This window comes from Ollibium composti (assembly GCF_004801285.1).
In the GTDB taxonomy this organism is placed as follows: domain Bacteria; phylum Pseudomonadota; class Alphaproteobacteria; order Rhizobiales; family Rhizobiaceae; genus Mesorhizobium; species Mesorhizobium composti.
Map to the genome: position 1 here is coordinate 56,417 of NZ_SSNY01000008.1, position 205,468 is coordinate 261,884.

The window sequence follows — 205,468 nt, forward strand, 5'->3', positions numbered from 1 at the left end:
CGGGATCATCAAAAGGAGGCGACGCAGGATATAGGCGCCCATCAGGCCTCGCCCCTCATGTCCGGCCTCCAATGACCGTGCCTCTTGGGCCGATCCGCTTTTCAGGCCTTGCCAATCTTCGCCGCCCTCTCCTTGTCAAACCACCACAGGATCTCCGCCGGGAAGCCGTAGTCGGGCTTCGGCTCGACGAAGCCGAACATGTCCCAATAGGCGACGCGGTGATTCGCCAGGTAGTATGTTGGAATCCAGTCGAGGCGCGTGCGCAAGACCCGGTCGAGCGCCTTCAGCGCCGTGGTCAATTCCGCGCGGCTTTGCGCCCGCCCGGCTGCGGCGACAAGCGCGTCGACGGCAGGACTTTGGGTGCCGGGATAATTGCGCATGCCGGGCATCGTGGCCGAGCGAGAATGATAGAGGACTTCCAGCGAATCCTCCGTCGGGGTGGCGCCGATCGACCAGTGCAGCAGGATGAAATCGAAATCGTAGTCGTTCTGCCGCTGTTCGTATTGCGCCTGGTCTACCTGCCGGATGGTGGCGTCGATGCCGATCGTGCGCATCTTTTCCATCCACGGCGTGAACAGCCGCACCAGCCCGTCGTCCTCCGCCAATATCTCGACCTTCAGCCGCTCGCCCTTATCGTCGACGAAGAACTCGCCCGAGCGTTTCCAGCCGGCCTCGGTGAGCAGCTTCACCGCTTGGCCGAGTATCTTGCGGTCACGCCCGGAGCCGTCCGACACCGGCTGCAAAGGCGGCTCGCCGAAAACCTCGGCCGGCAGTTCGGCGCGGAACGGCTCCAGCAGTGCCAGTTCCTGTGGCGAAGGCAGGCCTTCCGCCTTGTAGTCGGATTTCTCGAAATTGGACTGCGCGCGGTCGTAGGAGCCGTAGAACAGCGTGCGCTGCGTCCACTCGAAATCGAAGCACAGGCCGATGGCGCGGCGCACCCGCACGTCCTTGAACTGCGGCCGGCGCTGGTTGAGCGCGACCGCCTGCATGTCGGGCCACTTTTCGCCGGGAAACTCGCGCTTGACGACCCTGCCTTGCGTAAGCGCCGGAAAATCGTAGCCGGTCGCCCAGACGCGCGCCGTGAACTCCTCGCGGAAATGCGTGTCGCCCTTCTTGAAGGCCTCGAAGGCTGCCTGGCGGTTCTGGTAGAAGTCTATGCGGATGCGGTCGAAATTATAGAGGCCACGATTCACTGGGAGATCGCGTCCCCAATAGTCGGCGAAGCGATCGTATTCGACGAACTGCCCGGCCGAGACGCGGCCCATCTTGTATGGCCCCGAACCCAGCGGTGGCGCCATCGTCGCCGCCTCGAAGTCGTTGGCGGTGTAGTAGGCCTTCGAGACGATCGGCATCTGGGCGACGGCAAGGATGTTCTGGCTCGATTGCTCGCCGCTGAAGGTCAGGCGCACCGTCGCGGCATCGACGGCCGCGGCGTCGGTCATCCAGCGCAGCGCCTGCGACAGGTTGGGATGGCCCTTTTCCTTGTAGAGTTTCAACGCGAAGACGATGTCGGCGGCCGTCAGCGGCGACCCGTCGTGCCAGCGCGCCTCGGGCCGCAGGGCAAAAGTGTAGGTGTTGCGGTCGGCCGAAAGCGTCACGGATTCGGCCAGCAGCCCGTAGACCGCGTCCGGCTCGTCCAGCGCGCTCACCATCAACGAATCGAAGCAATATTCGGTACGCGGCGGCGAATCGCCCTTCAACACCAGCGAGTTCAGTGTGTTGAAGGTGAGGAAGCTCTGGTTGAAGGTGGAATTCGGCGGGGCGAAATTGATGGTTCCGCCCTTCGGCGCATCCGCATTGACGTAGCCGAAATGGCTGAAATCGGCCGGATATTTCAGCTCGCCGAAGGCCGAAAGCCCGTGCAGTTTCGTTTCCGTCGGCGTATTGGCGAAAGCGCGGGCGGGCAGAAGCGCGGCCGCGGCGGCCGCCCCGCCCAGCGCCATCAGGCTCCGCCTGGAAAGACGCACCTCGCCGCCCATCAATCGACGCTCTTGTACTTGGCCGCCAGCGCCTTCTCCTTCTCAGGATCGATCCACCACGATTCGATGTCCGGCCCGATATAGGTCGGCTGCTTGTCGGGGATGCCGAACTTGTTCCAGTAGGCCAGCCAGACGTCCGGCCGGGTGAACTGCGGCACGACATAGAAATTCCACAACAGAACGCGGTCCAGCGCATGGGTGGCCGCTGTCAGCTCGTCACGGCTCCTGGCGAAGATCACCTTGTCGACGAGCGCATCGACGACCGGGTCCTTGATCCCTTCGTAATTGCGCGACCCGGGCGAATCGGCCGCCTTCGAGGACCAGAAGTCGCGCTGCTCATTGCCGGGCGAATCCGACTGCGGCAGCACTACCGTGGTCATGTCGAAATCGAAGTCGTTGAGGCGATTGACGTATTGCGACTGGTCGACGAAGCGCAGCGTGGCGTCGATGCCGATCTTCCTGAGCATGGTGACGTAGGGCATCATCGTCGCTTCCGCGCCCTGCCGGAAGTCGAGGATCTCGAAGCGGAACGGCGCACCGGTCTTGGCATTCACCATCTTGCTGCCCTTGATCACCCAGCCGGCCGAGGCCAGCAGGTCGACGGATTGCTTGAGGATCTTGCGTTCGGCCTGAGGCTTGTCGAAGGCGGGCAGGCTCCATTCCTGCGTGAACAGTTCCGGCGGCAGCTTGTCCTTGTACTGGTTCAGAAGCTCCAGTTCCTCGCCCTGCGGCAGGCCGCTGGAGGCAAGGTCGCTGCCCATGAAATAGCTGGTGATACGGGTGTTCAGGCCGAAGGACTGCGTGCGGTTGATGGTGTCGAAGTCGTAGAGATAGGACAGCGCCTGGCGCACGCGCCGGTCCTGGAACAGGGGCCGGCGCGTGTTCATGGCGAAGCCCTGCATGTTGGCGCGCGATTGCGCCTTGAATTCCTTCTTGATGACGTCACCGGCCTTGATCGCCGGGAAATCGTATTTGGTCATCCAGCCGCGGCCGCTGTTTTCGGGATTGATGTCCTGCCAGCCGCCCTTGATGAAGGCCAGCCATTCGGCACTCTCGTCGAGGAAATAGGTGTAGCGGCGGGTATCGAAATTCTCGCGGCCGACTTTGACCGGCAGCTTGGCCCCCCAGTAGTCCGGCACGCGCTCCCAGATGATCTCGGAGCCCGGCTTGAAGCTCTTGATCTTGTAAGCGGCGGAGCCGAGCGGTATTTCCAGCGTCGGCTTGGTGATATCGCGCTTCTTGCCGCTGGCGTCGGTGCCTTCCCACCAGTGCTTCGGCAGCACGACGAGGTCGCCGAGGATGTTCGGCAGTTCGCGGTTGCCCTTCTGGTTGAAGCGGAACTCGACCTCGCGGTCCGAAACCGCCACCGCCTCGGTGACGTTCTCGAAATAGCGGTTGTACATCGGGCTGTTGGCCTTCAGCACGTTGAAGGACCAGACCACGTCGTCCACCGTGATCGGCTGGCCGTCGTGCCAGCGGGCGGCGGGATTCAACCGGTAGGTGACGGAGGAATAATCGGCGGGGAACTTGTAGGCCTCCGCCACCAGCGGGTGGTAGACGCTGCCCTCGTCGATCGCCTGCTCCATCAGCGTATCGTAGAGCAGTCCGCCGCCGAACTGGGAAAAACCGGCGGCGGGGGAGCCCTGGACGACATAGGGGTTGAAGCTGTCGAAAGTGCCGACCACGGTGGAATTCAGCGTGCCGCCCTTCGGCGCATCGGGGTTCACGTAGTCGTAACGCTGGAAGTTGTCACCGTACTTGGATTCGCGGATCAGCCAGCCCGAGGTGCGCCATTCGTCGGCGGAAGCGGCGGCCGCAACGCCGAGCAGGAAAACGACGGCGAGGCCCGCCAGCGCGGGAAACGTCTTCGGTATCGCCTTCATCCTGCTCCTCGTCCCGTGGCCGATTGCAACAATCTAGTCCATCCGGCGCATGTGGAAACCGCATCAGGGCGTTTTGCGGCGCCTTATGCGCGTTTTCTAACAGAAAAGCCGGGACGAACCCGGCTTTTTCAAGAATTCAGCTCTGACAAATACGTTATTGCGCGGGCGCCGGCGCCGGTTCGGCGGGCTTCTCACCCTCTGCCGGAGCCGCAGGCTTTTCCTCGGCCGGCTTCGTCTCGGCAGGCGCCGCACCTTCAGCCGGCTTGGAAGCATCGGCAGCCGGTGCCGCAGCGGCCTCCGGCAGCGGCTTCGGGCTATCCGACAGCGTGCGCAGATAGGCGAGCAGATCGGCGCGGTCCTCGTCCTTCTTGAGGCCGGCGAAACCCATCGCCGTGCCCTTTACGAAAGCCTTCGGCGACAAAAGGAAATGATAGAGATTGTCGTAGGTCCACTTCTCCGAACCGCCCTTGGAGAATTCCTTCATGCCGGCCGAATAGGAGAACCCTTCATGCTCGGCAACCGGGCGGTCGACGATGTCCCACAGGTCGGGGCCGACCTTGTTCGGGCCGCCCTTCTCGCCGGAATGGCAGGCTTCGCACTTCTTGAAGATGGCGGCGCCCTTGTCGGCGCTAGCCGCCGGCAGCAGTTCGGCGACAGGCTTCGGGCCAGCGGCCTCGCCACCAGCAGCGCCGCCGGCAGGCTCTTCAGTGGCCTCGATGACAAAGCCCGGCTTCTCGGGAGAAGGCGAGGCGAACAGGGCGTCGGACACCAGACCGACCGAGAAAACCACGAAAACGGTTCCCAGCAGGCCGCCGATCACCTTGTTGATCTCGAAAGAGTCCATGCACCCCATCTCCCTTGTCCGGCGGGACCGAATCCGTCCATCCGTCCGTCGGTATCGCGGCCGCGCGCAAGGCGGCCAAATCGGGCGGAAACTAGGTCTTTTGCTTGGGCGTTGCAACACCTATAAGAGCGCAGCCAGTGAGACTTTTTGACACTTTCCACGCTCTTCTTCGACGCCCTAGCCAACCATGTCCACACTTCTTCTCATCCCGGCCCGCATGGCCTCGACGCGCCTGCCGGGCAAGCCGCTCGCCGATATAGCCGGCGCCCCGATGATCGTGCATGTGGCGCGCCGCGCCGCAGAAAGCGATCTCGGGCGCGTCGTGGTGGCCACCGACACGAAGGCGGTCGCCGAGGCTGTGCGCGCGCACGGCTTCGAGGCCGTGATGACGCGCGCCGACCACCAGTCGGGCTCCGACCGCATCTTCGAGGCGCTGACAACGCTCGATCCGGCCGGCCAAGTGGAGACGATCGTCAATGTGCAGGGTGACCTGCCGACCGTCGAGCCTGCCGTCATCAAGGCGGCGCTGAAGCCGTTCGAGGAAGCGGTCGTAGACATCGCCACGCTCGGCGTCGAGATCATCGACGAAGACGAGAAAACCAACCCGAACGTGGTCAAGATCGTCGGTTCGCCGCTTTCGCCCACCCGGCTGAAGGCGCTCTACTTCACCCGCGCCACCGCGCCGTGGGGTGACGGGCCGCTCTATCATCACATCGGCCTCTACGCCTATCGCCGCGCAGCGCTGGAGCGATTCGTCGCTCTCAAGCAGTCGCCGCTGGAGACGCGCGAGCGGCTGGAACAGTTGCGCGCGCTGGAGGCCGGCATGCGCATAGACGCCGAGATCGTGCGCTCGGTGCCGTTGGGCGTAGACACCCCGCAGGACCTCGAGCGGGCCCGCCAGATTCTTTCAAACTGAGACGAGACGATGCCGGAAAAGACCAACAGGATTTCCTTTCAGGGCGAGCCGGGAGCCAACTCCGACAGCGCCTGCCGCGACATGTATCCCGGCATGGAACCCCTGCCCTGCCCCACCTTCGAGGAAGCCTTCAACGCGGTCGAGACGGGCAAGGCGGATCTGGCAATGATACCGATCGAGAACACCATCGCCGGCCGCGTCGCCGACATCCATCATCTCCTGCCCGAATCGAAGCTGCACATCGTCGGCGAATATTTCATGCCGATCCACTTTCAGCTCATGGTGCTGCCGGGCGTGAAGCGCGACGAGATCAAGACCGTGCACAGCCACATCCACGCGCTCGGCCAATGCCGCAAATACATTCGCAGGAACGGCTGGAAGCCGGTCATCGCCGGCGATACGGCAGGTGCGGCGAAGCTGGTTTCGGAGGAAAAGCAGCGTTCCATGGCGGCGCTGTCGCCGGCGCTCGCCGCCAAGCTCTACGGGCTGGACGTCATCGAGGAGAACGTCGAGGACATCGAAAGCAACACCACCCGCTTCGTCGTGCTGACCAAGTCCAAACAGTGGGTCGAGCGGCCGACGCCGGACGCCCGGATGATGACGACCTTCCTCTTCCGCGTGCGCAACGTGCCGGCGGCGCTCTACAAGGCGATGGGCGGCTTCGCCACCAACGGCGTCAACATGACCAAGCTGGAGAGCTACCAGCTCGGCGCCTTCACCGCGACCCAGTTCTATGCCGACATCGAAGGCCACCCGGACGATCCGGGGGTGAAGAACGCGCTGGAGGAACTGCGCTTCTTCACGCGAGAGGTGCGCATCGTCGGCGTCTACCCGCGCGCGGATTCGCGCGAGCAGTGGAAGCTGGCGGACTGACCCCCTCAGGACTGGCGCCGCTCACTCCGCGACGGTGATGCCGAGCAGTGCCTGCAGGGCGAACAGGACGGCCAGCGAGCCGACGAACATGCCGACGAACACGGCCGTGGCGATCGCCGCGCCCTTGCCGACGGCGGCGTTGGTCATGCGCCAGGTGAAGACCATGGTCAGCAGGAACAGGGCGAGCGACAGCAGGACGGCGAACTGGTCGGTCGCCGGCGCGACCAGCCTGACCAGCGCAGCCGGCAGCATGATCCAGGCGACGATGGCCGAGGCCCAGTTGCTGGCCACGACATAGTGCACGAAGCGGTCGCCGATGCCGACGCGCCGGCCGAGGAAGGCCAGCCCGCACAGCGGCAGCACCCAGGTTCCGAGGTCCACCACCGCCAGCCGCAGCACCATGGAAAGGCGCGAGGCCACCGCGTCCGGATCGCCGATCTCGCCGGCGACCCCGACCCAGCCGACAGCCATGGCCGGAAGGGCGACGACGATGGCGAAGAAGGAATTCCAGAAGCCGTCGGCGGAAAGATCGAGCAGGCGCAGGCCGTCGGCCTTGCCCAGCATCAGCCGCCACGCCCCCGAAAGGGAGGCCGATATGTCCTGCCCCGACAGCATGGCGCCGCTACCCGAACCAGTCCTCGAGGAAACGCTGGTATATCTGCGTCAGCGTCTCGAGATCGGCAAGGGCGACGCGCTCGTCAACCATGTGCATGGTCTTGCCGACAAGGCCGAACTCGACGACCGGGCAATAGTCCTTGATGAAACGCGCATCGGAAGTGCCGCCGGACGTGGACAGTTCCGGCGTCGCGCCGACCACCGCGTGCACCGATCCCGACAGCGCATCGACCAGCCTGTCGTCGCGGGTGAGGAAGACATGGCTCGGCCCGTCCTTCCAGACAAGATCATAGTCCACCGGCTCCTTGCGACCCTTGCGGTAAGTCTTGCGCCGCGAGGCAGCGTCGAGGCGGTTGTGGATTTCCGCCTGCAGGCTCTCCGCCGTCCAGGTGTCGTTGAAGCGGATGTTGAAAGTGGCGGTCGCTTTCGCCGGGATGACGTTGGTGGCCGGGTTGCCGACGTCGACGGAGGTCACCTCCAGATTGGTCGGCTGAAAATCCTTGGTCCCCTCGTCGAAAGCCGGGACGAGCAGGGCATCGACCAGCGCCATCAGGCCGCGCACCGGATTGTCGGCCAGATGCGGATAGGCGGCGTGGCCCTGCCTGCCGTTGACGGTGACAACCCCGGACAGTGAACCGCGGCGGCCGATCTTGATCATGTCGCCGAGTTTGTCCGGATTGGTCGGCTCGCCGACGAGCGCCGCGTCCCACGTCTCGCCGCGCCCGGCGGCCCATTCGAGCAGCTTGACGGTGCCGTTGATCGCCGGTCCTTCCTCGTCGCCAGTGATCAGCAGCGAGACGGACCCTTTCAGCGCGCCATTCTTCTCGACATGGCGGGCGACAGCGGCGACGAAGCAGGCGATGCCGCCCTTCATGTCGACGGCGCCGCGGCCGTACATTTCGCCCTTGGCGACCTCTGCGGCAAAGGGCGGATGTGTCCAGGCCGCCTCGTCGCCAACCGGCACGACGTCGGTATGGCCGGCGAACATCAGGTGCGGGCCGTTGCCGGAGCGTCGGGCATAGAGGTTTTCGATGTCCGGCGTGCCTCCTTCGGAAAAGACCGGCCGCTCGACGGCGAAGCCCAGAGGCACCAGCATGGCCTGAAGCGCCGCCAGCGCGCCGCCTTCGGCGGGCGTCACCGACGGACAGCGGATGAGGGCGGCGAGGTTCTCGGCGGGATCAACGGGCAGCGTCATGGGCGAAGGGTTAGAACAAAGCGCGCGACCTGTCACGATGGGCTGTTGGGCCAGCATGACCCTGCCGACAGTCCGGCCGCGATTGTGTATCGTCGCCGGCCATGGAGGCACGGAAGATCGACATGGACGCCCATATCGTCGTCGCCGGCGCGGGCGGAATAGGCTGCTATGTCGGCGGCTGTCTTGCCCTTGCCGGACGAAAGGTAACGTTCCTGGCCCGGCCGCGAATCGGGCAGGCATTGCGCGAGAACGGGCTGCGCATCTCCGACCTCGACGGCCACGACCGCCTGCTGGCGCCCGATGCCGTCGATGCGAGCGCGGACCCGGCTGTGCTGGCCGGGGCCGATGTCGTGCTGGTCACCGTCAAGAGCGGGGCGACGGAAGAGATGGGCAAGCTGGTCGCTGCGCATGCGCGGCCCGACGCCATCGTCGTCAGCCTGCAGAACGGCGTCGACAATGCAGACCGCATCAGGAGCCTGACCGCTCCCCGTCCGGTCCTTGCCGGAATGGTGCCGTTCAACGTGGTGCAATCCAGCGAGGGCGAACGCCCGCTCCGCATGCACCGGGCCAGCGAGGGAACGGTGCTGGTCGGCGCCGGCGTGCCGGGACTGGCTGAACTGCTGTCAGTCGAAGGCTGCGTGAGCGCGGCTCACGCCGATATCGAGGACGTTTTGTGGGGCAAGCTGCTCTTCAATCTCAACAACGCTCTCGTGGCGCTGTCGGACCTGCCGCTCGCGGCCGAACTGGCCGACCGGCGCTGGCGGCTCGTGCTGGCCCGCCAGATGGACGAGGCGCTGACGGCCATGAAAGCGTCCGGCATCCGGCCGGTGGCAGCGGCAGGCGGTGCGCCCCCTGCCCTTTTGCCGTCCATCCTGCGCCTGCCCGACTGGCTGTTCGCGCTGCTCGTCCGGCGCATGCTGGCGATCGACGGGAAAGCCCGGTCTTCGATGTGGGACGATCTCCAACGCGGCCGGCCAACCGAGGTCGATGCCTTGCAAGGAGCCGTGCTCAGGCTGGCAAAACGGGCCGGCACGGCGGCACCGACCATCGAACGCACCATCGCGCTTGTCCGCGCCGCCGAGCGGGCCGGGTCCGGCGCGCCGCGACTTGCTCCGGACGCTTTCGACTGATGCTCAGGCCGGCGCGTTGGTGCGGGAACCGTAGCGATTCGGCCTCGGATCGCCCGGAAACAGGCACAGCACGAGGAACGCGACGATGGAAACCACCGGCACGAACAGGACGAACGCCATCATGCCGGGCTTGCCGAGATCGTGCAGGCGCTTGATGGCCAGCGCCACGTTCGACCATAGCGAGCCGAGGAAGGCCACCATGAACAGCAGCGCCCATGTCTCGCTTTCGGCCGTGCCCTCCGGCACCAGCGTGAAGCGATAGAGCGGGAAAGCCTGCGCGATGGCGACCAGCAGGCCGCCAAGAAAATAGGCCGCGCGACTGACGCGGCCCGAGGTCCTGAAGAAAAGCCAGGAGAGTTGGATTCGATCAGACAAGGCTGGCCATTTTCCGCTGGAGAAACGCTGCCGTCACAGAGGCGGCTGCGCGTATCCCCGCTGCTGTTGCGAAAGACCGTCCCGAATCTGGCCGAGGCGGTCGAACATCCCGAAGATCACGATATAGAGTTCGCACATCACCCGCCACAAGAGCAGGCCCAGCACCGATCCGACGAGCGACAAGAGGCCGGCGCCGAGCGACCCGGAGAGCAGGCCCATGAAGAAGCTGGCGACGCCGAACACAAGCAGGACGGCGATGCCCAGCCAGTAGACGATCTTGATGACGCTCGGCGTTATGAGTTTCTCGAAACTGAAAAAATCGCTTAGCTGCATTGTTCCCTCTCACAATTCGAAGCGGCGGCAGCTTGCTTGCGCCGACTTCGAGGGTCAATCCCGCAGAAGTTCGTTGATCGAAGTCTTGGAGCGGGTTTTCGCGTCGACCCGCTTGACGATGACGGCGCAGTAGAGGCTCGGCCCCGGCTCGCCATTCGGCAAGGGCTTGCCGGGCAGCGAACCCGCCACGACCACGGAATTGGCCGGCACCTCGCCGTAGAAGACCTCGCCGGTGGCGCGGTCGACGATCTTTGTCGACTGGCCAATGAAGACGCCCATGCCGAGCACCGAGCCCTCGCGCACGATGCAGCCTTCCACCACCTCCGAACGCGCGCCGATGAAGCAGTTGTCCTCGATGATGGTGGGACCTGCCTGCATCGGCTCCAGCACGCCGCCGATGCCGACGCCGCCCGAGAGGTGCACGTTCTTGCCGATCTGGGCGCACGAACCGACCGAGGCCCAGGTGTCCACCATCGTTCCCGAATCGACATAGGCGCCGACATTGACGAAGGACGGCATCAGCACCACGCCCGGCGCCACATAGGCCGCGCGGCGCACCACCGCCGAGGGGACGGCCCGAAAGCCGGCCTTCTCGAAGTCCATCGCTCCCCAGCCCTCGAACTTCGAGGCCACCTTGTCCCACCAAACGGCGTTGCCGGGGCCGCCGGCGATGACCTCCATCGGATTCAGCCGGAAGGACAGAAGCACGGCCTTCTTCAGCCACTGGTTGACGTGCCACTTGCCGTCGGCCTGCCGTTCGGCAACGCGCGCGACGCCTTTGTCGAGCAGGTCGAGCGCCGTTTCAATGGCATCGCGCACCTCGCCGCGCGTGGCGGTCGAGACGCCTTCGCGCTCCTCGAAAGCCTTGTCGATGGTCGTTTCGAGGCTGGCCAGGTCTGGCTTCGACATGATCTCTCCGTTACCAAGCTGTTAAGGGGCGGCTCTTAACCTGTCTGAAAGGCGGGCGGACCCTATTTGAAGGCAGTATGGGGGTCAATCGCGACGGCGTCACGGGACGGCGTCGGCAGAGCAGATTTGGGGATAAGCGACATGGATCCGATGGAACCGACGGGCTGGACGCCTCTGCCGCACTCCGGCGAGGATCTGGAGCGAGTCAAGAGCGTGCCGGACACGCCGCAGACGCGCGCCGCCACCTACCGTCTGGCCTGGAACGACGAAGACTTCATGACGCGGCGCGAGCTGCGTCCGGTGCGCCTCCAGCTCGAACTGCTGAAGCCCGAGATGATTCTCGCCGAGCGCGGCATCCGCTCGACCGTCATCCTGTTCGGCGGCGCGCGCCTGCCCGAACCGGGCGGTGCCGCCTGGGCGGCCAAGAACGAGACGCAGAAGAAGAACCTCGAGGCCAACAGCAAATATTACGACGAGGCGCGCAAGTTCGCGCGGCTGTGCTCGCAGCATTCCGCCACGTCCTACTATCGCGAGTTCGTCGTGGTGACCGGCGGCGGACCGGGCGTGATGGAGGCCGGCAACCGCGGCGCCGACGACGTCGGCGCGCCTTCCATAGGCCTCAACATCGTGCTGCCGCATGAGCAGGCGCCGAACGCCTATGTGACGCCGGAACTGTGCTTCAACTTCCACTACTTCGCCATCCGCAAGATGCACTTCGTCATGCGCGCCAAGGCCGTCGCCGTCTTCCCCGGCGGCTTCGGCACGATGGACGAGTTCTTCGAGACGCTGACGCTGATCCAGACCGGACGTATGGAACGCGTGCCGGTCATTTTGTTCGGCCGTTCCTTCTGGGAAAAGGCGCTCGACCTCGACTTCCTCGCCGAGCAAGGCACCATCACCCCCGGCGACCAGGACATTATCGACTACGCCGAGACGGCTGACGAAGCGTGGGAGATCATCAAGCGCTTCTACAAACTGTAGAACCGTCCTGCTCTTCCGCTTCGAGCGGTCGCGGCCGGTGCACGAGGCTGACCAGCACGAAGGAAATGATCATCAGCAGGAACCAGGAGCCGAGCTTGGCTATCGAAACCGGCGTCCAGCCGTCCGCCTGGTCCGGATAGAGCCAGGCGCGCGACCATGTACCGACGTTCTCGGCAAACCAGATGAACAGCGCTACCAGGAGGAAGCCGACCAGCAGCGGCATCCGATGCCGGAAGCGGAAGACGCGGTAATGAACGACCGTGCGCCAGTAGAGCAGCACCGTTGCCGCGAACAGGCCATAGCGCAGGTCGACGATGAAATGGTGAGCGAAGAAGTTTCCATAGATCGCCGCGCACAGTACGACCGTCGTCCATAGCGGTGGGTAGTTCGAATAACGCATGTCGAAGATGCGGCCGATACGGGCGAGATAGGAGCCAACGGCGGCATACATGAAGCCGGAAAACAGCGGCACGCCGCCGACGCGGAAGAAACTCTCCTCCGGATAGATCCACGATCCCGCCGACGTCTTGAACACCTCCATGACGGTTCCGACGATGTGGAAGACCAGGATGACCTTGGCTTCCGCCGTGGTCTCGAGGCGGAAGAGCAGCATGGCAAGCTGGATTGCCAGTGCCGCCAGGAAGAGAAAGTCGTAGCGGGCCAGCGCCGCGTGATCCGGCCACAGGAAGCGCGTGACGAGGATGAGGCCGAGCATCGCGCCGCCAAACAGGCAGGCCCAGCCCTGTTTCAGGCCGAAGACGAGGAATTCGATGGCAGCTGCCGAGATGCCATTCGCCGGCAGCCGGTCGAGCACCCGATGGGCAGCCGCATCGATGGCCGCCTCGACCGAAGTAAAACGCCTCAAACGGGCGCGCCCACGATGGCAGTGAGGAAGCCGGACAGATCGTCGGTGACGAAATCGACGACGTCGTCGTTGTCCGGATCGCGTTCCCATATTTCGGAAAAGGTCGGCTCGAAATTGCGCGGCACGATCAGGACCGTCGTCATGCCCAGCGCCTTGGGCACGGCGAGATTGCGGGCGAGATCCTCGAACATCACCGTGTTGTAACCGGTGACCGCATGGAGGGCCGCGAACTTCTCGTAAGTCTGGCGCGCCGGCTTCGGCGTCAGGCCGGCGGCGACGATGTCGAAGATGGCGTCGAAATGATCGAGGATTCCGAGCTGCCTTGCGGCGCGCTCGGCGTGGCCGCGGTCGCCGTTGGTAAAGATGAACTTGCGCCCCGGCAGCTGGCGGATGGCGGCGCCGAGGGTAGGATCGGGCACCAGCCAGGAATAGTCGATGTCGTGCACCTTTTGCAGGAAATCGTCGGGATCGATGCCGTGGCGCGCCATCAGCCCGCTCAGCGTCGTGCCGTACTCAAGATAGAGCTCCTTCTGCAGCCTGCGCGCGTCCTCGCGCGACAGTGAGAGCAGTTCCGAGACATAGGCCGTCATCTTCACGTCGATCTGCGAAAACAGGTTCGAGTGATGCGGATAGAGGGTGTTGTCGAGATCGAACACCCAGTCGGTGACGTGGGAGAAGCGGGCGGGATCGGGAAACTCGGTCATGGACTGCTTATGGCACGAAACTGCCTTCTGGACAGCGGGCATTATCCACAACCTTTGCGAGCGGACTTAGGCAAAATTGGCGCGGTCGTTCAAATTTTATCCATCGCCGAAAGCCGGTCTTCAGACCCCCAATGCGAAGCGGGCGGCAAGGAGGACCTGCGGATGATTCGGATTGCCCTGCGCGCCACTGCCGTAACCATCGCCGCCATCGCCATCTCGGTGTCGATCTGCGGATTCGTCCTGTCGTCCCTCGGCGGCCGGCTCGACGGCGTGGCCCTGTGGCTGTGCATCGCCTGCCCTCTCATCACGGCCTGGCCGGTGAGTGCGCTCATGTTCAGCCAGAGCGCGCGCCTCAAGGCGGCCCATCGCGACCTCGCCCGCGCGCACGCCCAGCTCGCGGCGGCGCATCGACGGCTGGCCGAAAAGGCCCGGCGCGACGACATGACAGGCATGCTCAACCGGGAAAGCTTCTTTGCCATGCTTGAACGATCGCGCCGCAAAGCGGACCGTGGCGCGCTGCTGATCATCGACGCCGATCATTTCAAGTCGATCAACGACAATTTCGGCCACCTCACCGGTGACGAGGCGTTGCTGCTGATTGCCGCGGCGATCAAGCGCGGCGTGCGCGCCGGCGACGTACTCGGCCGCATCGGCGGCGAGGAATTCTGCGCTTTCCTGCCCGGCACGGACGAACGGGAAGCCAGCCAGATCGCGGAGCGCATCCGCCGCGAAGTCGAAGCCATCCGCTTCCAACCGGACGGCGAGCAGGCCATCCCGCTCACCGTCAGCATCGGCGGCGCGCTTTGTCCCCAGGGAGCGAAGATACCGGACCTGATGCGCAGCGCCGACCGCCGACTCTACGAGGCAAAGCACAGCGGCCGGAATCTGGTGATCGTCGAGGCCGTGCCGAAGGCGGCTTGAACCCTCCCGCCGGCTATCGAGGCAACGTTGCGTCTTGCCCCTCCAGGGCTTATAGTCAGATTGTCGAAACATTTGAAAAATTGATATTTCCGCCATGGAAGTAAGACTATCCGGCGAAGTGCGCGACGGTCTGCTGGACGCCATCGAACATGCCATCATGCGCTGGCAAGACGAGACGCAGGCCTATGACGATGCCGTTGGCGAGATGAGCGGCCTCAGCCTGGGCGAACGGCGTTGCGTCAGCATGCTCTACAACGGGCCGCAGACGGCCGGCACGCTGGCAACGGTGTCGGGCCTTACACCAGCAGCCGTCACCGCGCTGACAGACCGGCTCGAGGCGCGCGGCCTGGTGAGACGCAAGCGCGATCCCGACGACCGGCGCAAGGTGATCGTCGAGGCGACGGAAGACACGCAACGGCTGTGCGAGCGCTACTATGGCGATCTCGCCCGCGAGGGCCGGCGGCGCCTGCAGGCCTTCAGCGACGTCGAACTCGGCACGGTCCTGGAATTCCTGACCTCGGCTGCCGATCTCCAGCGCGAACAGCTTGCGCGGCTGCATCCCAAGGGACGTGCCCTCAGGGCATAGCGGCGGCCGGCCGAAACTTCACACGATAGCGGGGTCGAGCGCCGGCTTTTCCTTCCAGCGTCCGACGATGGCCGTAAGGTCGGCCTTGCCGAAGGCATCCTTCAGGGCATCGAAGGACGGCAGCACGAAATAGGCGCGCTGGAATTTGTCGATCTCGTAGCCGGTGCGCATCACCGTCTCCAGGTCGAAGGGCACATGATGGGCATCCGCGCCTTCGACGGCGAACTGAAGCTCGGTAAAGGAAGACATCAGCCCAGCGCCGAAAGCCTTCAGCGGCTGGCCCGGTTCCTGCATCAGCCCGTATTCGGCCGTGTACCAGTAGAGCCGGGTAATCATCTCGTCGCCTCCCAGCGCGATCGCATCGCCGGCCTTGTCGCCATACATCTGCATGAAATCGGCAAAGACCGGCTGGGTCAGGATCGGCACGTGGCCGAAGAAATCGTGGAACATGTCCGGCTCGACGATGTAGTCGAGCTCTTCCTTCGTCCGCAGCCAGTTGGTGACGGGAAAACGACGGTTGGCGAGATGATCGAAGAAGGGTGCGGCCGGGATCAGGCCGGGCACGGCGACGATCTCCCAACCCGTCAGTTTCCGCAACTTGCCGCTCACCTCGCCGAAATCGGGAATGCGGTCGAGCAGGCCGAGCGCATCGATGCCGTCCAGGTAGGACTTATGCGCCAGCCAGCGCGTCAGCCTGGTCTGGCGATCGCACAGCGTGCGCCACACGTCCTGCTCTTCGGCGCTGTAGTCGTATCCTTGCGCCACCGTGAAATCGGAACGGCAGACGGCGTAGTTGCCGCGCAACCCCTGCGCGGCGCATTCACGGGCATAGTCGGCGACGCTGATCGACATGGCTTCCTCCTCGCGGGTCGTTCTGATCGGTGCAAGGAGGATAGCGCGGCGAGGCGAGGCAAACCTGCCTCAGTTCTGGCGCGAAGGAGGTTATCGAGTTAGAATCCACTAGAAACAGCTTTTCTGGAGGTTGAATTGCCTCAATTCGATGCTTTCGAGATCAAGATGCTCGATACCCTTCAGCGTGACGGCCGCAAGCCGATATCGGAACTGGCACAGGAAATCGGCCTCTCCACGACACCGTGCGCGCGGCGTTTCGAGGCCTTGCAGCGAAGCGGCGTCATCAAGGGTTTTTCAGTCCAACTCAGCCGCCGCGCGCTGGGGCTTGCGGTGGAGGTGTTCGTCCAGGTCCGGCTCACCAGCCACAGCGACGAGTCGCCGGAAATCTTCATCAACGCGGTGCAGCGCATGGACGAGGTCTCGGCCTGCTGGACGATGACCGGCGACCACGATTTCCTGCTGCACGTCATGGTGCCTTCGGTGGACGAATTGAATACCTTCGTCATGCACCGGTTGATGCGCTTGAAGGGTGTGCGCGACGTGCACACGCAACTGGTTCTACAAAACATCAAGGGCCCCGGCCATGTGCCGCTGGGCCATTTGCGGGGCTGATTATTCGGCGGCGGCTTTCGCCTTCGGGCGGGTTTGGTCGCCGCGCCCAGCCAGAAGGCCTTCAACCGAGATATCCTCGTCGAGTTCCTCCCAATGCAGGCCGCGCGTGCTGATTTCGACATCCGCGCGCTGTTCGGGACTGGCATGGAGCAGTCGCGGGAACCACGCGAGCGGCACACCAAGGCGGCGGCCGTCCGACAGGTCGACCCACATGCTGTCCTCGTCGAAGCCGACGGCTTTCGCCTTAACCAAAATGCTCATCCCAAGCTACCGCGATCTCGTCGCGGTGTTGTTCTATGATGCCGGTCAGTTCACGCAGGACCCGTGCGCTATACCCGTCATTATAGGCTACCACAACGTCCGGCCACAGCCAAAACTTCGCGTCAATGCCATCCTTCAGCACATGGACGTGCTGTGGCTCACGCGGATCGCCTTCGTTGGAATAGAAATGAAAGCGATAACCGTTACGCCGGAAAACGACAGGCACGCTGATCGTGCCTCACGGCACGATCAGCGTGCCGGCGCCATGCTCGGTGAAAAGTTCCAGCAGCACGGCGTGCGGCGTCTTGCCGTTCAGGATGACGACGCCCTCGACGCCACGGTCGATGGCCTCGATGCAGGTTTCGACCTTGGGGATCATGCCGCCAGAGATCGTGCCGTCGGCGATCAGCGCGCGCGCCTGAGCCACCGTCAGCTCGTCGATCAGCTTCTTGTCCTTGTCGAGCACGCCCGGCACGTCCGTCAAAAACAGCAAGCGCTTCGCGCCGAGCGCGCCGGCGATGGCCCCGGCGAAGGTGTCGGCGTTGATGTTGTAGGTGTGGCCGTCGCGGCCGGGCGCCACCGGCGCCAGCACGGGGATCATCTCCGAGCGGGCGAGCAGGTCGAGCAAGGTGCGGTCCACCTCCACCGGTTCGCCGACAAAGCCGAGGTCGAGCACGCGCTCGATGTTGCTGTCGGGGTCCCGGACGCGCTTCTGGGCCTTCTCGGCGAACACCATGTTGCCGTCCTTGCCGCACAGGCCGATTGCCCATTCGCCCTCGGCATTGATGAGGGCGACGATCTCCTTGTTGATGGAGCCGGCCAGAACCATCTCGACGATCTCGACGGTCTTGGCGTCGGTGACGCGCAGACCGCCCTCGAACTTCGATTCGATGCCCATCTTGTCCAGCATGGCGCCGATCTGCGGCCCGCCGCCGTGGACGACGATCGGGTTGACGCCGGACTGCTTGAGCAGCGCGATGTCGCGGGCGAAGGCCTTGCCGAGGTCGGCGTTGCCCATGGCGTGGCCGCCGTATTTGACCACCACGGTCTTGTTCTCGTAGCGCTGCATGTAAGGCAGGGCGGCCGAAAGCAGCGCGGCCTGCGCCTCGGCGGTGGCGGCAATGTCCGTCATGGCAAACGTCCCGATTGGCTGGGGGAGGATGGCGCGGTCATACCGGCAAATCCCGGCGAGGGCAACCGATCCCGGCGCCATCGGGTCTTGTCTTTGCATTGCCTGCGGCGTCATCTGCCAGCGACGGAGCTTCAAACATGACCACAGGCGATTTCGACGCGAGAACCCACTGGCAGGAGGTCTATGCGACGAAGCCGGTCACCGGCGTAAGCTGGTATCAGGAAGAGCCGGCGCCCTCGCTGGACCTGTTGAAAGAAGCCGGCGCGACGTCCGACAGCGCGGTCATCGACATCGGCGGCGGCGCTTCGGTTCTGGTCGACCGGCTGCTGGCGCTCGGCTACGGCGACCTCACAGTCCTCGACATATCGGAGGTGGCGCTGGCCTCGGCAAGGAAACGCACGGGCCCCGAGGCCGACCGCATCGACTGGATCGTGACCGACGTCAGGAAATGGCAGCCTGCCCGCACCTACGACATCTGGCACGACCGCGCCGCCTTTCATTTCCTGGCCGATGCCGAAGACCGGAAAGCCTATGTGGAACGTCTACATTCGGCGCTGCGCAAAGGCGGGCACGCCATCATCGGCACCTTCGCGCCGGACGGACCGGAGCGATGCAGCGGCCTGCGGGTCTGCCGCCACGATGCCGAAAGCCTCGCTATGACACTGGGGGTAGGTTTCCGCCTCGTCGACAGCCGCCGCCATGAACACGCGACGCCTTGGGGCGCGATACAGCGCTTTCATTCGGCACTTTCCGCAAGGAGACGTAACAAACGCCCGTCCTGCCGCGAATGTGAAGAACAGCCGGTCGCCCTCACCCGCAATTGATTTCCCCGCGAACCGGGAAACTGGCAAGAAACGACAGGAAGGATCGAACCGATGAACCGCCGCAACTTTCTTCTGAACGGTGCCGCCGGCATCGCCTTCGTGGCCGGTGGCGTTTCGCTGCTGCGCATGGGGCGTCCCGAGCCCGCCCGCGCCGCCACGGCCGAAACGTTCGAAGTGACCAAGACCGACGCCGAATGGAAGGCGCAATTGACGCCGGCGCAGTATGACGTGCTCAGGCACGAAGGCACCGAATATCCCGGCTCCAGCCCGCTGCTCGAAGAGCATCGCAAGGGCGTGTTCGCCTGTGCCGGCTGCGACCTGCCGGTCTATTCCTCCGACAAGAAATTCGAATCCGGCACCGGCTGGCCGAGCTTCTGGCAGGAGATCCCCAAGGCTGTAGGCGAGCGCAAGGACACGACGCTCGGCATGGTGCGCACGGAAGTGCATTGCCGGCGCTGTGGCGGCCACCTCGGCCACGTCTTCAACGACGGTCCGCCGCCGACCGGGCTTCGCCACTGCATCAACGGCGTGGCGCTCACCTTCAAGCCGGCGACCGCCTGATCCTATTCGTGCCCGTATTGCAGCGCCTGCGTGTCGATCTCCGGCTCGCGGCCAGCGACGAGGTCCGCCAGCACCTTTCCCGAACCGCAGGACGTGGTCCAGCCGAGATGGCCGTGGCCGGTGTTCAGGTAGAGGTTACGATAGCGCGCACGGCCGATGACGGGAACCGAACTCGGCATCATCGGCCTCAAACCGGCCCAAAGCTCGGCCTTCTTCTCGTCGAAGGAGCCGGGGAACAGGTCATGCGCGGCCCGAAAGATCGAGGCGAAATCGCGCGGCTTCCAGTTGCGGTCGAAGCCGGTGAACTCGGCGGTGGACGAAACCCTCAGCCGGTCGCCCAGGCGCGAATAGCCGATCAGGCTGTCCTCATCGGCACCACCCATGGTCGGCCCCTTAGACGGGTCTTCGAGCGGAACGGTCATGGCATACCCCTTCACCGGATAGACCGGCAGGTCGAGACCATGGCGACGGCCGAGCAGGCCGCTCTCCGGCCCCATGCAAAGCACAACGGCGTCCGCCTCCAGCGGCCCGGACGAGGTGCGCACGGCACGTACCCGGTCTCCCTCGGTGTCCAATGCCTCGACCGTGGTGCCGAAGCGGAAGACGACGCCGAGTTTGTCCGCCGCGTAGGCCGCGAGGCGCTCGGTGAACTGGCGCGAATCGCCCGTCTGGTCGACCGGCGAATAGATGCCGCCGGCGATCTTGTCCTTCACCGCCGCCAGCCCCGGCTCGATCTCTGCGATGCGGTCGCGGCCGACGATCTCGATGGGCAGGCCATGTTCGCCGAGGAAGCGATAGTTGGCCGAGCCCGTGTCGAAGCTCCGTTGGGAGCGGAAGAAATAGAAGATGCCGCGCTTGCGCTCGTCGTAGCCGATGCCGGCCTCGGCCGACAGTTCGTTGATGCAGTCGCGCGCATAGAGCGCCAATCTGAGCTTGGCGAGACTGTTGGCACGCAGGCGCGGTGTCGTGCATTGGCGCAGGAAGCGCAGGCTCCAGAGGTAGAAATAGGGATCAGCTCGCAGCCTGACGCGGATACCTAGATTGTGGTTGAAGATGCCGCGGAAGAACGTCTTCAGCGCTTCCGGCGAAGCCCAGGCCGTCGCGTCGCCTGGCGAGACGAGGCCGGCATTGCAATAGGAGGTGCCGCGCGCCACCTGATCGTGCCGCTCGACGACCGTCACCTCGTGACCGTCCCTGGCGAGATACGCGGCCGCCGCCGTGCCGACGACACCGGCGCCCAGAACCAGAATTCTCATGCAATCCTCACGCAAGATCATGCGCGGCCCACCGGCACGCCGACAATCCCATAGCGTGTCTTAATCGCCGTTTCGAGCCTCGGCGGCTGGTCCAGCCGCTGGATTTTAGCCGCATTTGTGCGACGCCAGACGATTCCGTCCGGCTGCAAAGTGCTTCAGAAAATCAGGCTCGGGCGGAGTTCCTGGTCGTCAGCGCGCGCTCCCAGTTCAGCGCGTCCTTGACGATCAGGTCGAGATCGTCGCGTTGCGGCTTCCAGCCGAATTCGCGGCGGGCAAGATCGGAATTGGCGACCACGGCGGTCGCGTCGCCCGGCCGCCGCTCGCCCATGCGGACGTCGAAATCGCGGCCGAAGACGCGGCGCACGGCCTCGATCACCTCCAGCACCGAATAGCCGTGGCTGTAACCGCAATTGGCGATCAGGCTCTCCCCGCCGGCGCGCAGGCGCTGCAGGGCAAGCCTGTGAGCAGCGGCGAGATCGCTGACATGGATATAGTCGCGGATGCAGGTGCCGTCCGGCGTCGCATAGTCGGTGCCGTACACCTGCATGAACGGCCGCTTGCCGAGCGCCGTCTCCGAAGCGACCTTGATGAGATGGGTGGCGCCCGGCGTCGACTGGCCGGTGCGGCCTTTCGGATCGGCGCCGGCGACGTTGAAATAGCGCAGCGCCGTGTAGCGCAGATCGTGCGCGGCGGCGGCGTCGCGCAGCATCCACTCGCTCATCAGTTTGGACAGGCCGTATGGCGATTCCGGCGCCAGCCGCGCGTCCTCGCGCACCGGCTCCATCCCGGCGCCGCCATAGACGGCAGCAGTGGAGGAGAAGATGAAGTTCTTCACGCCCTGCCGCACCGCCGTCTCGATCAGGGTGCGGGTCTTGCAGGTGTTGTTCTCGTAATAGGCGAGCGGATCGGCCATCGATTCCGGCACGATGATCGAGCCGGCGAAGTGGATCACGGCATCGACGCCGTTCTCGCGCATCACCGTGGAGACAAGGTCCCTGTCGGCGACGTCGCCAACGACCAGCCTGGCTTCCGGCGCCACCGCCCAGTCGAAACCGGTGGACAGGCGGTCGATGACGACGACCTCCTCGCCGGCATCCAGCAACTCCCAGACCATGTGGCTGCCGATATAGCCGGCGCCGCCCGTCACAAGAACCGCCATCTGGACCTCTTTGCTCGCGTGAAAACTGTATCAAGCCGTTCGCCGCTGTCCTCCTAGCGCAAAAGCCTTAAGAAGCGGTGGTAACATTGCGCTGCATCCGGAAGCATCGTCGTGAAACCCAGTTGCCGGAAAGCCTGCAATAAGCGCCCCGCCGGCGTCGTTATCACCTGTGGCAGGCGTGGCATTTTGACCGAAAGCGCGGAATGGACGACGGCCGGCCCCATGCTTATGATCCCGCGCAAACTTGGGAAGACGACATGAACTATCAGCGGTTCTTCGAGGATGCTATCGACCAGCTCCACGCGGAGCGGCGCTACCGGGTCTTCGCCGACCTGGAGCGCATCGTCGGCCAGTTTCCCCGCGCACTGTGGCGGGCCAACGGCCGGACGCAGGAAATCACCGTTTGGTGCTCCAACGATTATCTCGGTATGGGCCAGCATCCCGATGTCGTGGCGGCCATGCAGCAGGCGGCCGGCGGCATGGGCACCGGCGCCGGCGGCACCCGCAACATTTCCGGTACCAGCAATCCGCTGGTGCAACTGGAAACCGAACTGGCCGACCTGCACGGCAAGGAGGCGGGGCTGGTCTTTACCTCCGGCTTCATCTCCAACGAGGCGGCGATCTCCACCATCGCCCGGCTCCTGCCCAACTGTCTCATCATCTCGGACGAACTGAATCACGCCTCGATGATCGAAGGCGTGCGCCGTTCCGGGGCCGAGAAGAAAATTTTCCGCCACAACGACGTGACGCATCTGGAAAGCATCCTGCAGACTGCGGGCCGCGAGCGCGCCAAGCTGATCGTCTTCGAGAGCGTCTATTCGATGGACGGCGACATCGCGCCGATCGCGCAGATCGCCGACCTTGCCGACAAATACAACGCCATGACCTACATCGACGAGGTGCATGCGGTCGGCATGTACGGCCCGCACGGCGGCGGCATCACCGAGCGCGAGGGGCTGGCGCACCGCATCGACGTCATCGAAGGCACGCTTGCCAAAGCGTTCGGCACGCTGGGCGGCTACATCACCGGCACGCAGAGCGTCATCGACGCCGTGCGCTCCTATGCGCCGGGCTTCATCTTCACCACGGCGCTGCCGCCGGCTGTCGCCGCAGCCGCCACCGCCGCCATCCGCCATCTCAAGGCCTCGCAGGTCGAACGCGAAGCGCAGCAGCGCCAGGCCCGGCGCACCAAGGACGTGCTTGCCGGCGCCGGCCTGCCGGTGATGGACACGCCGACACATATCGTGCCGGTGCTCGTCGGCGACCCGGAATTGTGCAAGATGGCCAGCGACCGCCTGCTCGGCGTGCATGGCATCTATATCCAGCCGATCAACTATCCGACGGTGCCGCGCGGCACGGAGCGGCTGCGCATCACGCCAAGCCCCTTCCACACCGACGCGCTGATCGCCGAGCTTCAGGCCGCTCTGGTCGAGACCTGGGACGCACTGGGCATTCCCTACGCCGCCGCCGGCCGCCCTGCCGTCGCCGAGAGCGAGCGCATCATTCCGCTTTTGGTGCCGACGTCCGGCGGCTGACACGCCGGCTTTGCCCACAATCAGGCGGCGCTTCACCAACGCGACAACAAAAACCCCGGCCGTAGCGGACCGGGGTTTTCTGTTCGGATCGCGAGGTGCCGCCGATCAGGCGCGCTTGGCCAGCAAATCGCGAATCTCGGTGAGCAATGCAACGTCGGCCGGCGGCGGTGCGGCTGCAGGCGCCGGCTTTTCGCGCTCGAGACGGCGGCGCATGTTGTTCACCGCCTTGACCATGATGAAGATGATCCAGGCGAGGATGAGGAAGTTGAGAACCACGGTGATGAAGCTGCCATAGGCGAAGACGGCACCCTGCTTCCTGGCTTCCGCCAGCGTGGTGGCAGTGACGGTCGAGCTTAATCCGAAGAAATAGTCGTTGAAGTCGAGCCCGCCGAAGATGGCGCCGACAATCGGCATGATGATGTCGTTGACCAGCGAATCGACGATCTTCCCGAAAGCTGCGCCGATGATCACGCCGACGGCGAGATCCATCACATTGCCTTTGGAAATGAATTCCTGAAACTCTTTGAGCATGCGGTCCTCCGTATCCCCTTGCTTTCGTCTGCTGCCGCCCCATTCGTACGCATCCGGCAGCAACGCCGCCGCACAATAGCAAAAAGCGGACGCCGCACCATCGGCAAAAGGTCATGCCGATTTTGATTATCCTACGCTAATATTTACGCCCCAGCGCCGGCGCGCGACCACGCCCAAGGTCGCGATAGACTCGCCCGCCCCGCTGTGATTGCCTGCAGGACAAGGGAGGTTCTTGCGGCGTGCAAGGCTGGTTCATCGTCTTCATCGCACTGCTCTACGTCACGCTGTTGTTCGGCGTGGCGAGCCTCGGCGACCGCCGCTCGGCCGTGCATGGGCCGGGCAAGGCGCGCCCCTTCATCTATGCGCTCAGCCTCGCCATCTACTGCACGTCGTGGACCTTCTTCGGCTCGGTCGGCCTCGCCTCCGAGCGCGGGCTCGAATATCTCGGTATCTATATCGGCCCGGCAGCGGTCTTCCTGTTCGGCTTCCCGCTGCTGAGGCGCATCGTCAGGCTCGCCAAGGCCGAAAAGATCACTTCGGTCGCCGATTTCCTCGCCGCACGCTACGGCAAGAGCTCGGCCGTGGCGGCCATCGCGACGCTGATCGCCACCATCGGTGCGGTTCCCTATATCGCCCTCCAGCTCAAGGCGATCTCCGGCTCGGTGAGCCTTATGGTCGAGCACTATACCGGCTCGCCGCCGTCCTTCGACCCGTTCGTCAGCGACATATCGCTGATCGTCGCCATGCTGCTCGCCCTGTTCGCGGTGTTGTTCGGGACGCGTCACGCCGACGCCACCGAACACCAGGACGGGCTGGTTCTGGCGGTCGCGGTGGAATCGGTGGTGAAGCTGGCGGCATTCGTCGCCATCGGCCTGATGGTGACGTTCGCCGTCTTCGGCGGGCCGGGCGACATGATCGGAACGCTGGCGGCGGACCCGCAGGCGCGCCGCGCGATAGGCACCGGCACGTCGCTCGCCACGTGGCTGGTGCTCGGCGGGCTGTCCGGCTTTGCCATGCTGATGCTGCCGCGCCAGTTCTATGTCGCCATCGTGGAGAACCGTTCGGAGGCGGAATTGCGCACCGCCACCTGGGTCTTCCCGCTCTATCTCGTCGCCATCAACCTCTTCGTGCTGCCGATCGCGCTGACCGGGCTGGCGCAAGTCGGCGCCGGCACCAGCAGCGATCTCTACGTCCTGTCGCTGCCGCTGCTTTCCGGCCATGACGCGCTTGCCATCGTCGCCTTCGTCGGCGGCTTGTCCGCCGCCACCGCCATGGTCATCGTCGAAAGCGTGGCGCTGGCGATCATGATCTCCAACGACCTCGTCATCCCGCTGTTCGTGCGCCGCGTCATCAAGACGGCGGCTTCGGAGAGCGGCGACTGGTCGACGCTGATCCTCAACGTCAGGCGCGCCTCGATCTTCGCGATGCTGTTCATCGCCTTCCTCTACTACCGCGCCAGCACCGACAGCGTCCGGCTCTCCTCCATCGGCCTGATGTCGTTCGCCGCCATCGCCCAGTTCGCGCCGGCATTGATCGGCGGGCTGATCTGGCGCGGCGCCAATGCGCGTGGAGCGGCCCTCGGCATGACGGCCGGCTTCCTGGTGTGGGGCTATACGCTTCTGTTCCCCTCGCTCGCCGCGCCCGACAACACCGTCGTCGCGAACGGCCTGTTCGGCTGGGCCGCCCTGAAGCCCCAGGCATTGTTCGGGACGCTCGCCGAACCGCTGAACCACGGCGTGCTGTGGAGCCTGTCGATCAACATCCTTTTCTACGTGCTGGGTTCGCTGTCGCGCGCCGCGGCGCCGCTGGAGCGCATACAGGCCGCCATCTTCGTGCCGCGCGAAGCGAGCCCGATGCCTTCGCTCAGGCGCTTCCGCACCGCCACCACCGTCAACGATCTCAAGGATACCATCTCGCGCTATCTCGGCGTCGAGCGCACCGAGCGCTCTTTCCAGAGCTTCGCCAGCGACGGCGGCATCGCGCTGCACGGCAACGAGCCGGCGAGCATGGACGTGATGCGCTTTTCCGAACAGTTGCTGGCGAGCGCGGTCGGTTCGTCGACGGCGCGGCTGGTGCTGTCGCTGCTCATCAGGCGCAACGACCGCGAGACCAAGGACACGCTGCGGCTGCTCGACGACGCGACGGAAGCGCTCCAGCACAATCGCGACCTTCTGCAGATCGCGCTCGACCAGATGGAACAAGGCATCACCGTCTTCGACAAGGATTTCCGGCTGACCTGCTGGAACCGGCAGTACCGCGCGCTGTTCGACCTGCCCGACGAGATGGGACAGGTCGGCGTCTCGCTCGACCATGTTTTGCGCCATCTGGCGGCGCGCGGCGACATCGCCCCCGACCAGCATGTCGGCATCCTCAACCGCTTTACCGCCTTTGACGGCCCCTGGCAGATGACGCTCACAACCAGCGGCCGCACCCTGGAGCTGCGCTCGAATCCGATGCCGGACGGCGGTATCGTCGCCACCTATGCCGATATCTCGCCGCGCGTGGCGGCAGAGGAGGCATTGAAACGCGTCAACGAATCGCTTGAGCAGCGGGTGGCGCGCCGCACCGCCGAACTGACCAACGTGAACGAGGAACTGGCGCAGGCGCAGATGCTGGCTGAGGAAGCCAATCTCGGCAAGACGCGCTTCCTCGCCGCCGCCGGCCACGACATCCTGCAGCCGCTCAACGCTGCCCGGCTCTATTGCGCCTCGCTGATCGAGAAAGCCGGCAAGGGACCGGCCGGGCAGGCCGCGGCCAACATCGAATCCTCGCTGGAATCGGTGGAGACGATCCTGGGCGCGGTCCTCGACATTTCCCGGCTCGACGCGGGCGCGCTGAAGCCGGAGGAGACGACGTTCCGGCTGGACGGGCTGTTGAAGCAGATCGGCACGGATTTCCGCCCGATGGCGGCGGGCAAGAAGCTCGAACTCGTCATCGTGCCGTCTTCGCTCAGCGTCGCCACCGACCGCAACCTCCTCAGGCGGCTGATCCAGAACCTCGTCTCCAACGCGATCAAGTATACGCGAAGCGGCCGTATCCTTGTCGGGGTGCGGCGGCGCGGATCCCTTGCCGAAGTGCAGGTGATCGACACCGGCATCGGCATAGCCGGCGACAAGCTCGGCACGGTCTTTCGCGAGTTCACCCGCCTGGACGAGGGGGCGCGCGAAGCGAGCGGCCTGGGGTTGGGCCTGTCCATCGTCGACCGCATCGCGCGCGTGCTGAGGCTGGAAATCCGCATCTTCTCGCTGCCGGGCAAGGGCACCCGCTTTTCCGTGCTGATGCCGGTGACGGCGCAGGTCACGGACGACGAAGCGAAGGCAGCATCCCGGTCGCGCCCCGCCAGTTCACTCGCCGGGCTCAAGGTCACCTGCATCGACAACGATGCGCGCATCCTGGAAGGCATGCGGCTGTTGCTGGAGGGCTGGGGATGCAACGTGACGACGCTTTCAGGCTCGCGCGGGATCGGCGCCGGCCTGAAGCGCCCGGATATCGTGCTGGCCGACTACCATCTCGACGGCGAGACCGGGCTGCACGCCATCGCGGCGATCCGCGCGCTGCACGGCGAGCAGGTTCCGGCCGTGCTGATCACCGCGGACCGGACGGGCGAGGTGCGTGCCGCCGCGGCGGAACTGGACGTGCCGGTGGTCAACAAGCCGCTCAAGCCGGCGGTGCTGCGTACGATGATGGCGCGCGTTCGCCCTCTCGCATCGGCGGCGGAATAGGCTTTGGATCAGTCTGCCGCCTGCAGCGGGTCGCCGCCGATCCTGGACAGCCGGATCACCGCCTGAGTGCGGCTGTCGACGTCGAGCTTCTGCAATATGGCCGAGACATGCGCCTTGATCGTCGCTTCGGAAACGCCGAGTTCATAGGCGATCTGCTTGTTGAGCAGGCCCTCGGCCAGCATGCCGAGAACGCGGGTCTGCTGCGGGGTGAGTGTCTGCAAGCGCTTGATGAGGTCGGAAACCTCGGGATCGCGCTCGACGCCGAGGTCGATGCCGACGGGAGCAGCGATATCCCCGGACAGCACCGCCTCGATGGCAGAGCGGATCTCTTCCATACTGGCGGACTTGGAGATGAAGCCGGAGGCGCCGAGGTCGAGCGCGCGCCGGATCGTCGCCGGGTCGTCGTGCGCCGAGACCACCACAATCGGCACCGTCGCATGGATGCCGCGCAGCGAGATGAGGCCGGACAGGCCGCTCGCTCCCGGCATGTCAAGGTCGAGCAGGACGAGGTCTATGTCGCCATTGGAAAGAAGCAGCGCCTTGGCGCTTTCGAAGTCGCCGGCCTCATGGATGGCGGCAACGGCGCCCGTGCCTGCGATCGCCTCGCGCAAGGCACCTCGGAACAGGGGATGGTCGTCGGCGATGACGAAGCGGTGGCCGCCAGGCATGGTCCCTCCCAATCCCCATTCTTGTTATGTCCTGGGATCAGCGATCGGATTATGAGGCCACGGTCGGCGTTTTCAAGCGGCAAAGACTGGAATTGCCGCTTTCAACAAGCTCCCTTTCACGTTTTCTGCGGAGCAGGCTCTTCCTTTTCCATATCCTTGACGATCCCCATGAAGGACCGCAGGAAGCGTTCCATGTAGCTCATCGTCTTGTTGAAATCCTCCTCGCTGGGCAGGCTCGATTCCAGCTTCTGCGACAGAGAATTCTCCAGTTTCGATACACGCTCGTCGAGACCCTTCACCTTGTCCTGGAGCCGGTCGATCTCGTCCTGGAAGGCACTGCGCTCGTCGGCGGCGACGCGGCAGACGAGTTGGCCTTCCTTCTCCTCGCAGATCGACATGGCGCCGGTCTGGGTGTCCATGCGCACGTAGCCGTTGGCGGATTTCTCCAGTCTGTAGCGCTCGGCATCGTTGGCGTGGGCGGGAACCGCGACAAGCGGCATCAGGGCAAGGCAGGCAGCAAGGCTGGCAAAACGCATCTCTTCCTCCTTCGTCCGATACCCGTTTCAGCGAGTTTCATGACAGGGCTTTGCGCCCGAAATGGGGACAACGCCGCCCTGCCCTTTTCCGCGCCGGACATTCGCATTATAGGGCGGCAATGTCCGCGATCATCTACAAGATAGTCCCTCAGGCGCTGTGGCGCGAGGCCGAAGCGAAAGGCCGGTTCGACGGCGCGCCCGTGGACCTTGCTGACGGCTTCATCCATTTCTCCACCGCCGACCAAGTGCGAGAGACGGCGGCACGACATTTCGCCGGGCAATCCGGGCTGCTGCTGGCCGCGATCGACGGACACAGGCTCGGCCCGGCGCTGCGCTACGAACCGTCGCGCGGCGGCGCGCTGTTCCCGCATCTCTACGGCCGCCTCGCCCTCGACACGGTGTCGTGGGTGAAGTCGCTGCCGCTCGGCGCCGACGGATCACACATCTTCCCGTCGCTGGAGGACGAATGAGCGCCTTCGACGCGATCGGCCGGCGCCTGCTGTTCTGCCTCGATCCGGAGCGCGCGCACGGCCTGTCGATCACCGCGCTGCGCTCAGGCTTGCCGGTCGCCGTTCGACCGGTGCCCGACAGCCGACTCGCGGTCTCGGCCTGCGGGCTGACCTTTCCCAATCCGCTCGGCATGGCAGCCGGTTACGACAAGAACGCCGAGGTGCCGGACGCGCTGCTTTCGCTGGGCTTCGGTTTCGCCGAGGTCGGCACGATCACCCCGCTTCCGCAACCGGGCAATCCGAAGCCGCGCATCTTCCGGCTGACCGAGGACGGTGCCGTCATCAACCGACTGGGCTTCAACAACGAGGGCCATGCGGCAGCCGAACGGCGGCTGATCGCGCGCAAGCGGCGCGGCGGCATCGTCGGCGTCAACATCGGCGCCAACAAGGACAGCGCCGACCGCGTCGCCGACTACGAGGCCGGCGTCGCCCGCTTCGCAGCACTGGCCTCCTACCTCACCGTCAACATCTCTTCGCCGAACACGCCGGGCCTGCGCACCATGCAGGGGCGCGAACAGCTTGCCGAGCTTCTTTCCCGCGTCGTGGCCGCGCGCGGCAAGGCCGCCGCACAGCCGCCCGTCTTCCTCAAGATCGCGCCCGATCTCACCGAAGCCGACCTCGAAGACATCGCCGCCGAAGTGACCGAAAAGGCCATCGAAGGGGTCATCGTCTCCAACACCACCATCGCGCGGCCGCCGCTGAAATCGGCTAAAGCGGCGGAAACAGGCGGCCTCTCCGGCCGGCCGCTGTTCGAGCGCTCCACCGCCATGGTGGCCCGCATGCGCAGGCTGCTCGGGCCGGATCGCATCCTCATCGGTGTCGGCGGCGTCGATTCAGCCGAGACGGCATTGGAGAAAATCCGTGCCGGCGCCGATCTCGTACAGTTCTACACCGGCCTGATCTATGGCGGGCCGGCGCTGCCGGGCCGGATCGTTTCGGGCCTGAGCCGCGCGCTCGACCGCGAGGGCGCGGCCTCGATCCGGGATCTGCGTGATACCCATCTCGACGCATGGGCAGCCAAGCCAATCAGCGCATGACGCTTTCTGCGCCAAAAGCACCGGTGTAGCTCTCCGCCATAGCGCGAGCGGCCGCCTCGGACGACCGCAACTGGTCGAACTCGGCTCGCTGGATGCGGCGGGTAAAGCCGTCCATGTCCGGCAGCCGGTGCAGCAGCGAGGTCATCCACCAGGAGAAGCGCTCGGCCGCCCACACCCGCGCCAGCGCGTGCGCCGAATAGGCGTCGATGCCGGCCGCCGAACGCTCCGCATAGAACTCGACCAGCGCATCGGCCAGCAGGCCGACGTCACCCGCGGCCAGATTGAGGCCCTTGGCGCCGGTGGGCGGAACGATATGGGCGGCGTCGCCGGCGAGGAATAGCCGGCCGAAGCGCATCGGTTCGGCAACGAAGGAGCGCAGCGGGGCGATCGATTTTTCCATCGACGGGCCGGTGGAAATCCTCTCAGCCGTTTCGGCGTCGAGGCGGCGGCGCAACTCGTCCCAGAAGCGGTCGTCGGACCAGTCTTCCACCCGCTCGTCCAGCGAAACCTGCACATAGTAGCGGCTGCGATGGCGCGAGCGCATGGAGCAGAGCGCGAAGCCGCGCTCGTGGTTGGCATAGATCAGTTCGTCGGAAACGGGCGGCTTCTCCACCATCAGGCCGAGCCAGCCGAACGGATAGACGCGCTCGAAGGTTTGCAGCGCCCCGGCCGGCACGCTGGCGCGCGACACGCCATGGAAGCCGTCGCAGCCGGCGATGAAGTCGCAGGCGATCTCGTGGCCGACGCCGTCCTTGACGTAGCGAACTTTTGGCGAAGCGCCGTCGAAACCGTGTAGCGACACGTTTTCGGCCTCGTAGAAGGTTGCCGCACCGGACGCCGCGCGCGCGTCCATCAGGTCGTGCGTCACCTCGGTCTGGCCGTAGACCGTGACGGTGCGGCCGACGAGGGCGCGGAAATCGATGCGATGGCGCTCGCCGTCGAAGCTCAGTTCGACGCCGTCATGCACCAGCCCTTCCTCATGCAGCCTGTGCGAAACGCCGGCTCGCTCCAGCAGTTCGACCGTTTTCTGCTCCAGCACGCCGGCGCGGACGCGGCCGAGGACGTAGTCAGCGCTGCGGCGCTCGAGGATGACGGTTTCGACGCCGTGGTTTTCGAGCAGGCGACCAAGCAGCAGGCCGGCGGGACCGGCACCGACAATGACGACTTGCGTGCGTATTTTATTCCCCTCCCCCTCGGCCTGCCGGCTCAGTCGTATCGGTCCACGGCGCGCGACGGCCGGATGCGCAGCGCCTTCACCAGTCCGCGCGCGGCCGTCAGCCCGGCCGCCGTCGCTATCGCCATCTGCGGCAGCACCAGCCATTCCAGCGTCCACGCCGCCCCCGAACGTTCGTTCTCGTGCACCAGCGCCTGGTTGAGCGTACCGAGCAGGCCGGCATTGAAGCGGGCGAGCGCCACCAGCACCTCCGCCGATACGGGATTGGCTTTATGCGGCATGGAAGACGAGCCGCCTGCCCCGGAAATCTCGGCCTCGCCGACCTCGCTCTGCACCATCAGCGCGACATCCTGCCCGAGCTTGCCGAGCAGGCCCGAGGTCAGCGACAGCCACGCGGCGAAACGGGCGATCCGGTCGCGCTCGGAGTGCCAGCAAGGTGCGTCGGCAAGGCCGAGCGCATTCGCCATTTCCCGCGCAACAGCGTCTCCCTTGCCATCGAATCCGCTGCGCGTGCCGATCGGGCCACCGAGTTGTATCGCGAAGATCGACGGACCAACTCGCCGCAGTTCTTCGGCCTGCCGCGCGAGCGGCGCGCGCCATGTCTCGATCTTGTCGGCGGCGGTGAAGGCAAGGGCTACCTGCATGCGCGTATGCGCCATCAACGGCACGGCACCGTCGCGGGCGGCCAGGTCGCGCAGGCCGGCCACGAGAGCGTCCAGCCGCTTCTCCACGATGCCTGCGACGCGTTTGAGTCGCAGCATCAGCGCTGTATCGACGATATCCTGGCTGGTCGCGCCCTTGTGCACCGCAGCGGCATACGGCTCACCGACCGCCTCGCGCAATTGACGCACGAGGTCCGGCACGACGACGCCGTCGCGCGCAAGGCCCTCGGCCAGCCTCTGCCGATCCGGCGAGAACGTCCGGCATACGTCGCCGATGCGGGCGGCGGCCTCCACCGCGATCAGGCCCGCCTTCGCCTCGGCGTCGGCAAGCGCTGCTTCTACAGCCAGCAACGCCGCCAGCTCGACCTCGTTCGAAAACAGCGCCTCGACCTTCTCGTCGCCGACGAGCGCCGCAAGGAACGGCCGGGACGAGGCACCGGTCACCGGGTCGCTCCGGGAGTTTCTGAAAGCTCGGTCATGGTCAGCTTTCCCACAGCGGATCGTCGCTCAAACGTCGAAAAACACGGTTTCCTTCTCGCCCTGCAAACGGATGTCGAACGTATAGGCCACGCCATCCTTGCCTTCGCTACGCGGCGCGATCAAGGTCGGCACGCGTACCTTGTGCTCGACGCGCGCCAGCACCGGGCACTCTGCGTTGGCCGCTTCCTCGTCGGCGAAATACATGCGCGTATGCAGGCCGATATTGATGCCGCGCGCGACGATCCAGAAGGTGATATGCGGCGCTTGCAGGCGACCGTCCTTATAGGGCACGCGGCCGGGCTTGATCGTCTCGAAGCGGAACTCGCCGGTCACGCCGTCGGTCGGCTGGCGGCCCCAGCCGGAAAAATGGGGGTCGGCCGCACCGCGCCGTTCCACCGGGCTGTTGTGCAGGCCGGCGGCATCGGCCTGCCAGATCTCGATCAGCGCGTCCTTCAGCGGCGTGCCGCTGCCGTCCAGGACCCGACCAGTGACGGTTATGCGCTCGCCCTCGGCCTGCGGCCCGACCATGACGCGGCCGAGATCTTCGGGGTAGACGCCGTCGATACCGCACCAGTTCGGCGTCAGGCCGATATGGACGTAAGGTCCCGCCGTCTGTGAGGGTGTTTCCTTCAGCATGTCGAGCTTCTGCACCATCAGTTGCCCTCCATGCGGTTCTCGAACAGGGTCGAGCGGCGGCCGCGCAGCACAATGTCGAACTTGTAGGCGAGCGCGTCCATCGGCAGCGTGTTGTTGCGGTCGAGGGCCGCGATGAGTTGCTCCGCCGCCGCGCGGTCGGGAATGGTGGAGACGATCGGACACTGCCAGATCATCGGGTCGCCCTCGAAATACATCTGCGTGATGAGGCGCTGGGTGAAGGCGTGGCCGAAGATGGAGAAATGGATATGGGCCGGACGCCAGTCGTTGACGCCGTTCGGCCATGGATAGGCGCCCGGCCGGATGGTGCGGAACCAATAGCGGCCGTCGTCGTCGGTGATCGTTCGGCCGCAGCCGCCGAAATTGGGATCGAGCGGGGCGAGATAGGCTTCGCGTTTGTGGCGGTAGCGGCCGCCGGCATTGGCCTGCCAGAATTCCAGTAACGCGCCGGGCACCGGGCGCCCGTTCTCGTCCAGAATCCGGCCATGGACGATGATGCGCTGACCGATCGGCTCGCCATCCCTGGAAAAATTATGGATCAGGTCGTTGTCGAGCGGGCCGAGCTGGCCATGGCCGAAGCGCGGACCGGTCATTTCCGACACGGTGCCTTCCATCGACAGCAGCGCGTGCTGCGGCGAGCGCAGCACCGAGGTCTTGTATTGCGGCGTGAAGGCCGGCGGATGCCAGGCCCTGTCGCGCTGGTAGAACGATCCCATGTCGCGGATCGCGTTCGTGTCCTTGTCCGCCAAAGAAGCGCCCTCCCCGCCTACCGTTCCGCTCCGTCCGCGATCTCAGCATAGACCGTGCGGGCGATCTTGAAAGCATGGTTGGCGGCCGGCACGCCGGCATAGGCGGCGACGTGCAGCAGCGTCTCGCGCACATCGTCGACCGTCGCGCCGGTGTTGCGGGTGGCGCGGATATGCAGGGCGAGTTCGTCGTCATGGCCGAGCGCGGCCAAAAGGGCGATCGTGACGATGGATCGCTCGCGCAGCGAAAAATGCGGTCGGGTCCACACCGAACCCCAGACGCCTTCGGCGATGAAGGTCTGGAAATCGCGGTCGAGATCGCCAGCCTGCGCGCCAGCGCGATCGACATGTGCATCTCCCAGCACCTTGCGGCGGATGGCCATGCCGGCCTCGTAACGAGTGTCGTCGTCAGCCATGGCCGGCCTCGCGCAGATGGTTGTCGATCAGCTCCGCCAGCACACCCGGTGCCTCCACGCTGGGAATGTGGGCAGCGTCCCCGATCACCGTGAAGCGGGCACCGGGGATGAGGTCGGCGGTGGCTCGCACCAGGTCCGGCGGCGTCGAACCGTCGTGAGCACCCGCCACGCACAGCGTGGGTGCTGCGATGCCGCCGGCATCGACGTGCAGGTCCGCATCGCGGAGCGCGGCGCAGGTAGCATTGTAACCTTCGACCGGCATGCGCGCCAGCATGTTGCGCCAGCCGGCGTAGTCAGCCGTACGCTCGCCGCGGAAGCCCGGCGTGAACCAGTTCACCAGGATCGCGTCGGCGATGGAGGCGATGCCGCCGGCCTGGATGGCCTCGACGCGCGCGGCCCAGCTTTCAGCCGTGCCGATCTTCACCGCGGTGCTGCACAGGACCAGCGCCTTGACCCGTTGCGGCGCCCGCGCGGCGAGGCGCTGGGCAATCATGCCGCCGACCGAGACACCGACGACGGCGGCGTTGGCGATGCCGAAATGATCGAGCAAGGCAAGCAGGTCGTCTGTGTGGTCGTCGATCGTGTACGGGCCGGGCGGCGCGTCGGAGAGGCCGTGCCCGCGCTTGTCGTAGAGGAGGATGCGATAGCGTCCACCCAGGCGGTCCGCGACTTCCTGCCAGATGCGGAAGTCGCTGCCCAGCGAATTGCTGAAGACGATGGCGGGCTTCTCAGGCCCACCGCTATCGGCGACATGAAAGGCAAGCCCGTTTGCCTGCACGAACGCCATGGTCAGCGCAGCCCGACGCGGTGGAACTGAAGGAGCGGAACGATCCGGACGGCATCGCCCTTGGAATTGAACCGCAAACGACCTCTCCGCGCCCTTCTTCGGATCGGCAATGTGCGCATGGCGAACATTGCAAGACAATACGAACAAAAGCTACCGCTACCGCCCTAGCTGTCAAGAGCGCAGCCAGCGGGAGGCGTCACCGCATGCGTTACGACTTGGCCGCCCTGAGCAGCATGCCGAAGAGATCGCGCGGCTCGTCGGGATCGGCGAGCAGGTCGAGTTCCTCGTAGAAGCCTGTGGACGCCAGCTTGTCGCGCACGTAGCGCAAGGCGGAAAAATCCTCGGTGGCGAAGCCGACCGAGTCGAACAGGGTGATCTGCTTGGTCGCCGTGCGGCCTTCGGCCTTGCCAGTCATCACCTGCCAAAGCTCGGTGACGGGGTGGTCCGGCGCGAGCTGCTGGATCTCGCCCTCTATGCGCGTCTGCGGCGGATATTCCACGAAGATGTCGGAGCGCAACAGGATGTCCCTGTGCAACTCGGTCTTGCCGGGACAGTCGCCGCCCACGGCGTTGATGTGGACGCCCGAGCCAACCATGTTGTCGGTAAGGATGGTGGCGTACTGCTTGTCCGCCGTCACCGTGGTGATGATGTCGGCGCCTTCTACCGCCTCCTGTCCGGAAGCGCAGATCACCGTCTCCAGCCCGAGGCCGGCGAGGTTGCGCGCGCATTTTTCCGAAGCCGAGCGGTCGATGTCGTAGAGCCTGACCGTATCGATGCCGACGATCGCCTTGAAGGCCACGGCCTGGAATTCCGACTGCGCGCCGTTGCCGATGATGGCCATGGTGCGCGCGCCCTTCGGCGCCAGATATTTCGCCGCCACCGCAGACGTCGCCGCGGTGCGCAGCGCCGTCAGCATGGTCATTTCGGTGAGCAGCATCGGATAGCCGGAGCCGACATCGGCCAGTACGCCGAAGGCGGTGACGGTCTGGCGCCCCTCGCGCATGTTCTTCGGATGGCCGTTGACGTATTTGAAGCCGTACAGCGTGCCGTCGGAGGTGGGCATCAGCTCGATCACGCCGTCATGGCTGTGCGAGGCGACGCGCGGTGTCTTGTCGAAGGCTTCCCAGCGCAGGAAGTCCTCCTCGACATAGGCGACAAGCTCGGTCAGGAACCGCTCCACCCCGACCGCCAGCACGAGTTTCATCATCGAATCGACGCTGACGAACGGAACGATGGCAAGGCGTGAGGGCTGGGTCATGGTCAGTGTCTCCCGGAATGGCTGCGGGTCGGGCGGTCCATGATGCGACGGCCCATGAGGCTCGCCGTCAGGTCCACCAGCAGCGTGGCGGTGCGGCCGCGCTCATCGAGGAACGGATTGAGTTCGACGAGGTCGAGGCTGGTTACAAGCCCGCTGTCGCTCAACATCTCCATCGCCAGATGCGCCTCGCGCAATGTAGCGCCGCCAGGAACGGTGGTGCCGACCGCCGGCGCGATCGAGGGATCGAGGAAATCGACGTCGAGGCTGACATGCAGCATGCCGTCGGCCTTGGCGACGCGATCGAGAAAGGCCCGGAGCAATGCGCCGATGCCGTGTTCGTCAATGGCGCGCATGTCGTGCACCGTAACGCCTGCCTGCTTGAGCGCCGTGCGCTCGGCCGGATCGACACTGCGCAGGCCGAGCGTACAGACCCGCTCGGGATCGACCGGGACGGCAAGGTCAGGGAAATAGTTGCGGAAGCCGGGCTGGCCGCAGGCATAGGCGAGCGGCACGCCGTGCAGGTTTCCGCTTGTCGTCGTGTCCAGCGTGTGGAAGTCGGGATGCGCGTCCAACCACAGGACGAACAGCGGGCGTTTCAGATCGGCAGCGCGGCGGGCGACGCCGGCAAGCGTGCCGGCGGAAATGGAATGATCGCCGCCGAGGAAGATCGGCATGGCGTCTTCGCTTGCCGCATAGGCGGCTTCGGCGATCGCCGCCGTCCAGGCAGAGATTTCGGGCAAGGCCTTGAGCGCCGGATTCGCGTGCGCCATGGGTCGGATCGCGCCCGGCTGGATGCCGCCGATATCCTCGACCTCATGGCCGAGATCCCGCAACGCCGAGACGATGCCGGCGACACGCAGGCTCGATGGCCCCATGTCACAGCCGGGATAGGAATTGCCCTCCTGAACCGGCGCTCCAACAATCCTGCATCGCATCGTGTCGATCTCCTGCGTCAGACCGAGTCAAACACGATCGTCCGTCGGATCGAACAGCGATAATTGCCAATTTGTCAGATATAGTTTGCAATATGATTGGCATCTTTATCATAATGAAAAGATGGATACGCTTGACCAGAAACTGATTGCGCTGCTGCGCCACGACGCGCGGCGCAGCATCTCCGACCTCGCGGTCGACCTCGGCGTCTCCCGCGCCACGGTCAAGGCGCGCATGGAGCGGCTGGAAAAGTCGGGCGACATCGTCGGCTATACGGTGATCCTGCGCGCCGATGCGGTCGACCAGCGCATACGCGGCATCATGATGATCGAGATCGAGGGCCACGCCGCCGACCGGGTGGTGCGCGCGCTGGGCGGATTCTCGGAAGTCTCGACCATCCACACCACCAACGGCCGGTGGGACCTCGTGGTCGAGCTCGGCACGTCGAGCCTCAGCGATTTCGACGCCGTGCTGCGCCGCATCCGGCTGATCCCCGGCATCACCGGCAGCGAGACCAGCCTGCTCCTGGCGACACCACGCAGCACCAAGGCGTGGATCTGAAAACCATCCGGGCGACCGGCGTCCTCAAGCGATTGCACCTGAAGCGCGGACGCCTCAGGATCACCTTCGTCCTTCCCGCTTCGTGCGATCGTCGCCGTTACTCGGCCCGGACGCCGCTTCAGACAAAACAGTCCGGGTAGGTTTCACGCAACAGTTCGACGTCGGGGATGACGGCGCTGAGATGGACCTTCATACTGGCGCAGGCGGCCGCCACATCATGGGCGGCGATGGCGTCGCGGATCGTCTGGTGCTCGCCGATGACGTGCTCCATCCGGCCGAGCGCAGGCAGGGTCATGCGCCGCGCCCGGTCGATCTGCACCTTCACAGGCCGCAGATAGTTCCAGATGCCGGGATATCCCGCGATGCCGGCAATCACCTCATGAAAGGCCTCGTCGGCCTCGTGGAAGCCGTTCGTGTCCTGCCGTCCGGCAAGGAAGCGCTGCCTTGCCAGAATATCATCCAGTCGCGCCACGTCGTCGGCGCTCGCGATGGTGGCCGCCCGCTCGACGGTGGCACCTTCCAGCGCCTTGCGGATGACCACGGCCTCGGGAATGAGCGAGGTGGGAATAGGCGCCACGAAGGTACCCGACTGAGGGTAGACTTCGACCAGTCCGTCCTCGACGAGTCGGATGAGCGCCTCGCGCACCGGCGTGCGGCTGACACCGAAACGCTCGGTCAGCGCCTTCTCGTTCAACGGGTTGCCCGGCCTGAGTTGCATGGAAACGATAGCCGCGTGCAGTTCGCGGTAGATGGCGTCGGCGGCCGTGGTGCGTACGATCCCAGCCGGACGCGCCTTGGCGCGGGGCGCAGTGCGGGCGGCAACCGCGCCGGCTTCCTGCGCTGCCTGTTCCGCCTTCATCGTTTCCATGACCCGAATCCCATCTTCATCCCGGTTGACATACTAATATATTATTCCCTACCCTTAGCCAACACTCGCAAACGCGCCATGGACAAAATATGCCCGGAAGCGGGCATTTCCGACAAGCCGCTTGCCGCCGGTCCGGACCAGAGGATACCCGTCATGCCGCTCCACCCCGACAGGCTTTTTCCTGCCGAACCCGCAAAGCGGGATATCGCCAGACTGCTCTACGGGCATGTACGCGACCTGCCCATCGTCTCGCCGCACGGCCATACCGATCCTACGTGGTATGCCGAGGACATGCCGTTTCCGGACCCCGCGACGCTGTTCGTCAAGCCCGACCACTACATCTTCCGCATGCTCTATTCGCAAGGCATCGCGCTGGAAGCGCTCGGCGTGCCCCGGCCCGACGGCACACCGGTCGAGACGGACGGGCGCAAGATATGGCGGCTCTTCGCCGACAACTACCACCTGTTTCGCGGCACGCCGTCGCGCCTGTGGTTCGAGCACTCGCTGGAAACGGTGTTCGGCATCGGCGAGCGCCTCGGTGCGGACAATGCCGACAGGCTCTACGACAGGATTTCGGAACAGCTCGCCGATCCGAGCATGCGGCCGCGCGCGCTTTACGAGCGCTTCAATATCGAGGCGATCTCGACCACCGACGCCGCCACCGACGCCCTGGCCGCGCATGAAGCGATCCTCGCCTCGGGCTGGAAGGGCCGGGTGGTGCCCGCCTATCGGCCCGATGCCGTGGTCGATGCATCGCGCACCGGTTTTCACACAGCCGTCGAAGAACTCCTTGGCCTTGCCGAAACACCAGCGACCTTTGCCGGCTATCTGGAGGCGCATCGCCGCCGCCGCACCTATTTCAAGGCGCGCGGTGCGACCTCGACAGACCACGGCCACCCCACGGCTCTGACGGCGAACCTTTCGCAAGCCGACGCCGCAGCATTGTTCGACCGTGTGATGAAGCCGGAAGTCGATGCCCGCGATGCCGAACTGTTCCGGGCGCAGATGCTGACCGAAATGGCGCGCATGAGCATCGAGGACGGGCTGGTGATGCAGATCCATCCCGGCTCCTTCCGCAACCACAACCCGCAACTCTTCGAGACGTTCGGCTTCGACAAGGGAGCCGACATCCCGACCCGCACGGATTACGTGCGCGATCTCAAGCCGCTGCTCGACCTGTTCGGCAACGACCCGCGGCTGACGCTGATCCTGTTCACGCTGGACGAGACGACCTACGGCCGCGAGCTTGCGCCGCTCGCCGGCCATTATCCGGCGCTGCGGCTGGGGCCGGCATGGTGGTTCTTCGACAGTCCCGACGGGATGCGGCGCTTCCGCGAACTGACCACCGAGACGGCGGGCTTCTACAACACCGTCGGCTTCAACGACGACACGCGCGCCTTCTGCTCCATCCCTGCACGTCACGACATGGCGCGCCGCATCGACTGCGCCTATCTGGCTGAACTGGTTTCCGATCATCGGCTGGAGGAAGACGAGGCGTACGAGGTCGCCCACGATCTCGCCTACAATCTGGCAAAAAAGGCATACCGGCTGTGAGCGCGACGGTTCGGCTTTCCAACGATCGCCTGCGCGATCTGCCTTCGACCGTAGCCCAGCCGGGCTACGACCGCAGCCGGATGCAGACCGGCATCGTGCATATCGGTATCGGCGCCTTCCACCGCGCGCACCAGGCCGTCTACACGGACGCCGTGCTTGCCGATGGCGATCTCGACTGGGGTATCGTCGGCGCATCCCTGCGCAGCGCCGACACGCGCGACGCACTGGCGCCGCAGGACGGGCTCTACACGGTGGCGGCGCGTGACGGTGGCGGCGAGCGCCTTAGCGTGATCGGCTCCAGCGCCGGCCTGCTGGTCGCGCCCGAAAACCCGCAGGCGCTGCTGGCGGCCATGACCGATCCGCAGGTCAGGATCGTCTCCCTGACGGTGACTGAAAAGGGCTATTGCCATTCGCCGGCCAGCGGCGAACTGGACGAGGCTCATCCCGACATCCGCCACGATTTCGCTTCACCGAACCTGCCGCGCAGCGCAATCGGCTTCATCGTCGAGGCGATCGCGCGCCGGCGTGCCGCAGGCGTTCGGCCGTTCACACTGCTCTCCTGCGACAACCTGCCGGCCAACGGCCGAACGCTGAAACGTGTCGTCAGCCGCTTCGCCGCGTTGCGCGACGCCGATCTCGGCCGCTTCGTCGCCGGCGAAATCGTCTGCCCCTCGACGATGGTCGACCGCATCGTGCCGGCTACCACCGACGCCGACCGCGCCGCCGTTTCCCGCGCGCTGGGCATGGAAGACGCATGGCCGATCATGACCGAACCGTTTTCCCAATGGGTGATCGAGGACGACTTCCCGGCTGGCCGGCCGGCGTGGGAGATGGTCGGGGCGACGTTCGTGAGCGACGTCGATCCCTACGAGTTGATGAAGCTCAGGCTGCTCAACGGCAGCCATTCGACGCTGGCCTATCTCGGCTATCTGGCCGGTCATGAGACGGTTTCCGACACCATGGCGGCACCCGGCTTTGCGACGCTCGTGCGCTCGATGATGGACGAGGAAGTGACGCCGACCCTGCCGCGGCTGCCCGGTATCGACCTCGAGGCCTACAAGGCCGACCTTCTGGCACGCTTCCGCAATCCGGCCCTGCGCCATCGCACGTGGCAGATCGCCATGGACGGCTCGCAGAAACTGCCACAGCGGCTGCTCGGCACCATCCGCGACCGGATCGCGGCGGGGGCGCCCTTCGCCAAACTGGCGCTCGGCGTGGCGGCATGGATCCGCTATGCCGCCGGCACGGACGAAAAAGGCGCGCGCATCGACGTGCGCGATCCGCTCGCCGAGACCATGAGAGAACGGACCGAGGGCTGCGCCTCGGCGGCGGAGTTGACGGCGGCGTTCCTGGAACTGGAACAGGTCTTCGGCCTCGACCTTCCGGCCAATCCCCACTTCGTAGCGGCTGTCGAGGCGGCACTGGACGACCTTCTGGCGAACGGGGCGGCTGCCAGCGCGGCGCGTATGGCCGCCGCCTGAACCTATAAGGACGCAGAAAGCGATTGCGCTTGCCAACTGATAGACTAATATATTACTAGTGAAGCCGCGCTACGGGAGAGGCGGCACAGGGAGGAGAACAAGATGCACAAGATCACCCGCAGACAGGCATTGGGCGGCATGGCCGGTATCGCGGTGTTGCCTGCGATGGGCGCCTTCGCGCAGTCCAAGGCGCCGGCTTCGCCCGTCGCCCTCAACATCGTCGATGTCGCCGGCAACCTGGCGCTGACGCAGAAGGCGATAGAGAACTACAAACAGGCCAAGCCGGAATTCGTTTCCAACATCTCTTTCACCAAGGCGCCGGCGCCGGAACTGCCCGGCAAGCTGAAGGCGCAGCAGGACGCCGGCCGCGTCGATATCGATCTCGTGCTGACGGGAACCGACGCGCTTTCCGCCGGACTGGAAATGGGGCTGTGGGTGAAGCTCCTGCCCGACGACAGCGGCGCACTGCCCAAGCTGGCGGATGTCTACCAGGAGCCGGCTGCACGCATGCAGACGCTGGCGCAGGATCACGGCGTGGTGGTGACCTATTATCCGTCCGGCCCGCTCATCGAATACATGCCCGACAAGGTGAAGACCCCGCCGACCACGGCCGAGGAACTGCTTGCCTGGGCGAAGGAGAACCCCAACCGGTTCCTCTATGCCCGCCCGGCCAATTCCGGCCCCGGCCGTACCTTCCTGATGGGCCTGCCCTATCTGCTCGGCGACACCGATCCCAAGGATCCGGTGAAAGGCTGGGACAAGACCTGGGCCTACCTGAAAGAACTGCACAAATACATCGAATACTATCCGACCGGAACCGGCGCCTTGATGAAGGAGCTCGGCGAAGGCACGCGCGACATGACGGTGACGACGACCGGCTGGGACATCAACCCGCGCGTCCTCGGCGTCGTGCCGAAGGAGGCAGCAGTCGGCGCGCTGAAGGGCTTCCACTGGGTGGCCGACGCGCATTACATGTGCGTTCCGAAGGGCGTCAGCGACGAGAAGCTCGCCGTGCTCAAGGACCTGATGGCCTTCCTCCTGACGCCGAAGCAGCAGGCCTTCACCTACGACGAGGGCTATTTCTATCCCGGCCCGGCGGTCAAGGACGTCACCCTCGACATGGCGCCGCAGGAAAGCCAGGACGCGATCAAGGAATTCGGCCGCGCCGAATATGCCGACCTGATCGCCAACAACCCGATCGAGCTGCCGCTGGAGCCTTCGGCCATGGTCACCGCGTTCCGCATCTGGGACGAGCAGGTCGCCGCCGCGCCGAAATGACGGCTGCCGCCTGACATTTTCGTTCAAGGTCCGGCCTGGGTACGGCCGGACTTCCCTCTACAGTGGAGCCACGACGGATGCTGCTTGCCTCGTCGCAATTCGACGAACTCCGTCTCGACCGCATGAGCCGTTCGTTCGGAACCGTGAACGCGCTCAAGGACATTTCGCTGACCATCCGCAAGGGCGAGTTCATCGCCCTGCTCGGCCCCTCGGGCTGCGGCAAGTCGACCGCGCTCAACTGCCTGGCCGGCCTTCTGGCGACCACCGGCGGCAGCATTTACCTCGACGACCGCCGCCTCGACCAGTTGAAGCCGGAGGATCGCGGCTTCGGCATGGTGTTCCAGAATTACGCGCTGTTTCCGCATATGACGGTCAAGGCCAATGTCGGTTTCGGGCTGAAGATGCGCGGCATGGCGAAGGCCGAAGCAGCGCGGCGGGTGGACGAAGCGCTGGCGCTGGTTCGGCTGGAAACGCAGGGCAACAAGCTGCCGGGGCAACTGTCCGGCGGCCAGCAGCAACGCGTCGCCATCGCCCGCGCCATCGTCATCGAGCCGCCGCTGGTGCTGATGGACGAACCGTTGTCCAATCTCGACGCCAAGCTCAGGCTCGAAATGCGCGCCGAGATCAGGCGCATCCATAACCAGCTCGGCGCCACCACCGTCTACGTGACGCACGACCAGGACGAGGCGCTGTCGCTCGCCGACCGCATCGTGGTGCTGCGTGACGGCACCATCCGGCAGATGGGCTCGCCCCGCGACCTGTATGAGAATCCCGACCACCTCGACGTCGCCGAGTTCATGGGCTACCGCAATCGCCTCGCCGGTACGCTGGTCGACCGCGACGGCGCACGCGGGACGGTCGATGTCGGCGGCGTCAAATTGTCCGGCACGGTGCGCGGCGACATCGCCACCGGCGGATCGGCCATCGTGGTGGCGCGGTCCGACGACATCACCGTGACCGACAGCAAGGCGAACGCGCTGGCGGCGACGGTGGAGACGATCGAATACCGCGGGCGCGAATATGTCGGCACCGCGCGCAAGGCGGACAGCGCGGAAGTCGTCTTCCACGCCGCGCGGCCGGTTTCGGTCGGGAATCCGGTGTCACTCTCGGTCGACGCCGGCCGCACGCTGATCTTCCCGGCGTAAGGCAAGCGACGATGGCCGACCCACAGCCTTCCCTGCGCCAACGCCTTGCCCTGAGGGGCATCGACGGCGTGACGCTTCTGGCGCTGCCGGCAATCCTGTTCGTGCTCGCCGTCTTCATCTATCCCTTCGCCTACGGCCTGCTGCTCTCCTTCGAGCCGAAGGAAGGCGGCGCGCTTGCCAACTACCAGCGCTTCTTTTCCGATCCGTTCCTTTACAGGACCATCGCCACGACACTGTGGCTGGCGATTCCCGTCACCGTCATCAGCCTGGCGCTGGCGGTACCGATCGCGCTTCGAGTCCGGCTGATGACACGCCAGCGCCTGCTGACCACCATCCTCGTCCTGCCGGTCACGTTGGGCACGGTGCTGGTTGCCGAAGGCCTGCTCAACTATCTCGGGCCGCAGGGCTGGTTCAGCCGCACGCTCATGCTGTTCGGCGTCATCGAACATCCGTTGAAGCTTACCAACAACTACTGGGGTGTGTTCGCGTCCCTTATCATCACCGGCTTTCCGTTCACCTTCCTGTTGACGCTGTCCTATGTGACGGGCATCGACCCGGCGCTGGAACATGCCGCAGCCACGCATGGCGCCGGCGCCTGGCAGCGCTTCCGTCACGTCTTTTTGCCGCTGTTGGCACCAGGGCTCGCCATCTCGGCCTGCCTGTCCTTCGTGCAGGCCTTCGCCGTCTTTCCTTCGGCCATTCTGCTCGGCGCGCCGGCGGGACCGACGCGCGTCATCTCGATCGCCGCCTATCAGGCCGCCTTCGAGCAGTACGACTACTCGATGGCCTCGGCCATCGCCATGATCATGGCCGCCGTTCAGATGGTCATCGTCGTCGCCATACTGGCGTTCCGCAACCTGTTCTACCGCGGCTCGACGGCCGGCGGGAAAGGCTGAGGTGATCCGATGATCCGCGACACGACCATCGGCGCGAAATTGTGGATCACCGCGGTCTGGGCGGTGGTGATCTTCTTCGTCCTCAACCTCGCCGCCATGATCGTCGCCGTCATCCTGTCGTCCTTCGGCACCCGCTGGCTCGGCACATGGCTGCCCGCCGGCTTCACCGATCGCTGGTACTTCGCCGCATGGTCGGAATTCCAACTGCATGACGTGCTGATCGTCACCTTCCAGATCGCCTTCATCGTCGTCGCCCTGTCCGGCCTTCTGGGGGTGACCGCCGCCTATGCGCTGGCACGGCGCGACTTCCCCGGCAAGAAGCTGGTGATGCTGCTGTTCCTCCTGCCGCTGCTGGTGCCGCCGATCACCTTCGGCATTCCGCTGGCTACCGTGCTCTATCAGGCCGGTGTCGGCGGCACCTTCTGGGGTGTGGTGATCGCAAACCTGGTGCCGACCGTCCCCTTCGTCATCCTGGTGATGATCCCCTTCATCGAGCAGATCGATCCCAAGATCGAGGCGGCGGCCCGCGTCTTCGGCGCCAACACCTTCAAGCTCTTCATCCATGTGCTGCTGCCGATGCTGGTGCCCGGCATCCTGGCGGCGCTGCTCCTGGTGCTGGTGCGCACGGTCGGCATGTTCGAGCTGACCTTCCTGACCGCCGGGCCGACCAGCCAGACGCTGGTTGTCGCGCTCTATTATTCGGTCTTCGCCTCCGGCGTGCGCGCCGTGCAGTCGATCGACGCCATGGCCGTCATCTACATGATCACCACGCTCGTCTGGCTGCTGATCGCGCTGCGCTTCGTCAATCCGACGCAGATCGTCGCCCGCGCCAAGCAGGCGCCCGCGCAACAATAGACGTCATGTCGGCCTGATTGAGGTTCGGCCGGAACGATCGCTCAAGGCGAGAAGTAGTGATTGATGGAGACCTCGCCCCGGAATCGAACCGGGGATCGAAGGATCTGCGGTCCTTTGCCTCGCCACTCCACCACGAGATCGGATCGCGACGCGATATAATCCCGTCCGTTAAGTAATTGTTTACGGATGGATCGCCAGCCAACAGCGCCGACCGGTCAGACGCGATGGCGGTAGGCCTCAATGGACGCCGGCTTCATCTCGATGGAGAAGCCCGGTGTCGCCGGCGGCATGTAGGCCGCGTTACGGATGACGCAAGGATCGAGAAAGTGTTCGTGCAAGTGATCGACATATTCGATCACCCTGCCCTGCTTCGTGCCGGAAACGGCGACATAGTCGATCATCGACAGGTGCTGGACATATTCGCACAGGCCGACCCCGCCGGCATGCGGCCAGACCGGCAGATCATACTTGGCCGCCATCAGGAGCACCGCCAGCACCTCGTTCAGGCCGCCCATACGGCAGGAATCGATCTGCACCACATCGATGGCGCCGCCGGCGATGAATTGCTTGAACAGGATGCGGTTCTGGCACATCTCGCCGGTCGCCACCTTCATCGGCGCCACCGCCTTGCGGATTGCCGCATGACCGGCGATGTCGTCTGGGCTGGTCGGCTCCTCGATGAAGAAGGGCTTGGCGAAGGCAAGGTCCTTCAACCAGTCGATGGCCTCATCGACCTCCCAGACCTGGTTGGCGTCGATCATCAGGAAGCGATCCGGGCCGATGACGTCGCGGGCGATCTTCAGCCTGCGGATATCGTCGGCGCGGTCGCGGCCGACCTTCAGCTTGATGTGATCGAAGCCCTGCTCGACCGCCTCACGGCAAAGCCTGGCCAGCTTCTCGTCGGAATAGCCGAGCCAGCCGGCCGAGGTCGTATAGCAGGCATAACCCTCGCGCTCGAGCGCGGCGATGCGCTCGGCTTTTCCGGCTTCGGCTTTCTTCAGGATTTCCAGCGCCTCGCCGGGGGTGATCGCGTCGGTGAGATAGCGGAAATCGACGATACGCACGATCTCCTCGGGGCTCATCTCAGCCACCAGCCGCCACACCGGCTTGCCCGCCTCCTTCGCCCACAGGTCCCAGACGGCGTTGACGACGGCGCCGACGGCCAGATGCATCGCCCCCTTGTCGGGGCCGATCCAGCGCAACTGGCTGTCGCCGGTGACGTGACGCCAGAAGCGGCCCGGGTCCTGCTTGACCCAATCGAGGTCGAGCCCGACGACGAGATGCCGCAACGCCTCGATCGCGGTACAACAGACTTCGTTGCCGCGACCGATGGTGAAGGTCAGCCCATGCCCTTTCAGGTTGGCCATGTCGGTGTCGAGGATGATGTAGGCGGCCGAATAGTCCGGGTCCGGGTTCATCGCATCGGAGCCGTCGAGGCTTTGCGAGGTCGGAAAGCGCAGGTCGAAGACGCGCAGACCGGTGATGCTGGTCATGCCGATGGTCCGCCTAGACGTCCGCCCGGAAGGTCTGCTTCTGCGTGCCCAGCCCCTCGATGCCGAGTTCGACGACATCGCCGGCCTTGAGGTAGCGCGGCGGCTTCATGCCGAGGCCGACGCCGGGCGGCGTACCGGTCGAAATGACGTCGCCGGGCATCAGCGACATGAACTGCGACAGGTAGGAGACGAGGAAGGCGACGCCGTAGACCATGGTTTTGGTCGAGCCGTTCTGCCGCGTCTCGCCATTGACCGTCAGCCACATCTTCAGGTCCTGCGGGTCCTTGATTTCGTCCTTCGTCACCAGCCAGGGACCGATCGGCCCGAAGGTGTCGCAGCTCTTGCCCTTGGTCCACTGGCCCTGCCGCTCGGCCTGGAAAGCACGCTCCGAGACGTCGTTGGTGAGGCAGTAGCCGGCGACATAGTCCAGCGCCTCGGCTTCGGAGACATATTTGGCCTTCCGGCCGATGACGACGGCAAGCTCAACTTCCCAGTCGGTCTTTTCCGACCCGCGCGGGATCAGAACATCGTCGTTGGGGCCGACGATAGCCGAGGTCGCCTTCATGAAGATGATCGGCTCGGGCGGCACGGTGGCGCCCGTCTCGGCGGCATGGTCGGAATAATTGAGCCCGATGCAGATGAACTTGCCGGTGCCCGCCACGCAGGCGCCGAGGCGCGGTGTTCCAGCAACGACGGGCAGGCTTTTCGCATCGAGCTTCGCCAGCGCCGCGAGCGAGGTCGCGTCAAGCGCGCCGCCGCCAATGTCGGCGACATGGGCCGACAGATCGCGGATGACGCCGTCCGCATCGAGAAGACCCGGTTTTTCGGCACCCGGCTCGCCATAGCGAAGAAGTTTCATCTTTTCTCTCCTGATTGAATCGCGGCCGGGAAAGGCCACTTGAGATCGTTTCGCCCATCCTGCCGAAGCAGGGACTTGAATGCCTTCCTAGATCGACCAGCCGCCGTCGATATTGTAGGCCTGTCCCGTCGTATAGGTCGCGCCGGCCAGATAAACCGCCAGATCGGCGATTTCCTCGGCCTTGCCCAGCCGACCCATCGGCTGGCGGGCGATGAAGGCGGCGCGGGCCGTTTCGTAGTCGCCCTGCGCGCGCATGCGGCCTTCCAGCGACGGGCTTTCGACCGTGCCGGGGCAAATGGCGTTGCAGCGGATGCCTTTGGCCACATAGTCGGCGGCGACCGCCTTGGTCAGGCCGATCACGGCAGCCTTGGTCAGGCCGTAGACGAAGCGGTTGGGCACGCCTTTCTGCGAACTCGCGACCGACGACATGTTGATAATCGCGCCGTCTTCCCGTTCCAGCATGCCGGGCAGGACCGCGCGGATGGTGCGGACCATCGCCTTCACGTTGAGGTCGATGGCGAAATCCAGGTCGCCCTGCTTCATGTCCAGTACCGAGCCGCCATGCACGAAGCCGGCGCAGTTGAACAGGACGTCGACCCGCCCGATCTCGGCGAACGCCGCCTTGACCGCGGCGTCGTCCAGCACGTCGAGCCGGCGCGTGACGAGCCTTGGCGTGCCGCTCAGTTCGGCAAGCGCCGCCTCGTTGATGTCGGTGGCAATCACGTTGGCGCCGGCAGCCGCGAACGCCAGCACCGATGCCCGTCCGATACCCTGCGCGGCGGCGGTGACGACCACCGTCTTGCCTTTCAAATCCTGTGACACGTCCTGTCTCCTTGCTGCGTCAAGCCGGCTTGGTTCGCCGCTCGACGATATAGATGTGATCCGCCGCCAGCACGACCTCGCCGTGCTGGTTGACGACCTCGATACGCTCGATCAACCGGCCGGAGCCGGCTCGCTTCGGATCGTCCTCCTTGGCGGCGATGGTGGTGCGGGTATGGATGGTGTCGCCGATAAAGACCGGCTTGATGAAGCGCAACCGGTCGTAGCCGTAGGAAAAGGCGACGGGGTTGATGACACTCGCCGTCAGCCCGACGCCGACGGAAAACACCAGCGTGCCATGGGCGATGCGCTGGCCGAAGGGCGTTGCCTTCATGAACTCGGCGTCCATGTGATGCGGGAAGAAATCACCGGTGTGGCCGGCATGGACGACGAAATCGGTCTCGGTGATGGTGCGCCCGCTGGTCTTGCGCGATGCGCCGATCTCGTAGTCCTCGAAATATGTGGTCTGTTCCATCAGGGTTTCCTCGCCAACGGCGTGGCGGGCGCGGCGCTCGACCGGTACGCCGCCTCGACCAGCGCCATCGTGTTCCAGGCGTCCTCGACGGAACTGACCAATTCTGCGTCCTCGCCGGCGGCAAAGCGCTGGACATTGGCCATGCGGCCGACGAAGGCGTCCGGGAACCATGCGCCAGACAGTGGAACCGGGACCCAGCCGTCGCCGCCCTTCGGGTAGATTTCGAGGATATCCGGCTCGCCGCGCGGATAGTCGAGATTGACGCCGAGTTGCAGCCAGGCCGCGCCTTCGGTGCCCGAGATGCGAAACTCGCAGGCCTGATGGCGGCGGCCGAACTTGTGGTCGTGGTTGATCGACAGCGAACAGCGCACGGTCTCGCCGTAGTCGAGGATGGCGCTGGTGCGCGTCTGCGCCACCGTATGGTTCGGATGCCCAAGCGTCCTGGCGTGAACGCCGGCCGGATCGCCGAGCAGTTGCCGGATCAGGTCGAGATAGTGGATGGAGTGCATGGCGATCTCGACGCGCGGCGCCTTGAGCAGGAATTCCCAGAGCTGCCATGGCGTGTCGAGCGCCAGCCAGGCGTCGAAATCCACCACCTCGCCGAGCCAGCCCTTCGCGATCGCATCCTTCAGCGCCAGCATCATCGGCGCGAAGCGAAGCTGGAAATTGACCGCCGCTGAAAGCTTCTTCCGCCGGCAGATTTCCAGGATTTCTGTCGCCTCTTCGAGGTTGTTGCCCATCGGCTTCTGGATCAGGGCGACCGCGCCATCCGGCAGCGCCTCCAGCACCCCGGCATGACGGGCCGGCGGCGTGGCGAGATCGAAGATCGCGCCCTCGACGCTCGCTGCCTCGGCCACCGAGGTGAAGGCGCGGACGTTCCACTCGGCAGCCAGTTTCCGCGCTTTGGCCTGGTCCGGGTCATAGAGGCCTGCGACCGGGAAGCCGGCTTTTCTATAGGCCGGGAAGTGCGCGTCGCCGACGATGGAGCCGGCACCAAACGTCACGATCGGGCGCGGCTTCGACGGCATCGGCCACGATTGCGAAAAGGAGGCCGGATCGAAACGGTCAGTCATGATGGAACACTTCGTCCATCGACGCCCACCAGTCGCCCTCCTTGCGGGTCTCGAACGGCTGCTGCAGCGGCATGCAGATGGCCCACCATTCCTGCGTCTTGGGATCGGCAGCCATCTTGGCCATATCGGCTGCGAAATCGGTGCCGTGATATTCGAAAGAGGCGAACAGCAGGTTTTCCGGCTGCCTGAGATAGATCGAATAATTCTTGATGTTGCAGGCCGAAATGGTGGCCAGCACCTCCGGCCAGACGGCGGCGTGCAGGCGCACATATTCCTCGATCTTTTCCGGCTTGAGGCCGAGCACCATGCCCATGCGTTGCATCTCAGTTTCTCCGCTCGGTGACGATAGCGTCGAATTCGGCAATACGGCGCGCCTCGATGGCGTCGAAATCCCAGTCGATGCCGAGGCCGGGCTCCTGCGGCGCCAGCGCCTGACCATTCTCGATGCGCATCTTCCTGTCCGTCAGGTCGTCGAGCTGGGGAATGTACTCGACATACTTGCCGTTCGGGATGGCACAGACCAGGCTGACATGCAGCTCCATGAGGAAATGCGGGCAGACCGGCATGTCGAAGGCCTCGGCCATGTGCGCCACTTTCAGCCAGGGCGTGATGCCGCCGATGCGGCCGACGTCAACCTGCACGATGGAGCAGCCGCCCTTCTGCATATATTCGCGGAAGTGGCGGATCGAATAGAGTGACTCGCCGACCGCTACGGGCGTCGCCGTCGAGCGGGAAAGCCGCACATGGCCGTCGATGTCGTCGGCAGGCAGCGGCTCCTCGATCCAGGCGAGGTCGAGGTCGCGCAGCCGCTCGGCGCGGCGGATCGCTTCATCGACGGAGAAGCCCTGGTTGCAATCGGTCATGATCTCATAGCCGTCGCCGACCGCCTTGCGCACGGCGGAAAGCCGGGCGAAATCCTCGGCGCCGTGCGGCCTGCCGATCTTGACCTTGGAACCGGTAAAACCCTTGGCCTTGGCGGCCAGCGCGTCCTCGACGAGCGCTTGCGTGTCGATGTGCAGCCAACCGCCCTCGGTGGTGTAGAGCGGGCAGCGGTCCTTGGCGCCGCCGGCGAGCTTCCACAGCGGCAGGCCCTGTTTCTTCGCCCTGAGATCCCACAGAGCGGTATCGATGGCTGCGAGGGCGATGGCCGTGATGGCGCCGATGGTGGTGGCGTGCGTGGCGAATTCCAGCTCGTGCCAGATTGCCTCGATCCTATCCGCGTCGCGGCCGATCAGGCGCGGCGCCAGATGATCGGCCAGAAGCCGCATCACCGACGAACCGCCGGTGCCGATGGTGTAGCTGTAACCCATGCCGACCGCGCCATCGGCGTCGGTGATCGTGACGATCGGCGTCTCCTGCGAAACAAAGCTCTGGATGGCGTCGGTGCGCTTGACCTTCGGCTTCAAGTCGACCATGCTGAGTTCGACTTTTTCGATCCGGGCCATGGTCAGGTCCTCAGTGACTTGCCGGTTTCGGCGGAGAACAGGTGCGCCTGGGAAAGATCGAAGCTCATGGCGACGCGGTCGCCGGCCTTCAATGGTTTCGGGTTCAACATACGCGACACCCAATCGCGGCCGTCGAATTCGGAAAACACCAGCGTCTCGTTGCCGAGCGGCTCGGTGACCGTCACCGGCAATTCCAGCTCATGCACGTCGGCCGCATCGCCTGACTGGAGACCGTGGCCGACCGGATAGAGGTCGTCGGGGCGCAGGCCGAACACCACCTTGTCGCCGGCGCTGACGGTGGCCTTGAAGCGGCCGGGCAGCGGCAGGCTGCCGCCGCCGGAAAAAACCAGCCTGCCGTCCGCAACCGTTGCCTCGTGCAGGTTCATCGGCGGCGATCCGATGAAGCCGGCGACGAAACGCGTCGCCGGCCGCTTGAATACCTCGTCGGGTGTACCGACCTGCTCGATATAGCCTTCGCGCATGATGACGATGCGGTCAGCCAGCGTCATCGCCTCGACCTGATCGTGGGTGACATAGATGACGGTGGACTTCACCTTGGCGTGCAGCTTCTTGATCTCGGTGCGCATCTGCGTGCGCAGCTTGGCGTCGAGATTGCTGAGCGGTTCGTCGAACAGAAAGACGTCCGGATCGCGCACGATGGCGCGGCCCATGGCAACGCGCTGGCGCTGGCCGCCGGACAATTGCGAGGGGCGGCGCTCCAGCAGCGCATCGAGGCCGAGGATGGCGGAAGCCTCGGCGACGCGCCTGTCCGTCTCCTCCTTGGCGACGCCGGCGATCTTCAGCGAAAAGCCGAGGTTCTCGCGCACCGTCATGTGCGGATAGAGCGCGTAGGACTGGAACACCATGGAAATGTTGCGCGAGCGCGGCGGCAGGTCGTTGACGACGCGCTCGCCGATCTCGATCGTGCCACCCGAAATCTCCTCCAGCCCGGCGATCATGCGCAGCGTCGTCGACTTGCCGCAGCCGGACGGGCCGACCAGCGCGATGAACTCGCGGTCGCCGACATCGAGGTCGATGCCGTGGACGATCTCCATCGTGCCATAGCGCTTGGTCAGTTTCTTCAGGGATACGGTCGCCATGAAATCAACCTTTCACCGCGCCGGAGGTCAGGCCGCCGACGAGGTGCTTCTGGACGATGAAGGTGAGGAGCAGCGCCGGTACGATCATCACCACCGCCAGCGCGCACATGCCGCGCCAGTCGATGGTGAACTCGGCGGTGTAGTCGAGCAAGCCGACCGGCAGCGTCTTGGAGTTGATCGAGCGCGTGAGTTGCGAAGCGAGGGCGAATTCGTTCCACGAGGTGAGGAAGGCGAAGATGCCCGAAGAGGCGATACCCGGCCCGGCGAGCGGGAACTCGACCTGCCAGAAGGCCTGCCAGCGCGTGCAGCCGTCAATCTGGGCCGCTTCGGCGAGATCCTTCGGCACCTGCCTGAAGAAGCCGTCGATCAGCCAGATGGTGAACGGCACGTTGAGCGCGACATAGGCCAGGATCAAGCCGAAATGCGTGTCGATGATGTCGAGCTTGGCATAGACGAAGAACAGCGGCAGCGAGAGCGCGATGCCGGGCACCGTGCGCGTCAGCATCAGGCCGAGGAACATCGCCGACTTACCGCGGAAGCGGTGGCGGGCGAAGGCGTAGCCGCCGGCCATGCCGATGGCGATGGCGATCACCGTCGAGGTGATCGAGATAATCAGCGAGTTGCGGAAATAGTCGAGGACGGGAATGCCGCCCTTGCCGACGCCCGAAAACATCGCGACATAGGCGTCGAACGAGACCTGCTGCGGGATCCACACCGGCGGCTTGGCCATGATCTCGACGGTGGGCCTCAACGAGGAAAGCACGATCCACAGGCCGGGCAGGCAGATCACCAGCATGGCAAGGAACAGGCCGACGCGGTGGGCGACCGTGGCGATGCGGCGCTTCAGGCGGGCGGATGCGTTGGCGTCCATCGTCACCACTCCGCGCCGATCTGCGTGCGCGCCGCGGCAAGCTTCCTGAAGAAATAGACGGTGAAGACGATCGACAAAAGGATCGAGAAATAAGCCATGGCGTTGGCCTGCCCCATGCGCGCGTCGCTATAGGCGGTGCGCGCGATCAGCGTCCACAGGAGCTCGGTGCGGCCGGCAGGCCCGCCGTCTGTCATGATCTTGACGATGTCGTAGGCGCGCGCCACGTCGAGCGAGCGGATCGTCATGGCGATGTAGGCGAACGGCATGACGAACGGCAGGGTGACATAGCGGAACGTCTGCCAGGGCGTGCAGCCGTCGACGCGTGCGGCCTCCACCGGTTCCTTGGGCATGGCAAGCAGGCCGGCGAGAATGAGGATGGCGAAGATGGACGTGGAGGACCAGATTTCGGCGATCGAGATGGCGGCGAAGGCGAGCTTGCCGTCGATCAGCCAAGGGATGGCCCGTTCGGTCAGGCCGAGCGATTGCAGGGCGTTGTTCACCAGGCCGATATTGTCGTTGAACATGAACTTGAACTGGAAGCCGACGAGGATCGGCGAGAACATCATCGGGAACATCATGATGGTGCGCAATACACGCTGGCCGCGCGTCGCCTTCTCGACCAGCAGGGCCAACCCCAGGCCGAGCAGCATCTCAAGGTTGAGCGCCACCGTCAGCAACAGCACCGTGCGGCCGAAGGCGACCCAGAAATTCCAGTCGGAGAGGATGCGCTGGTAGTTGCGCAGGCCGATGAAGGTGAAGAAGGTCTCCGGCCGGGTCAGGCGGAACGGCGTGAAACTGGAATAGAACGACAGGATGAGCGGCACCACGACCACCGCCGCCAGCACGATCACGGCCGGCAGCAGCAGGAGGGTGGGTGCGGATAGCCGCCTGGCTTTCATGCAAAGACAATCCCTGGGGCGCCACGCGAACGGAGCACGGGGCGACGCCCCTGCTCGATGCAGACTATCGGCGCTGGGGCGAAAAAAGGAAGCGGCGCCGGGCAATCGCGACGGCGCCGCGTAAAGGACAAATCAGAGCTTGCCAGCATCCTCGAGGATCTGCGTCGCCTTGGCAGCCGCGTCGTCCAGCGCCTGCTTGGACGTCTTGTCGCCAAGGATAGCAGCCTGGAGCTCAGGATAGACAGCGTTGGAAATCTCGATCCACTCGGCAGTCTGCGGCACCGGGAAGGCGTTCTTGGCGGCTTCCTGGAAGGCCTGCAGCACTTCGGTCTTGTAAGGATCGGACTTCGCCTGCTCGATATCCCATTCCCACACGGCGGTGCGGGTCGGCAGCGGGCCGGCGGCGGCTTCCAGCTTCTGGCTGTCCTCGTTGGTCAGCCACCAGACGAGCGAGGCAGCAGCCTCCTTGTTGGCGCAGTTCTCGGTCACCGAGAAGCCGTGCGCGCCCGACCAGCCGGAACGCTTGCCCGACGAGCCCTTGGGCTGCACCTTGACGCCGACATTGCCGGCTACCTTGGACGACTTCGGGTCGTTGAAGAAGCCGGCCCAGCCCGGCCAGTCGAGGTTGAGCGCGACGGTGCCCGACGCAAAACCCTGGCCGAGATCGTCCCACAGGTAGTTGGTGGTGCCGGCCGGCACGGCCTTGGCCTTGTAGAGGTTTACGAACCAGTCGAGCGCCTGCACGCCGGCCTCGGAATTGAAGGCGGGCTTGCCGTCCTTGTCGAGATACTCGCCACCGTCGGCCACCAGCATCTCGTAGAAGCGGCCGTTGATGGCCTCTTCCTTGCCGGCGAACTGCGTGCCGTAGAAATCCGGCGGGTTGGCGAAGAATTCAGCCTGCTGGGCCATCTCGTCGAACGTGTCGGGCGGCGCCAGTTCCTCGCCGTACTTCTCCTTGTAGGCCTTCTTCTTGGCTTCGTCCTGATAGAGGCTCTTCTGGTAGTAGAGCGCCGAAACGTCGAACTGGGCACGCGGCAGCATCACCAGCTTGCCGTCCAGGGTCGCGGCGGCGATGTTGGCCGGAACGAAGGCGTCGATCTCCTCCTTCGGCAAGAGCGTGTTCAGGTCGACATAGATGCCCGGATATTGCGGAGCGAACGAGGTGTGGTTGGAGCCGACGCACCAGGTGATCGAGTTGGAGGCGATGTCCGACTTGATTTCCTTGTCGAGGTCGAAATGGTTCTTCTTCGACAGGACGTTGACCTTGGCGCCGGTCGCCTTCTCCCATTCACCGATGCGCTCGTAGAGCTTCTCGTATTGCTGGCCGCCGATCAGCTTGGCGTCGATGGTGACGCCGGGAAACTTGCCGGGCAGATCGGCCGCCTGTGCCATGCCCACGCCCGACACCAGCAGCAATGCACCGGCGGCGACGCCGGAAAGCAGTCTGTTCATGAATATCCTCCCTGGGGCATCCGTCGGCTGCCCATGATTTGAAGCCGTTCACTTGCTTCATTCATATGCAAACAAAATATTTACGACCGGTCAAGCCAAATATCTTCCCAACGCCGACCGTTTGCGTATATGAAGATTGAAATTCACCAGAGAGGCCATGGTGCAGGACGACGAGGACGACCGCTACCGCGCACCGGCGCTCGACAAGGGGCTGGACATCCTCGAGCTGCTGGCCAGCGTGGACAGCGGCCTGACTCAGGCCGAGATCGCCAAGCGGCTGGACCGCAGCCCGAACGAGTTCTACCGGATGCTCGACCGGCTGGTGAAACGCGGCTACGTCACGCGTCCCGACGGCGACCGCTACTCGCTGACCCTGAAGTTGTTCGGGCTCGCGCAACTGCACGCGCCGGTGCGCCGGCTCGTCTCTTACGCCACCTCGATCATGCGCGAACTGGCCGAGACCTCGTGGCAGGCCAACCAGCTCGTCGTGTTCGACCGTGGCAACGCCGTCGTCATCGCCCAGCAGGAGGCGCCTCACTACTGGGGCATCTCGATCCGCGTCGGCTCGCATATCAGCCTGTTCGACACTGGCTCCGGCCATGTGTTGCTGGCGTTCCGCTCGCCTGAGGAGCGCGCAATGATGATCGCCGAACACCTGCGCAGCAACGAAGAGATGAAGCAGTCGCCGGACTTCTTCGCCCGGCTCGACCAGGTGCGCCAGCGCGGCTACGAGATGATGGCCTCGCTGCAGACGGCGGGCGTCTATAATCTGTCCGCACCGGTCCTCGGCTCGGACGGGCGCGGCATCGCGGCGCTCACCATTCCCTACATCACGCTGGTCAACGCCCCAACCGCCCCGGACATTACCAAAACGATCGCCCTGCTTCAGGAGGCCACTGCCCGCCTGTCGAAGCTGGCGGGCTCAGACGTCGGGACGACGCCCTAATTCCGCTCAGACCGGCGCTTGGAAAAGCTGCCGCAAAAGAGGCGATTCAGGTCCGCGATCACGGCCGCAGCCGGCTTTTTCGCTGAAAGGCCTTCATTGATGGCGTCGGACGCCGCTTGCTGGAAGGCCATGTAGCCGTCGTGGCGCGGGCGCACCCAGGCGCCTTCGAGCGTGGCGCGCGTGGCGCGATAGAAATCGCCGGTGGCGGCGTTGACCGCACCGTCCTGCCAGGCGTCGGCATGGCCAGGCTGGCCGCCGGCGGCGGCATAGGGACCGCGCTGCACGGCACCGCTGGCAATCCAATAAGCGAAGTCGATGGCCGCGTCCCTCGCCGTGGAAAGGGCCGATACGGCGATGCCCGTGCCGCCGAGCGCGGAGCCGACCGGACCGTCGCCACCTGCCGCCGGAATGTCGCTGAAGGCCAGCCGGTGCGGCCGGAAGCCAGCCATCGCATAGGAAACATAGCCGTAGATCAGCGGCGCGCAGGCAATTTGCGAACCGGCCTCGGCCATCTTTTCCGACACCGCGATCGGGTCCATCGCAAGACAGTGCGGATCGACCAAAGCCGCCATTTCGGCGAGCATGGCAAAGGCCGTTTCGCCGGTTTCGCGGTCGATCAGGTCGCCCGGTCCTTCAACGGCGCAGGGCCGACCGAGATTGGCGGCGAGCGTATAGAACGCCATCAGAGAATGCGGTGGCTTGAGCGGCAGTAGCACTCGTCCCTGCCGGGCAAGGGCCAGCGCGTCCGCCCATGTCGCCGGCGGCGCATCGATGAGGTCCGGCCGCCAGGCCTGCACCTGTGCGGCCGCATCGATGGGAAAGGCCCATTGCCGGCCCTGCCATCGGTAGCTCGGATAGGAGCGTCCGACGCTTCCGGCGGCCAGCGCTTCACGTTCCGCCTCGCGTCCCACCACATCTAGCGGCGCCAGACAATTCTCGGCGGTGATCTGGCCGACATGCGGATGATCGATGACGATGAGGTCGTAGGCGCGCGCCAGTTCTTCCACCGGGAAGGATTCGAAGTCCTGCAGCGAGCGCTTTTCCCATGTGATGGAAACGCCTGTCTTGGCCTCCCAGAGCGCGGAACAGGCGACCATCGGGTCATAGCCGCGCGGATGGCTCCAGGTCATGCCTTTCAAGCGCACGCCGCTCACAGGCCGAACTCCATGCGGATTTTTTCGCTGTGCTCGCCGATGCGCGGCGCCGCCCGCTCGACCTTTGCCCGTACGCCGTCGACCCTGAGCGGCGAGCGCGTGGTGTGGATCGCGACGTCATCGTCGCGCGTCACCGTCTGCAACAGGTCGAGCGCCTTGAAGCCGTCGCTGTCCAGCATCTCGCGCCAGTTCAGAACCCTAGCGCACCAGACGTCGGCTGGCTCGAGGATCGCCAGCCATTCATCGACGGTTTTCTCGGCAATGCGCCGGGCGATGATGGCCTTGATCTCGTCGCGCGCGGTGAACCAGGTCGCGGGTTCGTCGCGATAGGGCGCAAGCGCCTCGATCTGCAAGAGATCGGCGAGCTTCGAAATGGGCATCATTGCGAGCGCCAGGAAGCCGTCGCTCGCTGGATAAACGCCGTAGGGCGCAGCCAGATAGGCATGGGCGCTGCGGAAGGAGGAGCGGCGCGGCAGGCGCTGCCCGTCGTTGAGGTGGGTGGTCAGCACCTCGAACTGGAAATCGATCAGCGCCTCGAACAGGCTCGTCTCGACATGACCGCCCTTGCCAGTGATGCCGCGCCGCACCAGGGCAGCGAGAATGCCCTGCGCGCAGGCGGCGCCCGCCAGCATGTCGGCCACCGCCAGGCCGAACGGCACCGGCCCCTGCTCCTCGTCGCCGTTCAGCCACATGATGCCGGAACGCGCCTGGGCGAGCAGGTCCTGGCCCGGCCGCTTCACCCACGGCCCCTCCTCGCCGTAGCCGCTGATCGAGGCATAGACCAGACGCGGGTTGAGCGCCTTGACGTGCTCGTAGTCGAGGCCGAGGCGCTCGATGACGCCCGGCCGGAAGTTCTGGATCAGCACGTCGGCATGCGCGAGAAGCCCACGCAAGGCCGCCAGATCGTCCTCGTTCTTCAGGTCGACGGCAAAGCTTTCCTTGGCCCGGTTGATGGCGTGGAAGATGGTGGAATCGCCGCCGATCTCGGTATCGCTGAGATAGAGCCGGCGCGACAGGTCGCCGCCGTCCGGCCGCTCGACCTTGATGACGCGGGCGCCGAGGTCGAGAAGCCTGAGCGAACAGTACGGCCCCGACAGGAACTGGCTCATGTCGACGACGACGAGGCCGGCCAGGGGCAGATCGGCGAGCGGCAAGTCAGCGGCGGCCATCGTCACTTCTCCGTCTTGCCGGCGAAATCGGCCGGGTTCCTGTACTTCACCGTCTGCAGATGCTCGCAATAGAGCACCAGTTCGCCCTCGCCCTTGAACACCTCGTAGCTGGCGCGGATCAGGCCCATGTCCTTGTAGCGAGGGGTTTTGTCCAGGTTGGTGCGGATCGAATAGATGGTGTCGCCGATGAAGACCGGCTTGATGAAGCGCAATTTGTCGTAGCCGTAGGAAAAGGCGTTGACGCAGTTGGTGGCGACGAGGCCGAGACCGGCGGAAAAGACGAAGGCGCCGGCAACCAGACGCTTGCCGAAAATGCCCTCGCGCTCGGCGAACATCTGGTCCTGCACGTAAGGGTGGATGTCGAGCACCAGCGCATTGAAAAGATGGCTGTCGCCTTCGGCCATGGTGCGGCGCAAAGAGCGGATCTTCTGGCCGACCGGCCAGTCCTCGTAGAACCAGTTCTCGGCGTTCCACACCGGCAAGTCGGCATGGTCGGCCGGCATGTCGGCGGGATGGGTGGAGGCGACGCCAACGGTCGGCGCGAAGCTGGTCATGAGTTGTCCATCCGCTGCGGGGAAAGCATGCATCGCACCGGCGTGGCGCCGCGCGACCGCATGACGATCCTCCCAATCTTCTCTTGTAAAGATCATATTCACATATGAGTTTGAAAGGCAAGCGAACAAACCGGCGTCGCAAGGCCGCGTGCCATCGCGGCCGAACGCACGGCTCAAGACAGGTCGATCCGACCGGCGAGCGATCGTGCAATCTATTTCGAGAGGGGCGAATAGGCCGACAGGATCAGGCGTTCTGCCTGGCCTAGATAGGTCTCGAGCGCCTGTGCGGCTTCCGCCGGCCGGCCGTCCTCGAGCAGGCCCAGAATGGCCCGGTTGCGGTCAACGAAGGGCGCGTGCAGGTGCTCGGCATTCGGCAGCAGGCCGAAGACGAGCCTCAGTTCCAGAAGAACCTGCCCGAAGAAGGCCGAAAGACGGGGGCTGTCGGCCAGTTCCACGATAGCCGCGTGGTAGGCGATGTCAGCGCTGCCGACGCCGAGCCAGTCGCCGATGCCGCGACAGCGCTCGGCCTCCTGCAAGGCGGCGCGCATGTGGATCGCGCCCGGGTGTCCGGCATAACCCTGGGCAAGCGCCGCGCACTGCACCAGCCGCCGCACACGGTAGACATCGACAATGGTCTGTGTGCTCGGGATCGAGACGAACACGCCCCGATTCACCTCATGGTTCAGGATGCCTTCCTTGGCGAGCACCCGGAACGCCTCCCGCAAGGTGTTGCGCGAGACGTCCAGTTCCTCGCTCAACGCCGCTTCGGACAGATGCGCACCCGGCTTGAGCGTGCCGGCGACGATGCGCTCGCGAAGACGTGCCGCGATGCGGTGGGATTGGGCGACGCCGGTCGCCCGCCGCTCGACAAGGGAGGAGAGCGAGCCGGCCGCATCGGCGTCAGGGCGAGCAGTCACTGTGCGCTCCATCATGGCGCCGATCTCCGAGGAACCGGCAGGGCCGAGACTTACGATCTGACCGGCCCTGCTTCAACCCGGTCCGGGAACACAGAACACCAAATAGGCAGCCGTCGCTTCCCATATTGTATACTACTATAATTAAGATTGTTGAACAATATGGACAAGCCAGTCACTTTCTGCTAAGGGATGCCAGGAAAGATGGAGACCTTGGGAGGGGTCGGTTCGATGGCGCTCATCGGCATTCACGCTTTTTGTCCTGGTTGCAGCCGCTCGCTCCGGATGCCCCAAGGCTGCCTTTGCCGCGATGGAGCCCCGTCATGCCGGTGATCGACATCAACAGCGACCTGGGTGAAAGCTTCGGCGCCTGGACGATGGGCGACGACGCAGCGATGCTGGACATCGTCAGCAGCGCCAACGTGGCGTGCGGCTTCCATGCCGGCGATCCAGCCGGCATCCTGCGCACGCTCAAGGCGGCCGGCCGGCGCGGCGTCGCCATCGGTGCGCATGTCGGCTACCGCGACCTTGCCGGCTTCGGACGCCGCAACATGGACCCGTCGAGCGAGGAACTGGTCGGCGACGTCATCTACCAGATCGGCGCGCTGAAGGGTCTGGCGGCGGCGGCCGGCACGACCGTCACCTATGTCAAGCCGCACGGGGCGCTCTACAACACCATCGCCCACGACCAACGGCAGGCGAGCGACGTCATCACCGCCATCCGCAGCGTCGATCCCGGCCTCGTCCTGATGGCGCTGGCGGGATCGCCGCTGATCGCGCAGGCCCGCGCTGCTGGCCTGACCGTCGTGGCGGAAGCCTTCGCCGACCGGGCCTATACCGCCGACGGCCAGCTCGTCTCGCGGCGCGAGAAGGGTTCGGTGCTGCACGACCCGCAGGAGATCGCGCAAAGGATCGTTCGCATGGTGAAGGACGGCGTGATCCGGTCGATCGACGGCAGCGACGTCGCCATCGACGCCCAATCCGTCTGCGTCCATGGCGACAGCCCCGACGCTGTGGCGATCGCCCGGCACCTGCGGGCCGGGCTGGAAGAAGCCGGCCTGTCCGTGCAGCCGTTTTCCGGCAAGGCCGAGGCGCGGTGACCGCGCTGGCGAAAACATCGCCTCCTGGAGCCGCTGGCTCGCCGATCGCCGGCCGGCACCCGGCACTGCGCTTTCTTCCCGTCCGCGCAGGCCGTATCCTCGTCGAACTCCCCGACCTGGAAACGACGCTCGCCCTGCTTGCTTCGCTCGAGAACGAGCCGATTGCCGGGATTTCGGAGCTCATCCCGGCGGCGCGCACCCTGCTCGTCGCATTCGACCCCGGCGAGCTAACGCCAGCACGTCTGGTCGAGGAGATTTCCGGCCGTGACCTTTCGGCCGCACCGGCAGCGACCGGCCCGCTGGTCGAAATTCCGGTTCGCTACGACGGTGAGGATCTTGCAGAGGTCGCCGCATTGCTGGGCATGAGCGAAGCGGAAGTCGTGCGGCGCCACACAGGCGCCGACTACACGGTTGCCTTCACCGGCTTTGCGCCCGGCTTCGCCTACCTCGCCGGCGGCGATCCGCTGCTCGACGTTCCGCGCCGCAAGACACCGCGAACGCAGGTGCCGGCGGGAGCCGTAGGACTGGCGGGAACATTCAGCGGCGTCTACCCGAAGACCAGTCCCGGCGGCTGGCAGCTGATCGGCTCGACGCCGCTCGCCATGTTCGATCTGGAGCGCGATCCGGCGACGATCCTGCAACCGGGATATCGCGTCGGCTTCGTCGACATGGCGGGTTCGCACCACCCTACGGCAATCGCCGCACACCGACGCAAGGCACCGAGGCAAGCGGCGCGCAAGGATGTCGTGGCCGCGCAGATGCACGTCCTCGACGCTCCATTTCCGGTTCTCCTCCAGGACCTCGGGCGCCCCGGTCAGGCCAGCCAGGGCGTCAGCATTTCCGGCGCGGCCGACAAGGTGAGCCTCAAGGCTGCCAATCGGCTGGTCGGCAACCCACCGGGCACGGCGGCGCTCGAAATCACCTTCGGCCGGTTTCGTTTCAGGATGAAGGGCGCCGGCGTCATGGCGCTGACCGGCGCACCGGCCTCCATCACCATCGAGGCGACGGACGGGACGACCATCGCCGCCACCAACGATGCGGCGATAGCGCTTGAAGACGGCGACACGGTTTCGATCGGCGAGGCGACGCGCGGCTTCCGCTCCTATCTGGCCTTGCGCGGCGGCTTCGCCGTCGAGCCGGTGCTGGGCAGCGGCTCCAGCGATACACTGGCGCAGATCGGGCCGCGCGCGCTCTCGACAGGTGATCGTGTCGACGTTCTGGCAGCGCCGGTGGGTGCGCTCGTCTCGACTGTCCAGACGATCCATCCCGACCTTCCGAAAGCCGGCGAGGTGGTGACGCTCGACGTCACGCTGGGGCCGCGCACGGACTGGTTCACGCCGCAGGCCGTTGCAAGCTTCCTGTCACAGGACTGGGAGGTTACGCCGCAATCGAGCCGTGTCGGCATCCGCCTGAAGGGCTCCGCTCTCGAACGCAGCGACACGCGCGAACTGCCGAGCGAGGCCACCATGCAGGGCGCCATACAGGTGCCGGCGAGTGGCCAGCCGGTACTGTTCCTTGCCGATCATCCGCTGACAGGCGGCTATCCGGTCATCGCCAACGTGGCAGCCCACCATCTCGATCTTGCCGGGCAAGTCCCCATCGGCGCCAAGCTGCGCTTCAACGCGCTCGGCCCCTTTGCCGAGATCGGAGCCGCGCCATGAAGAAGGTGCTGATTGCCAATCGTGGCGAAATCGCCGTGCGCATCATCCGGGCCTGCAAGGATGCGAGTCTCGCTTCGATAGCAGTCTACGCAGACGCCGATGCTGGTGCGCCGTTCGTGCGCATGGCCGACGAAGCCTACGCGCTGAACGGACAGAAGGCTGGCGAGACCTATCTCGACATCGGTAAGCTGATCGCTATCGCAAAGCGCTCCGGCGCGGATGCCGTCCATCCGGGCTACGGCTTCCTGTCGGAGCGAGCCGAGTTCGCGCAAGCGGTCATCGATGCGGGCATGACCTGGATCGGGCCGGATCCGAAGGTCATCGAGACGCTGGGCGACAAGCTTCAGGCACGCGAGATCGCCCGTGCCGTCGGCGCGCCGCTGGTCGCCGGCAGCGACGGGCCGGTCGCCACCGCCGCCGAGGCGCTCGCCTTCGCCCGAAAATTCGGCCTGCCCATCGCCATCAAGGCCGCCCATGGCGGCGGCGGGCGCGGCTTGAAGATCGCGCGCGCGATGGACGAAGTGGAGGAGCTTTTCGATTCCGCCACCCGCGAAGCCACAGCCGCCTTCGGGCGCGGCGAATGCTTCATCGAACAGTTCCTCGACCGGCCGCGCCACGTCGAGGCGCAGGTGCTGGCCGACAGGCTTGGCAACGTCGTCGTCGTTGGCACGCGCGATTGCTCGATGCAGCGCCGCAACCAGAAGCTCATCGAGGAGGCTCCGGCGCCGTTCCTGACCGACGAACAGCGCGAACGCGTCGAGCAGGCAGCGCGCGCCATCTGCAAGGCGGCTGGTTATACCGGCGCCGGCACGGTCGAGTTCCTGCTTTCCGCCGACGGCGTGATCTCCTTTCTCGAAGTCAACACCCGCCTCCAGGTCGAGCATCCGGTGACCGAGGAAACGACCGGCGTCGACCTCGTGCGCGAGCAGTTCCGCATCGCCGAAGGCCTGCCGCTCTCCTTCACCGAGACGCCGAGACCGCGCGGCCATGCGCTGGAGTTCCGCATCAACGTCGAGGACCCCGGCCGCGGCTTCCTGCCGATGGCCGGTGCGATTTCGCTTTTCGCCCCGCCGTCGGGTCCGGGTGTTCGGATCGACTGCAGCGTCGAAACGGGCTCGACGGTGCCGCCGCTGTTCGATTCCCTCATCGCCAAGCTGATCGTCTGGGGATCGACGCGCGACGAGGCCATCGCCCGGGCGCGGCGGGCGCTCGGCGAGTTCCGCATCGAGGGCGTGCCGACCGTCCTGCCCTTCCACCGCGCCGCACTAGGCCATCCGGATTTCTCGAAAAACTTCGCCATCCACACCCGCTGGATCGAGACGGATTTTGCCGGGGTATTGGACGCCGGCAGGCGTCCGGCGCCAGTGGTCGAGGCCGGCATGTTGCGCGGCAGGATCGAGATCGACGGCAGGCTCGTCGAGATCGGCATTCCCGACGCGCTGCTCGGTCTGCTCGGACGACCAGCAGCTACCCCGGTCGAACCCTCTTCGCCCACGCCGGACGAAAATGCCGTACGCGCGCCGGTTCCGGGCGTGCTCGCACTGTGGCGCGTATCGGATGGAGATCGTGTCGAGGCGGGCGACGTGGTTGCCGTGATGGACGCCATGAAGATGGAAACGACCGTGGCGGCGCGGCACAGCGGCAGGATAACGCTTTTGGCGAAGGCGGGATCGTTGCAGACTGCCGGTGCGGTCATCGCGCGGATCGCGCCGGCCGATGCCGGCACGACCGGAACCGATGCCTCGGAGGTTCAGGAATGATCGATCCGATCCTGTCGATCGAGGGCCTCAGCGTCGAGTTCGGCGCCAGCCGCGTGGTCGACAACCTGTCCTATTCGGTCGAGGCCGGCCGCACGCTTGCCATCGTCGGCGAGTCCGGTTCCGGCAAGTCGGTGACAGCCCTTTCGATCATGCGGCTGGCCGACATGGCCGGCGCCCGCTTCGCTGGCGGTAAAATCCTTTTCCAAAGCAGCAATGGACCGGTCGATCTTCTGGCGCTCAGCCAGGACCAGATGCGCTCGATCCGCGGCAAGGAGATCGCCATGATCTTCCAGGAGCCGATGACCTCGCTCAATCCCGTCTTCTCCATCGGCGACCAGATCAGCGAGGCGCTGATCCTGCACGAGCGCCTGACCGGCGCGCAGGCGCTGGAGGCGGCGGCGGAGCTGTTGGCCAAGGTGCGCCTGCCCGACCCGAAGGGTCAGTTGAAGCGCTATCCGCACCAACTGTCAGGCGGCATGCGCCAGCGCGTGATGATCGCCATGGCGCTGGCCTGCAAGCCGAAGCTGCTGATCGCCGACGAGCCGACCACGGCGCTCGACGTGACAATCCAAGCGCAGATCCTCGCCATCCTCCGCGACCTGCAGAAGGAATTCGGCATTGGCGTCATCTTCATCACCCACGACATGGGCGTGGTGGCGGAAATGGCCGACGACGTGGTGGTGATGCGAAACGGCCGCAAGGTCGAAGAAGGCGACGTCAGGACCATCTTCGCCAAGCCCGTGCAGCCCTACACCAAGGCGCTGCTCGCCGCCGTGCCGAAGCTCGGCGCCATGCAGGGCAAGGACCTGCCCCTGCGCACGCCGCTGACCGCCGCAACCGACGACGGCGTGACGACCGCGGCCGAAGAGGAGCGCATCCAGGATACTGCCCGCGAAGACGCGGCGCCGCTTCTGGAAGTGCGCGACCTTGTCGTGCGCTTCGACGTCAAGCGCGGCCTGTTCGGCGGCGTCAGCCATCGCGTCCATGCCGTCGAGAAGGTCGGCTTCACCATCTATCCGGGCGAGACGCTGGCGCTCGTCGGCGAATCCGGATCGGGCAAGTCGACCATCGGGCGCACCATCCAGCAATTGCAGGCTGCTACTTCCGGCACGATCTCGTTCCGCGGCCGCCAGCTGACGGACCTGAACAAGGCCGAGCGTCACGCACTGCGGCAGAAGATCCAGTACATTTTCCAGGACCCGTTCGAATCGCTCGACCCGCGCAAGACCGCCGGCTTCTCCATCGCTGAGCCGATCCTGACGCACAGGCTGATGTCTGCCGCCGATGCGAAGCGCAAGGTGCATGAGTTGCTGGAGCGCGTCGGGTTGACGGCGGCGCATGCCGGGCGCTATCCGCACGAGTTTTCCGGCGGCCAGCGCCAGCGCGTCTGCATCGCCCGCGCCCTCGCCTGCGATCCGGAACTCATCGTCGCCGACGAATCCCTGTCGGCGCTGGACGTCTCGATCCAGGCGCAGATCATCAACCTGATGATGGACCTGCAGGCCGAGCGCGGCCTGGCCTATCTCTTCATCAGCCATGACATGGCGGTGGTGGAAAAGATCAGCCACCGTGTCGCCGTGCTCTATCTCGGCCAGATCGTCGAACTCGGCCGGCGCCGGCAGGTGTTCGAGACGCCCGCGCACAGTTACACCAAAAGGCTCTTGTCGGCGGTTCCGGTCGCCGATCCCACGGTCCGCCGCGATACGCCGGTCCCCACCGGCGAGATCCCGAGCCCGCTTCGCCCGGTCGGCGACGAGCCGGCCATCGTCACCATGAGCGAAATCGAAGCCGGCCATTTCGTCGCCGGTTAGGAACAATCCACAGGAGGAACCAACGCATGGAACTCAAATTCACCCGGTCGCTTCTCGGCGCGCTGGCACTGTCCACCGCCCTGATTGCCGCTTCGCCGTCCCTCGCCGCCGGCAAGCTGACCGTTTCGCTGTCTCAGGACCCCGGCAGTTGGGACCCGGTCGATACCTTCCTCGTGGCCTGGGCGACCGTGGCTACCAACATCTTCGATGGCCTGACCTATCGCGGGCCGGACCTGAAGCTGGTTCCCGGCCTTGCCGAGTCCTGGCAGGTCTCCGAGGATGGCAAGAAGATCACCTTCAAGCTGCGCCAGAACGTCAAGTTCCACGACGGCGAGCCCTTCAATGCCGACGCCGTGAAATTCACCTTCGACCGCCTGCTCGGCGACGAAGGCTCGAAGGGGCCGCAGAAATCCAACTACGCGGCGATCGAGAAGGTCGAGGTGGTCGATCCCTCGACCGTCGATTTCATCCTGAAGAGCCCCGATCCGGTGCTTTTGACCAAGCTCGCGGGCTATGGCGCCATGATCGTGCCGCCGAACTACATCAAGGAAAAGGGCGAGGATTACTTCAACACCCACCCGGTCGGCACCGGCGCCTTCAAGTTCATCTCCTACGAGCCGAAGATCGGTGTGAAGCTCGAGGCCAATCCGGACTATTGGGGCGGTGCGCCGAAAATCTCCGAGCTCGACTACAAGTTCATCACCGAGCCGGCCACCGCCGTCGCCGAGTTGCAGGCCGGCCGCGTCGACATCGTCGTGCCGCCGATCATCCCGATCTCGATGGTGCCGACCATCAAGGGCGATTCCCGCCTCGAACTGATGAGCGTTCCGGGGCCGACGGTCGATGCGCTGCGCTTCAACACCCGCGACGGCATCACTGCTGACGTGCGCGTGCGCAAGGCGATCATCATGGCCGTCGACCGCAAAACCATCGTCGATGCCATCCTGGCCGGCCAGGCTTCGGAGATCGTCAGCTTCCAGAGCTCGCTCTCGCTCGGCTACGATCCGGACCTCAAGGGCCTGCCCTTCGATCCGGAAGGGGCGAAGAAGCTTCTGGCCGAGGCCGGCGTGAAGCCGGGCGCGCCGCTGCAGATCGACATCCGCGGCAATGACGCGACGATGAACGAGGTGGCGCAGGCAGTGAGCAGCTACCTGCAGGCCGTCGGCCTGAACCCCACCATCAAGCCCTATGAATTGAACGTGCTGCTCAACGACATCATCCCGCAGGGCAAGACGGGCGCGCTGTTCCAGCAGAAGTGGGGCGGCTGGACCTTCGACTACGACAACACCGCCTATTCGATGTATCACAGCGGCGAGAAGTGGAACCCCTACGAGAAGGACGCCGAGCTCGACAAGCTGCTGGAATCGCAGCGGCCGATGACCGATGCGGCCGAGCGCGAGAAGGTGCTCAAGCAGATCGCCGCCTATGTGAACGACAAGGCGCTGGAACTGCCGCTCTACAATTCCAACGCCATCTACGGCGTCAACAAGCGGGTGAAGAACTTCACGCCCGCCCCCGACAACCGCATCAAGCTCAACGAAGTGACTGTCGACTAGGCGTGACCACTGCGGACGCCGCGCCCATTGCGCGGCGTCCTGACTAAACCCGGAGCGGCCCCGTGATCGGCTTTCTGACCAAACGCATCCTGCAGGCGATCTTCACTGTTCTCGTGGTGACGCTGGTCGTCGCTTTCGCCATACGCCTCACCGGCGACCCGGCGCTGATCAGCGCGCAGGGCGGTGGCACCGTCACCGAGGCGGACCTGCAGCGCATCCGAGTCGCGCTGGGCGTCGACCGGCCGTTCTACGTGCAGTATTTCGGTTTCCTCAAAGGGCTGCTGACGCTCGATTTTGGTCGCAGCTTCGTCGGCGGCACGCCGGTATCGCAACTGATCGGCACGGCGCTGCCGGCGACGCTGACGCTTGCCTTCGCCTCGCTCTTCGTCTCCATCGTGCTGTCGATTCCGCTCGGCGTAAAGGCCGCCACAACGCGCGGCAAATGGCCTGACCAGGCGATCCGTATCTTTTCCTTGATCGGCCTGTCCTTCCCGAATTTCTGGCTGGCGACGATGCTGGTGCTGTTGTTCGCCATCGCGCTGCAATGGCTGCCGCCGTCCGGCTATGACGGCTTTTCCAGCTACATCATGCCGGCCGTCACCATGGGGCTGATCTTGACGGCGACCAATGTGCGGCTCGTGCGCACCACCATGCTCGACACGCTGCGCTCGCAATATGTCATGGTCGCCCGCGCCAAGGGGCTCAGCGAAACCAAGGTGCTCTACAAGCACGCTCTGCGCAATTGCGCCATCGTGCTGCTGACCTTCCTCGGCGTGCAGTTCGGCGGCCTGCTCGGCGGCATCGTCGTGGTCGAGCGCGTGTTCAACTGGCCGGGCATGGGCACGCTCGCCTTCGACGCGGTCGCCGCGCGCGATTATCCGGTGCTGCAATCCGTCATCACCGTGCTCTCGGCTCTCATCATCGGCGTCAACCTTCTGATCGATCTTGCTTACGGGTTGATCGACCCACGCATCAGGACGCAGTGAAATGGCCAATGCAACGACATCCGGGCGTCTCAACCGCTTCAAGGCGATGGAATTCGTCGTCGGCATCCTTTTGTTCGGCACGATCTGTCTGGCCGTCCTGTTCGCGCCGCTGCTGTTTCCCGACGGCGGCACCAAGATCGACCTCGCCGCCCGCCTGACGGCACCGTTCCAGAGCTTCGCGCATGTGCTGGGCACCGACCCGCTCGGCCGCGACGTGCTGGCGCGCGTGGTGACCGGCGGCAAGGTCTCGCTGGTCGTCGGCTTCGCCTCGGTGGTCGGCTCGATCTTCGTCGGCGTGGCGATGGGGCTGGTCGCCGGCTACTATCGCGGCGCCTGGGACGCGCTCCTGATGCGCTTCGTCGACGTGCAACTCGCCCTGCCCTTCATCCTGCTCGCCATCACCTTCTTCGCCATCCTCGGCGGCAGCCTGATCAACACCATCGTCCTGCTGATCGTGTCACAATGCGTGCAATATGCCCGCCTCGTCCGCGGGTCGGTGCTGTCGCTGCGCGAGCGCGAGTTCATCCTGTCGGCGCGCGCCATCGGGGTGGCCGACCGCAACATCATCCTGCGCCATCTTCTGCCCAACCTGCTAGGTCCGGTGATCGTGCTGGCGACGTTGAACTTCGCCAACAACATCCTGCTCGAAAGCAGCCTGACCTTCCTCGGCCTCGGCGTCGATCCGACCATTCCGAGCTGGGGCGGCATGCTGGCCGATGCACGCACCTATCTGCAGACGGCATGGTGGGTCAGCGTTTTCCCCGGCCTCGCCATCCTGCTCACCGTGCTCGGCCTCAATCTCCTGGGCGACTGGCTGCGTGACAGCCTCGACCCGACCGGAAGGACGTCGCGATGACCATGCTGCTCGACAAGCGCTTCGAGCGCACGCTGGATGCCGTCCTCAAGGCTGAGCGCGGCACCTCCACACTGGAGCTGTGGACATTCGACGACCGCAGGCATCGCCGCGAGGCCGAGGCGCGTTTCGCCAAGGCCAGCATTTCCGCGCGCTGCCGCAGCGCCTACAAGCCCCTGCTCCACTTCTTCCTGGAGGAGGTCGAGCGTACCGAGTTGGCCGCCGCAAGGATCGCCTATCCCGTGCATGAACAGGCCGCGGCGAACCGGTTCCGGCTAGAGGCCTATCCTCTTGCCGGTCTGCTCGAAGGCGTCGACCTCGCTTTCGAGCCACGGCAGGGCGATGGTTTCGTCTACGACGTCGAGTTGCGTTTCAAGGATGGCCGGCGCCAAACCCATTCGGTGCTGGCGCCCAACCGTCTGCATGGCGACGCGCAGGACCGGCCGACGGTATCGCCGACGGGCTGGATCGTCCGTGACGGCAAGGGTCCCGGCGAACGGCTGGAGACGGACTACGAGCGGCTGTTCGAGGCAATCTGCTTGGCGGCGACAAACGCCGATTGGCCGAAGAGCGAGCCGTTCTTTCCCGAGCTCGCCATCGACGTTGCCTATCCCGCCGAAGACGAGGCGCTCGACTTCTCGCACGAGGTCGTGAGCCTCAGGGAAGCGCTGCACGAGGACCTTTATTTCACGCTGCTGGATGTCTTTCATAGGCGTTCCGGCCGCGCGCCGGGAGACCGGACGCTGCAACCCGGCCGCATCGTGCCGATGGTCGTCGGGCGAGGAGAAAAGGTCAGCGCGCGTGTCGAGGTGCGGCCGATCCGCCGCTTCGCGACCAAGGCGAACGACCGGCCATCGGAACCCATCCGCTCGGCACCGGGTTTCGCGCGCATCGCGGCCGAGTTGACGAAGGTGGGCGGCACACCGTTCGAGGTGCGTTCGGTCGGCGGCCGCAGGATCGTCGCGCACCATGTGTCGGGGAGCGACGTGCCGGTCATGGTCAGCGGCGGGCAGCATCCGAACGAGGTGACCGGGGTGCTCGGCGCGCTGTTCGGCGGACAGGCGCTGGCAAGCAAGCCCAACGCGCATTTCACCGTTTCGCCGGTCGAAAACCCGGACGGCTATGCGCTGCACCAGCGCCTGTGCCGCGATAACCTGAACCACATGCACCACGCCGCGCGCTACACCGCGCTGGGCGATGACATGGAATACCGGTCATCGGGCAAGCTGTGGGAGAAGGAAATCCGCGTCGCTGCCCAGCGGCTCACCGGTGCGACACTGCATGTCAACCTGCATGGCTACCCGTCGCATGAATGGACCCGGCCGCTTATGGGTTACATTCCGCGCGGCTTCGAGATGTGGACGCTGCCGAAGGGTTTTTTCCTTATCCTGCGCTACCACCCGGGATGGGAAGAGCCGGCCATGACGATGCTGGACAGCGTGACCAGGCGACTGGGCAAGGTGCCAGGCCTCACCGACCTCAACCGCAGGCAGATCGCCCTTTACGAGATCCATGCCGGCGATGCAGGCTTCCAGATGATCAATGGCTTTCCATGCCATTGTTCGCTGGACGAGCGCTCCAGCGTGCCGGTGACTCTGATCACCGAATACCCGGACGAGACGATCTACGGCGACGCTCTGGTAGCCGGCTACAAGGCGCAGGCGGAAACGGTCGTCGCGGCCTATGACGCCTGGCAGGTCTGCGCGCCGGAGGCCTGAACCTGCTGCCGGCGCCCCGCCCTGACGCTGTACCCAGCTTCAGCGGGTGAAGCTCTGGGCGTTACCGGCATCGACGTTGACGATGTTTCCGGTGGATTTGGCCGACATATCGGACGCGAGGAAGTAGACCGCCTCGGCGATGTCTTCGGGGAAGACCGAGCGCTTGAGCATGGAGCGCTTGCGGTAGTGCTCTTCCAGTTCGTCCGGCTGCATCGAATAGGCGGCCGCGCGCTGCTCGCGCCATTCCCCGGTCCAGATCTTCGAACCGCGCAGCACGGCGTCGGGATTTACGGTGTTGACGCGGATCTGATGTTCCGCCCCTTCCAGCGCCAGGCATCGCGCCAGATGGATTTCAGCAGCCTTGGCGGTGCAGTAGGCGGCTGCGTTCGGCGAAGCGGCAAGGCCGTTCTTCGAGGCGATGAAGACGACGTTGCCGCCGATCGCCTGCCGCTTGAAAAGCCGGAAGGCCTCGCGCGAAACCAGGAAGTAGCCCTTGGCGAGAATGTCCATGTTGCGGTTCCACATCGACAGTTCGGTGTTTTCGATGGGAGCCGAGGACGAGATGCCGGCATTGGAGACGAGGATGTCGAGGCCGCCGAATTCGACCACCGTCGAGGCGAAGCCGGCGGCGACGTCCTCTTCGCTGGTGACGTCGAGCCTGATGGACCGGACGAAGTCCTTGCCGAACGCCGTGCCGAGCTCGCCGTTCGCGACCTCCAGCGCCGTCGCGTCGATATCCGCAAGCACCACGCAGGCGCCTTCGCGCAGGAGGCGGATCGCCGTCGCCTTGCCGATGCCGCCGGCGCCGCCGGTCACCAGCGCGACACGGCCGGCGAGCGATTTCGGCTTGGGCATGCGTTGCAGCTTGGCTTCCTCGAGCAGCCAGTATTCGATGTCGAACGCCTCCTGCTCCGGCAGGCCGACATAGTCGGACACCGCCGAAGCGCCGCGCATGACATTGATCGCGTTGACGTAGAACTCGCCTGCGATGCGGGCGGTCGCCTTGTCGGCGGCGAAGGTGAGCATGCCGATGCCGGGTATCAGGTAGACGACGGCGTTGGGATCGCGCACGGCGGGCGAATTGCCGTGCCGGCAACGGTCGTAATAGGCCTGATAGTCCGCCCGGTACGCAGCCACGTCGTCGGCCAGCCGCGCCGCGACGGCTTCGACATCCGGCCTGGCCGGGTCGAAGTCGATCACCAGCGGCCTGATCTTGGTGCGCAGGAAATGGTCGGGACAGGAGGTGCCGAGCGCCGCCAGCGGGCGCAGCTTTTCGGAATTGACGAATTCCAGCACCGCCTCGGAATCGTCGAAGTGGCCGACCTTGCTGATCGCGCCGGAAATCATGCCGCGAATCTTCGGCATCAGGCGGGCGGCGACGGCGCGCCGCTCCTGCGGCGCCAGCGCCTTGACGGCGGCTCCGCCGAAGGCCGGCTTGCCGCTGGTCTGCCCGTCGAACCATTCGATCGCCGCATTGATCGTGTCGATCGTGGTCCGGTAGCATTCTTCTGGCGTGTCGCCCCAGGTGAACAGGCCGTGGCTCTCCAACACGACGCCCTTGGCCTTCGGATTCTCCTTGCAGAATTTCTCCAGCCACAGGCCGAGCTCGTAGCCCGGCCGCCGCCAGGGCAGCCAGCCGATCGCATCGCCGAAGACGGTCTTCGTCAGCGCCCTGGAGTCCTTCGCCGCGGCGATGGCGATGATGGCATCGGGATGCATGTGATCGACGAACGGCTTCGGCACATAGGCGTGCAGCGGCGTGTCGATGGAGGCGGCGCGAGGGTTGAGGTTGAAGGTGCAGTGCGGCAGGTAGCCGACCATCTCGTCCTCGTGGTCGGGTCCGCGATAGAGCCCCTTCAGCGCCCGCAGCTTGTCCATGTAGAGCGTGGCGAAACCGTCCAGCTTGATGGAGGCGCTGTCGCCGCCGGACCCCTTGACCCACAGGACTTCCACCATCTCCCCAGTCAGCGGGTCCTTCTGCATGATCTTCGAGGACGTGTTGCCGCCGCCGTAATTGGTGACCCGCTTGTCGGAACCCAAAAGGTTCGAGCGGTACACCAGACGCTCGGGCTCGCTCATGGCGGCCGCCTTCTTCTCATCCCACAGGTTGGCGAGCAGCGCTGAACGTTTGTCGGGCATGATTGGACCTCCGGATGGCGCCGTGCGCCCTCGCTCTATTCAGAAGCATGCGTGCAAAAAGTCAATCATCAAAAGATGGAAATAGCTCATTTTGCAGCGCAATGTAATCGTATTGCATTGCAAAATGATTGAAGTCTCTCAAAACAGGCTTGCCAATGACGCCAGATTGCGTAACTTGGATCAGGGCTGGGAGGATTGCCGGCCAAGGAGGATAATTTGAACGATTTGGCCCGCCAGCGGCAGATCGTCGAGCTTTTGCGGGATCGCCCTTTCGCATCGGTTCGCGAGTTGCAGGAGCGCCTCGGCGTCTCCGCCGCGACGGTGCGCCGCGACATCGACAAGATCGACGAGTCCGGTGATGCGCGGAAGGTCTATGGCGGCGTATCCGCGCTGGAGACGTCCGGCGCCGTCTTCGCCCGCCCCTATGACGAGAACCGCGATCTCGCGGTCGAGGCGAAGCGGCAGATCGCCGATCTCGCCGCCACGATGGTGAAGGACGGCGACGCCGTTATCGTCAACGGCGGCTCGACCTGCTTCCATCTCGGCGTCAAGCTCGCCGACCGCAACATCCGCCTGTTCACCAATTCGATGCCGCTGGCGGCCTATCTCGGCGAGAACGGTTCGTGCAGCCTGACCGTGGCCGGCGGCGACCTGCACCGCGAGCCACGGGTGATTTATTCCTCCTCGGCGCCAACGGCTTTCTACGGCTCCAAGTTCTTTCTCGGCGCGCAAGGCATCAGTGCCGAGGGCCTGCTCGAATCCCATCCGCTGATGGTCCGCTCGATCCAGGAACTGAGCCAGACGGCGGACCAGATCGTCGTGCTGGCCGACAGCCGCAAATTCTCGATCCACGCCCGCAACGTCGCGCTGCCGCTCGCGCGGGTCGGCACGCTGATCACCGACGACGGTCTCAGCGACGCTGCCGCCCGCATGCTGGAAAGCGCCGGCGTCGCCGTGAGAATTGCCGGAGGGGCGCCATGAGCGGTGCGCTGGCGGTCTTCGATCTCGGCAAGACGAATTCCAAGCTGTTCGTCTTTTCGCGCGACGGAGCCGTCCTCGACGAGCGCCGCACCAAGCCCGTCTGGCTGACACATCGCGGCAGGAGCGTGCTCGATGCCGAGCGGCTCGAAGCCTGGATGCGGGCGGAACTGGCCGGCGCAGTCGAGCGGCACGGCGTCGAGGCCGTCATCGTCTCCGCCCATGGCTGTACCTTCGCGCTGGTCTGCGGCGACGACGACCTCAGGCATCCGATCCTCGACTACGAACAGGAAATCCCGCCCTCCGTCGCCTCCGAGATCGATCCGCAACTGCCGGACTTTTCCGAAACCTTCACCCCGCGCCTGCCGCTCGGTTTCTGCATCACCCGCCACATCTACTGGCTGCAGAAGGAAGAGCCCGAAGCCTTTGCCGGCGCCGACACCATCTTGTGCTATCCGCAATATTGGGGCTGGCGGCTGACCGGCCGCAAACTGTCGGAATATTCCTACCTCGGCGCGCACACGCAGGCCTGGGCGCCGCTGAAGCGCGACTACAGTTCCCTTGTCCATAAGCTCGGCTGGCGCCATCTGTTTCCGGAAATCGCCCCCGCCGGAGCGGTGGTCGGTAGCGTGACCGTGCCGCTTGCCGACGGAACGGCGCGCGAACTTGCCGTGCATAACGGCGTGCATGATTCCAACGCGGCACTCGCCTACTACCGCATGACGGGCCTTTCCGGCTTTACCCTTGTGTCGACCGGCACCTGGGTCATCCTCATCAACCTCGACTGCCCGCTGTCGGCGCTCCAGCAGGAGCGCGACATGATCTCCAACGTCACGGTGCGGGGCGAACCGGCGCCGTCGCTGCGGTTCATGGGCGGGCGCGAATACGACGACATCGCCGGGGGCTGGAACAAGCCGATCGGTCCGGCCGCCGTCGAAGCTGTGATACGGCACGGCGTCTACGCCATGCCGTCGTGGACCGCCGGCGGCCCCTTCCCCGAAACAACCGGAGAAATCGTCGGCGGCGAGGTCAGCGGCGAGGAGCGCGCGGCGGTCGCGGCACTCTATGTGGTGATGATGACCGACTTCTCGCTGGATCTCATCCGCTCCGACAATACGGTGATCGTCGATGGCGGGCTCGCCCGCATCGATCTTTTTGGCGCAATGCTGGCGCAGCTGCGGCCGGCGCAGCGCTTCGTGCGCTCGGCCATGAGCGAAGGTTCGGCGACCGGAGCTGCGGCGCTCGCCTTCGACGCGCTCGGCCATCATCCCTTCAAGGATGAAACGCAGGCTATCACGGCCAGCGCCATCGCCGGGCTCGAAGCCTATCGCGACGCCTGGCGCGCGCGGGCCGAGGCGCGCCGCGACGACGCCCGCCGAAATGCGAAGGGAGCCAGGGCATGAGCGCGGACACGCCTTTCGTCACGCTCTCCGGCGTTTCCAAGGCCTTTGCCGGCGTGAAGGTGCTGAAGGACGTGAGCTTCGACGTGCGGGCGGGCGAGGTCCATGCGCTGCTCGGCGAGAACGGCGCCGGAAAATCGACGCTGATCAAGATCCTGTCCGGGCTCTATACGCCGGACGGCGGCACGATCACGGTCGACGGGCGGCAGATGAAACTGACCTCGCCGCGCGATGCAACCGCTGCCGGCATCGCCACCGTCTATCAGGAACTGCTACTGTTCCCCGAATTGTCGGTCGCCGAAAACATCTTCCTCGGCCACTATCCCCGCACCTCTTCGGGCGCCATCGACTGGAGCGCCGTGCGCAGCCGCGCCCGCGACCTGCTCGACCAGCTCGACACCCGCGAACTGGACGTCGACACCAAGGTGCTCACGCTTTCCGTCGCGCAGCGGCAAAGGGTGGAGATCGCCAAGGCGCTCTCGCGCGACGCCAAGATCCTCATCATGGACGAGCCGACGGCCTCGCTGGTCGAAGCCGACGTGCAACGGCTGATGGGGATCGTGCGCCAGTTGCGCGAACGCGGCGTCGGCATCGTCTATGTCAGCCACCGCCTGCCCGAAATCTTTGCGCTGGCCGACCGCGTCACCGTGCTGCGCGACGGCGCGCATGTGGCGACCAGGGACATCGGCGAGGTGGACGAGCGCCAGCTTGTCTCCCTCATGGTCGGCCGGCCGATCGACAGCCTGTTCCCGAAGGTCGAAGCGGCGATCGGCGACACGGTCCTTCAGGTCGACGGGCTGAACCGGGGCCGGCAGGTGCGCGACATCTCGTTTTCGCTGCGCAAGGGCGAGATCCTCGGCATCGCCGGGCTGGTCGGCAGCGGCCGCACCGAACTGGCGCTGACGCTGTTCGGCATGACGCCCGCCACGTCCGGAACGGTTGTGCTCGACGGTAAGCCGGTGGCGATCCGCTCGCCGCGGCAGGCGCGCGACCTCGGCATCGCATACGTTCCCGAGGACCGAGGCCTGCAAGGCCTCGTCAAGCCGATGGCGATCCGCAAGAACATCTCGATGGCGACCATCGACCGGCTGTCCTCCGGGATCTTCATCCGCGCGGCCCAGGAGGCCAGACGAGCGACGGAAGCGGTCAAGCGGCTCGGCGTGCGCTGCCGCAGCATCGGTCAGCCGGTCGGCGAACTGTCCGGCGGCAACCAGCAAAAGGTCGTCATCGCCAAATGGCTGGAAACCAGCCCCAAGGTGTTGATCCTCGACGAACCGACGCGTGGCGTCGATGTCGGCGCCAAGGCCGAAATCCACACCATCATGGGCGAACTGGTCAGGCAGGGCGTGGCGATCCTGATGATCTCGTCCGAATTGCCCGAGGTGCTGGGCATGAGCGACCGCGTGCTTGTCATGGCGGGCGGGCGCATCATGGAGGAACTGAGCCGCGAAGAGGCGACGCCCGAGCGGGTCGGAGCCGCCATGACCGCGCACAAGGAGGCCGCGTGATGGCGATGAGCGGCGTCGACCTGCCTCCCGTGCGACCGCAGACCAGCCTGCAGCGGCCGGGCTTCCTGCGCCGGCTTATGGCCGACTACGGCCAGGAACTCATCGTACTGTTGGCCATCGTGGTGCTGTTCGTCGCGGTGACAGCCGTCAATCCGCGATTCATCTCGGCCAACAACCTGACGTCGATCTTTTCCGGCAACGCCTATATCGCCGTCGCCGCGATCGGCATGGCGATGGTCATCATCACCGGCAACATCGACGTCTCGATCGGCGCACTGATCGGCGTGCTGGCGACGATCTCCGGCACGCTGGCGGTCGCCGGCTATCCGATCTGGGTCGCCTGGTTCTTCCCCGTCCTGGTCGGCATGGCGATCAACGGGCTGATCGGCATCCTGGTCGCCTATTTCCGCATTCCCTCCATCGTGGTGACGCTCGGTGCCCTGTCGATCCTGCGCGGAGGGCTGATCTCGGTCACCGGCGGGACCTGGATCAGCGACCTGCCGCCGGCCTTCCTGATCGCCCAGCAGAAATGGCTCGGCCTGCCGGTGCCGCTGGTCGCGATGATCGTGCTGACCGTGCTTGCCGCGCTGTGGATGCGCTACTCGGCCTTCGGCCGTTCTCTCTATGCGGTCGGCGGCAACCCGGAGGCGGCCGTCGCCACCGGTATTCCGATCGAGCGCCGCATCGTCGCGGTCTTCATCCTGAACGGCTTCTTCGCCGGGCTGGCGACGATCCTGTTCGCCACCCAGTTGCAGGTTATCCAGTCGACCGTGCCGCCGAACCTGGAACTCACCATCATCATGGCCGCCGTCATCGGCGGCGTGTCGATCCTGGGCGGATCGGGCACTGTGATCGGCTCGACGCTGGCGGCGATCCTGTTCGCCACCATCGGCTCGGCGCTGATCTTCGTCAACGTCTCGGCCTACTGGCTGCGCGCGGTGATCGGCCTGCTGATCCTGGCGACGGTGCTGGCCGACATGCTGCGCCGCCGGCGGACCGTGTAGGAGCCGGCGATGACGCTTCGATCCTTCATCCGCCACGAGACGTTCCTGGCCATCCTGCTGGTGCTGGCGCTGTTCGTTCTGTCATGGCAGTCGGACAGGTTCTTCACCGTCGCCAACCTGTTGAACCAGGGCCGGCTGATGACCGAGACCGGCCTGATCGCCATTGCCATGACCTTCGTCATCGCCACCGGCGGCATCGACCTTTCGGTCGGCTCGATCCTCGGCCTGACGGCGATCCTGACCGGCGTATTCTGGAAGAACCTCGGCGTGCCGCTGCCGGCCGCAGCAGTGGCGGCGATCGCCGTCGGCACCTTCGCCGGCTACGTCAACGGCCTCATCATCACCCGTTTCCGGGTTCCGGCACTGATCGCCACGCTGGCGACGCTGGCGCTCTATCGCGGACTTGCCGAAGGCGTCAGCCAGGCGCGCTCGGTGCGCGGCTATCCGGACTGGTTCTACGTGCTCGGCCAGGGCGAGGTGCTGGGCGTGCCCACCCAGCTCTGGATCCTGCTGATCGCGGCGGTCGTCGCGGCCGTCATCCTGGCCTATACGCGCTGGGGCCGCACCACCTACGCCATCGGCTCGAACGAAGTGGCGGCGCGCTTTTCCGGCCTTTCGGTCGAAGGCACGAAACTCGCGCTCTACACGATGTCGGGATTCGCCGCCGCCGTCGCCGCCGTCATCTTCGTCTCGCGCGTCTCGACGACGCGCTCGGACATGGGCTCCGGCATCGAACTCGACGCCATCACGGCGGTGGTGCTGGGCGGCACGTCTATCTTCGGCGGGCGAGGCACGGTGCTCGGCACGGTGCTCGGGCTGTGCCTGATCCAGGCGCTGAAGAACGGCCTGTCGCTGGCGGGCGTCAAAGGCGACGGTACGATCATGTTGATCGGCATCGTGCTTATCCTGGCGGTCCTCGCCAGCGCGATCTTCGAGAGGAGCGGCACTCGATAAATGGGAGAAGACCGTCCTTCACTGCCGCTCATCAGTGTCCGGACGATTATTTGGAGGATGAAATGCACAAAATCGTACTTTCCGCGCTTCTTGCCTTGTCATTCTCGACAAGCCTGAGCCACGCCCAATCCGCCTGGACGGGCGGCGACGACCTGCCGACCAACCCGCTCGCCTGCGACGCCACGCCCGCGACCGCCGAGGCGAAGCCCTACGACGGCGGCCAGCCGACCAACCCGCCCGACCGCAAGGGCAAGACACTGACCGTGGTGGACGTGCCCAAGCTCGTCGGCATCGGCTATTTCAACGCGACGTCGAAGGGCATCGCCGACGCCGCCAAGGAAATGGGCACGATGAACGCCAAGACCGACGGTCCGAGCAAAGCCAACATCGACGACCAGATCACGCTGATCGACAACTACATCACCAGCGGCGTCGACGGCATCCTGTTCGCCGCCAACGATCCCGTCGCCATCTCGCCGGTGCTGAAGAAGGCGCTTGCGGCCGGCATCAACGTCGTCGGCTACGACGCCAATTCGGAGCCAGACGCGCGCCAGTGGTTCGTCAACCAGGCCGAGTTCAACGGCATAGCCAAGGCGATGGTCGATTCCATGGCCTCCGAGATCGGCGAGGAAGGCTCCTTCGCCATCGTCACCTCCACCTTCACCACGCCCAACCAGGCGCGCTGGATTTCGGAGATGGCGGCCTACCAGGCGAAATGCCATCCGAAGATGAAGTGGCTTGAGACGGTCGAGGCGCAGGAAGACAACATCCTGTCGTTCAACCAGTCGAACACGCTCATCAACAAATATGGCGATGAGCTGAAGGGCATCTTCGGCATGACCTCGGTGGCGACGCCGGCGGCAGCCGACGCGGTGACACAGGCCAAGAAGTGCGGCAGCGTCGCCGTCGTCGGCCTGGCCACGCCGAATGCGATGAAGCCCTACGTCTCGGCGGGCTGCGTCAAGTCCGTGGTGCTGTGGAACCCGGTCGACCTCGGCTATGCCGCCGCCTACGTGCTGCGGGCCGCCGCCGACGGCACGCTGGCGCCCGGCGCGACCTCGGTCAAGGCCGGCAAGCTCGGCGACCTGTCAGTGATCAACGGCTCGGAAATCCTGCTCGGCGCGCCGTTCGTCTTCACCAAGGACAACATCAACGATTTCGACTTCTAGGTCGAAGCGGGAGGCGCGCCAGCGCCTCCCGCCCCTTTTCTCTCGTGCCCCGAAAACTCACGACCGAACCATGACAAGCGCACCCGATACCGCCGACCTGCAAGCCGAAATGGCGGCGTTGCGCGCCTTCTCGGCGGCCGTCGGCTCCGACCCGTCGCTGACGCAGGCCGCCGGCGGCAACACCTCCATCAAGGACGGCGACACGCTCTGGATCAAGGCATCCGGGACATGGCTGGCGCACGCGCTGGAGCGCGACATCATGGTGCCGGTGGAAATGATGCCGCTGCTCGCGGCGGTCGAAGCCGACGACCCAGCCGCCGAACAGGCGCATCGCTTCACCATCGCCGCACGCAACCCTTCGGGCCTCAGGCCGTCGATCGAGACGACCGTGCATGCGCTGATGCGGCAGCGCGTCGTCGCCCATGTGCATTGCGTCGACACCATCGCGCTGGCGGTCCGCACCGACGCGGTTGCCGAACTCGGCCAACGCCTCGATAGCTTCAACTGGGCCTATGTGCCGTATCACCGGCCCGGCCTGCCGCTGGCGAAGGGAATTGCGCTGCACCGCGCGCAACGCCCCGACGTGCTGATCCTCGGCAACCACGGCCTTGTCGTCGCCGCGGAAAGCGTCGCCGAAGCGGAAGCGCTGCTGCGGACGGTCAAGCAGCGCCTGAGGCAGGACGCACGGCCCACACCGCCGGCCGATACGGAACGGCTTTCGCAACTGGCCGCTGGCGGCTACCGCTTGCCGACCAGCGACGCAGCCCATGCGGTTGCCCTCGATCCCACTGCCACGAAGATCGCGGCTGGCGGCAGCCTCTACCCCGACCACGTCATCTTCCTCGGCGTCGGCTCGGCCGTCGCGCAACCGGGCGAAACGCCCGCCGATGTCCAGAGCAGGATCGAATCGGCACCGGCTTCCATCCTGTTTCCGGGCCTCGGCGTGTTGATGCGCGAGGATGCCAGCGCCGGCGCCGATGCCATGGCGCGCTGCCTCGCCGACGTCACCACGCGCATCCCGAAAGGCGCGCCACTGCGCTATCTGAGCGAAGACGAGAATCACGAGCTGACCAACTGGGACGCCGAAAAATACCGTCAGAAACTCGACGCTGCGGCGGCGAAGCGATGACGACGGACCTCGTCATCGGCATCGATGTCGGCACCTCCGGCGTGCGGGCGGTGGCGATGGACGCCGCCGAACGGCTCGCCGGGCAAGGCGCTTGCGCAATGGATGCGGCGGGACCCGATCCGCGCCATCCGCAGACATGGCTGCGCGCCGTGGAACTCGCGCTGACGGAACTGCTCGGCACGATTTCCCGCCATGCGGTGCGGGCGCTCGCCGTGGACGGGACCTCCGGCACCACCCTTCCCGTCGATGCGGCCGGCACTCCGCTGAACGCCCCGCTGATGTACAACGACGCCGTTCCCGATACCGCGATCGTCGAGCGCATCGCATCGATCGTCCCGGCGGAGTCGGCGGCGAACGGCCCGACCTCCGGCCTCGCCAAGGCGCTTCACCATCAACCGGTGCGCGGCCTGAAGCGTGTGCTGCATCAGGCCGACTGGATCATGGGCCAGTTCACCGGCCGCTTCGACACGACCGACGAAAACAATGCGCTCAAGACGGGCTACGATCCTATCGGCGCGCTCTGGCCGGACTGGATGGCGGCGACAGGGCTCGATATGGCGCTGCTGCCCCGCGTCGTCGCGGCCGGCGCGCCCGTCGGCCGCATTTCCCGGCTGGCAGCCGACCGGTTCGGCCTGCCGGTCGATACGCTGGTGGTGGCGGGAACGACGGACGGCTGCGCCTCCTTCCTGGCGACGGGGGCGAGCGCGCTGGGCGACGGCGTCACGGCGCTCGGCTCGACGCTGACGCTCAAGCTTTTGTCGGACAGACCGATCTTCGCCCCGGCTTACGGCATCTACAGCCATCGCATCCTCGGCATGTGGCTGGCCGGCGGCGCCTCCAACAGCGGCGGCAAGGTTCTGGGGCAATTCTTCGACACCAACCGCATCCGCGCCCTCAGCGCCGAAATCGATCCCGAGACCGACACCGGGCTCGACTACTATCCGCTGCTTAAGCCCGGCGAGCGTTTTCCGATAGCCGATCCGGTCTATCCGCCTCGGCTCACGCCGCGCCCGGAAAGCGACGCAACCTTCCTGCAAGGAATGCTGGAAGGCATCGCGGCCATCGAGGCGCTTGGCTACCGCCGGCTGGCCGAACTCGGTGCGCCACAACTGAAATCGATGCGCAGCGTCGGTGGCGGCGCGGCAAACGCCGCCTGGACTCACATCAGGCAGCGCAGGCTCGGCGTTCCCTTCCTCGACGCCCGGTCGCAGGAAGCGGCGGCCGGCACCGCGCGGCTTGCCCTGGCCGGCGCGCGTGCGGCGGGCCTTCTGGCATGACCGCGCCCATCGCTCTTTCCGGCATCGGCGCCCTGGCCGACCGTTTCGATGTCTTCTTCATCGACCAGTTCGGCGTGCTGCACGACGGCACGGCCCCCTATCCGGGCGCAGTCGACGCGCTCGCACGGCTGACGGCATCGGGCAAGACGACCGCGCTGTTGTCGAATTCCGGCAAGCGGTCGGCACCCAACGAGGCGCGGCTGGTCAAGCTCGGTTTTAAGCCGGGAAGCTGGTCGCATTTCCTCTCGTCCGGCGAGGTCGCCTGGCGCCAGCTTGCCGATGCCGGCCAGTCAGGCCGCCGCTGCCTGCTGGTGGCACGCGACGGCGACACGTCGGCGGTCGACGGGCTGCCGCTGCAGCTTGTCGACGACGGCGCGCAGGCGGATGTGGTGCTGTTATCGGCCTCCGAGAGCGACCGCCACGACCTTGCGCACTACCAGAAGCTGCTTGGCCCGGCGGCGCGGCGCGGCGTGCCCTGCCTGTGTACCAATCCCGACAAGATCATGCTGACGCCGTCCGGCCCCAGCTTCGGCGCCGGACGGATCGCCGAACTTTACGCCGAACTCGGCGGGTCGGTGACCTGGATCGGCAAGCCGTTTCCCGAAATCTACACGGCGGCACTGGCGCTGGCCGGGAACCCCGATCCCGCGCGTGTCGTTTGCGTCGGCGACAGCGTCGAGCACGATATCGCCGGCGGCGCCGAAGCCGGTCTGGCGACGGCGCTGGTCGAGACCGGCATCCTGGCGACTAGCCACGAGAACGAGAGACGGCGGCTCTACGAACGATACGGCGTCGTGCCCGGCTTCACCCTGCCGGGATTCTACTGGTGACGAGGACAAGACGATGGAAGCGATGATTGCCGAAGACGGCGTCGCGAAAAGCAACCAAAACCGGGAAAAGGCCATGCGCGCCGACTACGCCGCGCTCGGCGAACAGCTCGACCGGCGCGGCATCGCCATCGACGCCATCCTGAAAAAGGTGGAAGCCTTCGGCGTCGCGGTTCCCTCCTGGGGCGTCGGCACCGGCGGCACCCGCTTCGCCCGCTTCCCCGGCGACGGCGAACCGCGCGACATCTTCGACAAGATCGAGGATTGCGCCGTCATCCAGCAGCTCACGCGCGCCACGCCGACCGTTTCGCTGCACATTCCCTGGGACAGGGCGGACCCGAAGCGGCTGAAGCAGGCGGCCTCGCGCTTCGGGCTGGGGTTCGATGCGATGAATTCCAACACCTTTTCCGACGGCGCGGGGCAAAGCCTGTCCTACAAGTTCGGATCGCTGTCGCACACCGACGCCGCCACGCGCCGCCAGGCGGTCGAGCACAACATCGAATGCATCGAGATCGGCAAGGAACTCGGCTCCAAAGCGCTGACGATCTGGATCGGTGACGGCTCGAACTTTCCCGGCCAGGTGAATTTCGCCCGCGCCTTCGAGCGCTATCTCGAGGCGGTCAAGGCCATCTACGCCGAATTGCCGGACGACTGGCGGCTGTTCACCGAGCACAAGATGTACGAGCCGGCCTTCTATTCGACCGTGGTGCAGGACTGGGGAACCAATTACATCATCGCCAGGGAAACAGGCGAGCGGGCCTATTGCCTGGTCGATCTCGGCCACCATGCGCCGAACGTCAACATCGAGATGATCGTGTCGCGGCTCATCCAGTTCGGCAAGCTGGGCGGCTTCCACTTCAACGATTCCAAATACGGCGACGACGACCTCGACGCCGGCTCGATCGATCCCTACCGCCTGTTCCTCGTCTTCAACGAACTGGTCAATGCGGAGCTTGCGGGAGCGAAAGATTTCCGCCCCGCCCACATGCTCGACCAGAGCCACAACGTCACCGACCCGATCGAAAGCCTGATGCTGTCGGTCGCCGAGGTGCAGCGCGCCTACGCGGCGGCGCTGCTGGTCGACCGCGAAGCGCTCGCCGGCTACCAGCAGGACAACGATGCGCTGATGGCAACGCAGACGCTGAAAACCGCCTTCCGCACCGACGTCGAGCCGATCCTAGCGATGGCGCGCTTCAATCGCGGCGGGGCGATCGATCCCATCGCGGCCTATCGCGCCAGCGGCTATCGCAGGAAGGTGGCCGGCGAGCGGCCGGCCGTCGCCTCGGGCGGTGGCGGCATCGTCTGACGCGCCGCCTGCAAGCGGGTTCGGTTGCCGGCGTCAGGCCTTGCGCGGCCGGGCGACGTCGTTGGAGCCTTCCGCCTCCGGGCCGAGGCCGTAGCTCATGCGCTTCATCTGGTCGATGACGCGTCCCATCTCCTCGTCGGAGAGAACCGGCGGCTCGCCGAGGGTGAGCGCCTGCACATAGATGCGCGACAGCGTCTCCACCTCGATGGCCAGCCAGAGCGCGCCTTCCATGTTGGTGCCGAGCGAAATCTGGCCGTGCTGGCCGAGCAGGCAGGCCTTGCGGTCCTTGAGCGCAGCCAGCGCATTGTCGGACAGCGCCTGCGTGCCGAAGGTGGCGTATTCGGCGCAGCGTATGGTGGTGCCGCCGGCCACGCCGGTCATATAGTGGAAGCTCGGAATGGTCTTGTGATGGCAGGCCAGCGTCGTGGCGTAGACCGAGTGGCAGTGCAGCACCACGTTCATGTCGCCGCGTTCCTTCAGGATGTCGCGGTGGAAACGCCATTCCGACGACGGGCGGCGGCCGACATAGGTGCCGTCGAAGCCCATCTCGACAATATCGTCGGGCGTCATCGTGTCGTAGGGCAATGACGACGGCGTGATGAGGAAGCCGTCGCCGGAGCGTACCGACAGGTTGCCGGCGGTGCCCTGGTTGATGCCGCTGGAATTCATCCGCCGGCAGATCGCCACCATCTCTTCTCGCAAAGCGCGCTCGTCACTCATATCTTCATCCTGTTCGTGGTTGTGTGCCGGTCGCACGGCACGGCTAGATCGGGTCTTGGGTAAGCCGGGCAAGTTCGTAGAGTTTCGCCTGGCGTCGGGACAGGGCCTGCCATGCCGGATAGGCTGCCGGGTCCGGATCGAGTTGGCCCGCCGTGCGGGTCATCGCTGCGGTGGCCGCGGCGAAATCAGCATGCCAGCCGGCGCCGACTGCAGCTGCCATGCCCGCCCCCAACGCCGAAGCTTCGTCCGACAGGCTGCTGACCACCGACAAGCCGGTGGAGTCGGCGAGCATCTTGCGCCACAGGCGGCTGCCGGCACCACCGCCGATGGCGAGGATGCGGTCGGGCTGCAAGCCCATCGACCTCATCTGCTCGAGCGCGCGGGCGAATTCGAGGCTGATCGCTTCCAGCGAGGCGCGATAGAGATGGCGCATGCCGGTCGTCGCGCCCATGCCGGTGAAGGTGGCGCGCGCGTTCTCGTCCCAATGCGGGTCCATGCAGCCGAGCAGGTAGGAGCAGACCATGACGCCTTCGGACCCGATTGGCAGCCGGCTCGCCTCTTCCTCCATCCGGGCGAAGATGGACGGATCCGCCCGTCCTCCCGCAAAGGTGTCGAGCAGCCAGTTGACGAAATAGGCGCCGCCGCGCTGGCAACTTTCCAGAAGATAGCCCTCGCCGGTGGGCGAAACCAGCGTGCGCCAGAAACGGCTGATCTGCGGCGTCGGCGACCACATGCCGCCGACCACGGCCGTGCCGAGGTTGAGATAGACGATGCCGGGGCTGATGGCGCTGACCCCAAGTGCTGCGCAGTGGCCGTCGCCGCCGGCAGCAAACACAGGCGTGCCGGCCCGCAGACCCGTTGCGGCGGCCGCTGAATCGCTCACCGTGCCGATCGCCGAGCCGGGCCGGTGCAGCGCCGGCAGTTTCGTCTCGTCGATGCCGAGCGCGTCGAGGATAGGCTTCGACCATTCCTTAAGCCGGATGTCGAAGATGCCGAACGGGTCCGCGCTGGTCCAGCTGGCAGAGGCGTGGCCAGTCAGCTTCATGGTCAGGAAGTCGTGGACGCTGAAGATCCATCTGGCGCGGTCGAGCAAGTCGGGCTGGTGCTCACGAAAATAGCGCAGCCGATAGACGCAAGGGATCACGTCCACCGGCTTGCCGGATATGGCGTGCAGTTCCTCTCGCCCGACCTCGGAAGCCAGAACGTCGACCATCTCGTGCGCCCGCCCGTCGAGCCACAGTGTCGCCGGCGCCAGCGGCCGCTCGTCGGCGTCGAGCAGCACCATCGTCTCGCGCTGGTTGGAGATGGCAATGCCGTCGATCAGGCCGGGATCGACCTGCCCGGTCACCATGCGCAGGGCGGCCTGGGCGGCGGTCCACCAGTCGTCGGCGTTCTGCTCGGCATGGCGCGGCGCGGGCGTGCTGATGGCATGCGGGGCGCGGCCTTCCGCACGCGGCGTCCCGTCCGCGGTCCAGGCGATCGCCTTGACCGACTGGGTCGATGAATCCATGCCGACAACGTAACGCTCGCCAGGCATGCGGTTCTCCTTCCAAACATGGCGCCACGGCCGGCGTCGTGCTCGCACCCGGCGAACGGCTCAACCGGCCAGCAACGCCTCTCCCGTCGCGACGTCGGTGACGAAATGCGTGGCATAGCCGGCCTCGAGCGTGGCCCTGATGGCCGCGATCTTGACCGGGCCGCCGGCAACGCAGATGCGGCTTTCCACCTGTTTCAGTTCATCCAGCGAGATACCGACCATGCGCTCGTCGTGGTCGCCGCCGATCGGCCGGCCCTGGCTGTCGATGAAGCGGCCGATGATGACGGCGACCGCCCCATGCCGCACATAGGCATCCATCTCGGCGCCGCTGGCGATGCCCGAGCCGCGCACCGTCGAGCCCGGCCCGATATCGCCGACGCCGAACAGGATGCGGTTGGTCGAATGGATCAGCTCGAACTGCTTCTTCAGCACCGGTTCGTCGAGCAGCATGGCCTTCAGGCCGCGCGTCGACAGAACGGCCGGTGCGAGCAGGTTGACGCAACGCGCATGGATGCGGTTCGACAGGACCGAGGTGCAAAGTTCCGGCGAGAATTCAGGCTCTCCGGTCGAGCTTCCCGAGACCTGCACGACGGTGACGTTCCTGACTGGCTTGCGCAGCACGATCTGCTCCGCCACGGCAAGAACCGTACGGCCCCAGGCGACGCCGATGGTGTCGCCGTCCTCGATCTGGTCGGCCAGCACGCGGGCGCCGGCATCGCCCAGCCGGCGCACAAGGCTCTGCTCCTCGCCGTTCGGGATGACGAAGACGCCCTGAAGCCCGAACCGACTCATCAGATCGCGTGCGATCGCCGTACGGCCGCTCGCCTGCGGGCTTATGTGGACCGAGACGATGCCGCGGTCGCGCGCTTCCTGGAGGTAGTTGACGATGGTGGCGCGCGACACCTGGAGGCGCTTGGCGATCTCGCTCTGCGTCATACCGTCGGCATAGTAGAGCCAGGCCGACCAGGTGACGGCGTCGGCGAATTCGGTCGGCAGCCTTGCGTCGACTTCCCTGCCGTCCCTGCTTGCCGCCTTGATGCTCGCCATTCGCAATCTCTGGTCCATCGCCCCGCCATTTGTCAACGGCATTTGTCTTATGTCTTGACTTCTGCCAATATCTGCTGTCGTTTGTTAAAAAGCGAGATCGGTACGGTCGGCATGATACAAAGCGTCCAGAAACAGAGCGGCGACACGGACAGGCCGGCTGGCGGCTGGACCGCCCTGATCGACGACGTTCTCGCCGGGCGCTGGGTCAATCCGGAGACAGGCAAGACGCCGCGCATGCCCTACGACCGGATCGTCATCGAGGAAAACCTCGACGGCGCCGAAGCCGACCTCATCGACAGCCTCAAGCTCGGCGAACGCTTTACCGTCGTCGCCGATGCGGCGACCTGGGACGCCATGGGCGCGCGGGTCGCCCGGCGGCTGGAGCGGCTGGGGCCAGTCGATACGGTGATCCTCGATCATCCGCACGCCGATATGGCCAACATCGCGGCGCTGAAGGAACGGCTCGCCGGTGCGGAAGGCGTCGTCGCGGTCGGCTCGGGCACCATCAACGACCTGTGCAAATACGTCACTGGGCAGGACGGCCGCCGTTACGCGGTCTTCGCCACCGCCGGCTCGATGAACGGCTATACGTCGACCACCGCCTCCATCACGCTGGAAAACGGCCTCAAGGTATCGCTGCCGTCGCACGCGCCGACGGGTTTCTTCGTCGATCTGTCGGTCAGCGCGTCGGCACCGCGCCACCTTTCGGCGGCCGGTTTCGGCGACTGCCTCGTGCGCTCCGTCGCGCAGGTGGACTGGTGGATGTCGCACCGAATGCTGTCGACCTACTATTCCACGGTGCCCTACCTGCTCCAGGACAAGGACGAGGTGGAGCTCAACAAGCGCGCCGCCGGCCTCGCCGAGGGCGATATCGCCGCCAACGGCTATCTGTACCGGGTTCTCACACTGTGCGGGCTTGGCGTCTCCTTCACCGGCGTGTCGCATCACGGCTCAATGGGCGAGCACCTGATTTCGCATTACATCGACTGCTTCGCCGGCGACAGGCATCCCGGAACCCTGCACGGACAACAGGTCGGCGTCGCCACCCTCACGCTCGCCCGGCTGCAGAAGATGTTCCTCGACAGCGACAAGGCCCCGGTGATCCGGCCGACGCGCATCGACGCGGCCGGCATGGCGCGACGGATGGGCGACGAGATCGCAGCCCAATGCCTGGGTGACATCGCACCGAAGATATTCGACGACCGCGCGGCGGCGGCGATAAACGAGAAGTTCAGCGAGCTGTGGCCGACGCTCAGGCGCGAGCTCCAGGCCTTCACCATCCCGGTCGAGGAGATGGAACGGCTGCTCGCGGCGACGGGTGGGCCGATGAGCGCCAAGGACCTCGGCCTGCCGGTCGACTTCTACCGCGAGGCCGTCGTTCATTGCCGCGAGATGCGCAACCGCTATTCCTTCCTCGACATCGCCGCCGATGCCGGCATGCTGGAAGACTTCGCGGCGGGCGAGGTCTGACATGAAGCCGGTCGCAGCCATGCCGCTCGACGTCGCCGCCCGGATCTCGGTCGTGCTTACCGACATCGACGACACGCTGACCAACGAGGGACGTTTGCCGGCGGCCGCCTATGCCGCGCTGGAGCGGCTGAGCGAGGCGGGTATCGCCGTTGCGCCAATCACCGGCCGGCCGGCCGGCTGGTGCGACATGATCGCCCGCATGTGGCCGATCGCCGGTGTCGTCGGCGAAAACGGCGCGTTCTATTTCTCCTACGATGCGCAGGGGCGGCGCATGCGGCGCGTCTTCGCCATTCCCGCCGAACAGCGCGCAGCGGACCGCGCCCGGCTCGAGCAGTTGCGCGAACGCATCCTGGCAGCCGTTCCGGGGGCCGCTGTATCGGCCGACCAGCTCTATCGCGAAGCCGATCTCGCCATCGACTTCTGCGAGGACGTGCCGGCCCTGCCGCCCGAGGACGTCGACCGCATCAAGCGCATCTTCGAGGAAGGCGGCGCCGTCGCCAAGATTTCGTCCATCCATGTCAACGGCTGGTTCGGCAGCTACGACAAGCTGTCGATGACGCGACGCTTCGCCGCCGAAATCCTGAACATGGACATCGATGCCGAGCGCGAGCGCGTGGTCTTTGCCGGCGACAGTCCAAACGATGCGCCGATGTTCGCCTTTTTTCCGAACGCCTGCGGCGTGGCCAACGTCCGGCGTTTTGCCGGCCGCATCGAGGCCGAGCCAGCCTACGTCGCCTCGAGCGAAGGCGGCTTCGGTTTCGTCGAGATCGCCGACCGCCTGATCGAGGCGCGGAGCGAGGCCGCGCGGCGCGGCGCGGCGGAATAACCGGCCCGCCGCTCACGGGAGGGCGGAAGGCGGCGGGAGAGAAAGAAGACGGCCGGTGACGCAAAAGCGCATCGAGCCAGGGAGGAACAACGATGACCGTTGCGCAAGTCAGGCGCATGTCTGTCTCGGATTCGCCGATACCCTGGCTGCTGCCGCTGGTTGCCCTGCTGCTCGTCTTCACGGTCTATCCGCTCATCTACAACATCTGGCTCAGCTTCCACGAATACGTGCCGCGCAGGCGCGCACTGGAGTATGTCGGCCTCTCCAACTGGACGCAGCTGTGGGAGGACGCGCGCTTCTGGCAGTCGCTCACCATCACCTTCGTCTATTTCGCCGTCGCCCTGGCGATCGAACTGGCGCTCGGCATGGCGATCGCACTGCTGCTCGACAGCGACGGCTTCGGCTTCGGCTTCCTGCGCGGCCTTTTGACGATGACGCTGGTCATCCCGCCGGCCATCGCCGGCATGATGTATCTTCTGATGGAAGACCCGCAGTTCGGCGTCATCAGCTACTTCCTGCAATGGACCGGCCTTCTCGATCCGGCCCACCCGATCCTGGCGACCGCCTCCACCGCGCTTGCCGGCGTGCTGTTGCCCGAGATCTGGCAATGGACGCCGTTCATGGTGCTGATCTTCCTTGCCGGCCTCAGGGCCCTGCCGCCCGAACCCTACGAGGCGGCGATGATCGACGGCGCCTCGCAGTGGCAGATCTTCCGGCGTATCACGCTGCCAATGATGTCGAAGGTGATCGCCATCGCGGTGCTGATCCGCGGCATCGATCTGTTCAGGGTGTTCGACTACGTCTTCGTCATGACCTCCGGCGGCCCTGGGACGTCGACCTACACGCTGTCGCTCTATGCCTGGCAGCAGACGTTCAGCTTCGTCAAATGGGGCTATGGCGCGACGCTTAGCCTGGTCACGCTGGCCATCATCCTTGTCGTCGCCAGCCTGTTCATCAAGATTGCCAAGGTGAGGTGGTGAGATGAACGCTTCGGTCGCATCGCGCACGCTGCGCACGCTCGCCGCCTGGGTCGTCGTCGGGCTGTTCTTCTTCCCGATCTACTACTGGACATCGGTGGCGTTCAAATACGGCAACGACATCTTCAGCCGGCCGCCGAATTTGTTCCACTTCACGCCGACCTTCGACAATTTCCAAAAAGTATTCGGCATCTCGCTCGGCAGCGGCGGCGTGACCGTGACGCCCGGCGGCGGCAATTTCTTCATGGCACCGCGACTGTGGGATTCGATCGTGGTGGCGACGCTGTCGACGCTGGTGGCCATCGTCATCGCCACGCTTGCCGCCTATGCCCTGTCGCGGATGAACTTCCGCGGTCGCCACCAGTTCGTCAACTGGGTGCTGTCGACGCGCATGATGCCGCCGGTCGCCGTCGCCGTGCCGATGTTCTTCATCTATAAGGGTTTCGGCCTGCTCGACACCTTCACCGGCATGGTGCTGATCCATGCGCTGATGAACCTGCCGCTGGCCGTGCTGTTGATGAAGAGCTTCTTCGACGACATACCGGCCGAAATCGACGAGAGCGCCATCGTCGACGGCGCCAGCCGCTTCACCATCTTCCGGCGCATCGTCCTGCCGATGGCCAAGGGCGGCATCGCCGCCACCGCCGTGCTGTGCTTCATCTTCTCCTGGACCGAGTTCCTGTTCGCGCTGACGCTGACGACCACCGGACTGAAAACGGTGCCGGTCGTGTCGTCGACCTTCGTCACTTCAATCGGCACGGCCTGGGGCAACATGGCGGCACTGGGCGCGGCCTCCATCATCCCGGCATTCATCTTCATTCTGTTGGTTCAGAAGCACCTGGTGCGCGGGCTCACCATGGGATCGCTGAAGCAATAGAGGGGAAAGGCTCAAATTCGCAGCCTTCGCAAACGCGAATTGAAACGGAGGAGTACACAATGAAAGACAGTATGAGAAAGGCCTACCTCGCCTCTGTCACCGACCGCTTCGTCAAGGGGCAGATGGACCGCCGTTCGTTCCTTCGCGCAGCCGGCAAGCTCGGCCTCGGCGCCGGCGCGCTCGGCATGGGTCTCGGCGCGCGTCCGTTCTGGACGATGAGCCAGGCGCAAGCACAGGACCAGGAGTTGAAGCCGAACGCCGACGTCATGAAGTGGCTCGCCGACGTCGGCAAGCCGTTCGCCGGCACGACGCTGAAACTGGCGACGGAATCGACGCCGCCTTCCAACGCCATCGCCACCCAGCTCAAGCAGTATTTCGAGGAAGCCTCCGGCATCAAGATCGAGATCGAGGTGCTGCCGCTCGAGCAGGTGCTGCAGAAGCTGACGCTGGACGTCGCCTCCAGCCTCGGCACCTACGACCTCTACTACATCGACCAGAGTTGGGCGGCCAATTTCAGCCAGGACGTGTTCGACCCGCGCGAGCAACTCAAGAACGCCGACCTGGCGATGCCGAACTACAACATCGACGACTTCCTCAAGCCGCTGGTCGACGGCATCGCCATGTACAAGGACACGATGGTCGGCGTGCCCTACGACATCCCGATCTTCATCATGCAGTACCGCAAGGACATCTGGGACGAGTTGAAGCTGCCGGCGCCGACGACGATGGAAGACCTGCTCAACGCGTCGAAGGCCATCACCGACGCCAAGGGACCGAACGTCTACGGCACCAGCGGCCAGATGAAGTCGGGCCACTACAGCCTCGAATGCGACTGGACGGCATGGCTTTGGGGCCATGGCGGCTCGATCTTCGACAAGGACGGCAAGTTCTGCGGCAACGACGAGCGCGGCCTCGAGGCGATGGCCTACTGGGACAAGCTCAAGGCCACCATGCCGCCCGGCGTCAACGGCTGGACATGGGACGGCGAAGGCCAGTCGGTGGCGCAGGGCGTCGCCGCCTCGATGCTGTCGTGGGGCGAGTTCTTCCCCTTCTTCGACGACCCCAAGGCATCCAAGGTCTCAGGCCTGATGGAAGCGATCGTGCCGCCGAAACCCACCACCACGCTGAGGACCGTGCAGGAAACCGCGTTCGGCGAAATCCCCGGCGTCGGCCATCAGGGCGGCTCGTCACTGGCGGTGTCGAAATACTCGAAGGCACCGGACGCGGCCTGGATCTTCATGCAGTGGGCGACCTCAGCCGACACCCAGGCACTGATCACCGTGCTTGGCGGCGGCACCGGTCCGACCCGCAAGAGCGTCTATGACGATCCGCGCGTCAAGGCCAACGCCCGTGTCGGCGCCGGCACCACGCGCCACCTGCCGGTGGTGCGCGAAACCATCGCCAACTACATGGGCTCCGAGCCGGATCTTCCGGCCTGGGCGGAAATCTCCAGCGACACGATCCCCGTCGCGCTCGGCAAGTATTTCGCCGGCCAGTTGGGCTCCGCCAAGGAGACCATGGACGCGCTGAAGTCGCAGGTCGACGAGATCGTCGCCAAGGGCTGAATTCTGACCATCGGGGCGGCGCTCGCCGCCGCCCCGGCATAGCCAATCACGCAAGAGGGTATCATGGCCGACAAACCATTGGTGGCAGTGACGGGGGCAAGCTCGGGCATCGGCGAGGCCGTCGCCAAGGCCTTCTCGGCCGCCGGCCATCCGGTGCTGATGATGGCGCGCCGGCTGGAGCGCATGCAGGCGCTGAACCTTCCCAACAGCATGGCCCGCAAGGTCGACGTGCGCGATCGCGCTGAAATCGCCGCGGCCGTGAAGGAAGCGGAGGAGAAATACGGGCCGGTGGACATGATGTTCGCCAATGCCGGCATCGCCCGGCTCGCCGACATCGGCCGCCAGCCGCCCGAAGAATGGGACGAGATGATCGACATCAACACCAAGGGCATGCTGAACACCGTCCATGCCGTGATGTCCGGCATGATGGCGCGCCGCCGCGGCACGCTGTTCATGATGAGCTCGATCGCCGGCCGCAAGGTTTACCCCGACCATACCGTCTATTGCGGCACCAAGTTCTTCGTCCATGCGATCTCGGAATCGCTGCGCGACTACCTTTCCGATTACGACGTGCGCGTCATCGTGCTTTCGCCCGGCGTCATCGAGACGGAGGTGTTGAGCGGCGTGCTCGATCCGATGACGCTTGCCAACTACAAGGCCAACAAGGTCAAGATGGGCGGCGGCATCGGGCCGGAGCATGTCGCCAACATTATGCTGCACGCCTACCAGATGCCGCAGAACGCACTGGTCCAGGAAATCGTCATCACGCCGACCCGCCAGAAATACTGACGCGACGGTTCAGATCCCGACGCCAAGGAAAAAACGGAACACTCACATGGCGACAGTGGAATACCGCAAGATCGGCAAGTCGTTCGGATCGATCAACATCCTGCGCGACATCTCGTTCCGCATCGGCGACCAGCAGTTCGTCGTCCTGCTCGGCCCCTCCGGTTGCGGCAAGACGACCCTGCTTCGCATGACCGCCGGCCTCGAGAGCGTTTCCGAGGGCGACCTGATGATCGGCGACAAGCGGGTCAACGACGTCCATCCGCGCGACCGCGACATCGCCATGGTGTTCCAGAACTACGCGCTCTATCCGACGATGAAGGTCTATGACAACATCGCCTTCAGCCTCGAAGTGGCGAAGATGCCGGCCGCCGAGATCAAGAAGCGGGTCGAGCATGCGGCCGAAATCCTGAACCTGACGGACTACCTGCAGCGATACCCCAAGCAGCTTTCCGGCGGGCAGCGCCAACGCGTCGCGATGGGCCGCGCCATGGTCCGCGAGCCCTCGGTGTTCCTGTTCGACGAGCCGCTGTCCAACCTGGACGCCAAGCTCAGGGCGCATATGCGCACCGAAATCCGGCAGCTCCACAACCGGCTGAAGACGACCACCATCTATGTCACGCACGACCAGATCGAGGCGATGACGATGGCGGACACGATCGCCGTCATGCGCGCCGGCAAGATCGAGCAGATCGGCAGTCCCGACGAGATCTACGACCATCCCGCCAGCAAGTATGTCGCCGATTTCGTCGGCGGATCGGCCATCAATTTTCTGCCGGGCACGATGGTCGCGGGCGCGGGCGGACCTGCCGCCGATACGGCGAGCGGCCGCATCGTGCTGAATGGCGAGGTGTCGGCGAAGCCCGGCCAGAAAGTCATCCTCGGGTTGCGGTCGACCGACGTGACGGTCGACAGCAACGGCCCGATCGCGGCCCGGACCGTGCTTCTGGAGCGGCTGGGCCACGACGCGCAATTGTTCTGCAACGGTCCTGACGGTCAGTTCGTGGCGGTGGTCGAAAAGGGTCTGCGTTTCGACGAAGGCAGCGAGGTCCGCTTCGCGATCCCGCCCGCCAAGGTTCACGTCTTCGACGCGGAGACGGAAGCGCGCCTCTAGGGCCATTGTGGTCAGGCACGCTGCCGTCCGAAACCGTATTGGAAAGGCTTGCACCGACCGCGCCGAGCGCGGCCGCAAGGGAAAGGGTTTGTCATGAAGTCGCGCTGGTCGGACAGTGAATTCGCCACCGTCGTGGATGGCTATGTCGGCAAGGGGATCAACCGCGATCTCGCCATCCGCACCTACACGACGCGCCTGCTCGGCGGCGATCCCGAACTGGTCCTGCATGGCGGCGGCAACACGTCGGTGAAGACCACCTTCACCGATATGGACGGCACGGCGGTCGATGTCCTGTGCGTCAAGGGCAGCGGCTGGGACATGGGCACGATCGAGCCACCCGGCCTGCCGGCCGTCCGCCTCGACCCGCTGAAGGCTATGGTCGGTTTCGATACATTGAGCGACGACGACATGGTCATGCTGCAGCGCCGCCTGCTGATGGACCCGGCCGCGCCCAATCCGTCTGTCGAAGCGATCCTGCATGCGATCCTGCCGTTCCGGCATATCGACCACACCCACGCCAACGCGATCGTCTCGCTGACCAACCAGCCGCACGGCGAAGACCTCGTGCGCGAACTGTTTCCCGATTCGATCATCGTTCCCTATGTCATGCCGGGCTTCGTCCTGGCCAAGGCATGCGACGCCGCCTTCCGGGCCAATCCGAAAGGCGACGGCATGATCCTGCTGAAGCACGGCATCTTCACCTGGTCCGCTGATCCGCGCGAAGCCTACGAGGCCATGATCGCCAAGATCGACCGCGCCGAGAAGCGCCTGGCGAAGGGTCGCGCCAAGCCGTTCAAGAGCGCTGCCATCCCGGCCGGCATTGCCGACGCCGCCGACATCGCGCCGATCCTGCGCGGCGCTATCGCCATCGAGGGTGCCGTCGAAGGCGTGCCGAAACGGTTCGTCCTCGAACATCGGGCCGGCGAGAAGGTGCTCGATTTCTGCAATGCCGAAAACGTCGGCAGCCTGACCCGGCGCGGCAACGCGACACCGGAGCACGTCCTCCACATCAAGCGGTTCGGCGTGGCGCTGCCGGCGCCTTTGGCCGACGATCTCGACGGCTGGGCGCGCACGGTGCGCGAAGCGGTGGCGGCCTATCAAGCCGAGTACAAGGCCTATTTCGAGCGCAACAACCAGCGCGCCGGCGGCGGCAAGCGCATGCTCGATGCGATGCCGCGCGTCTTCTACGTCGCAGGCATGGGCCTGTTCGCCGCCGGGGCGGCGCGCAAGAACGCGCTCGTCGCCGCTGATGTCGCCGAAGCCACCATCGACGTCATCACCAAGGCGGAAGGCATCGAATCCTTCGAGGCCTTGTCGGAAGCCGATCTCTTCGACATCGAATACTGGTCGCTGGAACAGGCCAAGCTGGCGAAGCAGCTGGAAAGGCCGCTGAGCCGGCAGGTGGCGGTCGTCACCGGCGGCGCCGGCGGGCTGGGCCTCGCCGTCGCCGAGGCGCTGAAGGCGGAAGGCGCCGAGATCGCCCTGATCGACATCGCCGAAGAGGCGCTGGAGCGCGAGGCGAAGCGCCTCGGCGGGATCGGCGTCGCCTGCGACGTCACCGATCCGGCGGTCGTTGACGCGGCCATCGCCAAGATCGTCGACCGCTATGGCGGCATCGACATCCTCATCTCCAACGCTGGCGCCGCCTTCCAGGGCAAGCTGGTCGAAGTCGACGAAGCGACCTTCCGCAAGGCCTTCGACCTCAATTTCTGGAGCCACCACTATGTGGCTCGCGCCGTCGTGAAAGTCATGCGCAGGCAGGGAACCGGCGGTGCGCTGGTCTTCAACGTATCCAAACAGGCGGTCAATCCGGGCGCCGACTTCGGCCCCTACGGCACGTCGAAGGCGGCGCTGATGGCGCTGATGCGCCAATATGCCGTCGAGCATGGTGGCGACGGCATCACCTCAAACGCCGTCAACGCCGACCGCATCCGCACGGGCCTGATGACCGACAAAATGGTGCTTGAGCGCAGCAAGGCGCGCGGCGTCACGCCGGAAGCCTATATGCGCGGCAACCTCGTCGGCCGCGAGGTGACCGGCGCCGATGTGGCGGCCGCCTTCGTCCATCTCGCCAAGGCGCGCACCAGCACCGGCGCGGTGATCAGCGTCGACGGCGGCAATGTCGCTGCGATGATGCGCTAGCGGGTAAAACGAACGAGCGAGGAAAGCCGATGGCGACGATCCTGATCCTTGGCGCGGGCGTGATGGGTAGCGCGCTGGCCGTGCCCGCGGCCGACAACGGCCATACGGTGCTCCTTGCCGGCACGCCGGTCGACACCGACATCATCGCGCGCATCGGCAAGGCTGGCGGCGTGCACCCGAAACTCGATCAGCCGCTGCCCGGCAATGTCAGGCCGATCGCCAACGCCGATCTCTCAGATGCCGATGTCGAGGCCGCCGACATGATCGTCGTCGGCGTCAGCAGCCCCGGCATTTCCTGGGCGGTGGAGCGGCTCGCCGGCGCGATGAAGCGGCCGCGCCGAATCGCCTTCGTTACGAAAGGATTGGACAAAGCCGGCTCGTCGCTCGTCACCCTGGCGGGCTCCTTGCCCTCGCGACTGCCGCAGATGAGCGCCTTCCTCGGCATCGGCGGGCCCTGCATCGCGCGCGAGCTCGCTAATCGCAAGCCCAGCGCCTGCGTCTACGCCTGCGCCGACCGGCAGGCGGCGGGCGAGTTCGCAGCGCTGATGACGACGGACTACTACCGGCTTTCGACCACGGACGACGTCGTCGGCGTGGAAGCCTGCGCGGCGCTCAAGAATTTCTACGCGATCGGGGTGGCGGCAATGCAGACGCGCTATCCGGATTCGGCGCGCGCCGATGCGCAGTCGAAGAACCCGACCGCCGCCGCCTTCACACAGGCGACGCGCGAGATGGCGCGCCTGTGCGAACGCTTCGGTGGCAGGCGCGACACCGCTTTCGACCTCGCCGGCCTCGGCGACCTGCATGTGACGGTCGGCGGCGGACGCAACAGCCGCCTTGGCCATGAACTCGGCAGGGATCGCACCGTTTCCGACGTAATGGCAAAGGAACTTGCCGGCGAGACCGTCGAGGGCATAGACACCGCGCGCATGCTATCGGCCTGGCTGCAGCCGACACCGGGACTCGAACCGATCGGCCCTGACCGTTTCCCGCTCGCCTACGCCATCATCGACGCGGTGCTTCAGGACACGCCCTTCAAGTTCGATTTCGCGACGCTGACGATTTCCTGAGGACCGGCCTCAGGCATCGGCGAGACTGTCGGCCATGGAACGGATGACGGTGACCGCCGACGCCGCTCCCGGGTCGACGTGACCGAGCGAGCGGTCGCCGAGGCGTGCCGCCCTGCCCTTGGTGGCGGCGAAATTCCGGGTCGCCTCGGCGCCCTGTTCGGCGGCGTCGGCGGCCGCTGCCAAAGCGGCCGGCAGGGAGGCGCCGGCGGCTCGGGCCTGCCGGGCGGCTTCGGCGGCGGGCAACCAAGCATCGATCATGGTCTTTTCACCCGGTTCGGCCTTGCCGCGATCCTGGATGCCTTTCGCCATGGCCGCGAATGCATCGACCATGTCGTCCGCCTCAAGCTTGGCCTTGCCCTTCACGGCCGCGCCCGCGCGCATGAAAGCGGTGGCGTAGAGCGGTCCACAGGAAGCGCCGACCGCGTTGAGGAAGGCCTTTGCGGCCGCGTTGAAGACGACGGTGGGGTCGGCGTCATCGCCAAGCGCTGCGGTGGCGTCGCGGGCGGCGGCGAAGCCGAGATCCATCGCTATGCCATGGTCGGCATCGCCGATGACGCCGTCGAGCGCGCACAATCGGTCCTTGTCGGCCTCGATCGCAACGGCGATTGCAGCAAACATCGCCTTGAGCCTGTCGGTCGAGATCGTCATCAGCCCGCCCTGAACATCGCGCAGTCGCAGGGATGGTCGAGCATCGACTGCAACTCGCCATCGAGGCGATGCAGCGTGATCGAAGCGCCCGCCATTTCGAGCGAGGTGCAATAATTGCCGACCCAGGTGGCATGGGTTTCGACGCCGCGATCCGCGAGGCGGGCCGCCACCCTGCGGTTCATGATGTAGAGTTCCATCAGGGGAGTGGAACCCAGCGAATTCACCAGAACGGCAACACGGTCGCCGCGCGATGGCGCCATCTCGGCGAATATCTTGTCGATGATGTCGTCGACGATCTCGTCGGCCGTGCGCAGCGGGCCGCGCTCGACGCCCGGCTCGCCGTGGATACCCATGCCGATTTCCATCTCGTCCGGACCGATCTCGAAATTCGGCCGACGAGTCTGCGGCAGCGAACAGGGAGCGAGCGCGACGCCGACCGTATAGGTCTGGTCGTTGGCCTTGCGCAGAATGCGTTCGCATTCGTCCAGCGGCAGCATCCTGTCGGCGGCGGCACCTCCCGCCTTGAAGACGAAAAAGTTGCCCGCCACGCCGCGGCGTTTTTCGCGTTCGCCGGGCGGGGCAGAGGCGACGTCGTCGGTGCTGAGCACGGTGCGCACCTCGATGTCCTCCATCGCCAGCATTTCGGCCGCCATGTCGAAATTCATGACATCGCCGGCGTAGTTGCCATAGGCGAAGAGAATGCCGGCGCCGCCGTCCACGGCCTTGGCGCATTCGACGATCGGATCGGGCGGCGGCGAGGCGAAGACGTTGCCGACGGCACAGGCATCGGCAAGGCCCTTGCCGACGAAACCGAGGAAAGTCGGTTCATGGCCGGAGCCGCCGCCGATAACCAACCCCACCTTGCCGGGGCGCGGCCCGTTCAGGGAGACGATCGAGCGCGGGCTGCCTTCGACCGCGCGGATATGGCGCGGATGGGCGGCAAGCACGCCTTGCAGCATCTCCTCGACGGCCCTGGCACCATCGTTGACGATCTTCTTCGTCTGCACGATCAACCTCCCCTTGGCGGCACCGCATCCGGACATGCTGGCCTTCCAAGCAAGGTAGCGAGGGAAAGCCGAGGTGTCACGACGGCTTGTTGCCGTCCAGCCGGTCGATGGCCGCGACATTGCCGGCCGACGGGCCGGCGGGGTCGAATTCCGAAGCCAGCCAGGTATCGGCGATCGCCTTGGCGAGTTCGGGGCCGATGACCCGTGCGCCCATGGTGATGATCTGCGCATTGTTGGACTTGGCGGCGCGTTCGGCCGAATAGGTGTCATGGGTGAGCGCGGCGCGGATGCCCGGCACCTTGTTCGCCGAGATGCAGACGCCGATGCCGGTGCCGCAGAAAAGGATGGCGCGGTCGTAAGCGCCTTCGAGCACCTCCTTGCCGACCGACGCGGCAAGATCGGCATAGTAGCCGCTCTGGCTGAGGTCCGTCACGTCAAGGTCTTCGCGTCCCTTCAGATGCGCGGCGATGACGTCGAGCAGCGGTTTTCCGGCGCTGTCTGCTCCGAGGGCGATCTTCATGGCCTGATCTCCTGTGTGTTGGTTTGATCGCGTTCGCGCACCGCCGCGAGAACGCGCTCTATAATGTCCATATAGCCCTCCGCGCGCCATGCGGCACGGCCAATGAACAGGCCGTCCACATTGGGCTGTCCGCTCAGTTCTGCACAGTTGTCCGCGTTCACGCTGCCGCCGTAGAGAACCGGCGGCGGTGCGGCCAGATACCGGCCCGCCACCGCGCGGATGAACGCCTGCTGGCCATCCGCATAATCGGCGGAAGCGGGCATGCCTTTTTCGCCGATGGCCCAGACGGGCTCGTAGGCGAACAGGACCGCGGCCGAGCGCGCCTCACCTTCCAGCGCCGCGAGCGCTCCCTCGACCTGTCGCTCCAGAACCGCCCGAGCGCGTCCGTCTTCGCGCTCCTCATATATCTCGCCGACACAGATCAGCGGCGTCAGGCCATGGCGCACGGCCGCCGCTACCTTGAGACCCACGGTAGCATCGGTTTCGCCGAAATGCTGGCGCCTTTCGCTATGCCCGAGTTCGACGAGATCGGCGCCGCAATCCTTCAGCATCACCGGCGAAATCTCGCCGGTCCAGGCGCCGGCATCGGCCCAATGCATGTTCTGCGCCCCGACCCTGACTCCGGTGCCGGCCAGCGCCGCCGCGACCTCGCGCAGGCAGGTGAAGGGCGGAATGACGAACGGCTGGACGCGCTTGTCCAGCCCGCGTGCGAAGGGGGCCAGCGCCTTGGCGAAAGCCAACCCCTCGGAGAGGGTCTTGTTCATCTTCCAACTGGTGCCGATCCAGAGCGGGGTCATGACTGTACCCCCGCTTCCGGCGCCAGCGCCGAGCGGCCTGTCTCGACGTAAGGTGCCCAGTAATCGACGGACTCGCGCATCATCGCCACCACCTGCCGGTCGACGGGATCACGCTCGCGGAACGACAGTTCCAGGCAGATTTCGTTGCGCGTGCTGCCGCCGCGCTGCAGTGTCTCCAGGAACTTCGCCGGCTCGATGCGCCCGTCGGCGTTGTACTTCGCCGTAAACGGCCAATGGCCGCCCTTGTTCATCGACGACTGCTTGATATGGACGATCGGCGAGTGCGACGCGAAGCGCTCTGCCCAGGCATAGGGATCGACGTCGGCGGGGTCGCTCGACGTCACGTCGCCATGGTCGATGTCGATCATCATGTTGAGCGGTAGCGCCAGCCCTGCCCCGTCGATCCTGTCCTGAAGCGCCGCGCAGGCGTCCAGCGTGTGGCCGAATTCCCGGCCGACCGACATCGGCTCCCAGATCAGGAATTTGAGGCCGCATGCTTTTGCGGTTTCGGCGACCTCGCCCCAATGGCCGAGGGCCGTGTCGATCATAGCCTCCCTGCGGGCTTCGTCGTCGAAGTCGCGATGAGGCAGGATGGCGAACTGCGTGCCGCAGCTCTCGGCGCCGATGTCGGCGGCGATGGACGCCATCGTCCGGAACCATTCGATATAGTAGCGGCGCACATCCGAATCCGGATGGCCGAAATGGTTGAGCCGGCCGTAAGGCCCGGTGAAGAAGGAAGTCACCCGGACATTGGTCCGCGCCAGCGCCGCCTGGAATCGCCGCACCGTCTTGCTTATCGTTGCCGCCGGCCATGCCGGGTTGATGAATTCATGCGTCAGCTGGACATACCGGATGCCGATGCGCCACGCGATGGTGTCGATCAGGTCGTCCGGATCGGCGAAACGGTTCACCAGCGGATTGGTGTTCACGGAAAGGGTGAAGGAGGCGGCGTCTGGCATCAGCCGGCCCATTGTCCGGTGTCGAACCATCGCTCGAAATCGGCCCGCTCGACCGCCGACAGATGCAGGCCGTGCTTCGTGCGGCGGTCCAGAACATCGCCGGCGCTCATCGCCCATTCCTGGTCGCGCAGGTAGGTCACTTCCCGCTCATAAAAATTCGGCCCGAACGCGATGCCGAGGTCGGCGATCTTATTGACGCCGTCGAGCAGCGTGCGCGTGCGGGTTCCGTAGAGCCGGGCATAGTGCGCGACCAGCTCTTTCGGCAGCCACGAATAGTCCGCCTCCAACCCGTGGTCGAAGGCGCCGAAATCCGCATTGGCGATATCGCCGCCGGGCAGGTGCGCCTTTGCCGTCCATGCCTCACCCATGGCCGGAAAGAACGGCTTCAGGCGGTCCATCGCGTGCTCGGCGAGCTTGCGGAACGTCGTGATCTTGCCGCCAAAGACCGACAGCAACGGCGCCTGTCCCCTGCCGGCGTCCAGTTCGAACAGATAGTCGCGCGTCACCGCGCTGGGATTGGCCGCCTTGTCGTCATAGAGCGGACGAACGCCGGAAAAGCTGTGCACGACGTCGCGAGCGGAAAGCTTCGTCCTGAAATAGCGGTTCACCACCTTGACCAGGTAGTCGACTTCGGCAGCGTCCACCGAAACGTCCTCGGGCCGCCCGTCATAAGGAATGTCCGTCGTGCCGATCAGAGCCAGACCACCCTCATAGGGATTGACGAAGATGACGCGCCTGTCGGAATTCTGGATCAGATAGGCCTGCGGCCCACGCCAGAATTTCTTCACCACGATATGGCTGCCCTTGACCAGTCTCACGGCTCGTTTCGACGTCAGGCCGGCAACGTCCTCGATCACCTCGCTCACCCATGGTCCGGCGGCGTTGACGAGGGCGCGGGCGCGCACGTTTCTGGAACGGCCGGTTCGCGAATCCTTCAGTTCGGCAACCCAAAGGTCGGCTTCGCGCCGGGCGGCGACACAGGCGGTGCGGGTCAGCACGGTTGCGCCGCGCTCGCCGGCGTCGACGGCATTGAGTGCCACCAGGCGTGCGTCGTCCACCCAGCAATCGGAGTATTCGAAAGCCCGCCGGTAACGCGGGTCGAGCGGCTCGCCTTCCGGCGCCGTCGCGAGGTCGAGCGTGCGGGTGCCCGGCAGGCGCTTGCGGCCGCCGAGATGGTCGTAGAGGAACAGCCCCAGCCGCACCAGCCAGGCCGGCCGGTCGTCCGGGCTGTGCGGCAGCACGAAGCGCATAGGCCAGATGATATGGGGCGCCGACGCCAGCAGCACCTCGCGCTCGATCAGCGCTTCGCGAACCAGCCGGAACTCGTAGTATTCCAGGTAGCGCAGCCCACCGTGCACGAGCTTGCCGGACCTTGAACTGGTGCCCTGCGCGAGGTCGTCCTTTTCGCACAGGACGACCGACAGGCCGCGCCCGGCAGCGTCGCGGGCGATGCCGGCGCCGTTGACGCCGCCGCCAACCACCAGAAGATCGACCGGATCGGACCCCGTGTTCATCTTGTTCAGTCGCCAGTCAGCAAGGATTGAGCGGCGGCTGGCCGGCAAGGTAGCGGCGTACCTCCTCGGCCGCCTGCTCTGCCGCATAGGTCACCGTGCGCACCGACGCGCCGGCGATGTGCGGGGTCAGCGTCACGTTCGGCAATTGCAGCAGCGGCCAGTCCGCCGGCACCGGCTCTACCGCGAAGGTTTCGAGCATGGCGCTGGCGATGCGGCCTTCCGCCAATGCCTCGTAGAGCGCCTCGTAGTCGGCCAGAGGACCGCGCGCCGTGTTGACGAAGATCACGCCCGGCTTCATCCTGGCGATGGCCTCGCGGTCGATCATGTTGCGCGTCTCCTCGGTGACGCGCGGATGCAGCGTGACGACGTCCGAGCGCGCCAGCAGGTCGTCGAACCCCACCAGTTCCACCCCCGCCTGACGGTCGTCGGCGCTTAGCTGCACATAGGGATCGCAGACCAGGATCCGGCAACCGAAGGCCCTGAGCAGTCTGACCACTTTGGTCCCGATGGCGCCGTAGCCGACGACGCCCACCGTCATCTCGCTGAGTTCCCGCCCGGTGCGATCGGCGCGGTAGAGATCGCCGCGCCACTCGCCCTTGCGCAGGGATTCGTGCCCGACCCGGATCAGGCGCGTTTCGGCCAGGATGGCGCCGATGGCGAACTCGGCCACCGCGCTGGCGTTGCGGCCGGGCGTGTTGACCACCGTCACCCCATGCTCGCGCGCCGCCGCCATGTCGATGTTGACCGGACCGCCGCGCGAGACAGCCACCAGCTTCAGCGCGGGCAGCTGTTCCAGCATGCCGCGCGAAACGGGCGCCAGCTGGGTGACGAACACTTCTGCATCGGCAATGAAGGCCACCACCTCGTCCGGGTCGCCGAAATACTCCTTCAGCCCGCCCAGTCCCTTGCTGGCATAGCCGTGCTCCATCGGCTCGTCAGGCCACGCCGAGCGGTGCGTGCGGATATCGAGGCCGTCGCCGCAGCGTTTCTCGATCTCCGCGCGGAAGATGTCTGGCAGCATGAAATTGTCGCCGAAAATCGCGATCTTGCGGGTCATGACAGTCCCCTTGCAGCGGCCATGCTGCGCCAGACCGGCACCAATGCCTGCCGGGCTTCGACATAGGCGGGATAGGTCGCGCGGTAGATCGCCGCGAGTTCCTCGTCGGGCGCCTCCACCTCGCCGAGCAGCGGCGTCACCCACTCGGCGACGCAGTCCTCCACCGAACCGTAGAGGCCGATCGAGACGGCGGCGATCATCGCCGCGCCCGCGGCGCCGGCTTCCTCGCGCCTGCTGGTCCTGATGCCGGCCCCGAGCACGGCACCGAGGATGCGGCGCAGCGCCGTGCTGCGCGCCGCACCGCCCGACAGGCGGACTTCGGCGGGTATCGGTCCCATCGCCGCATAACAATCGCGCCCGGCAAAGGCGAGCCCCTCGAACACGGAGCGCACCAGATCGCCGAAACCATGCCGGCTGGAAAGGCCGATGAAGCCGGCGCGCGCATTGGCGTCGATGAAGGGGCCGCGCTCACCCGCTTCGGAAACATAGGGCTGATAAAGCAACGAGGCCGGCGCCGACGACGCGATCCAGCGGTCGATCTGCGCGATCATGTCGCCGGGCTTGCGCACTATGCCTTCCGAGGCCAGGACGCCGGCGGCAAGGCCGAGCACCCAGTCGATGTTGAGGGTGGCCGCCATGTTGGACTGCATCTGGGCGTAGGCACCGCTCCCCGGCAGACACATGGTGTAGCCGGTACGATCGTCGTTGAGGACGACGTCGGCATGATCCTTCGCAAGTCGCATATGCATGCCGGTCGAGCCGACGATGGAGCAGCCGGGGCGCGAGGCAGCATCGACAAGGCCTGCGCCAAGCGCCGTGCACACCACGTCGACATAGCCGAGAACAACGGGCGTCCCGGCCTTAAGGCCGGTCTCGGCAGCGGCGGCGGACGACAGCTCGTGGGTCGCTGTCGCACCGTCGACAATCGGCGGCAGCATCCGCTTCAGGCGCGACAGGCCGAGAATATCGATCGCCTCGTCGCTATAGGCACGCTTGCGGAAATCGCCGAAGGTGAAGCAGGCTTCGGACGGATCGGTCGCGCGTATGCCCGTCAGCCGGAAATAGAGCCAGTCCTTGCAATGGAACGCCGTCGCCGCCCGTTCCAGCCGCTCCGGTTCGGTGCGGCCGATCAACCCCAGTTGCGGCCCCTGCTGACAGGCGGCAAGCCCGGAACCCGTCTGGCCGAAGCGGACGCGATCGACATCCTCGCGGGCACGCAACTCCTCGACGAGGGAGGCGGCGCGGGCGTCGAGCCACAACCATCCCTTGCCGACCGGCTCGCCGCCGCTATCGATCAACCAGGTGCCGTCCCCCTGCCCCGTCACGGCGACAGCGGCGGTGCGGGCGGCGAGGTCGGGAACCTGTTCGGCAAGCAGACGCAGCGTCGCCGCCGTATCCTTCCACGTTCGGGCGAGGTCCTGTTCGGCGCCGCTGCCGGCAACGGTTTCGTAGTGGTTCGGCAAGGAAGCGGCGGCGAGTTGCCGGCCGGCAAGGTCGAAGGCGATCGACTTGATCACCGACGTTCCCGCATCGATCCCGATCAGAACATCGCCCATGTCAGGCCAGTTCCATCCCGTGTACGACGGCCTCGCCCGTCGCGGCGTCGAAAATATGCAGGTGCCTCGGCTGGATGCCGATGCCGATCGTATCGCCGATACCGACGCGGGCGCGGTCGTGTTCGACAAGCACGATCGTGCCGCCGGCGAAATCGGCGGCGATATGCGTCTGGTCGCCGAGCCACTGGTTCGTCGCGACGCTCGCGGCAACGCCGTCGGTTGTGCGGCGCACCGCATAGGGTCGCACGCCGATGACGACCTGCCGCAATGCCCGCAGCCTGTCGCGCACCTGCGGCGCGAACTCGCTTTCTGGATAGGTCAGGGACACGCCCTGCGGCAGGTCGAGCCTGACCCGTCCGCCCTCAAGGGTGGCGTCGGCGGCGAACACGTTCATCGGCGGCTCGCCGACGAAGGTCCCGGTGAACAGGTTGGCGGGCTTTTCCTTGATGACGGTCGGCGTATCGAACTGTTGCAGGACGCCACCTTCCATCACAGCGATGCGATCGGCCAGCGCGTTGGCCTCGGTCTGGTCGTGGGTGACCAGGATGGCGGTCAGGCCGCGCTCCTTGATGAAATGCTTGATGCGGCCCCTCAGCACCGCGCGCAACTGCGGTTCGAGCTGTCCCATCGGCTCGTCGAGCAGATGCAGGCTGGCCGAGCGCACCAGAGCCCTGCCGAGGCTGGCACGCTGCTGCTGGCCGCCCGAAATGGAACTCGGATAGCGTTGCAGTATGTCCTCGATCTCGAGAAGCTTGGCGATCTCGTTCACCTTGGCGTCGACTTCCGCCTGCGAAAGCCTGGCCGCCTTCAGCGCGAAGGCGATGTTTTCCCGCACGGTGAGCGGCGGATAGAGCGAATAGCCCTCGAAGGCCATGGCGACGTTGCGACGGACCGGCGGCAGCTCATGCACCGGCTTTCCGGCGACCGAGATCGTGCCGCGCGAAACCGCCTCGAAGCCGGCGATCATGCGCAACGTCGAGGTCTTGCCGCAGCCGGAGGAGCCGAGCAGCGCGACGATCTCGCCTTCATCGAGCTGCATGGTCAGCGACTTGACGGCATGCACGCCGCGGTCGACCGGGCCGTAGAACTTGTCGACGCCGGAAAGTGCGAGCTGTGCGGCCTTCATGCGGTTGCCCTCTTGCGCGGCGCCGCAGGCCCGCCGGCCGCGATACGCTCGCCCGAGGCCTTGTCGAACATCAGCACGCTGCCGGCATCGACCGCCAGGAACGCCTCGCCGTGGTCCGGACCGGGCGTGCCGGCCGGCCGCGACACCAGGATCTCACGGCCGCCCCTGGTGCGCGCCAATGTCACCGTCTTCTCGTTCAATGGCGTCTCGGCCTCGATGGTGACGGGAACGGCACCTTTCGTCCCGGCTTTGACGAAATGCAGCGTTTCCGGCCGCAGGCCGGCGACGCAGGCGCGGCCGACGGACGGCTCCATGGCGGCCGGCAGTTCCACTCGCGTGCCCGACAGAGCGACATGGATGCCTTGCCCGTCCCGGGATGGTCTGACATCCAGCAGATTGATCGTCGGATCGCCGAACAGCCGCGCGATGTCGAGTCCCGCGGGTTGCAGATAGATTTCTTCCGGCGTGCCGATCTGCCTTATGCCGGCCTGCCCCATCACGGCGATGCGGTCGCCGAGCGCCATCGCCTCCTTGTAGTCCTGCGTCACGTAAATGACGGTCGCGCCGCGATCGGCCAGCAGGCGCGGCAGTTCCAGCCGCATCTCGAAACGCAGCTTGGCGTCGACATTGCGCAGCGGGTCGTCGAGCAGCAGGACCGGCGGCGAGCCGACGAGGGCCCGCGCCAGCGCGGTGCGCTGCTTCTGCCCGTTCGACAGCGCCCTCGGCCGATGGGTCAGCACATGGTCGATCTTGAGCAGGCGGGCGACGCTCTCGACGCCGGCCCTGACGGCATCCCGTGGCGTCTTCCTGGCTTCCAGCGGCGTGGCGATGTTGGCGAAGGCGTCCATGTGCGGGAACAGGGCGAAGTTCTGGAAAGCCATGCCGACGCCGCGAAATTCAGCGTCGACGCCGGTCATGTCCTCGCCGTCGATAACGATGCGGCCGGCATCGGCATCGAGGACGCCGGCGATCAGCCGCAGCAGCACCGTCTTGCCGGCGCCGGACGGGCCGAACAGGACGAGGATCTCGCCGTCGTCCACGGCGAGCGAAACGTCGTCGAGCACGGTGTTGTCCTTGAACCGCTTGACGATGCTGTGAAGCTCGAGCGTCGCCATCTGCCCTACCCCTTCACCGCGCCGAGCGACAGGCCCTCGACCAGATAGCGCTGCGCGTAGAGAGCAAGCGCCAGGGTCGGGGCGATCGACAGCACGATCGCCGCCGCGATCTGGCCGTACTGGATGCCGGAAGCCGTCACGAAGGCAAGCGCTCCGACCGTCACCGGCTGCTTGTCCGCCGAAGCCAGCACCAGCGCGAAGACGAAATTGTTCCAGGCGAAGATGAAGGCCAGCAGGCCGGCGGCGGCGATGCCCGGTCCCGCCAGCGGCAGGGCGATCTTGCGGAAGGTCGCGAACCAGGAATGGCCGGCGATGCGATAGGCGTATTCGACGTCCGCCGATATGTCCTCGAAATAGCCGCGCACGATCCACAGGATGAGCGGCAGGCAGATGAGCTGGTAGACCCAGACCAGCCCGAAATAGGTGTTCGCCAGACCGAGTTGCTGGAAGTAGAGCGTCAGCGGCAGCAGCACCAGCAGCGGCGGCGCGAAGCGGAAGGACAGAAGCGTGAAGGCGATGTCCTCCGAGCCGCGGAACTTGTGGCGGGCGAAGGCGTAGGCGGCCGGCACGCCGAGCAGCAGCGAGACGGCTACCGACGTCACCGACAGGAACACCGAGTTCCACAGGTTGCGCATGAAGGCGATGTCGAGTGTGCCGGCGGCGCTGGTCAGCTTGCCGGTTATCAGCGCGGTGTAGTTCTGCAGCGTGGGCGTGAAGAACAGCTGCGGCGGTATGCTCAGAATCGTCTCATTGGTCTGGAACGACATGAGGAAGATCCAGAGCAGCGGGAACATGAAGAAGACGACCACCAGGGCCAGCGCGATGCCTCGCAGGATGCGTTCGATGAGGGATGTGTGTTCCATCGTGCCTAAGCCTCGCCGCGCGCCCGTTCGCGCAACCGCAACCAGTTCTTGATGAAGACGAAGGAGAGGAAATAGGTGATCACCCATAGGATCATCAAAAGGGCCGCCGAGCGCCCGACATTGGTCGACTGGAAGAAGTTCAGATAGGCCTCGACCTGGAACACCGTCAGCGTGTCGCCGGGGCCGCCCTGCGTCATGGCGTAGATGATGTCGAATTGCTGGATGGAATCGAGCAGCCTGAACAGGGTTGCCGTCAGGATGTAGGGCATCAGCATCGGCAGCGTGATGCGGAAGAAGACGAAGCTGCGCGGCACGCCGTCGAGCGCCGCCGCCTCGAAGGGCTGGGTCGGCAGGCTGCGCAACCCGGCCAGGAGCAGGATCATGATGAAGGGCGTATAGACCCATATGTCGACCAGAACGACGGTGAACAGGGCGGTCGAGGGCGAAGAGGCCCAGCGGAAATCCTGCAATCCCACCAGGCCGGCGAGATAGCTCAGCACGCCGAAGCCGGGATTGGTCATCAGCTTCCACATCAGCGCTGCGAGCGCCGGCGCCGTCATCAGCGGCATAAGGAGCATGATGGAGATGAAATTGTTGAGGCGGGTGCGCTTCTGCAGAAGCAGCGCGATGCCGAGGCCGAGCAGCAATTCCAGCACCACGGTGGAACCGGCATAGACAAGGGAAACGCGAAGCGTGTTCCAGAAACCCGGATCGGTGAAGAAATTGAGGTAGTTTTCACCCCAGTTGTACTGCCGGTTCCACGGCTGGCTAAGGCGATAGCGCTGGAACGAGTAGAGGACGGCCGCGAAGAACGGCACCAGAATGCCGATGCACACAAGCAGCGCCGGCAGGCTGAGCACATAGGGAAGCGCCCGCTTGCTGATGCGCAATCCGCTCCGGCGCCGGGCAGTGGGAACAACGGCGGGCATGGCCTCGATCTTCCACGGTTGAAATTGCTGCCGGTCCGGCCGCAGGGAGAGGACGGCGGACCGGCAGCCTGCGACTGCCGAAGCGGTCGCTTTGACTGTTCAGGCCGCGGACGCCACAGGCATCCGCGGCCCGCGCGACACTAGCCGAGGCCGGCCTCCTTGAGCTGGCCGTCGATGCTCTGGGCGAGCGCGTCCAGGCCTTCGTCGACGGGCACTTCCTTGGCCACCATCTTCTGCAGCGTGGCGGCCCATTCGGTGGTCAGATCGAAGAACAGCGGCTGGGCCGTGAACTTGATCGAAGCGCCGGGTGCCGAGACGTCGAACATATCGACATAGCCGGGATAGCTCTTGTTGAGCTTGTCGCGGAACGCCTCTTCCTTCCACACCGCCTGACGGACCGGATTGACGAAGTCCATCTTGGTGGCGCCGAAGATGGCGTGATCCAGGCCCGAAGCCCACTGGATGAAGTACCAGGTCGCGTCCTTGTCCTTGGCATAGCTCGACATGGCCAGCGACCAGATCCAGATGTTCGGCGTCGGCGCCTTCGCGGCCGGGTTGGCCTTGAAGGCGGCATAGGCGAGCTGCCCGGCCATCTTGTTGTCGCCGCCGTTCATGAAGTAGCCGAGGATGTCGGCGTCGTAGATCATCGCCGAAGCGCCGGCGCCGAGATCGGTGCCGACCTGATACCAGGTGTAGGTGGACCAGTTCTTCGGGCCGCTCTCCTGGATCATCTGGACCCACTTCTTGTGGAATTCCTTCGATTCGGGCGTGTTCATCGCCGCCGACAGCTTGCCGTCGGCGGAGACGTTCAGGTCCTTCTGCTCGAAGTTGGCGTAGGCCGACAGGAAGCCGGGGTGGATCGTCGCCCAGGAGCGCGAGCCGCGCACGCCGATGCCGTAGACACCACCGCCGACATCTTTGGTGAGCTTCGCCGCCGTCGTCAGCAACTCGTCGAGATTGCCAGGCACGGTGGCGCCGACCTTGTCGAACATCGTCTTGTTATAGGTGATGTTGTTCTGCTCGAAGCCCCAGGGGATACACCACTGCTTGGCATCGTCGGAGCCGAGCTCGCCGCCCGGCTTGCCGTTCCAGGCACACGACTTGCGCACGCCGGGCAGGAAGTCGTCCCAGGCGTAGTTGGGGTTGGTCTTGGCTGGATCCTTGATCCATTCGTTGAGGTCGGTGACCCAGCCGGCCGGACCGTATGTCCATGTCATGTAGGCGCCGGTCATGAAGGCGTCGTATTCGCTCGACCCCGAGGACAGGGCGGCTGTGACCTTGTCGAAATAGACGTCCTCCGGAAAAACGTCGTAGGTCACGTCCATGCCTGTCAAATCCTTGAACGCCTGCAGATTGGCGATCATGGCATCGGCATAGGGATGCTTGTTCAAGAGAAGCTTCAGCTTCTTTCCCTTGTGCGCCATCCAGTCGAAGTCGGCGGCCCATGCCCTGGTCTGTGCCAGGTTGAGCAAGGTGCCGGCCGCACCGGCCGTGATGCCCATCGCGCCGAGTCTGCGCAGCAGTTCACGGCGGTCGACTTGCTGACGCACGAAGGCGTCGATCAGACCTTTTTCTTTCTCGTACATCTGCCGTTCCTCCCGGGTAGTTCCACCTGTACCGCGTCGCCGGCTACCCGACCGGCATTCCCTCCATCAGCGCACGCGCGGTGCGCTCGTCCGTGATCAGCCCCGCCAGGTTGCCGCTGCGCAGCACAGACAGGACCGCAGGTATCTTGATGACGCCACCGGCGACGGCGACGATGCGCAAGCGCCTCAGATCCTCCCGACAAAGCGCCAGCACGCGCTTGGACAGGCCGGTTTCGAAAGGCTTGCCCTCCTTGTCGAAGAAGTGGCCGAGCAGTTCGCCGACGCCGCCCATGCGCTTGACTTCGTCCATCTCGCTGCGGGCGACCATGCCGGTGGCGACCAGCGACGCTTCCGGTTCGGCCGTGCCGATACCGGCCAGCACAAGGCCCGAAGAACGGGCAAGTTCCAGAACGTCGGCGACGCCGTGTTGGCCCAGCAGAACCTCGCGGTCCTGTTCGGTGTTGGCGAACATCGGAACCGGCATGACGTAGGCCTCCGCGCCGGTGCGCTCGGCCAGCCGGTGAATCACGTCGTGCGGGTTGGCGGCGAACTTGCGCGTCAGCCCGCCCAGCAGAGAGACGAAGCTGGTGCCGCCAGCCGCCATGCGCGGCAGATGCTCGACGCATGCCGCCAGCGTCCTGCCGTGGCCGACGCCGACCATGGCGTATTCGCCGTTTTCGATCTGGCGCTTCAGGTAGCGCGCGCCGGCAATGCCGAGCGCCTTGAGCGGCAGAGCATCGGGATCGAAATCGGGAACGACCTCGCAATAGTCGAGGCCGAAGCGTTCGCTCAGCCGGCTTTCGAGCTCGACGCATTCGGAAACGTCGCCGTCGACGAAAATCTTGATGAGGCCGTCCTGGTTGGCCTTGGTGATCAGGCGATGCGCCTTGAGGCCGGTCAGGCCGAGGCGCCTTGCGACCTCGGATTGCGTCAGCCCACCGGCATAGTGAAGCCAGGCAGCGCGCGTGGCGATGCTCGCCTCGTCATCCCGTATGGAGTTGCCCGCAGCCACCACCACGCCAGGTTCCCTCGTGATATTTTTTTCACTTGATGCAAAATTTTGCATTGCAGCTTCAACCTGTCAAGACCCCGCGAAGGGCACCCAACGAGAAGTGAAAGCGGTGCGGGGCTATCGACAGCGTGATGTCCGGGAGCGAGGAGGATGCCGCCGGCGCAAATCCGCTTTGGTCGGCGACACATTCGTCGCCCCAGCTTGACCGAGACCCCAAATATATGGGACGAGTTCTCCCCGGAGGGTATATCTTGTCTGCTTCAGAAGTTGTCGGATGGCTCAGAGGCCATCCTGAAGTGTCGAGTTTGCGTGCTGCCATCTTCGACCTGAACGGTATTCCGCGCGGAAAGCGCATTCCCGCCGCCCAGGCTGCCAAGGTCCTGCAAGGCGACCTGCGCATGCCCGTCTCCATCGCCGGCATCGACATCTGGGGCGAGGACATCGTCGGCGGCCGGCTGGTCTTCGAGACGGGCGACGCCGACGGCATCTGCGCCTGGACGGGGCGTGGCCCTCTGCCGATCGAATGGACACCGCGCCCGACGGCCTTCATCCCGCTGTGGATGGCGACCGAGGACGGCAGCCCATTCCCGGGCGACCCGAGACGTGCGCTCGCCGCTATCGCCGGCCGCTACGCCGCCCGCGGCCTCACCCCCGTCGTCGCCACCGAGCTTGAATTCTACCTCGTCGATCCGTCCGGCGACCGGCCGCAGGCTCCGATCTCGCCGGTGTCCGGCAAGGTGCTCGATTCCGATTCGGTGCTGGCCATCCGCGAGCTCGACCATTTCCATCGCTTCCTCGACGATATCTATGCAGCCTGCGCGGCGCAGGACATTCCCGCCGATTCGGCGATCGCCGAGAACGGCCCCGGCCAGTTCGAGATCAATCTGGTGCATGTCGCCGACCCGCTGAAGGCCGCCGACGACGCCATGCTGTTCAAGGACGTGGTGCGCGGCATCGCGCGCAAGCACGGCTTTGCCGCGACCTTCATGGCCAAGCCCTACGGCGAGCGGGCCGGCAGCGGCCTGCACGTCCATTTCAGCCTTGTCGACGGCACCGGCCGCAACGTCTTCGACGACGGCACGGACAGAGGCTCCGACATGATGCGCCATGCCGTCGGTGGCCTGCTGGCCATGATGCCGGAATCGACACTGCTGTTTGCACCACACATGAACTCGTTCCGCCGGCTGCGGCCGGGCATGCACGCGCCGGCCGCGGCTGCCTGGGGCTACGAGAACCGCACGACGGCGATCCGCATTCCCGGCGGCAGCCCCAAGGCAAGGCGCATCGAACACCGGGTCGCCGGCGCCGACGCCAACCCCTATCTCGTTCTGGCCGCCATCCTGGGCGCCGCGCTGGAAGGCATCGAGGCCCGCATGGAGCCGGCCGAGCCGATCGTCGGCAATGCCTATTCGCGCGATCTTCCCGACATTCCCCCGGACTGGGCATCGGCGGTGGACGCCTTCGAGGATGGCCTCGCGATCCCGAAGATTTTCTCGCGGACGCTCCAGCAGATGATGGTGGACTGCAAGCGTCAGGAAATGGAGGCGTTTTCGGAGCGGGTGACGACCTTCGAATATCAGACCTACCTGGAGACTGTCTGAGCGGCGCGACGGGCCATCGACCTCGGCAGCGTCAGTGTTCCTGAAGACCGGTGATCATGGCGACGATCTGGTTCTTGTCGGTTTCGGCCGTCTTGCGCACGCCGATCTGCCTGCCGCGCCTCAAAACGCAGATGCGATCGGAAAGCCGGAACACCTGATCGAGGCTGTGGCTGATGATCAGCACGCCGATATTGCGCGACTTGAGCGACAGCACGATCTCCTCGACCTTCGCCGTTTCGGCGACGCCGAGCGCGGCCGTCGGCTCGTCGAGCAGGATCAGCTTGCTTGCCCAATGGGTGGCGCGGGCAATGGCGACGCCCTGCCGCTGGCCGCCGGAAAGGTCGCGGATCGTGGCATGGGCGGAAGGAATGCGGACATCCAGTTCCTTCACCAGTTGCTCGGTCTCGGCGATCATCCTGCGGCGGTCGAGCAGGCCGAAGCGGTTCACCGGCTCGCGGCCGAGGAACATGTTCATGTAGACGCTCTGCTGGTCGGCCAGGGCAAGGTCCTGGTAGACGACCTCGATGCCGCGCGCACGCGCCATCGTGGCGTTCGACATCGCCACGATCTCGTTGTCGATGGCAATGCTCCCCGACGTCGGGGGATGGACGCCGGAGACGATCTTGATCAGCGTCGACTTGCCGGCACCGTTGTCGCCAACCAGCGCGACGATCTCGCCCGGATGGACGTCGAGCGAGAACTTCTCGATGGCCGTGATGCCGCCGAAGGTCTTGCGGATGTCGGTGAGTTGCAGGACCGGCACATTGGTGGAAATCGCATTGGCGGGCATGGCATGACCTCCTAGACCGGCCAGGCGTAAGGTTCGCCGAAGGCGTTCTCGATGGTCTCGACCTTCGGGGCGCCGGTCGAGATTCCGGAGACGCCGACGACATAAGCGCGGGTGACGAAGGCCTGGCCGCGAAAGCCGAACACGGCGGTGTCGCCAGGCTTCGGCGTCGTCGGGCCGGCGGCGTCGATCATCGCATAATAGTCGATGGCCGAGGGCGGCGGCACCTCGACGCTTCGCAGGGCGGCGGCCGCCGTCGTCGGCTCGGCGCCGACGATCGCCTTCACGTCATATGCGGGGAAGATGGGGTCGATGTAGAAGCCGCCGCCGAAGCAGTAAGCCTTGCCGCCGGAAAGATGCGATACTTCGGTGAGGTAGAGCACCGCCGGCAGTTCCGGCAGGTCTTCCATGACATGCAGCGCAGTCGTGCCGTGCAGGCCGTTGCCGGGTTCGCATTGGGTCGCGCCGGCCTCGGCCAGCGCCGCCAGCATGACGCTGGAGGTGGTGCCCGGCGCGTTGATCTCGACATCCTTGCGGCCGGCTTTCGCCAGAGCGTCAGCCGCCTTCGTCAGGGTGGCCAGATTGTGCGTCGGCTTGACCTTGCGGCTCTCGTGGTCGAACAGCAGAGCCGGGAACGTCGTGATGCCGGCGAAGCGGCCTCCGTCCACCGCGTCCAGCCTGTCGGCGACGGCAGCGATGCCGTCGGCAGCAAAGCCGCCCTCGTGGCCGCGATAGAAGATGTCGCCTTCGGCCTGAATGCGCGCGAGCAGAGCCTGCGTATAGCCGGCGGTCTTGGCACCGGCGCCGGCCTCCACGGCCTTCGTCTCGTTGAACACGGTCCAGTAATCGGGCTGGAAGGCCTGGGCGGCGGCAGCCGCCTCGTGCCGGGCCACCTGCTGGAGATGACCGAGATGGCCGAGCCTGAGGCCCGCCTTGTGCGTGGCGCGGGCGCAGGCCATGTCGACGGCCACGGCACGATCGATGCCGCTGCGCATGAGCGCCCGGCAGAAGGACGACGAGCGCCCGACCTGCTTGGTCATGGCGAACACCTTGAGCCCATGACGGTCGGCCTCCTCCTTGAGGACGCGGGCATTGCGCTCGACCGTGTCGAGGTCGATCACATAGGCGTTGGCCGGCAGTCTGCCCTGCTGGTGCAAGGCCATTGCCGCCTCGACGAAGGCCGGATTACGGCGACGCAGGATATCGAGAAACATGAAACCTTCCTCAGCGGTTCTTTTCGCGCAGCGAGACGGCGACCGCAGCCAGGATGATGAGGCCGCGCACGATCATCTGGTCGGAAACGGAAAGGCCCATCAGGATCAGGCCGTTGTTGAGCATGCCCATCATCAGCGAGCCGACGAGCGCGCCGACGATGGAGCCCTTGCCGCCGTTGAGCAGCGTGCCGCCGACGATGACGGCGGCGATGACGGTCATCAGGTCCGTCTCGCCCAGCGTGTATTTCGCCGCCTGCAGCCGACCCGCATAGAGCAGGCCGGCCAGCCCCGCGAGACCGCCGCTGATCGTCAGCACGGCCAGCCGAATGCGCGGCACGCTGATGCCGGAAACGGCGGCGGCGCGCGCATTGTCGCCGGTTGCCAGCACATGCGCGCCGAAACGGCTTTCGCGAAAGACGAGATGGCCCACGGCGACGGCGATGACGGTCCACCAGATCAGCGAGGGGACGCCGAGGAGGGAACCCGAGCCGAAGAAGCCAGTGAAGGTCGAATCCGTCACCGGAATGGAGCGCAAATTGGTCATCGAGCGCGACACGCCGGCAAACAGGCCCATCGTCGCCAGCGTCACCAGGAAGGACGGCAGCTTGACATAGGCGACGAGCGCTCCGTTGACGAAACCGATGAGCAGCCCGGCACCGAGCCCGGCCAGCACGCCGGGCGCCAGGCCGTAGGCGTTGATCGTCACCGCCGCGGCGAGCGCCGCCACCGCGACGATCGAGCCGATCGACAGGTCGATCTCGCCCGCCGCCATCACGAACACCAGGCCGATCGCCATGATCGTGGCCGGCGCCGTCTGCAGCACGATGTTGGACAGGTTGCGGACGGTTAGGAAGCCGCTGTCCCTCAGCACCACGGCGAAGAAAAGGAAGATCGCCAGGAAGCCGAGATAGACGACATATTGCTGCAGGTTGAAGCGGCTGGCGAAGCCGCCCGTCCGGTCCGCGGCGCCGGCATTGGCGATGGGCATCGATCTTCCTCCGAAGGAGAGCGGGGCAGAAACGCCCCGCTGACTATTTCATCGCGTCGGCGACGGTTGCGGGAACATCCTTGTTGAGCGACTTCTTCCAGCCGTCGGCGACGTTGTCCTTGGTGACGGCGAGCGAATCGACCACCAGGAACGGCTGCACCTCTTGGCCCACCAGCGAGCCGGCCGCCGCGCGCGCCACGGTGACGCCGATATTGTAGGCTTCGTCGGCCACAAGCGCGGCGACGTTGCCGCCCTTGACCATATCGAGCGCCGCCGGTTCGTTGAGGTCCAGCGTCACGATCCTGGTATGGCTGTTGCCGGCGGCCCGCAGGGTCGACAGCACGCTGAGCGCCGGTTCGGCCCAGGTGACGTAGATGCCGTCGAGATCCGGATTCTGCGTGATCATGCCCTGCGCGATCTCCTCGGCGCGCGCGGGATCGGCCATGCCGGCCTCGGCGACGATCTTCATGTCCGGATAGTCCTGCTCGACGGTCTTCTTGAAGGCACCGTCGCGCTGGTTGGTCACGTAGAAATCGGCGTCGTGGAAAATATAGCCGACCTTGCCCTTCTTGCCGAGGGCGTCGGCCATGGCGACGGCAGCCTTGTTGCCCATCTGGAACAGGTCGTCGGAAACAATCGTCACATAGTCCTTGCCCTGCTCGTAGCCGGCCGGCGAATTGTCGACGAAGGCGAGCTTGACGCCGGCGGCACGCGCCGGGTCGTACACGGCCGCGGCCGTCGCCGGATCGACCGGCAGCGAGACGATGATGGACGGCTTCTTGGCCAGCACTGTCTCGACGTCCGACTTCTGGCGCGCCGCGTCGAAACCGGCATCGGTCTGCGCGACGACCTCGATGCCGAGGCGCTTGAACTCGTCATGGGCGCCGCTGTTGACGGCATTGGTGTATTCGCTCATCTCATGCCAGACGAGAGCGGCGGTAAACTTGCTGGCTTTGATCTCATCTTCCTGCTGCGGCGTCAGCGTCAGGCTGGCGGCGGGTGTCGGCGTCTCGCCATGCGGTCCGGTCGTCGCACCGTCGGCGGCGAAAGCGGTGGTAGCCACCGTCAGGCTGGCCAGCGCGACAAGGCTCTTCAACATCGTTCTCATGATTTCCTCCAACCTGATATCGGCCCGGCGGCGACGGCCGCCGCCGGGTGGCTGCATTACTTCGCCGCGTCGAGCACCGACTGCGGCGCGTCGCGGTTGAGCGATTCCTTCCATCCCTCGGCGACATTCTCCTTGGTCACCGTAAGTGCGGGAGCGACGACGAAGGCAGGGGTCGGCTGGTCGAGCAGCGCCTTCATGCCGGCCGCCGCCATGGCGCGGCCGAGTTCATAGGCCTTGTCGGCGACCAGGGCCGCCACGTTGCCGCCCTTGACCATGTCCAGCGCCACCGGCTCGGCGAGATCCAGCGTGACGATCTTCGTCTTAGTGTTGCCGGCTCCGCGCAGCGCCGACAGGACCCCGTCCGCCGGTTCCGCCCAGGTCACATAGATGCCGTCGAGATCGGGATGCTGCAGCAGCATGGCGCTCGCCAGTTCCTCGGCGCGCGCCGGGTCGGAAATGCCCTGCTCGGCGACAATCTTGATGTCGGGATAGTTCTTCTCGATGGTGGACTTGAACGCCTGGTCGCGCTGGTTGGTGACGTAGTAACTGGCGTCGTGGAAGATGTAGCCGACCGTGCCCTTGCCGCCGATGGCCTTGGCCAGCGCATCCGCAGCCTGCTTGCCCATCTGGAAAAGATCGTCGGTGACGATCGAGGCGTAGTCGGTGCCCTGCTTGTAGCCCTGCGGCACGTTGGACAGGAAGACGAGCTTGGTGCCATCCTTGACCGCCTGGCGGAAGGCCTCGGCCGAGGTCACCGGGTCGAGCGGCAGCGAAAGGATGACGTTCGGCCTGGCGGCCAGCGCCGTCTCGATGTCGCTGCGCTGGCGTGCGGCGTCGAACTGGGCGTCAGTGGTCACGGCGATGGTGACGCCGGCCCGCGCGAACTCGTCCTTGGCGCCGGCCGAAACCGCGTTGGTGAAATCGGACGACGTATGCCACAGCAGCGCCGCCTTGTAGCTCTTGTCCTTCAGCGCGGCGATGTCGGCATCGGTCAGCTTGACCTCGGCGCTCGGCGTGGCGGTCTCGCCGAACGGGCCGACCGTCTGGGCGAAGGCGGCGCTGCCTGCCAGTGAAAGACCGGCCGCGAACGCGGCGGTCAGGATGGATTTGAACAACATGGCGGTTCCTCCCTTGGATCGCTTGGACTGTCGATGGTTCATGCAACGGTGCCGCAATAGTCGGCCATGAAGGTGGCGAAGCCGACGATGCCGGCCAGGTATTCCTCCACGTCCACATGCTCGTCGTGGGTGTGGCAGTTGCGGATATCGCCAGGCGCGCAATAGACGGCCGGTATGCCGAGGCGGTTGACGAAGAAGGGCGTCTCCGACCAGAAAGGCGCGCCTTCGATCGCGCCCCGCCCGGCCATGGCCGACGCCATCCTGGCCGACAGCATGCGCACCTCCGCCGCGTCCCGATCGATCTCGGCGGCGGTGCCGCCAAGCGGATGGTCGCGCCCGGCCGGATAGGCGAACTCGACCCTGATCTCGGGATCGGCGATCGCTTCGCGCACCGTCTTCTCGATTTCGGCCGCCGCCGTGTCGAGAGATTCGCCGGGCAGCAGCTTGCGGATCAGCGACAGCGTGCAGCGCTCCGGCACGGCGATGTAGCCACCGCCCGCAAGCCCGGTGACGAGCAGGAAGCCGCGCCCGACAAGCGGATGGTCGGTACGCGCCGCCACCGCATCGGAATGCCTCCACAGCGCCGTCATGGCCGCATGGGCGGCCCGCAGCGCATCCTTGCCAAGTTCCGGGACGCCGAAATAGGCCGACTTGCCGGTGATGGTGATGTCGGTGATGAAGAAGCCGATCTGTGCCGGATAGACCGCAAGCCGGGTCGGCTCGACATAGACGGCGAAATCTGGCTTCGCGACTTCGCCTACCTCGATGGCGCCGACGAAATGCTTGATCCCGGCCGACACGCCGGTGCCGGGCTGGCCGCTTTCCTCGTCGCCGACGAAGGCGAAGGAGACGTCTCCGGCCAGCCGGATGCCGGCGCGGTCGAGCAGCTTCAGGGCCGCCAGCGAGGCGCTGATGCCCGCCTTGAGGTCGCCCGCTCCGCGCCCCCATACCGCACCGTCGACGATCGGCGCGGCGAACGGGTCCTCACGCTCGGTTCCGGCCCAGTGCTCGCGCCAGCCGTCGACATGCACGGTATCGGTGTGGCCGATGAACAGGAGGCGCTTACCGCCGCCGGCACCCTTGCGTTCGGCCCAGACGTTGGGCCGGCCCGGCAGAAATTCCGCCGTCGTCAGGCCGGCAAGGCCAAGCGCCTGCATCTGCTGTTCGAGATAGGCGACGAAATTGGCTTCGTTGCCGGTGATGCTCTCGCGTCCGATCGCGCCGCGCCAAAGGGCGAGCGCGTCCTCGCGGTCGAGGGCCTGGCGCAGGCGCGGCATCAGGTCGTCGCGGGCCGGCATCATCCTGCCTCCCGCAAGGCGCCGACATCGGCAGGCGGCAGCGAGATGCGGCCGTCGGGCGCATCGACGCCGAACAGGGTGTTGTGCAACTGGCCGAGCCCGATGGCGGCGGCGCCGACGATGGCCGCGCGCGCGCCGAGCGTTCCGGTTTCGACGTCGACCGGATAGGGGAAGCATTGCGGCAGGAACGCCTTGACGCGGGCCAGCATCTCCGCACGCAACCCGATCGAGCCGCCGAGGATGATCTTTTGCGGGTTGGCGATGGCCGCGATGGCGGCGATGCCGCGCGCCAGATTGCGCGCAACCTCGTCGAGGACCTGGGCGGCGGCGGCCTCACCGGCATTGGCATTGTCGAAGATGGCCGGGACGCCGAGACGGTTGCCCGACAGGACGGCATAGCGCTCGACGATGCCGTGCGAGGCGACGACGCGCTCGAAGGCGCCGGAGCGCAGCGATTCCGGCTCGAACGGGTCGGCGCCCAGCGGCAGGAACCCCATCTCGCCCGCCGCATTGATGGCGCCGCGGACGAGGTGGCCGCCGACCATCAGGCCGCTGCCGATGCCGGTGCCGAGCGCGACATAGGCGAGGTCGTCGATGCCCTGTCCCTGCCCCAGCCAGTTTTCGCCCATCACCGAGAGATTGACGTCGTTTTCCAGGATCACGTCGAAGCCGAAGGCCCGCGCGAGGGAACCGGCGACATCCATGCTGTCGAAACCGGCGATGTTGGGCGCCAGCATCACGCGTCCGGTGCGGCTGTCGGGCGCTCCCGGCACGCCGATCACGGCAAGGCGGATCCTGTCGCGGGAAACCCCCTTCGCCTTGGCGGCCCGGAAGGCCAGCGAGACGATCTGGTCGACGACGAACTGGCCGCCACGCGGATCGGTTGGCGCCATCTCTTCGCCGAAGATCTGGCAGGCGAGATCGGTGATCGCCACCCTCACCTTGGTGCCGCCAAGGTCGACGGCGACGATATAGGCGGCATCGTAGACCAGTTCGTAGGTCACGGCGGTGCGGCCCACATGACCCTTGGTGCGGCCGGTCTCCTGCACCCAGCCCTCCTGTTCGAGCGTACGCACGATTTCGGAGATGGTCTGCTTCGACAGGCCGGTCTGCTTGGCGATCGACGCCCGCGAGATCGGACCGCCCTGAACGATGGCCTCCATGACGGAGCGCTGCGAGAACTTCCGGGAGATGCTCAGGCTGTCGTTCACCGCACCCTCTTTAATTCGTTCTGTTACCGAACTTATTAAGAGACGGGTAAACTGTCAATCGTGCTTCTGCACGTGAAAAAGGGCTCCCGGTGGCGCCGGGAGCCCTTGCGCAAAAGAACCTGATGCGGCGGCTCAGCCCGCCGCGCGGCCGGCAACGAGGTCTTCGATGCGGACGGGAAAGCGGCGGACGCGCACGCCCGTCGCATGCCAGACGGCGTTGGCGACGGCGCCCACCGTGCCGGTGATGCCGATCTCGCCGACGCCCTTGACGCCGAGCGGATTGACGTGGGCGTCCTCCTCCGGGATCAGGATGGCTTCGACCGAAGGCACGTCCGCATTGACCGGCACATGGTATTCGGCAAGGTCGGCGTTCATGATGCGGCCGGTGCGGCGATCGGTGACCGCCTCCTCGTGCAGGGCGAAGGAGACGCCCCAGATCATGCCGCCGTAGTACTGGCTTTGCACCAGGCGCGGATTGATGATGCGTCCAGCGGCGAAGGCGCCGACCAGCCGCGTCGCCCGCACCTGGCCAAGATCGGGATCGACCTTCACCTCGGCAAAGACCGCCCCGTGCGAGAACATCGCATAGGCCGAGGCGACCGCCGGGTCGCGCGCCGCCTTGGCGGTGCCGACGATTTGCGCGCGACCGGCGCGCTTCAGGATATCGGCATAGCTGTCGCTGCGCGTCTCGTCGTCGCGACGATACAGCCGGCCCTCCCGCGCCACGACGCCGATGTTGCCGGCGCCGAACAGCGGCGACGCCGCATCGGCGGTGGCAAGCTCCGCCAGGCTGGCGATGGCATCCCCGCCGGCCTTGTGGAGCGCAAGCCCGGCGCTGGCGGTATGGCCGGAGCCGCCGGCCACGCCGCCGTCCGGAAGGTTCGACAGGCCCGAATGGAATTCGACCTGGCTCGGATCGAGGCCGAGCGCCTCGGCGGCGATCTGGGCGAGCGCCGTCCAGGCGCCCTGCCCCATGTCGGCGCCGGCGGTTTCCACCAGTGCCGTGCCGTCGGCGCGCAAGGTAGCGCGTGCCTCGGCCGGGAAATGCGGGCAGTGGAAAACGGCCGTGCCCATGCCCCAACCGACGAGGAAGCCGTTCTCGTCGCGCATGCGGCGCGGCTCCAGCGGACGGCCGGACCAGCCGAAGCGCTTCGCACCTTCGGCGTAACATTCACGCAGCGTCTTGGAGGAAAACGGCCGGCCGGTTCCCGGCTCCGTCTCGGCGTAGTTGGCAAGCCGGAAGGCGAGCGGGTCCATGCCGCAGGCCTCTGCCGCCTCGTCGATCGCCGCCTCCAGCGCCGCCGACCCGGACGCCGCGCCCGGCGCGCGCATCGGCCCCGGCGTGCCGACGTTGAGGCGCAGGCCCTCGTGCTCGGCCAGGATGGCGGGTGCCGCGTAGAGCGGCAGGGCGATGTTCGCGGACGGTTCGATGAAGTCGTCGAAGGTAGATGTCTCGGCGAGCGCATGATGGTGCAGCGCGGTCATCCGCCCCTCGCCGTCGGTGCCGATACGCAGTTTCTGCCAGGTCCGGCCGCGATGACCGACCGGGCCGAACATCTGCTTTCGCGGCAACGCCAGCTTGACCGGGCGGCCGAGCATGCGCGCAGCGAGGATGGTGAGGATCTGCGGCCCGTTGAGGATCGCCTTGGAGCCGAAACCACCACCGAGGAAGGGTGAGCGGATCAGCACGTTCTCGGCCGGAATGCCGAAATAGGCGCCATAAGCCGCAGCGCTCAGCGCCAAAGCTTGGTTGGGCATGTCGAGCGTCACTCGGTCACCGTCCCATTCGGCGACGACCGCGTGCGGTTCCATCGCGTTGTGGTACTGCGGCGGCGTCTCGTAATCGACCTCGGTGACCCGGACGGCTTCGGCAAGCCCGGCCTCGACATCGCCATGGGCGGTTCGAGCGGCCGCACCGACGCCGACGGCAGCCGGGGCAAAGCGCTCGCCACTCTCCAGGTCGACGGCTGCGCTTTCCACCTCATAATGCGGATCGAGCAGGGCAGCCCCCTCCGTCGCCGCTTCCAGCGTCTCGGCGATCACCATGGCGATCGGCTGGTTGACGTAGCGCACGGTGTCGTCCTGCAGCACGTCGACGCGGAAACCGAAGGGCGGCATCTTCTCGTCGGGGTCGTGGGCCAGCGGCGGCCGGTTGGCCGGCGTCAGCACCTCGACGACGCCGGGATGCGCTTTAGCCGCGGCGACGTCGAGGCTCGTTACCCGGCCGCGCGCGATGCTGGCGCCCGCCGCTACGGCGTAGAGCACACCGTCGGGATGGTTGTCGGCGGCATAGGTGGCGCGGCCGGTGACCTTGAGCAGGCCGTCACGGCGCGTCAACGGCTGGCCGGCATTGGAACCCGCCCGGCCGTATTGGAGGGGAGAGGCAGCGTTTTCAGGCGACATGGTACGCTCCGGGATTGGTGGAGAAGGGCGAGGCCGGCAGGGCCGGCATTTCCTGCGGCGTCCCTGCCAGCGCGAAATTCAACGCACGGGCGACGATGCGGCGTGCCAGCTCGATCTTGAAGGCGTTGGCACCTGAAGGCCGCGCCTCGGCGAGCGCCAGTTCCGCCGCCCCGGCGAAAGCTTCAGCGGTCGGCTTCGCACCGGCCAGAGACGCCTCCGCCTCACGGGCTCGCCAGGGTTTGGCGGCGACGCCGCCGAGCGCGATGCGGGCGGCGCGGATCGTGTCGCCTTCCATCTCCAGCGCCGCCGCCGCCGATACCACGGCGAAAGCATAGGAGGTGCGCTCGCGCAGCTTCAGGTAGCGGGCGTTGTCCGCGAAGGATGCAACTTCCGCCGGCAGCCGCAAAGCGACGATCAATTCGCCGGCTGCCAGCGTGGTTTCCTGTTCCGGCGTGGAGCCCGGCAGGGCATGCAGCGAATCCAGCGCGATCTCGCGGGTGCCGCGCGGCCCTTCCACCTCGACCATCGCGTCGAGCGCCACCAGCGGCACGCAGAAGTCGGACGGGTGGGTGGCGATACAGTGCTCGCTCCAGCCGAGCACCGCATGCAGGCGGCTCTGGCCGCCCAGCGCATCACAGCCCGAGCCCGGCACGCGCCGGTTGCAGGCGCTGCCAAGGTCCTGGAAATAGGCGCAGCGCGTACGCTGCATCAGGTTGCCGCCGACGGTCGCGGCATTGCGAAGCTGTGCGGATGCGCCCGACAGCAGCGCCTCGGCAACCACCGGGAAGGTTTTTGCGAAGCGTTCGTCATAGGCGAGGTCGGAGTTGCGCACCAGCGCGCCGATCCTTACGCCACCGTCCGGCAGCCAATCGATACGGTCGAGGCCGGGCAGACGCGTGATGTCGACGACGCGCTGCGGCCGCGAAACGCCGATCTTCATCAGGTCGAGCAGGTTGGTACCGGCGCCGAGATAGACCGAACCCGGTTCGGAGACGGCAGCAATGGCCTCGGCCACGCTGGCCGGCTGGATATAGTCGAAGCGGTTCATGCCGCGTCCCTCCGGCTCGAGTCCGCGCCGGCAAGCGTCTGCTGCGCCTCGAGAACGGCTTCGGTGATGCCCTTGTAGGCGGCGCAGCGGCAGATGTTGCCGCTCATCAGCTCGCGGATGCGCTCGGGATCGTCGCCGGCATGCCCCTCGGCGATCAGGCCGACGGCGCTCATGATCTGGCCCGGCGTGCAATAGCCGCACTGGAAACCGTCATGCGCGATGAAGGCGGCCTGCACCGGGTGCAGCGTCTCGCCCTGGGCCAGGCCTTCGATGGTCGTGACTTCGGCGCCGTCGAGGCTGGCGGCCAGAACCAGGCAGGAGTTGATGCGCCGTCCGTCGACAAGCACGGTGCAGGCGCCGCACTGGCCGCGGTCGCACCCTTTCTTGGTGCCGGCCAGAACGAGCCGCTCCCGCAACAGGTCGAGCAGCGTGACGCGCGGATCGTCGAGTTCGACGTCACGCGGCTGACCATTGACGGAAAGGCTGATGGAGAGAGCCATGTTGTACTCCATTCAGTTTCTGTGGTGTATGAATCCAAGCCGCCGGAAGACGGCACGAGGTGCGGGCGCGGGAAGGATACTGACGCGGACGTTCGTCGGCCCTGTCCGGGAATGCGTGCCTTTGTGCGTTTCCCCGGTATCTGTTATTTATACGGAGGATGCCTCCGTTTATCAAGAGGGAAAGAGCACGTTCTGAACAAATGGGACAGGAAACCGTAAAGACAAGGCGCAAGCCGCGCGCGGATTCACTGCGCAACCGCGAGCTTCTGCTGGAAGCGGCGACCCATGTGTTCAGCACGGGCGGGCCGCAGGCGAGCCTGGAAGCGGTGGCGCGCCGGGCGGGCGTCGGCATCGGCACGCTCTATCGCCACTTCCCGACGCGCGAGGCGCTGTTCGAGGCCGTATACCGGCACGAGGTCGATCACCTTGCCGATCTCGCGGGCCTGCTTTCCTTCGAGCCCGATCCGGTCGAGGCCCTGCGGCAATGGCTGCACGCGAACGTGCGGCTGGTCGCCGCCAAGAAAGGCATGATCCAGGGACTGCAACTGGTCGCGCACGGTTCCTCGGAGCTCAAGGCCTATTCCTTCGAGCGCCTGACCGAGGCCGTAGGCTTGCTGCTCGGCCGGGGCGTCGCCGCAGGCGAACTGCGCGCCGACATTACGCCGGAAGACCTGCTGCGCACGCTTCTCGGCATCTTCTATTCGCAAGGCACCGCGGACTGGCAGCCGGCGGCGCTGCGCCTTGTCGACGTCTTCGTCGACGGCTTGCGCAAGCGCTGATCGTGCTCAGACGGTCGTGAACAGCCACTCGAAGAAGGCGACGTTTTCGCGGTCCATATCATCGTCGACCGGTTCCGGCTGTGAGGCCATCTTGACGACGACGGTCTCGGTCGCCGGATCGACGACCACCCATTGGCCGTGGATACCGATGCCGCAGAACCAGCCTTTGCCGCTCTGATACCATTTGTTGCGGTAGCGCCCTTCCGGCAGGAGGTTGACGAAATCGCCGACCAGCCAGGCATCGCGGCTGCCGGCGGTTGTCGTGTCGCGAATCCAGCTTTCGGCGACGATGCGCTTGCCGCCGGCAACGCCGTCCTGCCGCATCATCTCGCCGACGCGCGCAAGGTCGCGCGGGCTGATAGACACGCCGCCGGCGGTGCGCGCATAACCCTGGCGATCCACTGTGACGGCCACCGTGCCGCGAATGCCGAGGGGTCCCCACAGGCGTTCCCGCATGAGGTCGCATACCCGTTGCCCGGATGCCCGTTCCACGATGACGCCCAGCATGTCCGAGTTGGGCGAGCGATAGCGGAAGACCTCGCCATGCGGGCCAGGCAACCGCTTGAGATCGCACAGCAGGTCAAGCAGGCTTTCCCCGTTTCCGCCGGGGTTCCACAGCATCGCCTGGCGATAGCGGGCGAACACGCTTTCGGGGTCCAGATAGGCCTCCTCGAAATCGAGGCTGACGGTCATGTCCAGCACATGGCGCACCGTGGCATCGCCATAGGCGGAGTTCGCCGCCTCCGGCACGTAGGTCACCACCGGCGCTTCAGGATCGAGCAGCCCGTCGCCTTCGAGGATGCCGGCGACGATGGCCGTCAGCGACTTGCTGATCGAGAAAGCGAGATGCGGTGCGCCGAAGCGCGTATGCGGAGCTTGCCAGTCGGCAACGAACTCGCCGCGCCGCATGACAGCCAGCGCATCGCTGTGCGTGCGTTCGAGAAACGCCTGCACGGTCGGCGCTCCATCCAGCGACGCAACCTTCCTGTCCAAAATGCCGGCCGGGTCCGCGGGCGCCTCGTCCTGCGCCTGCCCGTAGGTCTGGACGACACTCGGTACGATCTCGGCGACGTTCTGGAAGGCCCAGCGGTTGAACGGCGCCGTGCGCCAATTGGCGAGGGTGACTTCGTCGCGACGGAAGCCGAATTTCTGCTGGAAGGCCGTGCTGCCTGTCATCGAAGGTCCTCTCCGTGCCCGAGTCGCCGTATCCATTGGATACGCCGTGTTCCCGCCCGTGCACAGACGGAAAGTCAGCGGCGCTGCCGCCGCAGCCATTCGAGCGTGGCGGCGACATCGGCGAGAGCATGGCCGGCCAGCGTCGCGCCGTTCGGCTTCACCCGTATCGAGATGCCGTCCGCCTCGTTGATCGCCTCGAAGCCGGTTTCGTCGGAGGTATCGTCGCCGAGGAAGACCGGGCGACGCCCGCGGAAATCCTCCATTCTCATGAAGCGCCGGATCGCGGCTCCCTTGACCGCTTCCAGCGGCATCAGTTCGACGCCGGCGTTGCCGGGCAGCAGGCGATAGTTCGGCGGGAGCCGCGTCAAGGCCTGTTCGACAAGCTGGATCGCCCGGTCGAGAAGATCCGGGGCGGCGCGCGTGTGGATCGCCAGGATCGGGCCCTTGCGCTCGACATGAACGTTGCGGCCGGCGAATTCGACCTCGATCTCGTCGGCCAATGCCGCGATGTCGGCAGGCTCCTTTGCCGGCTCGACCGGGCCGCCCGGCTCCAGCCGGTGTTCCAGCCCGTAAAGCCCGGCCGCGCGCAGTTCCAGCGGCGCGAACAGCCGATCGGCCGCCGCCACGGACCGCCCGGTCACCAGGGCCAGCGCGCCGTCGAAGCGCTCCTGTAATGCGGCGAGCAGGATGCGCAGGTCGGCATCGACCACCACCGCGTCCGGATGCGGTGCATGTTCCACGAGGGTGCCGTCGATGTCGAGAAACAGCGCCCAGTTCGGCCCGTCGAGATCGGGCGGCGGCAACAGATCCATGCCGCTCACAGTGCCGCCACCCGGCCGCGACGGATCATGGTGAGCAGGTTGCCGTTGCCGGCGGGCGGGCCGCCATGCGCCGTCGCACGCTCCATCTCGCCGCGCTTGCGCAGGCGGGCGGCATCGAGCAGCATCGAGCCCGCCCAGCGATAGACGTTGTTGTCGCGCACGATCTCGCGCATGCGCCGCATGCGGCTTCGCTGCTCCTGCTCGGGCATGGTCAACGCCTGCTGCAGCGCATCGGCCATCATCGTCACGTCGTAGGGATTGACGATCAGCGCCTCCAGAAGCTCCTTGGACGCACCCGCGAACGTCGACAGCAAAAGCACGCCCCGTTCGTCGTCGCGGGCCGCGACGAATTCCTTGGCGACGAGGTTCATGCCGTCGTGCAGGCTGGTGACGAGGCACAGGTCCGCCGCGCGATAGACCTCGTAGACCTGACGCTGCGAATGATGCTCGGCCACCATCAGCACCGGTTTGGAGCCGTTGCGGCCGAAGCGGCGATTGAGTTCATCCGCGTAGCGATGACATTCCTCGTACAACTGGCGGTAGGCGGGCAGCGTGCCCCGGCTCGGCGCCGCGACCTGCAGCAGGGTGAGCCTGCCGATCCATTCGGGATGCCGCTCGAACAGGTCTTCCAGTGCGCGCAGGCGATCGAGGATACCCTTGGTGTAGTCGAGCCGCTCCACGCCGACGCACAGTTTCACATCGTCGGCCAGGCCGTATTTCTCGCGCACGTCGCGCCGGCACTCGGCCACCGAAGGCAGGGTTTCCAATTGCACCGGCGGCCATTCGATGGAAATCGGATAGGCGTGCACGAGGCTGGTCTGCCCGCCATAGGAGATGGCGGCGTCTTCGCGCTCGATGCGGCTTTCCATGAACCGGTCGACGCTCTCGATGAAGTTGTTGCAGTGGAACTGCGTGTGGAAGCCGATGATGGAACTGCCCAGCAGCCCGTCGAGGATCGCCTCGCGCCACGGGCAGATGCTGAAGACTTCCGAATTCGGCCAAGGGATGTGCCAGAAGGTGATGACGATCGCCTCCGGCAGCCTTTCGCGGATCATGCGCGGCAGCAAGGCGAAATGATAGTCCTGGACGAGCACGATGGGCCGCTCGTTGCGCGCTTCCTTGACGACCGTGTCGGCGAACTTGCGGTTGACGGCCTGGTAGGTTTCCCAGTCGGAGGTGCGGAAGACGGGACGCGTGAAGGCGATGTGACAGAGCGGCCAGAGCCCCTCGTTGGCAAAGCCGAGATAGTAGCCTTCATGCTCCTCTTCGCTCAGCCAGACGCGCCGCAGCGTGTAGGACGGCCGGTCCGGCGGAACCTGGATGCTATCGTCGGCGCCGACCGTGAGATGATCGGCCGAACCGCCGCCATAGGCGATCCATGTGCCGTTGCAGGCGCGCGTGATGGGCTCGAGCGCCGAAACGAGGCCGCTCGCCGGCACGACCAGTTCCACCTCGTCGCCGTCGGGACCGTCGACGAGATTGTGGATGTAGGGTTCCCGGTTGGAAACCACGATGACCTGCGCGCCCGGCAGTTCGTCGGCAAGAATCTTGCGCAGCGTGTCGGGGGTCCAGTTGACCAGCGCCGCATCGGCCGACTGGCCGTTCTTCTCGAATTCCCGCAGCGGTGTGCGCGCGGTTTCCACGGTCGAATCCGGATTGGCGTAAGCGGTGTTGGCGAGATTGCGAGGTGTTCTGCCGCGCCGTGTCCGCACCACCAGGATCACCGCAACGAGGGACAGGACCAGGCTTGCAAGAAGCAAGACCCAGATCGCCGAAAGCGAGAGGAACAGGTCCGGGTCGTTGCTTGTCATGACGGTCGAAAAACCTTCGCCCTCCACGGAGGGCTTTCACCTATGGGTTCAAGGGATGTTGCCGGATGGTCACCCACCCGACCGGACATGAGCAACGCGCGGGGGTCGCATTCGTTCCGGCAGTCGCTCAGCTGCGCACCATGAGGGGCACCAGCCCCTCGGAGCGGTCGCCGAGGAAGGCGGCTACGCGATCCCCTATGCGCTGGAAGTTCAGATCGACGCTGACGTCCCCGACATCGAGGTGGCGGATGACCAGCGTGTCGATGCCGATCGGCATTTTCGGACGTGTCACCGTGATCTCGCCCTTCCAGCCGTCGATCTCGATGCCGAGGCACGCCTGCATGAACATGAAGGCCGCGCCCGCCGACCAGGCCTGTGGCAGGCAGGCGACCGGATAGGCGATCGGCGCTTCGCCCGGCGCGCGCGTGAAGCCGCAGAACAGTTCCGGCAGGCGCATGTTGAAATGCACGGCAGCCTCGAAAGTCCCGCTCATCAGCCGCACCACCTGTTCGCGCACACCGTAGCGCGCGAGCCCGGCCGTGCAGATGGCGGTGTCGTGCGGCCAGATCGAGCCGTTGTGGTAGGACATCGGGTTGAAGAAGATGGCGTCGTCGGCCAGCGTGCGGATGCCCCAGCCCGACTGGAACGATGCCGAAAGCAGTTGCTCGGCCACAAGGCGCGCACGCTCCTCCGTCGGCAGGCCGACATAGAGCAGATGGCCGGCATTGGAGGTCCTTACCTCGCATGGCTGGCCTTCACCGTCGATGGCAAGCGCATAGGTGCCGAGATCGTCCAGCCAGAAGCGGTCCTCCACCAATTGCCGCATCGTCTCGGCCCGTTCCTGCCAATGCTGCGCCCGCGCGTCTTCGCCTCGCCGCCGCGCAAGCGCGGCAAGTCCACGATAGGCGGCGAAGACATAGCCCTGCACCTCGACAAGGGCGATCGGCCCGGGCGGCATGCGGCCGTCGGCATGGAAGATGGAATCGACACTGTCCTTCCAGCCCTGGTTGGCCAGGCCAGAAGCCGCCGCGCGCTGGTAGGTGACGAAACCCGTGGCGCGGCTGGCTTCCTCCATCCAGCCGGCAGCCGCCGTCAGCGAATCCCACAGACCGTCGATGAAATCCATGTCGCCGGTGCGCCCGGCATAGGCGGCGGCAAGGTGGATGTAGAGGGGCGTCGTGTCGACGCCGCCGTAATACCGGCCGAAAGGCAGTTCGGCGAGCGCGGCCATCTCGCCCTTGCGCGTCTCGTGCATGATCTTGCCCGGCTGGGCGTCGCTGAAGGGCGACGTCTCGGCAGCCTGATGCTGGGCCAGGAAGGCGAGCACGCCGCGCGCGAGGCCGGGATTGAGCCACAGCATCTGGAGCGCGGAGATGACGCCGTCGCGTCCGAAAGCGGTGGAGAACCAGGGGATGCCGGCATAGGGATAGGGGCCGGTCGGCAGTTCGGTGGTCAGCAGCGCGACGTCGGCGCGGGCACGCTGGATCCAGTCGTTGAAGACACGGCCCGAACTGTGGACGGTGGCGCCGTGGCGCCGCTTCGCCCGCATGGCGAAACGGGCGCGCGCGGTCGCCCCCCGGAATCGCTCCACCCCCGGCGTGTCGGCGACCTCCGCGCCTACCTCGACGTAAAGCGTCCGGCGGCTGCGCTTGGTGACGGCGATGTAGAAATCCGCGCGGTTTTCCAGAAGCCGGTCCGGCGCCTGCGAGAAGGAGAGCACGGAACTGCGTTCCAGCTTGTCCAATCCGTCGTAGCGCAACGCCACCGAGTTTTCGCCCACTTCGGCGGCGCGCACCGTGCCGCGCTGGGCGCGCGTCGAGCCGCGCACCTCGAACATGTCGCGGAAGTCCGCCGCGAAGCGCAGCGACAGGAGCACGGTCGAATGCTCCTGGCTGTAGTTGGAAAGCGTGATGCGCTCGAACAGGCGATCCTGCCAGATCAGCCGCACGCGCTCGATATGGACGCCGCCCTGCGGGATATCACGGCCGCCGGCACTCTTGATCGGCAGGTTGGTGAGGTTTGCGGTGAACAGCACGTTGTCCTGGCTGAGCGAGGCGCCGAGCAGCGAAGTCGAGCGGCCGCCGAGCGTCAGGCGGAATTCGGAAAGTACGCGCGTGTCGTCGCGGAAGAAGCCGTCGCCGATACCGCGTATGTCGCCATAGGAATCGGCCACCGCGAAGCAGTCACCGTGCTTGAGGGCGAACAGCCGGTGCGGTTCGCGCGGCGCCGTCTCGTCGAGCGCGGCTAGCGCCACCGCCGGATCGAGCTTGCGTTCGTCCAGCGGCGCGACGTTCGGGGTGCCGTTTTCAGCGATCTGCTGTTCCTGTCCTGACGCCATCCGTCCGTCCGCGATCAGGATGCCTGCGCCTGCGTGCCGCCGCCCAGCAGCCGCGCATAGGCGGCCGCGTAATCGCGGGCCATGCGGGAGGCGGAAAAGCGCGCCTCGAAGGTCTCGCGCACGTGGCGCCGATCCAGACCGAGCAAATCCGGCATCGAGGCCACCGCGTCCTCGATCGATTCGGCGAGGAAGCCCGTCACCCCGGGATCGATGATCTCAGGCATGGCGCCGCAGTTCCAGGCCAGCACCGGCGTGCCGCAGGCCATCGCCTCGATGACGACGAGGCCGAAGGGCTCGGGCCAGTCGATGGGAAAGAGCAGGCCGGCCGCATTGCCAAGGAACGCCGCCTTCTCAGCCTCCTCGATCTCGCCCACATATTCGACGCGGTCGCCGTCGATCAGGGGCTCCACCACCTCGCGGAAATAGGCGCGATCGCCGTCGCCGATCTTCGCCGCGAGTTTCAACTTCAATCCGGTACGGCGGGCGATCTCGACGGCGCGGTCGGGCCGCTTGTCGCGCGACAACCGCCCGAGAAAGGCGAGATAGGTACCGTCGGTGCCGGCTTCGTAGTCGGGCTCATAGAGGTCGAGCGGCAGCCCGTGTGGGATGGTGGCGATCCAGTTGGCGTCGGGCAACCGGGCGCGCTGGCTCCGCGAAATCGAGATCATCGGAAAGGATGGGAAACGCCGATAGGTCGGCGCGAGATCGACATAATCGAGCCGTCCGTGCGGCGTCGTGACGGTACGTCCGGCCATGTATTCGAAGAACGGGAAGTGTTGGAAATGGCTGAGATGGAAATGGATGACGTCGAAGTCGTCGGCGCGGCTGCGCACCTCCTCCAGCATCGCGAGGTGAGCGGCGATTTCCGACTTCAACGGACGGGGGTCGAGCCGGAGCGCCTGTTCCCGGCAGGCCACCAGCCTGGCGGATGTGCGGCTGTCGCCGCTGGCGAACAAGGTGACGTCATGGCCTAGATCGACCAGTGCTTCGGTCAGATAGGAAATGATGCGTTCCGTCCCGCCGTAAAGCTGCGGCGGGACCGATTCATAGAGAGGCGCGACATGGGCGATCTTCATGTTGCAGTCCCCTACCGCTCCCTCTCCACATGACTCATGAGCAGCCGCACGGCCGCGATTCAACCCGTGGCACAATGCGCCAGCGGCGGGATCGTTCCCGAAGACATGCTGTCGTAGGCCGGTTCCAGTTCCGGCGGACGATCAAGTCACAGGGCGAGCGCCGCCTTGCGCCCATCGTAGAAGGCGAAGGCGGCCTGGCGCGCGGCGGTGCAGTCGCCGATCGCGGTGAAGGCGATCTTGCGTGCATCGAGGTCGGCAGACAGACTGTCGGCGGCAAGATTGGTGCCGGCGAAGACCAGCGTGTCGGCTTCGGCCTGCCGCTCGGTGCCGTCGAGCAGCGAGGCAATGGTGGCCGTCCTGCCGTCCCAGTGGGTCACGGCGCTTTCGGTGACGAAGCGAACGCCGAGGCGGACGAGCGCGCGGCGCAGCGGCGCGTCCGCGGCCATGCGCTGAAGCTCCTTGCCGACCAAGGCGTCCGGCGTCACCAGCGTCAGCTCGTGACCATCCTCGGCGAGCCTCCAGACGGTACCGCATCCCTTCCAGTTTCCGCCGTCGTCGAGCACGATCACGCGCTTTCCCGGCCTTACCTCGCGTGCCATCACGGCCTCGGCGGAATGCACCTCGCCGCCGCCCGGAATGGTGTCCAGTTGCGGCAGCACCCGCTGGAAGGCGCCGTCCGGCGGCAGGGAGCCGGTCGCAACGATAACGTGATCGGCACCTTCGCGCGAGACATCGTCGGCCTCCATATACTGGCCGTAGCGCACATCGACCTGAAGCTGGGCGAGCTGGCGCTGGTACCAGTCGACAAGGTCGGTGATCTGAGCGCGGCGCGGCTGCATACCGGCAAGCCTGAACTGCCCGCCGAGACGGTCCGAAGCCTCGGCGAGCACGACCCGATGCCCGCGCTCGGCCGCCACGCGCGCGGCCTCCAACCCGGCCGGCCCGCCGCCGACGACCAGCACGCGTTTCGGCCGCTCGGCGGGGGTAAAGCGGTCGCCACCCCACTCCCATTCGCGGCCGGCCGACGGATTGATGACGCAGCTTATCCAGTAGTCGCGCGAACGCCGGCCCCAGCACATCTGGTTGCAGGACAGGCAGCCGCGAATGTCTTCGGCGTGCCCGGCCGCCGCCTTGTTGGCAAGGTGCGGGTCGGCGATCTGGCCGCGCACGATGGAGACGAGATCGGCGCGGCCTTCGCTCAGCACACTCTCGGCATTCTCCGGCGTGCGGATGTGGCTTTCGGCGGTCACAAGCGCATGGCGGACTGCCGATTTGATGATAGCTGACAGGTCGGCGCCGAGCTTCTCCGGGTAAACGAAAGGCGGGATGATCTTCTCGAAGCTGAAATAGGAGCCGGTGCCGCAGGTGACGTAGTCCATCAGATGGTCGCGATCATGCCGATCGGCGATCTCGGCCAGCGCCTCGCGCTGCAAGGCCACCCCCACGTCCGGCTCGTCGTTGATCGCCAGACCGACGATGAAATCCTCGCCGCACACCTTGCGGATGCGCGTCATCACCTCGCGGCTCATGCGGGTGCGGTTTTCCAGGCTGCCGCCCCAGCGGTCGTCGCGCCGGTTCGACCAGGGCGTCCAGAACTGGTCGAGCATCGAATGATAGGCGGCCCAGACCTCGACGCCATCGAAACCGGCCTCGCGGCAGCGCCGCGCCGCCTGGACGAAGCCGTCGATCGTCTCTTCGATATCGGCCTCGGTCATGCGGTGCGAGCCGTCAGAATCGTGATAGCTCGGCAGGCCGGACGGCGACCAGCCGGCATGGTAGGAATTGTCGGCATCGGCATGCTGGCCGACATGGTAGAGCTGCTGGATGGCGACGGCGCCGTTGTCCTTGATCGCCTCCGTCACCTTGCGGAAATGCGGCACGACGCTGTCGTCGGACGGGCGGAAATTCCCACGGGTCAGCACCGCGGCCTGATGCACCGGCATCGGCTCGACGACGACCATGCCGGCACCGCCGATGGCCCGCTCGGCGTAATAGCCGACATGCCGTTCGGTCGGCAGGCCGTCCTCCGCCATGTTCGCCGTATGCGCCCCGAAGACGATGCGGTTGCGCAGCTTCTTGCCGCGCAACGTGGCCGGCGTGAACAGCCGCCTGAACATCCGCTCTGTCATCGCCCCTCCCTTTGAGCGCCGACTCCTGGCCGAGCGCATATCTGGTACCTGCGGCGCAATCGTCTCCGCACAGGAAGACGAGGGTTGCACATCGACGGCCAACCGGGGCTAATAGTCAAGCTGAACGTAATTCTCCGGCGATTGAGCCACAGGCAACCGATGCCGGGAAATAGATCTTCATTCGCAACCGAGCCGCAGCGCGCGGCGTGGATATTGTCAGGGTTACGATCCACATGGTCCGCCGCTTCTATAGCCTGCCTTCGCTGATCGCCCTCGCCGCCTTCGAGGCGGCCGCGCGGCACCTGAGCCTGACCAAGGCGGCGGACGAACTCAACGTCACGCCCGGCGCCGTCTCCAAGCAGGTCAGGATGCTGGAGGAAGAGCTCGGCATTCCGCTGTTCCTGCGCCGGCACCGGGCGATCGAGTTGACCCGCGAGGGCGAGACGCTGGCGGCGGCGATGCGCGAAGGCTTCGAGCGCATGGCATCTGCGTTCCGGCAGATAAAATCGCTGGGCGGACAGCCCGTCGCGACCGTCGGCTGCACCATGGCGATGGCGCAGCTGTGGCTGATGCCGCGCATGGGATCGTTCTGGAACAGCCATCCCGACATCGTCGTCGACCATGTGATCTCGGATCATCCGCACGGCCTCGACCGGCCGGACGTGGAGTTGCGGCTGCGCTATGGCGACGGCGAATGGCCGGACGAATTGTCGGCCAAGCTCTATGACGACCGTATCTTTCCCGTCGCCAGCCCCGCATTCGCCAAGGCGTATCCGGCGAAATCGGTGCAGGACCTGGCGCAACTGCAACTGCTGTCGGTGGAAGGCATCGACTGGACCTGGACCACCTGGGCGGAATTCCTGCGCGAGGTCGGCCATCCGGACCGGCACGTCAACGTGCGCCGTTTCAACAGCTACGTCATCGCGCTGCAGGCGGCGCGCAGCGGACAGGGCGTGGCGCTGGGCTGGGAAAGCCTGGTCGCGCCGCTCATCGAGGCCGGCAGCCTGACGCGGGTGACGGACGCGGCGATCGCGGCGCCGCAATCCTACTTCGTGACGTGGAGCGCCCGCCGGCCGTTGAGCCCGCAGGCGGTCATGCTGAGGGACTGGTTGCTCTCCCTTGGATCGTTGAGTTCAACTCAAGCGAGCCGGCTTCCTATTTCGCTTGAACAACCGGTTCGCAGGCGTTCTCCTAGAGGTCAGGGCAAGGTGCATTCCGGGTGATCGTTGCGGGTGCATCCTGCTCAAGGGAGAGCCAGCATGAGCACGACGGACACGCTCGCAGCACCGGAAGCACCCCCATCCTATCGCCGCGGCGGCGGCCGCGTCGGACGCAGGACGATGCGAAGCGCACCGGTCGCTTCGTTTCCAACCCTCGTCCGCAACATTCCCGTCTACGAGATCGTTCCCGACGAGGCGGTCGAACTCATCCACCAGGAATCGCTCGCCATACTGGAAGACGTCGGCTGCGAGTTCCGCGACGACGAGGCGATCGCGCTGTGGAAGGCGGCGGGCGCGGACGTCTCCGACACGCGGGTCCATATAGACCGCGCCCTGCTCATGGACCTCGTGTCGAAGGTACCGGCGGAATTCACGCTTCACGCCCGCAATCCCGAGCGCACCGTCCAGGTCGGCGGCAAGAATTCCATCTTCGTGCCGATGTACGGCGCGCCCTATGTGCGCGACCTCGACAACAACCGGCGCTACGGCACGCTCGCCGACCTCAACAACTTCCACAAGCTCGCCTACATGGCACCGGCGCTGCATTCGTCGAGCTCGATCATCTGCGAGCCGATGGAGATCGCGGTGCCGAAGCGCCACCTGCACATCATCCATTCGGCGCTCAAGCATTCCGACAAGCCGTTCATGGGCATCGTCACCTCGAAGGAGCGCGCCGAGGACACGATGGCGATGGCCGGCATCGTCTTCGGCGAAGACTTCGTGAAGGACAATTCCGTCCTGGTCTCCATCACCAACTGCAACTCGCCGCTGGTGTGGGACGCCACCATGCTGGACGCGATGAAGGTCTATGCGCGCCACAACCAGCCGCTGATCCTGGCACCCTTCGCGCTGTGCGGCGCCTCCACCTCGGCCTCGGCCGTCGGCGCGGTCGCGCAGGTCAACGCCGAGGCGCTTGCCGGCGTCGCCTTCACGCAATTGCTGCGTCCCGGCTCGCCGCAGATCTATGGACAGTTCATGGTGACGGTCGACATGAAGACCGGCGCACCGATGGGCGGCACGCCGGAAGCGGCGCAGATGATGTACCTGATGGGGGCGCTGGCACGGAAATACCGGCTGCCGTGGCGCACCTCCGGCTTCCATGTCGGCTCGAAGCTGAACGACGCGCAGGCAGGCTACGAATCGAACATGCTGATGCATGCCGCGATCCTGTCCGGCGCCAACTACATCTGGCATTCCGCCGGATGGCTCGAAGCGGGCCTGACCTGCGGCTACTCGAAATTCGCCACAGACTGCGAACAACTCGTCGGCTGGTACAAATATGCCGGCGGCGTGTCGTTCGACGATTTCAAGGACGCGATGGCGGCCATCCGCGAAGTGGGTCCGCAAGGCCATTTCCTCGGCACCCAGCACACGCTCGATCATTTCGAATCCGCCTTCTTCATGCCCACCTTGATGGATTTCAATTCCTACGAGCAGTGGAAGGCCGAAGGGGCCAAGGACCACGACACGCGCGGTCGCGAGAAGGCGCGCAACATGCTGGCCGACTATGAGGAGCCGAGGCTCGACGAAGGCATCGCCGAAGGCCTCAGGGACTTCATCGCGAAAGCCGAGAAAAAGCTGCCGGATACAGTCACCTGAAGAATTGGTCGCGACAGAAAGCCATTAAAGGCAAGCGCGGCCGGGAACACGAAGAAGGAGAAGAAAATGGCATTCTACAGAAGCAACGGCGACCGCGTGCCGGCAGCCGTGGAACAGATGGCGAAGGACGTTCGCGAAGGGCGCATGGACCGACGCGAATTTCTGTCGCTGGCGAGCGCGCTGGGTGCATCGACGGCGCTTGCCTACGGCATGGCCGGCCTCGCCGTGCCGCAGACGGCACATGCCGACGAAGTCAAGAAGGGCGGCACGCTGCGCGTGGCGATGCCGGTCAAGGCGCAGAAGGATCCACGCACCTACGACTGGGTGGAGCTTGCCAACATTTCGCGCACCTGGCTCGAGCCGCTGGTGCGCTACACCCGTGAGTTCACCTTCGAGCCGGTGCTTCTGGAAAGCTGGGACGTCAACGACAGCGCCACCGAATATGTGCTGCATGTGCGCAAGGACGTGACCTGGAACAATGGCGACGCCTTCAACGCCGACGACGTCGTCTACAACGTGACGCGCTGGTGCGAGAAGGGCGTGGCCGGCAACTCCATGGCGGCGCGCGTCGGCGGCATGATCGACGCCAAGACGGGCAAGGCCAGGGACGGCGCTGTCACCAAGGTCGACGACCACACCGTCAAGCTGACGCTGGCGGAGCCGGATATCTCGCTCATCGCCAATTTCACCGACTATCCCGCGCTCATCGTGCATCGCAATTTCGATGCCGATGGCGCCAATCCCATCACCAAGCCCATCGGTACCGGCCCGTTCGAACTGGTTTCCTACGATGTCGGCCAGAAGGCGGTGGTGAAGCGGCGCGAGAACGGCAAATGGTGGGGCGGCGAAGCGCCCCTCGACGGCGTCGAATTCATCGACTACGGCACCGACTTCTCGGCGACCGTCAGCGCTTTCGATTCCGGCGAGATCGACATCAACCTCGAGACACCGGCCGACTTCATCGACATCCTCGACAAGATGGATCTGGTTAAGTCCGAGGTCGCCACCGCCACCACGCTGGTGGCGCGCACCAACGTCACCAACAAGCCATATGACGACCAGCGGGTACGCAACGCCTTGCAGATGGCGGTCGACAACAACGTCGTGCTGCAGCTCGGCTACAACGGGCGCGGAACCGTCGGCGAGAACCACCATGTCAGCCCGATCCAGCCCGCTTACTACCCGTTGCCGAAGAAGACGCGCGACGCGGCGGGAGCCAAGAAGCTGATGGCCGAGGCCGGCCAGGCCGACTTCGAGCACGAACTGATCACCATCGAGGACGACTGGCAGAAAAATACCGGCGACGCCATCGCCGCGCAGCTTCGCGAGGCCGGCATCAAGGTCAAGCGCACGGTGCTGCCGGGCTCGACCTTCTGGAACGACTGGACGAAATATCCCTACTCGATGACGATCTGGTACATGCGCCCGCTTGCCGTGCAGATCCTGGCGCTCGGCTACCGTACCGGCGAAGCGTGGAACGAAACGGGTTATTCCAATCCCGATTTCGACGCCAAGCTGAAGGAAGCGCTGTCGATCAACGACGTCGACAAGCGCAAGGAGGTGATGAAGGACCTGGAGACGATCCTGCAGGATTCCGGCATCATCATCCAGCCGTACTGGCAGAAGCTCTTCAGCCATATGAACAAGAAGGTGAGGAACTACGGCGTTCACCAGACCTTCGAGATGGACCTGCAGAACGTCTGGCTGGACGCCTGATCCCGCTCCGGTTCGGATGAACGGGCCGGAACGCGTTCGATATTGAAGAACCTGCCGTTGGCCCGCACGTATTTCCGCGCGCGAGGAACGGCAGGCTTCTTTGCGGCTAGGCTTTCAAGCCGTCGTCCGTTTCCGCTCCTGGATCGTTTCACGGAAACGGCGCAACGATCTATCTCTTTGCCTTAGCGGCATTTGTGCGACGCCAGACGATTCCGTCCGGCTGCAAAACGCTCCAATCGATTTTTCACGAGTCCGGTCGCGGGCGCGCGGCCCCTCGTTCATTCCATCTTCAACCGGTAACCGATGCCGGTTTCCGTCAGGATGTATTGCGGCCGTTCGGGGTTGGTCTCGATCTTCTGGCGCAGCTGGCGGACATAGATGCGCAGATATTGGACATCGGTCTCGCCACCCCAGACCTCGCTCATCAGCATGCGGTGGGTCAGCACCTTGCCGGCATGGGCGACCAGCATGCGCAGGATATCGTATTCCTTCGGCGTCAGCTTCACCTCCTCGCCGCGCATGCGCACGATACGGCGCACCAGATCGACTTCGAGATCGCCGCTGCGAAACACCGGCGGCTCGCCCTGTTGTTGCAGCCGGTGCCTGAGTGCTGCACGGATGCGGGCGAAAAGCTCCGCCGTGCCGAACGGCTTGGTCACATAGTCGTCGGCACCGAGGTCGAGCGCCTCGACTTTGCCCTTCTCGTCGGAACGGCTCGACAGGACGAGGATCGGCACGGCATTGCCGGCGCTGCGCAAGGTGCGGATCACGTCCAGCCCGTCCATGTCCGGCAGACCGAGATCGAGGATGACGAGATCGGGGCTGGATCGCCCAGCCTCGGCGAGCGCTGTTTCGCCGTTCATCGCTTCGATCACCTGAAAGCCCTGCGAGACGAGGCTAGTGCGCAAGAGCCGGAGGATCGGCGGCTCGTCGTCGACGATCAGGATCGTGGCGGCGTTTGCGTTCATGCCGTGGCCTCCGCTTGCGCTGGCAGGGTGATGGTGAAGACCGCGCCGGGCCGATCGGCCCGGTTGCCCGCCTCGATCGTCCCGCCCATCGCTTCGACGAAGCCGCGACAGATGGCGAGGCCGAGCCCGGTGCCGGCGCGCTGGCTGTCCGCTTTGCGCACACGATAGAACTTGTCGAAGACGTGCTCCAGATCCGCTTGCGGGATGCCCGGCCCCTCATCCAGAATCCGGAGGCTGACCAAGTTACCGGCGCGCCGGCCTTCCATCGAGATGATCGTTCCCGCGGGTGCGTATTTGGCAGCGTTGTCGAGAAGGTTGAACAGGACCTGCTCGAACAGGACGGGATCGATCCGGACCATGGGCAGGCCCGGATCGAGAGCCGTTTCGACGCGATGCCCAGCCAGGATCCGTTCCGCTCGCCGCAGCGTACTGCCGACCACTTCGCTCACATCCACCAGCCCCATGTTGGGCGTCACCGCGCCCGATTCCAGCTTCGTCATGTCGAGCAGGTTGGCGATGAAGCGGTTCAGCCGCTCTGCCTCCTCCTGGATGGTCGACAGCAGCGCCTTGCGATCGTCCACCGTCAGGTCTGGCAACCCCGCCAAGCCGTCCGCCGCGCCGAGGATGGAGGCGAGCGGCGTCCTCAGATCATGCGAGATCGAAGTGAGCAGCGCCGCCTGCAACCGGTCGCGCTCGGCTGCGCGCTGCGCCTTGTCGAAATCCTTCGACAGGTTGATGCGCTCGATGGCGAGCGCCGCCTGGTCCGACAGTGCATCGAGCAGGCGCCGCTCGTCCGGCGTCAGCAGCGGGCCCTGCTTGTCGCTGTCAATGCCGATCACCGCGACCGATCCACGGCCAGTCCGCATCGGCAGGAACAGGCGCCGGGCGCCTGGCATCGTGTCGGCGCCGCGACCGGCCGGCCGGCTGCTTTCCCATGACCACTTCGCCGCCGCGAGATCGGCCTCCTCAGCAACGTCCTCGGGCGGCCAGGCGGTTTTCAGTTCGAGCGATCCGTTTTCAGGTAGGAACAGGACGACCCGCACCTTCAGCATAGAGGCGACCTGCGAGGAAATCGCCCACAGAAGATCGTCCATGGAGGCGATGCCGGCCAGCTTGCGGCTGAACAGGTAGAGGTCCTCGGTGGTGCGGGCGCGCTGGCGCGCCACCAGCGCCTGCGCGCGCACGCTGGCCGTCAGGTTGGAGGCGACCAGCGCCACCACAAGGAAGAAGAATAGTGCGACGACGTTTTCGGGGTCCGAAATGGTGATGCTGAAATAGGGCGGCAGGAAGAACAGGTTGAAAGCCAGCACGCTGAGAAGGCTGGCGAACAGAGCAGCGCTGAGGCCGAAGGCGACGGCGCTGACCAGAACGGCGGTCAGGAACACCAGCGCGACGTTCTGCACGTTGAGGAAGCGGGCCAGCACTTCGCCACACCCCAGCGCCACGGCGACCACAGCCGCAGTAATCAGATAAGGTCGCACATCGAACGGTGCCGCGGCAGGCCGCGTGTCTACGGTTTTCGCCGCCGGCGCACCCTTCTCGTCGCCGGTGACGACGTGGACGGCGACATTTCCGGCGCGCCGCACGATCTCGGAGGTGATTGAGCCGAAGATCAACTCATGCAGGCGCGAGCGCCGGCTGCGACCGATGACGATGTGGCTGAAATTGTTCTTCGCTGCATAGTCGAGGATTTCTCCGGCCAGTTCTCGTCCGGGCATCGTCACCGCCTCGCCGCCCAGTCGCTCCGTCATGCGCAACGCTTCGGCGATGCGGTCGCGCGCCGCTTCGTTGAGCCGCAGCGAGCGTGGCGTCTCGACATAGAGCGCGGTCCACGGGGCACGCAACCGTTCGGCCATGCGCCGTGCATAGCGCACCAGTGCAGCCGCCTTGGGGTGCTCGTTGACGACGACGAGGATGCGGTCGCCGGCCGACCATGGGCCGGAGATCGCATGCGCCTGCATATGGGTGAGCAGTTGCTGGTCGACGCGCTGGGCTGTGCGGCGCAACGCCAGCTCGCGCAGCGCCGTCAGGTTGCCAGCCGAGAAGTAGTGCGTCAGCGCGCGCTCTGCCGTGCCGGGAACATAAACCTTGCCCTCCTTCAGCCGCTGGATCAGGTCGGCGGGCGTGAGGTCGATCACCTCGATCTCGTCGGCGTGATCGAGGAAAGCATCCGGCACGGTTTCGCGGACCTTGATACGGGTGATCTGCTGGACGACGTCGTTGAGGCTTTCCAGATGCTGGATGTTGACGGCCGTGTAGACGTCGATGCCGGCCGCCAGCAGATCCTCGACATCCTGGTAGCGCTTCGGATGGCGGCTTCCCGGTGCGTTGGTGTGCGCCAGTTCGTCGACCAGCACCAGCGCCGGCTTGCGCGCCAATACGGCGTCGAGGTCCATCTCCCGAAGGTGCCGGCCATTGTAGTCGAGCTGCCTCAGCCGCACGATCTCGAAGCCGTGGACCAGCGCCTCGGTCTCGACGCGCCCATGCGTCTCGATCAGGCCGATGACGACATCGACGCCGGCGCGGCGCTGGGCGGCGGCGGAAAGCAGCATTTCGTAGGTCTTGCCGACGCCGGGAGCGGCGCCGAGAAACACCTTCAGATGGCCCCGCGTCTCCGTCGCCACTTCGCGCAGAAGGGCCTCGGGGTCGGGACGCTTGGGTTCGGCTTTCTGGTCCGGCATCGGTCGTGCGCTCAAGCCGTCCTTTCAGTCACCCTCGGTGACGCCGGAGCATTGCCACCATCCTGCAATTGCGCAAGAGGTGCTCCCATCTCATTGTGCCTCGGCCGCATCCAGCGCGAGGTTGAGTTCCAGCACGTTCACCCTCGGCTCGCCAAGCAGGCCGCCGGTCCGCTGCTCGATATGCGAAGAAAGGAGTGCACGTACGGTTTCCTGCGCCAGCCCGCGAGCCTTGGCGACACGCGGCACCTGGAACAATGCCGCTTCCGGCGAAATGTCCGGGTCGAGGCCACTGCCCGAGGTGGTGACGAGATCCACCGGCACCGGCGTTCCGGGATTCCGCTTCTCCAGCGCCGCAGCATCCGCCTTCACGCGCGCGATCAGCTTGGCGCTGGTGGGACCGAGGTTCGAGCCACCGGAGGCGGAAGCGTCGTAGCCGTTTCCGGCGGCGGATGGGCGGGGATGGAAATAGCGGTCGCTGACGAACGCCTGACCGATCAGCGCCGAGCCGACGACATGGCCGTCACGCTCGACCAGGCTGCCGTTCGCCTGGGCCGGGAAGACCGCCTGTGCGATGCCGGTGACGGCGAGCGGATAGACGAGCCCGGTCAGCACGGTGAGGGCCACGATCATGAAAAGAGCGGGGCGGATATGGGCGTACATTTCGAATGTCCCTTTCAGGCGAGGCCGACGGCGGTGATGACGAGATCGATAGCCTTGATGCCGAGAAACGGCACGATCATGCCGCCGAGGCCGTAGATCAGGAGGTTGCGCCGCAGCAGCGCGGCGGCGCCGACGGCGCGGTACTTCACGCCCTTCAGCGCCAGCGGGATCAGCGCAATGATGACCAGCGCGTTGAAGATGATGGCCGACAGGATGGCGCTTTCGGGCGAAGACAGCCGCATGATGTTGAGCGCCTGGAGCTGCGGATAGAAGGCGACGAACATGGCCGGGATGATGGCGAAGTATTTCGCCACGTCGTTGGCGATGGAGAAGGTGGTCAGCGAGCCGCGCGTCATCAAAAGCTGCTTGCCGATTTCCACCACCTCGATCAGCTTGGTCGGGTCGGAATCCAGGTCGACCATGTTGCCTGCTTCACGAGCGGCCACCGTGCCGGTGTTCATGGCCACGCCGACGTCGGCCTGGGCAAGTGCGGGCGCATCGTTGGTGCCGTCGCCGCACATGGCGACCAGCTTGCCCTTGGCCTGCTCGGCGCGGATCAGCTCCAGCTTGTTCTCCGGCGTCGCCTGGGCGAGGAAATCGTCGACGCCGGCTTCGGCGGCGATGGCCGCCGCCGTCATCGGATTGTCGCCGGTGATCATGACGGTGCGGATCCCCATCTGGCGAAGGGCCGCAAAACGCTCGCGGATACCGCCCTTGACGATGTCCTTCAGGTGCACGACGCCGAGCAGCCTGCCGTCGCGCGCCACCGCCAGCGGCGTGCCGCCGGATTTTGCTACTCCTTCCGCTACCTGCCGCAATTCGCGCGCGGCCTGCCCGTCGCTGCGATGCTTTCCTGCAATGCTGGCATCGGCGAGCATGGCGTCGACCGCGCCCTTGCGGATGGTGGAGCCGTCGAGATCGACGCCGCTCATGCGGGTCTGCGCGGTGAAGGGCACGAAATGGGCATGCAACTCGCCCATCTCACGGCCGCGGATGCCATATTTCTCTTTCGCGAGCACGACGATGGAGCGACCTTCCGGCGTCTCGTCGGCGAGCGAGGAAAGCTGCGCGGCGTCGGCCAGGTCGCGTTCGCTGACACCTGACAGGGGCAGGAATTCGGTCGCCTGCCGATTACCGAGCGTGATCGTGCCGGTCTTGTCGAGCAGCAGCGTATCGACATCGCCCGCCGCCTCGACGGCGCGGCCCGACATGGCGAGCACGTTGAAGCGCACCAGCCGGTCCATGCCGGCGATGCCGATGGCCGACAGCAGCGCGCCGATGGTGGTCGGGATCAAGGTCACGAACAGCGCGACTAATGCGACGATCGGGATCGTGCCGCCGGCATAATGGGCGAAGCTCGGGATGGTGACGACGGCCAGTACGAAGATCAGCGTCATGCCGGCAAGCAGGATGTTGAGCGCGATCTCGTTCGGCGTCTTCTGGCGCTGCGCGCCCTCCACCAGCGAGATCATGCGGTCGAGGAAGGTCGAACCGGCGGCCGCCGTGATGCGCACCTTGATCTGGTCGGACAGCACCTGCGTGCCGCCTGTGACAGCCGAGCGGTCGCCGCCGGATTCACGGATGACGGGCGCGGATTCGCCGGTGATCGCAGCCTCGTTGACCGAGGCGATGCCTTCGATCACCTCGCCGTCGGAGGGGATGATATCGCCGATTTCGACGACCACGATGTCGCCGACCTTGAGGCTGGTCGCCGGCACCAGCTCGTAGGTCGAGCCGTCGACGGCGAGCAGCTTTGCGTCGGTTTCGGTGCGGGTACGGCGCAGCGCGTCGGCCTGCGCCTTGCCGCGCCCCTCGGCCACGGCTTCCGCGAAATTGGCGAACAGCAGCGTGAACCACAGCCACAGGATGACCTGGAAGGAGAAGCCGAGCCGGCTGCCGCCGAAAGCGAGGTCGCGCAGGAAGATCAGGGTGGTGAGGATGGCGACGATCTCGACCACGAACATCACAGGATTGCGGAACTGTACGCGCGGATCGAGCTTGGCGAAGGACGAACGAACGGCCGGCCCGACGATGGCGGGATCGAAGACGCTGATTTCCGAGGATTTGGTCATGATGCGTTCCTCAAAAAGTCTGCCCGGCCAGCATGGCGAAATGCTCGACGATCGGGCCGACGGCGAGTGCGGGGAAATAGGTCAAGCCGCCTACGATCAGGATGACGCCGATGAGCAGGCCGACGAACAGGCCGCCATGGGTTGGAAGGGTACCCGCCGAGGCCGGTACGGTCTTCTTTGCCGCCAGCGAGCCGGCAATGGCCAGAACCGGCACGATGACGAGGAAGCGGCCCATCAGCATGGCGAGGCCGATGGTGAGGTTATACCAGGGCGTGTTGGCCGACAGCCCGGCAAAGGCGCTGCCGTTGTTGGCCGCACCCGAGGTGTAGGCGTAGAGAATCTCGGAATAACCGTGCGGGCCGGCATTCGCCAGAGAGGCAAGTGCGGTCGGCAGCACGGCCGCTGCGGCGGTGAAGCCGAGAATAGCGAGCGGCAGCGACAGCACGGCGAGCATCGCCATCTTCACTTCCTTGGCCTCGATCTTCTTGCCGAGATATTCGGGCGTGCGGCCGACCATCAGCCCGGCGATGAAGATCGCCAGGATGACGAACAGCAGGATTCCGTAGAGACCCGCGCCGACGCCGCCGATGATGACCTCGCCGAGCTGCATGTTGACGACCGGGATCAGGCCGCCGAGCGGCATGAAACTGTCCAGCATGGCGTTGACCGCACCGCACGAAGCCGCCGTCGTCACCACCGCGAACAGCGCGGAGGCGGCGATGCCGAAGCGAACCTCCTTGCCTTCCATGTTGCCGCCGTCGATGCCGAGGGCCGCGAAGGCGGGGTTGCCGCCGGCTTCCGCCCAGTAGGTGACTGCGACACCGGCAAGGAAGAAGACGCCCATGGCCGCGAAGATCACCCAGCCCTGACGCTCGTCGCCGACCATGCGGCCGAAGACGTTGGTGAGCGCCGCCCCGATGGCGAAGATCGACACCATCTCGACCAGGTTGGTCAGAGCCGTCGGATTTTCGAACGGATGCGCCGAATTGGCATTGAAGAAACCACCGCCATTGGTGCCGAGCATCTTGATCGCGAGCTGCGAGGCGGTCGGGCCGACGGCGATGGTCTGCTTCGCGCCTTCCAACGTGGTGGCATCGACATAGCTGCCGAGCGTCTGGGTGACGCCCTGGCTGACGTAGAACAGCGCGCACAGAATCGAGAGCGGCAAGAGCACGTAAAGCGTCGAGCGTGTCAGATCAGCCCAGAAATTGCCGACCGTCTTCGCCGAAGCGCGCGCAAAGCCGCGGATCAGCGCCATGGCGATGGCGATGCCGGTGGCGGCGGAGACGAAGTTCTGCACCGTCAGCCCGGCCATCTGGACCAGATAGCCCATGGTGCTTTCGCCGCCATAACCCTGCCAGTTGGTGTTGGTGACGAAGCTGACGGCGGTGTTGAAGGCCGAATCCGGCGACAACGCACTCATCTGCATCGGGTTGAGTGGCAGGAAGCCTTGCAGCCGTTGCAGCGCGAACAGAACCACGAAGCCGGCCGCGTTGAAGACCAGCATCGCCACCGTATAGGTCAGCCAGTGCTGCTCCTGCCGCTCGTCGACGCCGGCGCCGGCATAAAGCAGGCGCTCTACGGGACGCAGCACGGGCGAGAGAAACGTGCGCTCGCTCGCCATGACCCGCGTCATGTACCAGCCGAGCGGCTTTGCGAGCGCAATGACGATCGCGCAGAACAGCGCGATCTGAAGCCAGCCGTTGAGGGTCATGATTAGAACCTTTCCGGGCGCAGCAGCGCGTAGATGAGGTAAACAAGGATGAGCGCGGCGGCGAAGCCGCCCAATGCGTAGTCGAGGATCATCGCCGTCTCCTCAGAGCCGTTCGCTGGCGAAACCGTAGAGGGCGAGAAAGGCGAAGAAGCCCAGGCCGATCGCCAGCATGAAAATGTCGGGCATTGCGCCGTTCTCCATCGGCACGGTGCGCATGCCGTGGGCAGCGCAGACCGTGTTCAGGCCCGTAGACTTCGGCTTATCGGCATATGTTTTCGAGGGTGGCTGCGCATCCGCCGCATAGTATTTTCATTACGGATGGGTCTCGGCCGCCAGCCCTTCCATCCGCATGAAATGCGACCGTCGCTTCCATACCCTGCGCTCGTCCCAAACCGAGCGAACGCCTGAACGGCCGCTTGATCGCGCCGAGAAACATCAGCGAGGACGCCACTCAGAAGAGCGGCGTCACTCACCGAACGCGGTCTGTCGGTTCGGGCGTAGCCCGGCTCCTTCGCGGATCGGTCCAGCGACACAACCGGGCGTTCAAAGCCAGGGATGGCGGATGCTTACTGTCCTGTTCCGCCGACGAAGACGGAAGGAAGTGCCGCATAGACTGCGGCCGCTTTTGTCAGATGATCCTTCCAGGTTATCTCGTTAGGGGCGTGCGCCTGCTCCTCCATGCCGGGGCCGAAGCCGATGCATGGAATGTTGTGACGCCCCATGATCGCCACGCCGTTGGTGGAGAAATTCCAGATGCCGAGTGCCGGCTCCTTGCCGTAGAGCGACTGGTGCACAGACAGCATCGCCTGGCAGGCCGGATGCTCGCGCTCGATGTACCATGCCGGAAAGTAACACTCCGTCGGGTAGTCCAAGCCGCGCCAGGACGTCCTGGAATAGGTGTAGAGAGACACGGCCGCGCCGGCCTCCTTGACGGCTGGCAGGCAGCGGATTTCCTCCAGCGCGCTCTCCACCGTTTCGCCCAGCGTCATGCGGCGGTCGATCGAGATCGCGCACTGGTCGGCCACGGCGCAGCGGGACGGCGCGCTCGCGAATATCTCCGAAACCGTCAGCGTTCCCTTGCCGAGGACCTCGTTTTCCGGGAGCCGCGCATTGAGGTCTTCGAGTTCCAACAGGATCCTGCCCATCTTGAAGATGGCATTGTCGCCCAGATGCGGCATGGCTCCATGGGCGCTCCTTCCGCGCACGTCGACGCGGATTTCCATCCTGCCGCGATGGCCGAGATTGATGTTGCAGTTGGTGGGTTCTGTGCTGACGACGAACTCCGGCCTGATGCCCATCTCTTCGATCAGATACTGCCAGCACAGGCCGTCGCAATCCTCTTCCTGCACCGTGCCGGCGCAGAGCAGAGTGTATCCCTCGTCCAGACCGAGTTCCTTGATGATCTTGCCCGCATAGACCATCGCGGCCATGCCGCCCTCCTGGTCGCTTGCGCCCCGGCCGTAGACGATCTCGGCGTCGTCGTATCCGAGATAGGGGTCATGGTCCCAATTGCCGCGATCGCCAATTCCCACCGTGTCGATATGCGCGTCGAGCGCGATCAGTCTGGGGCCGTTGCCGATATAGCCGAGAACGTTTCCCATGGGATCGATCTCTACGCGATCGAAGCCGACCTTTTCCATCTCGGCCTGGATGCGGCGTATGACTTCGCCTTCCTGGCAGCTCTCGCTGGGGATCGCGATCATGTCACGCAGGAAGCGTGCGATGTCCTCGCGGTAAAGCTCGGCCATTTCCCTGATCTTCTGAAAGTCGACAGCCATGATCTTCCCAAACCCTCGATGGTTCATTCGGCAAAACGATGCGCTTCGGTTCAGTGCTGAACGACGTGGCGCAGGAAGTCTTTGAGGCGCGGGCTCTTGGGAGCCTTGAACACCTCCTTCGGCGGACCGTCCTCGACGATGTGCCCGCCATCCATGAAAATCACCCGGTCGGCGACGTCGCGCGCGAAGCTCATCTCGTGGGTGACGACGACCATCGTCATCCCCTCGTTGGCGAGGTCGCGCATGACCGACAGAACTTCACCGACCAGCTCCGGGTCCAGAGCGGACGTCGGCTCGTCGAACAGGATCGCCTTCGGCGACAACGCCAGCGAACGGGCGATGGCAACGCGCTGCTGCTGGCCTCCGGAAAGCTGGGAGGGGTAGGCATCTATCTTGCCCGACAGCCCCACCTTTTCCAGCACCCTTCGCGCAACGTCGTTCGCGGCCTTCACCGGCATGCGGCGCACCTTGCGCGGACCGAGCGTGACATTCTCAAGCACGGTCAGGTGTGGAAACAGGTTGAACGACTGGAACACCATGCCGATTTCCGCGCGCACGAGATTGATGTTGGTGCCTCGCGCGCAGAGATCGTGGCCATTCACGACGATCCGGCCCGACGTCGCTTCCTCGAGCTGGTTTATGCATCGCAGCAAGGTCGACTTCCCCGACCCGGACGGACCGATGACGGAAACGACCTCCCCCGCTTCGATGCGGACATCGATGCCCTTCAGGACTTCGAGTTCTCCATAGGCTTTGTGCAAGTTCGTTATTTCGATCATCTGCAGGCTCCGGATCCTTCGAGGCCGATCAACGGCGTTCCATGTATTTGATGATCTGCGCGACCGAGAACGTCATGACGAAGTAGATGACGGCAACGGCGAACCAGACCTCGAATGCGCGGAAGTTGTAGGCGATCACTTCCTGGCCGGTGCGTGTCAGTTCCCCCACCCCGATGACGACGAGGATCGAGGTATCTTTCAAGGAGATGATGAACTGGTTGCCCAGCGCCGGGAGCATGCGCCGGAAGGCCTGCGGCCAGATGACGTAGCGCATGGCCTGCGGCGCGGTAAGGCCGATCGATCGGCCGGCCTCGGTCTGGCCGCGGTCGATCGACTGGATGGCGCCGCGGACGATTTCGGCGATGTAGGCGCCGGCGTTCAGGGACAGCGCGATGATGGCGGCGACCAGCGGCGGGATGCGGAAACCCAGCGCAAGCGGGACGCCGAAATAAAGGAACATCACCTGCACGATGAACGGCGTGCCGCGTATCGCCTCGATGTAGAAATTGGCGACCGCTTTCGACACCATGTTGCCGGCCAGCTTCATCCATCCGGCGGTCACGCCGATGATGAAGCCGAAGAACAACCCGCCAAAGGTTATGACGACGGTCAATTCCGCGCCCTTGACGAGGGCCGGCACGGCCTGGAACACCGCGCTCCAATCGAACTCGAAATTAGACATCTGGCCTCCCGCGGAACAAAAAGGAGCGATTCCGGCTCGCTCCTTCTATTGTCGTTGTTTCGGTTGGCCTATCGGGAATCCGATCCGAACCACTTGTTGTGCAGTTCGTTCAGCTTGCCGCTTTCCTGCATTTCCAGGAGAGCGACGTTGATCTTCTTCCTCAGTTCGCTGCCCTTGGGCATGCCGATGCCGTAGAAATGGCCGAGGTAGAGCGGACCGACGAGCTTCACCGCATCTTTGCCGACGGTTGCCGCATAGTCCTGAAGCGGCGGCAGGTCGAACATGACGGCATCGGCGCCGCCGGCGCGCAGCTCAAGGAAAGCGTCGGTGATGTTCGGGAACTCCTTGACTTCCTTCGGAGCGACCTTTCCGGCCTCGGTGTTCTCCTTCAGGAAGGGAACGGTCGAGGTGCCCTGCTTGGTGGCGATGACCTTGCCCGAGAGATCCCCGAGTTCCTTGACGCCATCCTCGTCCGCCCGGACCATGATGGTGATGCCCGCCTTGTAGTACGGGTAGGAAAAGTCGATGACCTCCTCACGCTTCGAGGTGATCGACATCGCAGCAACGGCCACGTCGATATTGCCCGACTGGATTCCGGGAATGATGCCGTTGAAGTCCATCGGGCGCAGTTCGTATTCGACGCCGATTCTCTTGCCGATCTCGTTCCAGATATCGACGTCGTAGCCGACGTAGTTGCCGTCCTCGTTGCGATAGGAAAACGGCTTGAAGTTGGTGTCGGTGGCGACGACGATCTGATCGCCCGCAACCGCAAATCCCGCCGATGCAAGGCTTATTGCACCGGCTACCAATGTCTTGAGAAAGAAATTCATGCTCACTCCTCCTTGTGATGTGTATGCGCGAGACCGTGCGCGTATCCCCTGTCTCGAGCCTGTTCAGGCCGCAAGGTCCTCTGCCGAAAAGGCGGTGTCGCTTTTCATGATCGAATCGTAGAGCTGCTGGTCGGTAGCACCTTCGCTGCCGATGCAAAGCACGACGGAATTCTCGTCCAGTTTGAGTTGGGCCTTGATATCGGCATCACCCAGTGCGGTGAGCAGCCCGACGAGGCCGCCAACGGCGGACTCGCCGGCAGTGATCGGAGCATCGCCGTCGCACGGCCGGGCCAGCGCCCTCATGCAGGCGCTCACGCTGCTGTCGGACACCGACAGGGCGGCATTCGCGCCGGCGCGAAGGATATCCCAGGCTATGAGGGACACCTCGCCACAGGACAAGCCTGCCATCATCGTTTCGAGGTCGCCGCCGACGACTGTGGGCGTGCCGGCCCGCACGCTTTCATAGAAGCAAGCGGCGTTTTCCGGCTCCACCACCACAAAGACGGGGCGCCGGTCATTCCACGCATCCCAGAAATAGCTGCACACGGCCGCGGCGAGGCCACCGACGCCGCTCTGTACGAAAACATGGGTGGGCGGAGCCCTGCCCGCGAACTGCTCGACGATTTCGGCCGCCAGCACGGTGTAGCCACGCATCACGTCACGCGGAATCTCCAGGTAACCCTCGTAAGAGGTGTCGGATACGACAATATGGCCCAGCCGTTCGGCTTCGCTGGCGCAGAAGCGGACGGTGTCGTCATAGTTTCCGGGGACGCGGACGACCTGCGCACCGTAGTTTTCGATCGAGAGCTTGCGGCCTTCGCTGACCGTTGCGTGGATGTAGATGACGCATTTGCAGCCGAACATCCTCGCGCCCCATGCGACGGAACGGCCATGGTTGCCGTCGGTGGCGCTGCACACGGTCAGATCACCCGTGAGATGCGCATACTTCCCCGAGATGAGCTCGGCGGCGTCGACTTTCCTGCCGGTCTTCTTCTCGACATGCTTCAGCAGGATCCGGAGAACGGCATAGGCGCCGCCGAGGGACTTGAAGCTGCCGAGGCCGAAACGGCCGGACTCATCCTTGTAGTGGAGCGATGCGATCCCGAGCCTGGAGGACAGTCCCTGAAGAGACACCAGCGGCGTAACGTCGTAGCCTTCCCAGGAAGCGATTTCGCGGCGGGCCTCGTCGCTGTCGGTCCGGTTCAGGAGCGGGCGCAGAGTTTCCGGATACCGTTCGGAAGCGTCGAAACCGGTGTTTACGGCAAACGAATGGGTCGACGATTTCATCTTTTGAACTGCCCCAGCTTAAGTCCGATATTCTGCCTGCTTCGCCGGCGGTCGACCGTGCCTCGACTCAGGAATCCAGCCACCGGTCCGCCTGCGTTAATCTGAAGAATATTTCATTTTTGACGAGATTCGGCTTGATTTCGGCAGTTACAGCGCACTTATGTCTCGTTATTCACGGCAGATGCGAGCGAAAATTGCATGAGCACGGATCAGGAGCTCGACAGGGCGGACAGGGCGATCCTCACCGCCCTGCAGCAAGACAACAAAATGCCGCAGCGCAAGATCGCGACGCTGGTAAACCTGTCGGCGCCGGCGGTTCAGCGGCGCATCAAGAGGATGGAGGAAGCCGGGATCATCCAGGCGAACATCGCCGTCGTGAACCCCGCCAAGGTCGACCAGTCGATCACCATCTTCGTCGAGGTGGAGATGGAGAGCGAGAGAATAGACCTCTACGAGGGAGCCAAGCGCACCTTTGCGGGCATTCCTGAAATCCAGCAGTGCTATTATGTGACCGGAGAGGCCGACTTCCTGCTGATCGTGAACGTCAAATCGATGGCCGACTATGAAAGCCTCACGCGCCAGCTGTTCTTCGAGAACAACAATGTGAAGCGTTTCAAGACGTTCGTCGTCATGGACCGGGTCAAGGTCGGGTTGTCACTGCCGATCTGAGCAGACGAGGCGGCGCCGGCCCCTATGCGACCGATCCTGCGAGCGGGAGACGGCTGGAAAGCAGGAGGTCAGAACGTGGGCGGCGTGCAGGTCCACAGGATGCTGGCGCGTTCCGTTCCGGCGTTGCGATAGGAATGCGGGGTGTTCGACCGGAAGCAGAAGGAATCGCCCTCCCCCAACGTATAGGTGACGCCGTCGAGGATCAGGTCGATGCGGCCGCGCAGGACATAGCCTGTCTCCTCGCCCTCATGGGTGATCGCCAGGCCGCTGCGGCCACCGACATCGATGTGGTGGATGTTGCTTTGCAGGAGGTGCCCGCCCTTGTACGGGATGATCCGCTCGAAGGTGACGCCGGCGCCGTCGCCCGGCCGGTTGTCGAGCGTGACCACGGGCCGCGCTCCGGCGCGCGAAATCGGCGAATCGTCCGGCTCCATCTCCTCAAACAGCCAGCTTATGTTCGTCTCCAGGACACGCACCAGGCGATGCACCAGCGGCAGCGACGGCAGCGCCTTGCCGTTCTCCACCTTCGACAGCAGGCTTTCGGAGCATTCGCTGCGCTTGGCCAGTTCCTTCAGCGTGAGGCCTTTGGTCTGGCGCGCGAGCCGCAGCTTGACGCCGAGCCGCCGCCGCGATTCGAGGAGATCGTCGGCGGCCGAATCGTGAGCCCGGGTCGGGAATTCTATGTCGTTCATTACCTGCCGTTTCCATGGCCCGGGACCAGGCCGGGCCATGTTCATTCCACCTGCCGCCAAACGTTCAGCGGCCGCAATTTCTAGTGCGCCATGCCGCCGTCCACCATCATCGACTTGGCGGTAACGTAGCGCGATTCCTCCGATGCCAGAAAGGTGTACATGGGTGCAACTTCCGCGGGCACGCCCTGCCGGCCGAGCGGCACGATGCGCTTGACCACCTCGGCATGCGGTCCGACGCCGCCCATATGCTCGATGGCGGGATTGTTGAACGGCGTGTCGATCCAACCCGGAAGCACCGAATTGACGCGGATGTTGAACGGCGCAAGCTCCTGCGCAAGCGCCGTGGTGAAGGCGATGACCGCGCCTTTGGCGGACGCATAGGCGGTCATGCCGGGCGCGCCGCGCAGGCCGGCGAGCGAGGCGGTGGTGATGAAGGAGCCCCCACCGGCGCGCTTCAGCGCGGGTGCGCCGTGCTTGGCGGCGAAGAAGGTGCCGCGCGCGTTGACGGTGAAGATGGCATCCCAGGTTTCGGCTTCGACGGTCTCGATAGTACCGGTGCGCATCAGCCCGGCGAAATAGACCAGCGTGTCGATGCCACCCATTTCCTTCTCGGCGGCCTCCACGGCGTTGCGCACCGAGGCTTCCTCGCGCACGTCGCAGGCGATGTCCGACGCCTTCGCGCCGAGCCCCCGCGCCAGCGCCGCCGCCTCGGCGGCGGCAGGCCCGTTGATGTCGGCCACGACGATGCGGGCGCCGTTGCGGGCGAAATCCTCCACGCAGGCACGGCCGATCCCCGTGGCGGCACCGATCATCAGGGCGCGTTTTCCGGCAAGTCTCATGTCGTTCTCCTTATTGGCTCAGGCGCCGCTGCGCCCGGTGCCGGTCTGCGACCATGACCGCGCCAGCGTCACCCAGTAAAGGGCGCCGAGCGGCAGCAGTTCGTCGTTGAAATCGAAGGACGGATTGTGCAGCGGTGTGTCATTGCCGTTGCCGATCCAGGCATAGCATCCGGTCTTGGCGTTGAGCATGAAGGCGAAATCCTCCGACGCCATGCTGGGTTCGTAGTCGCGCAAGACCTTCTCGTCTCCCCAGATCGAGGCGGCGACCTCGGTCGCGCGCGCGGCGGGATCGACGGCGTTGACGGTGACCGGGTAGCGCGGCTCGAATGCCAGTGAAATCTTCACGTCGTGGGCGACGGATATGCCGTCGGCGATGCGGCGCAGCCTGTGCTGGACCATGGCGCGGGTATCGTCCGACAGCGCCCGCACCGTCCCTTGCAGGACGACCTCGCCCGGCAGCGCGTTGAGCGAATTGCCGCCATGGATCTGCGTCAGCGAGACGACCGCCGGCTGCAAGGCGCTGACGGTGCGGCTGACGATCGATTGCATACTGGAAACCAGCGCCCCGGCGGCAACGATCGCATCCGTGCCGAGATGCGGCAGCGCCGCATGCACGCCGCGCGCCTCGATGGTGATGGTAAACAGGTCCATTGCCGCCATGACGGGGCCGGGACGGGCGGCGAAAGTGCCCAGCGGCAGGCCCGGCCAATTGTGCAGGCCGAAGACGGCATCGACCGGCCAGCGCTCGAACAACCCTTCCTCGACCATCCTGCGGCCGCCGCCCTCGGCTTCCTCGGCCGGCTGGAAGATGAAGCGCACGGTGCCCAGAAAATCCCGCGCACCCGAAAGATACTCGGCCGCCGCGAGCAGCATGGTCATGTGCCCGTCATGGCCGCAGGCGTGGCTGACGCCGTCGCGGCCCGACCGGTAGGGCAGCGCCGACTCCTCGCGGATCGGCAAGGCATCCATGTCGGCCCTGAGGCCGACCGATGCGCCGGGAGCATTGCCTTCCAGCGTCGCCACGATGCCGGTGCCGGCGATGCCGGTATCGACCTTCAGGCCCATGTCATGCAGGTGCCGCGCCAGAAACTCGGCCGTGTCGTGTTCCTGGAAGGCGACCTCCGGCCGTTGATGGAGATGACGCCGCCAGCCCGCATGGGCTTCCTTGCGGCGGCTGAAAAATGCCTGGGCCGTTTCCATTCCGGGTCCTTTCACGGCGCCACCGGCCGGGTCTGCGCAACCGTGGCGACCGGCTGCAGACCGGCGATGTCGACCGCCGGCAGGCCGCTTCCCTCGAGATGGCAGGCGCTGAGGCTGCCGTCGGACAGGAGCGTCAGCCGCGGGTCCTCCCTGGCGCAGCGATCGAAGGCGAACGGGCAGCGGGTGCGGAAGCTGCATCCGGGCGGGATGTCGATCGGGTCCGGCGGCTCGCCTTCCAGAAGGTAGGTTTCGGTCTTGTAGGGCTTTTCCTCGACTGTCGGCACGGCGCTGAGCAACGCGCGCGTATAGGGGTGCGAGGAACTGGCGAAAAGCGTCTCGTTGTCGGAGAGTTCCACCACGCGTCCGAGATACATCACGGCGATGCGGGCGCAGACCCGGCGCACCATCGCCAGGTCGTGCGAGATGTAGACGTAGGTGATGCCACGCCGTGCCTGCAATGTCTCGAACAGGTCGAGCAGCTTGGCCTGCTCGACCTGATCGAGGGCCGAAAGCGTCTCGTCGAGGATCAACAGTTCGGGCTCGAGCACCAGCGCACGGGCGATGTTGACGCGCTGGCGCTGGCCAGCGCTCAGGCCCACCGGAAGCTGGTCGTAGAGAGACGGCGACAGGCCGACCTCGCTCATCACCGCCGACACGCGCTTGCGGATCTCGCGGCGCGGGACCAACCCGTGGATCAGCAACGGCTCGGCGATGGTGCGGCCGATCGAGCTGTGCGCGGCGATCGCGTTGTAGGGGTCCTGCAACAGAAGCTGGAAGCGCCGGCGCAGCGCCAGAAGGTCCTTGCCGCGCAGCGTCGCGATGTCCCTGTCCTCGAACAGGATCTGGCCGCGATTGGGCGCTTCAAGACAGCTCAACAGTCGCGACAGCGTCGATTTTCCGCAGCCGGACTCGCCGATGATGCCGAAGTTCTCGCCGCGCCGCACAGTGAAGGAGACGCCGCGCACCGCCTGCACCTTGCGGTGGGCGAAGATGGCGTTGCGGTCGCGCACCTCGTAGGTCTTCTCGACGTCGCGCACGTCGAGCACGACGTTTTGCGCCGACGGCGCCGGCGGCTCCGCCGCGCCCGTCCAGATCTTCGGCACCTTGGCGATCAGTTCGCGGGTATAGCCGTGCTCCGGCTTTTCGAGCAGCGCGTTGACGGGCTGGCGCTCGACGATATGGCCGCGGTCGAGCACGATCATGTCGTCGGCGATCTCGCTGACGATTCCGAGAGCCGAGGAGATGAACACCACGGCCGTATCGAAATCCTTCTGCAGGTCGCGCAGCAGGCGCAGAATCTGCGCCGCCACCGTCACATCGAGCGGCTGGGTGATGTTGTCGGCGATCAAGAGCTTGGGGTTGGACACGAGCGCGTCGACGATCAGCGCGCGCTGCATCATACCGCCGCTGAACTGGAACGGATATTCGTCGAAGCGCTTCGCGGGCGAAGGGATGCGCACGGCGTCCAGCGTGTCGATGATGCGCTTGCGCGCGTCCTGACGCGACAGCTGCGGCGCCACGGCGCGCAGCTTTTCCAGGATCTGGTGGCCGACCGGAACGGTCGGGTCGAGAGCGCTGGTCGGGTTAGCGCCGATATAGGCGATCTCGCGTCCGCGCAGCGCCGCCATCTCCTCTTCCGGCAGCGCCAGAAGGTCGCGCCCGCCGTAGCGGACGGAACCGGAGGTGATCGCCAGCGGCGGCTTGATCCAGTTGACCAGCGCCCGCGACAGCACCGTCTTGCCCGAGCCGCTTTCGCCGATGATGCCGAGCACGGAGCGCGGCATGACCGTGAGGTCTATGGTGTTCAGGATGGGCCGAACGCCGCTTTCCGAGCGCATCGCGACCGAGAGGTCGCGAACCTCCATCAAGGGGCTGCCCGGCTTCGACATGGATTGCGGGGCCATCATTCCCCTCCCTGCAGGATATGGTTGCGCGCCCGCTCCAGCACGCCGCCCATGAGATTGAGGCTGCCCAGCGCGAGCGCCAGCAGGACGCCCGGCACGATGGTGATCCACCAGGCGTTGAGCAGGTATTGCGTGCCGGCCGAGATGATGGTGCCGAAGGTCGGCGTCGGCGGCTGGATGCCGATGCCGATGAAGCCGAAGATGGCCTCAAAGATCATCATGCGCGCCACGTCCAGCACCGCCACGAAGGCGATCGGCGGCAGGATCGAGGGCGCGATATGGCGCACCATGATGCGCAGGTCGCTGGCGCCGAGGATCTTGGCGGCGCGCACATATTCCTTCTGCCGCTCCGCCAGCGTGACGCCGCGCGAGACGCGCGCGTAGACCGGCCAACTCGCCAGGATGAGCACGGCAATGATGGAGACCGCCGTCGGCCGCGACATGCCGAGGATGGTGATCGCCAGGATGATGACCGGGATCGACATCTGCACGTCCGTCAGCCGCATCAGGATCACGTCCACCCAGCCGCCGCGATAGCCGGCATAGATGCCAATGGCGCAGCCGAGGATGAACATGCCGATCACGCTGACGACGCCGATGGCGAAGGCGTTGCGCAGGCCGACCAGCGAGCGCAGCAGAAGGTCGCGGCCGAGCTGGTCGGTGCCGAGGAAATGCGGCAGCCGGCCGCCTTCCATGAACAGCGGCGGCAGGAACTTGTCGGCGACGCTCATCTTCGTCGCCGAGGCATCGATCAGCAGCGGCCCGAAGAGGGTAAGCGCGACCAAGAGCAGGAACACCGCCGCCGCCAGCTTCATTTCGGTGTAGCTCCAGGCGCGCGCCAGGATGCGCCGGGTCACGCCCCGCTGGTTGTCCGCAGCGGACGGAGGCGCGATCTCGGCTTGCGCGGTCGATGAGGTCATGGCGGCCGCTCCCTAGAACTTCAGACGACGGTCGATCGTCGTGGAGGTGAAATCGACCAGCATGTTGATGGCCACCAGCGCACCCGAAGCCAGGATCGCGACGGCCTGGATGATGGGGAAATCGCGCTGGAAGACGGCATTGATGGTCAGCATGCCGACGCCGGGATAGCTGAAGATGTATTCGACGACGAACAGGCCGCCGAGCAGCATGCCGATCATCTGCGCGCCGAACAGGTTCAGTAGCGGCACGGCCGCATTGCGCAGCACATGCTTGAAGATCATCGTCCAGCGCGACAGGCCGCGCACCATGCCGACGTCGTAGTAAATCTCGCCGAGATTGGCGGCGACCGACACCGAGATGGCGCGGATCATCACCGGCGACAGCTCGATCGCCACCACCATGGCCGGGATGATGGTGTAGGAGAAGCCGCGATAGCCGATCGCCGGCAACAAGTCCGCCTTGGCCGACAGCAGGAAGATCAGCACCACCGCCACCCAGATGTTGGGCAAAGAGACGAACAGGGAACTGACGTAGAGGCCGAGCCGGTCCGGCCATTTGCCGGCCCTCAAGCCGGCCGCCATGCCGATGGGGACAGCGACCAGCAAGGCGAACAGGATGCCCAGCCCGGCCAGTTGGAGGCTGTAAGGCAGGGCGGTGCCGATGAGTTCGGCGACCGACGCCCGGCTTTCGGGATTGTAGCCGGCCGCGTCCTGCGAGCCGCCGGCGCTGCCGCCCTGCAGGCCGCGGATGAAGGACCGGCCGAGATCGCCGGTGGCGACCTGGCCGACGAAGCGGCCGAACTGGACGAGGATCGGATCGCGCAGGCCGAGGTCCTTGGCGGTCTGTTCCAGCACGCTGGCCGGCGTCATCGGACCGAGGATGATCCGGATCGGATCGCCGGGAACGATGCGCAGCAGCGTGAAGATCACGAAGGCGACGAGAAGGACGATCACCAGCCCCTGGCTGATGCGCCGCAGGAAAAATTCGATCGCGAATGCCATCCAATGCCGTCCCGACAGGAAAGGAGGCCGGCGCCCGGGGCGCCAGGCCGATGATGCTGCGCGCCGGCGGCGCCCGCAAGGGCGCCGCCGGCTACAGACATGCGGGCGTCAGCCCAGCGTCGCCTTGCTGAGGTCGATCGGGCCGTTCGGGTAGAAATAGGCCCCTTGCAGCTTGTTCGACATCGCCCGCAGGAACACCGAGGAATAGAGCGACAGGCTGGGCACCTTGGCGGCCAGCAGCGGCAGTGTCTCTTCCTGGAGAACCTTCAGGCGCTCCTCCGTCGACTCGGCGTTGCGCTCCTTGTCGAGCGAAGCGTCGATCTCGGGATCGTTGACGCCGTTGATGAGCGCGAACTTGGAATAGTAGTTCGGCCGCAGCACGAGGTCGGGCTCGGGCGAGCCGGTGATCCAACCGACGTCAATGATGTGGCCGGGACCCTGGCCGTCGGCGCGGCGGTAGATCTGCTCTTCCCAAGCCGCTGGCTCCAGCGTCGTCAGCTTCACGTTAAAGCCCTGCTCCTGCAGCATGGCGGTGACCAGTTCGCCATATTCGCGGGTCTTCGGATAGAAGCCGACCGAGGTGATGTATTCGAGCTCGGGCAGGCCCTGGCCATTGGGGAAGCCGGCTTCGGCCAGCAGCTTCTGGCACATTTCGGGGTCGAATTTCGGATAGTCCGGAACGTCCGTATAGCCGAACTTGACCGGCGAGATGTGGCAGTTGGAGGCCTGCCCCGCTTCGCCGACGATCGCCAGTATCTGGTCTCGGTCGATGGCGTGAACAGCCGCCAACCGAACCCTGACGTCGTCGAACGGCGGCTTGTTGCAGCGGAAATGCAGGTACTTGTTCTCGCTGGAAAGACCCTTGTCGGTGGTGACGTTGGCCTCCTTCTTGAGCGATTCGAACTGCTCCGGCTCCAGCCGCTCGGTCAGGTGGTACTGGCCGTTGAGCAGGCCGAGAACGCGGGTGTTTGCGTCCGGCACGTAGTTCCACAGAAGCGTCTCGATCTGCGGCTTGCCGTCGTAATAATCGGCATTCGCCTTGAAGACGATCTGGTCGCCCTTGGTTTCCTGGTAGCGGAAGGCGCCGGTGCCGTTCGGCCGCTGCTTGAGCACGTTCGGATCGGCGACGTCCTTGGCCGAGAGGATCGGCAGGAACGACGACACGTACCAGAAGTTCAGTGCCGGATAGCCGTACTTCTCCGTCTTGAGGCGAACCGTGTAGTCGTCGACGATTTCGACCTCGACCTGGCCCGGATACCAGGCGGAAGCCGGCCGGCTGGGCTGCGAGGCATATTCGTAGGTCGCCTTGACGTCCTCGGCCTTGAAATCCTTGCCGTCATGGAATTTGACGCCCTGGCGCAGCTTGTACTCCAGCGTGTACTTGTCGATCAGCTTCCACTCGAGCGCCAGATCCGGCAGGATTTCGCCCGGATTCTCCGGCTTCATCAGGCATTTGGTCAGGCGGCCGAACACCAGCGCCTCGGCGGTGATCTGCGGCGCGATGGTGTGCGAGGACGGGTCCCAGCTGCTGGTCACCGTGCCGGCGGCGGCGAAGATCAGCGTGCTGGCGTCCTGCGCCAGGGCCCGTCCGATGCGGCCGGGCCCGATCAGCAGCGAGCCCGCGCCGAGCGCCGTGGCGCCGGCGAGAAACGTGCGTCGTGTCGATATCATGAAGAACTCCCCTCAGCTTGCCCAGTGGCGTTGTTCGCCGCGAGACCTGAGCGGCCCTCGAGCCGCGCAGCCTCCTCCCGCTGCGTGATCCAGACTTCAACAGACCCGTAGTCTCTGTCAAGCCACTTGAATGACACAACTTCCATCTTGAATTCGATGGCGGAACGACAGCGCATTGAGCGTCGACGGAAGCTGTAGCCCGAATAGCGTACTTGAATTGACCGTTCAGTCAATCCGGTTGACTGAATTTAATTCGACCGGCAGAATGCAGTTGCCCGTTCGGGTACGGCACTCCCGGCAGACGGCGGCTGTTGCGATTGCCAGCGGATCGGATCATATGAAAACGCAACCGCTGCACGTCTCACCCATCGCAGAACGGACCTCGCCGTCACCGCGGCCCCAGTCCATCGTATGAAGAATCAATGACCTTCAGTCGATACAGTCCCGACCAGCGACGAACGATGATCATGGATGTGGCGCGCGAAAAGGGCCGCGTCCTGGTCGAAGACCTTGCCAGGGATCTCTCGGCTTCGAGCGAAACCATCCGTCGCGACCTCAACCTGCTGGCTTCCGCAGGCATCGTGCGCAAGTTCCATGGCGGCGCCTGCCTGCCCTCCCTCGTCGACGAAAACCCGTTCTCGGTGCGCATGGCAGAGCAGACCGCCGGAAAACGCGCTATTGCACGGGCCGCTGCGCAATTGTTCAACGACGGCGACACCTTGTTCATCGACACGGGAACCACCACGCTGTTCCTTGCCGAGGAACTGGCGCGCCTGGACAATCTTTCGGTGGTCACCAATTCGACCGCTGTCGCTGCCACGCTCTCGGCGAGGCGCACCAACACAGTGTTTCTGCTCGGCGGGCTCTATCGCCCCGATGCCAGCCAGACCATGGGTGAGGCGACGATCGAGCAGATTTCGGGCTTCCGCGCCGCGCACGTCGTGCTGACCATCGGCGCGATCCACGCCAGGGACGGCGTCATGGACTTCTCGCTCGGCGAGGCCCAGGTGGCGCGCGCGATGATCGAGCAGGCGGACCGCCTCACCGTCATCGCCGACCATTCCAAGGTGGGGCGCGGCGCCTTCGCCCGCGTCTGCCAGATTGACGCCATCGACCGTTTCGTCACGGATGTCCGGCCGCCGGCCGAAACGATGGACGCGCTGCTGGCGGCCGGGGTCGAGGTGATCGTGGCCGACTGAAACTGGCCGGCCCTTGCCGACGATATGAGATTCACACTCCTCATTGACCGTTCGGTCATTGACAACGGCCAATTCCATCGCTCTATTGCCCGAATGGCTGAACCTGCGGTCCCTTCTATCTGGTGCGCAGGGTCCGGAAGCCGAGTCCGAACGCGCAAGAGGGCCAAATGGCAAGGCAGGATCTGGAAAGATTGATCCAGGGCGAGGACCTGGACACGCTCGTCGCCGAGTTCCGGGCAAAGCCGACCGGCCAGCACAGCGCGGCCCTGCAACGGCTCGTCAATCATATCCGCAGCGAATCCATGGACGGCAAACTGGCGCTGCTTTGCACGAAGCCGCACGAGGAGTGGCGGCTGGTGCGCATGAACGGTCGCGCCAAGCCGATGACCTTGCTGGACGGCATCTTCCACGATCTCAACGATGCCGAATGGGCCATCTTCAAGCTGCGCATGAAGCGGCATTTCGACGTCGATCTCGCCGACTGAACCGCAGCCGCAGCCTCCTTACCGATCGCCCTGGAGACCCACATGCTCAAGATAACCGGATATGCGGATCGCGTCAGCGTGATGCCGGGACAGACCATCCGCTTCATGGTCAACTGCGAATATCCGCAGTACGAGGCCGGCGTTGTGCGGGTCGTACAGGGCGACAGCGCGCCCGAGGCGCCGCCGGTGAAGCTGGTCCCGGTGCCTAGCACCGTTGACGGCCGCTATCCGGGCCGCAAGCAGGTCATCCACGCCGGCTCGTTCGCGCGCATCGACTGCGGCGACCGCTTTGCCGCCTCGCCGAGCTTCTCCATGCAGGCCATGGTCATGCCGACGACGCCGAAGAAGGGACGCCAGGCGATCATCTCCAAATGGGACGAGGCGGCCGGCAAGGGCATTGCGCTGGTGGTCGCCGAGGACGGATCGGCAGGGATCGAACTGTCCGACGGAGCGCACAAGGTCACGCTCTCGGTCGGCAAGCCGATGCTGGCGAAACACTGGTATCTGGTGGCTGCGACCTATGACGGTGCCGCCGGCAAGGTCGCCGTCCACCAGCAGCCGCAACACGATTTCCCGACCATAGACGACTCCGGCAGCACGGAAGCGAACGCTCCGGCCGGGTTCGCCTGGGACAATGCGGCGCCGCTGCTGTTCGCCGCGAGCTGGGGCGGCGAGGATGCCGGCCGGCCCGTCGGCCGCGCACTCTACAACGGCAAGATCGACCGGCCGCGCGTTTCCACCGCCGCCCTGACGCTGGCCGAGATCGAGGCGCTGCGCGGCGACCGCTGGCCGGAACGCCTTGCCGGCACGCTCGCCGGCGCATGGGATTTCGCCGACGACATTCCGGGAGTCACCGTGCGCGACATCTCGGGCCGCCGCCTCGACGGCGCGGTCGTCAACATGCCGACGCGCGGCGTCACCGGCCACAACTTCACCGGCGAGGACGGCATGTGCTGGAAGGACCGGCCCGACCAATGGTCGGCCATCCATTTCCACGACGACGACGTCTACGACGCCGGCTGGCAGGCGGATTTTTCGCTGACCGTCCCTGAAACGATGAAGAGCGGCATCTATGCCGTGCGCATCCATGCCGAGGGCGAGGAGCAGTTCGTTACCTTCGTGGTGCGGCCGGCGCGCGGCAAGCCGACCTCCAAGCTCGCCTTCCTGTTCCCGCTTGCCACCTACATGGCCTATGCGAACGAGCATTTCGGCACCAATGACGGGCTGGTGGAGCTGCATCTCAACCGCGCGCTGGTGCTGCATCCCCACCAGCAGTTCCTCAACGAGCACCGCGAATACGGCCACTCGCTCTACGACCTGCATTCGGACGGCAGCGGCGTCTATTATTCCTCGCGACTGCGCCCGGTGCTGAACCTGCGCCCCAAGGTCGAGGCCAACCACGGCGCCGGGCCTTCGCATCTGTGGCTGTTCAACGCCGATACGCACATCACCAGCTGGCTGGAGCACTTCGATCAGGACTACGACGTCATCACCGACGAGGACCTGCACGAAGAAGGTTTCTCGCTGCTCTCCGGCTACCGAACGGTGATGACCGCCACTCATCCCGAATACTATTCGCGCGAGATGTACGACGCGGTCCAGCGTTTCACCCACAGCGGCGGGCGGCTGATCTATCTCGGCGGCAACGGCTTCTACTGGCGCATCGCCTACAACCGTACCCAGCCCGGCATCATCGAGGTGAGACGCTCCGAGGGCGGCAGCCGCGCCTGGGAGCCGCCGACGGGCGAATATTACCACTCCTTTACCGGTGAGTATGGCGGCATGTGGCGCCGCCAGGGCGGCCGCAGCCCCAACCATCTGGTTGGCGTCGGCTTCACCGCGCAGGGCTTCGACGTCTCGTCCTACTATCGCCGCGCATCCGGCGCCGACGATCCGCGCGCGGCGTTCATCCTCGATGGCGTCGACGATGAGATCCTCGGCGATTTCGGCCTGACCGGCGGCGGCGCTTCCGGGATGGAACTGGATCGGCACGACGTTTCGCTCGGCTCGCCGCCGCATTCGCTGGTGGTGGCGCGCTCCGAGCGGCAGACCGAGGCGCACGTCCATGTGGTCGAAGACCTGCTGTTCAATCACATGGGCACGACCGGCGATGTGAACGACAAAGTGCACGCCGATCTCGTCTTCTTCGAGACGCCGAACGGCGGCGCCGTCTTCTCGGTCGGCTCCATCGCCTATTCCGGCGCCCTGCCGTGGAACAACTATGACAACAACATCTCGCGGCTGACGCTCAACGTGCTGCGGCGCTTCATGGACCCCGCGCCGTTCCCACTGCCCCAGGCCTGAACAGAGCGGCGCAAAAGAGCGACATCATGCCAGACGGGGACCTCTTCGACGTGGCGGTGGTCGGCGGCGGCGTCGTCGGCTGCGCCGTCGCCCGGCGCTTCACGCTGGACGGGGCCCGCACCGTCTTGCTGGAGCGCGGCGCCGACATATTGAGCGGCGCCAGCAAGGCCAACAGCGCCTTGCTGCACACCGGCTTCGACGCGCCGCCCGCCAGCCTGGAAGTGGCATGCATGCAGGCGGGCTACAGGGAATATCTGGAGATCCGAGAGCGGCTGAACCTGCCGCTGCTCGAAACCGGGGCGATGGTCGTCGCCTGGAACGAAGCTGATCGGGAACGACTCAACGCCATTGAGGCGCAGGCGAGACAGAACGGCGTCGACGACGTCAGGCGTCTGACGCCGGCCGAGGTTCTGGCGCGCGAGCCGCATCTTGCGCCGGATACCCGCGGCGCGCTTCTGGTGCCGGGCGAGCACGTCATCGATCCCTGGTCGGCGCCCCTCGCCTATCTGACCCAGGCGGTCGAAAACGGCGCCCGGGCGGTCTTCGGCGCCGAGGTGACGGGCGGATCGTTCGACGGCAGCGAGTGGGCGTTGCAAACGTCCAAGGGTCCGGTGCGGACCGGCCTCGTGGTCAACTGCGCCGGCCTGTTCGGCGATATCCTCGAGCAGCGCCTGCTCGGCTCGGCCGGCTTCACCATCAAGCCGCGCAAGGGGCAGTTCGTCGTCTTCGACAAGGCAGCCGCTGCGTTCCTGCGCACGATCATCCTGCCGGTGCCGAACGAACGCACCAAGGGCGTCGTGCTCACGCGCACCATCTTCGGCAACGTTCTGGTCGGGCCGACGGCGGAGGAGCAGGACGACCGCGACCACGCGGGCGTCGACGAAGCGGTTCTGCGCACCCTCATCGCCAAGGCGGTCGCCATGGTGCCGGCGCTCGCCGGCATGCCGGTAACGGCCGTCTATGCCGGCCTGCGCCCCGCAAGCGAGAGGAAGGAATACCGCGTCTCGGCCGATGCCGAGCGGCGCTGGATCAGCGTCGGCGGCATCCGCTCCACCGGCCTGACGGCCGCTCTCGGGCTGGCGGCCCATGTCGCCCGCCTGCATGCGGACATGAAGCAAAAAAAGGATCTCCAGCCCCTGAAGAACCCCGTCTGGCCGCGCATGACCAACCTTGCCGAACACCTGGAACGCGATTGGCAGAAGCCGGATCACGGCGACATCGTCTGCCATTGCGAACTGGTGACGCGGCGCGAGATCGAAGCGGCGCTGAACGGCCCGCTGCCCGCCGGAGACGTCGGCGGATTGAAGCGGCGCACGCGCGCGGGCATGGGCCGCTGCCAGGGCTTTTATTGCCAGGCGCGCGTCGCCGCGCTGAGCGAAGGCCGGCTGGCCGATCCGCTGGCGGTCGATGCTTGCCATGACTGAGACGATTGCGACCGATGTGGCCATCGTCGGCGGCGGACCGGCCGGGATAGCCGCAGCACTTGTCCTGCGCGGCCGTGGCGTCGGGCGGGTGACGATCCTCGAGCGCGAAGCCGATGTCGGCGGCGTGCCCCGCCATTGCGGCCATCCCCCGTTCGGCATGCGCGAATTCGGCCGCGTGCTGACCGGCCCCGCCTATGCCCAAAGGCTTGCGGAGGCCGCCCGTCAGGCAGGTGTCGAGATCCGGACGGGCCTGTCGGTGACGGCGCTGCGACCGGGAGCAAGGCTCGATGCTATGTGTGCGGCAGGCCCGGTCGAAATCGTCGCCGGCCGCGTCATCCTGGCAACCGGCGCGCGCGAAAGCTCGCGCGCGGCGCGGCTTATTTCCGGCGATCGCCCCGTAGGGGTCATCACCACGGGAACGCTGCAACACGAAGTCCATATCGAGAAGATGCTGCCCTTCCGGCGCCCCGTCATCGTCGGCACGGAACTCGTCAGCCTCTCGGCGGTGGCCACCTGCCGCAAGGCCGGCATCCGGCCGGTCGCCGTGATCGAGGCGGCGGATCGGCCGACGGCGCGGCGCCCGCTCGATCTCTTTCCCCGCCTGCTCGGCATTCCGATGCATTATCGGGCGACGATCGCCGAAATCAGGGGGCGCGGCCGCGTCGAGGCGATAGCGATCCGCCTTGCCGACGGTTCCATGCGCGAACTCGCCTGCGACGGCGTGCTGCTGACGGGACGGTTCACGCCGGAGGCCGCGCTTGTACGCCCGAGCCATCTCGTGCTGGACGACGGCAGCGGCGGACCCGCCATCGACCAGTTCGGCCGCTGCAGCGACCCGTCCTACTTCGCCGCCGGCAACCTGCTTCGCCCCATCGAGACGGCCGGCTGGTCGTATCGTGAAGGCGCGCGCATCGGCGCGATGGTTGCCGACGACCTCGCTGGAACCCTTCCTCCCTATGTGACCACCACGACGATCGTGCGCGGCGCCAACGTCAAGCTGGTCGTGCCGCAACGCCTGTCCGCTTCCGGGCACACCGGTTCCCTCGACAGCCTCCAGATCCGCGTCGATGCTGCCACGACCGGCCCGCTGGTCGCGCGTGACGGCTCGCAGGTGCTCTGGTGCAGGCACGGCCGCCTCTTGCCGGAGCGGCGCATCCTGATACCTCTGTCGGCATTGCAGGGACCTCGCGCAGCGGGCGGAACCATAATCATAGAAGCAGCAGGCAGCGGATCTGGATAGGATGCGGATTGCGGCGATCGATCAGGGCACCACGTCCACCCGCCTTTTGCTTGCCGACAGCGCGGGCGATATCCGCATCGCCCATTCCGTCCGGCACGGGCAGCACTATCCCAATCCGGGCTGGGTCGAGCACGACCCGCTGGAACTCTTGCGCAACGTCGCCGCATGCGTGACTGAGGCCGGACAGGTAGATGCCATCGGCCTCGACAATCAGGGAGAAAGCTGCCTCGCATGGGATGCGGTGAGCGGCGAACCGCTCTCGCCCGTCATCGTCTGGCAAGACAGCCGTACCCGCGAGACACTGGAGCGGCTGCGCGCCGACGGCGCTGAAGAACTGACGCTGGCGCGCGCCGGCCTGCCGCTCGACCCTTATTTTTCCGCCTCGAAGCTCGGCTGGATCATGGCCAACGTACCGGCGGCGCGCGCGGCACTGGCCGCCGGCCGCCTGCGCCTCGGCACGACGGACAGCTTCTTCCTCGACAGGCTGGGCGAACGCTTCGTCACCGACGCGACGACCGCCTCGCGCACCTCGCTGATGAACCTCGCCGCCTGCACCTGGGACGAGGAGCTCTGCCGTCTTTTCGGTGTGCCGATCGAAGCCTTGCCGCCCATCGGGCCGACCGCCGGAACGGTCATCGCCACGATCGGCAAAGTTCCGCTCACCGCCTCGGTGGTCGACCAGCAGGCCGCCCTCTACGGACACGGCTGCCGCAAACCGGGTGACGCCAAGATCACCTTCGGGACTGGCGCGTTCGCGCTGGCTCTGACCGGCTCGCGCATCGTGCAAAGCCCCGAAACAGGCCTGTTGCCCACCGTCGCCTGGAAGATCGGCGACGAGACGACCTATGCCGTGGATGGCGGCGTGTACGATGCCGGCGCGGCGGTCGAATGGCTAGGCAGGATCGGCCTGATGAAGGGAGTTGAGGAGTTGCAATCCTTTGCCGAACCGGCGGCAATCGACCGCGATCTGGTTTTCGTTCCGGCGCTCTCCGGCCTCGCCTGCCCGCACTGGGACCGCTCCGCCGCAGGGCTCTGGCTCGGCCTGTCCGCCGACACGACGCGCGAGCTGATGCTGCAATCGGCGCTGGAAGGCATCGCACTGGCGACTGTCGACGTCATCGGCGCGATGGACGGGGAAGTGGTGCTCGGCTCCACGCTGTCGATAGACGGCGGCCTGTCGCGCAGTCCCTATTTCACGCAGTTCCTGGCGGACGCCTTGCAGCGCAGGATCGTCACGCAATCCTTCGACGAACTGACCGGCTTCGGCTGCGCGGCCATGGCCGCGCTTGCGCTGAACGGCGAACTGCCGCCTTTGCAAGGCAAAAGTTCGGTACTTGACGGCCGTCCAGGGAAAGGTTCGAACTGGCGATCGAAGTTCGCAGACGCGGTCTCCCGTTGCCGGGGCTGGCGTCAATAGCGAACGTCCGGACAAGATCGGGGGGCGGGCTGACGATGGACGGGCATTATCGCGATATCCGCAAGATCGACCCGAGCCGCGACGGTCTGCTCGCCGACGGCTCGGCCAACGACATGGACAGGATGGAGATCGGGCCGACCGTCCTGGCCTACGATGAGTGGGCCGAGGCCGGTCTGCAACTGCCGGATCTGGCGCGCATGCGCGAGCATCGCTGGAAACGGCTCGTCCGATTCATCCAGGCAAGGGACTACGGCGGGCTCCTGCTGTTCGATCCGCTCAACATCCGCTACGCGACCGACAGCACCAACATGCAGTTGTGGAACACCCACAACCCGTTTCGCGCCGTCCTCATCTGCGCCGACGGCTACATGGTCATCTGGGACTACAAGAACGCGGTTTTTCTCAGCGAGTTCAACCCGCTGGTCAGGGAACGGCGAAGCGGTGCGAACCTGTTCTACTTCGACCGCGGCGACAGGCTCGACGAGGCGGCCGACACCTTCACAAACGAAGTCCGTGAGTTGATGCGGCTTCATTCCGGCACCAACAGGCGGCTGGCCGTCGACAAGATCATGATCCATGGGCTGAGAAGCCTCGAGGCTCAGGGTTTCGAAGTATTCCCCGGCGAAGAACTCACCGAGAAGGCGCGCGCAGTCAAAGGGCCGGACGAAATCCTGGCGATGCGCTGCGCCGTGCACGCCTGCGAGAAGGCCGTGGGCGAGATGGAGCGTGCGGCGCGAACCGGCATCCCTTCGGGCACGATGTCGGAGGACGATGTCTGGGCGGTCCTGCATGCCGAAAATATCCGCCGGGGCGGTGAATGGATCGAAACCCGCCTGCTGGCGTCGGGTCCGCGCACCAACCCATGGTTCCAGGAATGCGGGCCGCGCATCGTCCAAGAGAACGAGGTCCTCGCCTTCGACACCGATCTGGTCGGATCCTACGGCATGTGTGTCGACATTTCCCGCACCTGGTGGATCGGCCCGGACAAGCCGTCGAGCGAGATGGTCTACGCCATGCGCCATGCGCGCGAACACATCGCGACGAACATGGAACTGCTGGCGCCGGGCGTGCGCTTCAGGGACCTGGTGTTCGGCGGGCATCATCTGGACGCGCCGTTCCAGAAGCAGAAATACGGCGCGAAGATGCACGGCGCCGGCCTGTGCGACGAGTGGCCGCTGATCACCTATCCGGACCGCTTCGACGACGGTGCGTTCGAATACGTCCTCGAACCCGGCATGGTCATGTGCGTCGAGGCCCTGGTCTCGCCGGAAGGCGGCAACTTCTCCATCAAGCTCGAGGATCAGGTTCTCATCACCGAAACCGGCTACGAGAACCTGACGAGTTATCCCTTCGACCCCGTTCTGATGGGCGAGTGAAGCAACCTCGGAATAGCGATCGGCTGCGCTTTCGGAAACAAAATCGTTCCGCTTCGTTGCCGAAATGCCCTGTGCCGTCAGCGGTTGTCGGGATGGCCGGAATTGGCCGCGCATTCTTGCTGCGGCTCGTACACGCCCGCTATTTGCTGTAGCCTGAGCCTCGACTGACGGAGGCAACCAGAACAATGCGCGAGGATTCCCAGGAGAATGGCGCCGATCGCTATTCCAGCCCCGCCGCCGGCTCCGGCTCGACCGGGAATGTCAGGGCGACCAAGGAGGACTGGCTCAAGCTCGCTCTCGAAACACTGATCTGCGACGGCGTTGACGGCGTGCGCATCCTGACCCTCGGGCAGAAGCTCGGCATATCGCGATCGAGCTTCTACTGGTACTTCAAGAGCCGTCAGGATCTGCTCGACCAGCTCCTGCAATACTGGCGCGAGCGCAACACGCGCGGTATTCTCGCCCAGTCGCTCCTACCCGCCACATCGGTCACGCAGGGCGTGCTCAACGTCTTCGAGTGCTGGTACGACGAAGACCTGTTCAATCCCCGACTGGATTTCGCGGTCAGGGCATGGGCCAACGGTTCCAGCGAGGTCCGCAAGGTCGTGGATCTCGCAGATGGCGAGCGGGTCGAGGCGATATACGCGATGTTCCTGAGATGCGGCTGTCCGCAATCCGATGCCCTGATCCGCGCTCGCATCCTCTACTTTACCCAGATCGGCTACTATGCGCTGGAGATCGTCGAGTCGATCGAGAACCGTCTCGCGCACTTGCCTGCCTATCTGCGGATCCATGCCGGCAAGGACCCGTTGGACGGCGAGGTCGAGGCCTTCGTCGCGCGCGCCTTGCGCAGAGTGGACACGCGCCAGGCGCTCTGATCACGACGGTGGCCGAAGCCGTTTCCGCGAAGCTATCTCGCAACGCCATTGGGCAATTGCCCAAACCATTCCCAAAGGTAGGCGGCAAGTCCGCAGTCGACATGGACGCGCAGCCGGTTGCGCGCGCCGTGGCGATAGGCGATCGCATTGACGCCGGCGAACAGCATGGCCGCCGACGGAGACGCCGTTTCCGGATCCAGCGTCGTAGCTCGGGCGATCACACTGCCGACGCCTTCCCCCTCGACCTCGAAGACATGCAGGGCGGCGTCCATGCGCGTCACGGCGAAGCCTTCGCCATGCCAGCCCGGCTCGACGGAGAATGGCTTCGACGAGACGGCAAGCAGCCGGTCGCGCGCGACGCGGACCTGCCATGCCGCCCCTTTGGCCAGCGCCAACGCACCAACGCCCTGCCCCATCAGGCCGGACGCGCGGTTCCATGCATCGAAGTCGCCGCTGACCAGGAGTTGCCGGAGGCCGGCGACACTGCGCACCGTAAAGCCCGCACCTTCGATCCGGGCCGAAGCCCAGTCTGGAGCGGCCGGCCAGCGGTCCGCGAGATTGGGAATAACCTCAGCCATTGAGGCGGTCTCCGGCGGGATCGAGCGCGCAGGGCGCGGTGATCGTCGCGCGGCGCAGCATGCCCAGATGCTGGATGTCGATCACCTCGCCGTGGCGGGACGCGCCCTGCTCGATCAGCCCCAGCGCGATCGGCCGGCCGAGCGTCGGGCTGAAATAGCTCGACGTGACATAGCCGAGGCTGCGCTTGGCACCGCCCGTTCGCTCGATGCCGTGGGCACCGATGCCGAGCGGCGCCTCACCTTCGGCGACGGCGAGCCCGACGAGCTGCTTGCGGTCGGAACGGGTTCCTTCCTCGGTGAACAGAGACCGGCGGCCGACGAATTCGGTGACGCGCTTCTGGCGCGGCCCGGCGACGCCGAGATCGTGCGGCATGGTATTGCCGTCGGTATCCTTGCCGATGATGATGTAACCCTTCTCGGCGCGCAGGATCATCAGCGCCTCCAGCCCGATCGTCACCGCCTCCAGCGCCCGACCTTCCTGCTGCATGCGCGCCCACAGTGCCTCCGCACAGTCGGCGCGGATGGACACCTCATAGCTGCGATCGCCGGTGAAGGAGACGCGCGCGATACGGACTTCCTCGCCGCCGAAGCGGCCATTGGTGATCGCCATATGCGGCAGGCTGGCATCGTCCAGCGACGCACCCAGGTCCAGCGCCTCCAACAGCACCTTCGCGTTCGGTCCGGAGACGGTGAGCGTCGCGTATTGCGCGGTCGCGTTGTGGATGTAGACTGCGTCACGGCCGAAACGATCCTGCCGCCATTCCTCCAGCCGCGCATGCACGGCGGCGACATGTGAGGACGAGCACGAGACGACGAAGCGGTGCTCGTCGAGGCGCACCAAAATGCCGTCGTCGAACACCACGCCGTTCTCCGACAGCATGAAGCCGTAACGGCAGCGACCCTGCTTCAGCGTCGACATGGTGTTGTAGTAGATGAAATCGACGAATTCGGCGGCGCGCGGGCCGATCACCTCTATCTTGCCGAGCGTCGAGCCGTCGAACAGCGCCACCGATTGACGTGCCCGGCGGGCCTCGTCCTGGATGGCGGCGGCGGAACCGCTTCCTGTCCCGCCATAATAGGCCGGCCGCAGCCAGCCGCCAAATTCGCGGAAGGAAGCGCCCTGCATGCGATGGACGGTGTCCAGCGGCAGGCGGCGCACCGGCGCCAGCAGCGACTTGCGCTTTGGCCCGACAAGGCTGGTGAAAGGCACGGGCGTGAACGGGGGGCGGTAGGTGGTCGTGCCGACGTCGGGAATGCTGCGCCCGGTGGCCTCGGCCAGCAGCGCCAGCCCGTTGAGGTTCGAGGTCTTGCCCTGGTCGGTCGCCATGCCGAGCGTCGTGTAGCGCTTCAGATGCTCGACCGAGATAAAATTCTCGCGCGCCGCCAGTTCGACGTCCTTGGCCGTCACGTCGTTCTGGTAATCGATCCAGACGCGTCCCTTGGCTTTCGGCTTCGGCCATGCGGCGCTGACGTTGAGGCTCGCTTCCGGCCCGGTGCTTTTCGGCGTGGCCGTCTTGCCGGCGAATTGACCAAGCGCAGCAATGCCGCTTTCCAGAACCTTCGACAGCGAAACCTCGCCGACGAGCGCGCCGGCCGTTCCAATGCCCTCGACCTCGGCTCCGGGCACGAAGGCCGCGAGATCGTCGCGCCAGGCGAGCTTGCCCTTGGCCTGCGAATAGAGATGCACGCTCGGCGTCCAGCCGCCGGACACCAGCACGCAATCGGCGGTAAGCCGCGTGCCGTCGTTCAGCGTCACGCCCTCGACCGCGTTGCGGCCGTGTGCAGCTACCACGGCGCGGCCGGAAAGCACCCGCGCCTTGCCGGCGTCGGCGGAAGCAGCGGGCCGGACATCGACCAGCGTCACCTCGGCACTAGCCTCGGCCATAACGCTCGCCGCCTCATAGGCACTGTCGTTGTTGGTGGCGACGACGATACGCTCGCCCGCCAGCACCGCATGGCGCTTCAGATATTGCAGCGCGGCGTCGGCGGACAGGATGCCCGGCAGGTCGTTGTTGGCGAAAGGCAGCGGCCGTTCGATGGCGCCGGTCGCCAGCACGATGCGCTTCGGCCGCACCCGCCACAGCGTATCGGGCCAACCGTCACCGTGCCGCTGGTTCAGCGCGACCAGATTGTGGTCGTAGACGCCGAAGGCCGTGGTGCTGGAGAGCAGCGCCAAACCGGCCTTCTCCAGTGCGGCCGCCGTCTCCGCTGCCCATTGCGCGCCCGGCCTGCCGTCGATTTCGCCCGCGCGATGGCGCAGCGAACCACCCGGCCGGCTCTGGTCGTCCACCACAAGCACGCTGTGGCCGGCCGCCGCCGCGCTCGCGGCCGCCGCGAGGCCGGCAGGTCCGGCGCCGACGACGAGGACGTCGCAATGATGGTTGAGCTGGTCCGCCGACCGGCCTTGCACCCAGTCCGGATCGACCGTGCCGAGGCCGGCCATGGCGCGGATGCGCGGCTCGAAAAGATGCCAGTCCGGCCACATGAAGGTCTTGTAGTAGAACGCAGCCGGGATGAAGCGCGAAAACCGGTCGAGGAAGGCGTTGCGGTCCTGTTCGGCGTCGGGCGTGGCATTGACGCTGCGCGCGACAAGCCCGTCCCGCACCGGTTCCGTCGTGGCACGCGCGTTCGGCGTGCGGCGGCCATCGCGCTCGACGTCGAGCAATGCGTTCGGCTCCTCGACGCCGGCGCCCCAGATGCCGCGCGGCCGGTGATACTTGAACGAGCGGCCGACGATGCGCCGGCCGGACGCCAGCAGCGCCGAAGCGACGGTGTCACCGCCGAAACCCTCGACCGTGCGCCCGTCGAAGGTGAATTTCAGCGGGCGCGAGCGGTCGATCTCGCTGCCACCGTGGGGAAGCCGCCGGGCGCTCATGGCTGCTGCTCCGCTTCGCCGAGACTCACCGAGCCGGCGACTTTATGGGTGACGGTGTCGCGTTCCATGGCGAAGAACTCGCCGCAGGTCACGTGCACCCAGATTTCCCTCGTCGCGCCCTTGGGGTTGGCGCGCATGTGGAGATAATCCGCCCAGCGCCCGGCCGGCACCTCGCGTCCGTCGGGCCTGAGGTTGCCGGCTTCGCCGCCATAGTGGAATTCCGCCTCGTCGCGCGGGCCGCAGAAGGGACAGGGAAAGAGCTGCATGGGAAAACCGTCAGTGCGCGATGCCGGAGCCGGCCGCCTCGTCGATCAGGCGACCGGTGGTGAAGCGGTCAAGATCGAAGGGGCGGCTGATGTCGTGATGCTTGCCGGTGGCGAGCAGATGGGCGAGCAGCGTGCCGCCGGCGGGGATCGCCTTGAAGCCGCCGGTGCCCCAGCCGCAGTTGATGAACAGGCCGGGCAGCGGCGTCTCGCCGATGATCGGCGAGGAATCCGGCACCACGTCGACGATGCCGGCCCATTGCCGCATCAGCTTCAGCTGGCCGAGCACCGGGAACATGTCGAGCATGCCGGCGAGCACCCCTTCCAGCACCGGCAGGTTGCCGCGTTGGCCGTAGGAGGGGATGCGGTCGAGCGCGCCGCCGATCACCATCTCGCCCTTGTCCGACTGGCTGACATAGACGCCGGTGTCGGGTGAGATCACAACCGTGTCGAGGATCGGCTTCACCGGCTCCGACACGCAGGCCTGCAAGGCGTAGGAGTTGACCGGCAGCCGGAAGCCGGCCTTACCCGCCAGCACCGAGGAATGGCCGGCAACCGCCATGCCGGTGCGCTCGGCCCGCATCGTCCCTCTCGTCGTCGCCACGCCGCGGCAGCGCCCGCCCTCGATGATGAAGTCGGTGATTTCGCAATTCTGGATGATGTCGACGCCGAGGCGGCTGGCCGCGCGCGCATAACCCCAGGCGACGGCATCGTGGCGGGCGGTGCCGCCGCTTCTCTGGATGGTGCCGCCGAACACCGGGTAGCGGGCGTCCGGCCCCCAATTGTAGATCGGCACCAGCCGCTTCACCTCCTCCAGCGACAACAGCTCGGAATCGATGCCGTTGACCTGGATGGCGTTGAGCGTGCGCGCCGCCGTCTCCAGCCCCGTCTCGCTGTGCGCCAGCGTGAGGACGCCTCGCTGCGACAGCATGATGTTGTAGTTGAGGTCCGCCGACAGGCCCTTGTAGAGCGAATGCGCCAACCCGTAGATCGCCGCACTTTCGGGATAGAAATAGTTCGAGCGCACCACGGTGGTGTTGCGGCCGGTGTTGCCGCCGCCGATCCAGCCCTTCTCCAGCAGCGCGACATTGGTGATGCCGTGGTTCTTCGCCAGATAATAGGCCGCCGCCAGCCCGTGGCCGCCGCCGCCGATGACGATCGCGTCATAGCGCGCCTTCGGCTCAGGCGAACGCCACGCCGGCTCCCAGCCGGTCTGGCCCGCGAGCCCCTCCTTGAACAGCGATAGCGCCGAATAACTGCGTGTCATGCCAGGCCTGCGTCCACGCCCGAGTGATGTTTCGCCGACGAGTGGGGCACAAGCAGCGATCTTTCCAGCCGAAAAGTTGATCGAAACTAGAATTCATAGACACTTATGTCCAGTCATATATCACCAATGAAACCCTCCCGCTTCTGCGGGAGTGATGGGCGATCTCGCAAGCTCGATAAAGTACCGGTGCGCAGATCGCGCCTTGCCGGTTGACACGCGCCGCCAGCCGGTCTCCTGTCGCCCCGGACTGACGGGGCTGGCCGTACCAGCGGCAATTTCGCGGAGTTTTTTGCTGTGACACGGTTTTCTGATCCGCAGCGTATCCAGCGCCTGATCGAGGGGCTGGACCGGTTCACCGCGACGCCCGGCGAGGGAACGACGCGGCTGACCTACAGTCCGGAATTCCGACAGGCCGCCGACTTCCTGCGCGCCGAAATGGAATCCGCAGGCCTCACGGTGCGCGAGGATGAGGTCGGCAATGTCATCGGCCGGCTGGAGGGCAGCAACCCCGATCTCGCTCCGGTCATGATCGGTTCGCATTTCGATTCCGTCCCCAACGGCGGCAAGTTCGATGGACAGGCCGGCGTCGTCGCCGGGATAGAAATCGCGTCCCTGTTCAGGGATCGTGGTCTGATGCCGGAACGGCCGATCGAGTTCATCGGCATGATCGAGGAAGAGGGGACACGCTTCGGCGGCGGAATGGTCGCCTCACGCATCCTCGCAGGCCGGCTGGATATGGGAAGCTTCGATGCGCTGGCCGACGACGACGGCATCACCATGGCAGAGGCAATGGCTAGGTTTGGGCTTGACCCGGCGCAGGCGCATCGTGCGGTGCTGAAGCCGGGTTCCGTCTACGCCTTCCTCGAACTTCACATCGAGCAGGGTCCGGTGCTGGAGGCACAAGGCGACGACGTCGGCATCGTCGACCGCGTCGTCGGAATGGCCCAGTTGAAGGTGACGTTCAGGGGACAGGCGGGGCATGCCGGCACCACGCCGATGAATGCGCGGCGCGATGCCCTGGTCGGTGCGGTGGCAGCGCTGTCCCAGCTACCGGATCTGGCTTGCGCAATCGGACAGGACGCCGTGCTCACCGTGGGCAAGCTGGAGGTCCATCCCGGCGGCGCGAACGTGATCCCGGATCTCGTGACCTTCACCGTCGATATCCGCGCTCCGAAAGATGAGGTGGTTCGGACGCTCGTCGAGCGAAGCCGTTCCGTCATCGAGCAAGCGGGCGGGAACGGCCTGACGGTCAAGGTCGAGGAGCAACTGTTCGTTTCCCCCGTGCTGCTTTCGGTGGAATTGCACAGTACCTTGACACGCCACGCGGGAACCCTGGGCCTGAAAAGCCGGACCATGGTCAGCGGAGCAGGCCACGACGCGATGATCATGGCTCAATTCGCACCCACCGGCCTCGTCTTCGTGCCCAGCCGCAACGGCATCTCCCACGCCCCCGAAGAATGGACGGATTACGAGCAGCTTGCGCGAGGCGTGGACGTGGTCTTCGCAACCGTCTGCGAACTGACCCTGCCGGAAGGACAACGACGGATCGAATAACGCGCGAAAGGGTCGGAGGCAGGTTCCCGGCTGCGCCGGTCCTAGATCGCCGTGCGTCCATTCGGACGCACAAAGGGCGATCTAAATTATTGGTAGAGCATCGGAATCACCGAAAACCGGATTCCACTTTTCGGTCCGATGCTCTAGTCAGGCCAGGAAAGCGCCGTACGGCTGGTTTTGCGGGGTGTCATCAGCGCGTAGTCTGGCTTCGGGTTTGCCGTCAGCACGCGCTTGAGGACATTGGCGACGATCTCCGCCTCTCCCTCGTGCAGATTGCAGGGGTCGAGGAAGAAGTGGCCGCGCTCGACTTCATGGTTGCGCACGATGATCGGCGGCTCCGCCAGCGACAGCGCCTTGGCGAGACCTGCCGCCGAATAGCCCGACTCCGGCGACACGGTGATCTCGATACGGTCCAGCGGGTTGTCGGTCGGGTCGGGAACGATCTCGGCCCTGATCCCCGGCAGGCCGGTCAGCGTGTCCTGCCACAAATGCAGGGCCTCGCTTTCGCGGCGCCGGATGCCGGCATGGTCGCGCTTCTCCCACGCTTCGAGTGCCGCGATCACGCCAGCGATGCTTTCCTTGCCGACCTTCATGCCGCGGCCGATGCCGCGGTTCTGGAGGAAGGCGGCGCGCACGAGGTCCTTGCGGCCGGCGACGATGCCGGTGGTCGGGCCGCCGAGGAACTTGTGGCCGCTGTAGATGACGATGTCGGCGCCGTCGCGCAGAAACCGCTGCAGGTCGTATTCGGAAGCGGCGTCGACGATGACCGGCACGCCAGCGGCGTGGCAGATTTCCGCGAACTCGGGCAGCGAGAGCATGCCATACTGGACGGTGTGGTGCGACACCACGTAGAGGCCGGCGGCCGTGCGCTCGTTGATCGCATCGGCGACATGGTAGTCGTTGACGACGCTGACGGTGCCGGCCTCGACGACCTTGCCGCCGCAAAGCCGGATCGCCTGGTCGATGTTGCCGCCGAAGGAGACCATATGGCCGATCTGCACGATCACCTCGTCCTTGAGGCCCGTGGCGAGATCGGGCAGGCGCTCGATCGCCAGAAGATTCGTGCCGGTCATCGCCCCGGCAAGTGCGAGGGAGATGCCGCTGGCGCAGGAGGCGGTGATGAAGCCTGCCTCGCCGCCCGTCAGCCGGGCGACGACCTTGCTGGCGGCACGATGAAGATCGTCCATCTCGACGAACTGCGGGGCGATCTCTGCCATCGCCGCGATCGCCTCCGGCACGATGATGGAAGCGCCCAGCGCCGTCATCGTTCCCGACACGTTGATGATCGGCCGCAGCCCGAGACGCTCCCGGATCGTCTCGTTACTGCCGGTTGCGGCGCTGGCGTTGCGGTTATCCATGATTGTCTCCTTCGGCGAAAATCTCGACGATCGCCTCGACTTCTACGGTAATATTGTTGGGCAGAGAGGCGACGCCGATCGACGAGCGCGCATGCACGCCGGCCTCGCCGAAAACCTCGACAAGGACATCGGAACAGCCGTTGATGACCGCCGGGTGCTCGGCGAAGTCGCCGGTGGCGTTGACGAAGCCGAGCAGCTTGACGAACCGCTTGACCCGCGCCAGATCGCCGAGGTGGGCTCTCAGCACCGAAAGGATGTTGAGGCCGGTCAGCCGTGCATGCTCGTAGGCCGCCTCGACGGTAACGTCGCGGCCCACCTTGCCTTTTTGAAGAACGCCGTTGCGGTCGAGCGGCCCCTGCCCGGACACGTAAAGGACGTTGCCGACCTGCAGGACGTTGCGGAACGTCCCGATCGGCGTGGGAACCGGCGGCAGTTGAAGGCCGCGCGCGGCAATCTGGTCGTTGGCAGGCATGGGCTGACCGTTCGTCTTAATGCAAATGACTGGTTCTGAAACGCGACAGGAAGGCATCCAGCCGCTGGTTGGAGCCGGCTTGCGCCATCAGTTCCTTCGGCGGCCCTTCGGCGGCCACCTTGCCGTCGTCCATGAAGACGATGCGGTGGCTGGCGTCGCGCGCGAAGGCGATCTCGTGCGTCACCATCAGCATGGTCATGCCTTCCTCGGCGAGCTGGCGCACGACGTCGAGGACCTCGTTGACCAGTTCCGGGTCGAGCGCCGAGGTGATCTCGTCGAGCAGCAGGATCTTCGGCTCCATGGCGACGGCGCGGGCGATGCCGACCCGCTGTTGCTGGCCGCCGGACAGTTCCGACGGCAGGTTGTCGATGCGGTGGTCGAGACCGACGCGCTTGAGCCAATGTTCGGCGATCTCGCGCGCTTCCTGCTTCGGCTTGCGGCGCACCTTGGTGAGGCCGAGCATGACATTCTCAGCCGCCGTCAAATGCGGAAAAAGATTGAAGCTCTGGAACACCATGCCGGTTTCGGCGCGCATGCGGGCAAGGTCGGTCTCGCCGCGCCGCTGGCGGTTGCCGCCGTCGCGGTAGCCGACTTCCTGCCCGTCGATCCGGATCGAGCCTTCCTCGTAGGTTTCGAGAAAATTGACGCAGCGCAGCAAGGTGGTCTTGCCGCTGCCGGACGGGCCGATGATCGCGACCGCCTCGCCCTTGTTGACGGCCATGTCGATGCCCTTGAGGATGTTTGCCTGGCCGAAGGACTTGCGCAGATCGTCGATCTTGAGAAGCGGCTGCTGGTTTGCGTTCATGGTCTCAGTCCCGGATATAAGCATAGCGCCGTTCCACGAACCGGCTGGTGAGCGAGAGCGAATAGTTGATGGCGAAGTAGATGAACGCGCCGAGCAGGTAGAGCGGCATGGCCTCATAGGTGCGGCCGATCACCTCGTTGATCGACTGCATCAGGTCGACGATGCCGAGCAGCGAGATCAGCGCGCTGCCCTTGACCGCGTCGGTCACGCCGTTGATCCACGGCGGCAGGAAGCGGCGCACGGCCTGCGGAAAGATGACGTAGCGCAGGCGCTGCACGAAGGTCAGGCCGATGGCCTTGCCGGCCTCCATCTGCCCCTTGGGGATCGAGGAAATGGCGCCCCGCACATATTCGATCACCTGCGCGCCCTTGAACAGGGTCAGCGCCACCACCCCGGCCCAGAACGCGTTGATGGCGATGCCCAGCGGCGGGAAGCCGTAGTAGACGACGAAGATCAGCACCAGGATCGGAATGCCGCGGATGCAGTCGCTGAACAGCCTGACCAGCCATTGCACAGTGCGAGGCCCGTAGACCAGCCCGACCCCGAGCACGAGGCCGCCGGCGAGCGAGAAAACAACCACCAGCGCCGACACCCAAAGGGTGATGAGAAATCCTTGCAGCAGGAACGGCAGGGCATAGAGGATCGTGGCCATGCTCAGCGCTCCACCTTGAAGCGGCGCTCGACCTGCCTGAGACCGAACAGGATGCCGTAGCCCGTCACCAGGTACATGATCGTCGTGACGATATAGACCTCGACGATGCGGAACGTGTTGAAGTTGATCCACTGCGCGCCGTAGGTCAGCTCGGGCACGGCGATGACGGAGGCGACGGACGTGTCCTTGAACAGCGAGATGAACGTGTTGGACAGCGCCGGCAGGGTGATCCTGGTCATCGTCGGCAGGCGCACGTAGAGCAGCCGCTGCCAGGGCGTCAGGCCGATCGCCTTGCCGGCGTCCAGTTGCCCGCGCGGCACGGCTTCCAGGCCGGAGCGGAAGACCTCCACCAGATAGGCGCCCGAATAGAGCGACAGCGTACCGATGAAGGAAGCTGTGGGGCTGTAGGCGAAATCGACGACCGTCGGGATGCCGTAGAAGACGATGTAGACCAGAAGGATCAGCGGCACGTTGCGGATGAACTCGACATAGGCCGAGATCGCCGCGCGCACCACCTTGCCGGCGGAAACGTACCAGACGGCGAGGAGAAGCCCGATGGCGGCGCCGATCAGGATCGACACCACCGCCAGTTCCAGGCTGAGGACGAGCCCTTGCCAGAGCTTGTCGAAATGCCGCCAGATCAGATTGAAATTAAGGTGGTAGCCCATCGGGCCTCGCTGCTTCCTCGTGCGGCGGACGCCTCCCGGCCGCCATCGCGGCCGGGAGGCGAGGCGATCAGATGGTCGGGAAGCCCGGCTTGCGCACCGGCGGCTCCATGCCGAAATAATCCTTGAAAGCCTTGTCGTAGAGTTCGTTCTGGTGGCCGAACATGGCGATATTGAAGGCCGTGTTGACGAATTGCAGCCAGTCGAGATCGCCCTGCCGCACGCCACCGCCGTAAAGCATGCTGTTCCACTGCATGCCGGCGTCGAAATAGCGGTCCGGATTCTTCGAGACCAGCCAGCGCACGTTGGAAAGATCGACCGCCGAAGCGTCGGCGCGGTTGGATTCGAGCGCCTGGAAGACGTTGGCCTGGGTATCGATCTGCATCACCTGTGCTTCGGGAAGCACCTTGTGGACCGTCGTCTCGGCGTCGACGTTCTGCAGGATGGCGATGCGCGCGCCGCTGCCCTTGGCCTTGAGTTGGTCGTAAGTCTTGGCCGCGGAGTCCGGCTTGGTCATCAGCGCCACGCCCTCGACATAGTAGGGGCGGGTGAAATTGATGAGCTGCGCGCGGGCACCCGAGATCGTCATGAACTGGAGCGTGATGTCCACCTTGTTCGTGACGATGTTGGGGATGCGCTGCTGCGCGTCCTGCTTGACGAACTCGACCTTGGACGGATCGTCGAACAGCGCCTGGGCGATGATGCGGCCCATGGTGATGTCCATGCCGACGAGTTCGCCGGCGTCGTTCTCGAAGTGCCACGGCGCGTTGGTGCTGCCGGTGCCGACGATCAAATGGCCGCGGTCGAGCACGGTGCGCAGCAGGCTGTCGCTGGCGGCCTGCGCGGCCGCTTGTTTGGGATCGAGCAGGACCGAGGCCGAAAGCGCGCCGAGCGCCGCACCTCCGAGTCCGAGCTTCAGAAAATCGCGGCGTTCAGTTCCTTCGGTCATCGATGTCTCCTCATGGGTTGGCACGTTCACGATCTGGCGGCCTTGAATAGTCTTATATATTGGACTACTTTCTTATATTAGAGACGGTAACCTATTCCATACGGCTTGGCAATCGAGATCGGCGAAAATGGATCAGCCCCAAATGGACCGACCTTTGACGGACAAGACCCCTCCGGCGAAGACCCGCATGGCGCGGGGACCGCGCGAACGCGGCGTCGACAGGGTTCTGAAGCTGTTTTCCTTCCTTCAGTCGAACGGAGGGCCTGCCCGGCTGGCGGAATTGCCGCACGCTCTCGGCGCGCCCAAATCGACGATCTATGATCTGGTGAACATCCTGTCCGAGGCGGGACTGCTGGAGGTGCGCGGCAAGGAGAGCAACGTCTATTTCGGCAAGTTGATCTATCTTTACGGGGCAAGCTATCTGCGCGCCAACGACATCGTCGCGCGCGGACGCGAAATGGTCGACGCGCTGGCAAAGGAGACGGGCGAGACGAGCGAGCTTTGCACGCGCTTGCACGGCAAACAGGTGATCGTCCACGCTCGCCCCGGCTCGCGGCCGCTGCGCATCAGCTCCGAAATCGGCTCGCGCATCCCCTTGCCATGGACGGCGTCCGGTAGGCTGATGCTGTCGCAAACGCCGTTGGCGGAAATCTCGGCGATCCTCGAACCTGAGGACCGGACGATGCCCGACGGCAAACCCGTCGACATCGCCGCATTCGCCGCGGAATGTCATGCCCACACGCAGTTGCCGCTGGCCAGGACCGTGGGCATGATCAGCCGTTTCACGCAATGCCTTGCCGCGCCCATCACCAACCAGGCCGGGCAGGTGGAAGCGACGATCTGCTTTGTCCTGCCCATCGATATCCCGGAAGAAAAGATGCGCATGCTGGAAGCGAAGCTGCTGGAGGCTTCGGAAGCAATCTCTCTGGGCGGGGACGCGCTGCGCTGACACTGGAGCGCGGCCAGTGCGGCCACAAAGGCACCCGAAAGCAGTTTTGTCCTGTCGTCGTTGATTTCCTTATCTCCACGTCCGGCCATCGGCTGTTAACCGCGCCCCGACTTCGTCGCATGCACGACTTGGGGATGCCGACGACCGTCGATCTCGAACGATTGCGCGGATCGTTGACGCCGGCGGCCATTGCCGCTTTTCTCAGATAGTGGGTAGCGACGACGGCGGCGCGACCCTGGCACTACGACTGTGCCGGATTCCAGTCTCTGGAACAGCAATATTTGGATGGCCAATCGAACAAAGCGCCCTATAAACAACGATAAAATCGCGATCACCCAGGGGAGACGATGCGCTACATACGTCCGCTTTCAATAGAAGATGCCGTCGGCACGCTGGCCAGTTCGGCCAGAACAGCCGCAATCCTGGCCGGAGGCAGCGACCTCCTGGTGAGAATGAAGGGCGGCTTCGTCGAGCCCGACCTCATCGTCGACATCAAGGCCGTCCCGGGACTCGGTGATGTACAGGAAACAGCCGAAGGCTTCAGGATCGGAGCCGCGGTTCCCAGTGCCGTGCTCGGCGAAAACACCGCCCTGAAGAAGGCCTGGCCCGGCGTGGTCGAGGCGGCCAGGCTGATCGGCTCCAAGCAGGTGCAGGGACGCTGTACCATCGTCGGCAACCTCTGCAACGCCTCGCCGGCGGCCGACAGCGTGCCGGCGATGGTGGCGGCCGGCGCCAAAGCAGTGATCGTCGGGCCGTCGGGCCGGCGCACCATCCCTGTCGAGACCGTGCCTGCCGGACCCGGCAGGACCACGCTCGCCAAAGGCGAGATCATCGAGGCGATCCTGCTCGACAAGCGCCCGCCGCACGCGGGCGACGCCTATCTGCGCTTCATCCCGCGCACCGAAATGGACATTGCGGTGGTCAGCGCCGGCGTGAACCTGACGCTCGACGAAAAGGGCGCCGTCAAGACGGCCCGCGTGGCGCTGGGCGCCGCGGCGCCGACGGTGCTTCTGGTGGAAGAGGCTGCCGAAGTCCTCGTCGGCTCGAAGCTCGACGAAGCAACGCTGGAGCGGCTTGCAAAGGTCTGCTCGGGCGCCTGCCGCCCCATCGACGACAAGCGCGGCACCATCGAATTCAGAAGAAAAGTCGCGGGCGTGCTGGCCAGGCGGGCCGCCGTGACCGCCTATCAGCGTGCAGGAGGCAAATGATGGCCGGTGTAGCTGTTTCAACCACGATCAACGGCGATTCCGTCGAATATCTGTGCCAGCCCGACGAGACGCTGCTGGAAGTGCTGCGCGACCGTCTGGGCCTGACCGGCGCCAAGGAAGGCTGCGGCACCGGCGACTGCGGCGCCTGCTCAGTCATCCTCGATGGCCGCCTGGTGTGCTCGTGCCTCGTGCTCGGCGCCGAAGCCGAAGGGCGGCAGGTCGAGACCGTCGAGGGCATGGCGCATGGCGAGCAATTGCACCCGTTGCAGCAGAAGTTCCTCGAGCACGCGGCCCTTCAGTGCGGCATCTGCACGCCGGGCTTCCTGATCGCGGCGAAGGACCTGCTGGCCAAGAACCCCTCGCCGACCGAGGAGGAAATCCGCTTCGGCCTCGCCGGGAACCTGTGCCGCTGCACCGGTTACGACAAGATCGTTCGCGCCGTCCAGGACGCGGCCAACATGATGCGGGGAGCCTGACCGATGAATTTCGATCCACGTTATTCGACGCGCAATTTTACCGCCGTTGGCACCCGCCCCATCCGCCCGGACGGCATCGACAAGGTGACGGGCCGCGCCCGCTACGGCGCCGACTTCAACATGGCCGGCCAGTTGGTCGGGCGCATCCTGCGCAGCCCGCACGCGCACGCCAAAATCAAGAAGATCGACACCTCGAAAGCTGAAAAGCTGCCGGGCGTGAAGGCGGTCATCACAGCCGCCGACCTGCCCGATCACACCAATGGCGACGCCGCCATGTACGACATCCTCGACAACTGCATGGCACGCAAGAAGGCACTCTATGACGGCCACGCGGTGGCCGCCGTCGCCGCCATCGACGCCCGCACGGCAAGGCAGGCGCTGAAGCTCATCGAGGTCGACTACGAAGTGCTGGCGCATGTGACCGATGTCGACGAGGCGATGAAGCACGGGGCACCCCTCATCAACGACGCCGTCTTCACCGAAGGTCTCGAGGAAAAGCCGGTCAAGCCGTCCAACGTCACCAAGCGCAGCCAGTTCGGCCATGGCGATGTCCACGCGGGCTTCGGCCACGCCGATTTCGTCGTCGAGCGCTCCTTCAGGACCGAGCAGACGCATCAGGGCTATATCGAGCCGCACGCTTGCGTGGCGAGCGCCAATGCCGACGGCACGGCGGACCTGTGGGTCTGCACGCAGGGCCATTTCGTCTACCGCCAGCACTGCGCCCAACTGCTCGGCATGGACGCCTCGAAACTGCGCGTCACCTCTTCCGAGATCGGCGGCGGCTTCGGCGGCAAGACCCACGTCTGGGCCGAGCCGGTGGCACTCGCCTTGTCGCGCAAGGCCGGCCGGCCGGTGAAGCTGGTGATGACGCGCGACGAGGTGTTCCGCGCCTCCGGCCCGACAAGCGCCACCTCGATCGACGTCAGGATCGGCGCCCGCAAGGACGGCACCATCACCGCCGCCGAAGCGACGCTGCGCTATTCCTGCGGCCCCTATGCCGGCTCATGGGCCGAAGTCGGCGCCATGACCTCCTTCGCCTGCTACAGGCTCGAGAACGTCAAGACCGTCGGCTACGAGGTGCTGGTCAACCGGCCGAAGACCGCGGCCTACCGCGCGCCCTCGGCGCCGATGGCGGCCTTCGCGGTGGAAAGCGCGATCGACGAACTGGCCAAGATGGTCGGCATGGACCCGGTCGATTTCCGCATCAAAAACGCCGCCCAGGAAGGCACGCGGTCTTCCTACGGCCCGGTCTACGGCCCGATCGGCATCGGCCCGACGCTGGAAGCGGTGAAGAACCATCCGCACATGAAGGCGCCGCTCGGCAAGAACCAGGGACGCGGCATGGCCTGCGGCTTCTGGTTCAACTTCGGCGGCCAGACCTGCACCGACCTCAACATCGGAATGGACGGTTCGGTCTCGCTTGCCGTCGGCACCATCGACGTGGGCGGCTCGCGCGCCTCGCTGTCACTGATCGCGGCGGAGGAACTCGGCATTGCCTACGAGCATGTGAAGGCGGTGGTCGCCGACACATCGAGCCTCGGCTACAACGACATGACCGACGGCAGCCGCGGCACCTTCTCTACTTCGATGGCGACCATTTCGGCCGCCCGCAACGCCATCAGGACGCTGCGCGAGCGCGCCGCCCAGATGTGGGACATTTCCGTCGATGACGTCGCCTGGGAACATGGCCACGCGGTCGCCAGGGGCGAGAAGCACGGCAATCTCGGCAAACTGTCGCTGAAGGAGATCGCCGCCGCGTCCGGCACGACGGGCGGGCCGATCGCCGGTCACAGCGAGCTTGTCGCCGACGGCGCCGGCGTCTCCTTCGCCACCCACATCTGCGACATCGAGGTCGATCCCGAGACCGGCGCCACGCGGGTGCTGCGCTATACGGTGGTGCAGGATGCCGGCAAGGCGGTGCATCCGACCTATGTCGAGGGCCAGTACCAGGGCGGTGCGGCGCAAGGCATCGGCTGGGCGCTCAACGAGGAGTATATTTACGGCAAGGACGGGCGGCTGCAGAATGCGGGCTTCCTCGACTACCGCATCCCGGTCTGCTCCGACCTGCCGATGATTGACACGCAGATCCTCGAGATTCCCAACCCCAACCATCCCTACGGGGTGCGCGGCGTCGGCGAAACCTCGATCGTGCCGCCGCTGGCGGCGATCGCCAACGCGCTGTCGAACGCGGCGGGCGTGCGCATGACGCACATCCCGATGTCGCCGCCGCGCGTTCTGGCCGCGCTCGAGGCCGCACGGGAAGGCTGATGGTCGAGGTCACGCTCTGGGGGTCGCTCGGAAGGGCCGCCGGAGGCACCAACAAGCTCGACATCGAGGCCAAGGACATAAGGGAGCTGTTCAGGAAACTGGCTGAGCAGCATCCCGGCCTTCAGCCCTGGATAGACCGTGGTATCGCCGTCTCCATCGACGGGACGATCTACCGCGACACCTGGTCGAAGCAATTGCCGCAAGACGCGGAAATCTTCCTGCTGCCCCGTCTCGCCGGAGGATAAACGGCGTGCTGCAATTGCTTGTCGACGGCTTCGTCGATGTGCAGGAGGCTGATGGGGCAAAAGCAAACGGAAAGCATGCCTTCCGTATGGCCGCCGTTCAAACGACGAAGCGTATCGCGCGCTGGATGTCGAAGAAGTCGTTCGCCCGGAAGCGAAGCGTGCGCGGTGCGGGATGCTCGATGCCCGGATACCAGCTTCCCTTGAAGGCTTCGATCGGGGTGGTGAACTCGACGACGAGTTCGAAGCTGTCGGCCAGCTTCGGCAGGCATGTCGACAGATCGCGCGACAGCGCGGCCTCGACCGTCTCGCGAATGGCTTTCATCGACCCTTGCGGCGACAGCGAGGAGGTGGCCGGGCCGAAGCCCTGGCTGGTGGCGACGGTGGCAATGTCGGCAACCAGCGCCTTCGCCTCGCCGCACATGCCGGCGTCGCCCGACAGGAATACCGACGGTACGCCGTAGCGAGCCGCGCAATGCGCGTTGAGCGTGTATTCGGACGCGATCTCACCATTGAGGAACATTCTCGACACAGTGCCGGTCAGCGTGTGCGCCAGCGGATTGGTGTCGGTGCCGGCCTTGTTGTGGTAGCCGGTGTAGAGGGCGGCGTCGAAACTCTCGTCGATGCCAAACATCATCGCATCGGGATGCCCGCTCCAGCCGCGGACGATACGCACGTAGTCGGGAAGCTTCGAAAGGATGAGATTGCGCGCCGTCGAATGGGCATCCTTGACGACGATCTCGGTGGCACCGGCGGCCCTGGCACCCTCGCAGGCGGCCACCAGTTCGTCGGTCATGTATTCGCGGAACTCGGCGTATTCCGGATGCCCCTTGCGCGCCTCGTCCCAGTTGGTGATGCCTGCCGTACCTTCGATGTCGGCGCTGATGAAGACCTTCATGTCCCTGCCTTTCGATCCGGGTGAAATCCGTGCGGCTTCGGCGGCCGTCACCGCCGCGGTCGTTGCCGGTCAGGCCGCCACTTCGGCGCGCCGGCGCTCCAGGAACATCGGCCCGACCCGGATGCCGCGGCGACCTTTCTCGTCGACCGCATCGAGTTCGAGGATCTCCTCCTCGTAGAGCAGGCCGTGCATACGGAAACGGCCTGCATCGACCGGCTCGCACGTATGCGTGCAGAAATATTCGATCAGGCATTTCAACTCGCCGTGGCTGTAGCTCAGATAGGTGATATTGAAATCCGGACCGTATTCTCCCAGGTGCGGCGCGATCTCGGACGGGACCTTCTCCACCGGCAGGGTCTCGACGCGCAACCACTTCGCCCCCTTCCACGTCAGCGTGTCGCCTTCGGAGAAGGAGACGTTCATATGCGCATAGTCGGCCCCGCGGCCGTAGATGCGCCCGTCGATGACGAAGTCGTTGCCGGAGACGGGGCGGATCTGCAACGGCACGCCTTCCCCCATCAGATAGAGCTTCCCGTCCTTCCTCTTGACCTCGACGACTTCGCCGCTCGCCTCGTGCCGGTAGTGTCCCGGCAGGCTCGCGAACTGCTCTTCGCTTATGGCCGGCGCCTTCTGGTTGCGCTGCGGCATCCGGCCCATGCCCTGCTCGGCAAGCGCGACGCGCAGTCCGTCGCCCGCCAGCCGCGAGGCGATCTGGTTGGCGAAATCGAGCGTCGCGAAGACGAGGACGCCGAAGCCGGCCCGCGGCAACAGGAGCATCTGCGAGGCGTAGCCATAGACCGCGCCGCCGTGGCCGACCGATGTCCACCCGTCCATGTCGCCGACGCCGAAGCACAGCCCGTAGCCATTCAACGCCTTGTCGTGGCCGGCCGGGCGCTTGCCGACCGGAGTCCACATTTCGCGTAGCGAGGCGGGGCTGACGACGGCATGGCCGTCCGGCGCGAAACCGCCCCGCAGCAGGCACTGCGCATAGCGGGCCATGTCGGCGGTGGTGGAGAAGATGTTGCCTGCAGGCGAGCCGCCGAGGTTGAACACCGGCGCCGGGCTGTCGCCTTCCAACGTCCACATGTCGGCCGGCGCCAGCCTTTCGCGAATGCCCGGCGCCATGCCTGGGGATGTGTCCTTCATGCCGAGCGGCTTCAGGATGGTCTCGGTGATGTAGTCGGAGTAGCTCTTTCGCGTCACCCGCTCGATCACCATTCCGACCACCGCGATCCCGGCGTTGGAATAGTGCATGATGCCGGCGCTGGGATCCTGCTTCAGGGTGGAGGTGGCCAGTTCGGCGACCGTGTCGGCGAGCGGCGGCTTGTGCGAGTCGAGGTAGTGCCCGCTCTTGGGTTCGCGCACGATGCCGGCGGTGTGGCTCATCAGCTTGCGCAGGCTGATCTGGGAGCCGAACGGCCCGCTTTCGCGCCCGGCGAACGGATTGGTCGGCTGGAAGCCGGGCAGGTAGGTGGAAACGTCGACGTCGAGGTCGATCAGCCCCTTTTCGACCAGTTGCATGATGGCGGCGGACGTGAAGGTCTTGGTGATCGAGCCGATGCGGAAGCAGGTGTCGGCCTTCATCTCGAAGTGCCGGTCATGGCGCTGGATATGCCCGTCGCGCAGCAGCCCGTCGCGGTCGACGAGCGCGTAGGAGATGGAGGGGATCGCCTTGTCCTCGACCTCATGGCGGATGAGGTCCTCGAAAAGCTCGATGGCGTTGTTGGAAAGCGAAGACACGACGGATACTCCCTGAGTTTCAGCTTGTATGGCGGGGATCGAGGATGTCGCGCAAAGCGTCGCCGACAAGGTTCCACGCCAGGACGAACAGGAAAATCGCGGCGCCGGGGAAAGCGAGCGTATACCAGTATTGGAACGGGTTGCCGGGCTGACCGACGATCCAGTTGCGCGCATAGGCGATGAACTGCCCCCAGTCGGCGTAGCCTTCCTCGGTGCCGACGCCGAGGAAACTGAGAGCCGAAGCGGTGAGCACCATCGAGCCCGTGGCCATGGTGGCGAGAACGAGCACCGGGAAGAAGGCATTGGGCAGGATGTGAAGCACGATCAGCCTGAGGTCACCGGCGCCGTAGCTCCGCGCCGCGTTCACGTAGTCCATCTCGCGGATGCGCAGGATTTCGCTGCGCACCACGCGCGCATAGCCCATCCAGCCGAAGGTCGTCAGCGCGATGGTGATCGGGCCGAGCCCCTTGCCGAGCAGCGCGGTGAGCACCATGGCGGCGATGAGGAACGGCACGGCCATGAACACGTCGACGATGCGCATCAGCACTTCGTCCACGACGCCCCCGTAGTAGGCTGCGAGCGACCCTATGATCGTCCCGATCAGCACCGAGATGGCGACGACGCCGAGGCCGATCTTGAAGGCCGTGCGGGTGCCCCAGACGACGGCATAGTAGATGTCGTATTGCCCTTCGGTGGTTCCGAACGGGGATTCGGGCGAAGGCGGCTGCGGCGTCGCCAGGAAGCCGGCGCGCGGCGTGTCATAGACCGACAGCTGGAATTCCTGCGGCGGTGCCAGCACCGGCGCGAACACGGCGACGAGGACGAACGCCAGGAGCAAGAGAAAGCCCAGCAGCGACATCGGATTGCGCCTGAGGTAGCGAAGCACCTTCATCGCGTCTTCACCCTCGGATCGAGCAGCGGATAGATGAGGTCGACGATGAGGTTCATCACCACCAGCACGACAGCGAAGTACAGGCCGAAGCCGAGCACGGCCGGAAAGTCCAGATTGGCTGCGGTCTTGGCGGCGAACTGGCCGAGGCCGGTATAGTCGAAGATGGTCTCGGTGATGACCACACCGCCCATCATGGTGGCCAGTTCCATGCCGGCGATCGTGACGACCGGCAAAAGCGCGTTGCGACGGGCGTGATGCAATTCCACGACACGCCGCGGCATGCCCTTGGCGCGCGCCGTGCGGACATAGTCTTGGCGCAGCGTCTCAAGCATTGAGGTACGCATGATGCGCGTCATGTTGGCGATATTGACATAGGTGAGCGTGATGACCGGCGCCGCCAGGTGCCGCAGCGAATCGAAGAAGATCGCCAGATTGCCGTTGAGCAGGGCATCCACCGTGTTCGCCCCCGTGTAGCGGGTGAAGTCGGGCGACCGGACGACGGCCTGCGCCCACTGGCTGAGCCGGCCGGGCGGGAACCAGTCGAGTGCCGAATAGAAGACCAGCAGCATCAGCAGGCCGAAGACGTAGACCGGGAAGGACCAGCCCAGGATGGTGAAGATGCGGATGATGTGATCGGGCCAGCGATTGAGATGGATGCCGGCGCGCGAGCCGAGAAAGACGGCGAGCAGGAAGCTCGGAATGAAGGCGAGCAGGACCAGTTCCATCGTCGCCGGCAAAAGCGAGGCCAGCGCATGGGCGACCGGCTGGCGCGCGGTTTCGGACCAGCCCAGATTGCCGGTCAGGATATTGCCGATCCAGCGCCCGTACTGGACGTAGAACGGATCGTTCAGCCCATACTGTTCGATCATCCTGCGGATGCTGTCCTGCCCGCCCTTGAGGAAGTCGGGCGACGGCGCATAGGCGGCGAGCCGCTGCGTCGGCGACAGCGACATCTGCAGCGCGAACAGCATCAGCGAAAGGGCGAAGAGGACGACGGGAAGCATCAGCAGCCGTCGCAGAGCGTAATTCAGCACATCCGGACCCGCGGCGCGAGGGATTGGTCGGACTGCCGGGCGGCATTGCCGCCCGGCGCTTCGTCGACGTCGGTCAATCGGCCTTCTTGGTGATGGGATAGAAGTCCCAGGCACCGTAAAGGATCATGTTGTGCACGTAGCCGTCGATGTTGCTGCGCGTGACGATGTAGGAGAAGTCCTCCCAGAGGAACTGGGTCGTGGCGTATTCGTAGGACATTTCCTGCAGATTGGCATAGATCGGCTCGCGCACGGCCGGATCGCTCGAAGCCCACGCCTCGTCCAGCAGCGGCTTGAACTTCTCCGTCATCAGGTCGCGGTAACCCTGGCCCAGCATGCCGCCGACAAGGCCCGTCGGGGACAGGTAGTAGGTCGCGGCGCCCAGCGGCCCGCCCGGATCGGAATAGTCCGGACCCCAGCCCATATAGGTCAGCGGCGAGGCGGGCTTTTCACGATTGTTCAGCTTGTCCGAAACCGATGCCCACGGCAGCGACTGGATCTTCATCTTGAACTTCGGGTTGATCCGCTGCAGGCCCTGCTGCAGCGCCGACAGCGCTGCCGTGCCAAGCGGGGTGCCTTCCTGCACATAGGCCGTGAAGGTGAAGCCGACGTCCCACAACTTGCCGCCGAACGCCTTCTTGAAGTGCTCGGCCGCCTTCTCCGGATCATAGGTGTAGATCGGCGAATCCGGCCGGTAGCCCATGATGCCGCGCACCGTCGGGCCGCGCGCCTGCACGGTCTTGCCGAGCACCACGTCCTTGAGGAGAACATCGTAGTTCTGGGCGTAATTGAAGCCCTTGCGGACGTCGATATCGGAGAAGAAGTCCGGCGGGATGCCGTTGCCGTCGAGCTTGCCGCTGCCGATGGCGGAATTGTCGGCCTCGTCCAGCGGCCAGGCGAAATAGAGGCCGCGGCTGAAGACCTTGGGCAGGCCGTCGATGACCTTCACGCCTTCCGTCTTGCTGAGTTCGTCGAGGAACTCGACCGGCGTCGTCACGAAGTCGGCATCGCCCGAAAGCAGTTGCAGGCGTCGCGTCGTCCATTCCGGCACGGTGCGGATGACCACCCGCTCGAGCGAGGCGGGACCCATGAAATAGTTGTCGAACCGCTTCAGCGTGATGCGGCGGTCGGTGCGGTCCCATTGCTCGAGCATGAAGGGGCCGGTGCCGTTTTCCTCGGCGAACAGCGGATCGGCCCCGACTTCGGGACGATAGTACTTCTTCCAGGTATCGCCGTCGCCGTCCCAGCCGCCGACCGAGGCCACCCATTCCTTGTCGACGATCGAGGCGCCGAACGGCAGGGCGAGAACCCCGAGCGTGGCGGGGAAGGACTTCGGCAGCTTCAAGGTGACGGTGTCGCCCTCGACCGTGATCTGCGAGGCGAGTTCGTCATAGACCTTGCGCAGCGCCTCGGGGCTGGCCTCGTTGATGTCCTTCACGTTGCCGACGCTCTCGGCCCACTTGGCGATATCGGTGTACTTGCTGGCCGACACCACCTCGGTGATGGCGTTGGACATCCACGACTGCCCCATCAGGATGGCGCGCAGCAGCGAATAGCGCACGTCCTCGGGTGTGATCTCGCCGTAGCCCGGCTCGATCTTGGCCTTCTGCTCCTCGCTCAGCCCGTCGTAGTACTCCCAGGTAATCTTGCCGTCGTCGCCCTTGACGCCGACCTTGTGTGCGTGGACGCCCTTGCGGATCGGGAAGGTGTAGCTGATCGAGCCGTCCTCCCCCTGCTTGATCAGCCCGTTTTCAAGGCTCGGCACCTCGGTCGAAAGAGACGGCACGAATTCGGATATCTGCGAGCCGTTGTAGTTGAGCAGCCGGCTATAGACGTTCAACACCCCGTAGGAACTCGGGGTGTTGGCAATGTAGGCGGGATCGAAGGATTGAACGTCGTCAGTCCAGAGAAAGACGAAGGTACCGGGATTCTTGGTCTCGGCGGCGGCAGGCGAAATCGCCGTGCCGACTCCCAGACACAAAGCCAATGCCAAAGCACGTTTCATGGAAATATTCCCCTACGATGGACACAGCAGTCTTCTTGTCGTTGCCTTCGAAGCTAGGAGGACGCTTGCATTGCTGTCCAATGCGTAGATAGGATCGGTTATGCGCGTTACGCATGAGGAAGCGGATGGAACTGGCGTGGTTCGAAGATTTTCTGGAGATCGTCGCGACCCGCAACTTCTCTACCGCCGCGGCATCCCGCAACATTTCGCAGCCGGCCTTCAGCCGGCGCATCAAGGCGCTGGAGGCCTGGGTCGGGGCCGAACTCATCGACCGCAGCACCTATCCGGTTCATCTGACCAATGCCGGCAACATGTTCGTCCCGCGCTGCCAGGAGATGGTGCGCGACATCTATCGCCTGCGCACCGACTGCCGAAACGCCGCCGGCGCCAGTTCGCAGCTGCTGACCTTCGCCGCCCTGCATACGCTGGCCATCTATTTCTTCCCCAACTGGATCAGCAATCCCGACATGCCCAGCGCGCCCATCAACAGCAGCATGCACACGGCCGATTTCCTCGAATGCGTGGAACACCTCTCTTCGGGCAAATGCGATTTCATCATCACCTACAACCACCCCGACGGGCCCCGGGTGCTGGGTGCTGGCCCCTTCGAATCACAGCAGATCGGCAAGGATCGTCTTGTTCTTGTCTCCGGCGTGGATTCGACGGGAGCGCCGCTCTACGACCTCGATGCGCCGGAGGGCACCAGCATACCGTACCTCGCCTATTCCTGGAGCGACGGTTATCTCGGCAAGCTGGTCTCGCTCATCCAGTCGCGCTGGCGGCGGCCCCTCAACCTCAGCCTCGTCTATCAGTCGTCCCTCGCGGAGGGGCTGAAACAGATGGCCATCGCTGGCCGCGGCGTGGTCTGGCTGCCACAGATTTGCGTCCAGAAATCCATCGCCCAGGGCGAACTGGTGCAGATCGGCGGGCAGCAGATGACCCTGGAGATCGAGATCAGGATCTTCCGGCGCATCGGCGCGCGCAGCCGCGACGGCGAAATCCTGTGGAAGCATCTGGCGCGGGTCGCCGAACAGGTCGGCGCCCGCAGCACCGTCGATCCGTCCCTCACCCTGCGCTGAGCGCCAATCGGGCTTGATCGCCTATGCGAAATCCGAGACGGCGATGCATAGTTTGCATAACCACCGACGACTGCCCGCGCAGAGGCGGATTTCGGCGGATTTGCATGGGCGCCTTCGGCATCCGCCGCTATTGACAAGCCGCAAGGTCATTGCGTTCGATGGCGGCAGACGCGATCCGTTGCGCCGGGAGTTGCTATTGTCCGTCCAATCTGTCGCCACCGCGAGCCTTCCCGACGGCGTAATCCTTTCGGTTGAAAACCTTGAAGTCTGTTTTGCCGCCGGCGCGGCGAATCCGATGCGTGCGGTTCGTGGCGTGTCGTTCCAGATCGGTCGCGGCGAGACGCTGGCGCTGGTCGGCGAATCCGGCTCCGGCAAATCCGTCACCGCCATGACGGTGATGCGCCTGACCGAGTATGACGGCGCCAAGATCACCGGCGGGCGCATCCTGATGCGGCTGAAGGACGGCGGCATCACCGACCTGACGCAGCTTTCGGAAAAGCGCGTCGAGGCGTTGCGCGGCTTTGAGTTCTCCATCGTCTTTCAGGACCCGATGTCGAGCCTCAATCCCGTCTTCACCATAGGCGACCAGATTTCGGAGGTCGTCATGCGGCATCAGGGCAAATCCGCCCGCGAGGCGCGCGCCATAGCGCTCAACGTGCTCAAGCTGGTGCGCGTGCCGGATGCCGCGCGCCGGCTCGACCAGTATGCGCACCAGCTTTCCGGCGGCATGCGCCAGCGCGTCATGATAGCGATGGCGCTGGCCTGTCGGCCCTCGCTGATGATCCTCGACGAGCCGACCACTGCCCTCGACGTCACCATCCAGGCGCAGATCCTGGATCTGGTGCGCGCGCTGCAGCGCGAGATCGGCATGTCGGTGCTTTTCATCACCCACGACATGGGTGTCGTCGCCGAGATCGCCGATCGCGTCTGCGTCATGCTGAAGGGCGAGATCGTCGAATCGGGTCCGGTGAACCAGATCTTCGCCGCGCCCCGGCACCGCTACACGCGTGCCCTCATCTCGGCCGTGCCGCGGCTCGGCAGCATGGCCGACAAGGACGCGCCCGAGAAATTCCCGCTCGTCATCTACGATGCGGAAACCGCCGAGCCGGAGGCCGCCCTATGACCGCCGGATCAAGCGCGGCCGGAAAAAAGCCTCTGATCGAGGTCCGCGACCTCGTCACCCGCTTCGATCTCAAGGGCGGGACGTTCGGCGGCATTTCAGGGCGTGTACACGCCGTCGAGCACGTTTCTTTCGACATCTTCCCCGGCGAGACCCTGGCGCTGGTCGGCGAATCCGGCTGCGGCAAATCGACGGTGGCGCGCAGCATCATGCAGCTCGACAAACCGCTGTCCGGCTCCATCCGCTACGACGGCAAGGAGATCATTGGCGCGGGGCGCACCGCCCTCGCCGCCTTTCGCCGCGAGGTGCAGATGGTGTTCCAGGACCCGTTCTCCTCGCTCAACCCGCGCATGACGATCGCGCAGGCGCTGACCGATCCGATGCGCGTTCACCGCATCGCGTCGCGCGGCGACCTGCGGCAGCGGGCGGCGGAGCTGCTGGCCAAGGTCAACCTGCCGGCCGAGCATCTCGAACGCTACCCGCATGCCTTCTCCGGCGGCCAGCGCCAGCGCATCTGCATTGCCCGTGCGCTCGCGCTCGACCCGCGTCTCGTCATCGCCGACGAGGCGGTCGCTTCGCTCGACGTGACCATCCAGGCGCAGGTCATCAACCTCTTGATGGACCTGCAGCGAGACATCGGCATCGCCATCCTTTTCATCAGCCACGACATGGCCGTCGTCGAGCGCATCGCGCACCGCGTCGCCGTCATGCATCTCGGAGAGATCGTTGAGATCGGCGACCGCCGCTCCGTCTTCGGCAATCCGCAGCATCCCTATACGCGCAAGTTGCTTTCGACGGTTCCGGTCGCCGACCCGACGAAGCGGCCGATCGGCCGTGAGCCGATGTCGGACGAGATTCCCAGCGCCGTGCGCGGGGTGGATTTCGTGCCGGTCCATCTGCCGATGAACGCGGTCTCGCCGACGCATTTCGTGCGGCAGACCGCGCCGTCCTGACGTCGCTGCGGGCGGCGACTGCTCAGCCGCGCCAGCGGCAGGTTGCCGCTGGACCACGATCTCTGAACGGCTACACTCCCGGCCTAAGTCTGGAGAGCGCTCATCTCGTTGCCGCTGGACCACGATCTCTGAACGGCTACACTCCGGCGAGATCGCTACGTGGGACGTGCATGGTTGCCGCTGGACCACGATCTCTGAACGGCTACACTCTGCCTGCGTGACGCGCACTGCAACATCCTGTTGCCGCTGGACCACGATCTCTGAACGGCTACACTGACCGGGACGGAACCGCGTTCCCGCTGCTGGTTGCCGCTGGACCACGATCTCTGAACGGCTACACTGCTTTTGAACTTCGATCGCCTGCAAAGTCGGTTGCCGCTGGACCACGATCTCTGAACGGCTACACTGCTTTCGCTCGAGTTCACGTCACCCGGAACGTTGCCGCTGGACCACGATCTCTGAACGGCTACACTGCCAGCCGTGCGGTTGCGACCGAAGACCTCGTTGCCGCTGGACCACGATCTCTGAACGGCTACACTCGTACATAAAGCAGCGTAAAGAGCATGGCGGTTGCCGCTGGACCACGATCTCTGAACGGCTACACTAATGATTATGAATTCAATGAGAACAGCGTCGTTGCCGCTGGACCACGATCTCTGAACGGCTACACTCGTCGCTTCCGACGTGAATAGTGCCAGGCAGTTGCCGCTGGACCACGATCTCTGAACGGCTACACTCACCAAGGCCACCGACACGCGCTTTTGGAAGTTGCCGCTGGACCACGATCTCTGAACGGCTACACTCGTCGAGGCCAAGCGCCGAAACGACGCAGCGTTGCCGCTGGACCACGATCTCTGAACGGCTACACTCATGGGCGGCGACGAAACCCGCATGAATGGGTTGCCGCTGGACCACGATCTCTGAACGGCTACACTTAAGTGAGTTTTCGAGAGCGGTTATGAACAGTTGCCGCTGGACCACGATCTCTGAACGGCTACACTCTTCTCGATCATCGCGAGACTTCATCGGGAGTTGCCGCTGGACCACGATCTCTGAACGGCTACACTGATAGCGGCCGGCTTCACACGCGAAAGCGAGTTGCCGCTGGACCACGATCTCTGAACGGCTACACTCACACGACGACGCCGATATCGCCATCCTGGTTGCCGCTGGACCACGATCTCTGAACGGCTACACTGTTCATGAGTTTGCCCTATACAGCGCCGCGGTTGCCGCTGGACCACGATCTCTGAACGGCTACACTGGCCCGGAAAGAGGCTGATCTGCCGAACTAGTTGCCGCTGGACCACGATCTCTGAACGGCTACACTTCGGGCTGAATTGGCAGCACTGCGCCCGGGGTTGCCGCTGGACCACGATCTCTGAACGGCTACACTAATCTCGTAAACGGCGCGGTGACCAGCCCGTTGCCGCTGGACCACGATCTCTGAACGGCTACACTGAATACGATGACTACGACTGGGTGTTCCAGTTGCCGCTGGACCACGATCTCTGAACGGCTACACTGTCGGCCAGCAGTTCGCACATGAGTGGAATGTTGCCGCTGGACCACGATCTCTGAACGGCTACACTGGTCCCACTTCTTTGGCCTGAAAGAGGCGAGTTGCCGCTGGACCACGATCTCTGAACGGCTACACTAAGGACGTTCGCGTCCGATCTGCTGGAGGCGTTGCCGCTGGACCACGATCTCTGAACGGCTACACTTGACTAGATCATCTGCTCTTTTGCGATCTGGTTGCCGCTGGACCACGATCTCTGAACGGCTACACTATTTCCAAGAAAGTCCCCGAACTCGGTCGAGTTGCCGCTGGACCACGATCTCTGAACGGCTACACTATTGGTATTAGGAACGCGAACAAGCCGTGTGTTGCCGCTGGACCACGATCTCTGAACGGCTACACTCTTGAAAGATTTCTCCTTCGGTGCCGTTGGGTTGCCGCTGGACCACGATCTCTGAACGGCTACACTGTCGATCCGGTGTTGCTGGCGTACGACGAGTTGCCGCTGGACCACGATCTCTGAACGGCTACACTGTGGCATGGCAGCGAGTGCGTAGGGGCGGCGTTGCCGCTGGACCACGATCTCTGAACGGCTACACTGCAATCAGGACAACACACGGTGGGTTTGCAGTTGCCGCTGGACCACGATCTCTGAACGGCTACACTCTTGATGTTGAACGGCACGCGGCGCAGGCCGTTGCCGCTGGACCACGATCTCTGAACGGCTACACTAAACGAGTACATGAGCCGTAACGCAGATGAGTTGCCGCTGGACCACGATCTCTGAACGGCTACACTAGGGTAGATAAACGTCTTAAACAGCAGCGAGTTGCCGCTGGACCACGATCTCTGAACGGCTACACTACCTGAGCAGGTATCTTGTTGAAAACCAATGAGATACCTGCTTCAGCAGGTAGTGGAAAAGCGCTGCCAGCTTCAAAAAAGAGCAAGTTGGTCGGGGTTTTTTCTCGGCTTCCTGCGTCGCTGGCCCGAGAATCGGACGATGTTTTCATATTGCTTGTCCGTAAACGTAAGGACATGAACATCTCCACGGTCCGGCAGATGGTCCTCGATCCGCCGCATGTAAGTCTCGAACTGTTCCTTGCCGTTGCAGAACCGAGCATAGACTGAAAACTGACTCTTTTCGAAGCCCTGGTCGAGCAGGAACTGGCGAAATTTGGTGGCAGCCTTGCTTTGCGCCTTCGTCATTACCGGTAGGTCGAACATGACGAAAATCCACATCAGTCGATATCCACTGAGTTGAGTGGCGCTCACGTGACTACGGCTCCCAGCCCGGCGAGTTCGATCGCCGAGGGAGGGCGCGGCGGCGCAAGGTTGGACGCCTTGCCCGTCTCGAAGCTACGCGCCAGCGATTGACTTAGATACGTTGCCGCCATCGTGACGGTGGTGGTTCCGTCTTCCCCTGGCAGGTCGAGCGCGATCAGGCTCGCATAGGCGCGTTTTGCGTCGGAGGACACTTCTGAACATCCCTTGGCGGCAAGCTTCACGGTTACCAGGTCGACCAATGGCCGAAACGGCTCGATGAGATCGTCTGCCAGTGCGAACGCGTTGCCGCGATTGGCGTGGTGGATGCCGATGGACGGATGCAGCCCTGCCGCGACCACCGAGCGCGCAACGAGCGAACGCAGCACGGTGTAGCCGTAGTTGAGCAAGGCGTTGATGTTGATTTCCGCTGAGAGCTGACCCGGGATTTTCGCCGAGAAGTGACCCGCCTTCATGTATGGTTTGGGTCTTAGGTTTTGGTCAAGGGGCGGCTTTCTCCTTCTTGCTCGTTGCGGCCTGTGCT

The 205,468-nt window shown here is 65.3% G+C and carries 182 protein-coding genes, 1 tRNA gene, 1 pseudogene and 1 CRISPR repeat array (1 of these 185 only partly in view); of the genes and pseudogenes, 70 read left to right on the forward strand and 114 right to left on the reverse strand.

Annotated elements, in window-relative coordinates; translation table 11 throughout:
• From E6C48_RS14280 to E6C48_RS14295, 4 genes are all read right to left on the reverse strand, one after another.
• Positions 1-42 carry the start of a microcin C ABC transporter permease YejB gene (locus E6C48_RS14280; RefSeq protein ID WP_136358330.1) on the reverse strand. It extends 1,065 nt beyond the left edge of the window, so only the first 42 of its 1,107 coding nucleotides appear in the window; it begins with the start codon at positions 40-42; its stop codon lies off the left edge, out of view.
• 59 nt (positions 43-101) lie between these two features.
• Positions 102-1,943: an extracellular solute-binding protein gene (locus E6C48_RS14285; RefSeq protein ID WP_230978768.1), complete on the reverse strand. Its 1,842-nt coding sequence runs from the start codon at positions 1,941-1,943 to the stop codon at positions 102-104.
• Between the two features lie 35 nt (positions 1,944-1,978).
• The gene (locus E6C48_RS14290; RefSeq protein ID WP_136358334.1) at positions 1,979-3,862 is read right to left on the reverse strand and encodes an extracellular solute-binding protein; all 1,884 of its coding nucleotides are present in this window, start codon (positions 3,860-3,862) and stop codon (positions 1,979-1,981) included.
• A gap of 154 nt (positions 3,863-4,016) precedes the next feature.
• Positions 4,017-4,706 carry a c-type cytochrome gene (locus E6C48_RS14295; RefSeq protein ID WP_136358336.1) on the reverse strand — a complete coding sequence of 230 codons (690 nt, stop codon included), beginning with the start codon at positions 4,704-4,706 and terminating at the stop codon, positions 4,017-4,019.
• A 187-nt stretch (positions 4,707-4,893) separates the two neighbouring features.
• Between E6C48_RS14295 and E6C48_RS14300 the strand changes: the two genes are divergently transcribed.
• Together E6C48_RS14300 and E6C48_RS14305 are read left to right on the forward strand one after the other, a co-directional pair.
• Positions 4,894-5,622 carry a 3-deoxy-manno-octulosonate cytidylyltransferase gene (locus E6C48_RS14300; protein WP_136358338.1) on the forward strand — a complete coding sequence of 243 codons (729 nt, stop codon included), beginning with the start codon at positions 4,894-4,896 and terminating at the stop codon, positions 5,620-5,622.
• A 9-nt stretch (positions 5,623-5,631) separates the two neighbouring features.
• Positions 5,632-6,495 carry a prephenate dehydratase gene (locus tag E6C48_RS14305; protein WP_136358340.1) on the forward strand — a complete coding sequence of 288 codons (864 nt, stop codon included), beginning with the start codon at positions 5,632-5,634 and terminating at the stop codon, positions 6,493-6,495.
• Between the two features lie 21 nt (positions 6,496-6,516).
• Here the strand turns inward: E6C48_RS14305 and E6C48_RS14310 are convergent, their stop codons facing one another.
• Both E6C48_RS14310 and dapE read right to left on the reverse strand, forming a co-directional pair.
• Complete coding sequence (locus tag E6C48_RS14310) at positions 6,517-7,110, reverse strand: transporter (RefSeq protein ID WP_136358342.1); 594 nt, start codon at positions 7,108-7,110, stop codon at positions 6,517-6,519.
• Positions 7,111-7,117: 7 nt separating this feature from the next.
• The gene (gene dapE, locus E6C48_RS14315; protein ID WP_136358344.1) at positions 7,118-8,305 is read right to left on the reverse strand and encodes a succinyl-diaminopimelate desuccinylase; all 1,188 of its coding nucleotides are present in this window, start codon (positions 8,303-8,305) and stop codon (positions 7,118-7,120) included.
• A gap of 122 nt (positions 8,306-8,427) precedes the next feature.
• Between dapE and E6C48_RS14320 the strand changes: the two genes are divergently transcribed.
• On the forward strand, positions 8,428-9,435 hold the full coding sequence (locus tag E6C48_RS14320; RefSeq protein ID WP_136358346.1) for a 2-dehydropantoate 2-reductase: 1,008 nt from the start codon (positions 8,428-8,430) through the stop codon (positions 9,433-9,435).
• A gap of 3 nt (positions 9,436-9,438) precedes the next feature.
• On the opposite strand, the gene E6C48_RS14325 is transcribed toward E6C48_RS14320, so the two are convergent.
• From E6C48_RS14325 to dapD, 3 genes are read right to left on the reverse strand one after another with little or no spacing between them, the layout of a single operon-like run.
• Complete coding sequence (locus E6C48_RS14325) at positions 9,439-9,810, reverse strand: DUF805 domain-containing protein (RefSeq protein ID WP_136358348.1); 372 nt, start codon at positions 9,808-9,810, stop codon at positions 9,439-9,441.
• 33 nt (positions 9,811-9,843) lie between these two features.
• Complete coding sequence (locus E6C48_RS14330; protein WP_136358350.1) at positions 9,844-10,143, reverse strand: DUF4282 domain-containing protein; 300 nt, start codon at positions 10,141-10,143, stop codon at positions 9,844-9,846.
• A gap of 54 nt (positions 10,144-10,197) precedes the next feature.
• Positions 10,198-11,052 (reverse strand): 2,3,4,5-tetrahydropyridine-2,6-dicarboxylate N-succinyltransferase, encoded by an 855-nt coding sequence (gene dapD / locus E6C48_RS14335; protein ID WP_136358352.1) that lies wholly within the window; start codon positions 11,050-11,052, stop codon positions 10,198-10,200.
• Between the two features lie 141 nt (positions 11,053-11,193).
• Here dapD and E6C48_RS14340 point away from each other — a divergent pair, with 141 nt between their 5' ends.
• Positions 11,194-12,033, forward strand: a complete 840-nt coding sequence (locus tag E6C48_RS14340; RefSeq protein WP_136358354.1) for an LOG family protein — start codon at positions 11,194-11,196, stop codon at positions 12,031-12,033.
• Here E6C48_RS14340 and E6C48_RS14345 read toward each other — a convergent pair.
• Entirely contained in the window at positions 12,011-12,898 is an 888-nt protein-coding gene (locus tag E6C48_RS14345) for a DUF817 domain-containing protein (RefSeq protein WP_230978769.1), read from the reverse strand. The two genes, E6C48_RS14340 and E6C48_RS14345, sit on opposite strands and share 23 nt — an antisense overlap.
• On the reverse strand, positions 12,895-13,602 hold the full coding sequence (locus tag E6C48_RS14350) for a pyrimidine 5'-nucleotidase (RefSeq protein ID WP_136358358.1): 708 nt from the start codon (positions 13,600-13,602) through the stop codon (positions 12,895-12,897). The genes E6C48_RS14345 and E6C48_RS14350 overlap by 4 nt, the downstream gene beginning before the upstream one ends.
• Before the next feature lie 162 nt (positions 13,603-13,764).
• On the opposite strand from E6C48_RS14350, the gene E6C48_RS14355 reads away from it, so the two are divergent.
• Entirely contained in the window at positions 13,765-14,523 is a 759-nt protein-coding gene (locus E6C48_RS14355) for a GGDEF domain-containing protein (protein ID WP_136358661.1), read from the forward strand.
• 94 nt (positions 14,524-14,617) lie between these two features.
• Entirely contained in the window at positions 14,618-15,109 is a 492-nt protein-coding gene (locus E6C48_RS14360) for a MarR family winged helix-turn-helix transcriptional regulator (protein WP_136358360.1), read from the forward strand.
• A gap of 18 nt (positions 15,110-15,127) precedes the next feature.
• Here E6C48_RS14360 and phhA read toward each other — a convergent pair whose 3' ends face one another.
• The gene (gene phhA / locus E6C48_RS14365; RefSeq protein ID WP_136358361.1) at positions 15,128-15,961 is read right to left on the reverse strand and encodes a phenylalanine 4-monooxygenase; all 834 of its coding nucleotides are present in this window, start codon (positions 15,959-15,961) and stop codon (positions 15,128-15,130) included.
• Positions 15,962-16,096: 135 nt separating this feature from the next.
• Here phhA and E6C48_RS14370 point away from each other — a divergent pair, with 135 nt between their 5' ends.
• On the forward strand, positions 16,097-16,573 hold the full coding sequence (locus E6C48_RS14370; RefSeq protein WP_136358363.1) for an Lrp/AsnC family transcriptional regulator: 477 nt from the start codon (positions 16,097-16,099) through the stop codon (positions 16,571-16,573).
• Here the strand turns inward: E6C48_RS14370 and E6C48_RS14375 are convergent, their stop codons facing one another.
• The 3 genes from E6C48_RS14375 to argB are packed head-to-tail and all read right to left on the reverse strand — an operon-like array spanning position 16,574 to position 17,966.
• A complete protein-coding gene (locus E6C48_RS14375) occupies positions 16,574-16,834 on the reverse strand; it encodes a DUF2442 domain-containing protein (protein WP_136358365.1) in 261 nt (86 codons plus the stop codon).
• Positions 16,818-17,060, reverse strand: a complete 243-nt coding sequence (locus E6C48_RS14380; RefSeq protein WP_136358367.1) for a DUF4160 domain-containing protein — start codon at positions 17,058-17,060, stop codon at positions 16,818-16,820. Before E6C48_RS14380 ends, E6C48_RS14375 begins: the two co-directional genes overlap by 17 nt.
• A gap of 12 nt (positions 17,061-17,072) precedes the next feature.
• On the reverse strand, positions 17,073-17,966 hold the full coding sequence (gene argB / locus E6C48_RS14385) for an acetylglutamate kinase (protein ID WP_136358369.1): 894 nt from the start codon (positions 17,964-17,966) through the stop codon (positions 17,073-17,075).
• A gap of 137 nt (positions 17,967-18,103) precedes the next feature.
• On the opposite strand from argB, the gene E6C48_RS14390 reads away from it, so the two are divergent.
• Together E6C48_RS14390 and msrB are read left to right on the forward strand one after the other, a co-directional pair.
• The gene (locus E6C48_RS14390) at positions 18,104-18,790 is read left to right on the forward strand and encodes a class I SAM-dependent methyltransferase (protein WP_136358371.1); all 687 of its coding nucleotides are present in this window, start codon (positions 18,104-18,106) and stop codon (positions 18,788-18,790) included.
• Between the two features lie 51 nt (positions 18,791-18,841).
• A complete protein-coding gene (gene msrB / locus E6C48_RS14395) occupies positions 18,842-19,351 on the forward strand; it encodes a peptide-methionine (R)-S-oxide reductase MsrB (protein WP_136358373.1) in 510 nt (169 codons plus the stop codon).
• Positions 19,352-19,353: 2 nt separating this feature from the next.
• Here msrB and E6C48_RS14400 read toward each other — a convergent pair whose 3' ends face one another.
• Positions 19,354-20,607 carry a D-amino acid dehydrogenase gene (locus E6C48_RS14400; RefSeq protein ID WP_136358375.1) on the reverse strand — a complete coding sequence of 418 codons (1,254 nt, stop codon included), beginning with the start codon at positions 20,605-20,607 and terminating at the stop codon, positions 19,354-19,356.
• A 163-nt stretch (positions 20,608-20,770) separates the two neighbouring features.
• A complete protein-coding gene (gene galE, locus E6C48_RS14405) occupies positions 20,771-21,766 on the reverse strand; it encodes a UDP-glucose 4-epimerase GalE (protein ID WP_136358377.1) in 996 nt (331 codons plus the stop codon).
• Between the two features lie 257 nt (positions 21,767-22,023).
• Here galE and hemA point away from each other — a divergent pair, with 257 nt between their 5' ends.
• Positions 22,024-23,301 carry a 5-aminolevulinate synthase gene (gene hemA / locus E6C48_RS14410; protein WP_136358379.1) on the forward strand — a complete coding sequence of 426 codons (1,278 nt, stop codon included), beginning with the start codon at positions 22,024-22,026 and terminating at the stop codon, positions 23,299-23,301.
• A gap of 105 nt (positions 23,302-23,406) precedes the next feature.
• Here the strand turns inward: hemA and mscL are convergent, their stop codons facing one another.
• Positions 23,407-23,832 carry a large conductance mechanosensitive channel protein MscL gene (gene mscL / locus E6C48_RS14415; protein ID WP_136358381.1) on the reverse strand — a complete coding sequence of 142 codons (426 nt, stop codon included), beginning with the start codon at positions 23,830-23,832 and terminating at the stop codon, positions 23,407-23,409.
• A gap of 239 nt (positions 23,833-24,071) precedes the next feature.
• Between mscL and E6C48_RS14420 the strand changes: the two genes are divergently transcribed.
• Positions 24,072-27,554, forward strand: a complete 3,483-nt coding sequence (locus E6C48_RS14420) for a hybrid sensor histidine kinase/response regulator (RefSeq protein ID WP_136358383.1) — start codon at positions 24,072-24,074, stop codon at positions 27,552-27,554.
• A gap of 8 nt (positions 27,555-27,562) precedes the next feature.
• Here the strand turns inward: E6C48_RS14420 and E6C48_RS14425 are convergent, their stop codons facing one another.
• Entirely contained in the window at positions 27,563-28,222 is a 660-nt protein-coding gene (locus E6C48_RS14425; protein WP_136358385.1) for a response regulator transcription factor, read from the reverse strand.
• Positions 28,223-28,338: 116 nt separating this feature from the next.
• Entirely contained in the window at positions 28,339-28,758 is a 420-nt protein-coding gene (locus E6C48_RS14430; protein ID WP_136358387.1) for a hypothetical protein, read from the reverse strand.
• A 119-nt stretch (positions 28,759-28,877) separates the two neighbouring features.
• Here E6C48_RS14430 and E6C48_RS14435 point away from each other — a divergent pair, with 119 nt between their 5' ends.
• Together E6C48_RS14435 and E6C48_RS14440 are read left to right on the forward strand one after the other, a co-directional pair.
• Positions 28,878-29,228 (forward strand): DUF952 domain-containing protein, encoded by a 351-nt coding sequence (locus E6C48_RS14435; protein WP_136358389.1) that lies wholly within the window; start codon positions 28,878-28,880, stop codon positions 29,226-29,228.
• Positions 29,225-30,304 carry a quinone-dependent dihydroorotate dehydrogenase gene (locus E6C48_RS14440; RefSeq protein WP_136358391.1) on the forward strand — a complete coding sequence of 360 codons (1,080 nt, stop codon included), beginning with the start codon at positions 29,225-29,227 and terminating at the stop codon, positions 30,302-30,304. Before E6C48_RS14435 ends, E6C48_RS14440 begins: the two co-directional genes overlap by 4 nt.
• Here E6C48_RS14440 and pobA read toward each other — a convergent pair.
• The 8 genes from pobA to rocF all read right to left on the reverse strand — a co-directional run bounded on the left by pobA (position 30,294) and on the right by rocF (position 37,416).
• Positions 30,294-31,481, reverse strand: a complete 1,188-nt coding sequence (pobA, locus tag E6C48_RS14445; protein ID WP_136358663.1) for a 4-hydroxybenzoate 3-monooxygenase — start codon at positions 31,479-31,481, stop codon at positions 30,294-30,296. The two genes, E6C48_RS14440 and pobA, sit on opposite strands and share 11 nt — an antisense overlap.
• Before the next feature lie 29 nt (positions 31,482-31,510).
• The gene (locus E6C48_RS14450) at positions 31,511-32,584 is read right to left on the reverse strand and encodes a 3-carboxy-cis,cis-muconate cycloisomerase (protein WP_136358393.1); all 1,074 of its coding nucleotides are present in this window, start codon (positions 32,582-32,584) and stop codon (positions 31,511-31,513) included.
• A gap of 63 nt (positions 32,585-32,647) precedes the next feature.
• Entirely contained in the window at positions 32,648-33,274 is a 627-nt protein-coding gene (pcaG, locus tag E6C48_RS14455) for a protocatechuate 3,4-dioxygenase subunit alpha (RefSeq protein WP_136358395.1), read from the reverse strand.
• Complete coding sequence (pcaH, locus tag E6C48_RS14460) at positions 33,274-33,990, reverse strand: protocatechuate 3,4-dioxygenase subunit beta (protein ID WP_136358665.1); 717 nt, start codon at positions 33,988-33,990, stop codon at positions 33,274-33,276. Before pcaH ends, pcaG begins: the two co-directional genes overlap by 1 nt.
• 50 nt (positions 33,991-34,040) lie before the next feature.
• Positions 34,041-34,436: a 4-carboxymuconolactone decarboxylase gene (gene pcaC, locus E6C48_RS14465; RefSeq protein ID WP_136358397.1), complete on the reverse strand. Its 396-nt coding sequence runs from the start codon at positions 34,434-34,436 to the stop codon at positions 34,041-34,043.
• Positions 34,429-35,223, reverse strand: a complete 795-nt coding sequence (gene pcaD / locus E6C48_RS14470) for a 3-oxoadipate enol-lactonase (protein WP_136358400.1) — start codon at positions 35,221-35,223, stop codon at positions 34,429-34,431. Before pcaD ends, pcaC begins: the two co-directional genes overlap by 8 nt.
• 208 nt (positions 35,224-35,431) lie before the next feature.
• Positions 35,432-36,481, reverse strand: coding sequence for an ornithine cyclodeaminase (locus E6C48_RS14475; RefSeq protein WP_136358402.1), 1,050 nt, complete (start codon positions 36,479-36,481; stop codon positions 35,432-35,434).
• A 2-nt stretch (positions 36,482-36,483) separates the two neighbouring features.
• Positions 36,484-37,416, reverse strand: coding sequence for an arginase (rocF, locus tag E6C48_RS14480; protein ID WP_136358404.1), 933 nt, complete (start codon positions 37,414-37,416; stop codon positions 36,484-36,486).
• Between the two features lie 121 nt (positions 37,417-37,537).
• On the opposite strand from rocF, the gene E6C48_RS14485 reads away from it, so the two are divergent.
• Positions 37,538-37,975: an Lrp/AsnC family transcriptional regulator gene (locus E6C48_RS14485; RefSeq protein ID WP_136358406.1), complete on the forward strand. Its 438-nt coding sequence runs from the start codon at positions 37,538-37,540 to the stop codon at positions 37,973-37,975.
• A 118-nt stretch (positions 37,976-38,093) separates the two neighbouring features.
• Here the strand turns inward: E6C48_RS14485 and E6C48_RS14490 are convergent, their stop codons facing one another.
• Complete coding sequence (locus tag E6C48_RS14490; protein ID WP_407940998.1) at positions 38,094-38,843, reverse strand: GntR family transcriptional regulator; 750 nt, start codon at positions 38,841-38,843, stop codon at positions 38,094-38,096.
• Between the two features lie 153 nt (positions 38,844-38,996).
• Here E6C48_RS14490 and uxaC point away from each other — a divergent pair, with 153 nt between their 5' ends.
• The 6 genes from uxaC to E6C48_RS14520 all read left to right on the forward strand — a co-directional run bounded on the left by uxaC (position 38,997) and on the right by E6C48_RS14520 (position 46,052).
• Complete coding sequence (gene uxaC, locus E6C48_RS14495) at positions 38,997-40,397, forward strand: glucuronate isomerase (RefSeq protein WP_136358669.1); 1,401 nt, start codon at positions 38,997-38,999, stop codon at positions 40,395-40,397.
• Positions 40,394-41,878 (forward strand): mannitol dehydrogenase family protein, encoded by a 1,485-nt coding sequence (locus E6C48_RS14500; RefSeq protein ID WP_230978770.1) that lies wholly within the window; start codon positions 40,394-40,396, stop codon positions 41,876-41,878. The genes uxaC and E6C48_RS14500 overlap by 4 nt, the downstream gene beginning before the upstream one ends.
• A 102-nt stretch (positions 41,879-41,980) precedes the next feature.
• A complete protein-coding gene (locus tag E6C48_RS14505; RefSeq protein WP_136358408.1) occupies positions 41,981-43,156 on the forward strand; it encodes an ABC transporter substrate-binding protein in 1,176 nt (391 codons plus the stop codon).
• Between the two features lie 77 nt (positions 43,157-43,233).
• Entirely contained in the window at positions 43,234-44,301 is a 1,068-nt protein-coding gene (locus tag E6C48_RS14510) for an ABC transporter ATP-binding protein (protein WP_136358410.1), read from the forward strand.
• 11 nt (positions 44,302-44,312) lie between these two features.
• Positions 44,313-45,197 (forward strand): ABC transporter permease, encoded by an 885-nt coding sequence (locus E6C48_RS14515; protein WP_136358412.1) that lies wholly within the window; start codon positions 44,313-44,315, stop codon positions 45,195-45,197.
• A gap of 9 nt (positions 45,198-45,206) precedes the next feature.
• A complete protein-coding gene (locus E6C48_RS14520) occupies positions 45,207-46,052 on the forward strand; it encodes an ABC transporter permease (RefSeq protein ID WP_136358414.1) in 846 nt (281 codons plus the stop codon).
• A gap of 64 nt (positions 46,053-46,116) precedes the next feature.
• On the opposite strand, the gene E6C48_RS14525 is transcribed toward E6C48_RS14520, so the two are convergent.
• The 12 genes from E6C48_RS14525 to E6C48_RS14580 form a co-directional block, all read right to left on the reverse strand.
• Positions 46,117-46,192 (reverse strand) — tRNA-Cys (locus E6C48_RS14525).
• Between the two features lie 75 nt (positions 46,193-46,267).
• Positions 46,268-47,545, reverse strand: coding sequence for an L-fuconate dehydratase (locus E6C48_RS14530; protein ID WP_136358416.1), 1,278 nt, complete (start codon positions 47,543-47,545; stop codon positions 46,268-46,270).
• Positions 47,546-47,558: 13 nt separating this feature from the next.
• The gene (locus E6C48_RS14535) at positions 47,559-48,404 is read right to left on the reverse strand and encodes a fumarylacetoacetate hydrolase family protein (RefSeq protein WP_136358418.1); all 846 of its coding nucleotides are present in this window, start codon (positions 48,402-48,404) and stop codon (positions 47,559-47,561) included.
• A gap of 87 nt (positions 48,405-48,491) precedes the next feature.
• Entirely contained in the window at positions 48,492-49,226 is a 735-nt protein-coding gene (locus E6C48_RS14540) for an SDR family oxidoreductase (RefSeq protein ID WP_136358420.1), read from the reverse strand.
• Between the two features lie 19 nt (positions 49,227-49,245).
• Positions 49,246-49,701, reverse strand: a complete 456-nt coding sequence (locus E6C48_RS14545; protein ID WP_168734545.1) for a MaoC/PaaZ C-terminal domain-containing protein — start codon at positions 49,699-49,701, stop codon at positions 49,246-49,248.
• A complete protein-coding gene (locus E6C48_RS14550) occupies positions 49,698-50,771 on the reverse strand; it encodes a Gfo/Idh/MocA family protein (protein ID WP_136358424.1) in 1,074 nt (357 codons plus the stop codon). Before E6C48_RS14550 ends, E6C48_RS14545 begins: the two co-directional genes overlap by 4 nt.
• Entirely contained in the window at positions 50,764-51,093 is a 330-nt protein-coding gene (locus E6C48_RS14555; protein ID WP_136358427.1) for an L-rhamnose mutarotase, read from the reverse strand. The genes E6C48_RS14550 and E6C48_RS14555 overlap by 8 nt, the downstream gene beginning before the upstream one ends.
• 1 nt (position 51,094) lies before the next feature.
• A complete protein-coding gene (locus E6C48_RS14560; protein ID WP_136358429.1) occupies positions 51,095-52,216 on the reverse strand; it encodes a mandelate racemase/muconate lactonizing enzyme family protein in 1,122 nt (373 codons plus the stop codon).
• Positions 52,217-52,218: 2 nt separating this feature from the next.
• Positions 52,219-53,316 (reverse strand): ABC transporter ATP-binding protein, encoded by a 1,098-nt coding sequence (locus tag E6C48_RS14565; RefSeq protein WP_136358431.1) that lies wholly within the window; start codon positions 53,314-53,316, stop codon positions 52,219-52,221.
• A gap of 4 nt (positions 53,317-53,320) precedes the next feature.
• A complete protein-coding gene (locus tag E6C48_RS14570; protein WP_136358433.1) occupies positions 53,321-54,187 on the reverse strand; it encodes a carbohydrate ABC transporter permease in 867 nt (288 codons plus the stop codon).
• A gap of 2 nt (positions 54,188-54,189) precedes the next feature.
• Positions 54,190-55,086, reverse strand: a complete 897-nt coding sequence (locus E6C48_RS14575) for a carbohydrate ABC transporter permease (protein WP_136358435.1) — start codon at positions 55,084-55,086, stop codon at positions 54,190-54,192.
• 132 nt (positions 55,087-55,218) lie between these two features.
• On the reverse strand, positions 55,219-56,538 hold the full coding sequence (locus tag E6C48_RS14580; RefSeq protein WP_136358437.1) for an ABC transporter substrate-binding protein: 1,320 nt from the start codon (positions 56,536-56,538) through the stop codon (positions 55,219-55,221).
• A gap of 157 nt (positions 56,539-56,695) precedes the next feature.
• Between E6C48_RS14580 and E6C48_RS14585 the strand changes: the two genes are divergently transcribed.
• Complete coding sequence (locus tag E6C48_RS14585) at positions 56,696-57,484, forward strand: IclR family transcriptional regulator (RefSeq protein ID WP_407941002.1); 789 nt, start codon at positions 56,696-56,698, stop codon at positions 57,482-57,484.
• Here the strand turns inward: E6C48_RS14585 and E6C48_RS14590 are convergent.
• From E6C48_RS14590 to E6C48_RS14605, 4 genes are all read right to left on the reverse strand, one after another.
• Complete coding sequence (locus E6C48_RS14590; protein ID WP_206086511.1) at positions 57,481-58,614, reverse strand: type 2 periplasmic-binding domain-containing protein; 1,134 nt, start codon at positions 58,612-58,614, stop codon at positions 57,481-57,483. The genes E6C48_RS14585 and E6C48_RS14590 overlap by 4 nt on opposite strands.
• A gap of 20 nt (positions 58,615-58,634) precedes the next feature.
• Positions 58,635-59,807: a CaiB/BaiF CoA transferase family protein gene (locus E6C48_RS14595; protein WP_136358441.1), complete on the reverse strand. Its 1,173-nt coding sequence runs from the start codon at positions 59,805-59,807 to the stop codon at positions 58,635-58,637.
• A gap of 2 nt (positions 59,808-59,809) precedes the next feature.
• Positions 59,810-60,361, reverse strand: a complete 552-nt coding sequence (locus E6C48_RS14600) for a MaoC family dehydratase (RefSeq protein WP_136358443.1) — start codon at positions 60,359-60,361, stop codon at positions 59,810-59,812.
• A 212-nt stretch (positions 60,362-60,573) separates the two neighbouring features.
• On the reverse strand, positions 60,574-61,293 hold the full coding sequence (locus tag E6C48_RS14605) for a GntR family transcriptional regulator (RefSeq protein WP_230978771.1): 720 nt from the start codon (positions 61,291-61,293) through the stop codon (positions 60,574-60,576).
• A 305-nt stretch (positions 61,294-61,598) separates the two neighbouring features.
• Here E6C48_RS14605 and E6C48_RS14610 point away from each other — a divergent pair, with 305 nt between their 5' ends.
• From E6C48_RS14610 to E6C48_RS14645, 8 genes are all read left to right on the forward strand, one after another.
• Positions 61,599-62,375, forward strand: a complete 777-nt coding sequence (locus tag E6C48_RS14610) for a LamB/YcsF family protein (RefSeq protein WP_136358445.1) — start codon at positions 61,599-61,601, stop codon at positions 62,373-62,375.
• A 65-nt stretch (positions 62,376-62,440) separates the two neighbouring features.
• Positions 62,441-64,036: a 5-oxoprolinase subunit B/C family protein gene (locus tag E6C48_RS14615; protein ID WP_136358677.1), complete on the forward strand. Its 1,596-nt coding sequence runs from the start codon at positions 62,441-62,443 to the stop codon at positions 64,034-64,036.
• Positions 64,033-65,796 (forward strand): acetyl/propionyl/methylcrotonyl-CoA carboxylase subunit alpha, encoded by a 1,764-nt coding sequence (locus E6C48_RS14620; RefSeq protein WP_136358447.1) that lies wholly within the window; start codon positions 64,033-64,035, stop codon positions 65,794-65,796. Before E6C48_RS14615 ends, E6C48_RS14620 begins: the two co-directional genes overlap by 4 nt.
• A complete protein-coding gene (locus E6C48_RS14625; protein WP_136358449.1) occupies positions 65,793-67,607 on the forward strand; it encodes an ABC transporter ATP-binding protein in 1,815 nt (604 codons plus the stop codon). The genes E6C48_RS14620 and E6C48_RS14625 overlap by 4 nt, the downstream gene beginning before the upstream one ends.
• A gap of 26 nt (positions 67,608-67,633) precedes the next feature.
• Positions 67,634-69,163, forward strand: a complete 1,530-nt coding sequence (locus E6C48_RS14630; protein ID WP_136358451.1) for an ABC transporter substrate-binding protein — start codon at positions 67,634-67,636, stop codon at positions 69,161-69,163.
• Positions 69,164-69,225: 62 nt separating this feature from the next.
• The gene (locus E6C48_RS14635; RefSeq protein ID WP_136358453.1) at positions 69,226-70,149 is read left to right on the forward strand and encodes an ABC transporter permease; all 924 of its coding nucleotides are present in this window, start codon (positions 69,226-69,228) and stop codon (positions 70,147-70,149) included.
• A gap of 1 nt (position 70,150) precedes the next feature.
• On the forward strand, positions 70,151-71,005 hold the full coding sequence (locus E6C48_RS14640) for an ABC transporter permease (RefSeq protein WP_136358455.1): 855 nt from the start codon (positions 70,151-70,153) through the stop codon (positions 71,003-71,005).
• Positions 71,002-72,720, forward strand: a complete 1,719-nt coding sequence (locus E6C48_RS14645; protein WP_136358457.1) for a M14 family metallopeptidase — start codon at positions 71,002-71,004, stop codon at positions 72,718-72,720. Before E6C48_RS14640 ends, E6C48_RS14645 begins: the two co-directional genes overlap by 4 nt.
• Positions 72,721-72,759: 39 nt before the next feature.
• On the opposite strand, the gene E6C48_RS14650 is transcribed toward E6C48_RS14645, so the two are convergent.
• Entirely contained in the window at positions 72,760-74,859 is a 2,100-nt protein-coding gene (locus E6C48_RS14650) for a bifunctional rhamnulose-1-phosphate aldolase/short-chain dehydrogenase (RefSeq protein WP_136358459.1), read from the reverse strand.
• A gap of 216 nt (positions 74,860-75,075) precedes the next feature.
• Here E6C48_RS14650 and E6C48_RS14655 point away from each other — a divergent pair, with 216 nt between their 5' ends.
• The 10 genes from E6C48_RS14655 (at position 75,076) to rhaI (ending at position 86,411) form a co-directional block, all read left to right on the forward strand.
• Positions 75,076-75,840, forward strand: a complete 765-nt coding sequence (locus E6C48_RS14655; RefSeq protein WP_136358461.1) for a DeoR/GlpR family DNA-binding transcription regulator — start codon at positions 75,076-75,078, stop codon at positions 75,838-75,840.
• Positions 75,837-77,240, forward strand: a complete 1,404-nt coding sequence (locus tag E6C48_RS14660) for an FGGY-family carbohydrate kinase (protein ID WP_136358463.1) — start codon at positions 75,837-75,839, stop codon at positions 77,238-77,240. The genes E6C48_RS14655 and E6C48_RS14660 overlap by 4 nt, the downstream gene beginning before the upstream one ends.
• Complete coding sequence (locus tag E6C48_RS14665) at positions 77,237-78,745, forward strand: sugar ABC transporter ATP-binding protein (RefSeq protein ID WP_136358465.1); 1,509 nt, start codon at positions 77,237-77,239, stop codon at positions 78,743-78,745. The genes E6C48_RS14660 and E6C48_RS14665 overlap by 4 nt, the downstream gene beginning before the upstream one ends.
• Positions 78,746-78,750: 5 nt before the next feature.
• Positions 78,751-79,749, forward strand: a complete 999-nt coding sequence (locus E6C48_RS14670) for an ABC transporter permease (RefSeq protein WP_136358679.1) — start codon at positions 78,751-78,753, stop codon at positions 79,747-79,749.
• Positions 79,750-79,758: 9 nt separating this feature from the next.
• Positions 79,759-80,703 carry an ABC transporter permease gene (locus tag E6C48_RS14675; RefSeq protein ID WP_136358467.1) on the forward strand — a complete coding sequence of 315 codons (945 nt, stop codon included), beginning with the start codon at positions 79,759-79,761 and terminating at the stop codon, positions 80,701-80,703.
• Positions 80,704-80,765: 62 nt separating this feature from the next.
• On the forward strand, positions 80,766-81,872 hold the full coding sequence (locus E6C48_RS14680; RefSeq protein ID WP_136358469.1) for an autoinducer 2 ABC transporter substrate-binding protein: 1,107 nt from the start codon (positions 80,766-80,768) through the stop codon (positions 81,870-81,872).
• Between the two features lie 70 nt (positions 81,873-81,942).
• The gene (locus E6C48_RS14685; RefSeq protein ID WP_136358471.1) at positions 81,943-83,001 is read left to right on the forward strand and encodes a class II aldolase/adducin family protein; all 1,059 of its coding nucleotides are present in this window, start codon (positions 81,943-81,945) and stop codon (positions 82,999-83,001) included.
• Positions 82,998-84,278 carry an FGGY-family carbohydrate kinase gene (locus tag E6C48_RS14690; RefSeq protein WP_136358473.1) on the forward strand — a complete coding sequence of 427 codons (1,281 nt, stop codon included), beginning with the start codon at positions 82,998-83,000 and terminating at the stop codon, positions 84,276-84,278. Before E6C48_RS14685 ends, E6C48_RS14690 begins: the two co-directional genes overlap by 4 nt.
• Entirely contained in the window at positions 84,275-85,108 is an 834-nt protein-coding gene (locus E6C48_RS14695; protein WP_136358475.1) for a TIGR01459 family HAD-type hydrolase, read from the forward strand. Before E6C48_RS14690 ends, E6C48_RS14695 begins: the two co-directional genes overlap by 4 nt.
• A 22-nt stretch (positions 85,109-85,130) precedes the next feature.
• Positions 85,131-86,411 (forward strand): L-rhamnose catabolism isomerase, encoded by a 1,281-nt coding sequence (rhaI, locus tag E6C48_RS14700; protein WP_230978789.1) that lies wholly within the window; start codon positions 85,131-85,133, stop codon positions 86,409-86,411.
• 33 nt (positions 86,412-86,444) lie between these two features.
• Here the strand turns inward: rhaI and E6C48_RS14705 are convergent, their stop codons facing one another.
• Genes E6C48_RS14705 through E6C48_RS14715 form a run of 3 tightly spaced genes read right to left on the reverse strand, consistent with a single transcriptional unit; the run spans position 86,445 to position 89,715 of the window.
• Positions 86,445-87,131, reverse strand: coding sequence for a class II aldolase/adducin family protein (locus E6C48_RS14705; RefSeq protein ID WP_136358479.1), 687 nt, complete (start codon positions 87,129-87,131; stop codon positions 86,445-86,447).
• Between the two features lie 43 nt (positions 87,132-87,174).
• Positions 87,175-88,668 carry a xylulokinase gene (locus tag E6C48_RS14710; RefSeq protein ID WP_136358481.1) on the reverse strand — a complete coding sequence of 498 codons (1,494 nt, stop codon included), beginning with the start codon at positions 88,666-88,668 and terminating at the stop codon, positions 87,175-87,177.
• A gap of 60 nt (positions 88,669-88,728) precedes the next feature.
• Entirely contained in the window at positions 88,729-89,715 is a 987-nt protein-coding gene (locus E6C48_RS14715; RefSeq protein ID WP_230978772.1) for a sugar-binding transcriptional regulator, read from the reverse strand.
• Positions 89,716-89,826: 111 nt separating this feature from the next.
• Here E6C48_RS14715 and E6C48_RS14720 point away from each other — a divergent pair, with 111 nt between their 5' ends.
• The 9 genes from E6C48_RS14720 to E6C48_RS14760 all read left to right on the forward strand — a co-directional run bounded on the left by E6C48_RS14720 (position 89,827) and on the right by E6C48_RS14760 (position 100,542).
• Complete coding sequence (locus E6C48_RS14720; protein ID WP_136358485.1) at positions 89,827-91,185, forward strand: sn-glycerol-1-phosphate dehydrogenase; 1,359 nt, start codon at positions 89,827-89,829, stop codon at positions 91,183-91,185.
• Position 91,186: 1 nt separating this feature from the next.
• On the forward strand, positions 91,187-92,011 hold the full coding sequence (locus E6C48_RS14725; protein WP_136358487.1) for an HAD-IIB family hydrolase: 825 nt from the start codon (positions 91,187-91,189) through the stop codon (positions 92,009-92,011).
• Between the two features lie 92 nt (positions 92,012-92,103).
• Complete coding sequence (locus E6C48_RS14730; protein ID WP_136358489.1) at positions 92,104-92,991, forward strand: carbohydrate ABC transporter permease; 888 nt, start codon at positions 92,104-92,106, stop codon at positions 92,989-92,991.
• Between the two features lies 1 nt (position 92,992).
• Positions 92,993-93,865 (forward strand): carbohydrate ABC transporter permease, encoded by an 873-nt coding sequence (locus tag E6C48_RS14735; RefSeq protein WP_136358491.1) that lies wholly within the window; start codon positions 92,993-92,995, stop codon positions 93,863-93,865.
• Between the two features lie 59 nt (positions 93,866-93,924).
• Positions 93,925-95,430, forward strand: a complete 1,506-nt coding sequence (locus tag E6C48_RS14740) for an ABC transporter substrate-binding protein (protein ID WP_136358493.1) — start codon at positions 93,925-93,927, stop codon at positions 95,428-95,430.
• Positions 95,431-95,493: 63 nt separating this feature from the next.
• Positions 95,494-96,219, forward strand: coding sequence for an SDR family oxidoreductase (locus E6C48_RS14745; RefSeq protein ID WP_136358496.1), 726 nt, complete (start codon positions 95,494-95,496; stop codon positions 96,217-96,219).
• A gap of 46 nt (positions 96,220-96,265) precedes the next feature.
• Positions 96,266-97,330: an ABC transporter ATP-binding protein gene (locus tag E6C48_RS14750; RefSeq protein ID WP_136358498.1), complete on the forward strand. Its 1,065-nt coding sequence runs from the start codon at positions 96,266-96,268 to the stop codon at positions 97,328-97,330.
• Positions 97,331-97,423: 93 nt separating this feature from the next.
• Positions 97,424-99,472: a bifunctional aldolase/short-chain dehydrogenase gene (locus tag E6C48_RS14755; RefSeq protein WP_136358500.1), complete on the forward strand. Its 2,049-nt coding sequence runs from the start codon at positions 97,424-97,426 to the stop codon at positions 99,470-99,472.
• A 29-nt stretch (positions 99,473-99,501) separates the two neighbouring features.
• Positions 99,502-100,542 carry an NAD(P)H-dependent glycerol-3-phosphate dehydrogenase gene (locus tag E6C48_RS14760; RefSeq protein WP_136358502.1) on the forward strand — a complete coding sequence of 347 codons (1,041 nt, stop codon included), beginning with the start codon at positions 99,502-99,504 and terminating at the stop codon, positions 100,540-100,542.
• Positions 100,543-100,551: 9 nt separating this feature from the next.
• Here the strand turns inward: E6C48_RS14760 and dhaL are convergent, their stop codons facing one another.
• From dhaL to E6C48_RS14830, 14 genes are all read right to left on the reverse strand, one after another.
• Positions 100,552-101,190 (reverse strand): dihydroxyacetone kinase subunit DhaL, encoded by a 639-nt coding sequence (gene dhaL / locus E6C48_RS14765; RefSeq protein WP_136358504.1) that lies wholly within the window; start codon positions 101,188-101,190, stop codon positions 100,552-100,554.
• The gene (locus tag E6C48_RS14770) at positions 101,190-102,197 is read right to left on the reverse strand and encodes a dihydroxyacetone kinase subunit DhaK (protein ID WP_136358506.1); all 1,008 of its coding nucleotides are present in this window, start codon (positions 102,195-102,197) and stop codon (positions 101,190-101,192) included. The genes dhaL and E6C48_RS14770 overlap by 1 nt, the downstream gene beginning before the upstream one ends.
• Before the next feature lie 76 nt (positions 102,198-102,273).
• Entirely contained in the window at positions 102,274-102,717 is a 444-nt protein-coding gene (derI, locus tag E6C48_RS14775) for a D-erythrulose-4-phosphate isomerase (protein ID WP_136358508.1), read from the reverse strand.
• Entirely contained in the window at positions 102,714-103,514 is an 801-nt protein-coding gene (locus tag E6C48_RS14780; RefSeq protein ID WP_136358510.1) for a triose-phosphate isomerase, read from the reverse strand. The genes derI and E6C48_RS14780 overlap by 4 nt, the downstream gene beginning before the upstream one ends.
• Entirely contained in the window at positions 103,511-104,473 is a 963-nt protein-coding gene (locus E6C48_RS14785; RefSeq protein ID WP_230978773.1) for a sugar phosphate isomerase/epimerase family protein, read from the reverse strand. Before E6C48_RS14785 ends, E6C48_RS14780 begins: the two co-directional genes overlap by 4 nt.
• Complete coding sequence (locus E6C48_RS14790) at positions 104,473-105,987, reverse strand: glycerol-3-phosphate dehydrogenase (RefSeq protein ID WP_136358514.1); 1,515 nt, start codon at positions 105,985-105,987, stop codon at positions 104,473-104,475. Before E6C48_RS14790 ends, E6C48_RS14785 begins: the two co-directional genes overlap by 1 nt.
• A 16-nt stretch (positions 105,988-106,003) precedes the next feature.
• Positions 106,004-107,044, reverse strand: coding sequence for a 2-hydroxyacid dehydrogenase (locus E6C48_RS14795; protein ID WP_136358516.1), 1,041 nt, complete (start codon positions 107,042-107,044; stop codon positions 106,004-106,006).
• On the reverse strand, positions 107,041-108,600 hold the full coding sequence (locus tag E6C48_RS14800) for an FGGY-family carbohydrate kinase (protein ID WP_136358518.1): 1,560 nt from the start codon (positions 108,598-108,600) through the stop codon (positions 107,041-107,043). The genes E6C48_RS14795 and E6C48_RS14800 overlap by 4 nt, the downstream gene beginning before the upstream one ends.
• A gap of 1 nt (position 108,601) precedes the next feature.
• On the reverse strand, positions 108,602-109,726 hold the full coding sequence (locus tag E6C48_RS14805; RefSeq protein WP_136358520.1) for an ABC transporter ATP-binding protein: 1,125 nt from the start codon (positions 109,724-109,726) through the stop codon (positions 108,602-108,604).
• The gene (locus E6C48_RS14810) at positions 109,723-110,841 is read right to left on the reverse strand and encodes an ABC transporter ATP-binding protein (RefSeq protein WP_136358522.1); all 1,119 of its coding nucleotides are present in this window, start codon (positions 110,839-110,841) and stop codon (positions 109,723-109,725) included. The genes E6C48_RS14805 and E6C48_RS14810 overlap by 4 nt, the downstream gene beginning before the upstream one ends.
• A gap of 5 nt (positions 110,842-110,846) precedes the next feature.
• Positions 110,847-111,704 carry a carbohydrate ABC transporter permease gene (locus E6C48_RS14815; protein ID WP_136358524.1) on the reverse strand — a complete coding sequence of 286 codons (858 nt, stop codon included), beginning with the start codon at positions 111,702-111,704 and terminating at the stop codon, positions 110,847-110,849.
• A gap of 5 nt (positions 111,705-111,709) precedes the next feature.
• A complete protein-coding gene (locus E6C48_RS14820) occupies positions 111,710-112,633 on the reverse strand; it encodes a carbohydrate ABC transporter permease (protein ID WP_136358526.1) in 924 nt (307 codons plus the stop codon).
• A 140-nt stretch (positions 112,634-112,773) separates the two neighbouring features.
• Positions 112,774-114,219, reverse strand: coding sequence for an ABC transporter substrate-binding protein (locus E6C48_RS14825; RefSeq protein ID WP_136358528.1), 1,446 nt, complete (start codon positions 114,217-114,219; stop codon positions 112,774-112,776).
• Positions 114,220-114,262: 43 nt separating this feature from the next.
• Entirely contained in the window at positions 114,263-115,234 is a 972-nt protein-coding gene (locus E6C48_RS14830) for a sugar-binding transcriptional regulator (RefSeq protein WP_168734546.1), read from the reverse strand.
• A 248-nt stretch (positions 115,235-115,482) separates the two neighbouring features.
• Here E6C48_RS14830 and E6C48_RS14835 point away from each other — a divergent pair, with 248 nt between their 5' ends.
• A complete protein-coding gene (locus tag E6C48_RS14835; RefSeq protein WP_230978774.1) occupies positions 115,483-116,832 on the forward strand; it encodes a glutamine synthetase family protein in 1,350 nt (449 codons plus the stop codon).
• Between the two features lie 31 nt (positions 116,833-116,863).
• Here the strand turns inward: E6C48_RS14835 and E6C48_RS14840 are convergent, their stop codons facing one another.
• The 10 genes from E6C48_RS14840 to E6C48_RS14885 form a co-directional block, all read right to left on the reverse strand.
• Complete coding sequence (locus E6C48_RS14840) at positions 116,864-117,622, reverse strand: ATP-binding cassette domain-containing protein (RefSeq protein WP_136358535.1); 759 nt, start codon at positions 117,620-117,622, stop codon at positions 116,864-116,866.
• An 11-nt stretch (positions 117,623-117,633) separates the two neighbouring features.
• Positions 117,634-118,833 (reverse strand): alanine racemase, encoded by a 1,200-nt coding sequence (locus tag E6C48_RS14845; RefSeq protein ID WP_136358537.1) that lies wholly within the window; start codon positions 118,831-118,833, stop codon positions 117,634-117,636.
• A 10-nt stretch (positions 118,834-118,843) separates the two neighbouring features.
• Positions 118,844-119,821 (reverse strand): ABC transporter permease, encoded by a 978-nt coding sequence (locus tag E6C48_RS14850; protein ID WP_136358539.1) that lies wholly within the window; start codon positions 119,819-119,821, stop codon positions 118,844-118,846.
• Positions 119,822-119,864: 43 nt separating this feature from the next.
• Complete coding sequence (locus tag E6C48_RS14855) at positions 119,865-120,929, reverse strand: substrate-binding domain-containing protein (protein ID WP_330998606.1); 1,065 nt, start codon at positions 120,927-120,929, stop codon at positions 119,865-119,867.
• Positions 120,930-120,985: 56 nt separating this feature from the next.
• Complete coding sequence (locus E6C48_RS14860; RefSeq protein ID WP_136358541.1) at positions 120,986-122,047, reverse strand: substrate-binding domain-containing protein; 1,062 nt, start codon at positions 122,045-122,047, stop codon at positions 120,986-120,988.
• A 38-nt stretch (positions 122,048-122,085) separates the two neighbouring features.
• The gene (locus E6C48_RS14865; protein WP_230978775.1) at positions 122,086-123,348 is read right to left on the reverse strand and encodes a M20 family metallopeptidase; all 1,263 of its coding nucleotides are present in this window, start codon (positions 123,346-123,348) and stop codon (positions 122,086-122,088) included.
• Entirely contained in the window at positions 123,345-124,556 is a 1,212-nt protein-coding gene (locus E6C48_RS14870; protein WP_136358543.1) for an ROK family transcriptional regulator, read from the reverse strand. The genes E6C48_RS14865 and E6C48_RS14870 overlap by 4 nt, the downstream gene beginning before the upstream one ends.
• 132 nt (positions 124,557-124,688) lie before the next feature.
• Positions 124,689-126,959: a xanthine dehydrogenase family protein molybdopterin-binding subunit gene (locus E6C48_RS14875; protein WP_136358545.1), complete on the reverse strand. Its 2,271-nt coding sequence runs from the start codon at positions 126,957-126,959 to the stop codon at positions 124,689-124,691.
• On the reverse strand, positions 126,949-128,007 hold the full coding sequence (locus tag E6C48_RS14880) for an FAD binding domain-containing protein (protein WP_136358547.1): 1,059 nt from the start codon (positions 128,005-128,007) through the stop codon (positions 126,949-126,951). The genes E6C48_RS14875 and E6C48_RS14880 overlap by 11 nt, the downstream gene beginning before the upstream one ends.
• On the reverse strand, positions 128,004-128,507 hold the full coding sequence (locus E6C48_RS14885; protein ID WP_136358549.1) for a (2Fe-2S)-binding protein: 504 nt from the start codon (positions 128,505-128,507) through the stop codon (positions 128,004-128,006). Before E6C48_RS14885 ends, E6C48_RS14880 begins: the two co-directional genes overlap by 4 nt.
• A 200-nt stretch (positions 128,508-128,707) precedes the next feature.
• Here E6C48_RS14885 and E6C48_RS14890 point away from each other — a divergent pair, with 200 nt between their 5' ends.
• Positions 128,708-129,286: a TetR/AcrR family transcriptional regulator gene (locus E6C48_RS14890; protein WP_136358551.1), complete on the forward strand. Its 579-nt coding sequence runs from the start codon at positions 128,708-128,710 to the stop codon at positions 129,284-129,286.
• A 6-nt stretch (positions 129,287-129,292) separates the two neighbouring features.
• On the opposite strand, the gene E6C48_RS14895 is transcribed toward E6C48_RS14890, so the two are convergent.
• The 6 genes from E6C48_RS14895 to E6C48_RS14920 form a co-directional block, all read right to left on the reverse strand.
• Positions 129,293-130,462 carry a serine hydrolase domain-containing protein gene (locus E6C48_RS14895; protein ID WP_136358553.1) on the reverse strand — a complete coding sequence of 390 codons (1,170 nt, stop codon included), beginning with the start codon at positions 130,460-130,462 and terminating at the stop codon, positions 129,293-129,295.
• Positions 130,463-130,536: 74 nt separating this feature from the next.
• The gene (gene otsB / locus E6C48_RS14900) at positions 130,537-131,274 is read right to left on the reverse strand and encodes a trehalose-phosphatase (protein WP_136358555.1); all 738 of its coding nucleotides are present in this window, start codon (positions 131,272-131,274) and stop codon (positions 130,537-130,539) included.
• A gap of 5 nt (positions 131,275-131,279) precedes the next feature.
• On the reverse strand, positions 131,280-133,094 hold the full coding sequence (locus E6C48_RS14905; RefSeq protein ID WP_136358557.1) for an alpha,alpha-trehalose-phosphate synthase (UDP-forming): 1,815 nt from the start codon (positions 133,092-133,094) through the stop codon (positions 131,280-131,282).
• 127 nt (positions 133,095-133,221) lie between these two features.
• A complete protein-coding gene (locus E6C48_RS14910; protein WP_136358559.1) occupies positions 133,222-135,432 on the reverse strand; it encodes an amylo-alpha-1,6-glucosidase in 2,211 nt (736 codons plus the stop codon).
• A 14-nt stretch (positions 135,433-135,446) separates the two neighbouring features.
• Entirely contained in the window at positions 135,447-136,508 is a 1,062-nt protein-coding gene (locus tag E6C48_RS14915; RefSeq protein ID WP_136358561.1) for a glycosyltransferase family 4 protein, read from the reverse strand.
• Between the two features lie 146 nt (positions 136,509-136,654).
• On the reverse strand, positions 136,655-138,637 hold the full coding sequence (locus tag E6C48_RS14920) for an oxidoreductase (RefSeq protein WP_136358563.1): 1,983 nt from the start codon (positions 138,635-138,637) through the stop codon (positions 136,655-136,657).
• Positions 138,638-138,843: 206 nt separating this feature from the next.
• Between E6C48_RS14920 and E6C48_RS14925 the strand changes: the two genes are divergently transcribed.
• The 3 genes from E6C48_RS14925 to E6C48_RS14935 all read left to right on the forward strand — a co-directional run bounded on the left by E6C48_RS14925 (position 138,844) and on the right by E6C48_RS14935 (position 143,172).
• Entirely contained in the window at positions 138,844-139,860 is a 1,017-nt protein-coding gene (locus E6C48_RS14925; protein WP_136358565.1) for a LysR substrate-binding domain-containing protein, read from the forward strand.
• A 36-nt stretch (positions 139,861-139,896) separates the two neighbouring features.
• Positions 139,897-141,456, forward strand: coding sequence for a trimethylamine methyltransferase family protein (locus E6C48_RS14930; RefSeq protein ID WP_136358567.1), 1,560 nt, complete (start codon positions 139,897-139,899; stop codon positions 141,454-141,456).
• Positions 141,457-141,522: 66 nt separating this feature from the next.
• Positions 141,523-143,172, forward strand: a complete 1,650-nt coding sequence (locus tag E6C48_RS14935; RefSeq protein ID WP_136358569.1) for an ABC transporter substrate-binding protein — start codon at positions 141,523-141,525, stop codon at positions 143,170-143,172.
• A 278-nt stretch (positions 143,173-143,450) separates the two neighbouring features.
• Here the strand turns inward: E6C48_RS14935 and E6C48_RS14940 are convergent, their stop codons facing one another.
• From E6C48_RS14940 to E6C48_RS14990, 11 genes are all read right to left on the reverse strand, one after another.
• Entirely contained in the window at positions 143,451-144,140 is a 690-nt protein-coding gene (locus E6C48_RS14940; protein WP_136358571.1) for a response regulator, read from the reverse strand.
• The gene (locus E6C48_RS14945; protein WP_136358685.1) at positions 144,137-146,821 is read right to left on the reverse strand and encodes a sensor histidine kinase; all 2,685 of its coding nucleotides are present in this window, start codon (positions 146,819-146,821) and stop codon (positions 144,137-144,139) included. The genes E6C48_RS14940 and E6C48_RS14945 overlap by 4 nt, the downstream gene beginning before the upstream one ends.
• 90 nt (positions 146,822-146,911) lie before the next feature.
• Entirely contained in the window at positions 146,912-147,481 is a 570-nt protein-coding gene (kdpC, locus tag E6C48_RS14950) for a potassium-transporting ATPase subunit KdpC (protein ID WP_136358573.1), read from the reverse strand.
• 14 nt (positions 147,482-147,495) lie between these two features.
• Positions 147,496-149,553, reverse strand: a complete 2,058-nt coding sequence (gene kdpB / locus E6C48_RS14955; protein ID WP_136358574.1) for a potassium-transporting ATPase subunit KdpB — start codon at positions 149,551-149,553, stop codon at positions 147,496-147,498.
• A gap of 10 nt (positions 149,554-149,563) precedes the next feature.
• Positions 149,564-151,267: a potassium-transporting ATPase subunit KdpA gene (gene kdpA, locus E6C48_RS14960; protein WP_136358575.1), complete on the reverse strand. Its 1,704-nt coding sequence runs from the start codon at positions 151,265-151,267 to the stop codon at positions 149,564-149,566.
• A 2-nt stretch (positions 151,268-151,269) separates the two neighbouring features.
• Positions 151,270-151,359, reverse strand: a complete 90-nt coding sequence (locus tag E6C48_RS14965; RefSeq protein WP_136358576.1) for a potassium-transporting ATPase subunit F — start codon at positions 151,357-151,359, stop codon at positions 151,270-151,272.
• Positions 151,360-151,833: 474 nt separating this feature from the next.
• The gene (locus tag E6C48_RS14970) at positions 151,834-153,045 is read right to left on the reverse strand and encodes a YgeY family selenium metabolism-linked hydrolase (protein WP_136358577.1); all 1,212 of its coding nucleotides are present in this window, start codon (positions 153,043-153,045) and stop codon (positions 151,834-151,836) included.
• Positions 153,046-153,095: 50 nt separating this feature from the next.
• Positions 153,096-153,824: an amino acid ABC transporter ATP-binding protein gene (locus E6C48_RS14975; protein ID WP_136358578.1), complete on the reverse strand. Its 729-nt coding sequence runs from the start codon at positions 153,822-153,824 to the stop codon at positions 153,096-153,098.
• Between the two features lie 28 nt (positions 153,825-153,852).
• Positions 153,853-154,506 (reverse strand): amino acid ABC transporter permease, encoded by a 654-nt coding sequence (locus E6C48_RS14980; protein ID WP_136358579.1) that lies wholly within the window; start codon positions 154,504-154,506, stop codon positions 153,853-153,855.
• A gap of 68 nt (positions 154,507-154,574) precedes the next feature.
• On the reverse strand, positions 154,575-155,336 hold the full coding sequence (locus E6C48_RS14985) for a transporter substrate-binding domain-containing protein (RefSeq protein ID WP_136358580.1): 762 nt from the start codon (positions 155,334-155,336) through the stop codon (positions 154,575-154,577).
• Between the two features lie 63 nt (positions 155,337-155,399).
• Positions 155,400-156,623 carry a diaminopropionate ammonia-lyase gene (locus E6C48_RS14990; RefSeq protein WP_136358581.1) on the reverse strand — a complete coding sequence of 408 codons (1,224 nt, stop codon included), beginning with the start codon at positions 156,621-156,623 and terminating at the stop codon, positions 155,400-155,402.
• Between the two features lie 198 nt (positions 156,624-156,821).
• Between E6C48_RS14990 and E6C48_RS14995 the strand changes: the two genes are divergently transcribed.
• Positions 156,822-157,292, forward strand: coding sequence for an Lrp/AsnC family transcriptional regulator (locus E6C48_RS14995; protein WP_136358582.1), 471 nt, complete (start codon positions 156,822-156,824; stop codon positions 157,290-157,292).
• A gap of 68 nt (positions 157,293-157,360) precedes the next feature.
• On the opposite strand, the gene E6C48_RS15000 is transcribed toward E6C48_RS14995, so the two are convergent.
• The 7 genes from E6C48_RS15000 to E6C48_RS15030 all read right to left on the reverse strand — a co-directional run bounded on the left by E6C48_RS15000 (position 157,361) and on the right by E6C48_RS15030 (position 165,520).
• Positions 157,361-157,984: a cupin domain-containing protein gene (locus E6C48_RS15000; RefSeq protein WP_168734539.1), complete on the reverse strand. Its 624-nt coding sequence runs from the start codon at positions 157,982-157,984 to the stop codon at positions 157,361-157,363.
• Positions 157,985-158,064: 80 nt separating this feature from the next.
• Positions 158,065-158,823: an SDR family NAD(P)-dependent oxidoreductase gene (locus E6C48_RS15005; protein WP_230978776.1), complete on the reverse strand. Its 759-nt coding sequence runs from the start codon at positions 158,821-158,823 to the stop codon at positions 158,065-158,067.
• Between the two features lie 18 nt (positions 158,824-158,841).
• Positions 158,842-160,023 carry a M20 aminoacylase family protein gene (locus tag E6C48_RS15010; RefSeq protein WP_136358586.1) on the reverse strand — a complete coding sequence of 394 codons (1,182 nt, stop codon included), beginning with the start codon at positions 160,021-160,023 and terminating at the stop codon, positions 158,842-158,844.
• 11 nt (positions 160,024-160,034) lie between these two features.
• Positions 160,035-161,927 carry a dipeptide ABC transporter ATP-binding protein gene (locus E6C48_RS15015; RefSeq protein WP_230978777.1) on the reverse strand — a complete coding sequence of 631 codons (1,893 nt, stop codon included), beginning with the start codon at positions 161,925-161,927 and terminating at the stop codon, positions 160,035-160,037.
• Positions 161,927-162,847, reverse strand: coding sequence for an ABC transporter permease (locus E6C48_RS15020; protein WP_136358588.1), 921 nt, complete (start codon positions 162,845-162,847; stop codon positions 161,927-161,929). The genes E6C48_RS15015 and E6C48_RS15020 overlap by 1 nt, the downstream gene beginning before the upstream one ends.
• Positions 162,848-162,859: 12 nt before the next feature.
• A complete protein-coding gene (locus E6C48_RS15025; RefSeq protein ID WP_136358590.1) occupies positions 162,860-163,849 on the reverse strand; it encodes an ABC transporter permease in 990 nt (329 codons plus the stop codon).
• Between the two features lie 108 nt (positions 163,850-163,957).
• Positions 163,958-165,520 (reverse strand): ABC transporter substrate-binding protein, encoded by a 1,563-nt coding sequence (locus tag E6C48_RS15030; protein ID WP_136358592.1) that lies wholly within the window; start codon positions 165,518-165,520, stop codon positions 163,958-163,960.
• A 422-nt stretch (positions 165,521-165,942) separates the two neighbouring features.
• Between E6C48_RS15030 and E6C48_RS15035 the strand changes: the two genes are divergently transcribed.
• The 8 genes from E6C48_RS15035 (at position 165,943) to E6C48_RS15070 (ending at position 175,843) form a co-directional block, all read left to right on the forward strand.
• Positions 165,943-166,719 carry a DeoR/GlpR family DNA-binding transcription regulator gene (locus E6C48_RS15035; protein WP_230978778.1) on the forward strand — a complete coding sequence of 259 codons (777 nt, stop codon included), beginning with the start codon at positions 165,943-165,945 and terminating at the stop codon, positions 166,717-166,719.
• Between the two features lie 167 nt (positions 166,720-166,886).
• Entirely contained in the window at positions 166,887-167,204 is a 318-nt protein-coding gene (locus tag E6C48_RS15040; protein WP_136358595.1) for an ABC transporter permease, read from the forward strand.
• Between the two features lie 42 nt (positions 167,205-167,246).
• Entirely contained in the window at positions 167,247-169,508 is a 2,262-nt protein-coding gene (locus E6C48_RS15045) for a LamG domain-containing protein (protein ID WP_136358597.1), read from the forward strand.
• A 26-nt stretch (positions 169,509-169,534) separates the two neighbouring features.
• A complete protein-coding gene (locus E6C48_RS15050) occupies positions 169,535-170,932 on the forward strand; it encodes an NAD(P)/FAD-dependent oxidoreductase (protein WP_136358599.1) in 1,398 nt (465 codons plus the stop codon).
• The gene (locus tag E6C48_RS15055; RefSeq protein WP_136358601.1) at positions 170,925-172,172 is read left to right on the forward strand and encodes an NAD(P)/FAD-dependent oxidoreductase; all 1,248 of its coding nucleotides are present in this window, start codon (positions 170,925-170,927) and stop codon (positions 172,170-172,172) included. The genes E6C48_RS15050 and E6C48_RS15055 overlap by 8 nt, the downstream gene beginning before the upstream one ends.
• Before the next feature lies 1 nt (position 172,173).
• A complete protein-coding gene (locus tag E6C48_RS15060; protein WP_136358603.1) occupies positions 172,174-173,589 on the forward strand; it encodes an FGGY family carbohydrate kinase in 1,416 nt (471 codons plus the stop codon).
• Between the two features lie 35 nt (positions 173,590-173,624).
• Positions 173,625-174,965: a dimethylsulfonioproprionate lyase DddP gene (gene dddP / locus E6C48_RS15065; RefSeq protein WP_136358605.1), complete on the forward strand. Its 1,341-nt coding sequence runs from the start codon at positions 173,625-173,627 to the stop codon at positions 174,963-174,965.
• 185 nt (positions 174,966-175,150) lie between these two features.
• A complete protein-coding gene (locus tag E6C48_RS15070; protein WP_136358608.1) occupies positions 175,151-175,843 on the forward strand; it encodes a TetR/AcrR family transcriptional regulator in 693 nt (230 codons plus the stop codon).
• A gap of 32 nt (positions 175,844-175,875) precedes the next feature.
• Here the strand turns inward: E6C48_RS15070 and E6C48_RS15075 are convergent, their stop codons facing one another.
• From E6C48_RS15075 to E6C48_RS15090, 4 genes are read right to left on the reverse strand one after another with little or no spacing between them, the layout of a single operon-like run.
• On the reverse strand, positions 175,876-176,421 hold the full coding sequence (locus E6C48_RS15075) for a hypothetical protein (RefSeq protein WP_230978779.1): 546 nt from the start codon (positions 176,419-176,421) through the stop codon (positions 175,876-175,878).
• Positions 176,414-179,296 carry a sarcosine oxidase subunit alpha family protein gene (locus E6C48_RS15080; protein WP_136358610.1) on the reverse strand — a complete coding sequence of 961 codons (2,883 nt, stop codon included), beginning with the start codon at positions 179,294-179,296 and terminating at the stop codon, positions 176,414-176,416. The genes E6C48_RS15075 and E6C48_RS15080 overlap by 8 nt, the downstream gene beginning before the upstream one ends.
• Complete coding sequence (locus E6C48_RS15085) at positions 179,293-179,562, reverse strand: sarcosine oxidase subunit delta (protein WP_136358612.1); 270 nt, start codon at positions 179,560-179,562, stop codon at positions 179,293-179,295. Before E6C48_RS15085 ends, E6C48_RS15080 begins: the two co-directional genes overlap by 4 nt.
• 10 nt (positions 179,563-179,572) lie before the next feature.
• Positions 179,573-180,826, reverse strand: coding sequence for a sarcosine oxidase subunit beta family protein (locus E6C48_RS15090; protein ID WP_136358614.1), 1,254 nt, complete (start codon positions 180,824-180,826; stop codon positions 179,573-179,575).
• 294 nt (positions 180,827-181,120) lie between these two features.
• Between E6C48_RS15090 and E6C48_RS15095 the strand changes: the two genes are divergently transcribed.
• The gene (locus E6C48_RS15095; RefSeq protein ID WP_136358616.1) at positions 181,121-182,380 is read left to right on the forward strand and encodes a Zn-dependent hydrolase; all 1,260 of its coding nucleotides are present in this window, start codon (positions 181,121-181,123) and stop codon (positions 182,378-182,380) included.
• A 143-nt stretch (positions 182,381-182,523) separates the two neighbouring features.
• On the opposite strand, the gene E6C48_RS15105 is transcribed toward E6C48_RS15095, so the two are convergent.
• The 6 genes from E6C48_RS15105 to E6C48_RS15130 all read right to left on the reverse strand — a co-directional run bounded on the left by E6C48_RS15105 (position 182,524) and on the right by E6C48_RS15130 (position 187,281).
• Positions 182,524-183,738 (reverse strand): aminotransferase class V-fold PLP-dependent enzyme, encoded by a 1,215-nt coding sequence (locus tag E6C48_RS15105; RefSeq protein WP_136358618.1) that lies wholly within the window; start codon positions 183,736-183,738, stop codon positions 182,524-182,526.
• Positions 183,731-184,210 carry a RidA family protein gene (locus E6C48_RS15110; protein ID WP_136358620.1) on the reverse strand — a complete coding sequence of 160 codons (480 nt, stop codon included), beginning with the start codon at positions 184,208-184,210 and terminating at the stop codon, positions 183,731-183,733. The genes E6C48_RS15105 and E6C48_RS15110 overlap by 8 nt, the downstream gene beginning before the upstream one ends.
• 16 nt (positions 184,211-184,226) lie before the next feature.
• Entirely contained in the window at positions 184,227-185,015 is a 789-nt protein-coding gene (locus tag E6C48_RS15115) for an amino acid ABC transporter ATP-binding protein (protein WP_136358622.1), read from the reverse strand.
• Positions 185,016-185,019: 4 nt separating this feature from the next.
• Complete coding sequence (locus tag E6C48_RS15120) at positions 185,020-185,667, reverse strand: amino acid ABC transporter permease (RefSeq protein ID WP_136358624.1); 648 nt, start codon at positions 185,665-185,667, stop codon at positions 185,020-185,022.
• 2 nt (positions 185,668-185,669) lie between these two features.
• Positions 185,670-186,335 carry an amino acid ABC transporter permease gene (locus tag E6C48_RS15125; RefSeq protein ID WP_136358626.1) on the reverse strand — a complete coding sequence of 222 codons (666 nt, stop codon included), beginning with the start codon at positions 186,333-186,335 and terminating at the stop codon, positions 185,670-185,672.
• Between the two features lie 67 nt (positions 186,336-186,402).
• Entirely contained in the window at positions 186,403-187,281 is an 879-nt protein-coding gene (locus E6C48_RS15130) for a transporter substrate-binding domain-containing protein (protein ID WP_136358628.1), read from the reverse strand.
• 187 nt (positions 187,282-187,468) lie between these two features.
• Here E6C48_RS15130 and E6C48_RS15135 point away from each other — a divergent pair, with 187 nt between their 5' ends.
• The 5 genes from E6C48_RS15135 (at position 187,469) to E6C48_RS15155 (ending at position 192,427) form a co-directional block, all read left to right on the forward strand.
• Positions 187,469-188,230 (forward strand): IclR family transcriptional regulator, encoded by a 762-nt coding sequence (locus E6C48_RS15135; protein ID WP_168734540.1) that lies wholly within the window; start codon positions 187,469-187,471, stop codon positions 188,228-188,230.
• Positions 188,231-188,577: 347 nt separating this feature from the next.
• The gene (locus E6C48_RS15140; RefSeq protein WP_136358632.1) at positions 188,578-189,438 is read left to right on the forward strand and encodes an FAD binding domain-containing protein; all 861 of its coding nucleotides are present in this window, start codon (positions 188,578-188,580) and stop codon (positions 189,436-189,438) included.
• Positions 189,438-189,914, forward strand: coding sequence for a (2Fe-2S)-binding protein (locus E6C48_RS15145; protein ID WP_136358634.1), 477 nt, complete (start codon positions 189,438-189,440; stop codon positions 189,912-189,914). Before E6C48_RS15140 ends, E6C48_RS15145 begins: the two co-directional genes overlap by 1 nt.
• Before the next feature lie 3 nt (positions 189,915-189,917).
• Positions 189,918-192,182, forward strand: coding sequence for a xanthine dehydrogenase family protein molybdopterin-binding subunit (locus tag E6C48_RS15150; RefSeq protein WP_136358636.1), 2,265 nt, complete (start codon positions 189,918-189,920; stop codon positions 192,180-192,182).
• Positions 192,182-192,427, forward strand: coding sequence for a MoaD/ThiS family protein (locus tag E6C48_RS15155; protein ID WP_136358638.1), 246 nt, complete (start codon positions 192,182-192,184; stop codon positions 192,425-192,427). Before E6C48_RS15150 ends, E6C48_RS15155 begins: the two co-directional genes overlap by 1 nt.
• 97 nt (positions 192,428-192,524) lie before the next feature.
• On the opposite strand, the gene E6C48_RS15160 is transcribed toward E6C48_RS15155, so the two are convergent.
• The 5 genes from E6C48_RS15160 to E6C48_RS15180 form a co-directional block, all read right to left on the reverse strand.
• Positions 192,525-193,322, reverse strand: a complete 798-nt coding sequence (locus tag E6C48_RS15160; protein ID WP_136358640.1) for a M55 family metallopeptidase — start codon at positions 193,320-193,322, stop codon at positions 192,525-192,527.
• A 69-nt stretch (positions 193,323-193,391) separates the two neighbouring features.
• Positions 193,392-195,062, reverse strand: coding sequence for a serine hydrolase domain-containing protein (locus E6C48_RS15165; protein ID WP_136358642.1), 1,671 nt, complete (start codon positions 195,060-195,062; stop codon positions 193,392-193,394).
• A 19-nt stretch (positions 195,063-195,081) separates the two neighbouring features.
• Complete coding sequence (locus E6C48_RS15170; protein WP_136358644.1) at positions 195,082-195,954, reverse strand: ABC transporter permease; 873 nt, start codon at positions 195,952-195,954, stop codon at positions 195,082-195,084.
• Positions 195,951-196,958, reverse strand: coding sequence for an ABC transporter permease (locus E6C48_RS15175; RefSeq protein WP_230978780.1), 1,008 nt, complete (start codon positions 196,956-196,958; stop codon positions 195,951-195,953). Before E6C48_RS15175 ends, E6C48_RS15170 begins: the two co-directional genes overlap by 4 nt.
• Positions 196,959-197,061: 103 nt before the next feature.
• Positions 197,062-198,990, reverse strand: coding sequence for an ABC transporter substrate-binding protein (locus tag E6C48_RS15180; protein ID WP_136358646.1), 1,929 nt, complete (start codon positions 198,988-198,990; stop codon positions 197,062-197,064).
• Between the two features lie 113 nt (positions 198,991-199,103).
• Between E6C48_RS15180 and E6C48_RS15185 the strand changes: the two genes are divergently transcribed.
• On the forward strand, positions 199,104-200,069 hold the full coding sequence (locus E6C48_RS15185) for a LysR family transcriptional regulator (protein WP_230978781.1): 966 nt from the start codon (positions 199,104-199,106) through the stop codon (positions 200,067-200,069).
• A gap of 190 nt (positions 200,070-200,259) precedes the next feature.
• A pseudogene (locus tag E6C48_RS23190) lies at positions 200,260-202,142 on the forward strand (ABC transporter ATP-binding protein).
• Between the two features lie 41 nt (positions 202,143-202,183).
• A CRISPR array of direct repeats spans positions 202,184-204,525; the repeat unit is 36 nt; unit sequence GTTGCCGCTGGACCACGATCTCTGAACGGCTACACT.
• 72 nt (positions 204,526-204,597) lie between these two features.
• Here the strand turns inward: E6C48_RS23190 and cas2 are convergent.
• Positions 204,598-204,903, reverse strand: coding sequence for a CRISPR-associated endonuclease Cas2 (cas2, locus tag E6C48_RS15200; protein WP_136358651.1), 306 nt, complete (start codon positions 204,901-204,903; stop codon positions 204,598-204,600).
• A gap of 29 nt (positions 204,904-204,932) precedes the next feature.
• Positions 204,933-205,468, reverse strand: a 536-nt coding sequence (locus E6C48_RS15205; RefSeq protein WP_206086510.1) for a CRISPR-associated endonuclease Cas1, incomplete at its 5' end; no start/stop codon positions are given.

Bases quoted from the DNA above. Each gene is read 5' to 3' on its own strand.
- E6C48_RS14885 (WP_136358549.1), bottom strand. From the start codon at position 128,507: ATGGCTCTCTCCATCAGCCTTTCCGTCAATGGTCAGCCGCGTGACGTC.
- E6C48_RS14285 (WP_230978768.1), bottom strand. From the start codon at position 1,943: ATGGCGCTGGGCGGGGCGGCCGCCGCGGCCGCGCTTCTGCCCGCCCGC.
- E6C48_RS14300 (WP_136358338.1), top strand. From the start codon at position 4,894: ATGTCCACACTTCTTCTCATCCCGGCCCGCATGGCCTCGACGCGCCTG.
- E6C48_RS14295 (WP_136358336.1), bottom strand. From the start codon at position 4,706: ATGGACTCTTTCGAGATCAACAAGGTGATCGGCGGCCTGCTGGGAACC.
- E6C48_RS14650 (WP_136358459.1), bottom strand. From the start codon at position 74,859: ATGCCCGACAAACGTTCAGCGCTGCTCGCCAACCTGTGGGATGAGAAG.
- E6C48_RS14565 (WP_136358431.1), bottom strand. From the start codon at position 53,316: ATGGCGACCGTATCCCTGAAGAAACTGACCAAGCGCTATGGCACGATG.
- E6C48_RS14940 (WP_136358571.1), bottom strand. From the start codon at position 144,140: ATGAACGCAAACGCCGCCACGATCCTGATCGTCGACGACGAGCCGCCG.
- E6C48_RS15120 (WP_136358624.1), bottom strand. From the start codon at position 185,667: ATGGCCACGATCCTCTATGCCCTGCCGTTCCTGCTGCAAGGATTTCTC.
- E6C48_RS14825 (WP_136358528.1), bottom strand. From the start codon at position 114,219: ATGTACGAGAAAGAAAAAGGTCTGATCGACGCCTTCGTGCGTCAGCAA.
- E6C48_RS14475 (WP_136358402.1), bottom strand. From the start codon at position 36,481: ATGACCCAGCCCTCACGCCTTGCCATCGTTCCGTTCGTCAGCGTCGAT.
- E6C48_RS15150 (WP_136358636.1), top strand. From the start codon at position 189,918: ATGAATTTCGATCCACGTTATTCGACGCGCAATTTTACCGCCGTTGGC.
- E6C48_RS14850 (WP_136358539.1), bottom strand. From the start codon at position 119,821: ATGCCCATCGCCAATGCCGGCGCCGCGGACCGGACGGGCGGCTTCGCC.
- E6C48_RS14400 (WP_136358375.1), bottom strand. From the start codon at position 20,607: ATGAGAATTCTGGTTCTGGGCGCCGGTGTCGTCGGCACGGCGGCGGCC.
- E6C48_RS15185 (WP_230978781.1), top strand. From the start codon at position 199,104: ATGAGGAAGCGGATGGAACTGGCGTGGTTCGAAGATTTTCTGGAGATC.
- E6C48_RS15140 (WP_136358632.1), top strand. From the start codon at position 188,578: ATGCGCTACATACGTCCGCTTTCAATAGAAGATGCCGTCGGCACGCTG.
- kdpA (WP_136358575.1), bottom strand. From the start codon at position 151,267: ATGACCCTCAACGGCTGGCTTCAGATCGCGCTGTTCTGCGCGATCGTC.
- E6C48_RS14680 (WP_136358469.1), top strand. From the start codon at position 80,766: ATGCACAAAATCGTACTTTCCGCGCTTCTTGCCTTGTCATTCTCGACA.
- rhaI (WP_230978789.1), top strand. From the start codon at position 85,131: ATGATTGCCGAAGACGGCGTCGCGAAAAGCAACCAAAACCGGGAAAAG.
- E6C48_RS14910 (WP_136358559.1), bottom strand. From the start codon at position 135,432: ATGGCGTCAGGACAGGAACAGCAGATCGCTGAAAACGGCACCCCGAAC.
- E6C48_RS14855 (WP_330998606.1), bottom strand. From the start codon at position 120,929: ATGAGAACGATGTTGAAGAGCCTTGTCGCGCTGGCCAGCCTGACGGTG.
- E6C48_RS14520 (WP_136358414.1), top strand. From the start codon at position 45,207: ATGATCCGCGACACGACCATCGGCGCGAAATTGTGGATCACCGCGGTC.
- E6C48_RS15045 (WP_136358597.1), top strand. From the start codon at position 167,247: ATGCTCAAGATAACCGGATATGCGGATCGCGTCAGCGTGATGCCGGGA.
- E6C48_RS14660 (WP_136358463.1), top strand. From the start codon at position 75,837: ATGAGCGGTGCGCTGGCGGTCTTCGATCTCGGCAAGACGAATTCCAAG.
- E6C48_RS15130 (WP_136358628.1), bottom strand. From the start codon at position 187,281: ATGACCGAAGGAACTGAACGCCGCGATTTTCTGAAGCTCGGACTCGGA.
- dddP (WP_136358605.1), top strand. From the start codon at position 173,625: ATGGACGGGCATTATCGCGATATCCGCAAGATCGACCCGAGCCGCGAC.
- E6C48_RS14595 (WP_136358441.1), bottom strand. From the start codon at position 59,807: ATGGCCGCCGCTGACTTGCCGCTCGCCGATCTGCCCCTGGCCGGCCTC.
- E6C48_RS14740 (WP_136358493.1), top strand. From the start codon at position 93,925: ATGAAAGACAGTATGAGAAAGGCCTACCTCGCCTCTGTCACCGACCGC.
- E6C48_RS14310 (WP_136358342.1), bottom strand. From the start codon at position 7,110: ATGCTGTCGGGGCAGGACATATCGGCCTCCCTTTCGGGGGCGTGGCGG.
- E6C48_RS14510 (WP_136358410.1), top strand. From the start codon at position 43,234: ATGCTGCTTGCCTCGTCGCAATTCGACGAACTCCGTCTCGACCGCATG.
- E6C48_RS14670 (WP_136358679.1), top strand. From the start codon at position 78,751: ATGAGCGGCGTCGACCTGCCTCCCGTGCGACCGCAGACCAGCCTGCAG.
- E6C48_RS15005 (WP_230978776.1), bottom strand. From the start codon at position 158,823: ATGAGACTTGCCGGAAAACGCGCCCTGATGATCGGTGCCGCCACGGGG.
- E6C48_RS14610 (WP_136358445.1), top strand. From the start codon at position 61,599: ATGCCGGTGATCGACATCAACAGCGACCTGGGTGAAAGCTTCGGCGCC.
- E6C48_RS14920 (WP_136358563.1), bottom strand. From the start codon at position 138,637: ATGACAGAGCGGATGTTCAGGCGGCTGTTCACGCCGGCCACGTTGCGC.
- E6C48_RS15030 (WP_136358592.1), bottom strand. From the start codon at position 165,520: ATGATATCGACACGACGCACGTTTCTCGCCGGCGCCACGGCGCTCGGC.
- kdpC (WP_136358573.1), bottom strand. From the start codon at position 147,481: ATGTACGCCCATATCCGCCCCGCTCTTTTCATGATCGTGGCCCTCACC.
- hemA (WP_136358379.1), top strand. From the start codon at position 22,024: ATGAACTATCAGCGGTTCTTCGAGGATGCTATCGACCAGCTCCACGCG.
- E6C48_RS15015 (WP_230978777.1), bottom strand. From the start codon at position 161,927: ATGGCCCCGCAATCCATGTCGAAGCCGGGCAGCCCCTTGATGGAGGTT.
- E6C48_RS14350 (WP_136358358.1), bottom strand. From the start codon at position 13,602: ATGACCGAGTTTCCCGATCCCGCCCGCTTCTCCCACGTCACCGACTGG.
- E6C48_RS14685 (WP_136358471.1), top strand. From the start codon at position 81,943: ATGACAAGCGCACCCGATACCGCCGACCTGCAAGCCGAAATGGCGGCG.
- E6C48_RS14875 (WP_136358545.1), bottom strand. From the start codon at position 126,959: ATGTCGCCTGAAAACGCTGCCTCTCCCCTCCAATACGGCCGGGCGGGT.
- E6C48_RS14860 (WP_136358541.1), bottom strand. From the start codon at position 122,047: ATGTTGTTCAAATCCATCCTGACCGCCGCGTTCGCGGCCGGTCTTTCA.
- E6C48_RS15170 (WP_136358644.1), bottom strand. From the start codon at position 195,954: ATGAAGGTGCTTCGCTACCTCAGGCGCAATCCGATGTCGCTGCTGGGC.
- E6C48_RS14340 (WP_136358354.1), top strand. From the start codon at position 11,194: ATGGATCCGATGGAACCGACGGGCTGGACGCCTCTGCCGCACTCCGGC.
- E6C48_RS14730 (WP_136358489.1), top strand. From the start codon at position 92,104: ATGACCGTTGCGCAAGTCAGGCGCATGTCTGTCTCGGATTCGCCGATA.
- E6C48_RS14780 (WP_136358510.1), bottom strand. From the start codon at position 103,514: ATGACCCCGCTCTGGATCGGCACCAGTTGGAAGATGAACAAGACCCTC.
- E6C48_RS14290 (WP_136358334.1), bottom strand. From the start codon at position 3,862: ATGAAGGCGATACCGAAGACGTTTCCCGCGCTGGCGGGCCTCGCCGTC.
- E6C48_RS14440 (WP_136358391.1), top strand. From the start codon at position 29,225: ATGAGCGCCTTCGACGCGATCGGCCGGCGCCTGCTGTTCTGCCTCGAT.
- E6C48_RS14600 (WP_136358443.1), bottom strand. From the start codon at position 60,361: ATGACCAGCTTCGCGCCGACCGTTGGCGTCGCCTCCACCCATCCCGCC.
- dapD (WP_136358352.1), bottom strand. From the start codon at position 11,052: ATGTCGAAGCCAGACCTGGCCAGCCTCGAAACGACCATCGACAAGGCT.
- derI (WP_136358508.1), bottom strand. From the start codon at position 102,717: ATGAAGATCGCCCTCGGAGCAGACAGCGCCGGAAAACCGCTGCTCGAC.
- E6C48_RS15110 (WP_136358620.1), bottom strand. From the start codon at position 184,210: ATGCCTGCCAACGACCAGATTGCCGCGCGCGGCCTTCAACTGCCGCCG.
- E6C48_RS14320 (WP_136358346.1), top strand. From the start codon at position 8,428: ATGGACGCCCATATCGTCGTCGCCGGCGCGGGCGGAATAGGCTGCTAT.
- E6C48_RS14695 (WP_136358475.1), top strand. From the start codon at position 84,275: ATGACCGCGCCCATCGCTCTTTCCGGCATCGGCGCCCTGGCCGACCGT.
- E6C48_RS14570 (WP_136358433.1), bottom strand. From the start codon at position 54,187: ATGGACGCCAACGCATCCGCCCGCCTGAAGCGCCGCATCGCCACGGTC.
- pcaD (WP_136358400.1), bottom strand. From the start codon at position 35,223: ATGGCGTTCGTGCAGGCAAACGGGCTTGCCTTTCATGTCGCCGATAGC.
- E6C48_RS15145 (WP_136358634.1), top strand. From the start codon at position 189,438: ATGGCCGGTGTAGCTGTTTCAACCACGATCAACGGCGATTCCGTCGAA.
- E6C48_RS14485 (WP_136358406.1), top strand. From the start codon at position 37,538: ATGGATACGCTTGACCAGAAACTGATTGCGCTGCTGCGCCACGACGCG.
- E6C48_RS14815 (WP_136358524.1), bottom strand. From the start codon at position 111,704: ATGGAACACACATCCCTCATCGAACGCATCCTGCGAGGCATCGCGCTG.
- E6C48_RS14905 (WP_136358557.1), bottom strand. From the start codon at position 133,094: ATGACAAGCAACGACCCGGACCTGTTCCTCTCGCTTTCGGCGATCTGG.
- E6C48_RS14895 (WP_136358553.1), bottom strand. From the start codon at position 130,462: ATGACAGGCAGCACGGCCTTCCAGCAGAAATTCGGCTTCCGTCGCGAC.
- E6C48_RS15155 (WP_136358638.1), top strand. From the start codon at position 192,182: ATGGTCGAGGTCACGCTCTGGGGGTCGCTCGGAAGGGCCGCCGGAGGC.
- E6C48_RS14710 (WP_136358481.1), bottom strand. From the start codon at position 88,668: ATGCCTGGCGAGCGTTACGTTGTCGGCATGGATTCATCGACCCAGTCG.
- pcaG (WP_136358395.1), bottom strand. From the start codon at position 33,274: ATGGTGCAGAAGCTCGACATGCTGAAGGAAACACCCTCACAGACGGCG.
- E6C48_RS14705 (WP_136358479.1), bottom strand. From the start codon at position 87,131: ATGAGTGACGAGCGCGCTTTGCGAGAAGAGATGGTGGCGATCTGCCGG.
- E6C48_RS14375 (WP_136358365.1), bottom strand. From the start codon at position 16,834: ATGAGCATTTTGGTTAAGGCGAAAGCCGTCGGCTTCGACGAGGACAGC.
- E6C48_RS14810 (WP_136358522.1), bottom strand. From the start codon at position 110,841: ATGGCGACGCTCGAGCTTCACAGCATCGTCAAGCGGTTCAAGGACAAC.
- E6C48_RS15035 (WP_230978778.1), top strand. From the start codon at position 165,943: ATGACCTTCAGTCGATACAGTCCCGACCAGCGACGAACGATGATCATG.
- E6C48_RS14890 (WP_136358551.1), top strand. From the start codon at position 128,708: ATGGGACAGGAAACCGTAAAGACAAGGCGCAAGCCGCGCGCGGATTCA.
- E6C48_RS15055 (WP_136358601.1), top strand. From the start codon at position 170,925: ATGACTGAGACGATTGCGACCGATGTGGCCATCGTCGGCGGCGGACCG.
- E6C48_RS14755 (WP_136358500.1), top strand. From the start codon at position 97,424: ATGAAGTCGCGCTGGTCGGACAGTGAATTCGCCACCGTCGTGGATGGC.
- otsB (WP_136358555.1), bottom strand. From the start codon at position 131,274: ATGGATCTGTTGCCGCCGCCCGATCTCGACGGGCCGAACTGGGCGCTG.
- E6C48_RS14820 (WP_136358526.1), bottom strand. From the start codon at position 112,633: ATGCCCGCCGTTGTTCCCACTGCCCGGCGCCGGAGCGGATTGCGCATC.
- cas2 (WP_136358651.1), bottom strand. From the start codon at position 204,903: ATGTGGATTTTCGTCATGTTCGACCTACCGGTAATGACGAAGGCGCAA.
- E6C48_RS15070 (WP_136358608.1), top strand. From the start codon at position 175,151: ATGCGCGAGGATTCCCAGGAGAATGGCGCCGATCGCTATTCCAGCCCC.
- E6C48_RS14985 (WP_136358580.1), bottom strand. From the start codon at position 155,336: ATGAATTTCTTTCTCAAGACATTGGTAGCCGGTGCAATAAGCCTTGCA.
- E6C48_RS14750 (WP_136358498.1), top strand. From the start codon at position 96,266: ATGGCGACAGTGGAATACCGCAAGATCGGCAAGTCGTTCGGATCGATC.
- E6C48_RS14935 (WP_136358569.1), top strand. From the start codon at position 141,523: ATGGCATTCTACAGAAGCAACGGCGACCGCGTGCCGGCAGCCGTGGAA.
- E6C48_RS14690 (WP_136358473.1), top strand. From the start codon at position 82,998: ATGACGACGGACCTCGTCATCGGCATCGATGTCGGCACCTCCGGCGTG.
- E6C48_RS14975 (WP_136358578.1), bottom strand. From the start codon at position 153,824: ATGATCGAAATAACGAACTTGCACAAAGCCTATGGAGAACTCGAAGTC.
- E6C48_RS14965 (WP_136358576.1), bottom strand. From the start codon at position 151,359: ATGATCCTCGACTACGCATTGGGCGGCTTCGCCGCCGCGCTCATCCTT.
- E6C48_RS14795 (WP_136358516.1), bottom strand. From the start codon at position 107,044: ATGACCCGCAAGATCGCGATTTTCGGCGACAATTTCATGCTGCCAGAC.
- E6C48_RS15020 (WP_136358588.1), bottom strand. From the start codon at position 162,847: ATGACCTCATCGACCGCGCAAGCCGAGATCGCGCCTCCGTCCGCTGCG.
- dapE (WP_136358344.1), bottom strand. From the start codon at position 8,305: ATGACGCTGCCCGTTGATCCCGCCGAGAACCTCGCCGCCCTCATCCGC.
- E6C48_RS15105 (WP_136358618.1), bottom strand. From the start codon at position 183,738: ATGGATAACCGCAACGCCAGCGCCGCAACCGGCAGTAACGAGACGATC.
- E6C48_RS14995 (WP_136358582.1), top strand. From the start codon at position 156,822: ATGAGCACGGATCAGGAGCTCGACAGGGCGGACAGGGCGATCCTCACC.
- E6C48_RS15115 (WP_136358622.1), bottom strand. From the start codon at position 185,015: ATGAACGCAAACCAGCAGCCGCTTCTCAAGATCGACGATCTGCGCAAG.
- E6C48_RS14575 (WP_136358435.1), bottom strand. From the start codon at position 55,086: ATGAAAGCCAGGCGGCTATCCGCACCCACCCTCCTGCTGCTGCCGGCC.
- kdpB (WP_136358574.1), bottom strand. From the start codon at position 149,553: ATGACCAAATCCTCGGAAATCAGCGTCTTCGATCCCGCCATCGTCGGG.
- E6C48_RS14425 (WP_136358385.1), bottom strand. From the start codon at position 28,222: ATGCCTGGCGGCCACCGCTTCGTCATCGCCGACGACCATCCCCTGTTC.
- E6C48_RS15175 (WP_230978780.1), bottom strand. From the start codon at position 196,958: ATGCTTCCCGTCGTCCTCTTCGCCCTTTCGCTGATGCTGTTCGCGCTG.
- E6C48_RS14645 (WP_136358457.1), top strand. From the start codon at position 71,002: ATGACCATGCTGCTCGACAAGCGCTTCGAGCGCACGCTGGATGCCGTC.
- E6C48_RS14665 (WP_136358465.1), top strand. From the start codon at position 77,237: ATGAGCGCGGACACGCCTTTCGTCACGCTCTCCGGCGTTTCCAAGGCC.
- E6C48_RS14590 (WP_206086511.1), bottom strand. From the start codon at position 58,614: ATGACCTGGAGCCATCCGCGCGGCTATGACCCGATGGTCGCCTGTTCC.
- E6C48_RS14435 (WP_136358389.1), top strand. From the start codon at position 28,878: ATGTCCGCGATCATCTACAAGATAGTCCCTCAGGCGCTGTGGCGCGAG.
- E6C48_RS14790 (WP_136358514.1), bottom strand. From the start codon at position 105,987: ATGAACACGGGGTCCGATCCGGTCGATCTTCTGGTGGTTGGCGGCGGC.
- E6C48_RS14785 (WP_230978773.1), bottom strand. From the start codon at position 104,473: ATGCCAGACGCCGCCTCCTTCACCCTTTCCGTGAACACCAATCCGCTG.
- E6C48_RS14930 (WP_136358567.1), top strand. From the start codon at position 139,897: ATGAGCACGACGGACACGCTCGCAGCACCGGAAGCACCCCCATCCTAT.
- E6C48_RS14745 (WP_136358496.1), top strand. From the start codon at position 95,494: ATGGCCGACAAACCATTGGTGGCAGTGACGGGGGCAAGCTCGGGCATC.
- E6C48_RS14580 (WP_136358437.1), bottom strand. From the start codon at position 56,538: ATGAACAGACTGCTTTCCGGCGTCGCCGCCGGTGCATTGCTGCTGGTG.
- E6C48_RS15085 (WP_136358612.1), bottom strand. From the start codon at position 179,562: ATGCAGCTCTTTCCCTGTCCCTTCTGCGGCCCGCGCGACGAGGCGGAA.
- E6C48_RS14560 (WP_136358429.1), bottom strand. From the start codon at position 52,216: ATGGCCCGGATCGAAAAAGTCGAACTCAGCATGGTCGACTTGAAGCCG.
- argB (WP_136358369.1), bottom strand. From the start codon at position 17,966: ATGACGGACATTGCCGCCACCGCCGAGGCGCAGGCCGCGCTGCTTTCG.
- E6C48_RS15000 (WP_168734539.1), bottom strand. From the start codon at position 157,984: ATGAACGACATAGAATTCCCGACCCGGGCTCACGATTCGGCCGCCGAC.
- E6C48_RS15050 (WP_136358599.1), top strand. From the start codon at position 169,535: ATGCCAGACGGGGACCTCTTCGACGTGGCGGTGGTCGGCGGCGGCGTC.
- E6C48_RS14725 (WP_136358487.1), top strand. From the start codon at position 91,187: ATGAAGCCGGTCGCAGCCATGCCGCTCGACGTCGCCGCCCGGATCTCG.
- galE (WP_136358377.1), bottom strand. From the start codon at position 21,766: ATGGCGGTTCTTGTGACGGGCGGCGCCGGCTATATCGGCAGCCACATG.
- E6C48_RS14360 (WP_136358360.1), top strand. From the start codon at position 14,618: ATGGAAGTAAGACTATCCGGCGAAGTGCGCGACGGTCTGCTGGACGCC.
- E6C48_RS14625 (WP_136358449.1), top strand. From the start codon at position 65,793: ATGATCGATCCGATCCTGTCGATCGAGGGCCTCAGCGTCGAGTTCGGC.
- E6C48_RS14845 (WP_136358537.1), bottom strand. From the start codon at position 118,833: ATGTTTCTCGATATCCTGCGTCGCCGTAATCCGGCCTTCGTCGAGGCG.
- E6C48_RS14800 (WP_136358518.1), bottom strand. From the start codon at position 108,600: ATGGGCGATGTTCTGATCGGGATCGATGCGGGAACGTCGGTGATCAAG.
- rocF (WP_136358404.1), bottom strand. From the start codon at position 37,416: ATGCGATGCAGGATTGTTGGAGCGCCGGTTCAGGAGGGCAATTCCTAT.
- E6C48_RS14990 (WP_136358581.1), bottom strand. From the start codon at position 156,623: ATGAAATCGTCGACCCATTCGTTTGCCGTAAACACCGGTTTCGACGCT.
- E6C48_RS14555 (WP_136358427.1), bottom strand. From the start codon at position 51,093: ATGCAACGCATGGGCATGGTGCTCGGCCTCAAGCCGGAAAAGATCGAG.
- E6C48_RS15125 (WP_136358626.1), bottom strand. From the start codon at position 186,335: ATGGGCTACCACCTTAATTTCAATCTGATCTGGCGGCATTTCGACAAG.
- E6C48_RS14430 (WP_136358387.1), bottom strand. From the start codon at position 28,758: ATGCGTTTTGCCAGCCTTGCTGCCTGCCTTGCCCTGATGCCGCTTGTC.
- pcaH (WP_136358665.1), bottom strand. From the start codon at position 33,990: ATGGGATCGTTCTACCAGCGCGACAGGGCCTGGCATCCGCCGGCCTTC.
- E6C48_RS14305 (WP_136358340.1), top strand. From the start codon at position 5,632: ATGCCGGAAAAGACCAACAGGATTTCCTTTCAGGGCGAGCCGGGAGCC.
- E6C48_RS15090 (WP_136358614.1), bottom strand. From the start codon at position 180,826: ATGACACGCAGTTATTCGGCGCTATCGCTGTTCAAGGAGGGGCTCGCG.
- E6C48_RS15075 (WP_230978779.1), bottom strand. From the start codon at position 176,421: ATGGCTGAGGTTATTCCCAATCTCGCGGACCGCTGGCCGGCCGCTCCA.
- E6C48_RS14620 (WP_136358447.1), top strand. From the start codon at position 64,033: ATGAAGAAGGTGCTGATTGCCAATCGTGGCGAAATCGCCGTGCGCATC.
- E6C48_RS15025 (WP_136358590.1), bottom strand. From the start codon at position 163,849: ATGGCATTCGCGATCGAATTTTTCCTGCGGCGCATCAGCCAGGGGCTG.
- E6C48_RS14720 (WP_136358485.1), top strand. From the start codon at position 89,827: ATGATACAAAGCGTCCAGAAACAGAGCGGCGACACGGACAGGCCGGCT.
- E6C48_RS15160 (WP_136358640.1), bottom strand. From the start codon at position 193,322: ATGAAGGTCTTCATCAGCGCCGACATCGAAGGTACGGCAGGCATCACC.
- E6C48_RS14980 (WP_136358579.1), bottom strand. From the start codon at position 154,506: ATGTCTAATTTCGAGTTCGATTGGAGCGCGGTGTTCCAGGCCGTGCCG.
- E6C48_RS14715 (WP_230978772.1), bottom strand. From the start codon at position 89,715: ATGGCGAGCATCAAGGCGGCAAGCAGGGACGGCAGGGAAGTCGACGCA.
- msrB (WP_136358373.1), top strand. From the start codon at position 18,842: ATGAACCGCCGCAACTTTCTTCTGAACGGTGCCGCCGGCATCGCCTTC.
- E6C48_RS14865 (WP_230978775.1), bottom strand. From the start codon at position 123,348: ATGATGCCGGCCCGCGACGACCTGATGCCGCGCCTGCGCCAGGCCCTC.
- phhA (WP_136358361.1), bottom strand. From the start codon at position 15,961: ATGTCGATCAGCGTCGCCGACTATGCCCGTGAATGCGCCGCGCAGGGG.
- E6C48_RS14490 (WP_407940998.1), bottom strand. From the start codon at position 38,843: ATGGAAACGATGAAGGCGGAACAGGCAGCGCAGGAAGCCGGCGCGGTT.
- E6C48_RS14640 (WP_136358455.1), top strand. From the start codon at position 70,151: ATGGCCAATGCAACGACATCCGGGCGTCTCAACCGCTTCAAGGCGATG.
- E6C48_RS14330 (WP_136358350.1), bottom strand. From the start codon at position 10,143: ATGCAGCTAAGCGATTTTTTCAGTTTCGAGAAACTCATAACGCCGAGC.
- E6C48_RS15040 (WP_136358595.1), top strand. From the start codon at position 166,887: ATGGCAAGGCAGGATCTGGAAAGATTGATCCAGGGCGAGGACCTGGAC.
- E6C48_RS14805 (WP_136358520.1), bottom strand. From the start codon at position 109,726: ATGAAGGCCGCACAGCTCGCACTTTCCGGCGTCGACAAGTTCTACGGC.
- E6C48_RS14585 (WP_407941002.1), top strand. From the start codon at position 56,696: ATGGTGCAGGACGACGAGGACGACCGCTACCGCGCACCGGCGCTCGAC.
- E6C48_RS14505 (WP_136358408.1), top strand. From the start codon at position 41,981: ATGCACAAGATCACCCGCAGACAGGCATTGGGCGGCATGGCCGGTATC.
- E6C48_RS14675 (WP_136358467.1), top strand. From the start codon at position 79,759: ATGACGCTTCGATCCTTCATCCGCCACGAGACGTTCCTGGCCATCCTG.
- E6C48_RS14970 (WP_136358577.1), bottom strand. From the start codon at position 153,045: ATGGCTGTCGACTTTCAGAAGATCAGGGAAATGGCCGAGCTTTACCGC.
- E6C48_RS14760 (WP_136358502.1), top strand. From the start codon at position 99,502: ATGGCGACGATCCTGATCCTTGGCGCGGGCGTGATGGGTAGCGCGCTG.
- E6C48_RS14840 (WP_136358535.1), bottom strand. From the start codon at position 117,622: ATGCCCGCCAATGCGATTTCCACCAATGTGCCGGTCCTGCAACTCACC.
- E6C48_RS15060 (WP_136358603.1), top strand. From the start codon at position 172,174: ATGCGGATTGCGGCGATCGATCAGGGCACCACGTCCACCCGCCTTTTG.
- E6C48_RS14735 (WP_136358491.1), top strand. From the start codon at position 92,993: ATGAACGCTTCGGTCGCATCGCGCACGCTGCGCACGCTCGCCGCCTGG.
- E6C48_RS14605 (WP_230978771.1), bottom strand. From the start codon at position 61,293: ATGATGGAGCGCACAGTGACTGCTCGCCCTGACGCCGATGCGGCCGGC.
- E6C48_RS14880 (WP_136358547.1), bottom strand. From the start codon at position 128,007: ATGAACCGCTTCGACTATATCCAGCCGGCCAGCGTGGCCGAGGCCATT.
- E6C48_RS15080 (WP_136358610.1), bottom strand. From the start codon at position 179,296: ATGAGCGCCCGGCGGCTTCCCCACGGTGGCAGCGAGATCGACCGCTCG.
- E6C48_RS14355 (WP_136358661.1), top strand. From the start codon at position 13,765: ATGATTCGGATTGCCCTGCGCGCCACTGCCGTAACCATCGCCGCCATC.
- E6C48_RS14390 (WP_136358371.1), top strand. From the start codon at position 18,104: ATGACCACAGGCGATTTCGACGCGAGAACCCACTGGCAGGAGGTCTAT.
- E6C48_RS15135 (WP_168734540.1), top strand. From the start codon at position 187,469: ATGGCGCGGGGACCGCGCGAACGCGGCGTCGACAGGGTTCTGAAGCTG.
- uxaC (WP_136358669.1), top strand. From the start codon at position 38,997: ATGCCGCTCCACCCCGACAGGCTTTTTCCTGCCGAACCCGCAAAGCGG.
- mscL (WP_136358381.1), bottom strand. From the start codon at position 23,832: ATGCTCAAAGAGTTTCAGGAATTCATTTCCAAAGGCAATGTGATGGAT.
- E6C48_RS14915 (WP_136358561.1), bottom strand. From the start codon at position 136,508: ATGAAGATCGCCCATGTCGCGCCTCTCTATGAATCGGTCCCGCCGCAG.
- E6C48_RS15010 (WP_136358586.1), bottom strand. From the start codon at position 160,023: ATGGAAACGGCCCAGGCATTTTTCAGCCGCCGCAAGGAAGCCCATGCG.
- dhaL (WP_136358504.1), bottom strand. From the start codon at position 101,190: ATGACGATCTCGACCGACAGGCTCAAGGCGATGTTTGCTGCAATCGCC.
- E6C48_RS14530 (WP_136358416.1), bottom strand. From the start codon at position 47,545: ATGACCAGCATCACCGGTCTGCGCGTCTTCGACCTGCGCTTTCCGACC.
- E6C48_RS14550 (WP_136358424.1), bottom strand. From the start codon at position 50,771: ATGACTGACCGTTTCGATCCGGCCTCCTTTTCGCAATCGTGGCCGATG.
- E6C48_RS15180 (WP_136358646.1), bottom strand. From the start codon at position 198,990: ATGAAACGTGCTTTGGCATTGGCTTTGTGTCTGGGAGTCGGCACGGCG.
- E6C48_RS14630 (WP_136358451.1), top strand. From the start codon at position 67,634: ATGGAACTCAAATTCACCCGGTCGCTTCTCGGCGCGCTGGCACTGTCC.
- pcaC (WP_136358397.1), bottom strand. From the start codon at position 34,436: ATGGCTGACGACGACACTCGTTACGAGGCCGGCATGGCCATCCGCCGC.
- E6C48_RS14535 (WP_136358418.1), bottom strand. From the start codon at position 48,404: ATGAAACTTCTTCGCTATGGCGAGCCGGGTGCCGAAAAACCGGGTCTT.
- E6C48_RS14945 (WP_136358685.1), bottom strand. From the start codon at position 146,821: ATGCCGGACCAGAAAGCCGAACCCAAGCGTCCCGACCCCGAGGCCCTT.
- E6C48_RS14515 (WP_136358412.1), top strand. From the start codon at position 44,313: ATGGCCGACCCACAGCCTTCCCTGCGCCAACGCCTTGCCCTGAGGGGC.